This is a genomic window from Polynucleobacter arcticus (genome assembly GCF_013307205.1).
In the GTDB taxonomy this organism is placed as follows: Bacteria; Pseudomonadota; Gammaproteobacteria; order Burkholderiales; family Burkholderiaceae; genus Polynucleobacter; species Polynucleobacter arcticus.
On the sequence record NZ_CP028940.1, the window covers coordinates 1 to 230,686 of the forward strand.

General features: G+C 46.2%; 231 protein-coding genes, 8 tRNA genes, 3 rRNA genes and 4 pseudogenes (1 of these 246 cut by a window edge). 178 read left to right on the forward strand and 68 right to left on the reverse strand.

The annotated features are described in order from the left end of the window. Positions 1–35 precede the first annotated feature (35 nt). The 20 genes from dnaA (at position 36) to priA (ending at position 21,187) form a co-directional block, all read left to right on the forward strand. On the forward strand, positions 36–1,388 hold the full coding sequence (gene dnaA / locus DN92_RS00005) for a chromosomal replication initiator protein DnaA (RefSeq protein ID WP_173959351.1): 1,353 nt from the start codon (positions 36–38) through the stop codon (positions 1,386–1,388). Between the two features lie 265 nt (positions 1,389–1,653). Next, positions 1,654–2,769: a DNA polymerase III subunit beta gene (dnaN, locus tag DN92_RS00010; protein WP_173959352.1), complete on the forward strand. Its 1,116-nt coding sequence runs from the start codon at positions 1,654–1,656 to the stop codon at positions 2,767–2,769. Positions 2,770–2,780: 11 nt separating this feature from the next. After that, complete coding sequence (gene gyrB, locus DN92_RS00015) at positions 2,781–5,279, forward strand: DNA topoisomerase (ATP-hydrolyzing) subunit B (protein ID WP_173959353.1); 2,499 nt, start codon at positions 2,781–2,783, stop codon at positions 5,277–5,279. Between the two features lie 4 nt (positions 5,280–5,283). After that, positions 5,284–5,778: an SET domain-containing protein gene (locus tag DN92_RS00020; protein ID WP_173959354.1), complete on the forward strand. Its 495-nt coding sequence runs from the start codon at positions 5,284–5,286 to the stop codon at positions 5,776–5,778. Between the two features lie 9 nt (positions 5,779–5,787). Continuing rightward, on the forward strand, positions 5,788–6,006 hold the full coding sequence (locus tag DN92_RS00025; protein ID WP_173959355.1) for a DUF3717 domain-containing protein: 219 nt from the start codon (positions 5,788–5,790) through the stop codon (positions 6,004–6,006). A 147-nt stretch (positions 6,007–6,153) separates the two neighbouring features. Continuing rightward, positions 6,154–8,082 (forward strand): tRNA uridine-5-carboxymethylaminomethyl(34) synthesis enzyme MnmG, encoded by a 1,929-nt coding sequence (gene mnmG / locus DN92_RS00030; protein WP_173959356.1) that lies wholly within the window; start codon positions 6,154–6,156, stop codon positions 8,080–8,082. Beyond that, complete coding sequence (gene rsmG, locus DN92_RS00035; protein WP_173959357.1) at positions 8,072–8,734, forward strand: 16S rRNA (guanine(527)-N(7))-methyltransferase RsmG; 663 nt, start codon at positions 8,072–8,074, stop codon at positions 8,732–8,734. The genes mnmG and rsmG overlap by 11 nt, the downstream gene beginning before the upstream one ends. A 23-nt stretch (positions 8,735–8,757) precedes the next feature. Beyond that, on the forward strand, positions 8,758–9,528 hold the full coding sequence (locus DN92_RS00040) for a ParA family protein (RefSeq protein WP_173959358.1): 771 nt from the start codon (positions 8,758–8,760) through the stop codon (positions 9,526–9,528). Positions 9,529–9,546: 18 nt separating this feature from the next. Continuing rightward, positions 9,547–10,434 carry a ParB/RepB/Spo0J family partition protein gene (locus tag DN92_RS00045; RefSeq protein WP_173959359.1) on the forward strand — a complete coding sequence of 296 codons (888 nt, stop codon included), beginning with the start codon at positions 9,547–9,549 and terminating at the stop codon, positions 10,432–10,434. A gap of 68 nt (positions 10,435–10,502) precedes the next feature. After that, positions 10,503–10,997, forward strand: coding sequence for an ATP synthase subunit I (locus tag DN92_RS00050; protein WP_173959360.1), 495 nt, complete (start codon positions 10,503–10,505; stop codon positions 10,995–10,997). A 39-nt stretch (positions 10,998–11,036) separates the two neighbouring features. Next, positions 11,037–11,912, forward strand: a complete 876-nt coding sequence (gene atpB, locus DN92_RS00055) for a F0F1 ATP synthase subunit A (RefSeq protein ID WP_173959361.1) — start codon at positions 11,037–11,039, stop codon at positions 11,910–11,912. 46 nt (positions 11,913–11,958) lie between these two features. Further along, on the forward strand, positions 11,959–12,225 hold the full coding sequence (gene atpE / locus DN92_RS00060) for a F0F1 ATP synthase subunit C (protein ID WP_012357116.1): 267 nt from the start codon (positions 11,959–11,961) through the stop codon (positions 12,223–12,225). A 63-nt stretch (positions 12,226–12,288) separates the two neighbouring features. Beyond that, complete coding sequence (locus DN92_RS00065) at positions 12,289–12,759, forward strand: F0F1 ATP synthase subunit B (RefSeq protein ID WP_173959362.1); 471 nt, start codon at positions 12,289–12,291, stop codon at positions 12,757–12,759. Between the two features lies 1 nt (position 12,760). Next, positions 12,761–13,297: a F0F1 ATP synthase subunit delta gene (locus DN92_RS00070; protein WP_173959363.1), complete on the forward strand. Its 537-nt coding sequence runs from the start codon at positions 12,761–12,763 to the stop codon at positions 13,295–13,297. 45 nt (positions 13,298–13,342) lie between these two features. Beyond that, positions 13,343–14,884 carry a F0F1 ATP synthase subunit alpha gene (gene atpA / locus DN92_RS00075; protein WP_173959364.1) on the forward strand — a complete coding sequence of 514 codons (1,542 nt, stop codon included), beginning with the start codon at positions 13,343–13,345 and terminating at the stop codon, positions 14,882–14,884. 17 nt (positions 14,885–14,901) lie between these two features. Next, positions 14,902–15,771, forward strand: coding sequence for a F0F1 ATP synthase subunit gamma (gene atpG / locus DN92_RS00080; protein WP_173959365.1), 870 nt, complete (start codon positions 14,902–14,904; stop codon positions 15,769–15,771). Positions 15,772–15,826: 55 nt separating this feature from the next. Beyond that, entirely contained in the window at positions 15,827–17,227 is a 1,401-nt protein-coding gene (gene atpD / locus DN92_RS00085) for a F0F1 ATP synthase subunit beta (protein ID WP_173959366.1), read from the forward strand. A gap of 21 nt (positions 17,228–17,248) precedes the next feature. After that, a complete protein-coding gene (locus DN92_RS00090; protein ID WP_173959367.1) occupies positions 17,249–17,665 on the forward strand; it encodes a F0F1 ATP synthase subunit epsilon in 417 nt (138 codons plus the stop codon). A 9-nt stretch (positions 17,666–17,674) separates the two neighbouring features. Beyond that, complete coding sequence (gene hemE, locus DN92_RS00095; protein ID WP_173961202.1) at positions 17,675–18,787, forward strand: uroporphyrinogen decarboxylase; 1,113 nt, start codon at positions 17,675–17,677, stop codon at positions 18,785–18,787. 267 nt (positions 18,788–19,054) lie between these two features. Further along, complete coding sequence (gene priA / locus DN92_RS00100; protein WP_173959368.1) at positions 19,055–21,187, forward strand: replication restart helicase PriA; 2,133 nt, start codon at positions 19,055–19,057, stop codon at positions 21,185–21,187. On the opposite strand, the gene gcvH is transcribed toward priA, so the two are convergent. The 4 genes from gcvH to DN92_RS00120 all read right to left on the reverse strand — a co-directional run bounded on the left by gcvH (position 21,184) and on the right by DN92_RS00120 (position 23,346). After that, the gene (gene gcvH / locus DN92_RS00105; protein WP_173959369.1) at positions 21,184–21,576 is read right to left on the reverse strand and encodes a glycine cleavage system protein GcvH; all 393 of its coding nucleotides are present in this window, start codon (positions 21,574–21,576) and stop codon (positions 21,184–21,186) included. The two genes, priA and gcvH, sit on opposite strands and share 4 nt — an antisense overlap. Before the next feature lie 247 nt (positions 21,577–21,823). Next, on the reverse strand, positions 21,824–22,009 hold the full coding sequence (locus DN92_RS00110) for a hypothetical protein (protein ID WP_041396810.1): 186 nt from the start codon (positions 22,007–22,009) through the stop codon (positions 21,824–21,826). A gap of 40 nt (positions 22,010–22,049) precedes the next feature. Next, positions 22,050–23,084 carry a fatty acid desaturase gene (locus DN92_RS00115; protein ID WP_173961203.1) on the reverse strand — a complete coding sequence of 345 codons (1,035 nt, stop codon included), beginning with the start codon at positions 23,082–23,084 and terminating at the stop codon, positions 22,050–22,052. 186 nt (positions 23,085–23,270) lie between these two features. Beyond that, positions 23,271–23,346 (reverse strand) — tRNA-Arg (locus tag DN92_RS00120). Positions 23,347–23,450: 104 nt separating this feature from the next. Here DN92_RS00120 and DN92_RS00125 point away from each other — a divergent pair. Beyond that, complete coding sequence (locus tag DN92_RS00125; protein WP_254598301.1) at positions 23,451–23,687, forward strand: hypothetical protein; 237 nt, start codon at positions 23,451–23,453, stop codon at positions 23,685–23,687. Between the two features lie 39 nt (positions 23,688–23,726). On the opposite strand, the gene rsmI is transcribed toward DN92_RS00125, so the two are convergent. Next, positions 23,727–24,632 carry a 16S rRNA (cytidine(1402)-2'-O)-methyltransferase gene (rsmI, locus tag DN92_RS00130; RefSeq protein ID WP_173959370.1) on the reverse strand — a complete coding sequence of 302 codons (906 nt, stop codon included), beginning with the start codon at positions 24,630–24,632 and terminating at the stop codon, positions 23,727–23,729. Positions 24,633–24,739: 107 nt separating this feature from the next. On the opposite strand from rsmI, the gene DN92_RS00135 reads away from it, so the two are divergent. From DN92_RS00135 to DN92_RS00145, 3 genes are read left to right on the forward strand one after another with little or no spacing between them, the layout of a single operon-like run. After that, on the forward strand, positions 24,740–25,342 hold the full coding sequence (locus tag DN92_RS00135) for a phosphoheptose isomerase (protein WP_173959371.1): 603 nt from the start codon (positions 24,740–24,742) through the stop codon (positions 25,340–25,342). A 29-nt stretch (positions 25,343–25,371) separates the two neighbouring features. After that, entirely contained in the window at positions 25,372–26,019 is a 648-nt protein-coding gene (locus tag DN92_RS00140; protein WP_173959372.1) for a BON domain-containing protein, read from the forward strand. Between the two features lie 23 nt (positions 26,020–26,042). Beyond that, positions 26,043–26,396, forward strand: a complete 354-nt coding sequence (locus DN92_RS00145) for a c-type cytochrome (protein ID WP_254598302.1) — start codon at positions 26,043–26,045, stop codon at positions 26,394–26,396. Here DN92_RS00145 and DN92_RS00150 read toward each other — a convergent pair. Continuing rightward, the gene (locus DN92_RS00150; protein ID WP_173959373.1) at positions 26,393–27,052 is read right to left on the reverse strand and encodes a GNAT family N-acetyltransferase; all 660 of its coding nucleotides are present in this window, start codon (positions 27,050–27,052) and stop codon (positions 26,393–26,395) included. The two genes, DN92_RS00145 and DN92_RS00150, sit on opposite strands and share 4 nt — an antisense overlap. Before the next feature lie 499 nt (positions 27,053–27,551). On the opposite strand from DN92_RS00150, the gene DN92_RS00155 reads away from it, so the two are divergent. The 53 genes and pseudogenes from DN92_RS00155 to dsbD all read left to right on the forward strand — a co-directional run bounded on the left by DN92_RS00155 (position 27,552) and on the right by dsbD (position 67,601). Next, positions 27,552–29,084, forward strand: a 16S ribosomal RNA gene (locus DN92_RS00155). 57 nt (positions 29,085–29,141) lie between these two features. Beyond that, a tRNA-Ile gene (locus tag DN92_RS00160) sits at positions 29,142–29,218 on the forward strand. Positions 29,219–29,248: 30 nt separating this feature from the next. Beyond that, positions 29,249–29,324: transfer RNA gene (locus DN92_RS00165), tRNA-Ala, on the forward strand. A gap of 267 nt (positions 29,325–29,591) precedes the next feature. Continuing rightward, positions 29,592–32,465, forward strand: a 23S ribosomal RNA gene (locus tag DN92_RS00170). A 106-nt stretch (positions 32,466–32,571) separates the two neighbouring features. Continuing rightward, positions 32,572–32,685: ribosomal RNA gene (gene rrf / locus DN92_RS00175) — 5S ribosomal RNA — on the forward strand. The 16S, 23S and 5S rRNA genes sit together here with 5 tRNA genes alongside, the layout of an rRNA operon. 113 nt (positions 32,686–32,798) lie before the next feature. After that, positions 32,799–32,883: transfer RNA gene (locus tag DN92_RS00180), tRNA-Tyr, on the forward strand. 7 nt (positions 32,884–32,890) lie between these two features. Further along, positions 32,891–32,964 (forward strand) — tRNA-Gly (locus DN92_RS00185). A 21-nt stretch (positions 32,965–32,985) separates the two neighbouring features. Beyond that, positions 32,986–33,060 (forward strand) — tRNA-Thr (locus DN92_RS00190). 66 nt (positions 33,061–33,126) lie between these two features. Beyond that, positions 33,127–34,317: an elongation factor Tu gene (tuf, locus tag DN92_RS00195; protein ID WP_173959374.1), complete on the forward strand. Its 1,191-nt coding sequence runs from the start codon at positions 33,127–33,129 to the stop codon at positions 34,315–34,317. 13 nt (positions 34,318–34,330) lie between these two features. Then, positions 34,331–34,406 (forward strand) — tRNA-Trp (locus DN92_RS00200). Between the two features lie 20 nt (positions 34,407–34,426). After that, positions 34,427–34,807 (forward strand): preprotein translocase subunit SecE, encoded by a 381-nt coding sequence (gene secE / locus DN92_RS00205; RefSeq protein WP_173959375.1) that lies wholly within the window; start codon positions 34,427–34,429, stop codon positions 34,805–34,807. A 9-nt stretch (positions 34,808–34,816) separates the two neighbouring features. After that, positions 34,817–35,389, forward strand: a complete 573-nt coding sequence (gene nusG, locus DN92_RS00210) for a transcription termination/antitermination protein NusG (protein ID WP_173959376.1) — start codon at positions 34,817–34,819, stop codon at positions 35,387–35,389. Positions 35,390–35,544: 155 nt separating this feature from the next. Further along, positions 35,545–35,976 carry a 50S ribosomal protein L11 gene (gene rplK / locus DN92_RS00215; RefSeq protein ID WP_011901890.1) on the forward strand — a complete coding sequence of 144 codons (432 nt, stop codon included), beginning with the start codon at positions 35,545–35,547 and terminating at the stop codon, positions 35,974–35,976. Between the two features lie 2 nt (positions 35,977–35,978). After that, positions 35,979–36,680: a 50S ribosomal protein L1 gene (rplA, locus tag DN92_RS00220; RefSeq protein ID WP_173959377.1), complete on the forward strand. Its 702-nt coding sequence runs from the start codon at positions 35,979–35,981 to the stop codon at positions 36,678–36,680. Positions 36,681–36,914: 234 nt separating this feature from the next. Next, positions 36,915–37,427 (forward strand): annotated as a pseudogene (rplJ, locus tag DN92_RS00225) (50S ribosomal protein L10); the annotation flags it as partial. Positions 37,428–37,589: 162 nt separating this feature from the next. Then, positions 37,590–37,961: a 50S ribosomal protein L7/L12 gene (gene rplL / locus DN92_RS00230; RefSeq protein ID WP_173959379.1), complete on the forward strand. Its 372-nt coding sequence runs from the start codon at positions 37,590–37,592 to the stop codon at positions 37,959–37,961. A 229-nt stretch (positions 37,962–38,190) separates the two neighbouring features. After that, a complete protein-coding gene (gene rpoB / locus DN92_RS00235; RefSeq protein ID WP_173959380.1) occupies positions 38,191–42,291 on the forward strand; it encodes a DNA-directed RNA polymerase subunit beta in 4,101 nt (1,366 codons plus the stop codon). A 1-nt stretch (position 42,292) separates the two neighbouring features. After that, entirely contained in the window at positions 42,293–46,555 is a 4,263-nt protein-coding gene (rpoC, locus tag DN92_RS00240) for a DNA-directed RNA polymerase subunit beta' (protein WP_173959381.1), read from the forward strand. A 177-nt stretch (positions 46,556–46,732) separates the two neighbouring features. Beyond that, positions 46,733–47,113 (forward strand): 30S ribosomal protein S12, encoded by a 381-nt coding sequence (gene rpsL, locus DN92_RS00245; protein ID WP_062307031.1) that lies wholly within the window; start codon positions 46,733–46,735, stop codon positions 47,111–47,113. A 149-nt stretch (positions 47,114–47,262) separates the two neighbouring features. Continuing rightward, a complete protein-coding gene (rpsG, locus tag DN92_RS00250; protein WP_011901897.1) occupies positions 47,263–47,733 on the forward strand; it encodes a 30S ribosomal protein S7 in 471 nt (156 codons plus the stop codon). 27 nt (positions 47,734–47,760) lie between these two features. Further along, the gene (gene fusA, locus DN92_RS00255; RefSeq protein WP_173959382.1) at positions 47,761–49,863 is read left to right on the forward strand and encodes an elongation factor G; all 2,103 of its coding nucleotides are present in this window, start codon (positions 47,761–47,763) and stop codon (positions 49,861–49,863) included. 50 nt (positions 49,864–49,913) lie between these two features. Beyond that, positions 49,914–51,104: an elongation factor Tu gene (tuf, locus tag DN92_RS00260; RefSeq protein WP_173959374.1), complete on the forward strand. Its 1,191-nt coding sequence runs from the start codon at positions 49,914–49,916 to the stop codon at positions 51,102–51,104. Between the two features lie 110 nt (positions 51,105–51,214). Continuing rightward, a complete protein-coding gene (gene rpsJ, locus DN92_RS00265; RefSeq protein WP_011901899.1) occupies positions 51,215–51,526 on the forward strand; it encodes a 30S ribosomal protein S10 in 312 nt (103 codons plus the stop codon). 197 nt (positions 51,527–51,723) lie between these two features. After that, on the forward strand, positions 51,724–52,380 hold the full coding sequence (gene rplC / locus DN92_RS00270) for a 50S ribosomal protein L3 (RefSeq protein WP_173961205.1): 657 nt from the start codon (positions 51,724–51,726) through the stop codon (positions 52,378–52,380). 11 nt (positions 52,381–52,391) lie between these two features. Then, the gene (rplD, locus tag DN92_RS00275) at positions 52,392–53,012 is read left to right on the forward strand and encodes a 50S ribosomal protein L4 (protein WP_046329377.1); all 621 of its coding nucleotides are present in this window, start codon (positions 52,392–52,394) and stop codon (positions 53,010–53,012) included. Then, positions 53,009–53,323 (forward strand): 50S ribosomal protein L23, encoded by a 315-nt coding sequence (gene rplW / locus DN92_RS00280; RefSeq protein WP_076024545.1) that lies wholly within the window; start codon positions 53,009–53,011, stop codon positions 53,321–53,323. The genes rplD and rplW overlap by 4 nt, the downstream gene beginning before the upstream one ends. 2 nt (positions 53,324–53,325) lie before the next feature. Further along, positions 53,326–54,156 carry a 50S ribosomal protein L2 gene (gene rplB, locus DN92_RS00285; RefSeq protein WP_173959383.1) on the forward strand — a complete coding sequence of 277 codons (831 nt, stop codon included), beginning with the start codon at positions 53,326–53,328 and terminating at the stop codon, positions 54,154–54,156. Between the two features lie 19 nt (positions 54,157–54,175). Beyond that, on the forward strand, positions 54,176–54,454 hold the full coding sequence (gene rpsS / locus DN92_RS00290) for a 30S ribosomal protein S19 (RefSeq protein ID WP_011901904.1): 279 nt from the start codon (positions 54,176–54,178) through the stop codon (positions 54,452–54,454). A 7-nt stretch (positions 54,455–54,461) separates the two neighbouring features. After that, on the forward strand, positions 54,462–54,794 hold the full coding sequence (gene rplV / locus DN92_RS00295; RefSeq protein WP_215300499.1) for a 50S ribosomal protein L22: 333 nt from the start codon (positions 54,462–54,464) through the stop codon (positions 54,792–54,794). A gap of 8 nt (positions 54,795–54,802) precedes the next feature. Further along, complete coding sequence (gene rpsC / locus DN92_RS00300) at positions 54,803–55,624, forward strand: 30S ribosomal protein S3 (RefSeq protein ID WP_173959384.1); 822 nt, start codon at positions 54,803–54,805, stop codon at positions 55,622–55,624. A 2-nt stretch (positions 55,625–55,626) separates the two neighbouring features. Continuing rightward, entirely contained in the window at positions 55,627–56,040 is a 414-nt protein-coding gene (gene rplP, locus DN92_RS00305; protein WP_088526677.1) for a 50S ribosomal protein L16, read from the forward strand. Positions 56,041–56,054: 14 nt separating this feature from the next. Beyond that, positions 56,055–56,249: a 50S ribosomal protein L29 gene (gene rpmC / locus DN92_RS00310; protein ID WP_015420239.1), complete on the forward strand. Its 195-nt coding sequence runs from the start codon at positions 56,055–56,057 to the stop codon at positions 56,247–56,249. Positions 56,250–56,261: 12 nt separating this feature from the next. Continuing rightward, on the forward strand, positions 56,262–56,531 hold the full coding sequence (rpsQ, locus tag DN92_RS00315) for a 30S ribosomal protein S17 (protein WP_046329381.1): 270 nt from the start codon (positions 56,262–56,264) through the stop codon (positions 56,529–56,531). Positions 56,532–56,717: 186 nt separating this feature from the next. Further along, positions 56,718–57,086: a 50S ribosomal protein L14 gene (gene rplN, locus DN92_RS00320; RefSeq protein WP_015420241.1), complete on the forward strand. Its 369-nt coding sequence runs from the start codon at positions 56,718–56,720 to the stop codon at positions 57,084–57,086. Positions 57,087–57,095: 9 nt separating this feature from the next. After that, positions 57,096–57,404, forward strand: coding sequence for a 50S ribosomal protein L24 (gene rplX / locus DN92_RS00325; RefSeq protein WP_173959385.1), 309 nt, complete (start codon positions 57,096–57,098; stop codon positions 57,402–57,404). A 16-nt stretch (positions 57,405–57,420) separates the two neighbouring features. Further along, the gene (gene rplE, locus DN92_RS00330) at positions 57,421–57,963 is read left to right on the forward strand and encodes a 50S ribosomal protein L5 (protein ID WP_046329383.1); all 543 of its coding nucleotides are present in this window, start codon (positions 57,421–57,423) and stop codon (positions 57,961–57,963) included. A gap of 9 nt (positions 57,964–57,972) precedes the next feature. Next, a complete protein-coding gene (rpsN, locus tag DN92_RS00335; RefSeq protein WP_015420244.1) occupies positions 57,973–58,278 on the forward strand; it encodes a 30S ribosomal protein S14 in 306 nt (101 codons plus the stop codon). Positions 58,279–58,302: 24 nt separating this feature from the next. After that, on the forward strand, positions 58,303–58,698 hold the full coding sequence (gene rpsH / locus DN92_RS00340; protein ID WP_173959386.1) for a 30S ribosomal protein S8: 396 nt from the start codon (positions 58,303–58,305) through the stop codon (positions 58,696–58,698). A 10-nt stretch (positions 58,699–58,708) separates the two neighbouring features. After that, positions 58,709–59,242 carry a 50S ribosomal protein L6 gene (gene rplF / locus DN92_RS00345; RefSeq protein WP_173959387.1) on the forward strand — a complete coding sequence of 178 codons (534 nt, stop codon included), beginning with the start codon at positions 58,709–58,711 and terminating at the stop codon, positions 59,240–59,242. Positions 59,243–59,255: 13 nt separating this feature from the next. Continuing rightward, the gene (gene rplR / locus DN92_RS00350; protein WP_046329386.1) at positions 59,256–59,609 is read left to right on the forward strand and encodes a 50S ribosomal protein L18; all 354 of its coding nucleotides are present in this window, start codon (positions 59,256–59,258) and stop codon (positions 59,607–59,609) included. Between the two features lie 18 nt (positions 59,610–59,627). Then, positions 59,628–60,146 carry a 30S ribosomal protein S5 gene (gene rpsE / locus DN92_RS00355; RefSeq protein ID WP_173959388.1) on the forward strand — a complete coding sequence of 173 codons (519 nt, stop codon included), beginning with the start codon at positions 59,628–59,630 and terminating at the stop codon, positions 60,144–60,146. Positions 60,147–60,170: 24 nt separating this feature from the next. Then, positions 60,171–60,359 (forward strand): 50S ribosomal protein L30, encoded by a 189-nt coding sequence (rpmD, locus tag DN92_RS00360; protein WP_173959389.1) that lies wholly within the window; start codon positions 60,171–60,173, stop codon positions 60,357–60,359. 27 nt (positions 60,360–60,386) lie between these two features. After that, entirely contained in the window at positions 60,387–60,827 is a 441-nt protein-coding gene (gene rplO / locus DN92_RS00365; RefSeq protein ID WP_173959390.1) for a 50S ribosomal protein L15, read from the forward strand. Positions 60,828–60,844: 17 nt separating this feature from the next. Beyond that, positions 60,845–62,179 (forward strand): preprotein translocase subunit SecY, encoded by a 1,335-nt coding sequence (gene secY / locus DN92_RS00370; protein ID WP_173959391.1) that lies wholly within the window; start codon positions 60,845–60,847, stop codon positions 62,177–62,179. A 4-nt stretch (positions 62,180–62,183) separates the two neighbouring features. Continuing rightward, on the forward strand, positions 62,184–62,402 hold the full coding sequence (gene infA, locus DN92_RS00375) for a translation initiation factor IF-1 (RefSeq protein WP_088526684.1): 219 nt from the start codon (positions 62,184–62,186) through the stop codon (positions 62,400–62,402). A gap of 34 nt (positions 62,403–62,436) precedes the next feature. Further along, complete coding sequence (gene rpmJ / locus DN92_RS00380) at positions 62,437–62,553, forward strand: 50S ribosomal protein L36 (RefSeq protein WP_012357167.1); 117 nt, start codon at positions 62,437–62,439, stop codon at positions 62,551–62,553. A 24-nt stretch (positions 62,554–62,577) separates the two neighbouring features. After that, the gene (gene rpsM, locus DN92_RS00385; protein WP_088526685.1) at positions 62,578–62,943 is read left to right on the forward strand and encodes a 30S ribosomal protein S13; all 366 of its coding nucleotides are present in this window, start codon (positions 62,578–62,580) and stop codon (positions 62,941–62,943) included. An 18-nt stretch (positions 62,944–62,961) separates the two neighbouring features. Further along, on the forward strand, positions 62,962–63,369 hold the full coding sequence (gene rpsK, locus DN92_RS00390; RefSeq protein ID WP_011901923.1) for a 30S ribosomal protein S11: 408 nt from the start codon (positions 62,962–62,964) through the stop codon (positions 63,367–63,369). A 115-nt stretch (positions 63,370–63,484) separates the two neighbouring features. Next, complete coding sequence (gene rpsD, locus DN92_RS00395; RefSeq protein WP_173959392.1) at positions 63,485–64,108, forward strand: 30S ribosomal protein S4; 624 nt, start codon at positions 63,485–63,487, stop codon at positions 64,106–64,108. Between the two features lie 23 nt (positions 64,109–64,131). Further along, on the forward strand, positions 64,132–65,112 hold the full coding sequence (locus tag DN92_RS00400; protein ID WP_173959393.1) for a DNA-directed RNA polymerase subunit alpha: 981 nt from the start codon (positions 64,132–64,134) through the stop codon (positions 65,110–65,112). 16 nt (positions 65,113–65,128) lie between these two features. Continuing rightward, the gene (gene rplQ / locus DN92_RS00405; RefSeq protein ID WP_173959394.1) at positions 65,129–65,521 is read left to right on the forward strand and encodes a 50S ribosomal protein L17; all 393 of its coding nucleotides are present in this window, start codon (positions 65,129–65,131) and stop codon (positions 65,519–65,521) included. Between the two features lie 68 nt (positions 65,522–65,589). After that, on the forward strand, positions 65,590–65,922 hold the full coding sequence (gene cutA, locus DN92_RS00410; RefSeq protein WP_173959395.1) for a divalent-cation tolerance protein CutA: 333 nt from the start codon (positions 65,590–65,592) through the stop codon (positions 65,920–65,922). Between the two features lie 5 nt (positions 65,923–65,927). Continuing rightward, on the forward strand, positions 65,928–67,601 hold the full coding sequence (gene dsbD, locus DN92_RS00415) for a protein-disulfide reductase DsbD (protein WP_173959396.1): 1,674 nt from the start codon (positions 65,928–65,930) through the stop codon (positions 67,599–67,601). A gap of 51 nt (positions 67,602–67,652) precedes the next feature. Here the strand turns inward: dsbD and hemB are convergent, their stop codons facing one another. Together hemB and yihA are read right to left on the reverse strand one after the other, a co-directional pair. After that, on the reverse strand, positions 67,653–68,672 hold the full coding sequence (gene hemB, locus DN92_RS00420) for a porphobilinogen synthase (protein WP_173959397.1): 1,020 nt from the start codon (positions 68,670–68,672) through the stop codon (positions 67,653–67,655). Further along, positions 68,656–69,321 carry a ribosome biogenesis GTP-binding protein YihA/YsxC gene (yihA, locus tag DN92_RS00425; protein WP_173959398.1) on the reverse strand — a complete coding sequence of 222 codons (666 nt, stop codon included), beginning with the start codon at positions 69,319–69,321 and terminating at the stop codon, positions 68,656–68,658. Before yihA ends, hemB begins: the two co-directional genes overlap by 17 nt. A gap of 114 nt (positions 69,322–69,435) precedes the next feature. On the opposite strand from yihA, the gene DN92_RS00430 reads away from it, so the two are divergent. Continuing rightward, a complete protein-coding gene (locus DN92_RS00430) occupies positions 69,436–70,158 on the forward strand; it encodes a c-type cytochrome (RefSeq protein ID WP_173959399.1) in 723 nt (240 codons plus the stop codon). 95 nt (positions 70,159–70,253) lie between these two features. Here the strand turns inward: DN92_RS00430 and lysA are convergent, their stop codons facing one another. Together lysA and lptM are read right to left on the reverse strand one after the other, a co-directional pair. Further along, the gene (gene lysA, locus DN92_RS00435) at positions 70,254–71,552 is read right to left on the reverse strand and encodes a diaminopimelate decarboxylase (protein WP_173959400.1); all 1,299 of its coding nucleotides are present in this window, start codon (positions 71,550–71,552) and stop codon (positions 70,254–70,256) included. Continuing rightward, on the reverse strand, positions 71,549–71,740 hold the full coding sequence (lptM, locus tag DN92_RS10710; protein WP_173959401.1) for an LPS translocon maturation chaperone LptM: 192 nt from the start codon (positions 71,738–71,740) through the stop codon (positions 71,549–71,551). The genes lysA and lptM overlap by 4 nt, the downstream gene beginning before the upstream one ends. A gap of 47 nt (positions 71,741–71,787) precedes the next feature. Between lptM and cyaY the strand changes: the two genes are divergently transcribed. Next, a complete protein-coding gene (gene cyaY / locus DN92_RS00445; RefSeq protein WP_217426030.1) occupies positions 71,788–72,171 on the forward strand; it encodes an iron donor protein CyaY in 384 nt (127 codons plus the stop codon). A 13-nt stretch (positions 72,172–72,184) separates the two neighbouring features. On the opposite strand, the gene aroB is transcribed toward cyaY, so the two are convergent. The 4 genes from aroB to DN92_RS00465 are packed head-to-tail and all read right to left on the reverse strand — an operon-like array spanning position 72,185 to position 75,611. Then, the gene (gene aroB / locus DN92_RS00450) at positions 72,185–73,267 is read right to left on the reverse strand and encodes a 3-dehydroquinate synthase (RefSeq protein ID WP_173959402.1); all 1,083 of its coding nucleotides are present in this window, start codon (positions 73,265–73,267) and stop codon (positions 72,185–72,187) included. A gap of 8 nt (positions 73,268–73,275) precedes the next feature. Then, a complete protein-coding gene (locus DN92_RS00455) occupies positions 73,276–73,761 on the reverse strand; it encodes a shikimate kinase (protein WP_254598351.1) in 486 nt (161 codons plus the stop codon). 51 nt (positions 73,762–73,812) lie between these two features. Then, positions 73,813–74,925 carry a secretin GspD/PilQ domain-containing protein gene (locus DN92_RS00460; RefSeq protein ID WP_173959404.1) on the reverse strand — a complete coding sequence of 371 codons (1,113 nt, stop codon included), beginning with the start codon at positions 74,923–74,925 and terminating at the stop codon, positions 73,813–73,815. 5 nt (positions 74,926–74,930) lie between these two features. Continuing rightward, complete coding sequence (locus tag DN92_RS00465) at positions 74,931–75,611, reverse strand: hypothetical protein (RefSeq protein ID WP_173959405.1); 681 nt, start codon at positions 75,609–75,611, stop codon at positions 74,931–74,933. Between the two features lie 140 nt (positions 75,612–75,751). Here DN92_RS00465 and DN92_RS00470 point away from each other — a divergent pair, with 140 nt between their 5' ends. The 16 genes from DN92_RS00470 (at position 75,752) to hisD (ending at position 94,328) form a co-directional block, all read left to right on the forward strand. Then, entirely contained in the window at positions 75,752–78,088 is a 2,337-nt protein-coding gene (locus DN92_RS00470) for a penicillin-binding protein 1A (protein WP_173959406.1), read from the forward strand. A gap of 12 nt (positions 78,089–78,100) precedes the next feature. Continuing rightward, positions 78,101–78,805, forward strand: coding sequence for a transposase (locus DN92_RS00475; RefSeq protein WP_173959407.1), 705 nt, complete (start codon positions 78,101–78,103; stop codon positions 78,803–78,805). A 193-nt stretch (positions 78,806–78,998) separates the two neighbouring features. After that, on the forward strand, positions 78,999–83,744 hold the full coding sequence (locus tag DN92_RS00480) for a glutamate synthase-related protein (RefSeq protein WP_173959408.1): 4,746 nt from the start codon (positions 78,999–79,001) through the stop codon (positions 83,742–83,744). A gap of 38 nt (positions 83,745–83,782) precedes the next feature. Then, positions 83,783–85,246, forward strand: coding sequence for a glutamate synthase subunit beta (locus DN92_RS00485; RefSeq protein ID WP_173959409.1), 1,464 nt, complete (start codon positions 83,783–83,785; stop codon positions 85,244–85,246). 10 nt (positions 85,247–85,256) lie between these two features. Next, positions 85,257–86,123, forward strand: coding sequence for an ABC transporter ATP-binding protein (locus DN92_RS00490; RefSeq protein WP_254598303.1), 867 nt, complete (start codon positions 85,257–85,259; stop codon positions 86,121–86,123). A gap of 47 nt (positions 86,124–86,170) precedes the next feature. Beyond that, positions 86,171–86,917, forward strand: coding sequence for a lipid asymmetry maintenance ABC transporter permease subunit MlaE (gene mlaE / locus DN92_RS00495; RefSeq protein WP_173961208.1), 747 nt, complete (start codon positions 86,171–86,173; stop codon positions 86,915–86,917). A gap of 21 nt (positions 86,918–86,938) precedes the next feature. Then, on the forward strand, positions 86,939–87,421 hold the full coding sequence (gene mlaD / locus DN92_RS00500) for an outer membrane lipid asymmetry maintenance protein MlaD (RefSeq protein ID WP_173959410.1): 483 nt from the start codon (positions 86,939–86,941) through the stop codon (positions 87,419–87,421). Continuing rightward, entirely contained in the window at positions 87,421–88,167 is a 747-nt protein-coding gene (locus DN92_RS00505) for an MlaA family lipoprotein (protein ID WP_173959411.1), read from the forward strand. The genes mlaD and DN92_RS00505 overlap by 1 nt, the downstream gene beginning before the upstream one ends. Before the next feature lie 73 nt (positions 88,168–88,240). Continuing rightward, positions 88,241–88,888: an MlaC/ttg2D family ABC transporter substrate-binding protein gene (locus DN92_RS00510; protein WP_173959412.1), complete on the forward strand. Its 648-nt coding sequence runs from the start codon at positions 88,241–88,243 to the stop codon at positions 88,886–88,888. Positions 88,889–88,912: 24 nt separating this feature from the next. Then, positions 88,913–89,173 carry an STAS domain-containing protein gene (locus tag DN92_RS00515; RefSeq protein WP_173959413.1) on the forward strand — a complete coding sequence of 87 codons (261 nt, stop codon included), beginning with the start codon at positions 88,913–88,915 and terminating at the stop codon, positions 89,171–89,173. A 1-nt stretch (position 89,174) separates the two neighbouring features. Next, positions 89,175–89,927, forward strand: coding sequence for an ABC transporter ATP-binding protein (locus DN92_RS00520; RefSeq protein WP_173959414.1), 753 nt, complete (start codon positions 89,175–89,177; stop codon positions 89,925–89,927). After that, the gene (locus DN92_RS00525) at positions 89,924–90,712 is read left to right on the forward strand and encodes an ABC transporter permease (RefSeq protein WP_173959415.1); all 789 of its coding nucleotides are present in this window, start codon (positions 89,924–89,926) and stop codon (positions 90,710–90,712) included. The genes DN92_RS00520 and DN92_RS00525 overlap by 4 nt, the downstream gene beginning before the upstream one ends. Positions 90,713–90,790: 78 nt before the next feature. Beyond that, entirely contained in the window at positions 90,791–91,039 is a 249-nt protein-coding gene (locus tag DN92_RS00530) for a BolA family protein (RefSeq protein ID WP_173961209.1), read from the forward strand. A 32-nt stretch (positions 91,040–91,071) separates the two neighbouring features. Next, on the forward strand, positions 91,072–92,346 hold the full coding sequence (gene murA / locus DN92_RS00535; protein WP_173959416.1) for a UDP-N-acetylglucosamine 1-carboxyvinyltransferase: 1,275 nt from the start codon (positions 91,072–91,074) through the stop codon (positions 92,344–92,346). 20 nt (positions 92,347–92,366) lie between these two features. Next, positions 92,367–92,993 (forward strand): ATP phosphoribosyltransferase, encoded by a 627-nt coding sequence (hisG, locus tag DN92_RS00540; protein ID WP_173959417.1) that lies wholly within the window; start codon positions 92,367–92,369, stop codon positions 92,991–92,993. Positions 92,994–93,005: 12 nt separating this feature from the next. Continuing rightward, a complete protein-coding gene (gene hisD, locus DN92_RS00545; protein ID WP_173959418.1) occupies positions 93,006–94,328 on the forward strand; it encodes a histidinol dehydrogenase in 1,323 nt (440 codons plus the stop codon). A gap of 7 nt (positions 94,329–94,335) precedes the next feature. On the opposite strand, the gene hisC is transcribed toward hisD, so the two are convergent. Continuing rightward, positions 94,336–95,409, reverse strand: coding sequence for a histidinol-phosphate transaminase (gene hisC, locus DN92_RS00550; protein ID WP_173959419.1), 1,074 nt, complete (start codon positions 95,407–95,409; stop codon positions 94,336–94,338). 127 nt (positions 95,410–95,536) lie between these two features. Here hisC and hisB point away from each other — a divergent pair, with 127 nt between their 5' ends. From hisB to hisF, 4 genes are all read left to right on the forward strand, one after another. Continuing rightward, positions 95,537–96,124 carry an imidazoleglycerol-phosphate dehydratase HisB gene (gene hisB, locus DN92_RS00555; RefSeq protein WP_173959420.1) on the forward strand — a complete coding sequence of 196 codons (588 nt, stop codon included), beginning with the start codon at positions 95,537–95,539 and terminating at the stop codon, positions 96,122–96,124. Between the two features lie 62 nt (positions 96,125–96,186). After that, on the forward strand, positions 96,187–96,849 hold the full coding sequence (hisH, locus tag DN92_RS00560; protein WP_173959421.1) for an imidazole glycerol phosphate synthase subunit HisH: 663 nt from the start codon (positions 96,187–96,189) through the stop codon (positions 96,847–96,849). An 18-nt stretch (positions 96,850–96,867) separates the two neighbouring features. After that, entirely contained in the window at positions 96,868–97,629 is a 762-nt protein-coding gene (hisA, locus tag DN92_RS00565; RefSeq protein ID WP_173959422.1) for a 1-(5-phosphoribosyl)-5-[(5-phosphoribosylamino)methylideneamino]imidazole-4-carboxamide isomerase, read from the forward strand. A gap of 11 nt (positions 97,630–97,640) precedes the next feature. Beyond that, on the forward strand, positions 97,641–98,399 hold the full coding sequence (gene hisF, locus DN92_RS00570; RefSeq protein WP_173959423.1) for an imidazole glycerol phosphate synthase subunit HisF: 759 nt from the start codon (positions 97,641–97,643) through the stop codon (positions 98,397–98,399). Positions 98,400–98,408: 9 nt separating this feature from the next. Here the strand turns inward: hisF and DN92_RS00575 are convergent, their stop codons facing one another. Together DN92_RS00575 and DN92_RS00580 are read right to left on the reverse strand one after the other, a co-directional pair. After that, entirely contained in the window at positions 98,409–98,801 is a 393-nt protein-coding gene (locus tag DN92_RS00575) for a type II toxin-antitoxin system HicB family antitoxin (RefSeq protein WP_173959424.1), read from the reverse strand. Between the two features lie 9 nt (positions 98,802–98,810). Then, entirely contained in the window at positions 98,811–98,993 is a 183-nt protein-coding gene (locus tag DN92_RS00580; protein ID WP_173959425.1) for a type II toxin-antitoxin system HicA family toxin, read from the reverse strand. Positions 98,994–99,126: 133 nt separating this feature from the next. On the opposite strand from DN92_RS00580, the gene hisI reads away from it, so the two are divergent. The 6 genes from hisI to tatC are packed head-to-tail and all read left to right on the forward strand — an operon-like array spanning position 99,127 to position 101,936. Next, positions 99,127–99,522, forward strand: coding sequence for a phosphoribosyl-AMP cyclohydrolase (gene hisI, locus DN92_RS00585; RefSeq protein ID WP_173959426.1), 396 nt, complete (start codon positions 99,127–99,129; stop codon positions 99,520–99,522). A gap of 40 nt (positions 99,523–99,562) precedes the next feature. Then, positions 99,563–99,967, forward strand: coding sequence for a phosphoribosyl-ATP diphosphatase (locus DN92_RS00590; RefSeq protein ID WP_415836351.1), 405 nt, complete (start codon positions 99,563–99,565; stop codon positions 99,965–99,967). 3 nt (positions 99,968–99,970) lie between these two features. Then, positions 99,971–100,327, forward strand: coding sequence for a histidine triad nucleotide-binding protein (locus DN92_RS00595; protein WP_173959427.1), 357 nt, complete (start codon positions 99,971–99,973; stop codon positions 100,325–100,327). Positions 100,328–100,343: 16 nt separating this feature from the next. Continuing rightward, on the forward strand, positions 100,344–100,574 hold the full coding sequence (tatA, locus tag DN92_RS00600) for a Sec-independent protein translocase subunit TatA (protein ID WP_173959428.1): 231 nt from the start codon (positions 100,344–100,346) through the stop codon (positions 100,572–100,574). 28 nt (positions 100,575–100,602) lie between these two features. Further along, positions 100,603–101,079 carry a Sec-independent protein translocase protein TatB gene (gene tatB / locus DN92_RS00605; RefSeq protein WP_173959429.1) on the forward strand — a complete coding sequence of 159 codons (477 nt, stop codon included), beginning with the start codon at positions 100,603–100,605 and terminating at the stop codon, positions 101,077–101,079. Positions 101,080–101,117: 38 nt separating this feature from the next. Next, positions 101,118–101,936 carry a twin-arginine translocase subunit TatC gene (gene tatC, locus DN92_RS00610; protein WP_173959430.1) on the forward strand — a complete coding sequence of 273 codons (819 nt, stop codon included), beginning with the start codon at positions 101,118–101,120 and terminating at the stop codon, positions 101,934–101,936. On the opposite strand, the gene DN92_RS00615 is transcribed toward tatC, so the two are convergent. Then, positions 101,921–103,432 carry a tetratricopeptide repeat protein gene (locus DN92_RS00615; protein WP_173959431.1) on the reverse strand — a complete coding sequence of 504 codons (1,512 nt, stop codon included), beginning with the start codon at positions 103,430–103,432 and terminating at the stop codon, positions 101,921–101,923. The two genes, tatC and DN92_RS00615, sit on opposite strands and share 16 nt — an antisense overlap. Positions 103,433–103,640: 208 nt before the next feature. Here DN92_RS00615 and DN92_RS00620 point away from each other — a divergent pair, with 208 nt between their 5' ends. Beyond that, positions 103,641–104,855, forward strand: coding sequence for a porin (locus tag DN92_RS00620; protein ID WP_173959432.1), 1,215 nt, complete (start codon positions 103,641–103,643; stop codon positions 104,853–104,855). A gap of 91 nt (positions 104,856–104,946) precedes the next feature. Beyond that, positions 104,947–106,620: a tetratricopeptide repeat protein gene (locus tag DN92_RS00625; RefSeq protein WP_173959433.1), complete on the forward strand. Its 1,674-nt coding sequence runs from the start codon at positions 104,947–104,949 to the stop codon at positions 106,618–106,620. Between the two features lie 246 nt (positions 106,621–106,866). Here the strand turns inward: DN92_RS00625 and DN92_RS00630 are convergent, their stop codons facing one another. Beyond that, positions 106,867–109,167, reverse strand: a complete 2,301-nt coding sequence (locus DN92_RS00630) for a tetratricopeptide repeat protein (RefSeq protein ID WP_173959434.1) — start codon at positions 109,165–109,167, stop codon at positions 106,867–106,869. A 145-nt stretch (positions 109,168–109,312) separates the two neighbouring features. Next, entirely contained in the window at positions 109,313–109,735 is a 423-nt protein-coding gene (gene mscL, locus DN92_RS00635; protein WP_173959435.1) for a large conductance mechanosensitive channel protein MscL, read from the reverse strand. Between the two features lie 137 nt (positions 109,736–109,872). Between mscL and petA the strand changes: the two genes are divergently transcribed. From petA to DN92_RS00670, 7 genes are all read left to right on the forward strand, one after another. Beyond that, entirely contained in the window at positions 109,873–110,475 is a 603-nt protein-coding gene (gene petA, locus DN92_RS00640; protein WP_173959436.1) for a ubiquinol-cytochrome c reductase iron-sulfur subunit, read from the forward strand. A 10-nt stretch (positions 110,476–110,485) separates the two neighbouring features. Further along, positions 110,486–111,886: a cytochrome b gene (locus DN92_RS00645; RefSeq protein WP_173959437.1), complete on the forward strand. Its 1,401-nt coding sequence runs from the start codon at positions 110,486–110,488 to the stop codon at positions 111,884–111,886. Positions 111,887–111,927: 41 nt separating this feature from the next. Next, positions 111,928–112,701, forward strand: a complete 774-nt coding sequence (locus DN92_RS00650) for a cytochrome c1 (RefSeq protein WP_173959438.1) — start codon at positions 111,928–111,930, stop codon at positions 112,699–112,701. A 78-nt stretch (positions 112,702–112,779) separates the two neighbouring features. Beyond that, on the forward strand, positions 112,780–113,391 hold the full coding sequence (locus DN92_RS00655; protein WP_173959439.1) for a glutathione S-transferase N-terminal domain-containing protein: 612 nt from the start codon (positions 112,780–112,782) through the stop codon (positions 113,389–113,391). A 31-nt stretch (positions 113,392–113,422) separates the two neighbouring features. Further along, on the forward strand, positions 113,423–113,824 hold the full coding sequence (locus tag DN92_RS00660; RefSeq protein WP_173959440.1) for a ClpXP protease specificity-enhancing factor: 402 nt from the start codon (positions 113,423–113,425) through the stop codon (positions 113,822–113,824). Positions 113,825–113,842: 18 nt separating this feature from the next. Beyond that, positions 113,843–113,918, forward strand: a tRNA-Thr gene (locus DN92_RS00665). Between the two features lie 8 nt (positions 113,919–113,926). Continuing rightward, positions 113,927–114,598, forward strand: a complete 672-nt coding sequence (locus DN92_RS00670; protein WP_173959441.1) for a DUF5672 family protein — start codon at positions 113,927–113,929, stop codon at positions 114,596–114,598. A 12-nt stretch (positions 114,599–114,610) separates the two neighbouring features. On the opposite strand, the gene DN92_RS00675 is transcribed toward DN92_RS00670, so the two are convergent. From DN92_RS00675 to hemA, 6 genes are all read right to left on the reverse strand, one after another. After that, positions 114,611–115,930, reverse strand: coding sequence for an MFS transporter (locus DN92_RS00675; RefSeq protein WP_173959442.1), 1,320 nt, complete (start codon positions 115,928–115,930; stop codon positions 114,611–114,613). 3 nt (positions 115,931–115,933) lie between these two features. After that, positions 115,934–117,208 (reverse strand): DNA recombination protein RmuC, encoded by a 1,275-nt coding sequence (locus DN92_RS00680; protein WP_173959443.1) that lies wholly within the window; start codon positions 117,206–117,208, stop codon positions 115,934–115,936. A gap of 25 nt (positions 117,209–117,233) precedes the next feature. Then, complete coding sequence (gene grxD, locus DN92_RS00685; protein WP_173959444.1) at positions 117,234–117,542, reverse strand: Grx4 family monothiol glutaredoxin; 309 nt, start codon at positions 117,540–117,542, stop codon at positions 117,234–117,236. Between the two features lie 84 nt (positions 117,543–117,626). Further along, complete coding sequence (prmC, locus tag DN92_RS00690; RefSeq protein ID WP_173959445.1) at positions 117,627–118,490, reverse strand: peptide chain release factor N(5)-glutamine methyltransferase; 864 nt, start codon at positions 118,488–118,490, stop codon at positions 117,627–117,629. A 12-nt stretch (positions 118,491–118,502) separates the two neighbouring features. Then, complete coding sequence (prfA, locus tag DN92_RS00695; RefSeq protein WP_173959446.1) at positions 118,503–119,582, reverse strand: peptide chain release factor 1; 1,080 nt, start codon at positions 119,580–119,582, stop codon at positions 118,503–118,505. Further along, the gene (gene hemA / locus DN92_RS00700) at positions 119,583–120,899 is read right to left on the reverse strand and encodes a glutamyl-tRNA reductase (RefSeq protein ID WP_173959447.1); all 1,317 of its coding nucleotides are present in this window, start codon (positions 120,897–120,899) and stop codon (positions 119,583–119,585) included. It lies immediately after the preceding gene. Between the two features lie 42 nt (positions 120,900–120,941). On the opposite strand from hemA, the gene DN92_RS00705 reads away from it, so the two are divergent. Further along, positions 120,942–121,199 (forward strand): GlsB/YeaQ/YmgE family stress response membrane protein, encoded by a 258-nt coding sequence (locus DN92_RS00705; RefSeq protein ID WP_173959448.1) that lies wholly within the window; start codon positions 120,942–120,944, stop codon positions 121,197–121,199. Between the two features lie 8 nt (positions 121,200–121,207). Here the strand turns inward: DN92_RS00705 and DN92_RS10715 are convergent, their stop codons facing one another. From DN92_RS10715 to DN92_RS00730, 5 genes are read right to left on the reverse strand one after another with little or no spacing between them, the layout of a single operon-like run. Beyond that, positions 121,208–121,387 carry an antitoxin MazE-like protein gene (locus tag DN92_RS10715; RefSeq protein ID WP_173959449.1) on the reverse strand — a complete coding sequence of 60 codons (180 nt, stop codon included), beginning with the start codon at positions 121,385–121,387 and terminating at the stop codon, positions 121,208–121,210. Positions 121,388–121,414: 27 nt separating this feature from the next. Next, entirely contained in the window at positions 121,415–122,188 is a 774-nt protein-coding gene (locus DN92_RS00715) for a uracil-DNA glycosylase (RefSeq protein WP_173959450.1), read from the reverse strand. Further along, positions 122,188–123,969 (reverse strand): M61 family metallopeptidase, encoded by a 1,782-nt coding sequence (locus DN92_RS00720; RefSeq protein WP_173959451.1) that lies wholly within the window; start codon positions 123,967–123,969, stop codon positions 122,188–122,190. Before DN92_RS00720 ends, DN92_RS00715 begins: the two co-directional genes overlap by 1 nt. 9 nt (positions 123,970–123,978) lie before the next feature. Continuing rightward, positions 123,979–124,698: a DsbC family protein gene (locus DN92_RS00725; protein WP_173959452.1), complete on the reverse strand. Its 720-nt coding sequence runs from the start codon at positions 124,696–124,698 to the stop codon at positions 123,979–123,981. After that, the gene (locus tag DN92_RS00730; RefSeq protein WP_173959453.1) at positions 124,691–125,965 is read right to left on the reverse strand and encodes an FAD-dependent monooxygenase; all 1,275 of its coding nucleotides are present in this window, start codon (positions 125,963–125,965) and stop codon (positions 124,691–124,693) included. Before DN92_RS00730 ends, DN92_RS00725 begins: the two co-directional genes overlap by 8 nt. Positions 125,966–126,004: 39 nt before the next feature. Here DN92_RS00730 and ychF point away from each other — a divergent pair, with 39 nt between their 5' ends. After that, positions 126,005–127,099, forward strand: a complete 1,095-nt coding sequence (gene ychF, locus DN92_RS00735; protein ID WP_173959454.1) for a redox-regulated ATPase YchF — start codon at positions 126,005–126,007, stop codon at positions 127,097–127,099. Positions 127,100–127,185: 86 nt separating this feature from the next. On the opposite strand, the gene DN92_RS00740 is transcribed toward ychF, so the two are convergent. Then, the gene (locus DN92_RS00740) at positions 127,186–127,536 is read right to left on the reverse strand and encodes a winged helix DNA-binding protein (protein ID WP_173959455.1); all 351 of its coding nucleotides are present in this window, start codon (positions 127,534–127,536) and stop codon (positions 127,186–127,188) included. A gap of 110 nt (positions 127,537–127,646) precedes the next feature. Here DN92_RS00740 and DN92_RS00745 point away from each other — a divergent pair, with 110 nt between their 5' ends. After that, the gene (locus tag DN92_RS00745; RefSeq protein ID WP_173959456.1) at positions 127,647–128,201 is read left to right on the forward strand and encodes a hypothetical protein; all 555 of its coding nucleotides are present in this window, start codon (positions 127,647–127,649) and stop codon (positions 128,199–128,201) included. Here DN92_RS00745 and trpC read toward each other — a convergent pair. From trpC to rpe, 5 genes are read right to left on the reverse strand one after another with little or no spacing between them, the layout of a single operon-like run. Next, positions 128,198–129,001, reverse strand: a complete 804-nt coding sequence (gene trpC, locus DN92_RS00750; protein WP_173959457.1) for an indole-3-glycerol phosphate synthase TrpC — start codon at positions 128,999–129,001, stop codon at positions 128,198–128,200. The genes DN92_RS00745 and trpC overlap by 4 nt on opposite strands. 11 nt (positions 129,002–129,012) lie before the next feature. After that, positions 129,013–130,035, reverse strand: coding sequence for an anthranilate phosphoribosyltransferase (gene trpD / locus DN92_RS00755; RefSeq protein WP_173959458.1), 1,023 nt, complete (start codon positions 130,033–130,035; stop codon positions 129,013–129,015). 5 nt (positions 130,036–130,040) lie between these two features. Next, complete coding sequence (locus DN92_RS00760) at positions 130,041–130,607, reverse strand: anthranilate synthase component II (RefSeq protein ID WP_173959459.1); 567 nt, start codon at positions 130,605–130,607, stop codon at positions 130,041–130,043. Beyond that, the gene (gene trpE, locus DN92_RS00765; protein ID WP_173959460.1) at positions 130,591–132,096 is read right to left on the reverse strand and encodes an anthranilate synthase component I; all 1,506 of its coding nucleotides are present in this window, start codon (positions 132,094–132,096) and stop codon (positions 130,591–130,593) included. Before trpE ends, DN92_RS00760 begins: the two co-directional genes overlap by 17 nt. Continuing rightward, entirely contained in the window at positions 132,096–132,821 is a 726-nt protein-coding gene (gene rpe / locus DN92_RS00770; protein WP_173959461.1) for a ribulose-phosphate 3-epimerase, read from the reverse strand. Before rpe ends, trpE begins: the two co-directional genes overlap by 1 nt. 49 nt (positions 132,822–132,870) lie before the next feature. Here rpe and apaG point away from each other — a divergent pair, with 49 nt between their 5' ends. From apaG to DN92_RS00785, 3 genes are all read left to right on the forward strand, one after another. Next, complete coding sequence (apaG, locus tag DN92_RS00775) at positions 132,871–133,245, forward strand: Co2+/Mg2+ efflux facilitator ApaG/CorD (RefSeq protein ID WP_173959462.1); 375 nt, start codon at positions 132,871–132,873, stop codon at positions 133,243–133,245. A 169-nt stretch (positions 133,246–133,414) separates the two neighbouring features. After that, positions 133,415–134,524 carry a murein transglycosylase A gene (gene mltA / locus DN92_RS00780; RefSeq protein WP_254598304.1) on the forward strand — a complete coding sequence of 370 codons (1,110 nt, stop codon included), beginning with the start codon at positions 133,415–133,417 and terminating at the stop codon, positions 134,522–134,524. A 25-nt stretch (positions 134,525–134,549) separates the two neighbouring features. Further along, entirely contained in the window at positions 134,550–135,326 is a 777-nt protein-coding gene (locus tag DN92_RS00785; protein WP_173959464.1) for an enoyl-CoA hydratase, read from the forward strand. Between the two features lie 25 nt (positions 135,327–135,351). On the opposite strand, the gene DN92_RS00790 is transcribed toward DN92_RS00785, so the two are convergent. The 4 genes from DN92_RS00790 to bioA are packed head-to-tail and all read right to left on the reverse strand — an operon-like array spanning position 135,352 to position 139,856. Then, a complete protein-coding gene (locus DN92_RS00790) occupies positions 135,352–136,545 on the reverse strand; it encodes a M20 aminoacylase family protein (RefSeq protein ID WP_173959465.1) in 1,194 nt (397 codons plus the stop codon). 19 nt (positions 136,546–136,564) lie between these two features. Next, positions 136,565–137,287 carry a dethiobiotin synthase gene (bioD, locus tag DN92_RS00795; protein ID WP_173959466.1) on the reverse strand — a complete coding sequence of 241 codons (723 nt, stop codon included), beginning with the start codon at positions 137,285–137,287 and terminating at the stop codon, positions 136,565–136,567. Then, positions 137,284–138,513 (reverse strand): aminotransferase class I/II-fold pyridoxal phosphate-dependent enzyme, encoded by a 1,230-nt coding sequence (locus DN92_RS00800; RefSeq protein WP_173959467.1) that lies wholly within the window; start codon positions 138,511–138,513, stop codon positions 137,284–137,286. Before DN92_RS00800 ends, bioD begins: the two co-directional genes overlap by 4 nt. Continuing rightward, complete coding sequence (gene bioA, locus DN92_RS00805; RefSeq protein WP_173959468.1) at positions 138,510–139,856, reverse strand: adenosylmethionine--8-amino-7-oxononanoate transaminase; 1,347 nt, start codon at positions 139,854–139,856, stop codon at positions 138,510–138,512. Before bioA ends, DN92_RS00800 begins: the two co-directional genes overlap by 4 nt. An 89-nt stretch (positions 139,857–139,945) precedes the next feature. Between bioA and bioB the strand changes: the two genes are divergently transcribed. The 19 genes from bioB (at position 139,946) to lpxC (ending at position 160,934) form a co-directional block, all read left to right on the forward strand. Continuing rightward, positions 139,946–140,983: a biotin synthase BioB gene (gene bioB, locus DN92_RS00810; RefSeq protein ID WP_173959469.1), complete on the forward strand. Its 1,038-nt coding sequence runs from the start codon at positions 139,946–139,948 to the stop codon at positions 140,981–140,983. Positions 140,984–140,998: 15 nt separating this feature from the next. Then, entirely contained in the window at positions 140,999–141,628 is a 630-nt protein-coding gene (gene coq7 / locus DN92_RS00815) for a 2-polyprenyl-3-methyl-6-methoxy-1,4-benzoquinone monooxygenase (protein ID WP_173959470.1), read from the forward strand. Between the two features lie 273 nt (positions 141,629–141,901). After that, entirely contained in the window at positions 141,902–142,330 is a 429-nt protein-coding gene (gene mraZ / locus DN92_RS00820) for a division/cell wall cluster transcriptional repressor MraZ (RefSeq protein ID WP_041484992.1), read from the forward strand. A 12-nt stretch (positions 142,331–142,342) separates the two neighbouring features. After that, positions 142,343–143,293 (forward strand): 16S rRNA (cytosine(1402)-N(4))-methyltransferase RsmH, encoded by a 951-nt coding sequence (rsmH, locus tag DN92_RS00825; protein WP_173959471.1) that lies wholly within the window; start codon positions 142,343–142,345, stop codon positions 143,291–143,293. Beyond that, the gene (gene ftsL / locus DN92_RS00830) at positions 143,290–143,556 is read left to right on the forward strand and encodes a cell division protein FtsL (RefSeq protein ID WP_173959472.1); all 267 of its coding nucleotides are present in this window, start codon (positions 143,290–143,292) and stop codon (positions 143,554–143,556) included. Before rsmH ends, ftsL begins: the two co-directional genes overlap by 4 nt. Further along, positions 143,553–145,325, forward strand: a complete 1,773-nt coding sequence (locus tag DN92_RS00835) for a peptidoglycan D,D-transpeptidase FtsI family protein (protein WP_254598305.1) — start codon at positions 143,553–143,555, stop codon at positions 145,323–145,325. Before ftsL ends, DN92_RS00835 begins: the two co-directional genes overlap by 4 nt. Continuing rightward, on the forward strand, positions 145,322–146,875 hold the full coding sequence (locus DN92_RS00840) for a UDP-N-acetylmuramoyl-L-alanyl-D-glutamate--2,6-diaminopimelate ligase (protein ID WP_173959473.1): 1,554 nt from the start codon (positions 145,322–145,324) through the stop codon (positions 146,873–146,875). The genes DN92_RS00835 and DN92_RS00840 overlap by 4 nt, the downstream gene beginning before the upstream one ends. Further along, complete coding sequence (locus tag DN92_RS00845; protein WP_254598306.1) at positions 146,872–148,320, forward strand: UDP-N-acetylmuramoyl-tripeptide--D-alanyl-D-alanine ligase; 1,449 nt, start codon at positions 146,872–146,874, stop codon at positions 148,318–148,320. The genes DN92_RS00840 and DN92_RS00845 overlap by 4 nt, the downstream gene beginning before the upstream one ends. After that, positions 148,311–149,480 (forward strand): phospho-N-acetylmuramoyl-pentapeptide-transferase, encoded by a 1,170-nt coding sequence (mraY, locus tag DN92_RS00850; RefSeq protein WP_173959474.1) that lies wholly within the window; start codon positions 148,311–148,313, stop codon positions 149,478–149,480. The genes DN92_RS00845 and mraY overlap by 10 nt, the downstream gene beginning before the upstream one ends. 10 nt (positions 149,481–149,490) lie before the next feature. After that, entirely contained in the window at positions 149,491–151,110 is a 1,620-nt protein-coding gene (gene murD / locus DN92_RS00855; RefSeq protein WP_173959475.1) for a UDP-N-acetylmuramoyl-L-alanine--D-glutamate ligase, read from the forward strand. Further along, positions 151,107–152,378, forward strand: a complete 1,272-nt coding sequence (gene ftsW, locus DN92_RS00860; RefSeq protein ID WP_173959476.1) for a putative lipid II flippase FtsW — start codon at positions 151,107–151,109, stop codon at positions 152,376–152,378. The genes murD and ftsW overlap by 4 nt, the downstream gene beginning before the upstream one ends. Next, positions 152,375–153,448, forward strand: coding sequence for an undecaprenyldiphospho-muramoylpentapeptide beta-N-acetylglucosaminyltransferase (murG, locus tag DN92_RS00865; RefSeq protein WP_173959477.1), 1,074 nt, complete (start codon positions 152,375–152,377; stop codon positions 153,446–153,448). The genes ftsW and murG overlap by 4 nt, the downstream gene beginning before the upstream one ends. After that, positions 153,445–154,881 carry a UDP-N-acetylmuramate--L-alanine ligase gene (murC, locus tag DN92_RS00870; protein ID WP_173959478.1) on the forward strand — a complete coding sequence of 479 codons (1,437 nt, stop codon included), beginning with the start codon at positions 153,445–153,447 and terminating at the stop codon, positions 154,879–154,881. Before murG ends, murC begins: the two co-directional genes overlap by 4 nt. A 16-nt stretch (positions 154,882–154,897) precedes the next feature. Next, on the forward strand, positions 154,898–155,887 hold the full coding sequence (locus DN92_RS00875; RefSeq protein ID WP_415836359.1) for a D-alanine--D-alanine ligase: 990 nt from the start codon (positions 154,898–154,900) through the stop codon (positions 155,885–155,887). Further along, complete coding sequence (locus DN92_RS00880; protein ID WP_173959479.1) at positions 155,884–156,750, forward strand: cell division protein FtsQ/DivIB; 867 nt, start codon at positions 155,884–155,886, stop codon at positions 156,748–156,750. The genes DN92_RS00875 and DN92_RS00880 overlap by 4 nt, the downstream gene beginning before the upstream one ends. Positions 156,751–156,759: 9 nt before the next feature. Next, positions 156,760–157,989 carry a cell division protein FtsA gene (gene ftsA, locus DN92_RS00885; protein WP_173959480.1) on the forward strand — a complete coding sequence of 410 codons (1,230 nt, stop codon included), beginning with the start codon at positions 156,760–156,762 and terminating at the stop codon, positions 157,987–157,989. Between the two features lie 45 nt (positions 157,990–158,034). After that, positions 158,035–159,375, forward strand: coding sequence for a cell division protein FtsZ (gene ftsZ, locus DN92_RS00890; protein ID WP_173959481.1), 1,341 nt, complete (start codon positions 158,035–158,037; stop codon positions 159,373–159,375). Between the two features lie 115 nt (positions 159,376–159,490). Next, the gene (locus DN92_RS00895; RefSeq protein ID WP_173959482.1) at positions 159,491–159,991 is read left to right on the forward strand and encodes a peroxiredoxin; all 501 of its coding nucleotides are present in this window, start codon (positions 159,491–159,493) and stop codon (positions 159,989–159,991) included. 28 nt (positions 159,992–160,019) lie between these two features. After that, on the forward strand, positions 160,020–160,934 hold the full coding sequence (lpxC, locus tag DN92_RS00900; RefSeq protein WP_173959483.1) for a UDP-3-O-acyl-N-acetylglucosamine deacetylase: 915 nt from the start codon (positions 160,020–160,022) through the stop codon (positions 160,932–160,934). A 29-nt stretch (positions 160,935–160,963) separates the two neighbouring features. Here the strand turns inward: lpxC and DN92_RS00905 are convergent, their stop codons facing one another. Beyond that, the gene (locus tag DN92_RS00905) at positions 160,964–161,497 is read right to left on the reverse strand and encodes a hypothetical protein (protein ID WP_254598307.1); all 534 of its coding nucleotides are present in this window, start codon (positions 161,495–161,497) and stop codon (positions 160,964–160,966) included. 24 nt (positions 161,498–161,521) lie between these two features. Between DN92_RS00905 and secA the strand changes: the two genes are divergently transcribed. The 4 genes from secA (at position 161,522) to DN92_RS00925 (ending at position 166,902) form a co-directional block, all read left to right on the forward strand. After that, on the forward strand, positions 161,522–164,293 hold the full coding sequence (secA, locus tag DN92_RS00910; protein ID WP_173959484.1) for a preprotein translocase subunit SecA: 2,772 nt from the start codon (positions 161,522–161,524) through the stop codon (positions 164,291–164,293). Positions 164,294–164,364: 71 nt separating this feature from the next. Then, the gene (gene argJ, locus DN92_RS00915; RefSeq protein ID WP_173959485.1) at positions 164,365–165,600 is read left to right on the forward strand and encodes a bifunctional glutamate N-acetyltransferase/amino-acid acetyltransferase ArgJ; all 1,236 of its coding nucleotides are present in this window, start codon (positions 164,365–164,367) and stop codon (positions 165,598–165,600) included. Positions 165,601–165,611: 11 nt separating this feature from the next. After that, a complete protein-coding gene (locus tag DN92_RS00920) occupies positions 165,612–166,472 on the forward strand; it encodes an ATP-binding protein (RefSeq protein WP_173959486.1) in 861 nt (286 codons plus the stop codon). A gap of 13 nt (positions 166,473–166,485) precedes the next feature. After that, complete coding sequence (locus tag DN92_RS00925) at positions 166,486–166,902, forward strand: NUDIX domain-containing protein (protein ID WP_173959487.1); 417 nt, start codon at positions 166,486–166,488, stop codon at positions 166,900–166,902. On the opposite strand, the gene zapD is transcribed toward DN92_RS00925, so the two are convergent. From zapD to DN92_RS00955, 6 genes are all read right to left on the reverse strand, one after another. Then, positions 166,899–167,609 carry a cell division protein ZapD gene (gene zapD, locus DN92_RS00930; protein WP_254598308.1) on the reverse strand — a complete coding sequence of 237 codons (711 nt, stop codon included), beginning with the start codon at positions 167,607–167,609 and terminating at the stop codon, positions 166,899–166,901. The two genes, DN92_RS00925 and zapD, sit on opposite strands and share 4 nt — an antisense overlap. A gap of 53 nt (positions 167,610–167,662) precedes the next feature. Next, the gene (gene coaE, locus DN92_RS00935; protein ID WP_437342752.1) at positions 167,663–168,229 is read right to left on the reverse strand and encodes a dephospho-CoA kinase; all 567 of its coding nucleotides are present in this window, start codon (positions 168,227–168,229) and stop codon (positions 167,663–167,665) included. A 74-nt stretch (positions 168,230–168,303) separates the two neighbouring features. Then, the gene (locus DN92_RS00940) at positions 168,304–168,804 is read right to left on the reverse strand and encodes a prepilin peptidase (protein ID WP_173959489.1); all 501 of its coding nucleotides are present in this window, start codon (positions 168,802–168,804) and stop codon (positions 168,304–168,306) included. Next, positions 168,804–169,862 (reverse strand): type II secretion system F family protein, encoded by a 1,059-nt coding sequence (locus DN92_RS00945; protein WP_173959490.1) that lies wholly within the window; start codon positions 169,860–169,862, stop codon positions 168,804–168,806. Before DN92_RS00945 ends, DN92_RS00940 begins: the two co-directional genes overlap by 1 nt. A gap of 5 nt (positions 169,863–169,867) precedes the next feature. Beyond that, entirely contained in the window at positions 169,868–170,938 is a 1,071-nt protein-coding gene (locus tag DN92_RS00950; RefSeq protein WP_173959491.1) for a GspE/PulE family protein, read from the reverse strand. After that, positions 170,935–172,224 carry an HlyC/CorC family transporter gene (locus tag DN92_RS00955; protein WP_173959492.1) on the reverse strand — a complete coding sequence of 430 codons (1,290 nt, stop codon included), beginning with the start codon at positions 172,222–172,224 and terminating at the stop codon, positions 170,935–170,937. The genes DN92_RS00950 and DN92_RS00955 overlap by 4 nt, the downstream gene beginning before the upstream one ends. Positions 172,225–172,341: 117 nt before the next feature. Here DN92_RS00955 and DN92_RS00960 point away from each other — a divergent pair, with 117 nt between their 5' ends. Next, positions 172,342–172,836: a methylated-DNA--[protein]-cysteine S-methyltransferase gene (locus tag DN92_RS00960; RefSeq protein WP_437342747.1), complete on the forward strand. Its 495-nt coding sequence runs from the start codon at positions 172,342–172,344 to the stop codon at positions 172,834–172,836. Here DN92_RS00960 and DN92_RS00965 read toward each other — a convergent pair. Then, positions 172,833–173,813 (reverse strand): squalene/phytoene synthase family protein, encoded by a 981-nt coding sequence (locus DN92_RS00965; RefSeq protein WP_173959493.1) that lies wholly within the window; start codon positions 173,811–173,813, stop codon positions 172,833–172,835. The two genes, DN92_RS00960 and DN92_RS00965, sit on opposite strands and share 4 nt — an antisense overlap. 108 nt (positions 173,814–173,921) lie before the next feature. Between DN92_RS00965 and DN92_RS00970 the strand changes: the two genes are divergently transcribed. Together DN92_RS00970 and DN92_RS00975 are read left to right on the forward strand one after the other, a co-directional pair. Continuing rightward, positions 173,922–175,337: a high affinity choline transporter 1 gene (locus tag DN92_RS00970; RefSeq protein WP_173959494.1), complete on the forward strand. Its 1,416-nt coding sequence runs from the start codon at positions 173,922–173,924 to the stop codon at positions 175,335–175,337. 115 nt (positions 175,338–175,452) lie between these two features. Further along, positions 175,453–176,472: a 2-dehydropantoate 2-reductase gene (locus DN92_RS00975; protein ID WP_173959495.1), complete on the forward strand. Its 1,020-nt coding sequence runs from the start codon at positions 175,453–175,455 to the stop codon at positions 176,470–176,472. A gap of 97 nt (positions 176,473–176,569) precedes the next feature. Here DN92_RS00975 and DN92_RS00980 read toward each other — a convergent pair whose 3' ends face one another. Continuing rightward, the gene (locus DN92_RS00980; protein ID WP_173959496.1) at positions 176,570–177,337 is read right to left on the reverse strand and encodes a fumarylacetoacetate hydrolase family protein; all 768 of its coding nucleotides are present in this window, start codon (positions 177,335–177,337) and stop codon (positions 176,570–176,572) included. Positions 177,338–177,414: 77 nt separating this feature from the next. Between DN92_RS00980 and DN92_RS00985 the strand changes: the two genes are divergently transcribed. Continuing rightward, complete coding sequence (locus DN92_RS00985; protein WP_173959497.1) at positions 177,415–178,350, forward strand: glycine/sarcosine/betaine reductase selenoprotein B family protein; 936 nt, start codon at positions 177,415–177,417, stop codon at positions 178,348–178,350. Here DN92_RS00985 and DN92_RS00990 read toward each other — a convergent pair. Beyond that, the gene (locus DN92_RS00990) at positions 178,347–179,351 is read right to left on the reverse strand and encodes a polyprenyl synthetase family protein (RefSeq protein ID WP_173959498.1); all 1,005 of its coding nucleotides are present in this window, start codon (positions 179,349–179,351) and stop codon (positions 178,347–178,349) included. The two genes, DN92_RS00985 and DN92_RS00990, sit on opposite strands and share 4 nt — an antisense overlap. Before the next feature lie 75 nt (positions 179,352–179,426). Between DN92_RS00990 and rplU the strand changes: the two genes are divergently transcribed. From rplU to proB, 4 genes and pseudogenes are all read left to right on the forward strand, one after another. After that, on the forward strand, positions 179,427–179,738 hold the full coding sequence (rplU, locus tag DN92_RS00995; RefSeq protein ID WP_041484800.1) for a 50S ribosomal protein L21: 312 nt from the start codon (positions 179,427–179,429) through the stop codon (positions 179,736–179,738). 33 nt (positions 179,739–179,771) lie between these two features. Then, entirely contained in the window at positions 179,772–180,032 is a 261-nt protein-coding gene (gene rpmA / locus DN92_RS01000; RefSeq protein WP_062308046.1) for a 50S ribosomal protein L27, read from the forward strand. A gap of 87 nt (positions 180,033–180,119) precedes the next feature. Continuing rightward, entirely contained in the window at positions 180,120–181,214 is a 1,095-nt protein-coding gene (gene obgE / locus DN92_RS01005; protein ID WP_173959499.1) for a GTPase ObgE, read from the forward strand. A 28-nt stretch (positions 181,215–181,242) separates the two neighbouring features. Further along, positions 181,243–182,019, forward strand: a pseudogene (proB, locus tag DN92_RS01010) (glutamate 5-kinase); the annotation flags it as partial. 63 nt (positions 182,020–182,082) lie between these two features. Here the strand turns inward: proB and DN92_RS01015 are convergent. Both DN92_RS01015 and DN92_RS01020 read right to left on the reverse strand, forming a co-directional pair. Next, a complete protein-coding gene (locus DN92_RS01015) occupies positions 182,083–182,652 on the reverse strand; it encodes a CNP1-like family protein (protein WP_173959501.1) in 570 nt (189 codons plus the stop codon). Continuing rightward, positions 182,649–183,245, reverse strand: coding sequence for an RNA pyrophosphohydrolase (locus tag DN92_RS01020; RefSeq protein WP_173959502.1), 597 nt, complete (start codon positions 183,243–183,245; stop codon positions 182,649–182,651). Before DN92_RS01020 ends, DN92_RS01015 begins: the two co-directional genes overlap by 4 nt. 50 nt (positions 183,246–183,295) lie before the next feature. Between DN92_RS01020 and DN92_RS01025 the strand changes: the two genes are divergently transcribed. Next, positions 183,296–185,038, forward strand: a complete 1,743-nt coding sequence (locus DN92_RS01025; protein ID WP_173959503.1) for a proline--tRNA ligase — start codon at positions 183,296–183,298, stop codon at positions 185,036–185,038. 20 nt (positions 185,039–185,058) lie between these two features. On the opposite strand, the gene ffh is transcribed toward DN92_RS01025, so the two are convergent. Then, positions 185,059–186,441: a signal recognition particle protein gene (ffh, locus tag DN92_RS01030; protein WP_173959504.1), complete on the reverse strand. Its 1,383-nt coding sequence runs from the start codon at positions 186,439–186,441 to the stop codon at positions 185,059–185,061. Between the two features lie 20 nt (positions 186,442–186,461). Between ffh and DN92_RS01035 the strand changes: the two genes are divergently transcribed. The 5 genes and pseudogenes from DN92_RS01035 to DN92_RS01055 form a co-directional block, all read left to right on the forward strand. Continuing rightward, complete coding sequence (locus DN92_RS01035; protein WP_173959505.1) at positions 186,462–187,310, forward strand: cytochrome C assembly family protein; 849 nt, start codon at positions 186,462–186,464, stop codon at positions 187,308–187,310. Positions 187,311–187,314: 4 nt separating this feature from the next. After that, positions 187,315–188,130: a 1,6-anhydro-N-acetylmuramyl-L-alanine amidase AmpD gene (gene ampD / locus DN92_RS01040; protein WP_173959506.1), complete on the forward strand. Its 816-nt coding sequence runs from the start codon at positions 187,315–187,317 to the stop codon at positions 188,128–188,130. A 271-nt stretch (positions 188,131–188,401) separates the two neighbouring features. Beyond that, on the forward strand, positions 188,402–191,368 hold the full coding sequence (locus tag DN92_RS01045) for a ribonucleoside-diphosphate reductase subunit alpha (RefSeq protein WP_173959507.1): 2,967 nt from the start codon (positions 188,402–188,404) through the stop codon (positions 191,366–191,368). A gap of 44 nt (positions 191,369–191,412) precedes the next feature. After that, positions 191,413–192,579, forward strand: coding sequence for a ribonucleotide-diphosphate reductase subunit beta (locus DN92_RS01050; protein WP_173959508.1), 1,167 nt, complete (start codon positions 191,413–191,415; stop codon positions 192,577–192,579). A 341-nt stretch (positions 192,580–192,920) separates the two neighbouring features. Next, a pseudogene (locus DN92_RS01055) lies at positions 192,921–193,342 on the forward strand (histone H1-like repetitive region-containing protein); the annotation flags it as partial. 81 nt (positions 193,343–193,423) lie between these two features. Here the strand turns inward: DN92_RS01055 and DN92_RS01060 are convergent. The 6 genes and pseudogenes from DN92_RS01060 to DN92_RS01085 all read right to left on the reverse strand — a co-directional run bounded on the left by DN92_RS01060 (position 193,424) and on the right by DN92_RS01085 (position 199,173). Beyond that, a complete protein-coding gene (locus DN92_RS01060) occupies positions 193,424–194,383 on the reverse strand; it encodes a carbohydrate kinase family protein (RefSeq protein WP_173959509.1) in 960 nt (319 codons plus the stop codon). Positions 194,384–195,062: 679 nt separating this feature from the next. Beyond that, positions 195,063–195,983 (reverse strand): annotated as a pseudogene (gene prmA / locus DN92_RS10620) (50S ribosomal protein L11 methyltransferase); the annotation flags it as partial. Positions 195,984–196,017: 34 nt separating this feature from the next. Continuing rightward, positions 196,018–197,382 carry an acetyl-CoA carboxylase biotin carboxylase subunit gene (gene accC / locus DN92_RS01070; RefSeq protein WP_173959511.1) on the reverse strand — a complete coding sequence of 455 codons (1,365 nt, stop codon included), beginning with the start codon at positions 197,380–197,382 and terminating at the stop codon, positions 196,018–196,020. A gap of 63 nt (positions 197,383–197,445) precedes the next feature. After that, entirely contained in the window at positions 197,446–197,910 is a 465-nt protein-coding gene (accB, locus tag DN92_RS01075; protein WP_173959512.1) for an acetyl-CoA carboxylase biotin carboxyl carrier protein, read from the reverse strand. Between the two features lie 29 nt (positions 197,911–197,939). Next, on the reverse strand, positions 197,940–198,395 hold the full coding sequence (aroQ, locus tag DN92_RS01080) for a type II 3-dehydroquinate dehydratase (RefSeq protein ID WP_173959513.1): 456 nt from the start codon (positions 198,393–198,395) through the stop codon (positions 197,940–197,942). Positions 198,396–198,645: 250 nt separating this feature from the next. Then, positions 198,646–199,173, reverse strand: coding sequence for a TlpA family protein disulfide reductase (locus DN92_RS01085; protein WP_173959514.1), 528 nt, complete (start codon positions 199,171–199,173; stop codon positions 198,646–198,648). Between the two features lie 26 nt (positions 199,174–199,199). On the opposite strand from DN92_RS01085, the gene mpl reads away from it, so the two are divergent. From mpl to mtgA, 6 genes are read left to right on the forward strand one after another with little or no spacing between them, the layout of a single operon-like run. Further along, positions 199,200–200,609 (forward strand): UDP-N-acetylmuramate:L-alanyl-gamma-D-glutamyl-meso-diaminopimelate ligase, encoded by a 1,410-nt coding sequence (gene mpl / locus DN92_RS01090; RefSeq protein WP_173959515.1) that lies wholly within the window; start codon positions 199,200–199,202, stop codon positions 200,607–200,609. 2 nt (positions 200,610–200,611) lie between these two features. Beyond that, a complete protein-coding gene (fabG, locus tag DN92_RS01095; RefSeq protein ID WP_173961216.1) occupies positions 200,612–201,340 on the forward strand; it encodes a 3-oxoacyl-ACP reductase FabG in 729 nt (242 codons plus the stop codon). A gap of 2 nt (positions 201,341–201,342) precedes the next feature. Then, a complete protein-coding gene (locus tag DN92_RS01100; protein ID WP_173959516.1) occupies positions 201,343–203,331 on the forward strand; it encodes a ribonuclease catalytic domain-containing protein in 1,989 nt (662 codons plus the stop codon). Further along, positions 203,315–204,175 (forward strand): energy transducer TonB family protein, encoded by an 861-nt coding sequence (locus DN92_RS01105; RefSeq protein WP_173959517.1) that lies wholly within the window; start codon positions 203,315–203,317, stop codon positions 204,173–204,175. Before DN92_RS01100 ends, DN92_RS01105 begins: the two co-directional genes overlap by 17 nt. Before the next feature lie 41 nt (positions 204,176–204,216). Continuing rightward, on the forward strand, positions 204,217–205,125 hold the full coding sequence (aroE, locus tag DN92_RS01110; protein WP_254598309.1) for a shikimate dehydrogenase: 909 nt from the start codon (positions 204,217–204,219) through the stop codon (positions 205,123–205,125). Positions 205,126–205,141: 16 nt separating this feature from the next. Beyond that, entirely contained in the window at positions 205,142–205,885 is a 744-nt protein-coding gene (gene mtgA, locus DN92_RS01115; RefSeq protein WP_173959518.1) for a monofunctional biosynthetic peptidoglycan transglycosylase, read from the forward strand. 18 nt (positions 205,886–205,903) lie between these two features. On the opposite strand, the gene pyrF is transcribed toward mtgA, so the two are convergent. Then, entirely contained in the window at positions 205,904–206,749 is an 846-nt protein-coding gene (pyrF, locus tag DN92_RS01120; RefSeq protein WP_173959519.1) for an orotidine-5'-phosphate decarboxylase, read from the reverse strand. A gap of 73 nt (positions 206,750–206,822) precedes the next feature. On the opposite strand from pyrF, the gene corA reads away from it, so the two are divergent. Further along, entirely contained in the window at positions 206,823–207,794 is a 972-nt protein-coding gene (gene corA / locus DN92_RS01125; protein WP_173959520.1) for a magnesium/cobalt transporter CorA, read from the forward strand. 13 nt (positions 207,795–207,807) lie between these two features. On the opposite strand, the gene DN92_RS01130 is transcribed toward corA, so the two are convergent. The 3 genes from DN92_RS01130 to thiL are packed head-to-tail and all read right to left on the reverse strand — an operon-like array spanning position 207,808 to position 209,911. Next, complete coding sequence (locus DN92_RS01130) at positions 207,808–208,320, reverse strand: CinA family protein (protein ID WP_173959521.1); 513 nt, start codon at positions 208,318–208,320, stop codon at positions 207,808–207,810. Then, entirely contained in the window at positions 208,317–208,892 is a 576-nt protein-coding gene (locus DN92_RS01135; protein WP_173959522.1) for a phosphatidylglycerophosphatase A family protein, read from the reverse strand. Before DN92_RS01135 ends, DN92_RS01130 begins: the two co-directional genes overlap by 4 nt. After that, complete coding sequence (thiL, locus tag DN92_RS01140; protein ID WP_173959523.1) at positions 208,889–209,911, reverse strand: thiamine-phosphate kinase; 1,023 nt, start codon at positions 209,909–209,911, stop codon at positions 208,889–208,891. The genes DN92_RS01135 and thiL overlap by 4 nt, the downstream gene beginning before the upstream one ends. Positions 209,912–209,995: 84 nt before the next feature. Here thiL and DN92_RS01145 point away from each other — a divergent pair, with 84 nt between their 5' ends. Together DN92_RS01145 and DN92_RS01150 are read left to right on the forward strand one after the other, a co-directional pair. Then, positions 209,996–212,323 carry an NADP-dependent malic enzyme gene (locus DN92_RS01145; RefSeq protein WP_173959524.1) on the forward strand — a complete coding sequence of 776 codons (2,328 nt, stop codon included), beginning with the start codon at positions 209,996–209,998 and terminating at the stop codon, positions 212,321–212,323. A gap of 138 nt (positions 212,324–212,461) precedes the next feature. Continuing rightward, positions 212,462–213,082 (forward strand): barstar family protein, encoded by a 621-nt coding sequence (locus DN92_RS01150; protein WP_088527993.1) that lies wholly within the window; start codon positions 212,462–212,464, stop codon positions 213,080–213,082. Between the two features lie 28 nt (positions 213,083–213,110). On the opposite strand, the gene DN92_RS01155 is transcribed toward DN92_RS01150, so the two are convergent. Further along, entirely contained in the window at positions 213,111–213,872 is a 762-nt protein-coding gene (locus DN92_RS01155) for a 16S rRNA (uracil(1498)-N(3))-methyltransferase (protein ID WP_173959525.1), read from the reverse strand. Between the two features lie 43 nt (positions 213,873–213,915). Here DN92_RS01155 and tkt point away from each other — a divergent pair, with 43 nt between their 5' ends. Then, entirely contained in the window at positions 213,916–215,913 is a 1,998-nt protein-coding gene (gene tkt, locus DN92_RS01160; RefSeq protein ID WP_173959526.1) for a transketolase, read from the forward strand. A 40-nt stretch (positions 215,914–215,953) separates the two neighbouring features. After that, positions 215,954–216,982: a type I glyceraldehyde-3-phosphate dehydrogenase gene (gap, locus tag DN92_RS01165; protein ID WP_173959527.1), complete on the forward strand. Its 1,029-nt coding sequence runs from the start codon at positions 215,954–215,956 to the stop codon at positions 216,980–216,982. An 89-nt stretch (positions 216,983–217,071) separates the two neighbouring features. Here gap and DN92_RS01170 read toward each other — a convergent pair. After that, a protein-coding gene (locus tag DN92_RS01170; protein ID WP_173959528.1) for an IS3 family transposase occupies positions 217,072–218,432 on the reverse strand; the annotation gives its coding sequence in 2 pieces (ribosomal slippage) (positions 217,072–217,973 and positions 217,973–218,432; 1,362 coding nt in all). 143 nt (positions 218,433–218,575) lie between these two features. After that, positions 218,576–219,034 carry a ferric iron uptake transcriptional regulator gene (gene fur / locus DN92_RS01175; RefSeq protein ID WP_173961218.1) on the reverse strand — a complete coding sequence of 153 codons (459 nt, stop codon included), beginning with the start codon at positions 219,032–219,034 and terminating at the stop codon, positions 218,576–218,578. Between the two features lie 67 nt (positions 219,035–219,101). Here fur and DN92_RS01180 point away from each other — a divergent pair, with 67 nt between their 5' ends. From DN92_RS01180 to hemL, 10 genes are all read left to right on the forward strand, one after another. Further along, positions 219,102–219,797, forward strand: coding sequence for an outer membrane protein assembly factor BamE (locus DN92_RS01180; RefSeq protein ID WP_254598310.1), 696 nt, complete (start codon positions 219,102–219,104; stop codon positions 219,795–219,797). A 70-nt stretch (positions 219,798–219,867) separates the two neighbouring features. Further along, positions 219,868–220,668, forward strand: a complete 801-nt coding sequence (gene dapB / locus DN92_RS01185; RefSeq protein ID WP_173961219.1) for a 4-hydroxy-tetrahydrodipicolinate reductase — start codon at positions 219,868–219,870, stop codon at positions 220,666–220,668. 36 nt (positions 220,669–220,704) lie between these two features. Then, the gene (gene leuS / locus DN92_RS01190; protein ID WP_173959530.1) at positions 220,705–223,374 is read left to right on the forward strand and encodes a leucine--tRNA ligase; all 2,670 of its coding nucleotides are present in this window, start codon (positions 220,705–220,707) and stop codon (positions 223,372–223,374) included. A 24-nt stretch (positions 223,375–223,398) separates the two neighbouring features. After that, a complete protein-coding gene (locus DN92_RS01195) occupies positions 223,399–223,926 on the forward strand; it encodes an LPS-assembly lipoprotein LptE (protein ID WP_173959531.1) in 528 nt (175 codons plus the stop codon). 19 nt (positions 223,927–223,945) lie between these two features. Further along, positions 223,946–225,007, forward strand: a complete 1,062-nt coding sequence (gene holA / locus DN92_RS01200; RefSeq protein ID WP_173959532.1) for a DNA polymerase III subunit delta — start codon at positions 223,946–223,948, stop codon at positions 225,005–225,007. Positions 225,008–225,067: 60 nt separating this feature from the next. Further along, positions 225,068–226,354: a glutamate-5-semialdehyde dehydrogenase gene (locus DN92_RS01205; protein ID WP_173959533.1), complete on the forward strand. Its 1,287-nt coding sequence runs from the start codon at positions 225,068–225,070 to the stop codon at positions 226,352–226,354. Positions 226,355–226,398: 44 nt separating this feature from the next. Beyond that, entirely contained in the window at positions 226,399–226,824 is a 426-nt protein-coding gene (locus tag DN92_RS01210) for a CopD family protein (protein ID WP_173959534.1), read from the forward strand. Positions 226,825–226,879: 55 nt separating this feature from the next. Continuing rightward, positions 226,880–228,346, forward strand: a complete 1,467-nt coding sequence (locus DN92_RS01215; protein WP_173959535.1) for a THUMP domain-containing class I SAM-dependent RNA methyltransferase — start codon at positions 226,880–226,882, stop codon at positions 228,344–228,346. Between the two features lie 22 nt (positions 228,347–228,368). Further along, positions 228,369–228,539 (forward strand): rubredoxin, encoded by a 171-nt coding sequence (locus DN92_RS01220; RefSeq protein ID WP_076024011.1) that lies wholly within the window; start codon positions 228,369–228,371, stop codon positions 228,537–228,539. A 63-nt stretch (positions 228,540–228,602) separates the two neighbouring features. Next, positions 228,603–229,895: a glutamate-1-semialdehyde 2,1-aminomutase gene (hemL, locus tag DN92_RS01225; protein WP_173959536.1), complete on the forward strand. Its 1,293-nt coding sequence runs from the start codon at positions 228,603–228,605 to the stop codon at positions 229,893–229,895. Positions 229,896–229,918: 23 nt separating this feature from the next. On the opposite strand, the gene DN92_RS01230 is transcribed toward hemL, so the two are convergent. Then, on the reverse strand, positions 229,919–230,686 hold the 3' portion of the coding sequence (locus DN92_RS01230; protein WP_173959537.1) for a symmetrical bis(5'-nucleosyl)-tetraphosphatase. The gene runs 72 nt beyond the window's last position; the window shows 768 of its 840 coding nt (coding positions 73–840); its start codon lies beyond the right edge, outside the window — the gene reads right to left on this strand; its stop codon occupies positions 229,919–229,921.

The following is a 230,686-nucleotide window of genomic DNA, read 5'->3' on the forward strand; positions in this document are numbered from 1 at the left end:
TTAGCCCACTGAGGTTTTGGGATGACGCACTAGGTATGCTGGCGCGCGAACTCTCCCCACAGCAATTTAAGACCTGGATACAACCACTAAATCTGGTTTCTTATGAAGAAAGTGAGCAATCACTCATCATAGGAGCCCCTAACAGATTTAAGCTTGATTGGATTAAGAAGACTTTCGCAGATCGCTTTCAAGAGATGGCGGACCAATATTTTGGTAGCCCAGTCACATTAAACTTCGTACTTAGTGTTGAGGGTGCGACCACCCCAACAGCACAAACCGTTGCCCCCCAAGAAAAGGTTGAATCCCAAGAGGCGTTGGTTAGTCTGGACACCACCTCCACAGAGGAGCAGGCTTTTGAGATTGAGGATCACTCTAAACTCAACCCGAACCTAACTTTTGAAACATTTGTAACTGGTAAAGCCAATCAGTTAGCCAGAGCTGCATCCATTCAGGTTGCCCATAATCCAGGCACCTCATACAACCCCATGTTTCTGTATGGGGGTGTTGGTCTTGGTAAGACACACCTAATACATGCAATCGGAAACCACCTTTTAAAAGAAAAACCTAACGCTCGGATCCGCTATATCCATGCTGAGCAGTATGTTTCGGACGTGGTTAGGGCATATCAACAAAAAGCATTTGATCGCTTTAAGCGTTACTACCACTCGCTTGACCTGCTTCTCATTGACGATATTCAGTTTTTTAGCGGGAAATCGAGAACCCAGGAAGAGTTTTTCTATGCCTTCGAGGCGCTTTTAAGTAACAAGGCTCAAGTCATTATTACTAGCGACACGTACCCCAAAGAGATGGCTGGTATTGATGATCGTTTGATTTCTCGGTTTGACTCTGGCCTTACTGTAGCCATTGAACCCCCAGAGCTCGAGATGAGGGTAGCCATCCTAATGAAAAAAGCGCTTAGCGAGGGAATCCCCATGAGTGAGGATGTTGCTTTCTTTGTGGCGAAACACCTCCGGTCCAATGTGAGAGAGTTGGAGGGGGCGCTCAGGAAGATTTTGGCGTTTGTGCGCTTCCACGGCAAAGAGGTCACGATTGATGTGGCTCGAGTAGCCCTAAAAGACCTACTTTCAATTCAAAACCGACAGATTTCAGTTGATAACATCCAGAAAGCGGTGGCCGATTTTTACAGTATTAAGGTTGCGGACATGTACTCCAAAAAGCGTCCAGCAAATATTGCTCGTCCACGTCAAATTGCGATGTTTATGGCCAAAGAGTTGACCCAAAAGAGTCTTCCAGAGATTGGTGAGCTATTTGGTGGACGTGATCACACCACTGTTTTACATGCAGTTCGGAAGATTAGTGAAGAGCGCTCCCGTGATGGTCAACTTAACCATGAAATTCATGTTATTGAGCAAACACTGAAATCTTAAGTCTTTTGCCTGTGGATAAGGCTGTTGATAGCTTAATGAACAACTTTGGGGATAGTGTGTGGATAAGTTGTGGAAATCTTGTGCTTCATGCAAAAATAGGGTGTTGATAAAAAGTTATCCAATATTTATGCAGCGCTTATACAAAAGTTTTCCACAGAGTTTTTCAGTTTTAGTGGGTTGTTTTATATAGAGTTTTTGACTTATCCACCGAAATAACGAGCCTTATTACTACTACTAATAAGATATATACAAGGATTTAAAAGCAATGCAACTCGTAAATACTTCACGTGACAGTTTGTTAAAACCACTTCAAGTTGTTAGTGGCATTGTTGAACGTCGTCATACCTTGCCCATCCTGGCAAACTTATTACTTAAGAAGCAGGGCGACAAGGTATCTTTTATCTCCACTGATATTGAAATTCAAATAACAACTAATGCCAGTTTTGGGGTTGGTGAGGAGGATGTCACCACTACCGTGGCTGCAAGAAAGCTGTTAGACATTTTGCGCGCCCTCCCCGAAGGGCCGGTTTCACTCAATCTGAAAGACAGTAAATTGGTTGTTCAGAGCGGTAAAAGTCGCTTTTCTTTGCAAACCCTATCAGCTACAGAGTTCCCTGTAATGCAAAGTGTTGGTGAGGTTACGGCGAATTGGAAGATGACTCAAAAAAGTTTTCGTCAATTAGTTAGCCAAACTCATTTTGCAATGGCGCAGCAAGATATTCGTTATTACCTCAATGGTATGTTGTTGGTTATTGAGGGCAAACAAGTCATTGCTGTTGCAACAGATGGTCATCGTTTGGCATACTCCCAGGTTGAGTTAATGGAAGCTCCCATAGGTTCCGGACAAAGGCAGGAAATCATTATTCCTCGCAAGACCATTCTTGAATGTCAACACTTGCTAGAAGATTCTGATGAGATGTTGGAAATAAGTCTTACAGCTAATCAGGTTAAATTTACATTTGGTGATATTGAGTTGATCTCAAAATTAGTAGAGGGTAAGTTTCCTGATTTCCAAAGAGTAATACCTAAAGGGCATAAAAATTCACTGGTGGTTGGGCGTGATGTGTTGCAATCAGCACTTCAGCGCGCCGCCATTTTGACAACCGATAAATTTAAGGGTGTACGTTTTTCTTTGTCACCTAACCGAATTACTGTTCAATCGACCAACGCCGAACAAGAAGAAGCCCAAGAAGAAATTGAAACTGAATACAGTGGCGATACTGTTGAAATTGGTTTCAATGTGAGTTATTTGTTAGATGTCTTAGCAAACTTAAAGAATGAAAAAATTCAAATTAGTTTAGGTGATGCCAATAGTAGCGCGGTTGTTACTCTTCCTGGTTCCGAAGACTTCAAGTATGTTGTGATGCCAATGCGTATTTAATTTAGAAAAAAATGACTGAAGAAAAAAAAGTAGTTGAGCAGTATGGTGCATCATCGATCCAAATCTTAGAAGGTCTTGAGGCAGTTCGTAAACGCCCAGGCATGTACATTGGAGACACCTCTGATGGAACTGGTTTACATCATCTGGTTTTCGAAGTTTTAGACAATTCGATTGATGAAGCTCTGGCGGGTTACTGCTCTGAAATTACTGTCGTCATTCAAACCGACAACTCCATATCTATTGTTGATAACGGTCGGGGTGTTCCAACCGGCATTAAATACGACGATAAGCATGAGCCAAAAAGAAGTGCGGCTGAGATTGTGATGACTGAATTACATGCTGGCGGTAAGTTTGATCAAAATAGCTATAAGGTGTCTGGCGGATTGCACGGTGTTGGTGTTAGTTGTGTAAACGCACTTTCTAAATGGTTGAAGCTTACTATTCGCCGTGATGGTAAAGCCCATTACATGGAATTTGCCCGTGGCGTTATTCAAAACCGTAACATCACAACAGAGGATGGTGTTGCTGTTTCCCCAATCACCATTACTGGCGATACGGCATTGTCCGGCACTGAAGTTCACTTTTTAGCTGACGAGACAATTTTTGGAAATGTCGAGTTTCATTACGAGATTCTCGTAAAACGTATTCGTGAATTATCTTTCCTGAATAACGGTGTGCACATCAAACTAATTGATCAGCGCTCCGGCCAGGAAGAGGATTTTGCATTTTCAGGTGGGGTTCGGGGTTTTGTTGAATACATCAATCAAACAAAAAATGTTCTACATCCCAATATTTTTTATGCAGAAGGTGTTCGCCCATCAGACTTGGGTGGCAACATCACAGCTGAAGTATCGATGCAGTGGAATGACAGCTTCAGCGAACAAGTTCTTTGTTTTACCAACAACATTCCTCAGCGGGATGGCGGTAGCCACCTAACAGGGTTACGCGCAGCAATGACACGTGTGATCAATAAATATATTGATGAGCATGAAGTTGCTAAAAAAGCCAAAGTAGAAATCTCTGGTGATGATATGCGCGAAGGCCTTGCCTGCGTGTTGTCCGTCAAAGTACCGGAGCCGAAATTTTCTAGCCAAACGAAAGATAAATTAGTGTCCAGCGAAGTTCGTGGACCGGTAGAGGAAATTGTTGCAGAGGCACTTAGCGCTTACTTACAAGAGCGACCAGCTGACGCTAAAATCTTGTGCGGGAAAATCGTAGATGCCGCGCGCGCGCGTGAAGCTGCGCGTAAAGCGCGTGACATGACTCGCCGTAAAGGAGTTTTAGATGGCTTGGGTCTTCCTGGAAAATTAGCTGATTGCCAAGAAAAGGATCCAACCAAATCCGAATTGTTTATTGTTGAGGGAGACTCCGCGGGGGGCTCTGCAAAGCAAGGCCGTGATCGTCGCTTCCAAGCAATTCTTCCGCTTAAAGGAAAAATCTTAAACGTTGAGAAGGCACGCTTCGATAAAATGTTGGCAAGCCAAGAGGTGGTTACATTGATTACCGTGCTTGGTACTGGAATTGGTGCTGAAGAGTACAAGGCCGATAAATTGCGCTACCACCGCATTATTATCATGACCGACGCGGACGTTGATGGTAGCCACATCCGCACCCTACTACTTACTTTCTTCTATAGGCAAATGCCGGAGCTGATTGAGCGCGGACATATTTATATTGCTCAACCACCTTTATATAAGGTGAAGTTTGGTAAAAATGAGCAGTACATTAAAGATGATGCTGAACTTAACCAACTTTTACTAAAAATTGCCTTAGAGTCAGCCTCACTTCAAACCCCCTCAGGAGAGATTATTGAGGGCGCCGCACTCGGTGAGTTGGCTACACACTATCAGGTGATTCAATCCATTGTTGATCGTTTATCACGCAACATTGATGAAGACGCCTTGCGTGCTATTGCGTCTGGTACGCAATTAAATCTCGATACCGAGGCATCTGCACAGGAATCTGCAGTACGTTTGCGGATTGCGTTAGATGATGCGCTAAACCCTTTGGCGCTTCCTCCAGAAATTATTGTGCAAAAAGAAGAGCGTACAGATCGCTTTAAGTTGTTGTTGTCACGTCGCATTCATGGCAACTTAAAACTGTCTGCAATCAACTCAGACTTTGTTCATGGTGATGATTATCAAAGTCTTTCGAATGCAGCCGCCGTATTGTCCGGAAAAGTATTACCGGGATCAAAGGTCCGTCGAGGTGATCCAGATAAAAATCAAAAAGAACAATCTGTTCAGAATTTTAGGGCGGCCTTTGCTTGGTTATTGTCTGAAGCTGAGCGTGTTCTGAGTCGTCAACGCTACAAAGGCCTTGGTGAAATGAATCCTTCTCAACTATGGGAAACCACCATGGATGCTGGATCACGTACCTTGCTACAAGTAAAAATTGAAGATGCAATTACTGCAGACCAAGTCTTTACTACTCTAATGGGTGATGAGGTTGAGCCACGTCGCGCCTTTATTGAGAAAAACGCCCTAATTGCTCGTAACTTGGATGTTTAATTAAATGAGTAAAAAGAAATTAGTGGCGCCAAAAATTGATCGGTCTCGTATCGCGGTGAAATCATCCCCTATTCATGGCAAGGGTGTTTTTGTCGCGAAGCCGATTAAAAAAGGCGATGCCATTATTGAATACAAGGGCGAGCGCATTAGTTGGAAGTTGGCGGAAAAGCGTCACCCACATGACCCAAAAGATCCGAACCACACCTTCTACTTCTCTCTCGAAGATGGTCGCTGTATTGATGCTAAGTACGGTGGGAATGCTGCACGCTGGATTAATCACTCTTGTAAACCAAGTTGTGAAACACGAGAAGATGAATTTGATGGTAAGCCCCGTGTATTTATTTATGCGAAACGCGATTTAAAGTTGGGTGAGGAGCTTTTCTACGACTATTCCCTTGGGGTCGAGGGCCGCATTACAAAGCAAATGAAGAAAGATTATGAGTGTCGTTGTGGTGCAAAAAAGTGTCGCGGCACAATGCTTTCCCTTGACGGTAAATAATTTTTTAAAATGGTGTTTGTTAGTATTCAGGACCTAGAGGCCGCCATTAACTACTGGCGCGGCCAATCCCCGGCAGTTGGTGAGGAGCTGCATCTATGTCCGGAGGCTGCAGCGCTCGCAAAGCCTTATGCCTTGATGATTGTTCAGGGTGCCCAAAGAGTTCCTATGGATGTATTGGATGAGGCAGCCAAATTAGCCATTCAAGGTTATCTCAAAATAAGTAAATGAGTTAGACCACACCCCTTAGTTTTTTATAAATAATCATTTAAATCAACGACTTACAATATAAACTATTAATATACTTGATCTCTTGGCATATTTGTTTCACGTGAAACCTACAAAATGCTATGATCATCGCCCTATCTGAGGCAAATCATGCGCTATTCAAAGAACTTCGATGTCATTGTTGTCGGCGGCGGTCACGCTGGAACTGAGGCCGCCCTTGCGGCTGCGCGCATGGGATGCGACACCCTACTAATTACCCACAGCATTGAGAGCTTGGGTGCTATGAGCTGCAACCCCTCAATTGGCGGTATTGGTAAGGGCCACCTGGTTAAAGAAATCGACGCTATGGGCGGCGCTATGGCAGCTGCTACCGATGAAGCGGGTATTCAGTTTAGGATCCTTAACTCAAGCAAGGGTCCAGCTGTTCGTGCGACTCGTGCCCAGGGCGATCGGGTTTTGTATAAGGCGGCTATCCGTCGACGCTTAGAAAACCAAGAGAACCTCACCCTGTTTCAGGCTGCGGTGGATGATTTGTTGGTTCAGGGTGACGAGGTTCAGGGTGTGGTTACCCAAATGGGTCTAAAGTTTATGGCCAAGAAGGTGGTGCTTACAGCTGGCACCTTCTTAGATGGAAAGATTCATGTAGGTTTAAATAATCATGCTGGTGGTCGTGCTGGAGACCCTGCTGCAATTTCCCTATCCGCCAGGTTAAAAGAGCTAAAGCTCCCTCAGGGAAGATTAAAGACCGGAACCCCGCCACGCATTGATGGCCGAACGATTGATTTCTCGGTCATGCTTGAGCAACCCGGTGATTTGGATCCCGTACCTGTTTTCTCTTATTTGGGCCGTCCAGAGCAACATCCAAAACAAGTGCCCTGTTGGATTTCACACACCAATGAACAAACGCATGACATTATTCGGGGCGGCTTGGATCGCTCTCCAATGTACACGGGCGTTATCGAGGGTGTTGGTCCGCGCTACTGCCCCTCTATCGAAGACAAAATTCATCGCTTTGCTTCCAGAAACAGCCACCAAATTTTCCTAGAGCCTGAGGGCTTAACAACAAATGAGTTTTACCCAAACGGTATTTCTACCAGCCTTCCATTTGACGTCCAGTGGAGCTTAGTGCGCAGTATTCGAGGCCTTGAGTCTGCGGTGATTGTTCGCCCAGGCTACGCCATTGAATATGATTTCTTTGATCCACGCCATTTACGCCATAGTTTAGAGACCAAAGCAATTGCAGGGCTTTATTTTGCGGGCCAGATTAATGGCACAACTGGCTACGAGGAGGCTGCGGCTCAGGGTATGCTGGCTGGTATTAACGCAGGCTTATCGGCTCAGGGCAAGGCGCCTTGGTTGCCTAAGCGTAGCGAGTCTTATATTGGTGTTTTGGTGGACGACCTCATTACTTTGGGTGTCCAGGAGCCTTATCGGATGTTTACCAGCCGGGCGGAATATCGCTTAAGTCTGCGTGAAGATAATGCTGATCTGCGCCTAACCACTATTGGTCGTGAGCTTGGTTTAGTGGGTGATTACCGTTGGAACACTTTCTGCAGGAAGCAGGAGGCTGTTTCACGTGAAACATCTCGCTTACAGGAGATTTGGATTGGTCCAAAACATGAGTCAGCCAATGCTGTTTCAGAGCTTTTGGGCCAGGATTTATCACACGAATGTAGCTTAGCCGACCTTCTGAGGCGCCCAGGCGTAACTTATGGCGCTGTTACCGGCCTGGCGGATGGTCTATGGTCACCAGGAACGCTGGACGATGATCTGGGTTTAGCGCAGCAAATTAGTGATCAGGTAGAAATTTCTATTAAATATCAGGGTTATATAGATAGGCAGGCACTTGAGATTGCTCGGCAAGAGCATAACGAGAATTTCCCCCTGTCAGAGGCCTTGGATTACAACCAGGTTCTAGGTTTATCCAAAGAGGTGCAGCAAAAACTCAATTTGCATAAGCCTGGCACTTTAGGCCAAGCAGGCAGAATTTCCGGCGTTACCCCTGCGGCCCTCTCTTTGCTGCTAGTCCATCTTAAAAAGGGCTTAGGGCGCACTCAAGAAGAAGTCCATGAGCAGTGACTTGGTGTCCTTGGGGATTGAGGGCTTAGGCCTCAATCTCAGTCCAGCCAATATTCTTGATTTAGAGCTCTTTTTACAGGAAATGAGTCGCTGGAACCGGGTCCACAACTTGACTGCAATCGAGGGTGAGGCAAACTCGGTCCGTCTGCATCTAATTGATTCTATTACAGTTTTACCAGTAATGCGCCAATTTTTGGGTTTGCAAAATCCCAAAATCGCAGACCTTGGGTCGGGCGGCGGATTACCCGCAATCCCGATTGCCATCCTGCAACCAGAGTGGCGCTTGACTTTGATTGAGGCTATACGTAAAAAAACGGCATTTTTGCAGCATGTGCGCGGTAAGTTGGGTTTAAAGAATATCGAAGTTTTAAGTGAGCGCGTTGAAGCAGTGGCTAAATCACAACCTGGACAGTTTGATGCGGTGATCTCAAGGGCGTTTACCAACCTTGCCCATTTTCTAGAGCTCTCCCTCCCCCTTCTTAAGCCTGATGGTCTGATATTTGCAATGAAAGCAAGACGGGCCAACGAAGAGCTTCAGGATGTTTGTATGGACGACTGGCGACTGGTAGCAGATGAGCCTTTGCAGATTCCAAATTTGGTGGTTGAAAGACGGCTTTTAGTCTTATCCCCCGTGAGAAAATTACCCCTTTAAAGCAGGGCTTATTAAGAAAAATTATGGCCAAAATATTTTGCATTGCAAACCAAAAAGGCGGGGTTGGAAAAACCACTACCGCTGTTAATTTGGCCGCCGGTTTGGCTGGGCATCAACAACGTGTGCTGTTGGTGGATTTAGATCCACAAGGTAACGCTACTATGGGCTCTGGAATTGAAAAAGCGGACCTCAATAGCACGGTGTATCAAGTCTTAATTGGCCTTTCATCAGTGAAGGAATCTGCGCTTCGATGCGAGAGTTCTGGCTATGACGTGTTGCCCGCAAATCGCGATTTAGCTGGTGCAGAAATTGAGTTGGTGGATTTAGATTCTCGTGAACAAAGATTGAAAGACGCGCTTGCTCTTGTTGCGAATGACTATGATTTTATTTTGATTGACTGCCCTCCTGCACTATCTTTATTAACCTTGAATGGATTGTGTGCGGCGAACGGTGTGATTGTGCCAATGCAGTGTGAATATTTCGCATTAGAAGGTTTGTCAGATTTGGTGAACACCATCAAACAGGTCCATGCAAATTTAAATCCGGATTTAGTGATCATTGGTTTGTTGCGTGTGATGTTTGATGCGCGCATGACACTGCAACAGCAAGTTTCCGATCAGCTGCTCGAGCATTTTGGTGACAAGGTGTTTAAGAGCATCATTCCTCGCAATGTCCGATTGGCTGAAGCCCCGTCCTATGGGCTTCCTGGGGTGGCTTTTGATAGGTCATCGCGAGGCGCTAAAGCATACCTAGAGTTTGGTGCGGAGATGATTGAGCGCATTCAAAAAATGTAAAACCGAGGAACAAAAATTATGGTTGTAATAAAGAAAAAAGGTTTGGGTCGCGGGTTGGAGGCATTGCTCGGTGACAAGGCGCAAAAAGAGACCGCAGCTGAAATTCATCGGTTGCCACTCACGGCATTGCAAGCTGGCAAATATCAGCCCCGTCAAAAAATGGAAGCGGGTGCATTACAAGAGCTGGCTGAAAGTATCCGTGAGCAAGGAGTAATGCAACCACTATTGGTGCGCTTGGTGTCTCCTGGAAAATACGAAATTATTGCGGGCGAGCGTCGCTTTCGTGCGGCTACATTAGCCGGCCTAAAAGAGGTGCCTGTTTTAGTTTCTGAAGCAAACGATCAAGTTGCCGCTGCAATGGCCTTAGTCGAGAACATGCAGCGCGAAGATTTGAATCCGCTAGAGGAGTCACAAGGCTTAGCAAGATTAATAGAAGAATTTGGCTTTACGCACGAGCAGGCAGCAAAAGCAGTGGGTAAATCGCGTAGTGCTGTAACGAATTTATTGCGTTTAAACCAACTTGCAAAAACAGTGCAAGCGATGCTTTTAGCGGGCGATATTGACATGGGACATGCGCGCGCTTTGTTGCCATTGCCTGGAGCAAGTCAGGTTGCCCTGGCGCAAAGAATTGCAGCCCAAGGCCTATCAGTTCGCGAAGCCGAGAGGATGTCTGCTGCTTTAGCACTTGCTGGCGGCCAGATTGGGGACAAAAAAACTAAAACTCGGGTGGAGGGTGGTTCGCCAAGCCATGATGCAGATATGCAACGCTTAACTCGGGAAATCGCTGATTTAATAGGCCTAAATGCGGAATTTAAACTTAAAGGTAGGGGCGGCGAGCTTAGAATCCGCTTTAGCCAATTTGATGAGTTAGATTCTTTGTTAAAAAAGCTGGGCGTCGAGGCTTAAAAGCCATCGGAAACGACCCTAAAACATTTGACCTACTGCAGTGCACACATTAAACTCTCGGAGCTAAATTGATTCCTCAAAAAGATCGATTTTCCGAGAGTAATGACTGGGATGAGCCTGAAGAAGAGGTATATCGGGTATTCAGTAAGGAGGAGATGGCGGCGCTGCAAGCTAGTAATGCCACTAAACACCCTATCCTGTCGCCTTGGAGAATTTTGGTCGCACAAGTGGGTGTTACCGCACTCAGTATGGTGATTTGGTCGATTTTTGGGGAGCCGGTAGGAGTAAGCGTTTATACTCAGTCGGCCTTTTTAGGTGGTTTAATAAGCGTCCTGCCTTCAGCCCTGTTTTTAACTAGGTTGGAGTTAGCAAAAAAAACGCAGATATTGAATCCAGGAAATTATTTAGCAGCATTGGTTTCGGGCGAATTCATCAAAATCGTCGTTACTTTGATGCTGTTTTTAGGGGTTGCATATTTGATCCCGGGCGTACTTTGGGTCCCTTTGTTGGTGACTTACGTGCTTGCCCTTAAGTGTGTTTGGCTAGCGTGGTTGTGGCGCTAAGGGTATTAAATGAGATTGAACCAAAGGACTAGTTAAGAGATGTCTAGCGAAGCAAACCAAGCCAACGCGGCAGCAGAGCCAATGACGCCTACGGCGTATATTTCTGAGCACTTACAAAACCTGAACAATACAGGCGGCGCACAAACGTCCATCGTTGATTTCAGCATCATTAATTTAGACACTATTTTTTGGGCATCCCTCATGGGCTTACTCACTGTGTTTATTTTATTGATTGCAGCTCGCCGGGCAACTCCAGGTGTACCAGGCCGATTCCAATGTTTTGTGGAAATAATTGTGGAGATGGCTGAGACGCAGTCCAAGAACATTGTTCATGGCGATCGCTCTTACATCGCCCCGCTTGCCCTGTTTGTGTTTTTTTGGATCATTCTCCTCAACACACTCGACTTAATTCCGGTGGACTGGGTTTTAGGTGTAAACCACTTCATCGAAAGTTTTGGGATACACGTTCCGCACCATAAAGTCGTCCCAACAACCGACCTCAATGCAACGATGGGCATGTCTATGTCTGTCTTGCTATTAGTTTTCTTTTATAGCTTCAAAGTTAAAGGTTTTGGCGGCTTCCTGCACGAACTCATTTCTGCCCCGTTTGGCGCGAAATGGTACTTAGCTCCCTTTAACCTCGCTTTAAATATCATCGAGTATCTTGCAAAAGGTGTTTCATTGGGAATGCGACTGTTCGGCAATATGTATGCCGGTGAGTTGGTGTTCTTGTTGATCGCGTTGCTGGGTAGCGTGTGGACATTTAATTTAGATTTAACCCTGTTCGGATTGGTGGGCCATGTTATTGCTGGATCAGCTTGGGCCATCTTCCACATTTTGGTTATTTTGTTGCAAGCCTTTATTTTCATGATGTTGACTTTGGTCTACATCGGGCAAGCGCATAGTCATCACTAAGATTTTTCATTTTTAACTTATCTCTTTAACTTCAGGAGTCAGCAACATGCAACAATTTCTCGCAAACATTCAAGGTTTCACAGCAATCGCCATCGGCATCATCATCGGCCTCGGCGCGATTGGTGCTTGTTTGGGTATTGCATTGATGGGTGGTAAATACATCGAAGCTTGTGCACGTCAACCAGAATTGATGGAGCCACTCCAAACTAAGATGTTCTTGTTGGCTGGTTTGATCGATGCCGCGTTCTTAATCGGCGTTGGTGTTGCAATGTTGTTTGCTTTTGCAAACCCACTGCTCGCAGTTATTAAGTAATTGTTTTGGCGTGGATGACCACCGGGTCATCCAACCGTTCTCAACAATACTGAAAGGAATATCGTGAATCTGAACGCGACCCTATTCGCGCAAATGATCGTTTTCTTCGTCTTATGGTGGGTTGTTGCACGCTTTGTGTGGCCGCCGCTAGTTAAGGCGTTAGATGAGCGTTCAAGCAAAATTGCCGATGGCTTAGCTGCTGCCGAGCGTGGCAAAGAAGCGCTCGCTTTGGCAAGCAATGAAGCTGAGCAAGAATTAAATAAAGCACGCCAAGAGGGTGTACAGCGTGTTGCGGAAGCTGAAAAACGTGCACAAATGTCAGCTGAAGAAATTCGAGCTAACGCACAAGCTGAAGCCACTCGAATCATTTCTCAAGCACAACAAGATGCGGCTCAACAAGTTACTCGCGCACGTGAAGTATTACGCGCTGAGGTTGCCGTGCTTGCTGTTAAAGGCGCCGAGCAAATTTTGCGTCGTGAAGTTGATGCAAAAGCGCACGGCCAGTTACTTGACCAACTAAAGGCAGAACTTTGATATGGCTGAATTAGCCACAATTGCTCGCCCTTACGCCGAAGCGCTTTTCCAAAGCACTAAGCCTGCTGAGCTGGCCACTTGTTTAGAGCAGTTAAATGAGCTGGCACAGCTTGCTGCGTTGCCAGAGGTTGCTGTTTTATCAAACAATCCAAAAGTATCTGCAGATGATTTAAGCAAATTGCTCTCTGGCATGGTGAAGACGAAGTTGGATGGCAAGATTGCAAGCTTTTTGAGTTTGGTAAATCAAAACCACCGCTTATCAGCCATTCCTGAAATTGCTAGTCAATTTGAGGCGATGAAGAATCAGAGCGAAGGTGCAGCAGAAGTAATGATTACTAGCGCATTCCCATTAGAGGGGTCCGCGCTAAATGATTTGTTGTCAAGTTTGAAGAAGCGCTTTGGGGGTAAAGAATTGCGCCCAACTATCCAAGTAGATCCTGCATTGATTGGCGGAGTTCGCATTCAAGTGGGTGATGAGGTATTGGATAGCTCCGTGAAGGCACGGTTAGCTCAAATGCAAGCAAGTCTTGGCGCATAAGTTATCCCTATTAAGAACATACGAAATAAGACCCAGGAGTAAGTAATGCAACTCAACCCTTCCGAGATCAGTGAACTGATCAAAAGCCGAATTAGCGAAATGGGCGTTGACTCCCAGCTTCGCAACGAAGGCACTGTAATTTCAGTGACCGACGGTATTTGCCGCGTACACGGCCTGTCTGGTGTTATGCAGGGCGAAATGTTGGAATTCCCTAACAACACCATTGGCCTCGCGTTAAACCTTGAGCGTGATTCAGTTGGTGCTGTGGTGTTGGGTGAGTACACCCATATTAAAGAAGGCGACCCGGTTAAATGTACTGGCCGCATTCTGGAAGTTCCAGTTGGTCCAGAGTTGCTCGGTCGCGTTGTAAACGCACTCGGTCAGCCGATTGATGGCAAAGGCCCAATCAATACGAAGTTGACTGACTTCATTGAAAAGGTCGCTCCAGGCGTTATTGCACGTCAATCCGTTAGTCAGCCAGTGCAAACTGGTTTGAAGGCGATTGATGCAATGGTTCCAATCGGCCGTGGTCAGCGCGAGTTGATCATTGGTGACCGTCAAACAGGTAAGACAGCAGTTGCGGTTGACGCGATCATTAACCAAAAAGGTAAAGGCGTTTATTGCGTTTACGTTGCGATCGGTCAAAAAGCTTCTACTATTGCTAACGTTGTTCGCAAGCTCACAGAGCTAGGCGCAATGGAATATACGGTTGTTGTCGCGGCAAGTGCTTCTGAGTCTGCAGCGATGCAGTATTTATCTGCATATGCTGGCTGCACAATGGGCGAATACTTCCGCGATCGTGGTGAAGACGCGTTGATCGTGTATGACGATTTAACAAAACAAGCCGTTGCATACCGTCAGATTTCTCTGCTTTTGCGTCGCCCACCAGGCCGCGAAGCTTACCCTGGCGATGTGTTCTATCTCCACTCACGTTTGCTCGAGCGCGCCGCTCGTGTAAATGCCGAATACGTAGAGAAATTTACAAATGGCTCGGTAAAAGGTAAGACGGGTTCTTTGACTGCATTGCCAATTATTGAAACCCAAGCTGGTGACGTTTCTGCGTTCGTTCCAACCAATGTGATTTCGATTACTGACGGTCAGATCTTCTTAGAAACTGACTTGTTTAATGCCGGCGTACGTCCTGCGATTAACGCCGGTATTTCAGTGTCACGTGTTGGTGGCGCAGCTCAAACTAAAGTCATTAAGAAGCTGTCTGGCGGTATTCGTACCGACTTGGCGCAGTATCGTGAACTCGCAGCGTTTGCGCAGTTTGCGTCAGACCTTGATGATGCAACTCGTAAGCAGCTCGAGCGCGGTAAGCGTGTTACTGAGTTGTGCAAACAGGCACAGTACAAGCCATTGCAAGTTTGGGAAATGGCTGCCTCACTTTATGCCATGAACAACGGCTACTTTGATGATCTTGAAGTAAAGCATGTTTTAGCATTTGAAAAAGGCTTGCAAGATCATTTGAAATCAAAATACGCTGATTTAGTTGGTCGTATTGAAGAGACCAAAGACTTGAGCAAAGATGACGAAGCTGCTTTGCGTGCCGCAATTGAGGATTACAAGCGTTCAGCCTCTTTCTAAGAGGACTCGCATAAATCATGGCAAGCACAAAAGAGATACGATCTAAGATCAAGAGCGTGCAAAACACGCGCAAGATCACGAAGGCAATGGAAATGGTCGCTGCATCGAAGATGCGTCGCGCCCAAGAGCGCATGCGTAATGCGCGCCCATATGCTGAAAAAATTCGTGAAATTGTGGCCAATCTTTCCAAAGCAAATCCTGAGTTCCGCCCTGCTTACATGGCAACTCGTGATGTAAAGAAAATTGGCACGATCTTGGTTACAACAGACAAAGGTTTGTGCGGAGGTTTAAACACCAATGTATTGCGTCTGATTGCAAACCAAGTGCGCGATATGCAAGGCAGTAATATTGATATTGAATACACTGCTATCGGTTCAAAAGGTCTCCAGTTTTTGAATCGTTCAAAAGCAAAGCTGATTTCTCAAACGACTCAAATTGGCGATACGCCACACATGGATGTGTTGATTGGCGCAATTACTGCCCAGTTGGAAGCGTTTGAGCGGGGCGAAATTGATGCTGTGTACTTGGCATATAACCGCTTTGTAAATGCAATGAAACAAGAGCCGGTTTTAGAAAAACTTTTGCCCCTAGAGTCGGATGCATTGACCTCAGAAGAAAAAACGGGAAATTCTTGGGATTACATTTACGAGCCTGATGCGGAGTCGATTTTGAATGGCCTGCTCAAGCGTTATGTAGAAGCAATGATTTATCAAGCTGTTGCTGAAAACATGGCTTCAGAACAATCTGCACGAATGGTCTCAATGAAGGCCGCTTCAGATAATGCGAAGAATGTGATTGGTGAATTGCAATTGGTGTACAACAAAACACGACAGGCTGCTATTACTAAAGAGTTGTCAGAGATTGTTGGCGGAGCGGCTGCGGTTTAAGCGGTCAGCGTTTAGGTATACGAAAGAATTCAGGAATTAAAAGCGGAGAAATGCGATGAGTAACGGAAATATCGTGCAGTGTATCGGTCCAGTGGTGGACATTCAGTTCCCACGTGACAACATGCCAAACATTTATGATGCCTTGACATTAGTTGAGAGTGGCGAAAAATCGTTTGCTGAAAAAGGTTTGACCTTTGAAGTTCAGCAACAAATTGGCGATGGCGTAGTTCGCGCAATTGCTATGGGTGCCAGCGATGGTTTACGTCGCGGCATGGAAGTGAAATCTACAGGCGCTCCTATTTCTGTTCCTGTTGGCCCAGCAACCCTTGGTCGCATTATGGATGTTTTAGGACGCCCAATTGATGATGCGGGTCCGATTGCTACTGAAGAGCGTCGCGCAATTCATCAACCTGCACCAAAGTTTGATGAACTCTCACCATCCGTTGACTTGTTAGAAACCGGTATTAAGGTGATTGATTTAGTTTGTCCCTTTGCTAAAGGCGGTAAGGTCGGCTTGTTCGGCGGTGCGGGCGTTGGTAAGACCGTGAACATGATGGAATTGATTAACAACATCGCTAAGCAACACTCAGGTTTGTCTGTGTTCGCCGGCGTTGGTGAGCGTACTCGTGAAGGAAATGACTTCTATCACGAAATGAAGGAATCCAACGTTGTTGATAAAGTAGCTATGGTGTTTGGTCAAATGAATGAGCCTCCTGGAAATCGTTTGCGCGTTGCGTTGACTGGTTTGACAATGGCAGAAGCATTCCGTGACGAAGGCCGTGATATTTTGTTCTTCGTTGACAATATTTATCGTTACACACTCGCTGGTACTGAAGTATCTGCGCTGCTTGGCCGTATGCCTTCCGCTGTGGGTTATCAGCCAACATTAGCTGAAGAAATGGGTAAGTTGCAAGAGCGTATTACTTCAACTAAGACGGGCTCTGTTACATCTATTCAAGCCGTTTATGTTCCTGCGGATGACTTGACTGATCCATCACCAGCTACAACCTTCTTACACTTAGACTCCACAGTAGTGTTGTCACGTGATATTGCTGCTTTGGGTATTTACCCAGCGGTTGATCCATTGGATTCAACCAGCCGTCAGCTCGATCCACAAGTAGTTGGTCAAGAGCACTATGACGTAGCTCGTGAAGTTCAGATGACTTTGCAGCGCTACAAAGAGTTGCGCGACATTATTGCAATTTTGGGAATGGATGAGTTGTCACCAGAAGACAAGTTAGCCGTGTCACGTGCACGTAAGATTCAACGCTTCTTGTCCCAGCCATTCCACGTTGCTGAAGTATTTACTGGTTCACCAGGCAAATACGTTCCATTGAAAGAAACTATTCGTGGTTTCAAAATGATTTGTAGCGGCGAATTGGATCACTTGCCTGAGCAAGCGTTCTACATGGTGGGTTCAATTGATGAAGCCATCGAGAAAGCTAAGAAGCTTTAATCGAAGTCATCTAGGGAAATTATGTCCACCATACGCGTCGATGTAGTAAGTGCTGAGCAATCTATTTTCAGCGGTGAAGCCAAGTTTGTTGCGCTTCCTGGTGAAAACGGCGAGCTCGGTATCTTGCGTGGCCACACCCCTTTGATTACACGTATTCGTCCAGGTTCAGTTCGCATTGAAAAGGCGGATGGTGACGAAGAGTTTGTATTCGTAGCGGGCGGCTATTTAGAGGTTCAGCCTGATCGTGTCACGGTATTGGCAGATACTGCTATTCGTGGCCACGATCTAGATGAAGCTAAGGCAAATGAAGCTAAGAAGCGCGCTGAAGAAGCCATGCAGAATCGTGGCACTGAATTTGATTTAGCTTTAGCTCAATCAGAGTTTGCCATGGCTGCAGCTCAACTTGCAGCAATTGCTCGTTTCCGTCGTAAAAAGTAAGAGCCGGCCATCTCCTTGTTGTTAAACGACCGGTTTTTAAAGGCCTGCTTGGGCGAAGCGGTGGATCAAACACCGCTTTGGCTTATGCGCCAAGCGGGTCGCTATCTCCCTGAATACAATGCTACTCGAGCCAGAGCTGGAAGTTTTCTCGGGCTCGCCAAAAATCCTGCATACGCAACCGAGGTAACACTCCAACCACTGGATCGCTATCCTTTGGACGCAGCAATTTTGTTCTCTGATATTTTGACCATTCCCGATGCAATGGGGTTGGGTCTGAAATTTACTGCAGGTGAAGGCCCCAGTTTTGACCGCCCCCTTCGCACTGAAGAGGCAGTAAAGAAATTACGTGTTGCGGATATGGATGAGCTCAAATATGTTTTTGATGCAGTTTCAGAAATTCGTAAAGCATTAATTCAAGATGGTAAGCAGCGAGTTCCTCTGATAGGCTTTTCCGGAAGTCCGTGGACATTGGCCTGTTACATGATTGATGGATCTGGTTCTGACGACTTTCGTCATGCCAAAACGATGATGTTTAGTCGTCCTGATTTGCTTGAGCATATCCTTGAGATTAATGTGCAATCTGTTGCTGCATATCTGACAGAGCAAGTTAAGTCTGGCGCTCAAGCACTAATGATTTTTGATACCTGGGGGGGTTTGCTTCCAGATGGCTGGTATCAGCGTATGTCATTAGCAGCTATGCAAAAAGTGATCGCATTACTACCCCGTGAGCATGAAGGTCGCAAGATTCCTATCATTATGTTTACCAAAGGTGGCGGTATTTGGTTAAATGATATGGCTCAAATTGGCGCGGATGTTATTGCGATCGACTGGACCATGCGCCTAAGTCGTGCCCGCAAACAACTTCTAGAAATTAACAAGCCTTTGTCCCTGCAGGGTAATTTAGATCCCCTCATTCTATTTTCAGAGCCAAAGCAAATTGCAGCGGCCGCCTGTGATTTGCTAGAAGATTTAGCCAGCGCTCCCGCATTGAGGGCTGGGCTTCATTCTTTAGATGGTCACATCTTCAATCTTGGCCACGGAATTAATCAATTCACGCCGCCAGAAAGCGTAACAGCGCTCTCTGAGACGGTGATCTCTAAGTCAAAAGCCCTCCGGGCATAGCAGTAACGATAAGCAGTTGCTAACATTAGCCAAGATTTCGGCAAAAGTTATGCACAGAATTGTGCAGCATCATAAATACAGTGAGATTCATGTGAATTATCAACTTTCACTTTTAGAAATCACTATAAATATCTGATTTATATAGCAAATTAATAAAATGCTAATTTTCTGTGCAAGATAGCATTCCTATAAAATGACAATAGAAATTTAAATTAGCGAATGATATCCACAGACTTATCCACAGGCTAAGACAGAAAATTTTAGTGAATGAAGCATAAACCCATCGTAGTGCAGGTAGTAATAGATAAGCCCTTGGCACAAGGCTTTGATTATTTATGGGATGCTGAAAAACTAGGCAATTTACCAGAGATTGGACATATTGTAGAAGTGCCATTTGCCAGATCAAAAGTAATTGGACTTGTAATAAAAGTGAGCGATCACTCCGAATATGAGATTGAAAAGCTCAAAACTATAGATCGTTTGGCTCCACTTCCGCCCCTAGACCCAGCATCACTCAGATTAATGAATTTTGCTAGCCAGTACTATGTGCACGCGCTGGGCGAAACTATTTTGCCAACCATTCCAAAGATGTGGAAAAAGGCCGAGGATTGGGAAAAGGCCCATAAGAAATTAGAGTCTGCAGGCAAGCAAGCTAAAAAAGATGGCAATGTCATTGCAGAGGGTTTAATAAACCAAGATCAACTAAATTCAAGTCAAAAGAATGCCTTACAAGCGCTACTGTCAGAAGGCCAAAAAAGAAATCTATTCCGGGCAATTCTTCTGCAGGGACAAACTGGAAGTGGCAAAACTGCGGTCTTTCTAAATTGGCTGGCAAGTATTCTGCAGGATGAAAGCGCCCAAGTACTTTTGCTAGTGCCGGAGATTAATTTGACGCCACAGTTAGAGAGACGGGTCAGGGCTTACTTTCCCAATAAAAAAATGGCCGTATTGCATAGTGGTGTCAGCGAAAAGAAACGTGGCGTAGCTTGGTATGAGGCAATGACCGGCAAAGCGCAAATCATTTTGGGAACAAGGTTGGCAGCCTTAACGCCAATGCCGAACCTACGTGCAATAGTAGTTGATGAGGAGCATGACCCATCGTACAAACAACAAGATGGGACTCGATACTCTGCAAGAGATTTGGCAATATGGCGTGCACATGATCAAAAGACGCCAATTTTATTATCTTCGGCGACACCATCTCTAGAGACTTGGATGGCAGCGCAGTCAGGGCGTTATGAATACATCCGCCTTGATCAGCGGGCTCAGGGGGCTAGTCTGCCCGGCGTGCATTTAATTAATACGCGTGATCCACAAAATCAATTTAGTCCTGGAGATGCAGACGCGCCCAAACAGAAGAGTCTGATAACTAAAACATTAGCTCGTGCTATTACAAAAACGCTGAAGGCAAAAAAACAGAGCTTAATATTAATTAACCGTCGTGGGTATGCTCCAGTATTAAGTTGTTCTGCATGCAGCTGGCTGTCGAAATGCACTCAATGCTCTACTTACACAGTGATGCATAAGGCGGGCGCATTAGGTAGAAGATCGGTACTCAGTTGCCACCACTGTGGACTGATAAAGTCGATTCCGAGCTTCTGCCCTGACTGTGGAAATGCAGACTTAAAAACGCTGGGTCATGGTACACAGAAACTAGAAGATGCGATTGAAGAAATGTGGCCACATGCAAGAGTGCTTAGGGTCGATACAGATTCGAGCAGAAAGAGCAAAGGAGCAGAGGCGCTCTTTCAGGAAATACACGATGGTAATGTAGATATTGTGGTCGGCACTCAAATGATTGCAAAGGGACATGACTACCAAAACATTGGATTGGTTGCAGTTCTCGATGCAGATAGCAGACTCTATTCGGCAGACTTTAGGGCAGCCGAAAGATTGTTTGCGCAATTAGTGCAAGTTGCTGGACGAGCCGGTAGGTCGGGAACCGCCGGAGATAATGGCGGCGACATTTTTATTGAGACTCAGTATCCAGAGTCGCCTGTATTTCAGTACTTGCTGAGGCATGATGTTGATGGTTTTATGGCGTTTACTGCGAGTGAGAGAGAGGAGGCAGGTTTACCGCCCTGCTCTTATCAAGCCTTAGTTCATGCAGAGTCTAAAAGCCTAGATAAAGCGATTCGGTTTTTAACTGAGCTAAAGGTGCACATGAAAACTAAAGGCTTGATTACTAAAGAATTGAAGGTTTACGATCCAGTGCCCAAACCGGTTATGAGAGTAGCTGGCTCAGAGCGTGCTCAATTATTAATTGAATCAGTTAATCGCAAAGTGCTGCAGGAGGCGCTTGAAGCTGTAGATCTGGAGCTGCGCCAAGATTCTCAGGGGCGCATTAGCAAGGTATCACGCATTCGTTGGTTGATAGAGCGTGATCCGATTGCGATTTAAGCGCCTGCACTCAAGTTGTATTTCTCAAGCGGCATTAAAGTTGCTAGTTCTGCTTGAAGTGTTTCCTCTGAAGTCGGTTTGATTTTAAAAAGCCAAACTGCATAAGGCTTTTCATTCACAATCTCAGGTGACGCATCTACCTCTTCATTGAGCGCTACGATTTCACCGCTAATGGGCGCATGAATATCACTTGCAGCCTTAACAGATTCAATTACAGCAATCGGCAATCCTTGCTTAACTTGCTGTCCAACTTTTGGCGCCTGAAAAAACATGACATCACCTAGTGCCTCTTGAGCATGATTGCTAATGCCGACCCACACTAATCCATCATCTTCGATGCTGGCCCATTCGTGCGTTTCTGCAAATTTAAATGTATCTTGAGTTTTCATTACATATCCTGTGAGTTGTATTCTAGCTTTTTCGCTAAGAAACAGGCGACGCTGATGTAGTAGATCTTGGCGTTGATTTTGATAAATAAGGACGCCTGAATTTGGTGAGCAATATGCTCGATGCAAGCCTTACGAGAAAAATACATTTTCCTCATTGTTATTTAGCCAACTGCATTCAAGCCCTGCTTTTGGCAAAGAGCGTAAAACTAAATCTTAAGTTGAGAATGATAAAAACCTAATTGTGAAATTAGGTTTTTGCAGAGCCAGTGCGATGTGTGCGGTTATACAAGCAGCTAGCGCAAATCCATCGCTGCTTACGATTACTCGTCGGAATCCATGTGCCACCTTCCAGACGCTTTTCGCGACTGCAGGAAGAGCAAAATTTCAGGCTCTGAGAGGTTTCTTGGGTAGCAGCTGGAGTCGAGGTAGTCATGGGCAATCCGGGTAAGCCAAATCTTTACAAAAGACCTATTTTACCCGTTTTGTCCCACTGGGGCTGGGCTCAAAACAACTCTAACGGAATCAGCCGTTTTATTGCCATCAAAATCGAGCCAAGCCTTATTCTCAAAGTCATATAGCTTGCACTTGCGGGCAGTATCGAAATACCAGGCCCAGGAGAATTTTTGAATGAAAATACGCTCAGGAAGGATGGTTTCTAAGGTATTTTGGGCTTCTGGGAGGCGGTATAGAGGTACGCTCATATCCACGTGATGTGCGGTGTGTTCCATGATATGGTGCATTAAAGAGCCCCAAATCCAGTTAAAAGTTAAATGGACTGTAGTGGATACGAAAGGCTGAGCACGTAACCACTCCGACTTCTTGTCATACCAAGATACGGATGGATGGGTGTGGTGGACGTAGACCACAAATCCGATCATTCCATTCCAAAACAAGAACGGGATGGCAAAGCCGGTAATCAATCCCAGCCAAATAGACTGTCCCGTAGCAAGGGCACCGGCAATGAGGCAGCCAATCCAAATAATGGCAAAGCCAGTTACCAATAGATTGTCTTTCAGGAAAATTGGACGATCACCCGGCTTGTTTTTTGCGTTAGGAAAGTACTCGCGTCTCCACCAGATTTCAATTAGGTAGTAGAAGACCGGACCCCAGCCACTACGGTAGAGGCGCTCTACAGTTTTGCGCCATGCAGGCAAGGCATCAAATTCCGCTTTGGATAATGGCGCCCAGACAAAGTCAAAGCCCTTCAGGTTAGTTTGGCCGTGGTGAACCACGTTATGCCCTACATCCCATAAGCTATATGGGGTTAGGGACGGCAAAAATGCAATTCGTCCCAGTACTTTATTGAGTTCGCGGTGTGGCGTGAAGCTTTGATGGCAAGCATCGTGGCCCAAAATAAAGATACGACCAGTCACAAAGCCAGCAACGATGCCAAGAATGATTTTGAGTAGCAAGCTTTCCACAAAGATGGTGCCAGCAATACAGCCAAGCCATAAAACCGCATCCATTACTAGCAGCATGATGGCTTTTGCTGTTTCACCTTGGGCCATTGGTATCAGCCAGCCACGAATCACTTTGCGGTGAGGCAATGGAAGATTTGGCGCCAAGGGGTTGGCTAGAGATGGCTCAGAGAAAGCAGAATTTAGATTATTTGACATGATAAGAATCAATAAGTTAGGTGCAAATGATAGCCTTTTTCAAGAATTCACGCATGGCGGTCAAAAACCCCCTGATTTTGGCGCGCCCGGCAGGAATCGAACCTGCGACCCTTGGCTTCGGAGGCCAATACTCTATCCACTGAGCTACGGGCGCCAGCAGGAAAATCGCTAATTACGCCATTGTAAGGGCCTATATCCTCCCAGTCTCGTTATAATCACTCAAAATTACTCTAAAACCAGTCAAACTATAAAAGTCCTATGAGCGAAGCGCACGGCAGCATCATTAAATCCCCCAAACAGCTGATCATCATGGTGTTCGCTACTTTTTTTGTACCACTAACTATTATCTTGTTGCTATTGGTATATGTGAACAACGGCAAGCGCACCGATTCAGAGGCTTCTGCCGAGCAGCTTATTAAGCCTGTAGCGCAATTAAATGTTCAGGACACTAAGCCACCGGCAGATTCCAAAGAAGCCGCCCCCGCTGCTAAATAATTTTTTGGCGCACCAGAAAACTGGCTATAAGCCAGTTTTTTATTGCCCTTCGTCTTGTCCTTTAGCATCGAGCGCTATTTGATAGGCCTCTTTTTTGCTAAGTCCAAGAGCCTGAGCGAGTACAGCAGCAATTTCTTTGCTACCTAAATAGGGGCTTAAAGCAGTTGCCCACATTAATAGTGTCGAATGTTCTGGAGCCTCATCCATATTGGATTGGCGGCCGGCGATCAAAATAACAAATTCACCCTTTAGGCTTTCTGCTTCCTCGAGCCATAGTGGAATGTCGACTGCATTGAGGGTAACAAGCTGTTCAAATTTTTTAGTCAGCTCTCTGCCAACCAAAATCTGTCGCTCCGGCTCTAGCTCTTTGCTTAGCAAAGTCAATGTTTCTCGAATTTGATGGGGTGATTCAAAAAAGATGCTGGTTTTTGCATTGCTTCGTATATCTTGAATCAACACGCCACGCTCTTTGGCCTTGTTCGGCCAAAAGCCTAAAAATTGAAAGCGCCCTTCCGATGGCAGCATGACTGAGCCACTGGCAGAAATGGCGGACGAAACCGCGCTAGCGCCTGGAATGGGAATAATTCGAAAGCCCGCTTTTTGGACGGCATTGACAAGGCGTGCGCCAGGATCAGAAACGCCTGGGGTACCCGCATCTGAAATATAGGCCCAGCGTTCGTTTTGGGCGAGATGCTGAATGATGGTCTGTGCGCCAGCAATTTCATTGTGCTCATGCAAGGCGACACACTTTTTATGAATGCCAAAATGTTGAAGCAGGGGCGCGCTATGTCTAGTGTCTTCACAGGCGATGCCATCTACCGAATTGAGGACATGCAGAGCACGCAAAGTGATGTCTCCCAAATTGCCAATTGGGGTGGCAACCATGTATAAGGCTCCAGCTGGTAGATCCTGTTGTTTTAAAAAGTCAAAGGAGCTTAATTCCATGGGAGCAATCTTTTGCGAGAGTAATGTGAATAAGTAAGAGAATACGTCCCTTTTGAATTCGTGGGCAGCCTAGGCATCTTCACTGCACTTTGGCGCATAATAATGTGATGGATAAAGATACCCTCGAACGTTTGCGCGCTCGCGCATCCCAACATTTTCTAGACAGCATTGCTGTAAAGCAAGAAGCTGAAAAAATACTGCCCGAGCAAGTGGCGCGCGCTATAGTCGCTATGACGGGTTGTTTACGTGCCGGCGGCAAAGTGATGGCCTGCGGCAATGGCGGCTCTGCTGCTGATGCACAGCATTTTGCTGCTGAGCTTATTGGACGCTTTGAGCGAGAGCGCCAAGAGTTGGCTGCGATTGCGCTGACAACGGACACCTCAATCTTGACTGCGGTAGGTAACGATTACGGCTATGACGAGATCTTCAGTAAGCAAGTTCGAGGCCTTGGTAAAAAAGGCGACATCTTAATTGGAATCTCCACGTCTGGAAATTCTAAAAATGTAGTGATAGCGATTGAGGCCGCAAAAAAGATGGGAATCAAAATTATTGCCCTGACTGGTAATGGCGGCGGAAAAATTGCAAGCCTATTGGATGAGGATGACATTCATCTATGTGCACCATCTACCCGCACTGCTCGAATTCAAGAAACACATTTAGTACTGTTGCATGCCTTGTGTGATGGTGTAGACCATTTACTGCTCGATTAAGTGACTATCAATTTTTAGAAAGTTCGTATATGCAAAATACACTCCCTATCAAATTATTTGCTGCGATTTTGATTTCATCATTTCTATCGGGCTGTGGAGTGCTAGCCGTTGGTGGTGTTGTAGCGGGAGCTAGCGTAATGGCCGACCGTCGAACACCCGCTGTGCAAGCAATCGATAAGGGCATTGAGCTAGAGGCTGGCAATGCTTTGGGCAAACGTTTTGGTGATGGAGCGCATATTAATGTGACGTCATTTAACCAAAAAGTATTGCTTACTGGCGAGGCTAAAGATGCTGATGTTAAGAGTCAGGCTAGTGCATATGTAAAGGCGATGAAGAATGCGCGCTCTGTATTTAATGAGTTGATTGTTGGGCCCAATAGTACCTTCACTGCGCGAGCTAATGATTCCTATCTTGAATCAAAAATTAAAACGCAAATGATTTTTACAGAGAAGTTGCCATCCAATTCAATGGTGATTATTGCTGAAGGTAGCAGCGTTTATTTGATGGGTATTCTGACGCAGAACGAAGCAGAGATTGCCAAGAAAGTGGCAAGTAACACAAGCGGTGTAAAAGATGTTTATGTCTACTTTGATATTATTTCTGAGGCAGAAAAAACGCGCTTAGAAAAACAAGGCAAGGCGGATGAGTCGCAGCCCAATTCAGCGCCTCAACAATAAAGTCATCGGACGAGAAGTAGACAATGAATTTTTCAATGCAACGCATGAAATTTTTTTTATTGCTCACCCTCTTTGTACTTTGTCCTCTGAGCGTTCAGGCATCTACTGATGATATAAAAGCAGTCGTACTGGCAAAACAAAATGCTTGCTTAGGTTGCCATGCGCTAGATAAAAAAATTGTTGGTCCAAGCCTGCAGGCTGTTGCAAAGAAATATGCAAACGATCCCAACGCAAAAGCATTTTTAAAAAACAAAATTCTGAAGGGTGGCTCTGGATCTTGGGGCGTTGTACCAATGCCAGCAAATGCTAAATTAAGTGATGCTGATGTTGCTCTATTGGTAAGCTGGATTCTGCGAGGAGCTCCAAGCGCAAATTAAGTAGGACTAGCGACCAGCTTGTTAAGAAGCCAAGACCACGCCGCATTTGAGCGCTTGAAATTTTCTTTAAGCGCATAGTCAAAGCCAGCCCATTGCTCATTGACTGCCTCCTCTGCGATCGTGCTTGGACTCGCTGGCGCTAGTGTCAAATAGGCGTCTGCATCTCCGTGAGCATACTCAATGCGCATATCTGCCTTATGAGCCAAGTGCATCATGGCCCTATTATTAGCGAGGCAATGTACAAACAAAGTTTCAATACGAGTATTTCGTGAGCGAACTGAGGCTCGTGCCAGTAGCGCAGTGCCTATGCCCTGCCCGCGGCTATTTGGCAGCACAGAGACCCCAAACTCAGCAGCCTGTGACTGACCCTTCAATTTTGGTAAATACGCCAAATGAGCCATGCCAATGAGGTTTAGCTGGGAATCAAAGCTGCCGAATAGGGCATCCCTATTGAAATTAAGACGCTCAGCATAGTGATGAATGACCTCATCAGGAGTTTGAGTGCCGAATCGTAGTCGACGATCTTCATCATCTAATAGTAGAAGGTGAGCGAGAATCTCTGCCCGATAGCCCTCATGCAGTTCACGAACAGGAACAGCTGGGCCAGCCGTATAGGGCTGCCTAGATAAGTAACCGCTCGCTAATTTGTTGTGCATAGCAACATAGTAGCAGGGGTAAGCAAAAAACACAGGGTTATCCCTAGTATTTTTGCTGCGGGTAAAAAAGAGGCACAAATTTACTGAAATAAAGACCTGTCAGATGATCTATTTGACATCAGATCAATCAAAACCTGTCAATTTTTCAAAAAAGTTGAAAATATTTTTCAGTCATATGGCGCTGTTTTTAAAGGGATTATTTTCAAAGTAAGAAAAAACATCACTTTTTTATAGAAAAAGACTACGAAAGGTGTTGACGGACCCTAAAAAGGGGTATAAAGTCTCATCTCTCTGCTGCAACGTTTTACGAATTACGAAAAAACGAAGCGGCCCTCTTTAAAAATTAGTCAACCGATAATTGTGGGTACTAAGTGAAAGCATCAAGTCCTTTGGGACAGATGTAAATAAATAGTACTCATAGACAGTAAAAAGATTTGGTTTTATTACCAAGTCAATTTCTTTTGAATGAGTGCGACGATCCGCAAGGATCACAGGAATTAAACTGAAGAGTTTGATCCTGGCTCAGATTGAACGCTGGCGGCATGCCTTACACATGCAAGTCGAACGGCAGCACGGGTACTTGTACCTGGTGGCGAGTGGCGAACGGGTGAGTAATACATCGGAACGTACCTTATCGTGGGGGATAACGCAGCGAAAGCTGTGCTAATACCGCATACGCCCTGAGGGGGAAAGCGGGGGATCGAAAGACCTCGCGCGATTAGAGCGGCCGATGCCTGATTAGCTTGTTGGTGGGGTAAAAGCCCACCAAGGCGACGATCAGTAGCTGGTCTGAGAGGACGATCAGCCACACTGGGACTGAGACACGGCCCAGACTCCTACGGGAGGCAGCAGTGGGGAATTTTGGACAATGGGGGAAACCCTGATCCAGCAATGCCGCGTGAGTGAAGAAGGCCTTCGGGTTGTAAAGCTCTTTTGTCAGGGAAGAAACACCGGCTCTAACACAGTCCGGGAATGACGGTACCTGAAGAATAAGCACCGGCTAACTACGTGCCAGCAGCCGCGGTAATACGTAGGGTGCAAGCGTTAATCGGAATTACTGGGCGTAAAGCGTGCGCAGGCGGTTATACAAGACAGGCGTGAAATCCCCGGGCTTAACCTGGGAATGGCGCCTGTGACTGTATAGCTAGAGTGTGTCAGAGGGGGGTAGAATTCCACGTGTAGCAGTGAAATGCGTAGATATGTGGAGGAATACCAATGGCGAAGGCAGCCCCCTGGGATAACACTGACGCTCATGCACGAAAGCGTGGGGAGCAAACAGGATTAGATACCCTGGTAGTCCACGCCCTAAACGATGCTGACTAGTTGTTCGGGATTTACATCCTGAGTAACGTAGCTAACGCGTGAAGTCAGCCGCCTGGGGAGTACGGTCGCAAGATTAAAACTCAAAGGAATTGACGGGGACCCGCACAAGCGGTGGATGATGTGGATTAATTCGATGCAACGCGAAAAACCTTACCTACCCTTGACATGTCACTAACGAAGTAGAGATACATTAGGTGCCCGTAAGGGAAAGTGAACACAGGTGCTGCATGGCTGTCGTCAGCTCGTGTCGTGAGATGTTGGGTTAAGTCCCGCAACGAGCGCAACCCTTGTCTTTAGTTGCTACGCAAGAGCACTCTAAAGAGACTGCCGGTGACAAACCGGAGGAAGGTGGGGATGACGTCAAGTCCTCATGGCCCTTATGGGTAGGGCTTCACACGTCATACAATGGTGCATACAGAGGGTTGCCAACCCGCGAGGGGGAGCTAATCTCAGAAAATGCATCGTAGTCCGGATCGTAGTCTGCAACTCGACTACGTGAAGCTGGAATCGCTAGTAATCGCGGATCAGAATGTCGCGGTGAATACGTTCCCGGGTCTTGTACACACCGCCCGTCATACCATGGGAGTGGGTTTTGCCAGAAGCCGTTAGCCTAACCGCAAGGAGGGCGACTGCCACGGCAGGGTTCATGACTGGGGTAAAGTCGTAACAAGGTAGCCGTATCGGAAGGTGCGGCTGGATCACCTCCTTTCTAGAGAAAGATGCTGGATCCTAGTGCCCACACTTATCGGTTGACAATAAAAGCCACGGGTCTGTAGCTCAGCTGGTTAGAGCACTGTGTTGATAACGCAGGGGTCGTAGGTTCAAGTCCTACCAGACCCACCACCAGCCAGAAACAAGACTTAGTGGGACGTTGGGGGATTAGCTCAGCTGGGAGAGCACCTGCTTTGCAAGCAGGGGGTCGTCGGTTCGATCCCGTCATCCTCCACCATCATCTAAATGTCAAAACTAAGCGAAAAGTTAATCGTTTAGTTTTGCCATTTATGGCTGTTCTTTAAAAATTTGAGTAAGCAAAGTGTCAAATGTTTCTTTGAGAGGACATTTGACAATGTAATAAGGGTAAAGATTGAATCATCAATCAGTAATACAAACGAGTTTTACCAAGTTCTTTAACAAGTACTTACAGTTTGGATTACGGCAAACATGTCAGAAGTAGAAGTAAACCTGTAACAGGTGCTAGCAATGGTGCTCGTTATAGGATCAAGTGAATAAGTGCACATGATGGATGCCTTGGCGATTACAGGCGACGAAAGACGTTATAACCTGCGATAAGCCCCGGGGAGCTGGTAAATAAGCTTTGATCCGGGGATTTCTGAATGGGGAAACCCACCACTTTTGTGGTATCCATACCTAAATACATAGGGTATGAGAAGCGAACCTTGTGAACTGAAACATCTAAGTAGCAAGAGGAAAAGACATCAACCGAGATTCCCAGAGTAGTGGCGAGCGAAATGGGAACAGCCTTCTAGTGATATCTCAGTAATTAACAGAACGGAATGGAAAGTCCGACAATAAAGGGTGATAGTCCCGTATGTGAAAATTATTGGGTGGTACTAGGCTAGAGACAAGTAGGGCGGGACACGTGAAATCCTGTCTGAATATGGGGGGACCATCCTCCAAGGCTAAATACTCGTAATCGACCGATAGTGAACAAGTACCGTGAGGGAAAGGCGAAAAGAACCCCGGGAGGGGAGTGAAATAGATCCTGAAATCGTGTGCATACAAACAGTAGGAGCCTCGTAAGGGGTGACTGCGTACCTTTTGTATAATGGGTCAGCGACTTACATTCAGTAGCAAGCTTAACCGAATAGGGAAGGCGTAGCGAAAGCGAGTCCGAATAGGGCGCTAGTTGCTGGGTGTAGACCCGAAACCAGTTGATCTATCCATGGCCAGGTTGAAGGTGCGGTAACACGTACTGGAGGACCGAACCCACTAACGTTGAAAAGTTAGGGGATGAGCTGTGGATAGGGGTGAAAGGCTAAACAAAACTGGAAATAGCTGGTTCTCTCCGAAAACTATTTAGGTAGTGCCTCGTGTATCACTGTAGGGGGTAGAGCACTGTCATGGTAGTGGGGTCCATTGCGGATTACTGCGCCATAGCAAACTCCGAATACCTACAAGTGCAATCACGGGAGACAGACATCGGGTGCTAACGTCCGGTGTCAAGAGGGAAACAACCCAGACCGCCAGCTAAGGTCCCTAATATATGCTAAGTGGGAAACGAAGTGGGAAGGCTAAAACAGTCAGGAGGTTGGCTTAGAAGCAGCCATCCTTTAAAGAAAGCGTAATAGCTCACTGATCGAGTCGTCCTGCGCGGAAGATGTAACGGGGCTAAGCATATAACCGAAGCTGCGGATCACAGCAATGTGATGGTAGGAGAGCGTTCTGTAAGCCTGTGAAGGTGTCTTGTAAAGGATGCTGGAGGTATCAGAAGTGCGAATGCTGACATGAGTAGCGATAAAGGGGGTGAAAAGCCCCCTCGCCGTAAGCCCAAGGTTTCCTGTTCAACGTTCATCGGAACAGGGTGAGTCGGCCCCTAAGGCGAGGCAGAGATGCGTAGCTGATGGGAACAAGGTTAATATTCCTTGACCATTGTTAGATGCGATGGGGGGACGGATCGCGGAAAGTTGTCCGGGTGTTGGAAGTCCCGGTTCTTGCGTTGGAGATGGCTATTAGGTAAATCCGGTAGCGTAATTCAAGGGCGTGAGACGAGCGAATTTATTCGCGAAGCAATTGGAAGTGGTTCCAAGAAAAGCCTCTAAGCTTCAGTCTAACAAGACCGTACCGCAAACCGACACAGGTGGGCGAGATGAGTATTCTAAGGCGCTTGAGAGAACTCAGGAGAAGGAACTCGGCAAATTTGTACCGTAACTTCGGGATAAGGTACGCCCTGGTAGTTTGACCCTGTACAAGGGGAGGACGAAAGGGTTGCAATAAAAAGGTGGCTGCGACTGTTTAATAAAAACACAGCACTCTGCAAACACGAAAGTGGACGTATAGGGTGTGACGCCTGCCCGGTGCTGGAAGATTAAATGATGGGGTGCAAGCTCTTGATTGAAGTCCCAGTAAACGGCGGCCGTAACTATAACGGTCCTAAGGTAGCGAAATTCCTTGTCGGGTAAGTTCCGACCTGCACGAATGGCGTAACGATGGCCACACTGTCTCCTCCTGAGACTCAGCGAAGTTGAAATGTTTGTGATGATGCAATCTACCCGTGGCTAGACGGAAAGACCCCATGAACCTTTACTGTAGCTTTGCATTGGACTTTGAACCGGTCTGTGTAGGATAGGTGGGAGGCGTTGAAAGCGGGATGCTAGTTCCGCTGGAGCCAACCTTGAAATACCACCCTGGTTTGTTTGAGGTTCTAACCTTGGCCCATTATCTGGGTCGGGAACAGTGCATGGTAGGCAGTTTGACTGGGGCGGTCTCCTCCCAAAGTGTAACGGAGGAGTACGAAGGTACGCTTGGTACGGTCGGACATCGTACCTAAAGTGCAATGGCAAAAGCGTGCTTAACTGCGAGACCGACAAGTCGAGCAGGTGCGAAAGCAGGTCATAGTGATCCGGTGGTTCTGTATGGAAGGGCCATCGCTCAACGGATAAAAGGTACTCTGGGGATAACAGGCTGATACCGCCCAAGAGTTCATATCGACGGCGGTGTTTGGCACCTCGATGTCGGCTCATCTCATCCTGGGGCTGTAGCCGGTCCCAAGGGTATGGCTGTTCGCCATTTAAAGAGGTACGTGAGCTGGGTTTAAAACGTCGTGAGACAGTTTGGTCCCTATCTGCCATGGGCGTTGGAGATTTGACGGGGGCTGCTCCTAGTACGAGAGGACCGGAGTGGACGTACCGCTGGTGTACCTGTTGTTTCGCCAGAAGCATCGCAGGGTAGCTATGTACGGAAGAGATAACCGCTGAAAGCATCTAAGCGGGAAACTTGCCTGAAGATGAGATCTCCCGTAGGTTTAACCTACATAAAGGGTCGTTGAAGACCACAACGTTGATAGGTCAGGTGTGGAAGCGCAGTAATGCGTTAAGCTAACTGATACTAATTGCCCGTTAGGCTTGATCCTATAACCAGCACTATTGTGTTGGATGTTTGCCAGATTCAATCTGCATCCTCAATTACATGCTTACTCAAATAGAACTGTTGATTTATCAACAGTTCGACCCTCTACGCCCGGTGACCATAGCAAGTTGGAACCACTCCTTCCCATCCCGAACAGGACAGTGAAACGACTTTACGCCGATGATAGTGCGGATTACCCGTGTGAAAGTAGGTAATTGCCGGGCACCAATGCGACGCCCAGACCCTCTTAGGTCTGGGCGTTTTTACTTGTGCAAAGCGTTTAGAGATTTTTAGATATTGACAGAAACTCCATTAGGAGTCAGAATATTGGGTTCGCGGAGGGGTGTCCGAGCGGCTAAAGGAGGCAGACTGTAAATCTGTTGGCTATGCCTACGTAGGTTCGAATCCTACCCCCTCCACCAGAGATGTGCGGGATTAGTTTAATGGTAAAACAGCAGATTTCCAATCTTCGGTCAAGAGTTCGATTCTCTTATCCCGCTCCAGTAACAAGAGCATTTGTATTTGCCCATGTGGCTCAGTGGTAGAGCACTCCCTTGGTAAGGGAGAGGTCGGCAGTTCGATCCTGCCCATGGGCACCAGGCTTAATTGGTATTAATTTAAATTTCGTGTGTTGGTTTAAGAGTTAACTAAAGGCAGACAAAAAAATGGCAAAAGAAAAGTTTGAGCGGACAAAACCGCACGTAAACGTTGGCACCATTGGTCACGTTGACCACGGTAAAACCACATTGACAGCAGCAATTGCAACCGTGCTCTCAAAAGCATTTGGTGGCGAAGCAAAAGCATACGATCAAATCGATGCTGCTCCAGAAGAAAAAGCACGCGGTATTACGATTAATACAGCACACGTTGAATATGAGACAGCCAATCGTCACTATGCACACGTAGATTGCCCAGGACATGCTGACTATGTTAAGAACATGATTACTGGTGCTGCTCAGATGGACGGCGCAATTTTAGTTTGCTCTGCAGCTGACGGCCCAATGCCACAAACTCGTGAGCACATCCTCTTGGCACGCCAAGTTGGTGTTCCATACATCATCGTATTTTTAAATAAGTGCGATATGGTTGATGACGCTGAGTTGTTAGAACTCGTAGAAATGGAAGTTCGTGAGCTTTTATCTAAGTATGACTTCCCAGGTGATGACACACCAATCGTTCAAGGTTCTGCTAAGTTAGCTCTTGAGGGTGACGAAGGCCCATTGGGTAAAGAAGCCATCATGAAATTGGCCGATGCTTTAGATACTTATATCCCAACTCCAGAGCGTGCTGTTGATGGCGCGTTCTTGATGCCAGTAGAAGATGTGTTCTCTATCTCCGGTCGCGGTACTGTAGTAACAGGCCGTATCGAGCGCGGTATTGTTAAAGTCGGCGAAGAGATCGAAATTATCGGTATCAAGCCAACGATCAAGACAACTTGTACTGGTGTTGAAATGTTCCGTAAATTGCTCGACCAAGGTCAAGCAGGCGATAACGTTGGTATCTTGTTACGCGGTACAAAACGTGAAGAAGTTGAGCGCGGCCAAGTATTGGCTAAGCCAGGTTCAATCACCCCACATACTCACTTTACAGCCGAGGTTTATATCTTGGGTAAAGATGAAGGTGGTCGTCATACTCCATTCTTTAACAACTATCGTCCACAGTTTTACTTCCGCACAACGGACGTAACTGGTTCAATCGAGTTGCCAAAAGACAAAGAAATGGTGATGCCTGGTGATAACGTCACGATTACCGTAAAACTCATCGCGCCAATCGCGATGGAAGAAGGTTTACGTTTTGCGATCCGTGAAGGTGGCCGTACTGTTGGCGCCGGTGTGGTTGCAAAGATTTTGGCTTAATAGTTTTTAATAAAGGGGTGTAGCTCAATTGGCAGAGCGTTGGTCTCCAAAACCAAAGGTTGGGGGTTCGATGCCCTCCGCCCCTGCCACGATTTGAACTGAAAGTAATATGTCTCAACAAACAGCAAGTCAAACTGAAGAAAAAAGTAGCGGCTGGATCTCAGGTCTAGCCGCTCTCATTGTCGTAGCTGCGTTAGTTCTTTACTATACGCTTGGCGATCAGTCTTTATTGGTAAGACTTGCAGTGTTGTTGGGCGGTATTGCTGTTGCAGTTTTGATTGTGGCCATATCACCTGATGGGCGTCGTTTTATTGCCTACGCAAAAGATTCTTGGTATGAAGTAAAAAAGGTTGTTTGGCCAACTCGTAAAGAGACCACCCAAATGACTCTAGTCGTATTTGGCTTTGTTCTGATCATGTCCTTGTTTTTATGGCTTGCAGACAAATTAATTGAATGGCTAGTTTTTTCAGTCTTCCTTGGCTGGAAGTGAGTAAGAAAAATGATTGATTCTGAATTGGTCTCAAACCCACAAGCTACCGGCAATATGCGTTGGTACGTTATTCATGCTTATTCGGGCATGGAAAAAAGTGTTAAGAGAGGTCTCGAGGAGCGTATTGCACGCTCTGGAATGCCTGAAAAATTTGGTCGCATTTTGGTTCCCTCAGAAGAAGTTGTGGAAATCAAGTCTGGGACTAAATCAGTATCTGAGCGTCGTTTCTTCCCAGGTTATGTATTAATCGAGATGGAAATGACGGACGAAAGCTGGCATTTGGTGAAAAACACGCCAAAAGTAACTGGTTTTGTTGGTGGTGTTAGAAATCGCCCAAGCCCTATTTCAACGGCTGAAGTCACCAAGATCATGGATCAAATGCAGGCTGGAGTTGATAAACCCAAGCCGAAGACCTTGTTTGAGGTTGGTGAGATGGTTCGCGTTAAAGAGGGTCCATTTGTTGACTTCAACGGAAACATTGAAGAAGTGAATTATGAGAAGTCAAGATTGCGCGTTTCTGTTACAATTTTTGGCCGCGGTACCCCAGTTGAGCTGGAGTTCGGGCAGGTAGAAAAGATGTAAAAAATACCTATGATAGGGTGTTTTTGTAGCAAAAAAGTGGTTAAAAGAGGTTAGCAATAACCGAGGAGCGGAACTAGAAAGCCAAAAAACTAGTGAAGCGTTTACTCAACAGCGGTCTTTCCTAATGAGGTTAGGCGCGCTTTCAGGAGCAATTAATGGCAAAGAAGATTATTGGCTTTATCAAGCTGCAGATCCCTGCAGGTAAAGCAAATCCATCACCACCAGTAGGCCCAGCGTTGGGTCAACGTGGCCTCAATATTATGGAATTCTGTAAGGCGTTTAATGCTCAAACCCAGAGCATGGAACCTGGCCTTCCAATTCCGGTCGTGATTACAGCGTTTGCTGATAAGAGCTTCACTTTCATCATGAAGACGCCCCCAGCGACCATCATGATTAAGAAGGCTGCAAAGATCGAAAAAGGTTCACCACGTCCCCATACCGATAAGGTTGGAAAAATTACACGTGCTCAAGCAGAAGAAATTGCTAAAGCAAAAATGCCAGATTTGACAGCCGCCGATATGGATGCAGCTGTAAGAACAATCGCTGGTAGCGCCCGCTCTATGGGCATCACAGTGGAAGGTCTCTAATCATGACTAAATTATCAAAGCGTTTAAAAGCAATCGAATCTAAAGTAGATCGCAACAAGTTTTATGCATTGGAAGATGCATTGAACCTCGTTAAAGAGTGTGCAACTGCCAAGTTCGATGAGTCTATCGATGTTGCAGTTCAGTTGGGTATTGATGCGAAGAAATCTGACCAAGTTGTGCGTGGCGCAGTTGTGCTCCCAGCTGGTACAGGTAAGCATGTTCGTGTAGCGGTATTTGCACAAGGCGAAAAGGCTGAACAAGCTAAAGCTGCTGGTGCTGAGATCGTTGGCATGGAAGAGCTGGCTGACCAAATTAAGGGCGGCAAAATCGACTTCGATATTTTGATCGCTTCCCCAGACACAATGAAGATTGTTGGTACTTTAGGTCAAGTATTGGGCCCACGTGGTTTGATGCCGAATCCAAAAGTAGGAACTGTTACTCCTGACGTTGCTACTGCAGTTAAGAATGCAAAAGCAGGTCAAGTGCAATTCCGTGTGGACAAAGCCGGTATCGTGCACGCAAGTATTGGCCGTCGTTCATTCGAGCCAGCTGCATTGAAATCTAACTTGCTCGCATTGCTTGAGGCTTTGAACAAAGCTAAGCCACCTGCATCTAAGGGCATTTATTTAAAGAAGGTTGCCGTAAGCAGCACCATGGGTGCAGGCGTACGTGTAGACCAGGCATCGATACAGGCGGCGCAGTAATCCGTTTGTAGCAAAAGAACTTTGGGTCGACTCCTGCTCTTTGAGCGAGAGTCGAACATCAAAGACCGTTGGTGAATTACTTGCTTGCTCAGAATTAGTTCTTAATTATTACGAAAGTAATGGCCAGCGCAGATGGCGACCCTGAAAAGATTTCACAAGATACTCTTGTGACAAATGATCAGACGCTGGTGTGTAACCCCAACTGGAAACAGTTGGTTTTTTAGGAGTTAAACCGTGCCTTTGAATGTACAAGACAAAAAAGCGATTGTTGCTGATGTCGGCGCTCAATTGGCTGGAGCTCAAACAGTCGTGCTCGCTGAATACCGCGGTATTCCAGTAGAGCAGTTGACAAAGCTACGTGCTAGCGCACGTGACCAAGGTGTATATCTTCGCGTTTTGAAGAACACATTGGCACGACGTGCTGCACAAGGCACACAGTTTGAGCCTCTTGCTGATTCGATGGTTGGCCCCTTGATTTATGGCATCTCTGCTGATCCGATTGCTTCGGCAAAAGTATTGCAGAACTTTGCTAAGACTCAAGACAAGCTAGTCATTACTGCTGGCTTATATAACGGCAAGTTGTTAGACGTAGCGGGCGTTAAATCCCTCGCGTCTATTCCAAGCCGCGACGAGTTGTTATCTCAGTTGTTGGGTGTCATGTTGGCCCCAGTATCTGCAATGGCTCGCGTATTGGGCGCAGTAGCAGCACAAAAGGCAGAAGGAGCACCCGCTCCTGTTGCAGCACCGGTAGTTGAAGCAGCAGCCCCAGCAGAAGCAGTTGCTGAAGCCGCCGCTCCAGAAGCAAGTGCTGAGCCTGCAGCCGCAGCCCCAGAAGCTGGAACAGAAACACCGCAAACCCCTGCCGCTGAATAAGCGACAGATTAACTATTTAAGTATTAGGAGCTAAAAATGGCGATTACTAAAGAAGAAATCATTGATGCAGTAGGTAGCATGTCCGTAATGGATTTAAACGACTTAGTTAAAGCGTTTGAAGAGAAGTTTGGCGTTTCAGCCGCAGCGATGGCTGTTGCCGGTCCTGCTGGTGCTGGTGCAGCTGCAGTAGAAGAGCAAACAGAATTCACTGTGAACTTGCTCGAAGCTGGCGCAAACAAGGTTTCAGTGATTAAGGCTGTCCGTGAAATCACAGGTCTTGGCTTGAAAGAGGCTAAAGACTTAGTTGATGGTGCACCAAAGCCAATCAAAGAAGCTGTTGATAAGAAGACTGCTGAAGAAGCCAAGAAAAAACTTGACGACGCCGGCGCTAAGTCAGAAATCAAGTAATAAAAAAAACTTTTCTAACGCCTCCCAAAAGGAGTCGTTAGTTACGTTGGGTTTGATCTTTAGAGGTCAAACCCGATTTCATTTCTGATTGAAATCGGGTTTGCCTTCTGATACGACTGCAGAATGCAAGTTTGGTCGGACACTGAATCTTTCGATTTAGTGTTGTCCGCCAGTGATTGGTAGTGGCCAATCGCCAAATCTTTGTACAGTCGCTGAATTCGGAGATGAAATGAACTACAGCTTCACCGAACGCAAGCGAGTCCGTAAAAGCTTTGCTAAGCGAGTAAATAATCATCAGGTTCCATACCTGATCGCAACGCAGCTGGAATCCTACGCTAAATTTTTACAGGCTGAAAAGCCAGCCATGTCCCGTCTTACTGAGGGACTTCAAGCTGCCTTTACATCAGCATTCCCAATTGTGTCCAACAATGGTTACGCACGTATGGAATACGTGTCATACCAGTTGTCACAGCCACCGTTTGACGTTAAAGAATGTCAACAACGTGGTTACACATACCACTCAGCCTTACGTGCAAAAGTTCGCTTGATTATTTATGATCGCGAAGCACCTACTAAGGTGAAAGAGGTAAAAGAGAGCGAAGTCTACATGGGTGAAATTCCGCTCATGACAGATAACGGCTCTTTTGTTATCAACGGTACTGAGCGCGTCATCGTTTCTCAGTTGCACCGTTCCCCAGGCGTGTTCTTCGAGCACGATAAGGGCAAGACACATAGCTCAGGTAAGTTGCTGTTCTCAGCGCGTATCATCCCTTACCGTGGTTCATGGCTCGATTTCGAGTTTGATCCAAAAGATATTCTGTATTTCCGCGTTGACCGTCGTCGTAAGATGCCCGTCACCATTCTGCTCAAAGCAATTGGTTTAAACAACGAACAGATTCTTGCAAACTTCTTTAACTTTGACCATTTCGCATTAACTGCTAATGGCGCAGCAATGGAATTTGTTCCAGAGCGCTTGCGTGGTCAGTTGGCTAACTTTGACGTGCTCGACAAGAATGGCGTTGTTGTCATTCAAAAAGACAAGCGTATCAATGCAAAACATATTCGTGAACTCGAAGCTGCAAAGACTAAAAACATCGTTGTTCCAGATGACTACTTAGTTGGTCGTGTAGTTGCACGCAACATTATTGATCCCGATTCTGGTGAAATCTTGGCATACGCTAATGATGAAATCACTGAAGAGTTGTTGGCTACATTGCGTGATGCAGGCATCAAGCAATTAGAAACTATCTACACCAATGATTTAGATTCTGGCGCATACATTTCACAGACATTACGCACTGATGAAACTGCGGATCAAATGGCTGCTCGTATTGCCATTTATCGCATGATGCGTCCTGGCGAGCCTCCAACAGAAGATGCTGTTGAGGCTTTGTTCCAGCGCTTGTTCTACAACGAAGATAGCTACGATCTATCACGCGTTGGTCGTATGAAAGTAAACAGCCGTCTCGGTCGTTCAGAGATGGAAGGCAAAATGGTTTTGTCGGATGAAGATATCCTCGACACCATTAAGTCACTCGTTGACTTGCGTAACGGCAAAGGCGAAGTTGATGACATCGACCACTTAGGTAATCGTCGTGTACGTTGCGTTGGTGAGTTGGCGGAAAATCAATTCCGCGCAGGTTTGTCACGTGTTGAGCGTGCGGTTAAAGAACGTCTCGGCCAAGCCGAAACAGAAAACCTCATGCCGCATGACTTGATTAACAGCAAGCCAATCTCTTCGGCGATTCGTGAGTTCTTCGGTTCTTCACAGTTGTCTCAGTTTATGGATCAAACTAATCCCTTGTCAGAGATCACGCACAAGCGTCGTATTTCTGCATTGGGACCTGGTGGTTTGACACGCGAGCGCGCAGGTTTCGAAGTGCGCGACGTACATCCAACCCACTATGGTCGCGTTTGCCCAATTGAAACTCCAGAAGGACCAAACATTGGTTTGATCAACTCACTCGCGTTATTTGCGCGTTTGAATGAGCATGGTTTCTTGGAAACGCCATATCGTAAAGTGGCAAATAGCAAAGTGAGCGATGAAGTAATGTATCTCTCCGCTATTGAAGAGGCGAAGTACATCATTGCTCAGGCTAATGCAACAATCGACAAGAGCGGTAAGTTAGCCGATGAATTGGTTTCAGCGCGTCAAGCTGGCGAGACCATGATGGTGAGTCCAGAGCGAATTGATTTTATTGACGTAGCTCCTAGCCAGATCGTTTCTGCAGCTGCTTCACTCGTCCCATTCTTAGAGCACGATGATGCAAACCGTGCGTTGATGGGTGCGAACATGCAGCGTCAAGCGGTTCCTTGCTTGCGTCCAGATAAGCCATTGGTTGGTACAGGCTTAGAGCGTATTGTTGCAGTTGACTCGGGCACTGTTATTTTGGCGTCCCGTGGCGGTATTGTTGATTATGTCGATGCAAATCGTGTGGTGATTCGTGTAAACGATGATGAAACTGCTGCTGGTGAAGTGGGTGTGGATATTTATAACCTCATCAAGTACACCCGTTCAAATCAAAACACCAACATCAATCAACGTCCGATCGTACAGGCTGGTGATCGTGTAGTGCGTGGCGACGTAGTTGCTGACGGCGCATCTACTGATTTGGGCGAATTGGCTTTGGGTCAAAACATGACCGTGGCATTTATGCCATGGAACGGTTACAACTTCGAAGATTCGATCTTGATCTCTGAAAAGGTTGTTGCTGATGACCGTTACACCTCTATTCATATTGAGGAGTTGTCGGTTGTTGCTCGTGACACCAAGTTGGGTTCAGAAGAAATTACACGCGATATCTCTAACCTGGCTGAGTCACAACTTTCCCGTTTAGACGAAAGCGGTATTGTTTATATCGGTGCTGAAGTTGAAGCTGGTGACGTATTGGTTGGTAAGGTCACGCCAAAGGGCGAGACTACTCTCACTCCAGAAGAGAAGTTACTACGTGCGATCTTCGGTGAAAAAGCATCTGATGTTAAAGATACTTCTTTGCGCGTTCCATCTGGAATGATTGGCACTGTTATTGACGTTCAAGTCTTCACCCGTGAAGGTATTGAGCGCGATGCCCGTGCACAGGCCATTATTCAAGAAGAATTACAACGCTATCGTTTGGACTTAAATGACCAGTTGCGTATTGTTGAGGGCGATGCCTTCATGCGTTTAGAAAAGCTGTTGATTGGCAAAGTTGCCAATGGCGGCCCTAAGAAATTAGCTAAAGGCACCAAGATCGACAAGGAATACCTTGCTGACTTAGACAAATATCATTGGTTTGATGTTCGTCCAGCAGATGATGAAGTTGCCTCACAAGTTGAAGCAATTAAGTCTTCTATTGAAGCGAAGCGTAAGCAGTTTGATGAGGCTTTTGAAGAGAAGCGTACTAAGCTTACCCAGGGCGATGATTTGCAGCCTGGCGTAACCAAGATGGTCAAGGTGTACTTGGCTGTTAAGCGTCGCTTACAACCTGGTGACAAGATGGCCGGTCGACACGGTAACAAGGGTGTGGTTTCTAAAATCGCCCCAGCAGAAGACATGCCATTTATGGCTGACGGACGCCCTGTTGACATCGTCTTGAACCCCTTAGGCGTTCCTTCCCGTATGAACGTTGGTCAGATCTTGGAAACTCACTTAGGTTGGGCAGCTCAAGGTATTGGTAAGCGTATTGATGAGATGGTTCGTCAACAAGTTAAGCAAGCTGAACTCCGCAAGTTCATGAAGCAGCTTTACAACGAAACCGGTCGTATCGAAGACATCGACAACTTTACTGATGAGCAAATCACAGTCTTAGCTGAGAATTTACGCCAAGGCTTGCCATTCGCTACCCCAGTATTTGACGGTGCTACGGAAGCAGAAATCAGCCGCATGCTCGAGTTGGCATATCCAGAAGAGGTAGCTACTTCTTTAAAGATGACGCCATCACGTCAGCAAATGATTCTGTGTGACGGCCGTACCGGCGATCAGTTTGAGCGTCCAGTCACTGTTGGCGTAATGCACGTCTTGAAACTCCACCATTTGGTTGATGACAAGATGCATGCACGTTCAACCGGACCTTACTCTTTAGTAACGCAACAGCCACTAGGCGGTAAGGCTCAGTTTGGTGGTCAGCGCTTTGGTGAAATGGAAGTTTGGGCCCTCGAAGCATACGGTGCTTCATATGTCTTGCAGGAAATGCTGACAGTGAAGTCCGATGACGTCGCAGGCCGTACCAAGGTTTACGAAAACATCGTCAAGGGCGAGCACACAATTGATGCTGGCATGCCCGAATCCTTCAACGTACTGGTAAAAGAAATCCGTTCGTTGGGTATTGACATTGACATGGAGCGCAACTGATATGAAAGCATTGCTCGATTTATTTAAGCAAACGCAGGGTGATGAGCAGTTTGATGTCATCAAGATTGGTCTTGCATCCCCTGAGAAAATTCGCTCATGGTCTTTTGGTGAAGTTCGCAAACCAGAAACCATCAACTATCGGACTTTTAAGCCCGAGCGTGATGGTCTGTTCTGCGCCAAAATTTTTGGGCCAACCAAAGACTACGAGTGCTTGTGTGGCAAGTACAAGCGCTTAAAGTTCCGTGGCGTTATCTGCGAAAAGTGTGGCGTTGAAGTTACGCTTGCTAAGGTACGTCGTGAGCGCATGGGCCATATTGAGTTGGCGGCCCCTGTAGCGCACATTTGGTTCTTGAAGTCATTGCCATCCCGCTTGGGTATGGTTCTAGATATGACTTTGCGGGATATTGAACGCGTTCTTTACTTTGAGGCCTATGTCGTTGTTGACGAAGGCATGACACCTGAAGGCGCAATGAAGCGCGGCCAGATCATGTCTGAGGACGAGTACATTGCCAAGACTGAAGAGTATGGTGACGGTGCATTTACCGCCATCATGGGCGCTGAAGGTATTCGTGATCTCCTGCGTTCGATTGATATCGATCGTGAAGTTGAGACCATTCGTGCTGACTTAAAAGCGACTGGTAGCGATGCCAAGATCAAGAAATATGCTAAGCGCTTAAAAGTGCTCGAGGCGTTCCAGACTTCAGGCATTAAGCCTGATTGGATGATCATGGAAGTATTGCCAGTATTGCCACCTGAATTGCGCCCATTAGTGCCTTTGGATGGCGGTCGTTTTGCTACCTCCGATTTGAATGACCTCTATCGTCGCGTGATTAACCGTAACAACCGTCTCAAGCGCTTGTTAGAGTTGCGCGCACCAGAGATCATTGTTCGCAATGAAAAACGCATGTTGCAAGAAGCGGTTGACTCATTGCTCGATAACGGTCGTCGCGGTAAGGCTATGACTGGCGCTAACAAGCGTCCGTTGAAGTCCTTGGCTGAGATGATTAAAGGTAAGAGCGGCCGTTTCCGTCAAAACTTGCTGGGTAAACGTGTTGACTATTCAGGTCGTTCAGTCATCGTTGTTGGACCAACATTAAAACTACATCAGTGTGGCTTGCCAAAATTAATGGCCTTGGAATTATTCAAGCCGTTTATTTTCAACAAGCTCGAGACTTTAGGAATCGCAACTACGATTAAGGCTGCGAAGAAAGAAGTTGAAAGCCAGACTCCAATCGTTTGGGACATTCTCGAAGAGGTGATTCGCGAACATCCAATCATGTTGAACCGTGCGCCTACATTGCACCGCCTTGGTATTCAGGCTTTTGAGCCAATGCTGATTGAAGGCAAGGCAATCCAATTGCACCCATTAGTCTGCGCAGCATTTAACGCCGACTTTGACGGTGACCAAATGGCGGTTCACGTTCCTTTGTCGCTCGAGGCGCAAATGGAAGCACGTACATTGATGTTGGCTTCGAACAACGTATTGTTCCCAGCTAACGGCGAGCCATCAATCGTTCCTTCCCAGGACGTGGTGTTGGGTCTGTACTACGCTACACGTGACAAGATTAACGGTAAAGGCGAAGGCATGGTCTTCGCTAATATTACTGAAGTCATTCGTGCATACGAGGCTGGCCAGGTTGAATTGGCCTCACGCGTTGCTGTGCGTATTACTGAGTTTGAGATCGTGGACAAGAAGGCAGAGGGCGATGCCCGTTTTGCAGAAAAGACTTCGATTTATCAAACTTCAGTTGGCCGTGCGATTCTGTCAGAGATCTTGCCTAAGGGCATGACTTTCGACGAAATCAATAAGCCACTGAAGAAAAAAGAAATCTCACGCTTGATCAACACTTCATTCCGTAAGTGCGGTCTTCGTGAAACAGTTATTTTTGCTGACCGTCTATTACAGTCTGGTTTCCGCTTGGCGACTAACGCCGGTATCTCGGTTGCGATCGACGATATGCTGATTCCAACTTCTAAAGAGCGCATCATCACTGAAGCTTCTACCAAAGTTAAGGAATATGACAAGCAGTTCATGTCAGGTCTCGTAACCAATCAAGAGCGTTATAACAACGTGGTTGATATCTGGGGAGCTGCTGGTGATCAGGTTGGCAAAGCGATGATGGATGAGTTGTCACATGTGGACGTGCTCGATCGCAACGGTAAGACTGTGCGTCAAGAATCCTTTAACTCCATCTACATGATGGCGGATTCTGGTGCGCGTGGATCTGCGGCGCAGATTCGTCAGTTGGCCGGTATGCGTGGTTTGATGGCGAAGCCTGATGGCTCCATCATTGAAACCCCAATTACTGCGAACTTCCGTGAAGGTTTGAATGTGTTGCAGTACTTCATTTCTACTCACGGTGCTCGTAAGGGTCTGGCCGATACGGCATTGAAGACAGCGAACTCAGGTTACTTGACACGTCGTTTGTGCGACGTAACTCAAGACCTCGTGGTCATCGAAGATGATTGCGGCGCAACTTCTGGCGTAACCATGAAGGCGCTTGTTGAAGGCGGCGAAATTATCGAAGCCTTGCGTGATCGTATTTTGGGTCGCGTATGTATTGGTGACATCGTTCATCCTGACACACAAGAAGTTATTGTTGTTAATGACACATTGCTAGACGAAGATCATGTTGATGAAATCGTTGCTTTGGGTATCGACGAAGTTAAAGTTCGTACAGTGTTGTCATGCTTAACTCGCTTTGGCTTGTGCGCCAAGTGTTATGGACGTGATTTAGGTCGTGGTGGTTTGGTGAACGTCGGTGAGGCAGTTGGTGTGATCGCTGCTCAATCTATCGGTGAGCCAGGTACACAGTTGACTATGCGCACCTTCCACATCGGTGGTGCTGCGTCGCGTGCATTGGTTGCAAGCAACATTGAAGCGAAGTCTAACGGTGCATTGAAGTTCTCTGGCACGATGCGTGTTGTGAAGAACGCGAAGGGTGAGCAGATCGTGATTTCACGTTCAGGCGAAGCTTTGATCGTTGATGACAATGGTCGCGAGCGTGAGCGTCATAAGGTACCTTATGGTGCAACGCTCTTGTTGAAAGAAGATGCAGCAGTGAAGGCTGGCGCAAGCTTAGCTACATGGGATCCGTTAACACGTCCAATCATCTCTGAGTACGCTGGTATTGCTCGCTTCGATAACGTTGAAGAAGGCGTTACTGTAGCTAAGCAGGTTGACGAAGTAACCGGCCTCTCCACTTTGGTGGTGATTGACGGTAAGCGTCGCAGTGCTGCTAGCAAAGGCGTTCGTCCAATGATCAACTTAGTTGATGACAAAGGTGGCGAAGTGATGATTGCCGGTACTGATCATCCAGTCAATATTGGTTTGCAAGTTGGCGCTTTGATTACCGTTAAAGATGGTCAAAAAGTTGAAGTTGGTGAAGTATTGGCGCGTATTCCAATCGAATCACAGAAGACTCGCGACATTACCGGTGGTTTGCCACGTGTTGCAGAATTGTTCGAAGCACGTTCACCAAAAGATGCTGCTGTATTGGCTAAAGTCACTGGAACCGTTTCCTTCGGTAAAGAAACCAAAGGTAAACAACGTTTGGTCATTACCGATATGGACGGCGAAGCCAATGAATTTTTGATTCCTAAAGAGAAGCAGGTTCTCGTTCATGACGGTCAAGTTGTGAACAAGGGCGAGATGATTGTGGAAGGCCCAGCCGATCCACACGATATCTTGACACTCAGAGGTATTGAAGAGTTGGCGATCTACATCGTTGATGAAGTTCAAGACGTTTACCGTTTGCAAGGCGTGAAGATTAATGACAAGCACATTGAAGTGATCGTGCGTCAAATGTTGCGCCGCGTGCAAATTACTGATGGTGGCGATACTGCCTACATCACTGGTGAGCAAGTTGAGCGCTCAAAACTGTATGACGCCAACGATTTAGTGATTGCTGCAGGTAAGCGCCCAGCTCAGTTTGAGAACGTATTACTGGGTATTACTAAAGCATCCTTGTCGACAGACAGCTTCATTTCAGCGGCTTCTTTCCAAGAAACCACCCGTGTATTGACTGAAGCCGCAATTATGGGCAAGACCGATACACTCCGTGGCCTCAAGGAAAACGTCATTATTGGTCGCTTGATTCCTGCGGGTACTGGCTTGGCTTATCGCCGTGCACGCAAGGTCAGGGAGCAATTTGAGCGTGATCGTGCGCAAATGATCGCTGCCGAAGAAGAAGCAATGGCTGATTTGCCTGTAGAAATAGAGGCTGAAGTGATTGCTCCTGCTGCGGAGGCAGATCCAAGCTAATTTGGTATTTCTGGCTAGAAATGGCCAGTTTTTTCCCCATTTGGTTGACGGAAAAGGCTGGCCAAGCTAGAATGCTGAGTTCTACTGATTCAGAAGAGGGTCTTTTTGACCTAGAAATTATCTAAGTCATTGATTTTCTTGAAGAAAGCAACAAAGAAGTACTAACCGAGCTATTTTATGCCAACAATTAATCAATTATTACGTAAGCCAAGAAGTCGGCTGACCGTTAAAAGCAAGAGCCCTGCGCTGCAAAACAGCCCGCAGCGCCGTGGTGTGTGTACGCGTGTGTATACAACTACTCCTAAAAAGCCTAACTCTGCGCTACGTAAAGTAGCCAAAGTTCGCTTAACCAATGGTTTTGAAGTGATTTCATACATTGGCGGTGAAGGCCATAACCTCCAGGAACACTCAGTAGTGTTGATTCGTGGTGGTCGTGTAAAGGATTTGCCAGGTGTTCGTTATCACATCGTTCGTGGCTCACTTGACTTGCAGGGTGTTAAAGACCGTAAGCAGTCACGTTCCAAGTACGGTGCTAAGCGCGCTAAGAAAGCTGCTTAATCGCAACTGAAGTATTTGCAGTAAGTCTTCGTTTGTCAGACTTTAAAGACAAGTAAGTGGCCGTTCCGTCTGGAGGTTTCTTCAGATAGTAGGACGGCCGGAGTGGGTGTTCCATGTGGGCCACCCCTAACTGAACTGAAGGAGTAGTTATGCCACGTCGTCGTGAAGTTCCCAAGCGGGAAATCTTGCCTGATCCAAAATTTGGCAATGTAGAAGTAGCAAAATTCATGAACGTCCTGATGTTGGACGGCAAGAAATCGGTTGCAGAGCGTATCGTTTACGGTGCCTTTGATCACATCGAGAAAAAAGCAAATAAAGAGCCACTCGAAATCTTCTCAACAGCAATGGGCAATGTCAAGCCAATGGTTGAGGTGAAGAGCCGTCGTGTTGGTGGCGCCAACTATCAGGTTCCTGTTGAAGTTCGTCCATCACGCCGCTCTGCTTTGGCAATGCGCTGGGTGCGCGAAGCCGCTAAAAAGCGTGGTGAAAAATCCATGGCTCAACGTTTGGCCAACGAATTATTAGAAGCCGCAGAAGGTCGCGGCGGAGCGATGAAGAAGCGTGAAGAAGTTCACCGTATGGCAGAAGCTAACAAAGCTTTCTCACATTTCCGCTTCTAATCGCATAGCAAAGAAAAGGTACCAACAGTGGCACGTAAAACCCCTATCGACAAATACCGCAATATCGGTATTTCTGCGCACATTGACGCAGGTAAAACAACAACAACAGAACGCGTTTTGTTCTACACCGGTGTTAATCACAAAATTGGTGAAGTGCATGATGGCGCTGCAACCATGGACTGGATGGAGCAAGAGCAAGAGCGTGGTATCACGATTACTTCCGCTGCAACCACTACATTCTGGAAGGGAATGGCTGGTAATTTCCCTGAGCACCGTATTAATATTATTGATACCCCAGGGCACGTAGACTTTACTATTGAAGTTGAGCGTTCAATGCGCGTTCTTGATGGCGCTTGCATGGTTTACTGTGCAGTAGGCGGCGTGCAGCCACAATCTGAAACTGTTTGGCGTCAAGCAAACAAGTATAAAGTTCCACGTTTAGCGTTTGTAAATAAGATGGACCGTACTGGCGCCAACTTCTTCAAGGTCTATGACCAGATGAAGTTACGTTTGAAGGCAAATCCTATCTTGATCCAAATTCCAATCGGCGCAGAAGAAAACTTCAAAGGCGTTGTGGATTTGGTCAAGATGAAGGCCATCTATTGGGATGAGGCTTCACAAGGTACTAAATTTAGCTACGAAGATATTCCTGCAGAGCTACAAGCATCTGCTGATGAGTGGCGCGAGAAGATGGTTGAAGCGGCTGCAGAAAGCTCAGAAGAATTGATGGAGAAGTATCTCAGTGGCGAAGCGCTCACCGAAGAAGAAATTAAAGCAGCATTGCGTCAACGCACGATTGCTAACGAAATCATTCCAATGATGTGCGGAACCGCTTTTAAAAACAAAGGCGTTCAGGCAATGTTGGATGCTGTAGTTGAGTTGCTTCCATCCCCATTAGATGTCCCACCAGTTCCTTGCGAACTGGAAGACGGAACACCCACAACGCGTGAAGCTTCCGATAAGGAAAAATTCTCTGCATTGGCATTTAAGATCATGACTGATCCATTTGTTGGACAGCTTATTTTCTTCCGTGTTTATTCGGGTGTAATGAAGTCTGGAGACACAATCTATAACCCAATCAAGGGCAAGAAAGAGCGCGTTGGACGTTTGTTGCAGATGCATGCAAACCAACGTGAAGAAATTAAAGAAGTCTACGCAGGTGATATCGCTGCTGCAGTTGGTCTGAAAGACGCAACTACAGGTGAAACATTATGTGATCCAGATAGCATTGTTATTTTGGAGCGCATGGTATTTCCAGAGCCAGTGATTTCACAAGCTGTTGAGCCAAAGACCAAACCAGACCAAGAAAAAATGGGTCTTGCTTTGAATCGTTTGGCACAAGAAGATCCGTCATTCCGCGTGAAGACTGATGAAGAATCAGGCCAAACAATTATTTCCGGAATGGGCGAGCTCCACTTGGAAATTTTGGTCGATCGTATGCGTCGCGAGTTTGGTGTTGAAGCAACCGTTGGTAAGCCACAAGTTGCCTATCGCGAAACAATCCGCAAGGTTTGCGAAGAGATCGAAGGCAAGTTCGTAAAGCAATCTGGTGGTCGCGGTCAGTATGGCCACGTAGTATTGAAATTAGAGCCACAAGCTCCAGGCAAAGGTTTTGAATTCATTGACGCTATTAAAGGTGGTGTGGTTCCTCGCGAATACATCCCTGCAGTAGAAAAAGGAATTCGTGAAACGTTGAACTCCGGTATTTTGGCTGGTTATCCAGTTGTGGACGTGAAGGCAACATTGTTCTTTGGTTCATACCATGACGTTGACTCCAACGAAAACGCATTTAAGATGGCGGGTTCAATGGCATTCAAAGACGGTATGCGCAAAGCGGCTCCAGTATTGCTAGAGCCAATGATGGCCGTTGAAGTTGAAACACCAGAAGATTTCATGGGTAACGTAATGGGTGATCTCTCATCCCGTCGCGGTATTTTGCAGGGTATGGATGACATTCCAGGGGGCGGTAAGATCGTTCGTGCTGAAGTGCCATTGGCAGAGATGTTTGGTTACTCGACTGGCTTGCGCTCGTTGACCCAAGGTCGCGCTACCTACACCATGGAATTTAAGCATTATTCCGAAGCACCTAAGAACGTTGCTGAAGCAGTTATGGCTGCTAAAGCGAAGTAATTTATCCACATTATTTTGATTATTGACTAGCTAAGAAGGCAGACAAAAAAATGGCAAAAGAAAAGTTTGAGCGGACAAAACCGCACGTAAACGTTGGCACCATTGGTCACGTTGACCACGGTAAAACCACATTGACAGCAGCAATTGCAACCGTGCTCTCAAAAGCATTTGGTGGCGAAGCAAAAGCATACGATCAAATCGATGCTGCTCCAGAAGAAAAAGCACGCGGTATTACGATTAATACAGCACACGTTGAATATGAGACAGCCAATCGTCACTATGCACACGTAGATTGCCCAGGACATGCTGACTATGTTAAGAACATGATTACTGGTGCTGCTCAGATGGACGGCGCAATTTTAGTTTGCTCTGCAGCTGACGGCCCAATGCCACAAACTCGTGAGCACATCCTCTTGGCACGCCAAGTTGGTGTTCCATACATCATCGTATTTTTAAATAAGTGCGATATGGTTGATGACGCTGAGTTGTTAGAACTCGTAGAAATGGAAGTTCGTGAGCTTTTATCTAAGTATGACTTCCCAGGTGATGACACACCAATCGTTCAAGGTTCTGCTAAGTTAGCTCTTGAGGGTGACGAAGGCCCATTGGGTAAAGAAGCCATCATGAAATTGGCCGATGCTTTAGATACTTATATCCCAACTCCAGAGCGTGCTGTTGATGGCGCGTTCTTGATGCCAGTAGAAGATGTGTTCTCTATCTCCGGTCGCGGTACTGTAGTAACAGGCCGTATCGAGCGCGGTATTGTTAAAGTCGGCGAAGAGATCGAAATTATCGGTATCAAGCCAACGATCAAGACAACTTGTACTGGTGTTGAAATGTTCCGTAAATTGCTCGACCAAGGTCAAGCAGGCGATAACGTTGGTATCTTGTTACGCGGTACAAAACGTGAAGAAGTTGAGCGCGGCCAAGTATTGGCTAAGCCAGGTTCAATCACCCCACATACTCACTTTACAGCCGAGGTTTATATCTTGGGTAAAGATGAAGGTGGTCGTCATACTCCATTCTTTAACAACTATCGTCCACAGTTTTACTTCCGCACAACGGACGTAACTGGTTCAATCGAGTTGCCAAAAGACAAAGAAATGGTGATGCCTGGTGATAACGTCACGATTACCGTAAAACTCATCGCGCCAATCGCGATGGAAGAAGGTTTACGTTTTGCGATCCGTGAAGGTGGCCGTACTGTTGGCGCCGGTGTGGTTGCAAAGATTTTGGCTTAATAGCAGTAAATTATTTAGCGTTTTGCTAACCGGTGACGTCTGTGCTGCAGATGTCACCGTGCTCTTTAGAAACATAATGCGGCAGCACCGCAACGCTCTTTGGAATTAATATGCAAAACCAAAAAATCCGTATTCGTCTTAAAGCATTTGATTACCGTTTGATCGACCAGTCTGCGGCTGAAATCGTTGATACAGCCAAGCGAACTGGTGCAGTTGTTAAGGGTCCAGTACCTTTGCCAACACGTATTGAGCGTTTTGATATTCTGCGTTCACCACACGTTAACAAGACTTCACGTGACCAGTTAGAGATTCGTACCCATCTGCGTTTGATGGATATCGTTGATCCTACAGAGAAAACTGTTGATGCCTTGATGAAATTAGACCTCCCAGCAGGTGTGGATGTCGAAATTAAGTTGCAGTAATTCAGTATTTTTAGTCTTAGCACTTGCCAAGACTGACCTTTCGGGATAGAATCTAAGGCTTCGCTCAATTATTTGGGCGAATATTCAGGTTTTATCAGCATTAAAAACGTTGTAACTTATTGATTTAGAAGTACTTTTACTTGTAAATCACTTAAATTAATTTTGCCGACCAATCGAAGTCGGCGTGGAGCATGAATATGAGCTTAGGCTTAATCGGTCGCAAGATCGGCATGACCCGTCTATTTACGGACGAAGGGGAAGCAATTCCTGTCACCGTAATTGACGTGAGCGACAACAGAATCGCTCAAATCAAGACCCAGGCAACTGATGGCTATGATGCTATCCAGTTGGCACATGGCACACGTAGAGCTACTCGAGTTACCAAAGCAATGGCTGGTCACTTCGCTAAAGCGGGTGTGATGGCTGGTAATGGTCTCAACGAATTTCATATAGACGCAGCAAAAATCGCTGAAATGGCGCCAGGACAAGTAATTCCTGCTGACACTGCATTTGCTGCTGGCCAAAAAGTGGACGTACAAGGTGTAACGATTGGTAAAGGCTACGCCGGTACCATTAAGCGCCATCACTTCGCTTCAGGTCGCGCGTCACACGGTAACTCACGTTCACATAACGTGCCAGGTTCTATCGGTATGGCGCAAGATCCAGGTCGTGTTTTCCCAGGTAAGCGCATGACAGGCCACCTTGGTGATGAAACTCGCACCGTACAAAATTTAGTCATCGCACGCATTGATGCAGAACGCAATCTCATCATGGTTAAAGGCGCTATTCCAGGTGCCCCAGGCGGTAAAGTGATTGTTACTCCAGCGGTGAAGACACCGTTGAAGAAGAAATAAGGAGAGCGAATATGGAACTTAAGCTTCTCCAAGATAACGGAACTTTAGGCGCAGGCATCCAAGCCTCACCAGAAGTGTTCGAGCGCGAATATAACGAAGCATTGGTACACCAAGTTGTTGTGGCTTACCAAGCAAATGCACGTAGCGGTAACCGTGCACAAAAAGACCGTGAGCAAGTTAAGCACACAACCAAAAAACCTTGGCGTCAAAAAGGTACTGGTCGTGCACGTGCTGGTATGAGCTCTTCCCCGCTGTGGCGTGGAGGTGGCCGTATATTCCCGAATTCACCTGAAGAAAATTTCAGCCAAAAAGTAAACAAGAAAATGTACCGCGCTGGCATGAGATCTATTTTGTCTCAGTTAGCTCGCGAAGGTCGTTTGAATGTTGTTGACCAATTTACTCTTGATGCTCCAAAGACCAAAGTTTTAGCTGACAAAGTTAAGGCAATGGGCTTGGATTCAGTCTTGATCATCGTAGATCAGGTTAGCGAGAATTTGTACTTGGCATCACGCAACTTGCATAAGGTTGCTGTATGTGAGCCACAGCACGCTGATCCATTAGCTTTGGTTCAATACAAGAAAGTATTGGTAAGCAAAGCAGCGATCGCAAAAATTGAGGAGTTGCTGAAATGAGCCAAGTCCGTAAAAACGATCACAGCTTGATGAAGGTTCTACTTGGACCAGTGATTTCTGAAAAAGCCACCATGGTTGCAGAGAAAAACGAACAAGTAGTATTTCAAGTTACACGCGACGCCAATAAGAGCGATGTGAAACAAGCAGTCGAGTTGCTCTTTAAAGTGCAAGTTGACTCTGTTCAAATCGTGAATCAAAAGGGTAAGCCTAAGCGCTATGGCCGTTTTGAAGGTCGTCGTGATCACACTAAGAAGGCCTACGTTAGCTTGAAGCCAGGTCAAGAAATTAACTTTGAAGCGGAGGCGAATTAATCATGCCTTTGATGAAAACAAAACCGACCTCACCAGGTCGTCGCTCAATGGTCAAGGTGGTCAATCCTGACCTGCATAAAGGTAAACCTTTTGCAGCGTTGGTAGAGCCACAGTTCCAAAAAGCAGGTCGTAACAATAATGGTCACATCACTACCCGTCATAAAGGTGGTGGTCATAAGCATCACTATCGCGTTGTGGATTTCAAGCGCAATGATAAAGATGGTATTCCAGCAAAAGTAGAGCGCTTGGAATACGATCCGAACCGCAGTGCAAATATTGCATTGATCGTGTTTGTGGATGGTGAGCGTCGCTATATTCTTGCTGCAAAAGGCATGACAGTGGGTCAGGCGTTGATGAGTGGCTCAGAGGCCCCCATCAAGTCTGGTAACAATTTGCCTATTCGTAACATTCCAGTTGGTAGCACGATTCACTGTGTAGAAATGTTGCCAGGTAAAGGTGCTCAAATCGCACGTTCCGCTGGTGGTTCCGCAGTGCTGTTGGCTCGTGAAGGTGTATACGCTCAGGTGCGTTTGCGCTCCGGTGAAGTACGTCGTATTTTGATCGATTGCCGTGCCACTATTGGTGAAGTTGGTAATGAAGAGCACAGCTTACGCGTTATCGGTAAAGCTGGTGCAAATCGCTGGCGTGGTATTCGCCCAACCGTTCGCGGTGTGGCAATGAACCCAGTAGATCACCCACACGGTGGTGGTGAAGGTAGAACTGGCGAAGGCCGTGTACCTGTATCCCCATGGGGCACACCAACCAAAGGTTATCGTACACGTCGCAATAAGCGTACAACTTCGATGATCGTTCAACGTCGTCAAAAACGTTAAGCGATAAGGATAAATAGATATGACACGTTCAGCTAAAAAAGGCCCATTTTGCGACGCCAGCTTAGTAAAAAAAGTTGAGGTTGCACAAGCCAACAAAGACAAAAAGCCGATCAAAACATGGTCACGCCGTTCAACAATCCTCCCAGACTTCATTGGTCTGACGATTGCTGTACATAACGGTCGTCAGCACGTTCCGGTATATGTATCAGAAAACATGGTGGGTCATAAGTTAGGCGAATTTGCCTTGACCCGTACTTTCAAAGGTCACGCTGCTGACAAGAAAGTAACGAAGAAGTAAGGGGATGATGATGGAAGTTAAAGCTATTCACAAGGGCGCCCGCATTTCTGCGCAAAAGACACGTTTGGTCGCAGACCAGATCCGTGGTTTGCCGATTGCTCGCGCAATGAACATTTTGAATTTCAGCCCCAAGAAAGCTGCCTTCATTGTGAAAAAAGTTGTTGAGTCCGCAATGGCCAACGCTGAACACAATAAGGGCGCTGACATTGATGAGCTCAAGGTATCAACAATTATTGTTGATAAAGGTACTTCCTTGAAGCGCTTCACAGCACGCGCTAAGGGTCGTGGCAATCAAATCGAAAAACAAACATGTCACATTACCGTGACCTTGAGTAACTAAGGGAAGATATGGGACAAAAGATAAACCCAACCGGATTCCGACTCTCGGTAACGAAGAACTGGACATCAAAGTGGTATGCAAACAATACTGACTTTGCGAAGATGTTGAAAGAGGACGTAGATGTCCGCATCTACCTCAAGAAGAAGTTGAAGAATGCATCCGTAAGTAAAGTGATTATTGAGCGTCCTGCAAAGAACGCACGCATCACTATTTACAGCTCACGTCCAGGTGTCGTGATCGGTAAAAAAGGTGAAGATATTGAAGTTCTCCGTCGCGAACTCCAGAAGCGTATGGGCGTTCCAGTCCATGTGAACATCGAAGAAATTCGTAAGCCTGAAGTTGATGCTCAATTGATTGCTGACTCTATTACTCAGCAGCTCGAGAAGCGCATCATGTTCCGTCGTGCAATGAAGCGTGCAATGCAAAATGCAATGCGCCTTGGTGCGCAAGGAATCAAGATCATGTCTTCTGGTCGTTTGAACGGTGCTGAAATTGCACGTCGCGAATGGTACCGTGAAGGTCGTGTTCCACTTCATACATTGAAGGCTGATATTGATTACGCAACTTCAGAAGCGGAAACAACATACGGCATCATCGGCGTAAAAGTATGGGTTTACAAAGGCGATACATTAGGCCGCGGTGCAGATGCTCCAGCAGTAACAGCAGAGCCAGCAGCTGAAGAGAAAAAGCCACGTCGCGCACCAGCTAAAACAACCGCACGCAAACCAGCAGCTGACAGCAAGCCATTAGTTGCTGCTAAGCCAGCAGTCAAGCGTGCACCGAAAGCCGTTGAAGCCGTTAGTGCCGAAGCGCAGAAGTCAGGAGAGTAAGCATGCTACAACCAAAGCGTCGTAAGTATCGCAAGGAACAAAAGGGACGTAACACTGGCGTGGCAACACGCGGTAGTTCAGTAGCCTTTGGTGACTTTGGATTGAAAGCTATTGGTCGCGGTCGTTTGACTGCACGTCAGATTGAATCTGCTCGTCGCGCGATGACCCGTCACATTAAGCGTGGTGGTCGTATCTGGATCCGTATTTTCCCAGACAAGCCAATTTCACAAAAGCCAGCTGAAGTACGTATGGGTAACGGTAAAGGTAATCCAGAGTATTACGTAGCAGAAATTCAACCAGGCAAGATTTTGTACGAGATGGATGGAGTGGATGAAACATTGGCGCGCGAAGCTTTCAAGCTTGCTGCTGCTAAGTTGCCATTGCAAACCACTTTCGTGATTCGCCACTTAGGTTGATCGGGATAAAGATTATGAAAAAGACAGAATTAGCATCCAAAGATCTGGTTGCCTTGAACGCAGAATTAACAGAGCTCTTGAAGACTAGCTTTAAGCTCCGTATGCAAAAAGGCACCCAGCAACTCACTAATACCAGCCAATTGGGTAAGACTAAGCGTGAAATTGCTCGCGTAAAGACTTTTATTACTCAAAAAACTGCACAGAAATAAGGAAAAAGGGATATGACAGAATTATCTAAACCCTTGCGCCGCACCCTCGTGGGTCGTGTCGTTAGCGATAAAATGCAAAAAACTGTGACTGTGCTAGTTGAGCGCCAAGTTAAACATGCGCTTTATGGCAAATATGTAGGACAGTCCAAAAAATACCATGCTCATGACGAAGCTGGTCAATACAAGATGGGTGATACCGTTGAAATTGCTGAATCTAGACCAATTTCACGTACTAAATCTTGGGTTGTAACCCGTTTAGTGCAAGAGTCCAAAGGTATTTAAAGAAATATTAAGAGATTTGGTGATATTTCTTGCCAAATCTCTAATTTACGTAGTATGATAGTCGGCTTCTCTAGTTTTATTGAGAGAAGCAGTGTTTTTTCATTAATTCCGGGCTTTAGCTTTCGTTAGGGCCCCTAGACGGAACCAAGACTGTTTGCCTTTGGCTAACAAGTTGGGGATTAGAAAATGATTCAGACCGAAAGTAGATTACAGGTCGCCGATAATACTGGCGCCAGTGAAGTTTTGTGCATCAAGGTATTGGGCGGCTCTAAGCGTCGTTATGCCAGTATCGGAGATGTCATTAAGGTGACTGTAAAGTCAGCCGCTCCACGTGGCCGTGTAAAAAAAGGTGATATTTATAACGCCGTAGTAGTGAGAACTGCTAAGGGTGTACGCCGTCCAGATGGTTCATTGATTAAGTTCGATGGCAACGCTGCGGTATTGCTCAACGCGAAGTTAGAGCCAATTGGCACACGTATCTTTGGACCAGTGACGCGCGAGTTGCGTACTGAGAAGTTCATGAAGATCGTTTCTCTCGCCCCCGAAGTTATTTAAGAGGCCGATATGAAAAAGATTCGTAAAGGTGATTCAGTAATTCTGTTGACTGGCCGCGATAAGGGCAAGCAAGGAACAGTGACTGCCGTTCTCGAGAACAAATTAGTGATCGAAGGCGTCAATATTTATAAAAAGAGCGTTAAGCCAAATCCAGCAGCCGGTGTTACTGGCGGCATGATTGACAAGACGATGCCTGTTCACATTTCTAATGTGGCTGTGGTTGACGGTAACGGCAAACCCTCACGTGTTGGTATCAAACTCGTGGATGGTAAGAAGCAACGTTTCCTCAAAACCACTGGCGCAACATTAAGCGCATAAGGGGCACGGAGAAATTATGAGCACACGTTTTCAAGAACACTATCAAGCTAAAGTTGTTGCTGATTTGATCGCCAAGTTTGGTTACAAGTCAGTAATGGAAGTTCCACGCATCACTAAGGTAACCCTGAACATGGGCTTGGGCGATGCAGTGAACGATAAGAAAATTATCGAAAATGCAGTTGGTGATTTGACTAAAGTAGCAGGTCAAAAGCCAGTTGTAACAAAAGCAAAAAAAGCGATTGCTGGTTTCAAAATTCGTCAAGGTTATCCAATCGGTGCCATGGTGACATTGCGTGGTGCACGCATGTACGAATTTTTAGATCGTTTCGTGACTGTTGCTTTGCCACGTGTACGTGACTTCCGCGGAATTTCCGGTAAGGCATTTGATGGCCGTGGTAACTACAACATCGGCGTTAAAGAGCAAATCATTTTCCCTGAAATTGAATACGACAAGATTGATGCCCTCCGTGGTCTCAATATCAGTATTACGACGACCGCTAAGACTGACGAAGAAGCAAAAGCTTTGTTGGCAGCGTTCAAATTCCCTTTCCGCAATTAAGAGGCTAACGTGGCAAAACTATCCCTAATTGAGCGCGAGAATAAGCGCGCAAAAACTGTAGAGAAGTACGCTGTAAAGCGTGCTGAACTCAAGGCAATCATTGCCGATCAATCGCGCAGCGATGAAGAGCGCTATGAGGCTCGCTTAAAACTACAGGCACTTCCACGTAACGCAAGCCCGATTCGTCAAAGAAATCGTTGTTCATTAACCGGTCGTCCGCGCGGTGTATTCAGCAAGTTTGGTTTAGCGCGTAGCAAAATTCGTGAAATCGCCTTTCGTGGCGAAATCCCCGGTTTAACCAAGGCCAGCTGGTAAGCGGCGAAAGAATTAGGAGAACTCATGAGTATCAGCGATCCAATCGCCGACATGTTGACAAGGATCCGCAATGCGCAAGCAGTGCAGAAACCCATAGTCTTGATGCCGTCGTCAAAAGTTAAAGTAGCTATTGCAAAAGTCTTGCAGGATGAAGGTTATATCGATAGTTTTGAAATCAAAGGTGAAGCAGCTAAGCCAGTGCTACACATTGAACTCAAATACTATGCGGGCCGTCCTGTTATTGAGCGTATTGACCGTGTTTCCACACCAAGTCTACGTATCTACAAAGGCCGTCATGACATCCCCGAGGTGATGAATGGCTTAGGCATCGCAATTATTTCAACCCCACAAGGCGTAATGACAGATCGCAAAGCCCGTGCAAACGGCGTTGGCGGCGAAGTTATTTGCTACGTCGCGTAAGGAGAGAAATATGTCCCGCGTTGGTAAATCACCTATTCCAGTCCCTAAGGGCGCTGAAATCAGCATCAATGGTGCAAATATTATTGTTAAAGGCCCGTTAGGCACTTTGACACATAACTTGCATCCTTCTGTTGGTTTGAAACAAGAAGATGGCGTATTGACAGTTGTTTTGAACAACAACTCACCTGAAGCTGGTGCACAGTCAGGTACGGCACGTGCTTTAGTAAACAATATGGTTATTGGCGTAACTACTGGCTTCGAGCGCAAGCTCAGCTTGGTAGGAGTTGGTTACCGTGCCGCTGCTCAAGGCGAATCACTGAAGTTACAGTTAGGTTTCTCACACGACATTATTTATAACCTGCCACAGGGTGTAAAGGCTGAGACTCCTACTCAAACTGAAATCATTATTAAAGGCTCCAACAAGCAGCAAGTTGGCCAGGTCGCAGCTGAAGTTCGCGCATACCGTTCACCAGAGCCATATAAAGGCAAGGGCGTTCGTTACGTTGACGAAGTTGTGCATCTGAAAGAAACCAAGAAGAAGTAAGCGAGATTAAAAAATGAATAAAGACGAATCCAGACAAAGACGTGCTAGGCAGACTCGTATTCGCATTGCCGAAGCATTGGCAAATCGCTTAACAGTTATCCGTAGCAATACTCATATTTCTGCACAGGTTTATAGCCCATGTGGAACCAAAGTTGTAGCAGCTGCTTCAACAATGGAAAAAGATTTGCGCCAGGCAATCAAAAATGGCGGCAACGCTGAAGCTGCAAAACAAATCGGCAAATTAGTTGCTGAGCGTGCTGTTAAAGCAGGCATTGTTGATGTTGCATTTGATCGCTCCGGTCATCGTTACCACGGCCGTATTAAGGCCTTAGCTGAAGCTGCGCGTGAAGCCGGCCTGAAGTTCTAATAGGGTTTAGGAAAAAACATGGCAAAAATGCAAAACAAGATGCAAAACGAAGAGCGTGATGACGGTCTTCGCGAGAAGATGATTGCGGTTAATCGTGTAACTAAAGTGGTTAAGGGTGGTCGTATTCTCGGCTTCGCTGCACTTACTGTAGTTGGCGATGGCGATGGCCGTATCGGTATGGGCAAAGGTAAATCCAAAGAAGTCCCGGTTGCCGTTCAAAAGGCAATGGACGAAGCTCGTCGCAAGATGATTAAGGTTCCACTTCGCAAGGGTACATTGCAACACACAGTTACTGGCCAACATGGTGCCTCACGTGTATTGATCTCTCCCGCAAAAGACGGTACTGGAATTATTGCTGGCGGCCCAATGCGCGCTATTTTCGATGTCATGGGCGTAACTAATGTAGTTGCTAAATCACTTGGCTCAACTAATCCATACAACTTAGTTCGTGCAACGATTAATGGTTTGAGCAAGATGAGTACTCCTGCTGAGATTGCTGCTAAGCGCGGTAAGTCAGTTGAAGAGATTCTCGGCTAAGACCAAAAGATTAGGAATCTATAAATGACAACAACTCAAACTAAAGTCAAACTGCAATTAGTACGCAGTTTGATCGGCACACGCGAAAGCCACCGTGCAACTGTTCGCGGCTTAGGCTTGCGTCGCATCAATTCTGTTTCAGAATTGGAAGATACGCCAGCTGTTCGTGGAATGATTAATAAAGTTTCTTATCTAGTTAAAGTCGTTGGCTAATAACTAGCAAGTAAATAGGCAAAGAATATGCAACTCAATACACTCAAACCCGCAGCAGGCTCCAATAAAAACCGTCGTCGTGTAGGTCGCGGCATTGGTTCTGGCCTTGGAAAAACAGCTGGTCGTGGTCACAAAGGTCAAAAGTCACGTTCAGGCGGATTCCACAAGGTTGGATTCGAGGGCGGACAAATGCCGATGTATCGTCGCTTACCAAAGCGTGGTTTCGTGTCATTGACACGTCGCCATGTTGGTCAAATCACTTTGAATGACTTAGCAAAGATTAACTTGCCTGAAGTGGACTTATTGGTTTTGAGAGCTCACGGTTTTGCTGGTGAGCAGATCAATGCGGTCAAGGTGATTAAGACTGGTGAATTATCGATTGCTGTTACCCTCAAGGGCATTACAGCAACTGCGGGTGCAAAAGCAGCTATTGAAGCAGCCGGTGGCAAATTAGTTGATTTGGTTTAATCGGTTTTAAGTAAACAATGGCACTCGCACCTACCAACAACGCAAATATTGCTCCAGGAAACAAGTTTGGCGAATTACGTCAACGCTTAGTATTTCTGGTGTTGGCTTTGCTTGTGTTCCGTTTAGGTGCCCATATTCCTGTGCCAGGTATTGATCCAGACCAGTTAGCCCAATTATTTGCAGGTCAAAAAGACGGTATCTTGGGAATGTTTAACTTGTTTTCCGGTGGCGCTTTATCCCGCTTTACTGTATTTGCTTTGGGAATCATGCCGTACATTTCTGCATCGATCATCATGCAATTAATGACAATCGTTGTGCCTTCATTAGAGTCTTTGAAAAAAGAAGGCCAAGCAGGACAGCGCAAGATTACCCAGTACACCCGTTATGGAACTGTGTTCTTGGCAACATTCCAAGCTTTAGGAATTTCCGTTGCTCTACAGGCTCAACCAGGCTTAGTAATTAATCCAGGTTTGATGTTTGAATTAAACTCAGTTGTCACTTTGGTTACCGGCACAATGTTCTTGATGTGGCTTGGTGAGCAAATTACTGAGCGTGGCCTTGGTAACGGCATCTCCATTATTATTTTCGGTGGAATTGTTTCTGGTCTACCAACTGCAATCGGTAGCTTGCTAGAGCTGGTTCGAACTGGTTCCATGAATATCCTATCTGCACTGCTGATCGTAGTGATTTGCATTGCAGTGACCTATTTTGTAGTGTTTGTAGAGCGTGGTCAGCGTCGTATTTTGGTGAACTACGCTAAGCGCCAAGTTGGTAACAAGGTTTATGGTGGGCAATCCTCTTATTTCCCACTGAAATTAAATATGGCTGGTGTTATTCCACCTATTTTTGCGTCATCCATTATTTTGTTTCCTGCAACGATTGCCGGCTGGTTTACATCAGGCGAGCCAACGAATATGTTCAGCAAAGTCATCAAAGATTTGGCTGCAACCCTGGCCCCAGGTCAACCTGTTTACACGATTTTGTATGCTGCTGCCATTATTTTCTTCTGTTTTTTCTATACTGCTTTGGTTTTCAACAGCCGCGACACTGCAGATAACTTAAAGAAGAGTGGAGCCTTTGTACCTGGTATTCGACCCGGTGACCAGACTGGTCGCTACATTGACAAAATCTTAGTGCGTTTGACTTTAGCTGGTGCAATTTACATGGTTTTAGTCTGTTTATTGCCAGAATTCTTAGTCTTAAAGTACAACGTGCCATTCTATTTTGGCGGTACTTCATTATTGATTATTGTTGTTGTTGCAATGGATTTCATGGCTCAAGTGCAGTCATATGTCATGCAACAGCAGTATGGTTCTTTGATGAAAAAAGCTAACTTTAAGATGGGCGTTTAACTGAATGTCTAAAGACGATGTAATTCAGATGGCGGGTGAAATTATTGAGAATTTGCCGAACGCGATGTTTCGCGTGAAGCTAGAAAATGGACATGTGGTTCTAGGGCACATTTCTGGAAAGATGAGGATGCATTACATTCGCATATTGCCAGGAGATAAGGTAACAGTGGAGTTAACTCCATACGACCTGACCCGCGCCAGAATCATATTCCGTGCGAAGTAAAGATTAAGTTGTACCTATTTTTAAGAGGTGAGTTATGAAAGTTTTAGCATCCGTTAAGTGTATTTGCAGAAATTGCAAGATCATTAAGCGCAAACGCGTTGTGCGCGTGATCTGTTCTTCAGACGCACGTCATAAACAGCGTCAAGGCTGATCTGGTTAATTAAGAGGAAATCTCATGGCACGTATCGCTGGGGTAAATATCCCAAATCATCAACACACTGTCATCGGTTTGACAGCAATTTTTGGCATTGGCACAACTCGTGCACGCAAAATTTGCCAGACCACAGGTGTTGCTATCGACAAAAAAGTTAAAGATCTTACTGACGGTGACTTGGAAAAGTTACGTGATGAAGTAGGTAAATTCATCACTGAAGGTGACCTTCGTCGTGAAGTAACGATGAGCATCAAGCGTTTGATGGACTTAGGCTGCTATCGCGGCGTACGTCATCGCAAAGGCCTGCCTGTACGTGGTCAACGTACAAAGACAAACGCGCGTACCCGTAAGGGCCCACGTAAGTCTGGCGTGCAACTGAAGAAATAATCAAGAAAGTTTATTGACATGGCAAAACAACAATCCGCTTCTGCAGCTTCACAGCGTGCACGTAAGAAGGTTAAGAAGAACGTTGCTGACGGTATTGCACACGTTCACGCTTCTTTTAACAACACCATTATTACGATTACTGATCGTCAAGGGAATGCGCTTTCATGGGCAACTTCTGGCGGCCAAGGTTTTAAAGGTTCACGTAAGTCAACACCCTTTGCTGCTCAGGTAGCGGCTGAGGTAGCTGGTAAGGCTGCTGTTGAGTGCGGAATTAAGAACCTGGAAGTTCAGATCAAGGGCCCAGGCCCAGGTCGTGAATCTGCAGTTCGTGCATTGAACTCTTTGGGTATCAAGATCACTGAGATTCAAGATGTAACACCAGTTCCACACAATGGTTGCCGTCCTCCTAAGCGTCGTCGTATTTAAGCTTGGATGTTGGTATTACAGTTTTAGTAGTTTTTTATTAAAGCCCACTGTTCACCTGATTTAAAAGGTGAACTCACCGTTAGTCGTAAGACTTCGGCAAAGAAAGGAAAGCATCGTGGCACGTTATTTAGGGCCTAAGGCCAAATTAGCCCGTCGGGAAGGTACCGACTTATTTTTAAAGAGCGCACGTCGCGCTCTGTCAGACAAGTGCAAGTTAGATACTAAGCCTGGTCAACATGGCCGTACATCTGGCTCAAGAACATCTGATTACGGTAATCAATTGCGTGAAAAGCAAAAGGTTAAGCGTATGTACGGAATTTTAGAGCGTCAGTTCCGCCGTTACTTCGCAGAAGCTGAGCGTCGTAAAGGCAATACTGGATCAACATTGCTCCAGTTGTTGGAATCACGTCTTGATAACGTTGTTTATCGCATGGGTTTTGGTTCTACACGTGCTGAAGCGCGTCAATTGGTCTCCCACTGTGCAATTTTGCTCAATGGTAGCCCAGTGAATATTCCATCCATTCAGGTGAAGCCTGGTGATGTAGTTGCGATTCGCGAAAAGGCGAAGAAGCAAACCCGTATTACAGAATCACTCAATTTGGTTCAGCAGATGGCAGCAGTAGGCTGGGTATCAGTCGATGCGGCGAAGCTGGAGGGAACATTTAAGCAAGTGCCTGACCGTGAAGACATTAGCGGCGAAATTAATGAAAGTTTGATCGTTGAATTGTATTCACGCTAATTAGGCACTCTCAAGGAAAAAATATGCAAACAAATTTGCTCAAGCCAAAAATTATTTCTGTTGAAGCGCTTACCGCCAACCAAGCTAAGGTTGTAATGGAGCCATTCGAGCGTGGCTACGGCCACACACTCGGCAATGCACTGCGCCGTGTTTTGTTGTCCTCGATGGTTGGTTATGCACCAACTGAAGTAGCAATTGCTGGTGTTGTTCATGAGTACTCCACATTAGATGGCGTTCAAGAGGATGTCGTTAACCTTTTGTTGAACCTCAAAGGCATCGTATTTAAGTTGCAGTCACGTGATGAAGTTACTATCAATTTGCGTAAAGAGGGCCCAGGGGTCGTTACTGCAAAAGATATCGACTTGCCACATGATGTAGAAATCATTAATCCTGATCACGTTATCGCTCACTTGTCTGCTGGTGGCAAGCTGGATATGCAAATCAAGGTTGAAAAAGGCCGCGGCTATGTACCAGGCAATATGCGTCAATATCACGACGAAGCTACCAAGATCATTGGTCGCATCGTATTGGATGCCTCATTTAGTCCAGTAAGTCGCGTTAGCTATGCTGTTGAGTCCGCTCGTGTTGAACAACGTACTGACCTCGATCGTCTCGTAATGACTATCGAAACAAATGGTGTGTTGTCTCCCGAGGAAGCGATTCGTCAAGCAGCTACTATTTTAGTTGACCAGTTGGTAGTATTCGCAGCCCTCGAAAGCAGCGAAATTTCTGGTGATCTTGCACCTAGCCGCTCTTCAATGGTTGATCCAATGTTGATGCGTCCAGTGGATGATCTCGAGCTCACAGTTCGCTCTGCTAACTGCTTGAAGGCGGAGAACATTTATTACATCGGTGACTTGATTCAACGTACAGAAAATGAATTGTTGAAGACGCCTAATTTAGGTCGTAAGTCTTTGAATGAAATCAAAGATGTATTGGCGGCTCGTGGCTTAAGTCTTGGCATGAAAATCGAAAGCTGGCCTCCAGCTAACCTCGAGAAATAATTAGAAAGGAAGCACCATGCGTCACGGAAACGGCTTACGCAAACTTAACAGAACATCATCACATCGCTTGGCGATGCTGCGAAATATGTCCAATTCTCTTTTGGAGCATGAAGTGATTAAAACCACTTTGCCAAAAGCAAAAGAATTGCGCATGGTTGTTGAGCCCTTGATTACCTTAGGTAAAAAAGATTGCTTAGCAAATCGTCGCTTAGCATTTAATCGCACTCGTGATCGCGATATCGTGACTAAACTCTTTACAGAGCTTGGACCACGTTACGCAACTCGTCCAGGCGGCTACCTTCGTATTTTGAAGTTTGGTTTCCGTCACGGTGATAATGCACCAATGGCCTTGGTTGAATTGCTTGATCGTCCAGAAGTTGAAGAGACAGCATTAGTGCAAGAGGCTTAAGGTCTTTTGTCAGATTAAAAGCCAGGCTTCGGTCTGGCTTTTTTCATTTATACGGTTATAAATACATCATGAACCCTGATAAATCTACTGAGTTAATGATTGTTGTCACTACTTTTGCATCAATAGAGGATGCAAAGAAAATGGCGTATCAATTGATTGAAAGCCGTCTGGCTGCCTGCGTGCAAATTCAAGAGGGCGTCCATTCCATATATCGATGGGAAGGCAAGATTTGCGAAGGAAATGAAGTTCTGTTGTCAGCAAAGACGGTTGCAGATAAGTGGATGGATATTTCTAATTTCATAAAAAGTCATCATCCTTATGATTTACCAGAACTGATTGCCTATGCACCTGCAAAATATGAAGCGTTTTATGGCAAGTGGGTACAGGCCGAGGTAAAGTGAGTCATATGAAATTGATTAATAAATTCATCCCGGTATTAGTGGCACTTCTATTCTTTGTTGGTAATGCCTTTGCAGCCTCAGAATTTCTTCCTCCTGAGAAAGCATTTCAGGCCGAATCAACTTGGGCGGTAAATACAAATAACATCGAGGTGGAAATATTTCCAGCCAAGGGTTACTACATCTATCAAGAGTCTTTGCATTTCAAGATGGGCTTCCAGCCCAATAAACTAGAGGCAGTAAAGGCATCATTACCAGCTGGAATTGAAAAGTTTGATGAAACCTTTCAAAAGAAAATGCAAGTCTATAAGCAGGCATTTCTACTCACCCTTGATAGAAAAGCAGAAATAGGAAAGCCGTTGTACTTTGAGTTGGAATTGCAAGGCTGTGCTGAAGCTGGGATTTGCTATCCACCCATGACCTTAAAGTTTTTACTTGCGGGGCCTGGTGTAAAGGCTGGCCCAATACCGGAGCTATTGGATGGGACTGGAGCAAGTAGTACCGCCAAAAAAGAATTTAGCTTGATGGATGTGTGGCGTGAGCGTGATGACGTCAATGCCATTAGCCGTTTCTTAGAAAGCACGCCAACAGGATATTTATTTTTAGCCTTTTTTATTCTCGGCTTAGCTTTAGCCTTTACGCCTTGTGTTCTTCCGATGCTGCCTATTCTGTCGAGCATCGTATTTGGAACGCAGGGTAAACAATCTATTAGCAAAACCCGTGCAAGTCTCTTGGCGGTAGCCTATGTGTTCGGAATGGCCTGTGTATACGCATTGGCGGGGGTCTTGATGGCAGCCTTAGGTGGTAGCGTTCAAAGAGCCCTACAGAGCCCTGTAGCGCTGATTGGGTTTGCATTGCTGCTATTGACCTTATCAGGCAGTCTATTTGGTTTATACGAGCTCAGAATGCCTCAATCTTGGCAGCAAAGGGTGGATCAATTGGCAGGGCGCCACAAGGGTGGCAGTTTTGCTGGTGCCTTTGCCTTGGGGGGAATTTCTACATTAGTTGCAAGCCCCTGCATTACCGCCCCTTTGGCAGGCGTACTCGCTTTTATTGCTCAAACAGGCTCAATGAGTCTGGGGGCAGGACTCCTTTTTGTAATGGCCTTAGGCATGGGATTGCCACTCCTGTTTATTGCTGTTGAGGCACGTATCTTGATTCCATCTACAGGCATTTGGATGGTTTGGTTACAAAGAACATTGGGTGTTTTATTAGTAGCAACTGCAGCCTGGATTGCATCTCCGTTGTTGCAAAGTGGCGATGGAGGCACCGGGAAGGTGGTGGCCAATGGCCAGCGTCAACATCAGATTGGAAAAGCTAGTTTTGTAGTGATTGACTCTAGCGCTCAGTTAGATCAATTTTTAGCCCAAGCAAAAGAACAAAAGAAATTAGTGCTCTTAGATTTTTATGCAGATTGGTGTATCTCCTGTAAAGAGATGGAGGTCAATACATTTGCCAATCCTGAAGTGAATCAAGAGCTACAGAAATTCATTTTGATACAGGCTGACGTGACAAAAAATAGTCCTGAGAATCAGGATCTATTAAAACGATTTGGTCTGTTCGGCCCACCTGGAATTTTGATATTTGATCTCAACTCTGAAGAATTAAAAGATCAACGTGTAATTGGCTATATGCCGCCACAACGTTTTGTAGAGCGCTTGAAAAAAGCGTTGGTAAATTAAATTACTCTGAAGATGAATGGGTGTTAAACCCATTCAGCCCCGCCTAGATAATTACTTAATTGCTTTTAAGAGGCGTGCAGCTTCAAGTGCGAAGTAAGTCAAGATGCCGTCGGCACCGGCGCGTTTAAATGCGAGCAAAGACTCCATCATCACTGCATCGTGATCAAGCCAACCATTTTGCGCAGCAGCTTTTAACATAGCGTATTCGCCGCTCACCTGATAGGCATAAGTAGGGTAATTAAATTCATCACGTACTCTGCGAACGATGTCTAGGTAAGGCATCCCGGGTTTGACCATCACCATATCGGCACCCTCGCTAATATCTAGGGCAACCTCCCGCAAAGCCTCGTCAGTATTGGCGCAATCCATTTGATAGGTTTTTTTATCCGCTTTACCTAAATTGTTTGCAGAACCTACCGCATCACGAAAAGGACCATAAAAAGCAGAGGCATATTTGGCAGAGTAAGCCATGATGCGTGTATGAATGAGCTTCTCTTGCTCCAGCGCTTCACGGATTTTTCCGATACGGCCATCCATCATGTCCGATGGTGCAACGATATCAACGCCGGCCTGTGCTTGAACAATAGCTTGCCGAACTAATATTGCAGTGGTCTCGTCATTCAGAATGCGGCCTTGTTCATCCAAGATGCCGTCTTGGCCGTGACTAGTGTATGGATCAAGCGCTACGTCTGTCATCAGGCCTAAGGTTGGGAAGCGTTTTTTTAATTCACGTACTGCAGTTGGAATTAACCCATTGGAATTAAAGGCCTCTTTACCGTCGGGTGTTTTGAGCGCCGCATCTATCACCGGAAAGAGCGCCATGACTGGAATACCTAATGTGATGCATTCTTCAGCGCTGCTAAATAGTAAATCCAGTGATACGCGATTGACGCCAGGCATAGAAGTCACAGCTTGAGATTGCTTGCTACCATCAAGTAGGAAGACTGGGTAAATCAGATCGTTTGTATTGAGATGATTCTCTTGCATCAGTCGACGCGACCAATCGTCTCGACGCATACGGCGAGGGCGATGGGCTGGAAAGTTCAATAAAGAGTTAGCTTGTGATTTCATCTTTTTGAGTCTCTGCTTCAAATAACCATTTAATAACAACATTGTCGGCCTCTTCAAGACCAATCCGCTTAGTACTAGAAAATAATTGTGCTGTAAGTTGTTTGGAATCGCCTGTACCCTCTGGTAGCGCGGGGTCATATTGTTGTAGCTGTTTCCGAACCGCCTCTATTGCGTGTTTACATTCACTTTTATTGAGCTTATCGCACTTACTCAGCAAAACATGAATCGGCTTGCCAGTGGGTACAAACCATTGAATCATTTGTTCATCTAGATCGGTAATACCGCGCCTAGAGTCCACAATCAGGACCATGCCTACCAATTGCTCACGCTCTTGGAGGTAGTCGCTTAGGAGGGCATTCCAGTGATATTTGGTCTCGCGATTGACTGCCGCGTAGCCATATCCCGGTAAATCGACTAAATAGGCGAGAAGATCGTCTTTTGCAAAGAGGCCAAAATAATTGATGTGTTGGGTGCGTCCAGGCGTTTTGCTGGCAAAAGCCAGTCTTTTTTGATTGCAAAGTACGTTAATTGCACTAGATTTCCCGGCATTCGAGCGCCCAGCAAAAGCCACCTCCCGGAGTGGAGTGGCAGGTAGGCAATGGGTGTCATTGACCGTGGTTGCGAAACGCGCTTGAAAGAGTTTAGACATGTCCAGAAGCTATTGTAAAATCACTCAAAATCATGAAATATCTCATGGTGTTGGGTAAAAAGTTGTAAAAGTAGGGCCCAAACACTTTTAGGAATTTTTGCCAAGGTAAACATAATGCGTCAAACCTCCCAAATCTCCAAATTAGCTAGCCTGCGCGCTGGTTTTGCGGTCCTCTCTATTTTCGCTCTTAGTGGCATTGTGTCTCCAGTTTCTGCTGCAGATCCTGTGCCAATGGCTCCTGCTGCAGAGGCCAAGCCAGCAGTGCCAGGCAAGCCTAAGGCTGATTCTGCAGCTGGTGAAGCTCTCTATAACGCTGGAGATGCTACCCGCGGCGTAGTAGCCTGTATCACGTGCCATGGCCCTAAGGGTCAGAGTGCCGTAAGTACATGGCCTAAATTATCTGCCCAACATGCGGCTTACACAGTAAAGCAGTTGAAAAGCTATAAGGATGGTTCCCGCGTCAATGCCATCATGATGGGCATGTCAATGCCTTTAAACGAACAAGATATGCTTAATATTGCTACCTACTTGTCTCAGCAGGCTCCATCTCAAGGAGTTGCGGAAAATAAAGACACTATTTTGTTAGGTCAGAATATTTATCGTGGTGGCATTGCGTCGAAGGGCGTTCAGGCTTGTGCAGGCTGTCATAGTCCAAATGGAGCAGGTATTCCTTCTCAGTATCCACGCCAAGGCGGACAGTGGGCCGAATATTCCTACAATCAATTAATGAATTTCAATCAGGGCACCCGTAAAAATCTTCAAATGAATAGTATTGCCGGCAAGCTTTCTGATATTGAAATGAAAGCAGTTTCTGATTACATGGCAGGCTTGCGTTAAAAGTCACCTAAGTTATAAAACAAAAAACCCCGCTGATGTAGCGGGGTTTTTTATTACCCGGGATTTTTATATCACGTTGAATGGGTAGTATTAATTTAGTTCGGCAATACCTTTTCACTGGCAAAAAGATCGGCAATATTTTCACGGGAACGAATAACATAAGCATTTTTTCCATCAACCATAATTTCTGCAGGTTTAGGTCTGGTATTGTAGTTCGATGCCATGACAAAACCATAGGCACCCGCAGAGAGAATAGCCAAGAGGTCGCCCTCTTCAATGGATAGAGTGCGATCTCTTCCTAGCCAGTCTCCAGATTCGCAGACTGGTCCAACAATGTCATAGCTAGCGCTCTTCACAGTTTTAGTTTGTACAGGAACAATACCGTGATACGCCTCATACAGGGCTGGCCGCATCAACTCAGTCATCGCAGCATCTACGATACAAAAGTTTTTCTCGGCACCAGGCTTAAGATATTCCACTTGGGTCAGTAGTACGCCAGCATTGCCGACTAAGGATCTACCTGGCTCTAGAACCACATCGAGGTGTCCAAAGCCGCGCTCAGCAACGCGATTAAGCAAGGTATTAGTAAATTCGGTAATGTCAGGTGGATTGTCATCGCCATAAGAAATACCTAAGCCACCACCCAAATCAAGATGGTGAATCTCAATACCTTCTTTTTTCAATTGAGCGACTAATTCGAGTACTTTATCGAGCGCATCTAAGTACGGCGCGGTAGTAGTGATTTGTGAGCCGATATGGCAATCAATGCCAACAACATCAATTTGGGAAAGCAGTGCAGCTTCACGATAAGTATTTAGAACCTCATGATAGGCGATGCCAAACTTATTGCCTTTTAATCCAGTAGAGATATACGGGTGGGTTTGAGCATCAACATCGGGATTGACGCGCAATGAAATCGGTGCACGGCAATGGAGTTTTGTAGCAACCCGATTAATTTGATGTAGTTCAGCAACTGATTCCACATTGATGCATTTGACACCAGCTTGCAATGCTTGAGCAATTTCAGGAGCAGATTTGCCAACACCCGCAAATACCAAGCTTTTCGGATCCGCACCGACCGCGAGGGCGCGCGCTAATTCACCGCCACTGACCAAGTCAAAGCCAGAGCCTAATTGCTTGAAGCAATCGATCACTGCTAGATTGCTATTGGCTTTCACGGCATAGTGAACACGGGCACGTCGTTTGCCAGTCGAATCTACGCAAGCTTTGTCATAGGCTTGATAGGCCTCGGTTAATGCTTTTTTGCTATAGACGTATAAGGGGGTGCCAAATTCTTTTGCTAAATCTGCTAAGGGAATTTCTTCCGCATACCAATTGCCATTACGTTGTGTAAATCCAGCTAAGTCCGGAAGTGGGATTGCTTTACTTGTCATTGCTTGGCCGATGTTGGGTTAGTCGCAGCTGGGCTTTGGGGTGGATAGAGCTTGCCTTTGGGCTCTGACTCTGCAGGAGGTATAGGTGCTGGCGGCACATTTGGTAAATATAGCGGTCCTCTAACCCCACATCCAACAAGGGATATTAGAAAGCTAATGCCGAGAGTTCTTTTAAGAATCGCTATCATGAATGTCTCTAAAACGAATGATTGAATATAGCATGCAGGACTCTAATATGAAGCCAAACAATTTAACTGTGGAAACTATTGACGATAAGCAATTCCACCAGTTGGGCAGCAATTTATTGCAGTCAATTGAGGCTGCCTTGGAGGCTGCAGACGATGCGCTGGACCTGGATTTGGATGTAGAGCGCCAAGGTGGGAACGTAATCAATATTCGGTTTAAGGATCGCAGTGTGATTGTGGTCAATACGCAACCCCCTTTACATGAAATCTGGGTAGCCGCTAAATCGGGTGGCTATCACTATCGTTGGGCTGGAACTTTGGCCACTCCACTCTGGTTAGATACTAAAACCGGGCGCGAACTGTTGAGCGACTTATCCGAATTTGCTAGCGCCCAAGCTGGGCAGAAAATCACTATTAGCCTACTTCAGAAATAAGCGCCCTAAGAAATTAAGTTGCTCCAGTTGCTGTTAGGGTCTCGATCACTTGAAGATCGGGAACACTCTGAATTTGCGCTTTGCCGATTTTTTCCAAAACTACGTAACGGATTTGTCCGCCTTCAGTCTTTTTATCTACCTGCATTAATTCCATATAACGCTGTGCGCCAAACTTCGGTGGTGCTATCGGTAAATTCATCGATTGAATAATGTGGGTTAGACGATTCACTTCATCTTGAGTGATGAAGTTCAGTTGCCGCGAGAGCTCTGCACCCATGACCATACCGCAACCAACGGCTTCACCGTGTAACCACTCTCCATAACCCATGCCAGCTTCGATCGCATGACCAAAGGTATGTCCGAAATTGAGTGTGGCACGTATGCCTCCCTCTCTTTCATCGGCTGACACAACGGCGGATTTAATTTCGCAAGAACGTAACACTGCATGTTCCATTGCTGTTGTCTCGCAGGCTAACAAAGCACTTGTATTCGTTTCAATCCAATTCAAAAACTCGGCATCAGCAATTGCGCCATGCTTTATTACTTCAGCTAGGCCAGCAGAGAGTTCGCGTGCAGGTAATGTCTTCAATGTGTTGAGGTCGGCAATCACCGCTACAGGTTGATGAAATGCCCCGATCATGTTTTTCCCAAGCGGGTGATTAATGCCCGTTTTGCCACCAACCGAAGAGTCTACCTGGGCCAACAAGGTTGTTGGCACTTGAATAAAGCGGATACCACGCATAAAGCTGGCTGCAGCAAAGCCAGTCATATCCCCAATAACGCCTCCACCCAACGCTACCAACATGGTTTGACGATCTGCGCCAAACTTGAGGAGATCATCAAAAATCAGTTGAAGATTTTTCCAGTCTTTATAGGACTCTCCATCCGGCAAGACAATTGTTCTGACGGGCTTGCCGAGCTTCTCTAGGGTATTGGTGAGACGCTCCGCATATAAAGGTGCAACAGTCGTATTGGTAACGATATAAATTGAAGTCGCTTTTTTGCAGGCGCTAAATAAATCTGGTTGATCGATTAAATCTGTACCAATATGAATGGGGTAGCTACGATTGCCTAGATCAACTTCTAATGTTTTCATGGATAAATTTACGCAGAGAGTTCGAGTTGCATGATGAGAGTGTTGACGAGTTGATTGACGCTGGGTTTTCCAGTCTCAATGACATGGTCAGCAATTTCGCGATAAAGGGGGTCGCGGATATCGTATAGATTTTCTAGAATCTTTTTTGCGTCACCATTTTTAAGGAGTGGTCTACCTTCGCCGCCTTTAGTGCGATGCCAAAGTTCCATCGGATTGGCGTGTAGATAAATCACAGTACCTCTTTCGCTAAGGAACTGACGATTTTCTGGAAGCAGCACGGCACCACCACCAGTCGCCAGAATGACATCATCTTCGGCGGTAATGTCTTTGATGGCCTGAGCCTCACGTTTGCGAAACCCATCTTCACCTTCCATTTCGAAGATGACCGGGATCTTGACCCCACAACGATCCTCAATTACATGGTCAGCATCTAGAAAGCGACGACCCAATTTCTTCGCCAGCAATTTACCGACGGTCGACTTCCCGGCGCCCATAAGGCCAATTAGGAAGATATTGTTCGATGAAGAGTTCACTCCTTGATTTTATTAGTGTTTGTCCAGGACGGTGGGCGTTAAGAAAACCAATAGTTCAGTTTTATCGGCTAATTTAGATTTATGGCGAAAGAAATGTCCAATGAGTGGAATATCACCTAGCAGGGGCACCTTGACCTCATCATCCCGTTCAGTTGTTTGGAATATGCCACCAATAATGGCCGTGCCCCCGTTTTCGACGGTGACTTCAGAGCTGAGGTTTTTGGTATCAATCGCATAACCCTGCTCAGTTTTCATGCCAATAGTGTCCTTGTTGATCCCTACCAGCATAGAAATCTTTCCATCAGGGTGAATCTTAGGCAAGACCTCTAGACGTAAATTAGCCTTGCGAAACTGCAATTTACTCCCGCTTTGAGAGCTCACCTGATATGGAAGCTCAGTTCCCTGCTCAATCGTTGCCTTAACCTGATCTCCGGTCATGATGCGCGGATTCGATAGGATCTTGCCTTGACCATCCGATTCCAGTGCGGAAAGCTCCATTTGAAGGAGGCGAGCAGCATTTTTTGACACGAGTGTGGCTGCCAAGGTGGCAGGGTTAAATCCTGCGAGCCCAGTCCCAGCTAAATCGAGGCTGGCACTCGCATTTTGGTCTGGGTGATTTCCAAGTCCATTGGCTTGATACCCCAATTTGATACCCAGTTCGCGGGCAAAGCGTTGATCTGCCTCCACAATGCGAGCCTCAATCAGGATCTGACGGGGGCTATTGATATGATCCCCACCAAAGGGAAGGGCTGCATCCTCCCGGCGAAACTTCTGAAAGCTTTGAATTTCTGCATGAGGACCAATCCAGTAGATATCTCCATTTCGGACGAGACGCAATCCTCTGCTAGCAAGGATGGAATAGAGGGCTGTTTGCCAGGGGGTATCTTTCAGGTCGACCGAAATCTTTCCTTGAATGGATTCACTCAGGAGAAAGTTGGTATTCCCCATTTTTGCCAAGATTGGCAAAAGTTCAGTCATTTCAATTTGGCTGAATTGCAGGCTAATACGACTATCTTTGGAGGTGGTTACAGCGCTCAACTCTGGAGAGTTCCCTAGGGCTGGATTGAGTAAAAAAACCAGGAGCGGTAGAAGTAATGCGGCGGGGGATTTTAGAAAGATTTTCAAGAAAGTTACTCTAATTGCGTAGATTTAAAAGTAATAGATTTGCCTTTAGGGTGGGTCAAGATAGCCACTTCTTTTGCTGCCTGAGTCAGCTGCCATTCCCCCAAAGCCAAGCCCCCTTTGTGCACCATCAGCGTAGCTTTACCAGTATGAAAAAAAGCATGCTCTACCGCCCCCATTCGGGTGATGCCTAAATACCTCCAGCGATGCAGTTCTGCTTCATATTGGATGGCGCTGGACTTGTTTTGAGGCATCTTTGTTGGCGTCTTAACTTCTAATGAGTGAATACTCACTTCTATTTCATCCAATATCTCATATAAATCCTCTCGCTCTGTAGCCCATTCATTTTGTGAGAACTCAAACTCCTCTTTTAGTCCTGATAGTTGACTCTGTAATGCGCTTATTTCAAGCTCAGCACCTGATTTAGTGGGGTCAAAATAAAGAAAAAAAGCGCCCGTACAAAACAATGCGATGGCGCCAAAAATCCAAACTGGGCTGAAATTAAGCCCCTTAAGCTCAAAGGATTTAGTGGTGAAGGAGGAGGTTGGTGGCTTGGCTTGGGGTGGTGGATCCACCCTGGGAGGAAATGTCGTTTTGCGAATGCCATGGGGATCTGGAATTGCGGGATCATCTCCCAGCTCACTCAAAATGTCATCAAAAGACTGGGGAGAGATATGGCGTGGAGGCATGCCATATTATTCGATCCGAGGATATTAAAAGCGATCAGCCAAAGCAGAACTTCATGTCAGAAAAAACTGCCACTAACGATTTTAAATACGGGTATTAGGGCTTTAAGGAAAATTGCGTAAGCACCCTATAATTTGAAGATATGGCTTTAACTCCAAAAGACAAGCCGCCATTAAACCGGCGGTTTAACCGACAGCCTGATAGACGTTTTGGTCAGCCTAGAGCGGAGCATTCCTCACGTCAGAAATCAGGGAGCAATCCTCTCGTCAAAGCCTTGCTAATTATTAGTATGGTTTTTGCTGTGGTGTTCACCTTGCTTCTGGGCTACGCCTTCTTAATAGCAAAACCCAATTTGCCAAAGATTTCGGCTTTAGTGGACTACAACCCAAAAACACCTTTAAGAATCTATACGGCCGATAAGGTACTTATTGGCGAGTTTGGCGAAGAGCGCCGCAAGGTCATTCCTCTGAATGAGATCCCGATGACTATGCGCAATGCAGTCCTGGCAATCGAGGATGATCGTTTTTATTCCCATGGCGGTGTGGACTACATTGGCATTTTAAGGGCTGCTCTCACCAACCTACGCGGCAATCTTTCTCAAGGCGCCTCTACGATCACGATGCAGGTGGCCCGTAATTTCTTCCTCAGTAATGAGAAAACCTTCACTCGTAAGATTTATGAGGTTTTACTTTCTTGGGAAATTGAATCTCAGTTGAGTAAAGACAAGATTCTTGAGATTTATATGAATCAGATTTTCTTGGGTCAAAGGGCGTATGGTTTTTCTAGTGCCGCTCAAATTTACTTTGGCAAAGAATTAAAAGATATCACCATTGCGGAATCTGCCATGTTGGCGGGTTTGCCGAAAGCCCCCTCAGCATACAACCCAGTAAGTAATTTCCGTCGCGCTAAAATTCGCCAAGAATATATCTTGCAGCGCATGCGTGATTTGTCTTACATCACCCCGGAGCAATACCAAACTGCGATGGCTGAAGAGTTGCAAATCCGCGGCCTTGGGAACGAATTTAGTACTCGTGCCGATTTCGCCTCTGAGATGGTGCGTCAATTGCTATTTACGCAATACGGTGAAGCAATTTATTCTCAGGGTATCGATGTCTACACCACGATCTTGAAAGCCGATCAAGATGCGGCATATAAGGCAGTACGTCGCGGAATTTTTGAATATGACTTACGCCATGCTTATCGTGGTCCCGATGGATTTATTGACCTCCCAGAAGACAATGTAAAACGCCAGCGTGCAATTGATGAAGCTCTATTAGCTTATCCACAGCTAGATGATTTACAGTCCGGCGTAGTCTTAGATGTCAAGCCAAAAGAAATGCAAGTCATGATTTCTACTGGGGATATGATCACTCTAAAAGGTGAGGGTATGAAGCTTGCTGCTGCCTCTTTAACTGATAGCACTCAACCGAAAAAACGCTTACGACCTGGAGCTATCGTCAGATTGTTATCCGATGGAGGTATTTGGAAGTTAGCGCAATTGCCGCAAGTTGAGGCTGCTTTTGTTTCGATGAACGCAGATACGGGCGCGATTCTGTCCTTAGTAGGTGGCTTTGATTTTCGTCGCAATCAATTTAATCACGTGACTCAGGCACAACGTCAGCCGGGCTCTTCCTTTAAGCCGTTCGTTTACGCTGCAGCAATCGAAAAAGGTTTTTCTCCGAGCACAATGGTGAACGATGCACCTCTTTCCATCGGCAGTATGGAAACAGGTAGTCAAGCATGGCAGCCTAAGAACTATGATGGAAAATATGAAGGCATGATGCGTTTACGAACTGCCTTAGCTAAATCTAAAAACTTAGTTTCAGTGCGCATTATTCGTGCTATTGGCCCTTCCTATGCGCAAGACTATATTCAGCGTTTTGGATTCGAGGCGGAAAAGCATCCCCCGTATTTAACAATGGCCTTGGGCGCGGGTTCTGTAACCCCTTTACAAATGGCGTCTGCTTATAGCGTCTTTGCTAACGGCGGCTATCGTGTAGATCCGTTTTTAATTAACAAAATGACGGATTCAAAAGGCGCTGTTTTATTTGAGGCAAAACCCACGCAAGCGCGCGAAGATGCAACACGTGTTTTGGATGCCCGAACCGCCTTTGTGATGGACAGCATGTTGCAAGAAGTAACCAAAACTGGGACTGCAGGTAGTGCGAGAGCAAAATTGGGTCGTAATGATATTGCTGGCAAAACTGGTACGACCAATGACTCACATGACGCTTGGTTTGCAGGATATAACCCTAAGGTAGTGGCGATTGCTTGGATAGGCTTTGATAAGCCCGCCAGTTTGGGTGATCGTGAAACTGGCGGCGGTCTCGCTTTACCCATGTGGATTTCCTATATGAGTACTGCTCTGAGGGATCAGCCTCAATTAGGGCGCGAAGTGCCCGCAGGCGTTACTCAGCTTGATGGTGATTGGTTTATTCCGGAGTTTTCCAATAATGGCGGTGTGCGCGAACTGCAGTAGTTCGTTTTAGCAATGGCAAGGCAAGCACGCATCATTATTCCTGGCCAAGCAATGCATGTCATGGTTCGTGGCAATAATCGGGAAACACTTTTCTTTAATAATGCTGATCGTCGCATCTATTTAGATTGGCTTCGAGAAGCTGCTAAACAATTCGGTAGCGCCGTACATGCATTTTCCTTGATGCCCAATCATGTCCACCTTTTAATCACACCTCAGACAGCAGATGCGCTTGCAAAGACAATGCAATCTCTGGGCAGGCGCTATGCCCAATACTTCAATCAGCAACACCATCGTTCAGGAACGATTTGGGAAGGTCGTTACCGCTCTTCACTCATCGATCCGGATTATTTTTTACGGTGCCAACGCTATATTGAGTTAAATCCTGTGAGGGTTGGTTTTGAGTCAAACCCCCAAGATTCCAATTGGACTAGCTTTGCTTCCCATATCGGGGGCAACGCAGAACCTTGGCTAATAGACCATCAGCACTTTTGGAAGTTAGGCAACACTCCTTTTGAGCGACAAATGAGCTGGGCTGCCTTTGTGAAGGAGGGCGCACCCCACTGGGAAGACCGGCAAATTACTGAAGCATTGATTCGTTCTAAACCCTGGGTAAGCGATGTTTACGCTCAAAAACTCTTTAAAGAAAATTCTGAGCAGGCAATGATTCGATATCGTGGCCGGCCAAAGAAATTAATTTCAATAAAATCAGTAACTTAGATATATTATGCTAGGTATGAAGGCTTGCATTGGCAAGCTGCACTACTGAGTCTGTCCCCTTATTTAAAAGTATTTGCACTTCTGACCCTAATTAAATGGGACAGAGACATTTTATTTCTGTTGCATCAGTGTGGGTATTCCCCTATATTTGATCCTCCAAAAGTAATTAAGCCCAAGGGCAAGCGGAAATACCATGACTACACAAATGAATACAGACCTTCGTCCAATTGCACAGGGTCTCTACGATCCACGAAATGAGCACGATGCTTGCGGCGTAGGATTTGTCGCACATATCAAGGGTAAAAAGTCTCATGAGATCGTTGCTCAAGGATTGAAAATTCTTGAGAACTTAGATCACCGAGGAGCAGTTGGTGCTGATCCGCTAATGGGCGATGGTGCAGGCATCTTGATTCAAGTTCCCGATACTTTGTACCGCGAAGAAATGGCAAAGCAAGATATCCAGCTGCCACCGTTCGGAGAGTACGGCGTTGGTATGATTTTTCTGCCTAAAGAACATGCTTCTCGCATAGCTTGCGAGCAAGAGTTGGAGCGCACTGTTCGTTTGGAGGGTCAGGTTGTTTTGGGTTGGAGAGATGTTCCAATTGATGTGAAGCTACCAATGTCTCCGACAGTACAAATGACTGAGCCGTTTATTCGTCAGATCTTTATTGGGCGTGGCCGTGACATCATGACAACCGATGCGCTAGAGCGTAAGTTGTATGTGATTCGTAAAACAGCAAGCCATGCTATACAAGACTTACATTTAAAGCATGGCAAAGAATATTTTGTGGCGTCGATGTCGGCCCGCACCATTGTTTACAAAGGTTTGTTGCTAGCAAATCAAGTAGGTGCGTATTACAAAGATTTATTGGATGAGCGTACAGTATCCGCGCTAGCCTTAGTGCATCAACGTTTCTCCACTAACACTTTCCCAGCCTGGGAATTGGCTCACCCGTATCGCATGATTGCGCACAACGGCGAGATCAATACCGTTAAGGGTAACGTCAACTGGGTGAATGCACGCGAGGGTGCGATTAGCTCTCCAGTATTGGGTGATGACCTTAAAAAATTATGGCCACTCATCTATCCAGGTCAGTCGGACACTGCCTGTTTTGATAACTGCTTAGAGTTATTGGTGATGTCTGGCTATCCGCTAGCGCAAGCCATGATGATGATGATCCCGGAGGCTTGGGAACAGCACACATTGATGGATGAAAATCGTCGCGCTTTCTATGAATACCATGCGGCGATGATGGAGCCATGGGATGGTCCAGCAGCAATGGCATTTACCGACGGCCGTCAAATTGGTGCAACTTTAGATCGTAACGGCTTACGTCCAGCGCGTTATTACGTGACTGATGACGACTTGGTCATCATGGGTTCTGAGGCTGGTGTATTGCCAATCCCCGAAAGTAAGATTGTTAAAAAATGGCGCTTGCAACCAGGCAAGATGTTCATGATTGATATGGAGCAAGGCCGCATCATTGATGATGTCGAGCTAAAAGATGCGGTTTCAAAAGCAAAGCCATACAAGAGCTGGATTGATGCAGTACGCGTGAAGCTCGATGAGGTTGATGCTAGCAAAGCGGACTTGATCGATGAAAAAATTATTGTTCGTCCAGCAGCTAAATTGCTAGACCGCCAACAGGCTTTTGGTTATACCCAAGAGGATATTAAATACCTCATGGCGCCAATGGCTATGAACGGCGAAGAAGCGATTGGATCGATGGGTAACGATAGCCCGTTAGCTGTGCTCTCGAACAAAAACAAGCCGCTTTATAACTATTTCAAGCAATTGTTTGCTCAGGTAACCAATCCTCCGATTGACTCCATTCGTGAAAACATGGTGATGTCTTTAGTTTCTTTCATTGGACCAAAGCCGAATTTGTTGGATACCAACAATATTAATCCGCCAATGCGCTTAGAAGTCAGTCAGCCGATTTTGGATTTTGACGATATGACTAAGATTCGTCATATTGGTCATTACACCAACGGTAAGTTCCGCTCCTACGAGTTAGATATTTGTTACCCAGCAGTTTGGGGCAAAGCCGGTATTGAGGCTCGCTTAGCATCCTTATGTGCTGAAGCTGCAGATGCAGTTCGCTCTGGTTACAACATCTTGATCGTGAGCGATCGTCAGGTCGATGAAGCGCACGTAGCGATCCCTGCGCTCTTGGCTACTTCAGCAATTCATCAGCATTTGGTTGAAAAAGGTTTGCGGACTAGCGTTGGCCTCGTTGTTGAGACGGGTAGTGCGCGCGAGACCCATCACTTTGCCCTCTTGGCTGGTTACGGTGCTGAAGCGGTTCACCCATACTTAGCAATGGAAACCTTGGCTGAAATGGCTAAAGGATTATCCGGCGATCTGTCAGCAGAAAAAGCAGTCAAGAATTTTGTGAAGGCGGTAGGTAAGGGCTTGCAAAAAGTGATGTCCAAAATGGGCATCTCTACTTACATGTCTTACACCGGCTCACAGATTTTTGAAGCAATTGGTCTGAACAAAGAGGTCATTGACCATTACTTCAAAGGTACTCCTTCTAACGTTGGTGGTATTGGTGTATTTGAAGTGGCTGAAGAAGCTTTGCGCATGCACCAATCTGCCTTTGGTGATGACCCAGTCTTGAGCGATATGCTTGATGCAGGTGGTGAGTATGCATTCCGTATTCGTGGTGAAGATCACATGTGGACTCCAGATACGATTGCGAAGTTGCAACACTCCACTCGTACTGGTCTAGAGAAGGGTTATCAAACTTATAAAGAGTACGCCAATCTCATCAATGACCAAACCAAACGTCAGATGACATTGCGCGGCTTGTTTGAATTTAAGATTGATCCAGCCAAAGCGATTCCATTGGACGAAGTCGAGTCTGCAAAAGAAATCGTCAAACGTTTTGCAACGGGCGCGATGTCTTTAGGTTCCATCTCTACAGAAGCGCATGCTACTTTAGCAATTGCCATGAACCGGATTGGTGGTAAGTCCAATACTGGTGAGGGCGGTGAAGATCCAAATCGTTATGTGAACGAGCTCAAAGGTATCCCAATCAAGAAGGGTGAAACCTTAGCCAGTATTTTGGGTGATGATGTTGTCGAAGCAAATATCCCGCTACTTGATGGTGATTCATTGCGCTCCAAAATTAAGCAGGTTGCTTCTGGACGTTTCGGTGTTACTACTGAATACCTACGCTCGGCTGATCAGATTCAGATCAAGATGGCTCAAGGTGCTAAGCCTGGTGAAGGTGGTCAATTGCCCGGTGGTAAGGTTTCCGATTACATCGGCAAATTGCGCTTCTCCGTGCCGGGTGTTGGATTGATTTCTCCTCCTCCGCATCACGATATTTATTCGATTGAAGACATTGCCCAGTTGATTCACGATCTGAAGAATGTGAATCCTACTGCCGACGTCTCTGTGAAATTGGTTTCTGAAGTCGGTGTTGGCACGATTGCGGCAGGTGTTGCGAAAGCTAAGGCAGATCACGTGGTGATCGCTGGCCATGATGGTGGTACAGGTGCATCACCACTGTCATCGATTAAGCATGCTGGTTCCCCATGGGAATTAGGCTTGGCTGAAACCCAACAGACATTGGTTCTCAATGGCTTGCGTAGTCGTATTCGTGTGCAGGCTGATGGCCAGATGAAAACCGGTCGTGACGTCGTGATTGGGGCTTTGTTAGGTGCGGATGAGTTTGGTTTTGCAACAGCACCATTGGTTGTTGAAGGTTGCATCATGATGCGTAAGTGTCATTTAAATACCTGCCCAGTGGGTGTTGCTACACAAGATCCCGCATTGCGTAAAAAATTCTCTGGTAAGCCAGAGCATGTAGTGAATTTCTTCTTCTTCATTGCTGAAGAAGTGCGCGAAATCATGGCCCAACTCGGCATTCGGAAGTTTGATGATTTGATTGGTCGTGTTGATCTCTTAGATACTCGTAAAGGTATTGAGAACTGGAAAGTACATGGTTTGGATTTCAGTAAGATTTTTGCTGAGCCAGCTGTCGCTAAAGACGTGCCACGTTATCAAGTCTTGACTCAAGAGCATGGCTTAGGTAGTGCACTAGACAACATTCTGATCGAGAAGAGTGCGCCTGCACTGCAACGTGGTGAGAAAGTCTCATTCATCGTTCCAGTGAAGAACGTCAATCGCACAGTCGGCGCAATGCTCTCTGGAGAAATCGCTCAGCGTTATGGCCACGCTGGCCTACCTGATGACACTATTCATATTCAGTTAAATGGTACTGCTGGTCAAAGCTTCGCAGCTTTCTTGGCACACGGTATCACCTTGGATTTGGTCGGTGATGGCAACGACTACGTTGGTAAGGGCTTATCTGGTGGACGTGTGATTGTGCGTGCGCCACACGAGTTCCGTGGCGACACAGCCAAGAACATTATTGTTGGTAATACGGTGCTCTACGGCGCAATCGGCGGCGAGGCATTCTTCAATGGTGTTGCTGGAGAACGTTTTGCAGTTCGTAACTCTGGCGCCACAACGGTTGTTGAGGGCACTGGTGACCACGGATGTGAATACATGACTGGTGGAACTGTAGTAGTTTTGGGTGCGACTGGCCGTAACTTTGCTGCAGGTATGAGCGGCGGTATTGCTTACGTCTACGACGAAGATGGCCTCTTTGAAAAGCGTTGCAATACCAGCATGGCAACTTTGGAAAAAGTATTACCCTCTGCTGAGCAGATGGACAAGATGCCTCAGTCTGCATGGCATGCCCCAGTTGATGTGAAGGATGGTGGTGAGCGCATGACCGATGAGCAAATTGTGAAGGGCTTGATTGAGCGTCATTTCCGCCACACTGGTTCTGAGCGCGCCAAAGCACTTTTAGCTGATTGGGAAAATGCCCGTGGTCGTTTTGTGAAGGTGCTTCCTACTGAGTACAAACGTGCTTTAGGCGAGTTGTGGGAAAAAGCGCAAACTAAAACTGTTGCAGCTTAATCAATAAATACATTAAGAAAAAATACTAAGGATTCGATATGGGTAAAGTCACTGGATTTATGGAGTTTGAGCGCGTAGATGAAACTTACGAAGCTCCCGTTAAGCGTCTCCATCATTACAAAGAGTTCATCACTGCATTGACGGATGAAGAGGCAAAAGTACAGGGTGCGCGTTGTATGGATTGCGGTATTCCGTTTTGTAATAGCGGTTGTCCAGTCAACAACATCATTCCCGATTTCAATGACTTAGTGTTTCATAGTGACTGGAAGAATGCATTAGATGTTTTGCAGTCGACTAATAACTTCCCTGAATTCACTGGCCGTATTTGCCCTGCACCTTGTGAGGCTGCATGCACTTTAGGAATCAATAGTGAGGCGGTTGGTATCAAGTCTATCGAGCATGCCATTATTGATAAGGGTTGGGAAAACGATTGGGTCAAGCCACAGCCGTCCAAAACTAAAACAGGTAAGAAGGTTGCCGTTGTTGGTGGTGGACCCGCTGGTATGGCAACTGCTCAGCAGTTAGCCCGTGTTGGCCATGACGTGACTGTATTTGAAAAGAATGATCGCGTTGGTGGATTGCTGCGCTACGGTATCCCTGATTTCAAAATGGAAAAATGGCTCATCGATCGTCGTGTTGAGCAGATGCAAGCTGAAGGCGTGAAGTTTGAGACCGGTGTATTTGTGGGTAAAGAAGCTATCGGTGCCGAAGTGAAAAACTACTCTACAAAAACCATTTCACCTGATCAGTTAATGAAGGATTTTGACGCTGTAGTGATTAGCGGTGGATCTGAACAGCCACGAGATTTGCCAGTACCCGGCCGTGAGTTGAAGGGTGTTCACTATGCATTGGAATTTTTGATTCCACAGAATAAAGAAAATGCGGGAGATTTCAAGAATGAAATTTCTGCAGCTGGGAAGAATGTTGTAGTCATTGGTGGTGGTGACACTGGATCGGATTGCGTTGGAACCTCTAATCGTCACGGCGCTACCAAGATTACTCAGTTTGAATTAATGTCGCAGCCACCAGAAGTAGAGAACAAGCCCTTGGTCTGGCCTTACTGGCCAACCAAGTTACGCACTTCTTCTTCCCATGAAGAGGGTTGCGACCGTGACTGGTCTGTAGCTACTAAGCGTTTTGAGGGTAAAGACGGCAAACTCGAGAAATTAATCTGCGTACGTTTGGAGTGGAAAGACGGCAAGATGACAGAAATGCCAAACTCTGAATTTGAAATTAAGGCAGATTTAGTATTTTTGGCCATGGGTTTTGTGTCTCCTGCAGCTCAGGTTCTGAATGCCTTTGGCGTTGAAAAAGATGCTCGCGGCAATGCAAAAGCCACTGTGGATGGCCAAAATGCCTATCAAACCAACGTTCCTAAGGTATTTGCCGCTGGCGACATGCGTCGCGGCCAATCTTTGGTAGTTTGGGCGATTCGTGAAGGTCGTCAGGCAGCCCATGCAGTAGACGAGTATTTAATGGGGTCATCCGTTCTTCCCCGATAATATCGAGGATATGAATAGTGGCCACGCCAGCTCGGTGGAAGTAAAGCAAAAAACCTCTAGCGGTGGCCATGGCGAAGTTGTCGTTGAAATTAAAGACGTCAACTTCTCTTATGCCCCTGGCGAGCGTCAGATTTTATCGGGGCTCAATATGGAGTTCCGTCGTGGCCAAGTCGTTGCTGTCATGGGCGGTTCTGGTTGCGGCAAGACTACGATCTTAAGACTCATTGGTGGTCAGTTCACTGCACAGTCTGGCCAAGTTGTATTTGAGGGTCAGGATATTGGCAAAATGAACGGCACCGCATTAATGGCGGCCCGTCGTCGCATGGGCATGCTTTTTCAGTTTGGTGCACTCTTCACTGACCTCAGTGTCTTTGAAAACGTTGCCTTTCCATTGCGTGAGCACACGGATTTAAGTGAAGAGCTATTGCGATCTCTGGTGCTGATGAAGCTCAACGCGGTAGGATTGCGTGGGGCACGTGATTTGATGCCTTCACAAATCTCTGGCGGCATGGCACGTCGTGTTGCCTTAGCAAGAGCGATTGCCTTAGATCCTCCACTCATCATGTATGACGAGCCCTTCGCTGGCTTGGATCCCATTTCTTTAGGTATCACCGCACGCTTAATTCGGGATTTGAATCAGGCCTTAGGCGCGACCAGTTTATTAGTAACGCATGATGTAGAAGAGACCTTTGAAATTGCAGATTACGTCTATTTCATTGCAAATGGCCGTATTGGTGCCCAAGGTACCCCAGCAGAGTTGAGTCGATCCACCGATCCTTTTGTACGCCAGTTCTTAGATGCTTCGCCTGATGGCCCAGTGCCATTTCACTATCCTGGACAAAGCCTTGCAGAAGATTTTGGGGTGAACCTTAAATGAGCATGTTTCATAAAACTGTAGATCTATTAGGGGATCTTGGATTTTTCATGCGTCGCAACCTCACCAGCCTGGGTCTTGCTGCGCGGATGTTTGCTGCAGTGATTTGTCGTTCGGGCTTTTTATTAAAGCGGCCGCGTCTAGTTTCTGATCAGATCCTGTTTGTGGGTAATCACTCGTTTGTGATTATTGCGGTGTCTGGTTTATTTGTTGGTTTTGTTTTGGGTTTGCAGGGTTACTACACCTTGAATCGATATGGATCAGAGCAGGCCCTGGGTTTATTGGTTGCTCTATCGCTTACGCGTGAGCTGGGCCCGGTCATTACGGCCTTATTATTTGCGGGGCGTGCCGGCACATCCCTGACAGCGGAGATTGGTCTAATGAAAGCCGGGGAGCAATTGAGTGCCATGGAAATGATGGCTGTTGATCCCTTAAGCCGTGTGATTGCACCGCGTCTTTGGGCGGGCATTATTGCGATGCCGATTCTGGCAACGATCTTTACTGCCGTTGGTGTCATGGGGGGTTATTTTGTTGGTGTCCCCTTAATTGGGGTAGATTCCGGCGCCTTTTGGTCACAGATGCAGGGTGGTGTAGACCTCTTTTCAGATATTGGCAATGGCCTGATTAAAAGCTTGGTATTTGGTGTAGCAGTGACTTTTATAGCGCTGTACCAAGGCTATGAGGCAAAGCCGACTCCTGAAGGTGTGTCACAGGCGACTACCCGTACGGTGGTGATCTCTTCTTTATCAGTGTTAGCGTTGGATTTCTTGCTCACCGCAATGATGTTCTCGAATTAGAAAGAATAAACTGGGACTCTTATGAGAAAAAGTGCAATTGATGTTTGGGTAGGAGTCTTCGTAGCCATTGGTTTATTGGCTGCCCTTTTCCTCGCATTGAAGGTCGGCAATATGAATGCCGTTTCTTTTGCGCCAACGTATAAAATTTCAGCCCGATTTGATAATATTGGCGGATTAAAGCCACGTGCGCCGGTAAAAAGTGCGGGTGTAGTAGTCGGACGTATTGCCAATATTTCCTTCGATGATAAGACCTATCAAGCCACTGTCACCATGACTATTGAAGACAGTTACAAGTTCCCTAAAGATTCGTCGGCGAAGATTTTGACTTCGGGTTTATTGGGTGAGCAATATATTGGCCTTGAAGCTGGTGGTTCAGATGATATGTTGGCTGCCGGGGATAAGATTACCCAGACTCAGTCTGCAGTGGTTCTGGAGAATCTGATCAGTCAGTTTTTGTATAACAAAGCTGCGGATAGTGGTCAAGACAAGGGCGCAGCAAAATAATGCTCTTGTTGGCAAAGCTCAAGCGCATAGTGCTGCTGGTAATGGTTGGGACCATGGTGGGTTGTGCATCAATTCCTGCCGGAGTTCAGCCTTCCCCGCACGATCCGTGGGAGCCTTTCAACCGTTCCGTTTTTGAATTCAATGAAGGCTTAGATGCCTATTTGCTCAAGCCCGTAGTGGCTGGATATCGCTTTGTCCTGCCAGAATTTGTGCGTGACGGTATCTATAACTTTTTCAGTAACTACAGTGACATCTATACCGCTTTGCAGAACCTATTGCAGGGTAAGCCTGACTACGCCTTTAGTGATTTGATGCGGGTTGTAGTCAATACCACTTTTGGCTTGGGTGGTTTGATTGACATGGCTACTCCGGGTGGACTTCCTAAGCACAAGGAAGATTGGGGTCAAACCTTTGGTGTCTGGGGTGTTCCATCTGGCCCTTATGTTGTTTTGCCATTCTTTGGTCCAAGTAGCGTGCGCGATACTTTTGGTACCGTAGCCGACTTGGAGTCCGACTATCTCTTTAGCTACATCAAAGATATTGGCTTGCGCAATAGCATCACTGGTTTGCGTGTAGTAAATGCCCGTAATACCTATTACGAAGCAGGCGATCTATTGGATGGCGCTGCAATCGATAAATACAGCTTTATGAGAGATGCCTACATTCAGCGGCGCGAATATCAGATTAATGAGGGGCGCGAAGATAGGGAGCCTCTGATGCCGGTTTACGAAAACCCCTACGAATAAAGGCGATCAAGCCTCAGCCCATTACCTTTAAGGGCTAAAATGAGCTCCACTGACTAGCATTAATCGAGGACACATGAAAAGCCCCACTACCATTCAACAATATTGCGCAGTATTGCTATCAAGCCTGTTTTTGGCTGTTGGTGCTGCGAGCGCTCAAGCGGTTGATCAGTCTACGCCAGATGGCCTCATTAAAAATGTAGTCTCTGATGTGATGGCATCCGTCAAGTCTGATCCCGAAATTCAGAAGGGCAATATTCCACGTATCGTGGATTTGGTGGAAAAGAAAATTGTCCCCTATACAGATATGCGCCGCACGACTGAAATGGCGATGGGTCCTAATTGGAAAAAAGCGACTCCCGAACAACAAGCGCAATTGGTGAGCGAGTTTAAGAATTTACTCATTCGCACTTACTCTGGCGCACTCAGTCAGCTCCGCGATCAAACCATTCAATTTAAGCCTTTGCGTGCAGCTGCTGACGATAAAGAGGTTGTCGTCAAGACGGTAGTGATCGGCCGTGGTGATCCTGTGCCGCTCGACTATCGACTAGAAAAAACAGCCAATGGTTGGAGAGTCTACGACATGAATATCATGGGTGTTTGGCTGGTTGAAGCCTATCGCAATCAGTTTGCTAACCAAATTAGTCAGAACGGTGTTGAGGGTCTTGTTAAGTTTCTACAGGATCGGAACAAGCAGCTTGCCGCTGCTAAGCCCACTACTTAAAGACGAAGCAAAGATCAGTAGAAGATGCCATTTTTATTACCAGCCTCAGTAACACAAGACAATGTTGTGCAATTAGAAAAAGAAGGACTTCTAAATCTAGCCGCTTTAAGAACGGTTGATTGTGCAAGTCTGAAGGATTTTGACTCCACGGTATTAACTGTATTGCTGGCCTGGCAGAAAAAATTACAGGCTGATGGCCAGCAAATCACTATACAAAATGCACCTGAAAAATTAACGGTGTTAGCTGGCGTCTATGGTGTCTCTGAATTGTTGGGTATGACATAACATGCGCGCTGCAATATCGATTAAAAATATATCAAAAAATTATGGAGCATTACAGGCGCTAGATGATGTCTCCTTGTCAATTGAGCAGGGTGAGTTTTTTGGCTTGCTTGGCCCCAATGGCGCCGGTAAGACAACGCTCATCTCTATTCTGGCCGGCCTAGTTACGACAGATAGCGGTCATGCAGCAATCATGGGTGCTGATGTTCAGAGTCAGTTCCGTGATGCACGCCGGATGCTAGGCGTGGTGCCACAGGAGTTGGTATTTGACCCCTTCTTTACCGTACGAGAGACTTTGCAATTTCAGTCGGGGTACTTTGGTATTCGTCATAACGATGCTTGGATTGATGAGATCATGGCTAATCTGGATCTCACCGGTAAAGCCGACAGTAATATGCGTTCTTTGTCTGGCGGTATGAAGCGGCGAGTATTGGTAGCTCAGGCCTTGGTCCATAGACCACCAGTGATTATTTTGGATGAGCCTACGGCTGGTGTTGATGTAGAGCTGCGTCAATCTCTATGGCAATTTATTAGTCGCCTGAATCAAGATGGCCACACGATTGTGTTGACAACACATTATCTGGAGGAGGCTGAGGCGCTGTGTCAGCGCATTGCGATGCTCAAGCAAGGAAAGATTGTTGCTTTAGATACCACTGCGAATTTATTGAGTCAGTATGGCTCGGTCAAAAAAGATGGTGAAGGCAAGACGGATCTCGAGGATGTTTTTGTCAACATCATGTCGGGGGGTGCTCGATGAAGCCTATTTTGAAGAAGCTCCCAATCTCTTATGGCAGTGGCTTTCCGACATTACTCCGCAAAGAAATTAAGCGTTTTTATAAGGTGGGCTTTCAGACAGTGGCTGCGCCAGTGCTGACTGCAGTTTTATATCTTATGATCTTTGGACATGTCCTGGAAGACAAAGAAGTCTATGGTCGCCTGAACTACACTGCCTTCTTAACCCCGGGTTTGGTCATGATGAGTATTTTGCAAAATGCTTTTGCAAACACTTCATCCTCACTCATTCAGTCGAAAGTGACTGGTAATTTAGTCTTTGTATTGTTGGCACCTTTTAGTCACTTAGAGTTCTATGCTGCGTATGTATTGGCGGCGGTATTTCGTGGCATCGTCGTGGGCGCTGGCGTACTGCTCATTACCGCCTGGTTCTCCATGCCATCATTTGAATATCCTCTATGGATCATGGTGTTTGCTCTTCTAGGCGCTGGAATCTTGGGAAGTATGGGTTTAATCGCGGGTATTTGGGCTGATAAATACGATCAATTGGCCGCCTTCCAAAACTTCATTATTATGCCGGCGACGATGTTATCAGGCGTGTTCTACTCCATTCATTCTCTGCCGGCAGCATGGCAAGTTGTATCTCATTTCAATCCATTTTTCTACATGATTGATGGATTTCGTTATGGCTTTTTTGGAGTGTCAGATATTTCCCCTTGGAATAGCCTAGCGATTGTGGCTTGCTTCTTTGTATTGGTATCCGCGATCGCCTTACGTCTGCTGCAAAAAGGTTACAAGTTAAGAAACTAGTCGCCCAATGAGTCACGGAGAAATATTAAACGCAGAAATGATGCGCAGTTGTTGTTTATTCAGAATGAGGAGATTGTGATGTTGCCAACGCCAGAACAGATTGAGGGCTATATCCAGCAGGGTATTGCTTGTACCCATATTCAAGTTGAGGGTGATGGTCAGCATTTCTTTGCCACGATAGTGAGCCCTGAGTTCGAAGGTAAACGGCTAATTCAGCGTCATCAATTGGTATATGGGGCGATGGGAGATCGAATGAAGGCAGAAGTTCATGCCTTATCAATCAAAGCATTTACTCCCGAAGAGTTTGCACAAAATTCTGCAAGCTAATTACTTCATCAGCTCTTTACTGGAATAGATTCATGGATAAGTTACGAATGGTTGGCGGCACTCCGCTCAAGGGCGAGGTAGCTATTGCAGGTGCGAAGAATGCAGCCTTGCCTATTCTTTGTGCTTGCTTACTGTGTGATGAGCCGATCACCTTGCGTAATGTTCCTGACTTGCAAGATGTCCGGACCATGCTCAAGCTTTTGCAAGAAATTGGTGTGACTGTCACCTTCCCAGATGCGAATGATCGCAATCATGTGGTGCTCAATGCGGCCAATATTAAGAGCTCTGAAGCAACCTACGAGATGGTGAAAACCATGCGTGCTTCTATCTTGGTGCTGGGTCCCTTGCTCGCCAGAATGCATAGCGCCAAGGTCTCCTTACCCGGAGGTTGTGCAATCGGCGCACGCCCAGTAGACCAGCACATCAAAGGCTTAAAAGCGATGGGTGCCAACATCAAGATTAAGAGTGGCTACATTCAAGCGGAAACGAAATCAGCTTCTGGTCGCTTGCAGGGCGCCTCCATCTTGACCGATATGATTACCGTGACCGGCACAGAAAATTTGCTCATGGCCGCAACGCTGGCAAGTGGCATAACCATTTTAGAGAATGCTGCTCGCGAGCCTGAGGTTGGTGATCTGGCAGAGTTGCTCGTTAAAATGGGCGCTAAGATTACGGGGATTGGCAGCGATCGTTTGGTCATCGAGGGCGTTGAAAAACTTCACAGCGCAGAGCATGCTGTGATTGCGGATCGGATTGAGGCTGGTACCTTCTTGTGCGCTGTTGCGGCTGCCGGTGGTGATGTGCTGGTAAAGCACTGCCGTCCAGATACATTGGACGCGGTCATCGTCAAACTGAAAGAAGCAGGCCTAAAAATGGAGATAGGCCCTGACTGGATTAAGGCTTCTATGAAGGGCCGTCCTAAGGCTGTCAGCTTCCGTACCTCTGAATACCCTGCCTTTCCGACTGATATGCAGGCCCAACTCATGGCGGTCAATGCGATCGCCGAGGGCAATGCCACCATTACTGAAACCATCTTTGAGAACCGCTTTATGCACGTCCAGGAGATGAATCGCCTCGGTGCGGATATTGCTATTGAGGGTAATACTGCCATTGCTCAGGGGGTGGAGAAGCTTTCGGGAGCGATTGTGATGGCGACAGACTTGCGTGCGTCTGCTAGTTTGGTCATTGCTGGCTTAGCTGCCCAAGGCGAAACCCAGGTTGATCGAATTTATCACCTAGATCGCGGATATGACCGCATGGAGCAAAAGTTGACCCTGTTGGGGGCCAACATTGAGCGAGTGAAGTAAGGCTGATGGATAATTAGTTCATGAAGTTAACTTTAGCCCTCTCGAAGGGGCGTATCTTCGAAGAAACCGCCGAGATCTTATCTAAGATCGGCGTTCGTCCGCTGGAAGATCCTGAGAAGTCACGCAAACTCATCATTGAGACCTCCAATCCCGATGTGCGCCTTATTATTGTGCGCGCCTCGGATGTACCCACTTATGTGCAGTTTGGCGGTGCCGATTTTGGAGTAGCCGGTTTAGATGTCTTGATGGAAAATGGTACTGATGGTTTGTATGTTCCATTTGATCTGAATATTGCCAAATGCCGCATGTCGGTTGCCGTTAAAGAAGGCTTCGATTACGCGGCAGCCGTAAAGCAGGGATCTCGTTTAAAAGTGGCAACAAAGTATGTCAATTGCGCACGCGAGCACTTTGCCAACAAGGGCGTACATATCGATACCATTCACTTGTATGGCTCAATGGAGTTAGCTCCATTGGTAGGTCTGGCTGATGCAATCGTAGATTTAGTGTCCACTGGCAATACTTTGCGTGCAAATGGGTTGCTTGAAGTTGAACCTATTGCTGATATCAGTGCGCGTTTGGTAGTTAATCAAGCTTCGTATAAGCGTAAGCGTACTCAGTTGCAGCCATTCTTTGAGTTGCTAAAGTAAAGAACAATCCCTATGTCATTAGAAGTGAAAGTCAAGCGCCTAAATAGCCAAGATGCAGGGTTTAAAGAAACTCTGCTCTCTAGCCTTTCTTTGCCGATGGCCGATGATGAGGCGATTGATGCTGTTGTGATGAAAATATTGGCGCAAGTAAAAGATCGCGGTGATGCTGCGGTTCTCGATTTTACAAAGCAGTTTGATCGTTTAGATGTTGCTAGTGTTACTGAGCTAGAAATTTCTCAAGCAGAATTAAAAAAATCCTACGAAGCATTATCGGCTGAGCAAAAAAATGCTTTAGATATTGCTGCGCAAAGAGTACGTGCTTATCACGAAAAACAAAAGATTGAAGCGGGTTGCCACTCTTGGGAATACGAAGAGGCGGATGGTACGCGCTTAGGTCAAAAAGTCACTGCCCTAGATCGCGTTGGAATTTATGTCCCTGGCGGCAAAGCGGCCTACCCATCATCTGTTTTGATGAATGCCATTCCAGCCAAAGTTGCTGGTGTACAAGAGGTCATCATGGTGGTGCCAACTCCTGATGGCGCTCGCAATCCCTTAGTGTTGGCTGCTGCCTATTTGGCAGGGGTTGATCGTGTCTTCACGATTGGCGGAGCACAGGCTGTTGGCGCTTTAGCTTATGGCACTAAAACGATTCCACCGGTCGACAAAATTGTAGGCCCGGGCAATGCTTATGTAGCCGCTGCCAAGCGCCGAGTATTTGGTACTGTTGGTATCGACATGATTGCCGGCCCATCAGAAATCTTGGTGCTCTGCGATGGCTCTAGTAATCCTGATTGGATTGCGATGGATTTGTTTTCTCAAGCAGAGCATGATGAGTTGGCGCAGTCCATCTTGCTTTGTCCTGATGAGCAATTTATTGAGAAAGTACAAGCAAGTATCAATCAGTTATTACCAGAGATGCCGAGAAAAAAAGTGATTGAAACATCGCTTGCCAATCGCGCTCTATTGATTCAGGTAAAAGACATGGCTCAAGCTTGTGAGATTGCTAACGACATCGCTGCAGAGCATTTAGAAATTTGCGCTGCTGAGCCACGTCAATGGGCAGAATTGATTCGCCATGCGGGAGCAATCTTCATGGGTAATTACACTAGCGAATCTCTTGGTGATTATTGTGCTGGACCAAATCACGTCTTGCCAACAGCACGCACTGCACGCTTCTCTTCGCCTTTGGGTGTGTATGACTTTATCAAGCGTTCCAGCATGATTGAAGTCAGTGCAGCGGGGGCACAAACTTTGGGTACGGTGGCTAGTACGCTCGCCCACGGTGAAGGCTTAACAGCCCATGCACGCGCTGCTGAGATGCGCCTGAACAAATAAAGCGGGTTTAAGCGCTAACTAGAATTTCTTTTAAGGCAGCGATCAACTCATTTGTTTGCTCATCGGTACCGATGGTGATGCGCAAAAATTCTTCTACGCGTGCCGATTTAAAGTGACGCACGATAATTCCACGATCACGTAAAGCTTGATGCAACTTCACGCCAGCATGTTTGGGGTGACGTGTAAAAATAAAATTGGCTGTTGACGGCAAAGTATCAAATCCCAGGGAAGCGAGCTCTTTTACAAGATGCTCTCGGGTTTGAATCACTTTTCCAGCGGTGAATTCCAAGTGGGCTTGATCTTCTATTGCGGCGATTGCGCCAACTTGGGCCAAGCGGCCCAGAGGGTAAGAATTAAAGCTGTTCTTTACACGCTCTAGACCTTCAATCAGCGCCGGGTGGCCCACCGCAAATCCCACTCGCAAACCTGCAAGGGCGCGTGATTTGGAGAGGGTGTGAACGACCAAGAGGTTTTCTGGGCAAGCACTTCCGCGAAGCAGTGGAATGCAGGACTCAGTTCCATAGTCCACATAGGCCTCATCAATGACTACTACTGAATCAGTGTTTCTACTCAACAAGGCTTCAATATCAGCCCGAGGAATGGCTCGTCCAGTTGGTGCGTTGGGATTAGGGAAAATAATCCCACCATTGGGGGTTTTGAAATCACTGGCTTGTATCTCAAAATCGGATCCCAGGGGGATGGTCTGATAGTCAATGCCAAATAACTTGCAATAGACGGGGTAAAAGCTATAAGTGATGTCCGGGAATTGGATTGGCTTAGATTGCTTTAGGAGGCCTAAAAAGACGTGGGCAAGGACTTCATCGGAACCATTACCTAAAAACACCTGTTTTGGGTCTAGACCATGTAAATCGGCAATAGCCTTCTTGAGGGAAGCGCCCTCAGGATCTGGGTAAAGCCTCAAATCATCGTTGTTATGCCCATGAATGGCTGCTAGCGCTTTGGGGGATGGACCATATGGGCTTTCGTTGGTATTGAGCTTTACCAGTCGCTCCATTTGCGGTTGCTCCCCAGGAATATAAGGGGTGAGGGTCTGAACAACGGGGCTCCAAAAGCGGCTCATGGGGGACTCTAGTCAAAAAATCAGCAAAAGTTAATCAATGTCATCAAACAACATCAGCATTTATATCTGTATTAGGAATGATATTATGAGGCTTCAATCAACACTTCGCCTCGCGGCGCTCTGAAGCATGCGGCAAGCCGACGTTACCCGAAACACTTCGGAAACCAAAATTCAAATTGCGATCAATTTAGATGGCACAGGTAAGGCTGAGCTCGCCTCGGGCGTACCCTTTCTAGACCATATGTTGGATCAAATCGCCCGTCACGGCATGATTGATCTCAAAGTAGTCGCTAATGGCGATACCCACATTGATGACCACCACACCGTTGAGGATGTGGGGATTACTCTAGGACAAGCATTTGCCAAGGCAGTTGGCGACAAGGCGGGTATTACCCGCTATGGCCATTCCTACGTCCCTTTGGATGAAACTCTGTCGCGTGTGGTGATCGACTTTTCAGGCCGTCCAGGCTTGGAGTTCAACGTCCCATTCACGCGGGCGCGGGTAGGTGACTTTGATGTGGACCTCAGTATTGAGTTCTTCCGCGGGTTTGTGAACCATGCTGGAGTCACTTTACACATCGATAATTTACGTGGCATTAATGCCCATCACCAGATTGAAACCGTGTTTAAAGCATTTGGACGCGCCTTGCGCATGGCTTTAGAGTTGGATCCACGCGCTTCTGGTGTTGTTCCCTCGACTAAGGGCAGCCTCTAATCTAGAAAATTTCTAGCATTGAGTAGCAGACTGTCTAAAAACTACAGAACATAGGCTAACCATTGGCGCAAACCATTGCGATCGTTGATTACGGAATGGGTAATCTACGCTCCGTTTATCAAGCCTTTCATCATGTGGCACCTGATGCCAATGTGGTCATTGCCCGCACCCCGGAAGCAATCATCTCGGCTGAGCGAGTAGTGCTCCCAGGGCAGGGCGCTATGCCAGATTGCATGAAGCATCTCGAGGAGTCTGGTCTATTGGAGGCGCTACTAGATGCAGCTAAAAATAAACCCCTTTTGGGCGTGTGTGTTGGCGAGCAAATGCTATTTGATCAAAGCGCAGAGGTGCGAGCGCTATCCGACAAGCCTTGGACGCCCTGCTTGGGTTTGATTCCTGGAGAAGTGCGACGTTTTGAGTTAGCTGGCAAATTACAGCCAGATGGCTCGGCGTATAAGGTGCCGCATATGGGCTGGAACCAGGTGCGTCAGGATCGTCAGCACGCGCTTTGGGACGGCATCCCAGATTTGACGAGTTTTTACTTTGTGCATAGTTACTATGTTGTACCGCAGCGCAAAAAAGACATAGCGAGCTCAACCGAATATGGTGATTGGTTTACTTCTGCTGTCGCAAGGGATAATATTTTTGCAACGCAATTTCATCCAGAAAAAAGTGCAGAATACGGATTAAAGCTCTACAACAATTTTGTTTCTTGGCAACCTTAATACATCTAACGTACCACTATGCTGCTGATTCCTGCGATTGACCTAAAAGACGGCCACTGTGTTCGACTCGAACAAGGTGATATGGATAAGGCTACGGTTTTTTCTGAAGATCCAGGGGCGATGGCAGCCCATTGGATTAGTAAGGGAGCGCGTCGCTTGCACTTGGTGGATTTAAATGGCGCCTTTGCGGGTAAGCTCAAAAACGAGTCTGCCATTAAATCCATTCTGAAAGCGGTTGGTAATGAGATTCCCGTTCAATTGGGCGGTGGGATTCGTGATCTTGAAACCATTGAGCGTTTATTGGATGATGGTATCAGTACCGTCATTATTGGTACTGCAGCAGTGAAGAGTCCAGGCTTTGTCCAAGATGCCTGCACTGCTTTCCCAGGTCACATCATGGTGGGTTTGGATGCGCGTGACGGGAAAGTGGCCACAGATGGCTGGAGCAAAATTACTGGTCACGAAGTCATTGACCTTGCTAAGAAATTTGAAGACTATGGTGTCGAGGCAATTATTTATACCGATATTGGTCGCGACGGCATGATGAAGGGCATCAATATGGATGCCACGATTAAGTTAGCGCAAGCGATTCGGATTCCGGTGATTGCTAGTGGTGGCCTCTCAAATAATCAAGATATTGAAGCCCTGTGCGAAGCTGAATTTGAAGGTGTGATGGGTGTCATTGCTGGCCGCTCGATTTATGCTGGCGACTTAGATTTAACTGCAGCACAAAAGTATGCTGACGAGTTAACGCTGAAGTTCGCTAAGAAAATTATCTAGAGTGCTGATCAGTGTTAACTAAGCGAATTATTCCCTGTCTTGATGTTACGGCAGGGCGCGTTGTGAAGGGTGTGAATTTCGTTGGCCTGCGTGATGCAGGTGATCCAGTCGAGATTGCAAAACGTTACGACACCCAAGGCGCTGATGAGCTCACGTTCTTGGATATCACCGCTACTTCTGATGGGCGCGATTTGATATTGCACATCATTGAAGATGTCGCATCTCAAGTATTTATTCCTTTGACAGTTGGTGGTGGCGTGCGCGCTGTAGCGGATGTGCGACGCTTACTCAATGCCGGTGCTGACAAAGTGAGTATGAATTCTTCTGCAGTAGCAAATCCAGATTTAGTTTCTGATGCGGCTGCGTATTACGGTTCGCAATGCATCGTGGTGGCGATTGACGCCAAGAAGACTGAAGCAGGTAACTGGGAAGTATTTACCCATGGCGGTCGAACTGCCACTGGTATGGATGTCGTTGTATGGGCAACTGAAGTTGCCAAGCGCGGTGCTGGTGAAATACTCCTCACCAGTATGAATCGCGATGGCAGCAAAGATGGTTTTGATCTTGAGCTCACTGCCGCAGTCAGTGATGCTGTGAGTATTCCGGTGATCGCATCTGGCGGCGTCGGTAATTTGCAGCATTTAGTCGACGGCATTACTCAAGGCCATGCTGATGCGGTACTCGCAGCCAGTATTTTTCACTATGGTGAATACACCGTTGGTCAGGCAAAAGAATATATGGCGAGCCAAGGAATTCCGGTTCGAATTTAATCGGAAAATTTAAGCGCTGATTGCCATATGGGCGATAAATGCAGAGCGATTTTCACCTGCTGACTTGGCTTTAGCGTCTAGCCTTGCTAATACTCTTCTGGGCAAAGTGATGTTTACTCTTTCAATTTCATCTGAAAGCAGAGCTGGATCAATCTCAGCAATTGCCCAGATGCATCCTTTAAACCCTTTTTTCTTTTGTAGATTAGTAATGGAGCTGGGTTTGGGTATGTCTTCGCCAGCATCTAAGGCTGCCTCAATCCAAAGCTCGATTGCTTCTTTCGCATTTTCAATGGCTTCATCAATGCCACCGTCGGCTGCGGAGAAGCAGCCCGGTAAATCCGGAACGACTACACCCCATGCCGCCTTATCTCCTCCTGGCTCAATAGCAATTGGATATTTCATCATGCCCCTTTATTTAATGCCTGCTTGTTTCAGAACCTTTTGAACCAATCCAATGCCCAGATCCTTTTTGGGGTGAGGGACTGTAATATGCCCAGCCTTAAAGGGATGATTAAAAACATGATGAGAGCCTTTTGAGCCACGCAGTACCCACCCATCCATTTCTAAAGCTTTGATAAGTTCTTTGCTGTTCATTCTCGAATTATAAATTCTATACACATCATACACACAAAATAAGTTAGTGTCCATGTGGGGCAACGGGTCGTTTCAGTAAGCCCTAGGCCGCTATTTATTCGTTGGTGCGAATAATTCTGTCAAAATTGAGCAAATGTCAGATACAAATAAAAAATCACAAGAACAAGCATTGTTAGAGAGCGTAACTTGGAATAACCAGGGCCTAGTTCCTGTTATTGCCCAAGAAGCCGATAGCGGCGATGTGCTGATGATGGCTTGGATGAATCGTGAGGCCCTTTTAGAGACAATGCGCAGAGGAGAGGCAGTCTATTGGACTCGTTCTAGACAAAAACTCTGGCATAAAGGCGAAGAATCCGGTCACACCCAAAAAGTAAAAGAAATCCGCCTCGACTGCGATGGCGATACAGTTTTGCTCATAGTTGAGCAAAAAGATGGCATTGCTTGCCATACTGGCGAGCACAGCTGTTTCTTTCTGCGCTGGGATTCTGTTAAATCTGCCTGGGTGGATGAGTCCAAGGGCCCTAAATAGGCTCTTCTCGTCTTTCTGGCAATAAAAGACATAAAATCGCATGATGAACAGCTCAGCGCAAAATCCTTCCAATTTAGACTCTGCTTTAGCCCATTTGGCCGATGTGGTGGACCAGCGACGGGATGCATTTAAAGCGGGCCAGGCTGATCCCAAGACCTCCTATACAGCTTTACTCTTTTCCAAGGGCGACGATGGGATTTTGAAGAAAATTGGCGAAGAAGCCACCGAAGCGGTGATGGCTGCCAAGGATGCTCGTAACGCCAATTTGGCTCCTGAGCAGCAAAAGCTCTTAGTGGGCGAGATGGCTGACCTGTGGTTTCATTGCCTGATTGCGCTTTCCCAGTTTGGTTTACGTCCAGAAGACGTGGTTTCTGAGCTAGAGCGCCGTTTGGGCACCTCCGGTATTGAAGAAAAGGCCGCCAGAAAAGCCGCCAGCAAGGAGTAATTGATGCCTCACGATCCAAATTGCCTGTTTTGTAAGATTTCTCAAGGAACTATCCCATCCCAAAAGGTATATGAGGATGAAGAAATCTATGCATTTAACGATATCAACCCAGCTGCTCCCATCCATTTTTTGATGATTCCTAAGAAACATATCCCGATGTTGGAGTCTGCCGAGGCGGCAGATGCGCCATTGCTAGGTAGAATGATGGAATTAGCGTCGCGTCTTGCCAAGGAGCAGGGTTGCCGTCCTGGAAAAGAGGGTGGCTTTAGAGTAGTAGTGAACAATGGTGCAGATGGTGGGCAAGAAGTTTATCACTTGCATTTGCATGTGATGGGCGGTCCGCGCCCCTGGAAAAAATAGTTCGAGGAGATTAAAAATGGGTTCATTTAGTATTTGGCATTGGTTGATTGTTTTGGTGATCGTGATGTTGGTATTCGGTACCAAAAAATTGCGCAATATGGGTGCCGACTTAGGTGGCGCTGTTAAGGGCTTTAAAGATGGTATGAAAACCCCTGAGGCTGCTGAAGAGCCAAAAGAGCAGATTCAGAGCGCTGCCGCATCACCAGAAAAAACGGTGGACGTTCACGCTAAAGACGTTAACAAGTAATTGTTGATTGAAATAATGCGCACCTGCAATGATTGATCTTGGAGTTTCAAAGCTTGCACTTATTGCAGTAGTTGCATTGGTGGTGGTTGGTCCCGAGCGCCTTCCGAAGATTGCCCGCATGGCAGGTAATTTATTTGGACGAGCGCAACGTTATATGGCAGATGTAAAGTCTGAAGTCAGTCGCCAGATGGACGTTGAAGAATTTAAAAAGCTGCGCGAAGAGAGTACTTCCGCATTAAAAGATGTAGAGAACTCTATTCAATCAACAGTCCAAGAGGCTAAAGCCAATCTGAGTGATCAAGCGGACATCTTTGAGCATAGTTACACGAGAGCTCCATTAGATGAAAAAGAAGTGCTTGGTAAGTCCATTCGCCAAGGCCGTAAGAGTTGGGGTGTGAGACGTGCAGCTAGGCCGGTTTGGTTTAAGCGCTCTACTGGTATGCGCACACAGGTGCAATCTGGTGCTGCTCGCATGAAGCGCTTTCATCACAGTGCCAACAAGTAATAAAAGAATCAAAACTACAAGAATATAAACAACCGCGCATGACTGAAAACAATTCATCAGAAGATTCGGGCTTACAAGAATCTTTCCTATCTCATTTGTATGAGCTGCGGGATCGTATTATTAAATCGGTCATAGCCATCATTGCGGTGTTTGTTTGCCTGGTGTACTGGGCCCCAGATATTTTTCATTTATTTTCACAGCCACTACTAGACTCATTGCCCTCAGGTGGAAAAATGATTGTGACGGATGTCACTGGATCATTCTTTGTGCCCATGAAGGTCACGATGTTGGTTGCTTTCATCATTGCTCTGCCGGTAGTGATGTATCAGCTTTGGGCATTTATTGCTCCTGGCTTATATCAACATGAGCGCAAGCTAATCGTGCCCTTAGTGGTGAGTAGCTACAGCCTCTTTTTATTTGGAATGGCGTTCGCTTACTTTTTGGTATTTCCTACTGTTTTTGAATTCATGGCCAGTTATAACGCACCACTGGGTGCGGAAATGTCCACTGACATCGATAAGTATCTAAGCTTTGCGATGAACACCTTCCTGGCATTTGGACTTACTTTTGAAGTTCCAGTTGTCGTCGTTGTCTTGGTTCGGATGGGTATGGTTTCTCTAGAAAAGCTCAGAGAGATTCGCCCTTATGTAATTGTGGGTGCCTTTGTGATCTCTGCTGTCGTGACGCCACCCGATGTGCTTTCTCAATTACTGCTGGCGATCCCAATGACTCTTCTCTATGAGTTAGGCTTACTAATAGCCCGCTTCTATGTGCCGAAGCCCTCTGACGACGACACAAAAGAGGCTGAGCCTAAAGATGCTGAATCTAAGGGTGCCGACCCTCAAGCAAGCGCTTGATCGTGTGAGAAGGTGGCTTTGAGCCACTCTGTTACCCGATCAAATCGATAGCGTCTTTGCCGTAAATTACCCTCTAGATCAGATTCACTGCCTGCAAATGCTTTTCCAGCGGCGAGTAAAGAGCGACGCTGCAAAGTGGTGTCAATCTGAATCAATCGAGGCAGGATCTTTGGCAACTCGTGACGAATATCTACAACGACGCAATGTTCATGCTGCAGTTGTCCCACCTCGCACAGTAACAGCTCGGCTTTGCTCAAGTTAAATTGATTGGCGATGACGAGTCTGTGACAGAGCAAGATCCACTCTTCTTCCAATTGATGTTCTGCATGATGATTTAATGCTTTCTCTGCATAAGTGGCCAGCTCATACCAATCGTTATTCTTTGGGCTAGACGCATTCTCTAAAACCTTCCCAAGCAGTTCCTTCGCTTCAGGCACGTCTTGTTGTTGGGCTTGCCAGATCCAATAGGAAGCTTGCAGTCCTCGAACCGGTTCTTCAATTTTTTCGCGCTTACGCCAGAGGTTCGCACCTCTTCTAAATTGAGCAACAGGATGACCTAGATCTGCTGCCCGATCGAAACATCGATCACTTTCAGCGGCGTTGTATCCAGAAAACTGCGGGCGACGATAAATCTCCCCTAAAGCAAACCAAGCATCCCTGTCACCATCTTTTGCTGCGAGCTCTAGCCAATAGGCAGCTTTCTTGAGGGAGGCGTTGGATTTACCGCCAAGACCATTCGAAGGGGTTTTTTTATTATTAGCTTGATCACTTAGTTGATCACTTAGTCGAACATTTAGCCGATCATTTAGTTGCGCAAGTCGTAAACCCAGCGTGAGCTTGGCGATGGTCAGACCAAGTTCCGCAGCTTGCATTAGTGCCGTTTCATTTTGTTCCGAAATCCAGGCATTCCATAAAGAGGAGAGGGCTTCATCCTTGGGCTGCAACTTAATCAGTAGCTCTTTGGCTGGATTGGTAAAGCTCGATTCTGTCTCAGCCAGATTGATAAGAAATTCTTTGGCAGTATTTCGCAGCAATGAGAAATCCACACCACCCTCATGCCTTGCAAGCCATGTAGCCAGCTCAGACTGCAGATCATGTTTATCGGGATCCAGCAGCAGATCTGCAAGTTGCCATTGCGCAACGTCACTAGCTGATGAATTGGCTTTTGCTAGCTCCCAAAATGATTTCCAGCCAAACATAAAAGCAGGGGAATTGAACGTTGCAGCCAATGGAACCGCTGATATTTGCTCAAGTATCTCCAGAATGAGTGGGGAGGGCGCGCCTGAAGAAGTGATTTCGGTATCACTTGAGCTTGTATTTATAAGTAATTGATTTTGAATGGATAAATAGGCTTTTTCTAGCCAAATCAGTGCATTAGAGGGTTGAATCGGGGTTTTAAAAGCCCCACTCAGATACGCTGAAGCCAAATTTTGTTGCGCAGAAACATCACCAAGACGGGCGGTTTGGAGGATTTTTAAGAATTCGCGGCTTGCCATATGACAATTTTGGCATCTCAGGCCCTAAAAAGACAGAAATCAAAGCCCTTGTTGCCCTGATACAACGAAGAAAGCCAAAAAACTGCCTTTCCACAAGCAAAAACAGCCTCTAAATACCCTGACCCCCAGTCTAGCAAGGCAAAACAAGCAAAATTCGTAAGTCCCAATTTTATTTGGGCATTACTTTCAATTTATGGAGATTTAAAGAATGAAAAAATCGCTATTAGCAGTTGCAGCAATCGGCGCATTTGCGTCAGCAGCTCAAGCTCAGTCATCAGTAACCGTATACGGTATTTTGGACGTTGGTTACATCGGCGGTAATGTACGTGGTACTACTGGTTCAGGTCCTTCAAAAGGTACTTACAGCAACATCGGCTCTTCTGCTGAGTCCACAAGCCGTTTAGGTTTCCGTGGAACTGAAGATTTGGGCGGCGGTATGTCTGCATTCTTCACATTAGAAACAGGTATTCAACCAACTAACGCAACTGCGTCAACATTTAACAACCGTCAAACTTTTGTTGGTTTAAAAGACAACAAAATCGGTGCCATTTCTTTCGGTACACAGTACACACCAATCCACTCTGCTGTAGCAGTTACTTCTGCTAACCAACAGAACAACATGGTTGGCGATGCAATCTACCCAATCGCTCCTGCAAACAACGGCAACCAAGGCGTTGGCCAATTTGCATCAACAAGCAATACTGATTCATACACCATTCGTACAGCAAACATGGTTAAGTTGCAGTCAAATAACGTTGCTGGTTTTGTAGGTACTGCTTTCTACACAGCTAACAACCAAGATACAACTGTGCGTAGTTCAACTTCAGGTGGTAACAACAACCAAAACGGTTGGGGTGTTGGCGTTAACTACACATGGCAGAAACTCTTGGTAACTGCTAACTACCAATCATTGAATTCACGTCAGACAGCAACTGGTACAGTTACAACATTTGCTCCTGCTACTGCTTCTACAAACACTGGCACTACTTCTACATTAAATGCTGCTGGTATCTGGTCAAACGCAACTGGTGGTTCAAACGTTCGTGATAACCAAATGTACTTTGCTGCTACTTACGACTTTGGTATCTTGAAGGCCTACGGTCAGTACATCAACCGTAAAGCAACTTCACAGTTGACTTCAAACGACTATTTGTCACGTACTGCACAGCAGATCGGTGTTCGTAGCTTCATTACACCAAAGATCGAAGGTTGGGCATCAGCAGGTACAGGTCGTTATGACTCATTCGGTCCAGCAAATCCAACAGTTAACTTCACAGCGTATCAGTTGGGTGCTAACTACTGGTTGAGCAAGCGTACAAACTTGTACACAATCTTTGGTTCAACACAGCAATCAAGTGCAAGCGGAAATCAGCCAAGCATTGGTGCGAATAACTACGCCGCTGGCGTACGTCACACTTTCTAATTTGATGCTAGCGTAAGCTAGTAAAAATTAGTTTGGCATTAAATGAACCTACTGTAGAAATACAGTAGGTTTTTTTATTATTTTTGGGTGTATGGATAGTCAAAACACAATTAATACATTGATTGAATTGGCCGAAAAAAATATTCGTGATGGTTCAGTGCAATTTGCTCATACGCTTCTATTGCAATGCTTAGATATTGATCCTGAGAGTATTAGGGCAAATGAGTTACTTGCTGATCTTGCTCTAAATGAGGGCAATATAGGCTTAGCCATCAAAAGATTGGAGAATGCATGTGTACATGAAATGGCCTCAGCAGAATCCTTGCATAAACTCGCATCTTGTTATTTCAGTATTGGCGACATTCAGCATTCGATCGAGGCACTTGAAAGATCTCTGATAAAAAAAGAGTCTTTTGAAGTGCTACATGATCTCGGGGTCACTTTATCGTTGGCCGGAAGACATGAAGATGGAATAGAGAGGTTGGAACAGGCTGTTGCTATAAAGCAGGTGCCTGAAGCCTATTACAACATCGGCAGGATATGTGATGAGCTAAGACTCTATGACAAGGGAGCTGCTGCCTATCAAATGGCACTCAAGCTCAACCCAGATTTTGTAGAGGCTTGGGTTAACTTTGGTGTGGTGATGTATGAGCAAGGGCGCCTTGATGATGCATTATTTGCATATAGCCAAGCCCTGAAGATAAATCCTAATTTTTTAGATGCCTTGTTAAACCGTGGAAATGCGTTGTATAGGCAGCAGAGATTTTCCGAATCTATAGATGCTTATGATGCAGCCATTGCAATTGATGGTAATTTTGCTGATGCGCACTTCAATAAATCAATGCCATTATTGTTACTTGGTGATTTTCAATCTGGGTTTGACGAATATGAGTGGAGGCTTCAATGTCCCTCATTACAAGAGACGGCTAGGGGCATCCATCGGCCAACTTGGCATGGCGAGGTCCTGAGAGGTAAGACAATCCTACTTTACAGTGAACAGGGATATGGGGATTCGATTCAATTTTGCCGTTATGTAAAGTTGGTTTCTGAATTAGGGGCGAAGGTCATTCTGGAGGTTCAAGAACCCTTGGTAAGTTTGCTCTCAAACCTAGAGGGAGTGTCTCAGGTCTTTGTAAAGGGGGAGATACCGCCCAATCATGACTATCAATGTGCGCTCTTAAGTCTTCCAAGAATATTCAAAACGACTATCGATACTATATCCAGCCCTGGAAAATATATTGAGTGCGATTCTAGGCTAGCGACTCAATGGCAGAAGAGGTTAGGCACTAGAGTAAGGCCAAGAATCGGTATAGCCTGGAGGGGCAATAGAAAGCACTTAAATGATGGCAATCGCAATATTCTTGTAGGTGACTTATTGAGGTCATTGCCTAAGAATTTTGATTACGTTTCTTTGCAAAAAGAAATGATTGATGAGGATGAAATTGCGCTCAGAGATTACCCTCATCTCCTTCGATTTGAGGCGGATCTACAAAGTTTTAGTGATACCGCTGCATTGATTAACTGTTTAGATCTGGTGATTACGGTAGATACCAGCATTGCACATTTAAGTTGCGCGCTAGGAAAGACTACCTATATATTGCTTTCAAGTCCCCCTGATTGGCGCTGGCTACTAGAGCGTAGTGATAGTCCTTGGTATAGCAGTGCAAAGCTTTATAGGCAGAAAGTCCTGAATGACTGGAATGGTGTTCTCAGTGAGATTCAGGAGGATATTCAAATAGCTTTTGAATCCAAACATCTGAAGTAACCTTAAAATTAAATTAAGCATCAATTAATGCTGGCATCGTTAGCGTGAGTAAGTTGGAGTAATGGCCTGTAAAAAGTTACTTTCTGGAGCTTCCACTCAATAAGACAACATTTTCTGATGCAGGTGGTACTTGTAGACCATCAATTGTGCGGACCCGATTAACCACCTCAACGATTTGATGCTAGCTTCGGCTAGTTTCGCACTGAGAATTGAAATGCCACCCTTCGAGGTAGTATTTTTTATGTCCTAAGGTGATGTAAATATGTGGCTTACAGGCTCGTTATTTTCATACCGTCGCTGCATTTCTATCAAGAGTGATTCAAGGTTGAATGCAAATAACTTAGTATTAAAAAGCGGTGAAATTGGAAGATGGGATGCTAGCTTCTCTTTTAGAAAAATTACTTTACTTGGATTGTTTCCGAGATGAATTGCAAGCTCTTCATATTCTTGAAAATTATTGGTGATGAGCTCAGGCAGGCTTAAAGTTGTGAGTAAGCTACTCGCTACTCTTGCTGGAAAACTATCCCCCAATATCGTGATTAGAGGTAATCCAGACTTTAAAGAATCAATTGCTGTAGTGTGGGCATTGAACGGATGCGTATCTAAAAATAGGTCAGCAAGCTGATGCCTCCCTAGATGATCCGATATGAACTCCATTCGCTTGGCAAAAATAATGCGGCTTGACTCGACACCATATTGAGCAAACTCTGCTATTAAATTCTGCTGAAATGTTAAATTATTTTCCGAGAGCCACAAAACGCTACCTGCTACGGCATTGAGGATATTTGACCAAGTCTGAATGACATGGGTGTTCAATTTATAGCTGTTGTTAAAGCAGCAGAACACAAAGGCGTTCTCGGGCAGGCCAAACTCTTCTCTTGACGCGGGTGATGCTGACGGTAGCCTTTTTGAATCATCCACCATATAGCAGTGAGGCAGGTAAGCAATCTTTTCTGTAAAAAAAATCCTTGCTTGCTCGGGAATAACAATCTTGTCTGCAATGATGTAATCAAAGGAGTTGGTTCCAAGACTTCCTGGGTAGCCAAGATAATTTACTTGTATTGGCGCAGCGCGAAATTTAAAGATATCAATCCTCGCTCCTTCAGTGTAGCCACCCAGATCAATCGCAATATCAATACCTAGATTTCTACAAAATTCTGCAATTTCAAGGTCTGATTTATCTTCAACATCAATAAAATGATCAAACGCATTTTCAAGACGTTTCCGTATAGCATCATGTCCATTCACTTTTGCTAAAGAAATGGCATAAGTCTCGAATTTATCTCTGTTGTGAAGTTCAAAAAGTTCTGCAGTCAAATGGGACACGGGGTGGTTTTTAAAATCAGCAGAGATGTAAGCTAGCTTAATTTTTCCATTACCAATGAGTCTATTTTTTCTTGTAATTACTAATTCCTGAATATGTGCATTTGTCTTTGCCCAAATACTTGCAGCTTGCAGGTGCGCAGATGGTGAGTCGATAAGAGACATGATTCCAAAGGGCGCTGTAACACGCTTGCTCTCAGCAAGCGCTTGAATAAGACTCGTAGTTTCTTTCTCTATATTATTTCGGTCACCAATCAGCATCTTTATATTGAGTTTTGAGCCCAACAGGAAGTCAATATTAGGATTGATTTGATGCGCTTTGTTATAGCTTTTAAGAGACTCAGAAAGCCGCTTTAGTTTTAAATAGGCCAGCCCCTTATTTGAGTAAGCCTCTGCCTGCATAGGGTCCAAAGCAAGGGCTTTATCAAAATAACTAATCGCATCTTCCAGTCGATTCAGTTCATTCAATGCGCTACCAATGTTTGATAGTGCTTCGCATGATTTCAAATCTATTTTTAAAATTTCTTCAGCAATTAGAATCGCATCTTCATATCTTTTAGACTCAAAGAGCGCTTGTCCCTTGGCTAGGAGCAGGGTGATATCGAGTGAGTTTAGTAAATACGCCTTGTCTAGATAGCTTAGGCTTTCTGGATATTGTTTTTTTACTAAAAAACTTAAGCCTATATTTAAAATTGCAAGGTAGTTATTAGGCTCGTATTTCAGTACGCTAGAAAACTCAAGTAATGCTTCATCGATCAAATTCATCCTACGTGAGGCGATACCTTTATTCAGAGAGGCCTCTACGTGCTGAGGATTGAGCTCCATAGCCTCGTTAAAAGCACCTAGTGCACCCTCATTTTTCCCTAAGATAGAGAGAGTTTTTCCATAATTAATCCAAGCATCTACATTTAAGGGGGCAAGCTTTACTGCTCTTTCATGATGGGGTAATGACTCAAGGTGCTCATTGCAATCGGCCAATGCTTTTGCAAGGTTGTAACGAGTTGAGAAATTGTTGGGGTTAATCTGGACTGCTTTCTTGAGATATTTTGCAGCTTCTAGATGATCCCCAGAAGTGGCTTTAATTAGCCCCAAAATTTCAAAAGCTGGAAGATTGTTCTTTTGCGCCTTAAGTACTTTTAGTAGCGTCTCTTCCGCTTCGGCAATAAAACCGTTTTGATACAGGCTAATGGCCTCACCGATGAGTTCTTGGATTTTGGTGCTCATAACATTTCACATTGATATTAAAAATAATGGAGCCGTCTGGTTTACAGCCCTGTGCGTTTCTAGATCCCCTAGTGCCCGTTGGACTTTTAGTTATTTAGGGGCGGGCAGATTGGTAAAATTAGATAAAAGTGATGATTTTTAAGACTTACTTTTTCAGACTATCCCGAATTTCTCTCAATAAGACAACATCTTCGGGAACTGGAGGTGCCGGTGGGACGTCAATAGTGCGCACTCTATTGACCACTTTGACCATCTGGAAGATGACAAACGCCAATAGAATGAAGTTAATGGAGATGGTGATGAAATTCCCATAGGCAAAAATGGGTATGCCTGCCTTTTTAAGGGCATCAAAAGTTCTGGGGACCCCTTCAGGAATGCTGCCAAGTACTAAGAAAAGGTTGGTAAAGTCAATATGACCCCCCAGCAGAGTTGAAATCACCGGCATAACAATGTCATTCACCAGCGAATCCACAATCTTCCCAAATGCCCCGCCAATAATGACGCCTACTGCCAAATCAATGGCATTGCCCTTAACTGCGAAGTCCCGAAATTCCTTTAAAACACTCACAAATGTTCCCCTTGTTCTTTAAATGCGTGCTAAACCTGGATTATCTCCATATCCTTCCACTTAACTCTACTTTTTACTTTAAAATCCCAGCTTCAAGCAAATCTGACCTATAAATGTTCTTTCAAGGAATTTTGTAAATGAGTAACAAGTCTAGTACGGATAAAGAGCGACGTAAATGGTTGATTGCCACTTCAGCAGTCGGCGGTGCTGGTGCAGCAGCAGCTTTATATCCTTTTGTTGATAGTTTTCAACCTTCTGAGCGTGCCAAGGCCGCCGGAGCTGCTGTTGAGATTGATATTTCTGGTATGCAGCCTGATGAGATGCGTATGGTGGAGTGGCGCGGTAAGCCTGTATGGGTTGTACGCCGTACGCCTGAGCAGGTAGCTGAACTCTCGAAGATTGACGCAGAATTAGCAGACCCTGATTCTTTAAGGGATCCAGCCCTATACACCCCTCCCTATGCCCAGAATCAATGGCGCTCCATTAAACCTGAATACATGGTTGTAGTTGGTATTTGTACACACCTAGGTTGCTCCCCTACGCCTAAGTTTGAAGCAGGCGCTCAACCTTCCTTACCAAATACATGGCCAGGTGGTTTCTTATGCCCATGTCATGGTTCAACATTTGATTTGGCGGGTCGTGTATACAAAAATAAACCAGCGCCAGACAATATGGAAGTCCCACCACATATGTATCTGACCGAAACTACGATTTTGGTTGGCGAAGATAAGAAGGCCTAAGGAGATATAAATGGCATTTCACGAAAAAGTACTTCCAGCTGATGCATCAGCTCCTCAGAGGGTGATGGCGTGGGTTGATTCGCGTCTACCGGTTACCGCCGCATTCAAGAAGCATATGAGTGAATACTATGCGCCTAAAAACCTGAATTTCTTTTACATCTTTGGTGCCCTAGCCATCGTTGTTTTAGCGATTCAAATTATTACTGGTATTTTCTTGACAATGAACTACAAGCCAGACGCTGCTAAGGCATTTGAGTCTGTCGAGTACATCATGCGTGAAGTACCATTTGGGTGGGTGATTCGGTATATGCACTCGACCGGCGCCTCGATGTTCTTCGTAGTGGTTTACATGCATATGTTCCGTGGCTTAATTTACGGCTCCTATCGTAAGCCACGTGAACTCATTTGGATCTTCGGATGTGCGATTTTCCTAGCCTTAATGGGTGAAGCGTTCTTTGGATACCTGCTTCCATGGGGTCAAATGTCTTATTGGGGTGCCCAAGTTATTGTGAACTTGTTCTCTGCAATCCCCTTGATCGGTCCAGACCTGTCCTTATGGTTGCGTGGCGACTATGTAGTTGGTGATGCGACCTTAAACCGTTTCTTTGCATTCCATGTCATCGCTATTCCATTGGTGTTGATTGGTTTGGTTGCGGCACATATTTTGGCGCTCCATGAAGTGGGTTCTAACAATCCAGACGGTGTTGAGATTAAGAATACAGTTGACGAAAAAGGTATTCCATTGGATGGGATACCTTTCCACCCGTTTTACAGCGTCCATGACGTCATGTACCTCGGCGGTTTCTTGATCATTTTTGCATCGATTGTTTTCTTTGCGCCAGAGATGGGTGGGTATTTCTTGGAGGCGAATAACTTTATTCCGGCTAACCCATTCGTTACTCCAACGCACATTGCACCCGTTTGGTATTTCACACCGTTCTACTCGATGTTGCGTGCAACTACCTCAAGCTTCCTCTTGCCGTTGTGGATTTTCTTGGCAGTAGTTTTGGGAATGTTTGCTCTCAAGTCCAGCGATATCAAAGTCAAGGGCGCATGTGCGGCTATTGCTTTGGTTCTGGCTGCTGGCTTCTTCCTATTTGATGCCAAGTTCTGGGGTGTTGTGATCATGGGTGGTTCTGTTGTGATTCTGTTCTTCTTGCCTTGGTTGGATCATTCCCCAGTGAAATCGATTCGCTATCGCCCACAGTTCCATAAATATATTTATGGTGTGTTCATTGTGAGCTTTGTAGTTTTGGGTTACTTGGGTATTCAGCCACCAACACCATTATTTGAAAAGATTTCTCAGATTTGTACTATTTATTATCTGGGCTTCTTCTTGGCAATGCCGTTCTGGAGCAAGCTTGGTACGTTCAAGCCAGTTCCAACACGCGTTACTTTTGCAGCTCATTAACTAACGCTCAGTACATTGGTAAAGAGAAACTAGGAACTAGTATGAAACGAATTCTGTACACTTTGATGAGCGTCTGCCAAGCGACAGCTCTGCTTACTGCACTTACTTTTGGTTTAACTGCAAATGCGAGTGAGGGCGGCTTCCCACTGGATACCGCACCCAATCGCGTGAGCAATGATGCTTCTTTACAAAACGGCGCCAAGATTTTTGTGAACTATTGCTTGAACTGCCATGCAGCCTCAAGCATGCGCTACAACCGCCTACGTGACATTGGTCTGACTGATCAGCAAATCAAAGATAACTTGATTTTTACTGATGCTAAGGTTGGCGATCTGATGACCATTTCGATGTCAGCGAAAGACGGAAAAGCTTACTTTGGTAAAACTCCTCCAGATCTCTCGGTAGAAGCACGTGCACGTGGAACGGACTGGCTATATACCTACTTCCGTACTTTTTACAAAGACGACACTACCCAGACTGGTTGGAATAACTTGGTTTACCCGAACGTTGGTATGCCGCATGTTTTATGGCAACTACAAGGCGAGCGTGCCGCCAAGTTTGAAGAGCGACAAGATCCACACGATGCAAGTCGTGTAGAGAAAAAATTCGTTGGTTTTGAGCAGTTAACACCTGGGACTATGAAATCTCAGGAGTATGACGACAACATCGCTGATTTAGTTGCATTCATGTCCTGGATGGCTGAACCAGTTCAGCTTCAGCGTAAGCGTCTTGGTGTTGTAGTGTTGCTCTTCTTGGCAATCTTCACCCTGTTAGCATGGCGCTTGAACAAGGCTTATTGGAAAGACGTCCACTAAGTCATGCCTGCAATTGATTTAAAGCCGCTTTAGTTTTGCGTTTGTAGTATTGAAGTAGATATTTAAGGAAATCAATTTATGATGGTGTTGTACTCGGGCACAAATTGCCCATTCTCGCAACGCTGCCGTCTGGTGCTTTTTGAAAAAGGCATGGACTTTGAAATCCGTGATGTGGACTTGTTTAACAAGCCAGAAGACATCTCGGTAATGAACCCTTATGGCCAAGTGCCTATCTTGGTCGAGCGCGACTTAATTTTGTATGAATCAAACATCATCAATGAATACATTGATGAGCGTTTTCCTCATCCACAGTTGATGCCGCCTGATCCTGTTGCACGTGCACGTGCTCGTCTCTTCCTCTTCAATTTTGAGAAAGAGTTATTTGTACACGTGTCTGCTTTGGAAAATGAAAAAGGTAAGCCAGCTGAAAAGACTCATGAAAAAGCGCGTTTGGCTATTCGTGATCGCCTAACTCAGCTAGCCCCAATTTTTGTGAAGAATAAGTACATGTTGGGTGAAGAGTTCTCCATGCTGGATGTCGCAATCGCTCCTTTATTGTGGCGTTTGGAGCATTACGGCATCGACCTTTCGCGCAATGCAGCCCCTCTCTTGAAGTACGCTGAGCGTATTTTCAGTAGACCTGCTTATATCGAGGCTTTGACTCCATCAGAAAAGGTAATGCGTCGCTAAGCGGCTCATTACTCAGGCTGGCAAGATAAGCATGTCTGACATCCCAAGTAATAAACCTTACCTAATCCGTGCCCTACACCAGTGGTGCACGGATTTTGGCTTTACGCCCTTCATGGCGGTCTTTGTAGATTCCAGCGTTGAGGTTCCTATGGAGTTTGTGAAGAATGATGAAATCGTTCTCAATCTCTCTATAGAGGCCTGCCATCAACTCAATTTAGATAATGACTGGATTAGCTTTCAGGCAAGATTTGGCGGGGTCCCTAGGAAAATTATGGTTCCCGTGACTCACGTGCTTGCAATCTATGCCAGGGAAAATGGTCAGGGAATGTCCTTTCCTTTTGATGCAGGCAAGGCCAATAAACCCAAAGAAATGAATCCCAGTGATGATGAAAAGCCAAAAGCCACCAGACCATCCTTGACGATTGTGAAATAGGTTAAAATGTTTTCCGTTGCCCCTTTAGCTCATCTGGTAGAGCAACTGATTTGTAATCAGTAGGTGGTCTGTTCGAGTCGGACAAGGGGCACCATCAATTTCATGCTACACCTCCCCAACATCACCTTATTAGCTGTTAGTTCTGTTGATCTAGCTGGCACTGATCTTGCTTTGCAGATATCTTCCCACGATATTGAATTTGGTGCTATTAAGTTTTTATCATCCGAAGACTGGTCTCCATCCAATCCAAAGATTGAAATGGTAAAAATTCCAAAGCTTGATATTGTTGGCTACAGCAAGTTTATTCTTTGCGATCTTTACAGGCATGTTGAAACTCAATACTGTCTTGTTGTTCAGTCTGATGGCTTTGTTCTCAATGCGAGTAAGTGGAATCCCACTTTTCTTGGATACGATTACATCGGAGCTCCATGGCCAATGGATTTGAAGTTACAGCCTGGTGATATTGCCTTAGATTTGAGTGCAAATACTGTGGGTAATGGCGGTTTTTCTTTGAGAAGTAAAAGGCTATTGGAGGCAACATCAAACATTGCCTTTGATGATTTATCTTTTCCCACGAAATCCGAGGATTTAATTTTGTGCCATTATCTACTCCAAGATATGCTGAAAGCCGGAGTTAAATTTCCCAATCCAGAGCTGGCCGCTCAGTTTTCTATTGAATCTCCATCCGCTACTTACGGGCAGAATCCATCAACTTGTTTTGGATTTCATGGAAAAGAGCTGAGGGATTTGATCTTTGCCAACGTGCAAGGTTAAGTTGAACGAGGGTTATCGATCAAGTCTTACCGCTTTTGTCTCTGGTAAGTAAAGTAATGCTAAAACTGCCCCACTCGCTAAGAAAATAGTCGGATACCAAAGTCCTGCAATAGTACTTGCCCATTGTTGGTTGAGCCAGGTAACGATTAAGGGAAGTAGGCCTCCAATCCATCCAGCCGCCAAGTTATGCGGAAGAGTGGCCGCGCTATTTCTAGTCTTTGCCGGAAAAAGTTCTGCAAGGAGTGCCGTTTGCGGACCTACTACTAGTGCCAGTATTGCTGATAAGCCAATTAAGACGAGGGCTATTAATAATGTGGACTCGCCATTGCTTTGTAAGAAATGAAACGCCGGCAAGATCAGCGTCGCCCCTAAAATCAAACCGCTAACCACCACAGGCTTTCTGCCAATTTTGTCCGAGAGCCATCCAGCAAAGATGGTCAATGGTAGTAGTGCAACCGTTGCATACACACTCAATTGATCTACTAATTGGGGTGCTAATTTAACTGAGGTCTTAAGAAAGATTGAGGTGTAGACCTGCACACAGAAAAACATTACTGCACCACCAGCAGAGATACAGAAGAAAAGTAGAAACATTCTTTTTCTGGTTTCTGGATCCTTCAGATTATCTCGAAGTGGATGCTTGGATTGTGTTGCTGATTTACTGAGCTGCAGATAAACCGGTGTTTCTTCTAGAGCCATTCTGGCTTTGAATGCGATTACTAGCAGAATCAGTGAAATCCAAAACGGCACACGCCAACCCCAAGATAAAAATTCCTCAGGGCTGAGGTAGCTTTGTAGTACAGCAATCTGTAGTGTTGAAACTAGTATGCCTAAAGGCCCCATTAATTGCAGGAAGCTGGTCTTAAAGCCGCGATTAGATTCGCCCGCATGCTCTGTCAGGTAGACAGCGCTACCGCCAATTTCGCCGCCTGCTGATAGACCCTGTAAGAGCCTCAGACTCACCAGCAGAATAGGTGCCCAGATGCCGACTTGCGCATAGGTTGGTAAAAAACCTACGCAGACTGTAGCAAAACCCATTAAAGCGATTGTGATCATAAAGACGGGGCGACGACCGATCCGATCACCAATGCTCCCAAAAATAGCAGCTCCAATGGGTCTCACCACCATACCAACCCCAAAGGTGGCGAGGCTAGCTAATAGAGCGGTACTGGGATCGCTAGAAGGAAAGAAAAGGGGGCCAAAAACTACTGCCAGAGTGGCAAAGGTCAAAAAGTCATACCACTCTAAAAAAGTTCCAAAACAGGCTGCAACAGCCACTTTTCTGTAGGAATGCGATGAAGCCTGTGTTTCTGATACGTGAGTGGCAGTCAATTGTTATTCCGAGTCTGTGGATGACTCAATCAAAGGCGATGATAAATTTTTGCTGGGTTTGACCCCAAGCTCGCGAACCTTCTCCGCCGTACGAATCAGATTGCCTTTGCCTGACTTGAGCTTATTGAAGGCATCGTGATAGCTAGTTTGGGCTTGATCCAATCGTTGTCCTAACTTTTCAAGATCATCCACAAAGCCAACAAACTTGTCATAGAGCGTACCGCATTGCTTTGCAATTTCTAGTGCATTGCGATTTTGGTGGTCTTGCCTCCAAAGATGGGCGACAGTGCGAAGAGTAGCCATCAAAGTGCTTGGGCATACCAGCACAATATTTTTCGCTAGAGCTTCTTGGTAGAGGTTGGGAGCAGTCTTTAGGGCCAATAAAAAGGCGGGCTCAATGGGTACAAACATCAACACAAAGTCCACCGAGCCAGTGCCATACAGCGAGCTATAGTTCTTGCCTGAGAGTCCTTGTATGTGCTGACGTAGCGATTGGATATGTGCAGCTAGCTCTTGTTCCGCAACTACAGGGTCTGAGGCTTCAGCGTGACGGGAGTAAGCGGTAATAGAGACCTTGCTATCGACCACCAAGCTTCTGCCTTCGGGTAACTTGACCACAACGTCTGGCTGAAGGCGTGAGCCATCGGTCTGAGTATGGCTGTCCTGTACGAGGTATTCTTCGCCCTTACGAAGGCCTGAGGATTCTAGAATCGATTCCAAAACAAGTTCGCCCCAATTGCCTTGAACCTTTGAGTCACCCTTCAGCGCCTGGGTAAGTGAGCGGGTTTCATCTGACATACGCAGATTAAGACTAGCTAGACGCTCGATTTCACTCTTGAGGGCAAATCGCTCACGCGCTTCATTGCCATAGGAAGTGTTGACCTGTTCTTTGAATTCAGTCAACTTAGTTTGTAGCGGCTTCAGAAGTGCATCTAAGTTGGCTACGTTCTGCTCGGTAAAGCGCTTTGATTTATCTTCTAGAATTTCATTGGCTAAATTCTTAAACTGGCTAGTGAGCGCCTCTTTGGCTTCATTGAGGGATTCAATTCTGCCAAGACCTTGTTTGCGCTCAGAGTCTAACTCAGCCTCAAGGCGGATCGCATGTTGTAATGCTTGGTCCCGTTCATCGCGAAGGCTGATGACTAAAGCAGCTTCAGTCAAGTTTTGTTGTTCTACGCGTTGTAGTGCAGAGCGTAAATTGAGTGCATAAACAAAAAGGCCTGCACATACACCTAATGGCAGGCCAAACAGAAGCAGGGAGCTTAAGTCAAAAGTCACAGATGCGAGCTAAGAATTTCTACAATCAAGCTTGAACAATTTTTTTCAATTCACCACTTTGAAACATCTCTGTCATGATGTCTGAGCCACCAATGAACTCACCATTGATATAAAGCTGAGGAATAGTTGGCCAATTGGCGAATTGTTTAATGCCTTGACGAATTTCTTCATCCTCTAGAACGTTAACGGTATGTAGGTTCTCAACACCGCTTGCACGCAAAATGTTGATTGCATTGCCGGAGAAGCCGCACTGTGGAAACTGGGCGTTGCCCTTCATAAACAATACAACGGGGTGACTAGAAACGATTGCTTGAATTTTTGCTTGGGTATCCATAATTTTTCCTAAATTGATTCTGTAAGGCAATGTTGATTTGATGCTGCTGATGTGGCTAATTTTAAAGCTATCTGGAGAAAAGGGTTAACTCCCTTGGCAGGTTTTGGGATCTTTTCGTCCCGTGACTACACGGCAGTGACCGGCTAAATCGAGATGCGCCTGAATATCGATTAAATGGGCATGCTGCATGAGTTCCACAACGGCTTCAGACTGATCAAAGCCGTGCTCTACAGCGATTAAACCACCAGACCTCAAGTGTTGATCTGCCCCAGAAATAATCATCGCTAGGCAGCTCAAACCACTGGCGTAATCAGTGAGGGCTGAAGCAGGTTCAAATCGGAGGTCCCCTTGAGTGAGATGGGGGTCTAGATTGGCGATATAGGGCGGGTTGCTGACAATGACATCAAAATGCTGCTGACCTATTGCCTCATACCAGCTACCTTGTGCAAATTCGACTTGCTGGCTTAAATTAAGCAATTGGGCATTGTGTTTGGCAATGGCTAGAGCCTCACCTGATTGATCCGTTGCAATGACTGTGGCGAGCGATGCTTCACTTGCAATAGCGAGTGCAATAGCGCCAGAGCCAGTACCTAGATCCAATACGCTTGTGGGTTGTTTGGATTTAGCAATTTCAGCAAGGACAATATCGACCAGTAGCTCAGTTTCGGGGCGGGGGATGAGCACGCCGGGAGCCACCAATAACTCAATATTGTGAAACCCCTTTTTTCCTAAAATATAGGCTACGGGCTCACCATTAGCTCTTCTCGATATGAAAGATTCCCATTCGATAGCTGCTGCTTCATTTAACACCATGTCATCGCGAGACAGCAATGCTGAGCGAGGTAGTTGGTAGTGCTTTTCTAGAATATGTGCCAGCAAGATGCGAGCTTCATTTGTTGGTAATGGGCAAGCACTCAGTAAGAGGCGTAAAGATTTGCTAGTACTCATCTTTAGGCGAAATTAATTGTCGCCCAAAGCAGCCAAAAGCTCAGCTTGATGCTCTGACGCTAGGGCATTGCAAAGATCATCAATATCACCATCCATCATGGCATCAATTTTATAGAGCGTCAGGTTGATTCGGTGGTCGGTAATACGACCTTGTGGAAAGTTATACGTACGAATGCGATCACTGCGATCCCCGGTACCCACCAAAGACTTTCTGGTTTGAGCTTCTAACTGATGCTTCTCGCGTTCACGTGCATCCATGATGCGAGATACCAGCACCTTCATCGCCTGTTCGCGATTGCGATGCTGGCTTCGATCATCTTGACATTCAACTACTGTGCCGGTCGGTAAGTGGGTAATGCGGACCGCAGAATCAGTTTTATTAATATGCTGGCCACCAGCACCCGAAGCCCTAAATGTATCAATACGCAGCTCAGCGGGATTAATTTTGACCGCCTCCAATTCATCAGCTTCGGGCATTACTGCTACTGTACAAGCCGAAGTATGAATACGTCCCTGAGTTTCTGTTTGGGGTACGCGTTGCACGCGATGCCCACCCGATTCGAATTTAAGTCGCGAGTAAACCGATTGACCCACTAAGCGAAGTACCACTTCTTTGTAGCCACCAAGATCAGACTCAGCAGCATTGACGACTTCTACCTTCCAGCCTTGACGCTCAGCAAAGCGGGTATACATTCTGAGGAGGTCGCTGGCAAAGAGGGCGCTTTCATCGCCGCCGGTACCCGCACGAATCTCTAAGAAGACATTACGCTCATCGTTAACATCTTTTGGCAGTAATAGTTTCTGTAGGGTAGCTTCAAGCTCTTCCATAGTGGCTTGGGCCTGCTTTTGCTCCTCGTCCGCAAAGTCTTTCATCTCCGGGTCTTTGCGCATCTCTTCGGCTGCTTGTACATCCGCCTCTGCTTGCTTATACAGACCAAACTTTTCTACGACCGTCGCAATATCAGAATGCTCACGGGTGAGTTTCCGATAATTATCCATGTCCTTGGTGGACTCTTCGGTAGTTAATAAGGAATTGAGTTCGGCTAAGCGTGTATCTAGATGGTCTAGCTTAGCCCGCATGCTGGGCTTCATCTAATGGTCTTCTGGCTTGGAGTGTGAGGCGAATAATTTGGGAAGCAACTTAATCAGGGCGTCACGCTCAGCGCCATTGGAATGTTGTAAAGCATGTAATGAGCCATGTAAGAACTTATTGGTTAAGCCTTGCGCCATAGCATTCAGAACTTCTTGAGGATCATCGCCACGCATTAGTCGTTTCATGGCGCGATCGAGTTCGAGCTGTCGGAGATGCTCACCTTGTTGCTGAATATCCTGAATAAGTGGCACAGTCTTGCGGCCTTGCATCCAGTGCATAAAATTGCCCACACGATCTTCAATAATGGCCTCTGCTTGACTGACGGCAGCTTGACGTAAAGAGGCTCCTGTTTGAATCATCACACCCAAATCATCTACCGTATAGAGATAAACGTCATCTAGCCGAGAGATTTGTTGCTCGAAGTCACGTGGAACTGCTAAGTCAATCATCACCATCGGTTTATGGCGACGTTGCTTTAATGCACTTTCCACCATACCAAGACCAATGATAGGCAGCGAAGAGGCGGTACTTGAAATAATGATGTCAAATTCATGTAATCGGGAAGGGAGCTCAGAAAGCTTAAATGATTCTGCCTCAACATTCTGAATCGAAATCGAGTCTGCCAATTCTTGTCCACGTTCAATTGTGCGATTGGCAATCGCAACGCTTTTAGGTTTTTGCGCTACAAAATGCGTTGCACACAAGGCGATCATTTCACCTGCGCCAATAAACAATATGCGTTGATCAGCAATCTTTTCAAAGATACGTTCGCTTAGACGAACTGAGGCAGCTGCCATGGAGATAGAGTGCGCCCCAATTTCAGTTGATCCACGAACCTCCTTGGCAACAGCAAACGTTTTTTGAAAGAGCTGATTGAGATAGGTGCCTAAGACACCCGCATCATTGGCAGTGCGTACAGCATCTTTCATCTGACCCAAGATTTGGGTTTCACCAATCACCATGGAATCTAAGCCACAGGCTACTCTAAAAGCATGACGCACTGCATCCGACTGCGGCAGTGAATAAATATGGGGCTCTAAACTGCTAGGGGCTAATTGTTGTGTTTTGGCTAACCAGTCAAAAGTAGCCTCATGCAAGAGGCTGGCTGCCTCTGCATCATTAGCGGCGCAATAGAGCTCGGTACGATTGCAGGTAGATAGAATGGTGGCCTCAGGCAGCCCGGCCTGATTCGCGCCAACGAGATGTTGGCGAAGATCGTGCAACGCTTCTTGAAGAAATTCAGGGTCAAAGGCGACTTTTTCCCGAATGGCGACCGGCGCTGTGTGATGATTGATGCCGAGTGTCAACAACTTCATAGTGGTGATTATAGATTTGATGGCAACAACAAGGGGGCAGCAATGGGGTTTTTAGCTTTTCTGGTGATCGGCGGCTTATGTGGCGTATTTGCCTGGGTTTTTTACCCAGGACAGCGCAAATCCAAGCCCAATTTAGTAAAACCCCTGTTAGCCATCCTGTTGGGCTTTATAGCTGCTCTAGCCAGCTCATACCTGGGGCAAGTCCTTGGGTTCTTCCAACCAGGTCAGATGCTGGAATGGCTGAGCGCCATTTTGGCGTCTTGTCTAGCGGGGAGTCTTTACGCTGGCTTAAATAAATAAGTCATTTGTTACTGGCGTTCTTCAAGATCTAGAAGGGCTTGGTCCAGAAAATTCGTTAAATCACTATTAGAGCGGTCAGCAAGGGTAGCCAATGCAGATTGGTATCGGCATTCTTCTGTAAATTCGATTGAATTTACTCCGGGGTTTAAAGCGATCTTTGGCAGATTTGAGGACATGTTTGGTCGCATATTAACTCTAGATTTTAGTATCTTGGGTTAGCCAGTTAGGGTGAACAGGTCTTTATCCGTAGAGCGGGTAGGCTTATCAACCCATTCAACCGGAGAGTGTAGGTGTGTAATTAACCACTTATTGGCCTTCGTAAAATGCCCGCAACTGGCTTTGCCGCCGGGCTGTAAAAAGGGTTGATCTGTCTTATAGACCCCAAGCCCCGATGGGTGGGAGGATTGCAGAATCAATTGATCGGCTCCAGCCTCAATGAGTGGAAGCTTAGATTGGGCATGACCGCCCCACAATAGCCAAACTAAATGTGGTCGATGTTTAGCTAGGGAACCAATCAATCTATCTATGAGCGATTTCCAGCCCAGGCTGGTATGGCTGCCAGCTTCACCTAATTTGACGCTGAGCGCAGTATTGAGTAGCAGAACGCCTTGATCAGCCCAGCAATGAAGATTACCGTTGGGAAGGGCGCCAAAACCTTCTAAAGCGAGTGCTTTACTAATGTTGCGCAATGAACTGGGAAATGCTCGGGCATTGGTCGGAATATTTTCAGGAATCGAAAAGGCCAGTCCCTGAGCAAGTCCTGGGGAGTGATACGGATCTTGTCCCAAAATGACGACCTTGACTTTGGCTACCGGCGTCAGCGCTAACGCTTTGAAAAAGTTCTGGGGCTCAGGGCAAATCTTCGCCACATTTTGATCCAGCTCAGCCCTCAGATTGGTCTGCAACTCTTGCCATTGTGGAGACTCAAAATAGTCACCCAGCAGGGCGCGCCAATCCTCGGGAATATCTGCAGCGGAAAACGAATACATTACTCAGTTGGGGTGAGTGTGTACTGGGTTGGAATTTGCCCATTTTCTAATACGGTCATGCACTCATGCTCTAGGTCATCTCGGTAAAAGCAAATCTGAATTACTGTTCCTGAGCCCAAGCTGGACAACACGGTATCCCAGCGGGTAGCCGTAACACGTTCACCGTTGATGCTAGCCAAAAGATCGCCGGCGGCTAGACCCGCTAATTGCGCAGCGCCACCATCCAGAACATGCGTGATCTTTAACCAGCCGTTGTGATCGCTATGACGTAGACCGAATTGCGATTTAATTTTTTCAAGCTTCGTCTGAGATTTTGGTTTGACGGTAATAGAGCTCGGCAACCATTTCTGAATGGGAATATCTTCTATACCAAAAACGTAGCGAGACTTAAATTCATTCCAGGTTTTTGTAAAGCCGCCGCCAAGCACTTCAAAAATAATGGCATCCAAGCCATCCTCGGCGATACCCTCATGCGTAACGCCATGTTTTTGCCAGATGGCTCGCATCAGATCATCAAGGGATTGATTGTTGTTAGTAGACGCACGAATTTTTAGATCTAAGCCCAGTGCAAGCAATGCACCCTTGCCGTAGTAACTCACCACCGCATTCGGCGTATTTTCATCGGCTTGGTAGTATTTGGTCCAAGCATCAAACGAGCTATCCGCAAGGCTTTGTTTTAGTCTCCCTGGGCCGCGCAAAACACCATTCCAATTATTGGCGACGAGCTTGAGATAGGTTTTGAGGTCAACACACTTACTGCGCAAGAGTTGTAGATCATCGTAGTAGCTGGTGAAGCCTTCAAACAACCACAGTAATTGGGTATGGTTTCTGCGATCAAGTTGATAAGGTTGAAATGCTTTCGGTTGTATACGCTTGATGAGCCATGCATGAAAATATTCATGGCTACAAAGCCCGAGAAATTCACGATAAGCAGTTTCATCTAAAGGGGTATTCATTTGGGGAAGCTGATCACGTCGGCAAAGTAAGGCGGTACTATTGCGATGCTCGAGTCCACCATATCCAGCAAGAACAGCATTGACCAAAAATAAATAATTTTGGAAAGGGGCTGATTTGGTCTGGGGTTCAAATAAATTAATCGTGCAAGTGCAAATTGCTTGAAGATCGGTCGCTAAACGCTCAAGATCAACTTCATGAACGCAGCCTTGAATGGCCATGCTATGGGATACGCCATTCGATTTCCAATGCGCCATCTGAAACTCACCCATGGCGATTGGATGATCCAGTAAATCATCATAGTTTTTGGCTAAATAAAATCCGTAACCTTGACTATCCACTTTTACCGGACGCTGACTAGTCTGAGCGGTCCATTGACTGGCAGAGGCATCTTTTGGAGGAACCAAGATCAGCGCGCAAGGTAAAGACTCTTGGCCTTTGACTGCTAGACATAAGCTGCTGGGGTTAATGAATGCACGTTCAGTATCGAGATAGGCAGCACGCACAGAAGAATCAAATGCATACACCGTTGTCAGAATGTCTACAGGTCCAGCAACTTTGGGTAGGCGCCACTGATCGTTGTCAATGCGCTCTAGTACGAGTGCTTCATGAGGATTTTCTACCGCAAAGGCCTCAATAGTTTCTATTTGCTTACTAAAGTCTCGAATCAAATAGCTGCCCGGAATCCATGCAGGCATTTGCAAAACCTGACCATTGGGTAATGGATTTTCAATGTGTAACTTCACATGAAAACGGTGGCCACGAAGGTCTGCTGCCCAAATGGTGTATTGGATTGTAGGTAGATCGGAGGTGGTTAGTTTTTTCATAGGGGATTTTTATTGCTTCAGGCTGCTCAATTTCTTCTCAATGTCGGTGATTTGTGCTGCACCAGGAAAACGGCTGCCATCCGTAAAGAAAATAGTAGGTGTACCTGTAATGCCATAGGTTTTGGCAAATGCCATATTTTTATCTAGCGGGGTGGTGCAGTCACTTTTTCCGCTGGGTGCAATACCGTTAATCATCCAGTCAATATAGGTTTTTTGTGGATCAGCAGAGCACCAAATTTGTTTAGACTTTTGTGCAGAGTCAGGCGACAAAATAGGAATGAGATAGGTATAGATAGTGACGTTATCTAATTGCTGTAATGATTTATCCAAGCGCTTACAGTAGCCGCAATTGGGGTCGGAGAAAACAGCCAGCTGACGACTACCATTGCCACGTACTGCCTTTAATGCATTGGCTGGGTTGAGCTCAGACCATTTGATTCGATTGAGATCCGCCTGTTTTTGCTCAGTCAGATTTTTCCCAGTAGCAATCTCAATGATGTCACCCTGAATTAAGTATTTACTATTGGTATCGGTATAAAAAACCTCATTGCCAACCAATACTTCGTAGACGCCAGCGATAGGTGAAGGAGAAACACTTTTGATTTTGGCATTTGAGCCTAACTTCTTTTGCAGATCGGATCGGATTTGTTGTTCTGATTGCGCGTGAATCGTTCCAATAGAAAGGGCAAGGAGGCTAACGAAGGCTACAGTAAAAAAAAGTTTATTCAAAATCAATATCTCCTAGGGCGCGTTCAATTAAGCGCCGTTTAATAAAGTGACTGCGATTGACCATGCCTAAACCCCAATTCCGTAATTGCTTTTCAGGACCGCTATTGGTTGAAAATAGTTTCTTGAGCTTGTCTGTCACCCAGAGAAGTGCGCTGGTATCACCTTGACGTTGACGCTCGTAACGACGTAACAAGACTTGATCATTTGGCAGCCTGAAGGATTCTCGTTTACCTAGAATATTGAGTAGCGTTGCCACATCCCTCAAGCCCAAGTTTAGGCCTTGTCCTGCTAAAGGATGGATTACATGGACAGCATCGCCAATGAGGACTACCTTAGGATTTGCTTCTGGACCAATAAAACGACTTGCACGAATTTTTCTGAGCGGAAATGTAGCAGGTGTGGAGTTGAGAGTAAGTGCTCCAAGTTGCTCGCCTATTGCGCCATTCGCAATTGAGGAAAACTGTTGAGCCCATCCCGCCGGATCTAGTTTTACAAGTGCTGCAGCATTTTCTGGTGAGGTTGACCAAACCATCGAGACTTGCTTGTTTGGTAGTGGGAGCATCGCCACAATATCGCCGCCCGGCAGAAACCACTGGTAAGCAGTTTCTAAATGGGCATGAGTGCAAATCCAGTTAGCAACCACGGCGTTTTGCGAGTAGCTTTCCTCTTGAATTGAAATACCTAGCTCGGAGCGAATCGGTGAGTTAGCACCATCAGCAGCGATGACTAATTGAGCCTGTATGACTGAGCCATTCTTGAGGTGCAGGATTGTTCCAGTGGCATTTACTTCAATATGCTCTACTGCATCAGTGATCCGCTCCAGTTTATTTTGAAAGCGTGCAGCTTGATCTAAGGTGTGCTCAATCACATTCGATTCGCCAATCCAGGCTAACTGGGGTACCCCGGCTTCAAAAGCGGAAAGGTGCAATTGGTCATGTTGCTCTGCGCGATCGCCAAAAATTCTCATGTCTCTTACTGCCTGCATGCGATTGTGTTCAATGGCATCCCATACCTGCAAATGGGCGAGTAATTTCTGGGTGCCAGGAGAAAAGGCATAAATCCGCTGACCCCATTCATTGCCTTGGGGAGCGGGGACGGTCTCAGACAAGTCGGGGGCAATTTGGATTGTTTGCAGTCCGAGTTGGGCCAGGCCTAGGGCGCAAGCCTTGCCGACAATGCCGGCACCCACAACTACAACATCAACTGCCCGTACTGGAGAGGTATTTTTCGGCAATTGAGCCGGCATATTTTGGTGAACTTCTGACATATCTCGATGATATCGAAACTAGCCCTTTACAATACGGCTATGTCTTTGAAATGTGGCATCGTCGGCCTGCCTAACGTCGGCAAATCTACCCTCTTTAACGCGCTTACCAAGGCTGGGATCGCGGCGGAAAACTATCCTTTCTGCACGATCGAGCCTAATGTGGGTGTGGTTGAGGTTCCTGACCCCCGTCTTGCCGCTTTGGCTGAGATAGTGAAGCCTGAGCGCATCCTGCCCGCAGCCGTCGAATTTGTCGACATTGCTGGCTTGGTGGCTGGAGCCTCCAAAGGCGAAGGCTTAGGAAATCAATTTTTAGCAAATATTCGGGAAACTGACGCGATTACCCATGTGGTACGTTGTTTCGAGGACGCTAACGTTATTCACGTGGCCGGAAAAATTGACCCAATCTCCGATATTGAGGTGATTGATACCGAGCTTGCCTTATCTGACCTAACTACCGTTGAAAAAACACTTCAGCGCTCTAGTAAAGCGGCTAAATCTGGAAATGACAAAGATGCTGCAGCCTTGGTAGCTGTGCTGTCGAAGGTGCAAGCCCATTTAGATCAGGCTCAACCAGTGCGCAGTATGAAGCTCACAGATGATGAGCATCTGCTCTTAAAGCCACTGTGCTTAATTACAGCAAAGCCAGCGATGTATATCGCCAACGTTAAAGAAGATGGCTTTACAAACAACCCCCATTTAGAGGCAGTTATCCAGCATGCAGCAAAAGAAGGTGCTCCTGTAGTGGCTGTCTGCGCTGCGATCGAGGCAGAAATCGCTGATTTAGACGATGCTGACAAAGTCGAGTTCTTGGCTGATCTGGGTATGGAAGAGTCTGGCTTGGATCGTGTGATTCGTGCAGGCTATAAATTATTGGGCTTGCAAACCTACTTTACGGCCGGCGTTAAAGAAGTGCGTGCCTGGACAATTCACCAGGGCGATACCGCCCCTCAGGCAGCCGGAGTAATTCATACTGACTTTGAGCGCGGCTTTATTCGTGCGCAAACGATTGCTTATGAGGACTTTGTGCAGTTTAAAGGTGAGGCTGGTGCCAAAGAGGCTGGCAAGATGCGCGCTGAAGGTAAAGAGTACGTTGTTAAAGATGGGGATGTCTTGAACTTCTTGTTCAACGTCTAAATTGGATCCTCAAAATGATAAAAGCCCTTATTAATTAAGGGCTTTTTTCTGCCTATCAAGTGCCAAGGTTCAGCGCAGAAGTTGAACTAACTCGCTTTCACAGCCTTTTCTAAACACTTGGATATTTCTTCATAGCGCTTAATGGCAATTTTGGTCGGAATAACTTCTTTCTTGCGACCATCTTCATTGGCGGCCATGGTGATGTAACCCATAGCACTAAGATTCTTCAGGCGCCCGTGGAGAGTGGCTTGGGAGCCAAGCTCAGCCATGGAAATCAGATCCCCGACCAAAATAGATTGTTTTTCATGAAAACTCAAAACGATCTTATTTAGTAAGCCCTCTTCAATAGAATCCAGACTCTTACCTGGATTGATGCGATCCAAAGCATCAAGCAGATTTAAAAATCGAATATAAGAAGGAGGTTTAATCGTGGACATGTAATGAAATTGCAGTTTTAAATGATTAGCCTTAAGGTTAATACAATTGTAGACCTATTCATCTTATCCACAACTTGTATGCAATATAAAAATCAACCATACTCACCTGAATGAATAAGATTGTTAGTGGATTTATAGCGGGAACTTTAGTGAGCGCGGTTGCTTACACAAGTCTCTTTTATCTCAATAACTGGCTGACTAGCCATTTGGCATACGGCCTTGGAGTGAGTTGGATTTATCTTCCTGCTGGCTTGCGATTGTTTCTGACGCTCATCTTCGGTTTACCTGCCGCCCTTGGAATATCAGTGGCCTCTTCTCTCATCTCCTATTTCGGTGAATTTCCAGCTGAGTTCACAACCTGCATTGGCGTTGGACTGATATCAGGCTTTGCACCCTATTTGGCGAAAATTTTTGTATTGAGTAATCTGAAAATCTCATCAGACCTGAGTAACTTGAGCTTGCCGAAGTTGGCAATTTGTACGCTGATTTACTCGGCGCTCAGTGCAGGCTTACATCAGTGGTGGTTCTCAATCCGAGGGCTCGATGAGACTGGAAGCTTGAATCACTTTATGGTGATGTTCATTGGGGATGTGCTGGGTACGATACTGCTCGTTGGACTAATTAAAGTCACACTAGATTTGCTTAGGCCTTCTAAGCCTGCTTAGCTAAACAGTTCGCTTAAAGCTGTCCCTGGATCATTTGCGCGCATGAATGCCTCACCCACCAAAAATGCATTGATTTGATGATCGCGCATCAGCTGTACGTCAGCACGACTCATAATTCCCGATTCAGTAACTAGTGTTTTTCCATTAGGAACCATGGATAGTAGCGATAGCGTGGTTTGCAGGGTGACTTCAAAAGTCTTCAGATTGCGATTATTGATACCCAGTAATGGTGTCTTTAGCTCTAAAGCCTGCTCTAGTTCTGGGGCGTTATGTACTTCAACGAGCACGTCCAAGCCCAGTTCTTGAGCACAAGCTTCTAACTCTTTCATTTGATTGAGTTCCAGGCAGGCTACGATAAGCAAGATGGCATCTGCACCAAGGGCTCTTGCTTCGTAGATTTGATAAGGGTCAATCGTAAAGTCTTTGCGCAGTACCGGAATGCCGCAAGCCCCTCTTGCTGCTTGAAGATAAGCATTTGCGCCCTGGAAATACTCCCTATCGGTCAGGACGGATAGACAAGCAGCCCCATTTTTTTCATAGGACTGGGCAATCTCAGCTGGCTGAAAATTTTCTCGCAAAATTCCTTTGCTGGGACTAGCTTTCTTAATCTCAGTAATCACACCAGCTTTACCCGCTGAAATCTTATGTTGGATAGATTGAATAAATCCCCGTGGCTTTAAAAGCACATCGCGATTATTTTCTTCTGCTTGATCACGTTGATTGGCTAAAGAGATTTTTTTGGAATCCGAGGCGACCTCAATTTTCTTGGTAGCAACAATTTTGTCGAGGATATCGCTCATAAAGTTCTTAATTAATTTTGGGTTGCAGCAATAAATTGATCTAGCTTTTGGCGGGCAGCTCCAGATGCAATGGCTGCTTGCGCCATCTGAATGCCGCTGGCAATGCTCGGTGCTACGTTCGCTACATAAAGTACAGCACCGGCATTGAGACAAACAATATCACTCGCTGGGCCAGGTGTTTTGTTGAGAACATTCAGGACAATGGCTTTTGATTCTTCGGCATCGGCGACTTTAAAGCTACTGGTCGGGGCTGTTTTTAGGCCAAAGTTTTCTGGATGAATTTCATATTCATGTACTACGCCATCCTTGAGTTCGCCTACCAAGGTTGGGCCCTCAAGGGAAATCTCATCCAAACCATCGCGACCATAAACCACTAGCGCATGATCCATCCCCATAGCTTGTAATACTCGCGCCTGGATACCCACTAAGTCCGCATGAAAGACACCCATCAAAATGCGTTTGGCATCGGCTGGGTTGGTCAGTGGGCCTAGGATGTTAAAAATCGTGCGCACACCTAAATCTTTGCGAATAGGTGCGACATTTTTCATGGCAGGGTGATGGTTGGGGGCAAACATAAAGCCTGCGCCTACCTTAGAAATGCATTGCGCTACTTGCTCTGGAGAGAGCGATAGCTTCACGCCTAGGGATTCCAAAATATCAGCGCTACCCGATTTGCTGCTCACACTGCGATTGCCATGCTTGGCAATTTTTGCACCAGCAGCAGCGGCAACAAACATCGCTGCCGTAGAAATATTAAAAGTGTGTGCACCGTCGCCACCTGTTCCCACTACGTCTACTAAATTAGTTCTATCTTCTACGTGAACCGGTGTTGCAAACTCACGCATGACTTGGGCGGCTGCGGCGATTTCGCCAACAGTTTCCTTTTTGGTACGTAGGGCTACTAATAAGCCAGCTACTAGTGTGGGTGGCATTTCGCCGCTCATGATGAGACGCATCATTGCTGTCATCTCATCATGGAAGAGTTCGCGATGTTCAATGCAGCGTTGTAATGCTTGTTGGGGTGTAATTGACATGGTGCTTATTGAGCTTGCAGGAAATTTTTTAGCAGTGCATGGCCATGCTCAGAAAGAATCGACTCTGGATGAAATTGCACGCCTTGAACATTGAGTTCTTTATGGCGTACACCCATGATTTCACCATCAGAGGATGTGGCAGTGACTTCCAGTACTGCTGGCAACGAGCTTTGTTCAATTGCAAGGGAGTGATAGCGTGTCACCTTAAATGGGTTAGGTAGATTTTTAAAGACGCCAACGCCCGTATGGTGAATATCATCCGTTTTGCCATGCATCACTTTTTGGGCGCGAATAATCTTTCCGCCGAAAGCTTCGCCGATGGCTTGGTGACCAAGGCAGACGCCGAGAATCGGAATTTGTCCGGCATAGCGCTGAATGGTGGCTACGGAAATACCTGCTTCTGCAGGACTACAAGGTCCCGGTGAAATACAGATGCGCGCAGGATTTATTTGCGCAATCTCTTCAACTGAAATCTCATCATTCCGAAAGACTTTCACCTCTTCCCCCAGCTCTGCAAAATATTGAACGAGGTTATAGGTAAATGAATCGTAGTTATCAATCATGAGGAGCATCGAGTCCTCCTTGTACTAAGTCTGCTGCCATTAAGACTGCGCGTGCCTTGGCTTCGGTTTCTTTCCATTCAGCGCTAGGGTCAGAATCTGCAACTACGCCAGCGCCAGCTTGAGAATGTAATACGCCATCACGAATGACGCCAGTGCGAATCGCAATCGCCACATCCATATCGCCAGAGAAAGAGAGGTAACCAACTGCACCGCCATAAACACCACGCTTCACAATTTCCATCTCATCAATAATTTCCATTGCCCGAATTTTTGGCGCGCCAGATAAAGTACCCGCAGGAAAGGTTGCGCGTAAGACATCCATATTGCCCATATTGTCTAGTAATTCACCTTCAACAGAGCTCACAATGTGTTGTACGTGAGAGTACTTTTCAATGGACATGGAGTCGGTTAATTTAACGGTGCCGGTTTTAGCAATCCGACCCACATCATTGCGAGCGAGGTCTATCAACATGACATGCTCGGCAATTTCTTTAGGGTCAGCAAGCAATTCTGTAGCAAGACGTTCATCTTCTTCTGGAGTAGCGCCACGAGGACGTGTGCCAGCTAACGGACGAATGGTGACAATTTTTTGTGTTTCACGTTGCTCTTGGCGTACCAAAATCTCAGGTGATGACCCCACTACTTGGAGGTCGCCAAAGTCGTAGAAGTACATGTAAGGTGAGGGATTGAGTGAGCGCAATGCTCTGTAGAGTGCGAGAGGTGACTCTGTAAATGGTTTGCTGATACGCTGACCAATTACTACCTGCATGCAATCTCCGGCCAAAATATATTCTTTGGTTTTAAGAACGGCACTTTCAAAATCTTCGGCTTTGAACTTGCGAATCAATGCTGTTTTGGTGCTTGGTAGCGATGCTGGCATGCTCACAGGTTTGCTTAAGCAGGCAAGCAGTTTATTTAATCGAGCTTGGCCTTTTTCAAAGCTATCTGTAAGGCTGGGGTCTGCATACACGATTAAATAAATACGACCCGCAACGTTATCAATTACTGCTAATTCTTCTGTCAGCATCAATTGAATATCAGGCACACCTAGTTCATCTGGCAGATTGTGCTTGGCTAACCGGGATTCAATATAACGAACCGTGTCATAGCCGAAGAAGCCTGCAAGGCCACCGCAGAAGCGCGGCAGCCCAGGCTGTAAGGCAACTTTGAATCGTTTGAAATACGCGTCTACAAAATCCAATGGGTTGTCATGATTGGTTTCAATGACTTGGTCATTGAGAAGCACTTCCGTAAGTGGCGCATCTGGCGTACCAACAGTTCTTAAAACAGTTTTTGCGGGCAGGCCAATAAAGGAAAAGCGACCAAAGCGCTCGCCTCCTAAAACAGATTCCAGTAGGTAGGTATTTTTTTGACCAAAGGCTTGAGTGAGCTTGACGTAAAGAGAGAGCGGCGTCTCTAAGTCGGCTAAGACTTCTTTTACCAAAGGAATGCGATTAAACCCCTGTTTTGCTAGGGCCAAAAATTCTTCGTGCTGCATTACGCTGTTCCTGATATCGCTAGTTCTGCACGCATTGCCTTAATGACTTCAGCATAATTTTCTTTGCCAAAGATTGCTGAGCCAGCAACAAAAGTATCTGCACCCGCCTTCGCAACTTCTGCAATATTGTCGACTTTAATTCCGCCATCGACCTCGAGGCGAATATGGCGTCCTGTCTCTTGTTGGTAGCGGTCTAAGCGTGCACGCACTTGAGCAATCTTATTGAGTGTGCTCGGTATAAATGACTGTCCACCAAAGCCTGGGTTTACTGACATCAGCAAAACGAGATCCAGCAATTCAAGGGTGTGGTCTAAATGGTGGAGTGGCGTTGCGGGATTAAGTACTAGACCCGCTTGACAGCCTTGGTCACGAATTAAGTTAATAGTGCGATCCACATGAGGACTTGCCTCTGGGTGAAAGCTAATCAGGTTTGCACCTGCTTTTGCAAAATCCGGGATGAGGCGATCTACTGGCTGCACCATCAGATGCACATCAATCATGGCTGGCTTGCCATCTTTTATTGCATGTGGGCGAATCGCCTCGCATACCAGAGGACCAATGGTCAGGTTGGGCACGTAATGGTTGTCCATCACATCAAAGTGAATCCAGTCTGCGCCTGCCAAGAGAACATCTTGAACTTCTTTGCCTAGGCAGGCAAAGTCGGCCGACAAAATGGAGGGGGCAATGACAAACTGGCTATTTGAGGGTGATTTCTGGCTATCCATCCCTAGATTCTAGCTTGCAGTTGGCTCTAGGATGGAGCAGAATTCGAGCATGAATCCTCATGAAATCAGTATTTCGGTCAAAACCCAGTATTTGCCCGACCAGTCCGACCCCGATAATCGCCAATTTGCCTTTGCGTATACGGTCACCATCAGAAATACTGGTACTGCCAGTGTTCAGCTGATTGCGCGCCATTGGTTCATTACCGACGGGGATAATGATGTTCAAGAAGTCCGAGGCTTAGGGGTTGTAGGTCAACAACCACTGCTGAGGACAGGGGAGCAGTTTGAATACACCAGTTGGGCTACTTTACCTACGCCAGCAGGAACCATGCGGGGAGAGTTCTTTTGTGTCACTGAAGAAGCTCAGTTTTTCCAGGCTCTCATCCCAGAATTTGCCCTTGTGATGCCCAGAACCCTGCATTAGCCTCTAAAAACCCTATTTTTTGCCCTTACCGGTCCAAAGGACAATGAACAGGAGGAGCGCTAAAGCGAGGCCTCCCTCTAGTGCAAACAAGATCATGGGGTATTCATCGAGTAAATTGGCAATCATGATTTCTATATCCAAATTAAAAAGTCGCGAGCAAATCGCGCGAATGCTTGTATGCAGTGTATTCGTTATAGCCATTACCAGCCTATTGACGGCTTGTTCAACCCCTTCCACTCGTGGGTCTGGCTACCGCTCTAGTAGCATCGCTCCAAGCTCCTACACCTCACCAATCGCCAGCTTTAGATCGGTGTCATGGCAAGACTTGCCTGGTTGGCAGGAGGATGATTTAAGTCAGGCTTGGCCCTCTTGGCTCAAGAGTTGTGATGCACTACGTAAACGTAATAGTGAGATTAACTGGCGCCAGGTATGTTCTCAGGCTTCAGCGATTTCTGGTCGTGATAAGCAAGCGATTCGCCAGTATTTTGAGGGGAATTTTCAGGCCTATGAGGTACGCAACAGCGCTACAGGCAATGAATCCGGCCTCATTACGGGCTATTACGAACCCGTCATGAACGGTTCCCAGACCCGGAAATCTACTTACACTGTTCCTTTATATGGTATTCCGAGTGTATGGAGAAACTCAAAACCTAATCCGGCACCGACACGCGCAGAGTTAATGAGCTCTGGAGTATTGAGGGGTTCTGAGCTTGCCTGGGTACAAGATCCCGTTGCCGCAGCCTTTATGCAAATCCAGGGTTCTGGAAAGATTCGACTTGAGGATGGCCGCGTTTTGCGTTTAGGTTACGCCGGCACCAATGATCAGCCATTCAAGTCCTTTGCTCAGTGGTTATTAGATCGCAAAGAAATTACTCGCGGCGAGGCAACAATGCAAGGTATATCTGCTTGGGCCAAGCGTAATCCTGGACGGATTGAGGAGATGCTTAACGCCAATCCTCGCTTTGTGTTCTTTAAAGAGTTGCCTAGCAATGTCAGCGCCGATCTTGGCCCTAATGGCGCTTTGGGAGTTCCGTTAACAGCCGAGCGAAGTATTGCGATCGATTTAAAAGCAATGCCCTTGGGTGCCCCAGTATTTTTGAGCACGACCAGGCCTTTGAGTAGCCAAGTCTTACAAAAATTGGTAATGGCTCAGGATACGGGTAAAGCCATTGTTGGTGGTGTGCGAGCAGATTACTATTGGGGATCAGGAGACTCTGCTGGAGAATTGGCGGGACGCATGAAGCAAGATGGCAAGATGTGGTTATTACTACCGCGCTGAGCGAATGAATTTTTGAAAGAGATTGATGACTTACAACACTATATTGACAGAGGTAGATGGCAAAGTGGCCGTCATTACCCTTAATCGCCCTCAAGTACTCAATGCTCTGAACGACGAGTTGATGGATGAATTAGGTACGGCTTTATTAGGTTTTGATGCTAATGACAATATCGGCTGCATCATTATTACGGGCAGTGACAAAGCCTTTGCCGCAGGCGCTGATATCGCAACCATGGCCAAGTATGGATTTGGTGATGTGTATCGAGGCGACTTTATTTCACGCAACTGGGAAGAGATAAAAAAAGTGCGTAAACCCGTGATTGCTGCAGTATCTGGCTACGCCCTTGGCGGCGGCTGTGAATTAGCGATGATGTGCGACACCATCATGGCAGCCGATAGCGCCAAGTTTGCCCAGCCAGAGGTGAAGTTGGGAATTGTTCCTGGTGCTGGCGGTACGCAGCGTTTGCCGCGTGCAGTCTCAAAAGCAAAAGCAATGGACTTGGCCTTAACTGGTCGCATGATGGATGCTGCCGAAGCGGAGCGCTCCGGCTTAGTTGCCCGAATTTTTCCTCAATCAGACTTGTTGAAAGAAGTTAAAGCAATTGCTAAAACCATTGCCGATATGCCCTTGCTAACTGCAATGATGGTGAAGGAAGCAATCAATGCTGCCTACGAAACTACGCTATCGGAAGGTATTCATTTTGAGCGCCGCTTGTTTCATGCTTGCTTTGCTACTAATGATCAAAAAGAGGGTATGGCCGCATTTATCGAAAAGCGCGCGGCTAAATTTACGAACTCGTAAAAAATTTCAGCAACAAAAGTTGAGTTTATTTTTCTAAGTAGCGTTGAGCAAGCTTGACCCAGTAGCTCACGCCAACAGGAATTAATGCATCGTTGAAGTCATAGGATGGGTTATGAAGATGGCATGGACCCATGCCGTGACCTACAGCACGGTGATCACCGTCGCCGTTACCTAAGAAAACATAGCAACCTGGTTTCTCAAGCAGCATAAATGCAAAGTCCTCAGCCCCCATAGTAGGATCAATCGACGTGTTGACGTTTTGAGACCCGACCAACTCTTTCATTACTCCACTCGCGAATTCCACTTCATCCCCATGATTGATCAGCGGTGGGTAGTTGCGAGAAAAACGCACTTCGGCTTGACAGTCAAATGCGCTAGCCAAGTTATGCGAGATTTCTTTTAGGCGCTGCTCGATTAAATCTAAAACTTCTAAGGTAAACGTGCGAACTGTTCCACCAATAAAAGCGCTATCTGGAATGACGTTACTTGTCTCACCCGCATGAAATTGAGTCACCGACAAAACAGCCGCATCTACTGGGCGCTTATTTCGAGTAATGATGCTTTGCAGGGCTTGAACAACTTGGGCGCCCGCTAAAACAGGATCGGCACTGTTGTGTGGCAAGGCAGCATGACCCCCTTTACCGCGAATCGTAATTTCAAAGGTATTGCTTGAGGCCATCATGGGGCCGGAGGTGACCCCGAAGTGACCCTCCGCAAGACCGGGCCAGTTGTGTAAGCCAAAAACCGCATCACAAGGAAACTGTTTAAAAAGTCCATCGTTAATCATTTCTTTCGCGCCAGCACCACCTTCTTCAGCAGGCTGAAAAATGAAAATCACTGAACCAGCAAAGTCTCGATGATTGGATAAGTATTGAGCTGCACCCAAGAGCATCGCAGTGTGGCCATCATGGCCACAGGCATGCATCTTTCCTGCATTCTTTGAAGTGTGCTCAAAGGTATTGTGTTCTTGTAGTGGCAGGGCATCCATGTCGGCACGCAGTCCAACCATCTTCCCTGGACCAAGGTCGCCATCGAGCTTGCCTACGACGCCGGTTTTACCCATTCCGCGATAAACCGTGATTCCCCAGCTTGAAAGCGCTTCTGCAACAAGATCGGAGGTACGTTTCTCTTCAAAGCGCAATTCAGGATGCGCATGAATATTGCGGCGAATCTCTTGTATGGCCGATGCGGAGTCAATGATTTCTGGAAGTAATCGCATAGCTTTATCTTATCTGAATTTACTCAGGTAGCCTTATATGCTCTGCAGCAAAACGCAGTGCCTCAATGGAGTAGGGGGCATTATCCGGCTTATTGAGCTGTGCCGGAAGACTGGGAATAGAGCCTAAAAAAGGGGCAAAAATGCGATCTTTTAGGGTTTGAATATTTTCTTCTAAAAGAGGCATTTCATTGGAAAGTGTATTGGCTACCCAGCCAACAATGGTTAATTGACGTGACTGAATGGCTTCACAAGTGAGTAGGGCGTGATTAATGCAACCTAGGCGCATACCAACCACTAGGATGACGGGTAAATCCATGGCCTGTGCCACGTCCCCCAGATCCTCTTGCTCAGTGAGGGGAACCAAAAATCCACCAGCGCCTTCAACCACCACCGCATCAAACGCTGCGGTTAATGCTTTGAATTCATCCAAGATGATGGTGGCATCTAAATGCACACCATTTTTTTGTGCAACGAGATGTGGGGCCGCCGCTTGCCCTAAAACAAAAGGACAAAGACTTTGTTCGTCAGAATTCAATCCTGAAGCAAGGCGTAATGTTTCGAGGTCTTCATTCCGTTCTTTGCCGCTTGCGTCAATATAGGTTCCAGCGACTACGGGTTTGAAGCCGACTGCTTTGATACCGGTTTCTCTCAGTTTGAGAATGAATGCACCGCTGGCTAAAGTCTTTCCAACTTCAGTATCAGTGCCCGTGATAAAAAAACTAGTAGGTGCGTTTGGGGTCATGATGCCCCTTGAATTGTCTGCTCAATCATCTTTAATGTCTGTATCAGTTCCCGCAAGTCATCAACGCTGTGATTTGCAGAAAAAGTAATACGTAGACGAGCGCTGCCAACTGGGACGGTAGGTGGGCGGATTGCTGGGATCCAATAGCCTGCTTCATCCAATAATTTGGCTGCAGCTAATGCATCAGCGTTGCTACCCATAATGACTGGTTGTATTGGGGTGGATGAAGGCGTTTTTTCCCAGCTTGAGAAAGTCATTTCATCACGCCAAATTTGGATCAGCTGATGTAATTGTTTACGTCGGGCAACACCTTCGTCGCCCTCAATCAGTTCAAGACTTGTTAGTAGCGTGTGTGCAATTGCCGGCGGTGTTGCTGTACTGTAAATATAGGGACGACCTTTTTGAATGAGCCATTCAATAAAATGAGCCTCTGCACAAATAAATGCACCGCTGACACCAGCCGCCTTACCGAGCGTACCGATATAAATTATTCTTTCTGAATGCACACTCGCTTGCTCCAAAATGCCATGGCCGTGTTCACCAAGAACCCCAAATCCATGGGCATCATCCACCATCAAAAGTGCATCGTAGTGTTCTGCGATATGAAGTAATTTCTCTACGGGTGCAATATCACCATCCATGCTGAACACGCCATCGATCACAATCAATTTAAGTGGATGGGTGTCTTGCTGCAATTTATTTTCAAGCGAGATGAGATCATGGTGATCAAATAAACTCACCTTGGCTTTGGTTTGCGCACTTGCTAGACGCACACCGTCAATTAAAGATGCGTGATTGAGTTTGGCCGAATAGATACTGGCTTCACCCTGCTCTGCAAGTCGAACTAGGCCGGTGATCGCACTCATGTTAGCAAGATAGCCCGTACTAAAAAACAAGGCCCGCGCATTTGGAATATGTTTACCCTCAAAAGAGGCTAACTTTTTTTCAAGAAAATCATGTGCAATGCTATGACCACTAATTAAGTGGGATGCACCGCTTCCAACCCCATAGAGTTTTGCGCCCTTCGCAATCTCAGCAATCAATTTTGGGTGGTTTGCAAGACCCAAGTAGTCATTGCTACAAAAGGCCTTAAGCTCTCTCTGGCCAACGCTCGCCTTGGTATCGCAGGGCGACTCCGTGATGCGCAGTTTACGTCTCAGCAGTTGCGCATCCAACTCAGCAACCTGCTGCACAGCCATATTGAGGGCGCTAAAATTTTTGCTCATACAAGTGCTCGATTTAAAGCACGCTGTACAGCGGCACCCATTTGTATTGTTTCCTCAGCAGAAAGAATATATGGCGGCATTACATAAATCGTATGACCAATGGGTCTAATCAGGATGCCTTCTTTGAGACTAGCTGAAAACATCTCTCGTGAAAAAGTAGCGGGACTCTTAAGTGCCTCTAGTTTGATATCAAATGCCAGGATCATGCCTTGTTGTCGCCAATGCTCAATACGCACATCTTCTTTTGCCCAAGAAAATGCTTTTGCAAGATCATGACTACGTTCAACATTGTTTGTAAGTACAGCTTCAGTTACAAAAATTTCTAGGCAGGCAAGGGCTGCAGCACAAGCTAGGGGATTGCCGGTATAGGAATGGGAGTGCAAGAATCCTTGTTGTGCTTGATCGCCATAAAATGCCTGATAAATTTTGTCAGTGGTCATGGAGAGTGATAAAGGGAGATACCCACCACTAATACCCTTAGACAATGTTAAAAAATCTGGCCAAATTCCTGCATGTTCACAAGCAAAAAATTTTCCAGAGCGACCGCATCCAACGGCAATCTCATCCGCAATCAGATGGATGTTGTAGTGATCACAAAGTGATCGCACTAGGCGGAGATATTCTGGTGAGTACATTGCCATCCGGCCAGCACATTGAACAAGTGGTTCAATAATGATGGCAGCAATGTGTTGATGTTCTACTTCCAATAAGGATTCCAATGTCTTGGCAGCTTTCCTAGCGACATCATCAGGGCTTTCACCAGGCTGTGCTTTTCTTGAGTCGGGTGAAGGGGCGGTATAGACATCTTGCAATAGTGATCCATAGGCTTCACGGAAGATCGCAACATCAGTCACAGCGAGCGCGCCTAGGGTTTCACCGTGATAACCATTTTCTAGGCAGACAAATTTTTTCTTTTGAGGCTGATTATTCAATCGCCAGAAGTGGTGACTCATCTTCAGTGCAATTTCTACTGCAGACGCGCCATCAGATGCGTAAAACACATGACCTAAATTCCCATGGGTTAAGGCCGATAGTTTTTCTGAAAGCTCCACGACAGGCGGATGAGTAAACCCAGCGAGCATGACGTGCTCAATTTTTTCAAGCTGATTGCTAATCGCTTGATTAATGCGGGGGTTAGAGTGACCGAATAGATTGGTCCACCAAGAGCTAATGCAATCTAGTAGAGCGTTTCCTTGGTCATCAAAGAGCCAAGCGCCCTTACCTTTAGTAATGGCAATTAATGGCATTGACTCGTGATGCTTCATCTGAGTGCAGGGATGCCAAACGGCATCTAGGCTACGATCAACCAGGGAGGTTTGATTTGGATCAGAAATAAGCTTCATGTTTAGTATTTGACCACTAGTTTTTCCTAATTTAAGTCTGTATCTGTTATGTTTATGTCTTGAATTGATCTATTTTCTGGAATTCGACCATGCAGGCCACCCAAACAGCTGAAAAACCCCTCACCCAAGTGAAATCCCAAAAGGATTTACATAAAGAAGTCGATGCATCAGGCGCTTGGTCAGTGGCCCAAGTTGAGGCTTTGTTTGCTCTCCCATTGAGTGATTTGATGTTCAAAGCGCAAGAGACTCATCGTGCCTATTTTCCCGATGGTGATGTGGAATTGGCAACCTTGTTATCCATCAAAACTGGTGGTTGCCCAGAGGACTGCAGCTACTGTCCGCAGGCTGCCCGCTATGACACCGATGTCAAAGCGAATAAGTTAATGGACTTAGAGGAAGTGCTTGAGGCGGCTAAAGCGGCAAAAGCAGCTGGATCTAACCGTTTCTGTATGGGCGCCGCTTGGCGGGAGCCTAAAGACAGAGATATTGAAAAAGTGACTGCCATGATCAAGGGTGTAAAGGCTTTGGGCCTTGAAACCTGCGCCACTCTGGGCATGCTGGAAGCGAACCAGGCCCAAGCTCTGCAAGAGGCAGGTTTGGACTTCTATAACCACAATTTGGATACTAGCGAGGACTTCTATCGCTCGGTGATCTCGACCCGAGGTTATCAAGACCGGTTGGATACGATTTCTAATGTGCGTGCCGCAGGTATGTCAGTGTGTTGTGGCGGTATTGTCGGGATGGGTGAATCACGCGAGCAACGCGCAGCATTTTTAGCCCGTCTAGCCAACTTAAGTCCTTACCCAGAATCGGTTCCTATTAATCATCTCGTGCCTGTGGCTGGGACCCCGTTGGCTGACCAGAAGCCTCTGGACCCACTGGAATTTGTGAGAACTATTGCGGTAGCCCGCATTACTATGCCGCGTGCACGCGTACGTTTATCGGCTGGTCGACAGGAGCTCGGAAGAGCAGTTCAGGCAATGTGTTTTCAAGCGGGTGCCAACTCCATTTTTTATGGTGAGCAACTACTCACTACCGCCAATCCTGAGGCGGAGCAAGACCGCGAGCTTTTGGCTGAGTTGGGATTAAAAACCAAGCAGAGCCATAAAGCCGAAGTTTTAATCTAGGCTATTGGGGGTCAAATGGCGTTGATAGATCGCTTCATTATGGAGTTTGATACGGCACTACGCTCTGTAGTTGGAGGTGCCCATGCTCATCGTCCCATGCCGGGATTGGAGGCTCAGTTAGCTAGTCTATTGGATGCCAAAGAGCGGGAACACGCTGCTGGATTAATGCGCGTCAATCATGTCGGTGAAGTGTGTGCTCAAGCCCTCTATCAAGCCCAGAAATTAGTCGCACGTAACCCTGAGATTCGGCAGATGTTGGATCACTCTGCTCAAGAAGAAATGGATCATTTAGCTTGGTGCGAAACGCGACTTCAAGAGCTCGGCTCGCACACCAGTTATTTCAACCCAATTTGGTATGCAGGATCCTTTGCGATTGGCTTGGCTGCTGGCTTAGCGGGCGATAAATGGAGTCTCGGATTCGTTGCTGAAACTGAAAAACAGGTGGAAAATCACTTAGAGAGCCACCTCAAAGAATTGCCTGTAGACGATCAGCGCTCGCGGGCCATTGTCGATCGAATGCGTATCGATGAAATTGAGCATGGGCAGGCTGCAATTTCTGCTGGTGGAGCGGTATTACCAGAGCCGATTCAGAAGTTCATGCAGGCAATGTCAAAAGTAATGACAACAACTGCCTACAAAATCTAGTTCTAAATTAATCTTTGGGGTAATTTTATTTAGAATACTGTTCATTAACACAGTATATTTATTGATTATTAGGCTTAATAGCTAAGATCTATTCTTAAGTATATTTTCCAAGCCATTGTTTCAAGTAGCATTTTTATTACCACTATTTTCTCAACACATCACGCTAAGTGTTTGTAATTGCTAGGGAATTTCCCAAAAAATTACCCAAAAACACTTGACCCTCTTACTGCGATCCTCTAAAGTGGGAGGAAGTGTGAAAAAGTGGGGTAAATGGTGTTTCAAGGTGCGTCAGCTCTCAATTTAGATGCAAAAGGCCGCATGTCTGTGCCGGCAAAGCATCGTGACGCCTTGTTAGTTCAAGGTGAGGGTCGAATTACGCTCACAAAACACCCGGATGGATGCCTTCTGTTATTCCCTCGCCCTGAATGGGAAACTTTCCGCTCTCGTGTTGCACAACTTCCCATGGATGCCCATTGGTGGCGTCGAATCTTCCTCGGTAATGCGGCGGAAGTCGATTTGGATAGCGCCGGAAGAATTTTAGTCAGCCCAGAGTTGCGATCAGCTGCGGGCATTGAAAAAGAAGTGATGCTGCTCGGCATGGGTAGTCATCTGGAGTTGTGGGATGCCGCTACTTATGCTGCAAAAGAACAGGCTGCCATTGCACAAGGTATGCCTGAAGCCCTGAAGCAATTTAATTTTTGATGACGGGGTGCCATGAACATAACTCATCGCCCAGTATTGCTGGCCGAGGCGGTGACGGCGCTGATCAGTGGTCCACGTATTGCATCTCCCGCAGCGTCAAAAAATCTACTCTTGATCGACGGAACATTTGGTCGGGGTGGTCACACTCAAGCACTGCTTGCAAGACTTCCCTCCGATGCTCGAATGATTTCCTTCGACAAGGATTTGGATGCGATCGCAGTAGCGGAAAGCATCAGCGATCCACGACTGCATATCGTGCACGACAGTTTTGCGCAGATGGATCAGTACGCCGAGCCAGAATCAGTCGACGGCATTTTGCTGGATCTTGGAATCAGTTCCCCGCAGGTGGACGAAGCACATCGTGGTTTTTCATTTCGCAAGGATGGTCCGCTCGATATGCGGATGAATACGGATCACGGATTGACAGCAGCAGAATGGTTGGAACAAGCGTCCCAAGAGGAGATCACTCGCGTGATTAAGACTTATGGCGAAGAGCGTTTTGCATATCAGATTGCTAAAGCAATTGTGGCCAAGCGAGAAGAGGGGCTGTCGCCAAAAACTACTTTGCAATTAGCAAGCTTGGTAGCTAGTGTGGTTCGTACAAGAGAGGTGGGACAGGATCCTGCTACAAGAACTTTTCAGGCGCTGCGTATTTTCATCAACCGTGAGCTAGATGATCTCGAGCTCGGATTAAAAGCAGCGCTGAGCTTGTTAAAGCCGGGCGCCCGCTTGGCAGTAATTAGCTTCCATTCGCTAGAGGATCGCAACGTGAAGCAGTTTCTGCAGTCACATGCCAAGGTTGCAGTGCCGCGTGGCTTGCCCGTGCGCGATAGAGATCTACCGCAAAGTGCTTTAGAAATTATTGGGCGCATTAAACCTAGTGATGAAGAGGTTCGAGAGAATCCTCGTGCTCGTTCAGCCATCATGCGTGTTGCAGAAAAGCGGATAGGGTCGATAAGTTGAATCGCGCCACTCTGACTCTACTCGTTCTTCTACTGATCTGTGCACTATCTTTGGTGGCATCACAGCAACGTGCTCGTAAATTATTCATTTCATTAGAGCGTGCGCAAATTGAAGAGCGCAAGCTTAATCAAGACTGGTTGCGCTTGGAATATGAACAGCGCAATCTATCCAAGTCCGCACGGATTCGTGATGTTGCTCGCAATCAGTTGCGCATGGTCCCCATCTCCCCAGAACGTACTTTGTACTTAAAGGAAGCTAGATGAGGCCAGTAGGTTTCTCCACTACTCCCAATTTAGTATTGCGTCTGCCAATGTGGCGGTCACGACTCATGCTATTCATGTTGTTTTTCGTCTTCATGTTGCTGCTGATTCGTGCTTTTTGGATTCAGGGCCCAGGAAATGCTTTTTATGAAGCCAAAGGTGTCCGGGGTACACAGCGCGAATTAGAGCTACCAGCCTCGCGTGGAAAAATTTTGGATCGTAATGGTCAAGTGATTGCTACTAGTTTAGAAGCTAAGTCAGTCATTGCCTATAACGATACTGTGCCTGATGATTTGGCTGCAGATAAGGTTCAGAAGTTAGCAAGCCTCTTGCAAATGAGCGAAGCAGAGCTGCGAAAGAAGTTGAAAGAAGAGCGCAAACAGATTTTCTTAAAGCGTCAAGTGGATCCAGAAGTAGCACAACGTATTAAGCAATTAGAAATTCCGGGTATTGGTTTAAATAATGAATACCGTCGCTTTTATCCAGAAGGTGAAGCGATGGCGCACGTCGTTGGTTTTACCAACGTTGAAGATCGTGGCCAAGAGGGTATGGAGCTCTCTAGAGAAAAAGAGCTAGCTGGACATCCAGGTGCTCGTCGAGTGGTGGTGGATCGTCTGGGGCGTGTAGTAGAGGACGTTGCTATTTTGCAATTACCGCAAAACGGTAAAGACCTACAACTTTCTATCGATAGCAAGATTCAGTTTTTAGCGTATAACGCTGTCAAAAATGCAGTCGAACAGCATCGAGCCAGTGCTGGTGGCGCAGTCGTCCTGGATACGCAGACTGGAGAGATCTTAGCTTTAGCAAATTATCCAAGCTACAACCCCAATGATCGTAAGAAGTTGAATGGTGAGCAATTACGTAATCGTGTTTTGACCGATACCTTTGAGCCTGGCTCAACGATGAAGCCCTTAACGGTTGCGATTGCTTTGGAGAAGGGTGCTATTACTCCTAATACCAATATGGCGATTGGAGCGAAATATCTCGTTGGCCCTAAACCAATTACAGATACCCACCCTTACAGCAACTTGACTGTGTCACAAATTATTCAGAAATCGAGCAATATTGGAACGGCCAAAATTGCGATGAATGATTTATCCGCGGAAGAAATGTGGAACTTCTTCACTTCTGTGGGCATGGGTCAAGCACCGAAAATTGGTTTTCCGGGTGCGGTGGCGGGTACAGTGCACCCCTACAAAAAATGGATGCCAACCGATCAAGCGCGTATCGCATTTGGTTATGGTATCTCCACCTCACTCTTTCAGGTGGCTCGTGCTTACACCATCTTTGCGCGTGATGGTGAATTAGTGCCACTGACAATCGAGCGTAGTCCGACATTTAAACCTGGCACACATATTATTTCTGCTAAGACAGCAATAGAGATGCGCAATATGATGGAGTCAGTAACAGAGCCTGGTGGTACTGCAATTAAAGCGCAGGCTGAAGGTTATCGAGTCGGCGGAAAAACTGGCACAGCACACAAATTAGTAGGCAAGGGCTATGGTAATAAATATCGCGCCTACTTTGCGGGCCTCGCTCCAATTAGTGCGCCTCGTATTGTTGTTGCAGTGATGATTGATGAGCCAACTGGTGGAAGCCACTATGGCGGTGATGTTGCTGCTCCTGTTTTCTCTACGATTGTTAGCGAAACCTTGCGCACCTTAAATGTATTGCCAGATAGCAATGGGAAGCAAAAAGCATTGCAGGACAAAAATCTTGTTGAGACTAAGACTGCTTCAGTAAAAAATACCGAAGCGGTTTTAAAAAGATGATGACAATGGTGAATATTGAACCTCATCTCTTGATTTCATATTTACGTGATCTCACATCTGCAGATGCAAAAATTACTGCTGATAGCCGTCATATTCAAGCTGGCGATATCTTTTTTGCCTATTCGGTTGGGCATGGTAATGCACTACGAGACGGCCGAGATTACATTGCTGCTGCTCTAGCGAATGGTGCAGCAGCTGTTGTCTTTGACCCTGCTGATGGTGTAGCTAACGAATACTTAGGTCGTGCAGAATGCTTCCCTGTTGAAAATTTAGCAGCTCTTGCAGGACAACTCTGCGCAGAGTGGTACAACTATCCAAGTAAAAAATTAAAAGTAATCGGTGTCACAGGCACCAATGGAAAAACCAGCGTCACTCAGTGGTTAGCGCAGGCTTTGGGTGATCACAGTCACCCAACAGCAGTACTTGGAACGCTGGGAACTGGATTTCCTGGTGCGCTGGTTCGGACGGGATACACCACGCCAGATGCCCCGCTGTTGCAAACCCAATTAAAAGAATTGCTGGATGCTGGTGCTCAGCAGGTGGTCATAGAGATCTCCTCCCATGCATTAGATCAGGAGCGTACTTCAGGGCTAGATATTGATAGCGCAGTATTCACCAACCTAACTCAAGACCATTTGGACTATCACGGCACGATGGGGGAATACGCGCAAGCAAAAGCAAAATTATTTCAGCAGCCCAAGCTTCAACATGCCATGATAAATTTTGAGGATGCATTTGGGCGTGAGTTAGCTATGAAGCTTCTGATTACCGGCGGTACTCAGGTATGGGGCTATGCAATTAATAAACATGCTTTTGTTGGGTTTGAGAAATTCGGTGAGCGTTTAAAGCGGATTTATACAGAAGATACTGTTCTTACACCTACTGGATACCATTCCCAATTTTGTTTTGATGAGCGTGGTTCAGGTGCGGTTGAGCTCGCAGTACTTGGCGAATTTAATTTAAGTAATTGCTTGGCTGTTTGGACTGTCTTACTAGCCCAAGGGTTTAGCCTTAAAGATGCCGCAAAGCGTATGACTCAGCTGACTTCTGTACCGGGCCGCATGGAGCTCATTCAGCTGAATAAAACGCAAAGAACTGAAGGCCCATTAATTGTGGTGGATTATGCCCACACGCCAGATGCGCTAAGTAAGGCGCTGAGCGCCTTACGTCCTATTGCAAATCAAAGAGGTGGAAAAGTTTGGTGCGTTTTTGGTTGTGGTGGCGATCGAGATTCCGGTAAGCGGCCTCAAATGGGGCGTGTTGCTCAAGAATTTGCTGACCACATTGTGATTACTAGTGATAACCCAAGATCGGAAGATCCAGCGTCAATTATCAATATGATTCAGGCTGGCATGTCGGGTAGCTTGAGTAATGTTCAAGCAGTACCTGATAGAGCTGCCGCTATTATGGCTGCAGTCCGTCATGCACATGTTCAGGACATTGTTTTAGTTGCTGGCAAAGGACATGAGTCTACGCAAGAAATCAATGGCAAGAAGTTTGATTTCTCTGATCAAGAGCACATCCGCTTGGCGTCAGGAGGTGCTGCATGAGTTCACCCATGACCACTCTTGCTCAAGTGCATGCCATGTTGCCAGGAAGTGAATTGATGAACACTAGCGATGCTAATGCTCAGGCAATCAATCTTTCCCGCGTAGGAAGTGATAGTCGTCAAATTCAGGCTGGTGAATTATTTGTGGCTTTGGTGGGCGAACGCTTTAATGCGCATGATTTCTTGGGTGAGTTAACTGAAGCCGGCGCAAGTGCAGCGCTGATTAGCGATAAAGAAACCTGCCCAGAAAATTTAGCCGCAATTTGTGTTCTAGATACAAAGCAGGCTTTGGGTGAGCTAGCAAAAGCTTGGCGTAGGCAGTTTGCCATTCCAGTGGCCTTAGTCACTGGATCGAATGGTAAAACCACAGTAAAAGAGATGATTGCCTCTATTTTTAAGGCGGCTACTGGTGAGTCAAGCACCTTAGTAACCCAGGGTAATTTGAATAACGATATTGGTTTACCTTTGACTTTACTGCGCATGCGTTCAAGTGATCGCTTGGCGGTGATTGAGTTGGGTATGAACCATCCTGGTGAAACTGCTGAATTAGCGGCTATTACCCAAGCGAATATTGTGTTGATCAATAACGCTCAGCGTGAGCATCAAGAATTTATGGCAACGGTTGAGGCTGTTGCAAAAGAGCATGCGACTGCTTTGAGCACACTCCCCGTAGATGGGGTTGCCGTATTTCCAGCCGACTCTGAGTTTGCTGATATCTGGCGTCAGGCTGCCGCAGGGCGCAAGATAATTGATTTTGTTTTATCTACTGACGTAGCTTCGGTCAAAGCTGCTGTAACCGGTAGTTTGCTCGCTAATGGAAGAGTTGCGATTGCTTCGGAAGTGGGCAAGATTGAGGTTCAACTCAATACTTTAGGAAACCATAACGTCCGTAACGCATTAGCAGCAAGTGCCGTTGCTTTGGGTGCTGGCTTAAGCCTAGAAACAATTAAATCAGGCTTAGAGTCATTTGCCCCGGTAAACGGACGCATGCAATCGAAGCCTTTAAATTCAAGTCGCACTTTGATTGACGATAGTTATAACGCAAATCCTGATTCTGTTAGGGCGGCAATTGATGCACTGAAGCAGTCCGGAAATACTGCTTGGTTGGTATTAGGTGACATGGGCGAAGTAGGTAATCAGGGCCCAACATTTCATGAAGAAGTTGGCGCATATGCAGCAGAGCAGGGTGTTGCCAAATTATTTGCGCTTGGAGAGCAGTGCAAATTTGCCGTACAGGGCTTTGATAAGTCTCGGTTACAACAGGCTACTGGAAGCGCCAAACATTTCACAACCTTAGATCAATTGCTAGATGAGCTTAATGTGGCGCTGCTAAATCAAGAATTAAATCAACAAATGCATTTAGATATTTTGGTTAAGGGATCCCGTTTTATGCGTATGGAGCGTGTAGTTCAAGCCTTATTAGAGGAGGCTAAAACATGCTCTTGATGCTGGCCCAGTGGCTTCAGGATGACTTTGGATTCTTCCGAGTTTTTAACTACATCACTTTTAGAGCGGTGATGGCGACGGTGACTGCGCTGCTAATTGGCCTGGCTGCTGGCCCCTGGGTCATTCGTAAATTGACTGCATTGAAGATGGGTCAAGCAGTGCGCACTGATGGACCACAAACCCATTTAGTGAAATCAGGCACACCTACGATGGGTGGCGTGTTAATTCTTTTAGGTATTTTTATCTCCTGCATGTTGTGGGCTGATCTGAGTAATCGCTTTATTTGGATCGTGATGATTGTGACTTTCGGATTTGGCCTGGTAGGTTGGGTTGATGATTATCGAAAAGTCGCTCATAAAGATCCGAAGGGAATGGCCTCCAGAGAAAAATTCTTTTGGCAAACCTTGATTGGTTTATTTGCCGCTATCTATTTAGCATTTTCTGTATCTGAAGTGAATAACCTGAAGGTGCTACAGCTATTTTTTGATTGGCTTAAGAGTGGTTTTGCCTTAGACCTGCCAGCGAAATCAAATCTGCTCATTCCCTTTATGAAAGAAGTCAGCTATCCGTTGGGTGTGATGGGCTTCATCATTCTGAGTTATTTGGTTATTGTTGGCAGTAGTAATGCCGTGAACTTAACAGATGGACTTGATGGTTTAGTAATCATGCCGGTGATACTGGTGGGTGCTGCACTTGGTGCATTTGCTTACGTCATGGGTAACGCGATTTACGCTAAGTATTTATTGTTCCCTTATATTCCTGGCGCCGGTGAGTTGATGATTTTCTGTGGAGCCATGGGTGGTGCAGGACTTGCATTCCTTTGGTACAACACCCATCCTGCCCAAGTGTTTATGGGTGATGTTGGTGCACTTGCACTGGGCGGCGCACTTGGCACTATTGCAGTTATCGTTCGTCAAGAAATCGTGCTCTTTGTAATGGGCGGAATTTTTGTAGCAGAAACAGTTTCAGTAATGCTGCAAGTCTTCTGGTTTAAATTTACCAAGAAACGTTATGGTGAAGGGCGTCGTATTTTTAGAATGGCGCCACTGCATCACCATTTTGAATTGGGTGGTTGGCGCGAGACCCAAGTCGTAGTCCGCTTCTGGATCATCACCATTTTATTAGTCCTCATTGGCCTCTCCAGCCTGAAATTACGGTAAGCCAAAGAATATGCATAACTTAAGCCAAGCCTTTGCCAATCCAGCACTGATCGCAGATGAGGGTTATCAAGCACCTCAACATTTCCTGATCTTGGGATTGGGAGAATCTGGCTATGCGATGGCTAAATGGTGTTTACGTAATGGCGCTAAGGTAAGCCTGGCGGATACTCGCAACCGTGAAAATCTCAATGAGCGACAAAAAGCATGGCTGGCAGAGCTCGAGTTTGCAGGACTCAAAGAATGTTATTTGGGCCCTCTCGAGAGCGTTCGTTTAGAAAGTATGGATGTCATCGGCATCAGTCCCGGTTTATCACCGCTACAAGAGCCTACCGCTTCTTTTCTAACTAGGGTACAAGAGCTCCGCATCGACATCTGGGGAGAGATAGAGTTTTTCGCCAGGGGAATTGCGGCATTAGATCGTATGGCTCAAATGGAGCAGTCGCAATATAAACCTGCGGTACTAGCTATTACTGGCACTAATGGAAAAACAACTACGACTGCATTAACTGGTCAATTATGTGAGCGTGCCGGTAAGCGTGTGGCTGTTGCTGGAAATATCAGTCCAGCCGCATTAGATAAGTTGATGTCCTGCTTAGATCAGTCAGATCAAATTTCCGATATGCCAGAAATCTGGGTTCTCGAGTTATCGAGTTTCCAGCTCATTTATACGAGCTCTTTTAGCGCAACAGCGGCAACGGTATTGAACATTACGCAAGACCACTTAGATTGGCATGGTGACATGCAAGCCTATAAAGATGCCAAAGCAAAAATCTTTGGACAGGATGCCATTTGTATTTTGAATCGGGATGATTCTCTGGTGATGGACTTACTCTCTTCAGAACAAAGGATGAATAGGTCAGTGATTACCTTTGGCGCCAGTCGTCCCGACGAGCAAGGTTCTTTTGGAATCGAGCATGATTTACGTGCTGGTGGAATTGACTGGTTAGTTTGGGCTGAGGTAGATGAGGATCTAGAGCCGCAACCTAAGCGTCGTCGTAAGGCTGAGGTGGTAGAGGATGAGCCCTTGAGACTCAAGCGCTTAATACCGGCTGATGCTTTGCGTATTCGTGGTCGCCACAATGCTTTGAATGCATTGGCGGCATTGGCTTTAGCAAGATCAGCTGGCTTACCAATGAATCTCTTGTTACACGGCTTACGTGATTACCATGGCGAGCCTCACCGTGTTCAAAGCGTATCGATTGTGTCTAATGTCGAGTATGTAGATGACAGCAAAGGTACTAATGTAGGCGCTACTGTGGCTGCACTCAATGGCCTCAGTGCCAATGAATCAGGTAAGCGGATTTGGTTAATTGCAGGCGGTGAAGGCAAAGGTCAGGATTTCAGTCCTTTGCGCGAACCAGCACTTCGATTTGTAAAGGGTGTTTTCTTGATAGGTAAGGATGCGCTCATCATCGCTGAGGCTTTGGCAGATACCGTTCCTTGTATTGTCAGTGAGACCTTACAAAATGCAGTGAGTGAAGCTGCCAAACAAGCCGAGTCTGGAGATATTGTCCTGTTGTCACCAGCTTGCGCGAGTTTTGATCAGTTCAGTGATTACATTGCTCGCGCTGAAGCTTTTGTTACAGAAGTTCAGGAATTGGGAATGCAGTTCGAAGGAGTCTCCATATGAGCTTGAGGGAAAAATTCTTTCCTGAGAATCGCTTGGGCCTTGGCCGCTTCTGGAATTTCTCAAGAGGCGGGATCGATAACTTCCGCAGTGGCTTGAGAGATGCAGTGTCTGGCGTAGAGCAGACTCGTTCACGCATGATGGATTATGACCAGTTATTGGTTTGGGCCGTATTGTCTTTAGCCCTCATTGGCTTAGTGATGGTCTACTCCGCATCCATTACTTTGGCTGATGGCCCTAAGTATGCAAACTACAGCAGCAATTTCTTTTTAATTCGTCATTGCATTTCATTGGCAATTGCCATTGGAGTGGGTATCTGGGTATTTAAGATTCCAACTACCATTTGGGATCGTTACTCACCAGTTATCTTTGGCTTCACAGTGCTGCTCTTGATCGCGGTGTTGATCCCAGGTGTGGGTAAGGGAGTCAACGGTGCTAAACGTTGGATTCCATTGGGTCTGATGAATTTCCAGCCGTCTGAATTAATGAAGTTTGCAGCCATTATTTTTGCTGCAAGCTACACAGTACAGCGTCAAGAATATCTCCATTCATTTGTTAAGGGCATGCTACCGATGGGTGTCGCCGTTGCATTGGTTGGTGGCTTACTCATGGCCGAACCAGATATGGGTGCCCTTGTAGTGGTCTCACTGATTGCATTTGGAATTTTATTTTTAGGCGGTATCAACGCTAAATTGTTTGGCGGACTTTTAGTTGTTGGAATCATTAGTGCAGCAACGATCATCGCTCTTTCGCCTTTCCGACAAAAACGCATCATGGCCTTCATCGATCCATGGCAGGTAGACAATGCAGCCAATAAAGGCTATCAGTTAACCCATTCACTGATGGCTTTTGGTCGCGGGGAATGGTTTGGTTTGGGACTAGGTGGTAGTGTTGAAAAACTCCATTATTTGCCAGAGGCGCATACAGACTTCATTATGGCCGTCATTGGTGAAGAGCTTGGATTTGTCGGTGTCGTAGTGATCATCTTCTTGTTCTATTGGATTGTGCGCCGCGCATTCTTAATCGGCCGTACCGCATTGCAACTAGATCGCAGTTTTGCCGGTCTTGCAGCTAAGGGCGTAGCAATTTGGATTGGCTGGCAGGCATTTATCAATATGGGCGTGAACTTGGGTTTGCTTCCTACCAAGGGACTCACTCTTCCATTGGTCAGTTATGGCGGCTCAGCAATCTTGATGAACGCAGTTGCTGTGGCAATGTTGCTTCGTATCGATTATGAAAATCGGATCTTGATGCGTGGGGGTAAGTTATGACTAAACCCTCGATCTTGGTAATGGCTGGTGGTACAGGCGGACATATTTTTCCAGGCCTTGCTGTTGCTGAATACTTGCGTATCTGTGGTTGGACAGTATCTTGGCTCGGCAATCAAAGCGGTATGGAATATCGCCTGGTTAAATCTTGTAATTTCCCATTTGAGGCTGTTGATTTTGGTGGTTTACGGGGCAAGGGTATCAAAGCTAAGCTGATGTTGCCATTTAACCTGGTCAGAGCGAGTTATCAGAGTTGGAAGATCATGCGTCGTTTAAAGCCAAGCGTGGTGTTGGGTATGGGTGGTTACATTACCTTTCCTGGTGGCCTGATGACTAAGTTATTGAAAAAACCACTCGTGTTACATGAGGCAAATTCAGTAGCGGGAAGTGCAAACCGCGCCTTGGCAAAGATTGCCATGCGTACCTTGACTGGCTTTCCGGACACCATGGCTCAAGCTGAATGGGTTGGAAATCCAATCCGTGAAGAATTCGAAGGTGTAAGTGCTCCAGCAAAACGTTATGAAGAGCGTACTGGTCCATTATCTATTTTGGTTGTAGGAGGTAGTTTGGGTGCTGCTGCCTTAAATGAGGCTATTCCAGCTGCCTTAGCCTTAATGGATAAAGAAGCGCGTCCTCATGTCATTCATCAGGCGGGTGATAAGCATTTGGCGGACCTACAAAAGCGATATGCCGAGTTAGGTTTAAAGGCTGATATTCGGCCTTTTATTGACGATATGCCATCTGCATATGCGCAAGCAGATCTAGTCATTTGTCGCTCGGGCGCGATGACCGTTTCAGAAATCGCTGCGTGCGGCGTTGCCTCTTGCTTGATTCCATTTCCCTATGCGATTGATGATCATCAGACTGCAAATGCGCGGTTTTTATCTGATATGGATGCAGCTATTCTCTTGCCGCAAGCAGATCTTAATCCGCAGGACCTAGCTTCGATGATTCAAAATTTTAGTCGTCAAGATTTACAGGCTATGGCTGAGCGTGCGCATGCGTTAGCTAAGCCGCATGCAACCCAACGGGTAGCTGAAGTATGTGCAGACTGTGCGGGAGTAGGTATATGAAACATATCGTTCAGCAAATTCATTTTGTTGGTATCGGTGGTGCGGGTATGAGTGGCATTGCTGAAGTGCTACTGAATCTGGGATATCAGGTATCCGGATCCGATTTAGCTGAAGGTGCTTCCACCAAGCGCTTAAGAGAATTAGGCGCAGTAATTCATATTGGGCACGACCCAAAAAATATTGGTACTGCTGAAGCGGTAGTGATTTCTACTGCAGTTACTGGCAACAATCCTGAAGTACTCGCTGCGCGCGCAGCGAAAGTGCCCGTGATTCAGCGTGCTGTCATGCTTGGTGAACTCATGCGACTAAAGCAAGGTATTGCCATTGCAGGTACTCATGGAAAAACGACTACCACCAGCTTAGTTGCTTCAGTTCTGGCTGAGGGTGGTTTGGATCCTACCTTCGTTATTGGTGGAAAGTTAAATTCTGCAGGTGCTAATGCGCGCTTAGGTCAAGGCGATTTTATTGTGGTTGAGGCGGATGAGTCTGATGCATCCTTCTTGCAACTCTTCCCGGCTATGGAAGTGGTGACCAATATTGATGCTGATCATATGGATACCTATCAACATGACATGGCGAGATTGAAGCAGGCTTTTGTGCAATTTATCCAGCGCATGCCTTTTTATGGTGTTGCAGTATTGTGCATCGATGATGCTAATGTAAAAGATATTATTCCTTTTGTGTCACAGCCATTATTGCGTTACGGTTTATCGGAAGATGCAGATATTCGTGCAAGTAATGTGCGCGCCGAAGGCACTCGAATGCACTTTACGGTTAATCGTAAAACGGTGCGCCGACATGGCAATAAGCCAGGTCCATTAGAGATTCAATTGAATTTGCCAGGCCTTCATAACGTACGCAATGCATTAGCAGCGATTGGTATTGCAACAGAGTTGGGTGTAGGCGATGAGGCGATTGTGAAAGCTTTATCAGAATTTAGTGGGGTAGGCCGTCGCTTCCAAAGGTATGGAGAAATTCCATTGGCGGCAGGTGGTAGCTTTACTTTAATTGACGATTATGGTCACCACCCTGTAGAAATGGCAGCTACCTTGGCAGCAGCCCGCGGCGCTTATCCAAATCGTCGTTTGGTACTGGCATTCCAGCCTCACCGATTTACACGTACTCGTGATTGTTTTGGTGAATTTGTGCAGGTACTGAAAAACTTTGATGCACTAGTGTTGACTGATGTTTATCCAGCAGGCGAAGCGAAGATTCCTGGTGCCGATGGGAAAAGTCTACTGAAGGCAGCAGTTGTAGTAGATCAGACTTTAAAGACTTCATTGGATAGTATGGCCGTAGCTTATGCGCCCACTGTAGCGGAGATGCCAGAAATATTAGTCGGCATATTACGTGATGGCGATGTTTTAATCACGATGGGTGCGGGTTCGATTTCAGGGTTGCCGCAGGCATTAGTGGGGGCAAAACATGTCTAATCAAAATCCAGTGCAGATAGCTTGGGGCGACCGAGTCAAGCATGATCTCGCCGGTCTGGATGTGAGATCACTAGGTCGGGTAGGGGTATTGCTCGGTGGCCGCTCTGGTGAGCGGGAGATTTCCTTGATGTCGGGTAATGGTGTGTTGGAGGCACTACTCTCGAAGGGAGTTGATGCACATCCATTTGATACAGGATTACGTTGCCCAACTGAATTAGCAAAAGAAAAATTTGACCGCATCTTTATTACACTGCATGGACGTTATGGTGAAGATGGCACCATTCAAGGATTGCTTGAACTTTTAGGCTTGCCCTACACGGGTAGTGGTGTATTGGCTTCCGCTTTAGCAATCGACAAAATAGCAACCAAACTTGTTTGGCTTAGTAGCAGTCTTTCTACTCCAGAATTCGAGGAGCTGAAAGCCGATAGTGACTGGAATGCAGTTGTGAAGCGTTTAGGCTTGCCTTTAATTGTGAAGCCTGCACATGAAGGCTCATCACTCGGCTTAACGAAGGTGAAATCTGTTGAAGAGCTGCCAGCAGCCTATCAGCTTGCTGCAGCAATGGATAAAAAAGTGATTGCCGAGACCTGTATTGTGGGTGACGAGTTGACTTGCCCATTAGTTGGATTTGGGTCTGATGCTGAGGCTTTGCCGGTCATTAAAATTATTCCACCAGAGGCTAATTATGACTTTCACAATAAATATTTCTCTGATGAAACTAAATACTTATGCCCAACAGACTTGGCGCCAGAGGTCAATAAAGCCGTTCAAGAATTAGCTTTAGCTGCTTATCGTGCGCTCGGTTGTAGAACATGGGGTCGTGCTGATGTGATGCTAGATCAAAAAACTGGTAAGCCTTATCTCTTAGAGATGAATACCTCCCCAGGCATGACTTCTCACTCATTGGTTCCAATGGCTGCCAAAGCGGCTGGTGTTGATTATGCAGAATTAGTCCTCTGGGTGATAAGTCAGACTCTGAATAGTAAAGGGGTTAGATCAGCATGAGTCGGATGAGTTCATTCTTAAATAGTTTTGGCGAAGTCTGTACCTCGCTTGCATCTCCAATTTGGAATTATCCAGAGCGGATGCAAAAGTTGAGCCGATTCTTGTTCCGCTGCTTTGCAATCATGGTTTGTATTGGCATCTTAGTTTGGTTAAGTCAGCGTCCAGTATTTTCTTTGCGCCAAGTGGTCATTGAGCCAGTAGCTGGTCAGACGCTAAAACATATTAATAAGCCAGTTGTGAAGCAGCAAGTTTTAGATACGGTTCAAGGAAACTTTTTTAGTGTGAAGCTAGAAGATGTCAAGCGTGGATTTGAATCCATGCCTTGGGTGCGCCATGCGAATGTACGAAGAGTGTGGCCTAACGGATTAATTGTCAGCATTGAAGAGCAAAAGCCGTTTGGTTCTTGGGGTGGAGTGGATAGCCAAACCCTGATGAACACCCATGGCGAACTTTTTGCAGGTCGTGTTTCTGAAGTGGGTGATGGAATAACGCTCATTGATTTTCATGGACCAGATGATGCCAGTAAAGAAGTGATGCGCTTGTATGAAAAAGCGAATACCTGGTTTAAGCCATGGGATGCTGAGGTAAAGAATTTAACTCTATCGGAGCGCTATGCCTGGCACGTCAAGCTCTCTAATGGTATGAAGGTTGAATTTGGTAGGGATGAAGAAAATTCGGACAAAACATTAACCGAGGAGCGTGTCGCGCGCCTCTTTAAATATTGGCCACAGATTCAAGAGAAATGGGCTAATCGCGTAGATGCAATTGATCTTCGCTATGCCAATGGTTTTGCAGTACATCTTGCTTCGGCAAGCTTGAAAAAGAATGAAGTAGATGGCAAAAAAAGTGAGCAGAAGCAATGAGGAATAAGCATGAGTAAAGACAATCGCGATTTATTGGTCGGATTAGATATTGGAACCTCTAAGGTGGTTGCTTTGGTTGCCGAATTGGCACCCGATGGTCAATTTAATGTTGTTGGCGTTGGCCAAACTGCATCCAAGGGATTAAAGAAGGGTGTTGTTGTCAATATTGAGGCAACTGTTCAATCCATTCAGAAGGCGCTTGAAGAGGCTGAAGTTATGGCTGATCGCCAGATCGTTCAGGTCTTTACCGGTATTGCTGGAAACCATATTGTGAGTTTTAACTCCAGCGGTATGGTGGCAATTCGTGATAAAGAAGTGAGTGCTGGTGATGTTGAGCGCGTCTTGGAGACTGCTAAGGCAATCAATATTCCAACGGATCAGCAGATTTTGCATATTCTCGTTCAAGAATTCATTATTGATGGGCAGGAAGATGTGCGCGAGCCAATTGGCATGAGTGGTCTTCGCCTTGAGGTCAAAGTACATATTGTTACTGGCGCTGTCAGTGCTGCACAAAATATTGTGAAATGTGTACGTCGTTGTGGCCTAGAGGTAAACGATCTTATCTTGCAACCTCTGGCATCAAGTCTTGCAGTGCTTACCGAAGACGAAAAAGAACTTGGAGTGGTATTGGTAGATATTGGTGGTGGCACAACCGATATTGCTATTTATTGTCAGGGTTCTATTCGTCATACGGCAGTTATTCCGATTGCAGGTGATCAAATTACCAATGACATCGCAATGGCCTTGCGTACCCCAACAATTGATGCAGAAGATCTGAAGATTCAATATGGTATTGCTCGCCAAGATATGGCCGATCCAACGACCATGATTGATGTGCCAGGTGTTGGTGATCGTGAGCCTCGCCCTATGTCAAAGCAAGCCTTAGCTGCCGTGATCGAGCCACGTGTCGAGGAGTTGTTTACTTTAGTGCGAGGCGTAGTTCGTGATTCTGGTTACGAAGATATGGTGTCCTCAGGAATTGTGCTGACCGGTGGAACTTCATTAATGCCGGGAATGGTTGAGCTTGCTGAGCAAGTGTTCTTGCGTCCTGCCCGTATCGGGACTCCAGAGTATCGCGGTCACTTACATGAAGTTTTGCGTAGCCCACGTTTTGCTACCAGCATTGGTTTATTAATGGAAGGTCAAGCGCAGTTGTTGCGTGGCCGTCGAGTATCTCAGTCTGGCGCGTTGCAAAGTGTGATTTCGCGCATGAAGGAATGGTTCGCAGGAAATTTTTAAGTTTTTCGTCGTCGTCAATGTAGTACTTATTACCTAGGAGGGTATATGGAATTTGAAATGTTAGATCAAGAGACAGCTGGCAAAACCATCATTAAAGTGGTTGGAGTTGGCGGTGCAGGTGGTAATGCAGTTCAGCACATGATTCGTCGCGGTGTTAACGGCGTAGAGTTTATTTGCATGAACACCGATGCTGGCGCGTTACAGCGTTCCGAGGCATCTGTGAATTTGCAACTAGGTTCTAGCGGACTCGGTGCTGGCGCAAAGCCTGAAATTGGTGCAGCTTCCGCTGAAGAAGCGCGTGCACGCATTGCAGATACATTGCAAGGTGCACACATGGTCTTTATCACTGCTGGTATGGGTGGTGGTACGGGTACCGGGGCAGCTCCAATTGTTGCTCAAGTTGCTAAAGAAATGGGTATCTTAACTGTAGGTGTCATTAGTAAGCCATTTGATTTTGAGGGTGTAAAGCGCCTCAAGGTTGCAGAAAACGGTGCCGCTGAACTTGAGTCTTATGTTGACTCACTGATTGTAGTTCTCAATGAAAAGCTTTTTGAAGTCATGGGCGAAGATGCTGAGTTTGATAAAGCTTTTGCTTGTGCTGATGACGTACTGCACAACGCTGTTTCAGGTATTGCAGAAATCATCAACGTACAAGGTTTGATCAACGTTGACTTTGAGGACGTGAAGACTGTAATGGGCGAGCAAGGTAAGGCGATGATGGGAACTGCCACAGTTTCTGGCATGGATCGTGCACGCTTAGCTGCTGAGGCTGCAGTTGCATCACCATTGCTTGAAGGGGTTGATTTGTCTGGTGCGCGTGGCGTACTCGTTAATATCACCGCTAACCGTTCATTGAAATTGTCTGAGACTCGTGAAGTGATGGCAGCGATTCGTGGCTACGCCGCAGATGATGCGACCGTAATCTTTGGTACTGTGTATGACGAGAGCTTAGGTGATGCCTTGCGCGTTACTGTTGTTGCTACTGGTTTGAATAATCCACAAGCACGTCAAAGTCATCAGCCGGAAGTGGTTTGGAGACAAGCTACTGGTACGCATGATGCGATGCCAACAATGGCTGATCTGAACAGCTTTGCTCCAGCAAGCGCTTCAGCAGCAATTAGTAAAAGTGGATTAGATTCAGTCTTAAGCACTAGCGCTGGTTTGGCAATGACGGGTGCAGGTAGTGCACCTTCAATGGCCGCTCAACCAGTATCAAGTGGCGTTGATTACAGCCAATATGATTTGCCACGTGTATTCCGTAGTTCGCGTGAAGCTACACCAGCTCCTACATTAGGGGCTGATAGCTCACCACAGGCTAAATCCATGCTTGATAAAGGTGCTGATTACTACGAAATTCCAGCCTTTTTACGTAAACAAGCAGACTAAACCACTGCTCAATACAATAAGTAGTTGCAAAATGCCAGCGCGGCGCCCCTCCGGACGACGAATCCCGCGCTAGCGTTGGCATACTTATGACAACTATTTATTCATTGGAGATCTTATGATTGCAGTCGGACAAAAATTACCAAACGCTACCCTCTACGAGTTTTTGGATGAGGCAACTGAAGGCTGCTCTATTGGACCTAATGCATTTGAAGTGGAGAAGCTTACTGCTGGCAAGAAGATAGTGATCTTTGCGCTACCAGGTGCGTTCACACCAACCTGCTCTGCAAAGCATGTCCCTAGTTACGTTGAGCACTTTGATGCCATTAAAGCAAAAGGTGTTGACGAGATCTGGTGTATTTCTGTAAATGATCCATTTGTGATGGGTGCTTGGGGTCGCGATCAAAAGGTAGGAAATAAGATTCGCATGTTGGGCGACGGTAGTGCTGAATTTACCAAGAAGCTTGGTCTGGAATTAGATTTAACTGCTCGTGGTTTAGGTGTTCGCTCTGATCGTTACGCCATGATTGTTGAAGATGGTCTAGTGACAAGTTTAGATCGTGAAGCACCTGGCAAGTTTGAAGTAAGCGATGCCGCTTCAGTTTTGAAGAAGCTTTAAAAAACTATTCCTGAATTTAGACAAGATCATGATCAAGCAACGCACTATCGCTACACCGATTAAAACCGTGGGGATTGGCTTGCACTCTGGGCGCAAGGTGACTTTATCTATCAAGCCTGCGCCGATAAATTCAGGAATCTTATTTGTACGTATGGATACGCCGGAGCAATCCGTTGTTCCGGCTACCGCCTTAGCTGTATGCGATACCCGTCTTGCTTCAGTAATTCAAAAAGACGGGGTACGCGTTTCCACTGTCGAGCACTTACTCTCTGCTTGTGCAGGCTTGGGGCTTGATAACTTATTTATTGAGTTGGATGGTGAAGAGGTTCCCATCATGGATGGTAGCGCTGCTTCATTTCTATTTTTAATTGAATCTGCCGGTATTGCTGAACAAGAAGCGCCACGACAATTTGTAGTGATTAAAAAGCTGATTGAAGTGCGAGAGGGTGACAAGCTTGCACGACTAGAGCCTTTTTTTGGGTATAAGTTAGATTTCACAATCGACTTTAAACATCCAGCCGTAGATAAGACTGGACAGCGTTTTTTAGTAGATTTTGCGGAGCACGCTTATCGAAGTGAAATTGGTCGCGCACGCACCTTTGGTTTTGCTCACGAGGTTGAGGCATTACGTGAAATGGGTTTAGCCCGCGGCGGTAGTTTGGATAATGCGATTGTGCTAGATGAACACCGCATCTTGAATAACGAGGAATTGCGTTATGAGGATGAGTTTGTTCGTCACAAGATCTTGGATGCGATTGGGGATCTCTATTTAGTTGGACATCCTATTATTGGTTCGTATGTCGCCGAAAAATCAGGGCATGCTCTCAATAACGCACTTTTACGCAAACTTTTGGCGGACTCTAGTTCTTATGAGATTAGTAGCTTCCCAGAAAACAAGGCTCCTGCAGCTTATTCCAAAGAGAGTCAGCCGCTCTTTTTCTAAAAACCCTCTTCTGAAGGGTGTAATTATCTTTATTTAGGCTTACTTTGAAGAAGGCGCTCGACCGCCTTGCGTAAGTCAGAGTCTGGGGCTAATTTTTCTATCAAAGACTCCCAAGATGCTCTTGCTACCGCATTAAATCCCTTGGATTTTGGCGTTGACAGATGACCTTCCCGGGGCTTGATTTCCCAGGCGGGAGTCGCCGGCCTTAGACGCACTTTAATGGCAGTACAAACCACTCCATTTTTAGCTAACTCATTGATTAAGCTAGGTAAAACTTGCTGAAGCCTAGTGGCAACGCTTGCCCCAGCGACCATTAAAAATAGCTCATTTTGACTACCAGAGCGCCACCCAGCCTCAATTTTAGAGGCCAAGCTCTCTAAATCAAGCTCAGATAGGGCTGCTTTCAGAGCAATTTTGAGTTTAGCTAGATCTTCCGTTTTGGCCAAAATTCCACCCAAACCTTCGGAATTACGAAGATAGTCCAGCCAATCGTGGGCTGCTTTCGTAGGTTTAGATTTAGGGGCAAAGTTCATATAAAAATAGGGTGCGGGTGATAAACTCAAGGTCTTAATTTACTTCAATATCCCATGGTAATCGGTCTTCTTAAAACCCTAGTTGGCAGTCGTAATGACCGTCTCCTAAAACAGTATCGCAAAGTGGTTGCCAAAGTTAGCGCTTTTGAGCCTAGCATGCAAGCTTTGGATAATGCCGCACTGCAAGCAAAAACTGCCGAGTTTAAGGCACGTTTGGCTGCGGGTGAATCATTAGATGATTTGGCGCCGGAAGCTTTTGCAGTGGTTCGAGAAGCCAGCTCCCGCGTCATGAAGATGCGCCATTTTGATGCACAGATGATGGGTGGTCTTGCACTGCATCAGGGCAAGATTGCTGAAATGGGGACCGGTGAAGGTAAAACCTTAACCGCAACACTTCCCGTGTATCTGAATGCATTAACCGGTAAGGGTGTTCATGTCATTACCGTGAATGATTACTTAGCTCAACGTGATGCTGAGTGGATGGCAACGCTTTATAACTTCTTAGGTATGAAGGTCGGCGTGAATCTCTCTCAGATGGATCACATGACTAAGCAAGAAGCTTATGCCGCTGATATCACCTACGGCACCAATAATGAATTTGGTTTTGATTATTTGCGCGATAACATGGTGCAGGATTTAGGTCAGCGTGTACAGCGCGGCTTAGCCTATGCGATTGTTGACGAGGTGGATTCCATCTTGATTGACGAGGCGCGCACTCCATTAATCATCTCGGGTCAGGCTGAAGATCATACTGATCTCTATATCAAGATCAATGCCTTGCCTGCCTACTTAGAGCGTCAAATCGGAGAAGAAAAAGCCGACGGTACTGGTGTTGAAAAGCCGGGCGACTACTGGATTGATGAAAAATCGCAGCAGGTGTATCTAACAGAGCGAGGTCATGACAAAGCTGAGACAGTTTTAGTTGAACTCGGCGCTCTCAATGATGGCGATTCTCTGTATGCCCCTCAAAATATCACCTTGATGCACCATGTCTACGCAGCATTGCGTGCACATACTTTGTATAACCGCGACCAACAATATGTTGTGCAAAATAATGAAGTCATTATTGTTGACGAGTTCACTGGCCGTTTAATGCAAGGCCGTCGTTGGTCAGATGGCTTGCACCAAGCTGTTGAAGCCAAAGAAGGTGTGCAGATTCAGAATGAGAATCAGACCTTAGCAACTATTACCTTCCAAAATTACTTCCGTATGTACGGTAAGTTAGCTGGTATGACGGGTACTGCTGATACTGAGGCGTATGAGTTCAAGGAAATTTATAGTCTTGAGACTGTAGTTATTCCGCCCAATCGCATCAGCCAAAGAAAAGATCGTCAAGATCAAATTTATAAGACTTCACGCGAGCGCTACGATGCAGTGATTAAGGATATTGAGGATTGCTATCAACGCGGTCAACCCGTATTGGTTGGCACTACTTCAATTGAAAACTCCGAACTGATTGCAGGTTTACTGGATAAACGTCAGTTGCCACATCAAGTCTTGAACGCTAAACAGCATGCCCGTGAAGCGGAGATTATTGCGCAGGCCGGTAGACCGAAGATGATCACCATTGCTACCAATATGGCTGGTCGTGGAACGGATATCGTCTTGGGCGGTAACGTTGGTAAGCAATCTTCTTTGATTGATGCAGATAGCAGCATCTCAGATACGGACAAGGCTAGCAAGATTAAGACTTTGCAAGAAGAGTGGCAAAGTCTTCATGATCAGGTTTTGGCTGCCGGTGGCTTACACATTATTGGTACAGAGCGTCACGAAAGTCGTCGTATTGATAATCAATTGCGGGGGCGCGCAGGTCGCCAAGGCGACTCTGGTTCCTCACGCTTTTATCTTTCTTTAGATGATTCGCTTTTGCGCATTTTTGCTGGAGATCGTCTACGTGCAGTGATGGATCGTCTCAAAATGCCGGATGGTGAGCCTATTGAAGCCGGCATGGTGACCCGCTCCATTGAATCTGCTCAGCGCAAAGTTGAGGGTCGCAACTTTGATATTCGTAAGCAGTTATTGGAGTATGACGACGTCGCTAATGATCAGCGTAAAGAAACTTATCGCCTGAGAAATGAAGTATTAGAAAGCGTTGATGTTGGCGAGTTGACTGCTAATTTGCGTGATGATGTACTGCGTACGATTTGTGCTTTGTATGTTCCCCTGGAATCGATGGAAGAGCAGTGGGACCTGGTAGGACTGGAAAATGTCTTAGCTAGCGATTGGGGTTTAACTATCGATCTGAAAACTTGGGTTGAAAATGCAGCATCCATGGATGATGAGCAGATTGTTGATCGTGTATTAGAGCGCGCAAAAGAATTTTACGATGCCAAAGTTGAGCTTTCCGGTCGCGCTTCATTTGCAGGATTCGAGCGCTCCGTTTTGCTCTACAGCTTAGACACCCATTGGCGCGAGCATTTAGCTGCGCTGGACCATTTACGTCAAGGCATCCATTTACGTGGTTACGCCCAAAAAGATCCAAAACAAGAATATCGTCGCGAAGCATTTGAGTTATATGGTGAATTTCTGAATGTCGTTAAAAATGATGTTGTGAAAAGCATCATGACCGTACAGATTCGTAGTGCAAGCGAGTTAGATCAAGCTTCTGAATCGATCAATGAGGATTTGGCCAAGCTCTCCGACGTAAAGTATCAGCATGCAGATGCAGGTGCGGATCGCGAGGTAGCTGGTTCAACTGGCGATCGTGGTGCGGCAATTGATATTGCTCCTGCACCATTACGTGCTGGGCCCAAGATTGGCCGTAATGATCCTTGCACCTGCCGTAGCGGCAAGAAATATAAGAACTGCTGCGGCGCACTAAGCTAATTTCAATAGGCTCCTAGAAAGAGCTGTCGAATTCGACAGCTCAGTAAGCCCTCATCTACAATTGTCAGACAATGACAGTGAACTTACCCCTCCCCCAAAAAGACCATTTGAAGCCTGTTAAAGGTTTTCAGATGGGCATCGCAGAAGCCGGTATTAAAAAGGCAAATCGTAAGGATCTTCTGGTGATGACTTTAGCCCCCGGATCCCAGGTTGCGGGTGTCTTTACCTTAAATCGTTTCTGTGCCGCACCGGTTCAAATTTGCAGAGAACATTTAGCCCAAGATGGGGCTCAAGGTGAGATTCGTGCTTTGGTAGTGAATACTGGAAATGCGAATGCAGGGACTGGTGAGCAGGGCATGAAAGATGCTTTAGCAACTTGCGCGGCACTAGCAAAAGAGTTGAATTTAAATCCAAAGCAGATCCTACCTTTCTCTACAGGTGTCATTTTGGAGCCCCTACCGATTGCTAAGTTGATTGATGCTTTACCTAAAGCAGTTGCAAATTTAGGTGAAGATCATTGGTTCGATGCCGCAGAGGCCATCATGACAACGGATACGCAGGCGAAAGCCACATCTGTCACTGTGCAGACGCCTGCTGGCGTGGTCACTATCACCGGTATCTGTAAGGGTGCTGGGATGATCCATCCGAATATGGCGACTATGTTGGGCTTTATTGCGACAGATGCTGGTTTTGCGCCGGGACTGTTAACTAACTTGACTCGCGAGATTGCCGATCTCTCATTTAATGCAATTACGATTGATGGCGATACCTCAACTAATGACTCATTCATCATTATGGCTACGGGTCAATCACCGGTACAGATTCAATCTGCCGATGATCCTAGTTATGGTCCAGTTCGTGTAGCTTTGATTGACCTTGCACGTAAGCTGGCTCAAATGATTGTGAGAGATGGTGAAGGCGCAACTAAATTTATTACGATTGACGTGCAGGGCGGTAAGACTGAAGAGGAATGTCGCCTGGTGGCAGAAGCAGTGGCCCATTCTCCTTTGGTAAAAACAGCCTTCTTTGCTAGTGATCCTAATTTAGGCCGCATTCTCGCAGCCATTGGTTATGCTGGTATCACCGACCTTGATGTCGATCAAGTGCAAATGTGGCTTGGTGATGTGTGGGTAGCTAAGAATGGTGGTCGTAACCCCGATTATCAAGAAGCTGATGGTCAAAGGGTAATGCAGGCAGAAGAAATTACTGTCAAGATTGATCTGGGTCGTGGATTAGCGCAACAGACTATGTGGACTTGTGATTTATCGCATGATTATGTTTCTATTAATGCTGATTACCGCTCATAGGGAATTATCAGATGAATGAAAAACTAGAACAACTTCTGAGTCATCTTGAGACATTTTTACCAAAGCAGTTAACTGATGAGCAGTGGCGATCTACAACTGCTTTTAGATGGCGCCGTCGGGACAGCATCTTTGGTAGCATTGGATTTTTGCAGCCGGTAAAACATGTAGCGGATATTTCCTTCGAAGATCTAAAAAACATTGATCGTCAACGTGATGCTATTCGCGATAATACAAGAAACTTTATTGATAAAAAGCCAGCAAATAACATCTTGTTGACTGGTGCACGTGGCACAGGAAAATCTTCTCTCATTAAGGCCAGCTTGCATGAGTTTGCTTCTCAGGGCCTGCGCTTAGTCGAAGTCGAAAAAGAGCATTTAGCTGATTTAGCTGACATCACTGATTTACTGGCTGATCGACCAGAGCGCTTTATTATTTTCTGTGATGACCTTTCATTTGAAGATGGCGAATCGGGCTATAAGGCCATGAAGTCGGCGTTAGATGGCTCTGTGTCCGCTCAAGTCGACAATATTCTGATTTATGCAACCTCGAATCGTCGTCACCTGCTGCCTGAGCATATGAAGGATAACCTGAGCTACTCTCATAGCGATGATGGTGAGATACATCCAGGTGAAGTGGTTGAAGAAAAGATTTCTCTATCAGAGCGCTTTGGATTATGGCTTTCTTTTTACCCGCCCAAACAAGATGAGTATCTTGAAATCGTTGCGCATTGGCTTCGTCATTTTGGTTTAAGTGACATGCAGATAGAAAGCGCGAGAGCTGAGGCATTGGTTTGGGCCCTAGAGCGTGGCTCGCGTTCTGGTCGAGTAGCTTGGCAGTTTGCTAAGCATTGGGCTGGAACGCATACCGCTTAAGAAGCTACCTGTGATGAATGAATTAAATCGTCCTGTTACTGAAGTTGCCGCTGGAATCTTGTTAGATGTAGAAGGGCGCTATCTCCTCGGTCAGCGACCTGAGGGTAAGCCTTATGCGGGTTATTGGGAAGTTCCAGGCGGAAAAATTGAAAGTGGAGAATCTGTATTTGCAGCTCTTAAACGTGAATTACAGGAAGAGTTGGGAATTGATATTGAGTCTAGTGAAGAGCTCGTTGTCCTAGAACATGATTATCCCCACGCTTATGTGCGTTTACACGTCAGCATCATTCGAGAGTGGAGTGGGGTGCCTAAAGGATGCGAGGGGCAGTTGCTATCTTGGCAGTTACTTGGAGATGCAATGCCAACGGTTGAGCCTCTATTACCAGCGGCATGGCCAATGTTAGAAAAACTTAGGCTACTAAAAGTCTAGAGTTGGCAGAGGGTAAGCCTAAAGGCTACATCCTGATTGATAATTTGGGGTTTTTTATCTAGATCTGCTTTTAGAAAACGGACAGATAGTAAATACTTATTGGCGCTAATCTCAGAGAAGAGGGAATCATCTTCTATTGCAATGCGCATCAATTGGTATATCTTGCCGGACGGCGCTTGTTGATACGAGCCCTGATGTGCAACTACATCTTTTGCTTCGCCAGATTGACGTAACAAGCGTAAGAAAATTTGACAAGCTTCATGCCATGGCAACAACGGTGCAACGTATTTTTCTAGTAATTCTCTACGTTGAGTCGACGGCGTATTTTTCCAAGCATGGTAGCTTGGTAAATCGATTGGACTAGTTCCGCCCGGGATATTTAATCGTGTACGAATAGCATTGAGCCATTCGCTTTCACTAATAGCCGCATTCGGTTTACCCATAGACTGATTAATATTTAGTGCAGCTTTATCAATTTCAGCTAGCGTTTGTGAAAGCGCTTCTTGGTCTACTTTTTGAGAAGACTTTAAGCCATTTAAGGCATACTTCTGACGCTCGAATTCTTTGAGCAATAAAGATTTGACGTCGCCTCGAGATCCAATGTCACCCAAATCAAACAACATAGCAATCGCATTGTGGTGAAGCTCGGGATCGTCAGAACGAAGGAAGTGGTTGAAGCGGGCGAACAAATACTCTAGCCGAAGCATGCTTCGGACTAATTCATTGAAGGGGTATTCGTAGACAATCACAAGCCTATATTCTATGACGAACTCAGGCGTCCCGGCTGAATTGCGAGTATTTCTTGGTGCAGATTGAACACCTTGGGTTTGAGTTCATCCAGGCTACCCTGATTTTCAATCACTACAGTAGCAGCAGCTAGGCGATGATCTCTGCTGGTTTGTGCTTTAAGAACGCTTTCTACCTCTGAGCGAGTCATATTGTTGCGGTGCATCACTCTTTGGATTTGAGTCTCTTGTGGGCAATCCACCACCACAAGATAGTCAATCAGATTTATCCATAAATTGGATTCCATTAAGAGGGGGACAACAAAAACAAGGTACGGCACTCCAGAATTCGCAAGCGCTAAGGCCTGCTTAGAGGCTTCTTGCTGAATCAAGGGGTGAGTAATTTGCTCCAGGGACCGCCTTGCTTTGGGATCTGCAAAGACCAAAGCACGCATTTTTGGGCGATTCAGGGCGCCTTGGGAATCAATCAATTCCACTCCAAATACCTCAGTAATAAATGGGATGGCTTCCCCACCAGGCGCAGTAACTTGATGAGAAATCCGATCTGTGTCGATGATCCCTGCCCCAAGTGCCCCCAGCATGTCGCTAACTGTAGTCTTACCAGACCCAATGCCACCAGTTAAGCCAACTAAAGGCAATAACCCTTTTAAAGCTTTTAAATCAGCCTTGGCAGAATGGTGGTTGGAATGAGTTGAGGCCATAACAACTCAATGATGCCAGCAAACGCCAAAAATGGGCCAAAAGGAAAGGCTTGATGTAGCCGATGACGATGCAATAAAAGCCAAGCGATACCACCGAGCAGTCCTGCAATGGAGGCTATTAAAAGTATGCTCGGGAGAGCTCCCCAGCCAAGCCAGGCACCCAATGCTGCTAAGAGCTTTGCATCACCCATGCCAATTCCGTTGCGGTGTTTCAGTAGGCGATAGCCAGCATTCAATAACCAGAGCGATCCATACCCTAAGGCTGCCCCAAGGATTGCAGAAGACGCTGATACAAAGCGGAGATCAGGGACCAAGTTAATGGTGATGCCCAGAAAAATCAGGGGGAGTGTAATGGCATTCGGTAGGCGAAAACTACGCCAATCGACATAGGCTAAGTAAAGTAAAGCCAGTATCAATATGGATTGAATGATCCAGAGGCTTGTTGTGTGATCCACTAAACGATTTGCCCTAAATTAAAGATGGGTAAATATAGAATTATGACTAATGTACCAATGATGACTCCTACTATTAAGATAAGTACAGGCTCCAGGCTTTGGCTCAGAGTGTTTAGTTGACTGCTGAGCTGCGAACCTAGAGTGCCGGCACGTTTATTCAACATTTCAGCCAATTCGCCACTTTCAGCTCCAATATGCAGTAGTAGTAATGTTTCCATATCCAGTAGGCGTAACTTGGGGTCTGCCCGCTTGAGAGAGTCCCCCAAAGGCCAGCCACGAGTAAGGTGTTTAAATATCTCGGCACTAAAGTCATGGCTTACCCAGTGGTTACTAGATTGTGCAGTTACTCTTAGTGCATCTGGAAGTGGTAAGCCAGACTCCAATAAATGACCTAAAGTTCGACACCAATGACTCAGTGTTGCTAGCCTAAATAGATTGCCAAAAAATGGCATTCTCAATATTACGGCATCACAGTATTTTTGGAGCAAGCTAGATTTAAGCCATGCAAAGAAAAAGCTTGCGGCAATGATTAAGGTCGTTGTGAGTAAAGCTATGTAGTAATCTTGAATTCCTGTGGAGATGGTAATGAGCACTCTAGTGGGTGCCGGCAGCTCTGCTTGAAAGTTACCGAAGACCTCTTTGAAGACAGGCACAACCCAGATCATCATCACCAGCACCAATAAAAAAGAGGTTGCGAGGGTAATTACAGGATAAGTCAGGGACTGCTGTACTTTTCTCCGCAATTCAATTTGAGCTTCTAGTTGTTGCGAAATCGTTCGCAGTGCCAAACTAAGATCACCAGATCTTTCGCTTACCCTAATGAGATTTGAAAACTCTTGACTAAATCTCCCATCTTGAGCGCCTAAGCAAAAAGAAAAGCTATTACCTTTTTGAAGAAGGGAGCGAATACTTTCTAACCAAATCTGCCAAGATTTTGGTGCAGACTGAATCAAGAGTTGGATGGCATTGAGCAAGGGTAGTCCAGCTTGAAGCAAGACGAGCATTTGCTCAGCAAAATGCAGTTGTTCGGACTGACTTAACTTTTTATTGAAAAACATATTGATTAATGCCAAGTGCCAAGCTCGGAATCTAGGGAAGCTTGATCGATTAAACCAGCTTGGACTGATTGCATACCAGCAGAGTAGATATCTAGAGGATGAGCTGATTCCAGTAACTGCTTGCTGCTCAAAACTTCGTGCACACCAAGGCGCCCAAAATAACCCGAATCATTGCAAACACGGCAAACGGTTTTTCTAGGAATTTGGCGGCATTGCTCACAGCATTTACGAACGAGCCTTTGTGAGGTGATGCAGCGAAGACAGGACTCAATTGACTCTTGATCAATACCTAGACTTTTGAGCCTACTTAAAGCACCGATTGCATTGCGTGTATGCAAGGTACTAAGAACCAAATGGCCTGTTTGCGCAGCTTGAATGGCTAGTTGTGCGCTTGCGGTATCGCGGATTTCACCAATCATGATGACATCGGGATCTTGCCGTAATAGGGCGCGAATAATCGTTGGAAAGTCCAAGCCTGCTTTGGGGTGGTAGGCTACTTGATTGACGCCGGGAAGCCGAATTTCAATTGGATCCTCCACAGAGCAAATATTACGTTGTACACAGTTCAAAGTACTCAAGCAGCTATATAGCGTTCTTGTCTTGCCACTTCCTGTTGGCCCAGTGACCAAAATTAATCCATTAGTTTGACGAATTGCATTCTGAAATATTTCTAGCTGCTCTGGTAGCAGACCAATTTGATCGAGTCTAAGCTCATCAAGGCGGCTTGGCAGAATACGGATTACGGCTTTCTCACCATGCAGCGTGGGAAGAATGGATACTCGGCAATCGATATTGGGATAACTAAAGTCATGGCCAATAGCAAGACGTCCATCTTGTGGCAGTCGTTTTTCTGCAATGTCTAGACGCGCCAATACCTTAATGCGTGTAATTAAACGTTCGTGTAGATCAATGGGGTATTGGTTTTGTAATGCCAGGCGACCATCTACCCTCACACGCACTACAGTTTCTTGAGATCTAGCCTCAATATGAATATCCGTGGCCCGAGCATCCAACGCATCCACAGCGATAGCATGCCAGGTACGAATAATATGAGAATCATGTAGTAATTCGCTCAATCTTGATTTGGTTGAGTAAGGGGTCGGTATAGCTTCACTGTTTTTACACCATGCTCATCGAACTGAACGATTTCCATCACCACCCCAGCAATCCGAATACTGACATCGTAATCAGGGATGGCTTCAAGCTTTTCTAGGATGAGACCATTTAAGGTGCGAGGCCCATCGAGCGGAAGATCAAGCTTGAGAAGGCGATTTAAATCTCGCAAGGAAGCAGTTCCGCTAGAGAGATAGGTGCCATCAGTAAGCCAGTGAGGGTCATTAGAGAGATTGGAGAACGAGGTGGTGAACTCGCCGATTAATTCTTCAACAATATCTTCAAAGGTAACCAAGCCAAGCACTTCACCATATTCATTTACTACCAAACTTAAACGTTGTTGGTTATCTTGAAAAAATTGCATTTGCTGTAAAACAGGCGTTCCACTTGGTATGAAGTAGGGCTCATTCAGCAGGGACCGAAAGTCCTCATGCTGAAGCTCTGCATTCCCTAATAGCGAAAGTGCTTTTTTTACAGAGAGAATACCAATAACGCGCTCAGAATCACCATCGCAGACAGGGAGCTTGTTGTGATAACAAGTTTCTAGTTGCTGCATCACTTCATCAATCGGCCTGGAGAGATCAAGTACTTCAATTTTTGAACGAGGTGTCATGACATCGTCAACTAAAATATTTTCAAGGTTGAACAAATTTAGCAAAATGTTGCGATGATGAGTGGAGACAAATCGATTGGACTCAAGAACTAAGCTTCGCAACTCTTCTTTACTCATCACTCTATTGTCGGTGGAGGTTTGCAAACCAGACACTCTCATTAATCCGGAGACAAAACTGTTGATGAACCACAGCAGTGGTTTCAGTAGAAAAGTGAGCGGAAGAATAATCCAGCCAACATTGCTAGCAATCTTTTCTGGAAATGCTGCTCCAATCACTTTTGGCGTGATCTCACTAAAAATAATGATCAGTAACGCAACTACTAAGGTGGCAATTGATAGCACAAGGCCGCTATCACCAAAAATATGAAGAGCAATACCTGTGACCAATATTGGCAGGATGGTATTAATGAGATTGTTGGAAATGAGCAGTACTGATAACAGTGAGTCAATCCGCTTCAATAATCTTTCGGCGAGCGCGGCTCCAGCATTGCCACCATTAGCCATAGCGCGAAGGCGATGGCGATTGGAAGACAACATACTGGTTTCGGCCATGGAAAAAAAGCCGGATAGTGCGAGTAAAAATAGGACTAAAGCGACTTGGCCAATAAAAGGCCAATCATCAAAAAAGGTGTCCATGAGGCTTGCCTGCAAAGAATAAGGAGCAACCAATATAGCAAAGTGCGATTTCACTAGCTATAGGCGCACGGGAAATGCGTATAAATACCTTCTTTAATCTATGTCAGAATCCTCTGTATGCCGACCTCTCAATTTATCGAATATTGCGTAATACCAGCCCCCTTTGGTTGCTTGGGCGTGCAAACCGAGATGGTGGAGGGGAGTTTGATGATCTCGAAAATTGATTATTTGCCTCCCAACAGCACATTAAGTGACCCCAGTAACCATTTGGCGAAGGTGTTTTCAAGGCAGTGCGAGCAATATTTCAAAAATGCCTCTTCTGGTTTTGACCTCCCGCTCAAGCCTGCTGGTACAGTGCATCAGCAAAAGGTATGGGCTGCCGCTCAAGGTATTAGCGCAGGTAACACCATCACCTATGGCGAGATTGCAAAATGGATTCAGAGTGGGCCACGCGCAGTTGGAACTGCCTGTGGTGCCAATCCATACCCGCTTGTTATTCCATGCCACAGAGTAGTCTCTGCCCAAGGTCTTGGGGGTTTTATGAAGGAAGATGGACCAGGTTTTTATCGCCAGATAAAGCTTTGGCTTCTAAATCACGAAGGTGCGCTTTAACGGCTTGCCACCCAGAGTGCTCTCAGACGACTGGAGGCAGCATAAAAAAATGATTTGATGAGGAAATCTTGACTAGCAGCGAGTTTGGTACAGCCATAAAAAATCCAAACCGTATTTCGAGAGAGCTTCAGCTCAGACTTATTACTAAATTCTTTTCTTGTAGCAATTTTTTCTAGTGTCATGACAGCAAGGCCAAATGCTAAGAAGCAAAAACGCCTCATACCAATTTCTTTTTTTGGAATCAGCAGGATATAGCTCAAAGAGTCCTGCAGTTTTTCGTAGGCAATCTGGAGAAGCTCAGCCTGGCTCATCTGCGCAGGTTGCCAAGAAACGCCACGTGCGCGGTCTTCTGGCGAGTCTTTCAAGATATTCGTCATTTGCAATGCTTGACCAAAGGCTAAGGCAAGCTTCTCATGACCGCGAATGTGCTTTGCAAATTCGGGTGAATAGTGCCCGAAGATAGTCGTAAGTAATTCTCCAACTACGCCTGCTACGACATAGCAATACTCTTCAAATTCAACCAAGTCTTTTAGACCATATTGATTTTGACGATGATGAAAATGCGACATACCACTAGACATAATCAAAATGCAGCGACCAATAGCCTTCTGATCTCTGGTTTGAAAGGTATGCAGAATACGAAGCACTGTTGGGGTGTGCGCAATTAAATCGAGCTCATCAACATTGGAGTAGCCCCTTAAGGCATCTAGGCAAGGGGTCACGAATGCGGTCACAGGGATGTCACCAAGAACCGCATCTAAGAATAGCTTGGATAGATGCTGCTTCTCAGTTGGACTGAGTTCAGCTGCATCTTCGATGGTGTCGACGATGCGACAGAGCAAATAGGTGTTCCCAACCACCACTTCAATAGCTGGAGGCAGTAGGGGAATGGTGAGTGCAAAAGTGCGCGATACAGAACCCAAAATCGCCTTTTGATAGGCAAGATCGATATTTGGGTTCTCTTGGCTGGAATTCACCCATGAATTATGTCAGACAGACTCGCCCAAACTGGGCTCTTATCGATTAAATGACATAAGTAACAAAGCCATATAATTCATGCAAATTCCTGAAGGAGACGTTGGGCGATGCTGATTTGGTTTGTCGTCATTTATTGGGTGATATCTGTCGGTATCGGTCTTTGGGCCGCGCTCAGGGTTAAAAACACCGCAGATTTTGCAGCCGCTGGCCACAGCCTCCCATTGCCGATTGTTACTGCTACTGTATTTGCCACTTGGTTCGGTTCTGAAGCGGTACTAGGTATTCCAGCTACTTTTCTGAAAGAAGGGCTTGGTGGAATAGTCTCCGATCCCTTCGGTTCTTCAATGTGCCTGATCTTGGTTGGCCTCTTTTTTGCTCGCCATCTATACAACCGTCGCATGCTGACGATTGGTGATTTCTTTAGGGAAAAGTATGGTCGTACGGTAGAGGTTTTAGTCACACTCTGTATTGTGGTTTCTTATTTGGGTTGGGTTGCTGCGCAGATTAAAGCCTTGGGCTTAGTCTTCAATGTCGTATCTGATGGCGGTATCTCTCAAACTGGCGGCATGTTGATTGGTGCAGGTAGCGTGTTGATCTACACCCTCTTCGGTGGCATGTGGTCAGTAGCGATCACCGACTTCATTCAGATGATCATCATTGTGGTGGGCATGCTTTATATTGGCGGTGAGATAACAGCCCAAACTGGGGGTGTTGGTGTGGTGCTCGAGCATGCATCTGCTGCCGGACAGTTCTCCAACTTCTGGCCAGACATGAACCTCGCCTCCATACTGGGATTTACGGCTGCCTTATGCACCATGATGTTGGGTTCGATTCCGCAGCAGGATGTTTTTCAACGGATTACTTCATCCAAGAATGTCAATATCGCGGTGCAAGCAGCTTTATTGGGTGGCGTGCTGTATTTCATTTTTGCCTTTGTCCCGCTATTTCTCGCCTACTCAGCCACCATCATTGACCCGGATTTAGTAAAGCAGTATCTCCATACGGATCCACAAATGATTTTGCCTAAGCTAATCTTGAATCACGCGCCATTGATTGCCCAGGTCATGTTTTTTGGCGCCTTACTATCAGCTATTAAAAGTTGTGCCAGCGCTACTTTGCTAGCCCCTTCTGTGACGTTTGCAGAAAATATTGTGAAGGGCTTTTATAAGCAGCTATCAGATCAAGCCTTATTGAAAGTCATGCGCATTACGGTCCTCTGTTTTACAGTCGCCGTAACCTTTTTTGCCATTAACTCTGAGTTATCGATATTTAAGATGGTGGAGAGCGCTTATAAAGTCACTCTAGTTGCTGCTTTTGTGCCCTTGGCGTTTGGGGTGTACTGGTCGAAAGCCAATTCTCTTGGTGGATTGTTGTCTGTTCTGGGCGGTCTCACTGTCTGGATTGCTTGCGAAATACTAGCCCCCCATGCCATCCTGCCCCCTCAATTGGCTGGACTTTTCGCAAGCATCGTCGGCATGCTCTTGGGGGGATTGCTACCTAGGGCGCAATTGAGCCCCAATTGATTGGCTAGTTACACATAAAGTGCTCAAAAATTAGGCATAAATATTTTGTTGCACTGCAAAATATTCTCCACTAATATGACATTAATTCAATATTTCTTATCTTTATGGAGTCTTTATGAAAATCTGTGTAATCGGTGGAGGAGGCGCTATTGGCGGCTACCTTGCAGTCATGTTGGCACGTGCTGGCAATGATGTCACTGTAGTTGCGCGTGGCGCTACTTTGGCAGCCATTAAAGAGCGTGGCCTGGCATTAATCATGAATGACCAGCCTGAGCCGTTGGTGGCACAGGTAAAGGCAGTTGAGAAAATCACAGATGCTCAAACTCCAGATGTGGTCATCCTCGCTGTTAAAGCCCACCAGGTTGAGCCCATTATTGATGATCTTGCTTCAATCATGGGTCCAGATACGATTTTGATTCCGATGCAAAACGGTATTCCTTGGTGGTACTTCCAGAAACTGGGCGGTGACTATCAGGATCACTCGGTTGAAACGGTCGATGCTGGCGGTGTGGCTAAGAAGGCAATCAACCCGAACAATATTATTGGTTGCGTAGTGTATCCAGCTACCTTTACTCAGGCCCCTGGTGTCATTCGTCACGTAGAGGGCAACCGCTTTCCATTGGGTGAGCTCGATGGCCAAGTAACAGAGCGTATTCAGAAGGTATCTGAAATGATGGCCGCCGCTGGATTTAAATCTCCAGTGTTGGAGGACATTCGTTCTGAAATTTGGTTGAAGTTATGGGGCAATATGACCTTCAACCCAATTAGCTCTCTGACTCATGGAACGTTGGAAGGTATTTGCCAATATCCGCTGACTAAAGAATTGGCTCGCAACATGATGGCTGAAGCGCAAACTATTGCAGAGAAGTTAGGCGTCACTTTCCGTGTAGATATTGAACGTCGTATCGCGGGCGCTGAAAAAGTCGGCAAGCACAAAACATCGATGCTGCAAGATTTAGAGGCGGGTCGCAGTTTAGAGATTGATGCCTTATTGGGCTCTGTGATTGAGCTAGGCACGATTACTGAAACACCAACACCGTGTTTAAGTACTGTTTTTGCATTAACTAAGTATCTTGATGAAAATGTTCAGGTCTCTAAAGGTAGTTTGGCCTTGCCATCTGTTTCAGGTTACTAAGCATTTACAGTAGCTGAGCATTAAAAAACCCTCACCACTAAACATGGCGAGGGTTTATCTTTTGAGGCCCTGGTTTTAAATCAGCCGTCTTAATGGCTTATTCGAAGCGATTATCTAAACGCCCAACACCATCAATGATGATGCTGACATTGCTACCGGGTTTCATAGAGCCAACGCCTACAGAAGTTCCGCAGGCGATGATGTCACCAGCTTGTAATGGGACATCCTGAGAGATCAGGCTAACCAGTTTGGCTGGTGGAAAAATCATGTCAGCGATGGGGTAGTTCTGACGCTCTTGATCATTTAAGATTGTTTTAATGGTGAGTTTGCTGGGATCTACATCCGTGGTGATGTAGGGGCCAAAGACGCCAAAAGTATTAAAACTCTTCGAGCGCGTCCACTGTGCATATCCTGGATCGCGATTCAAAATCTCAATCGCAGTTACATCGTTGATGCAGGTATAGCCAAAAATAACATGAGCTGCTTGTGCTTCATCCATCTCATGGCAGGGCTTGCCAATCACAATGCCCAGCTCACCTTCATAAACTACTTTTCCAGAGTATGACTTTGGGGCGCGAATGACTTGGTTGGCAGCTAAGAAAGAATTATTTCCTTTGAGGAAGTACAGAGGCTCGGCAGGTACTGCATGCTCGAGCTTAGTAACGAGTGCATGAAAGTTATCTACCATGGCAATCATTTTTGTGGGTATGCATGGGATATCAATAGTGACATCGGATAGCTTGACAGTTTCACCTGTTGCCTGGGGGTGATTAAATAGGTCCCCGGTATAAATAGCAATCTGATCACCGTGTACTTGTCCTAAGCCGGATTTACCTTGATGATGAAATCTGAGCCATTGAGCCATAATGAGTTTTCCTAATAGTAAATACTGAATAGTGAATAAAAAATATTAAGTAAGCAATATCTTACAGGGATGTATTGATGACTCAGAGTTCTGAATTGGCATTTGCGACTGAATTAGATCAGCCGGTTCGGTATATCGAACGGACCCGAAATTACTATCTCGGTTTGGGATATGAAACACCCTATGTCTGGGCTCACTACAGTGATGTACCTTTTACTCAGCTCAGCAAACCGCTCAATGAATCTATTTTAGGTTTGGTGACTACGGCCGTACCTTTTGATGTTAGTAAAGGACCACAGGGTCCTGGCGCGCCATACAATGCAGCGGCGAAGTTTTATGAGCCATACAGTCGATCAATGAATGAGGATTGGGATTTGCGTATTGCACACGTGGGTATTGATCGACGCAATGCCAATATGGAAGATGTGAATTGCTGGTTTCCGATGAATGCGGCCAAGCGGGCAGTAGCAGCTAGCCGCATCGGATCATTGGCGCAACATTTTTACGGCTTACCCACTAATCGTAGTCAGCGCCACACGATAGAAGTAGATGCTCCAACTATCTTAAATAAGATGCGTGAAGATCAAGTGGACATTGCTATATTGATTCCGAATTGCCCCATTTGTCACCAAAGCCAAAGTCTCTTGGCGCGATGCCTGGAGGAGGCAGGAATTCCGACTGTGATCATGGGAGCAGCGAAAGATATTGTGGAGTACTGCGGTGTGCCACGTTTCTTATTTAGTGATCTTCCACTGGGGAATGCTGCTGCTTTACCAGATAGCCCTCCGTCGCAAGATTCCAACTTCGAATTGGCTCTACATTTACTTGAAGGTGCGCCGGGACCACGAACAACGGTACAGTCCCCGTTAGTGTGGGCTTCAGACCCCGCTTGGAAATTAGACTACTCCAATCTAGAGCGACTTTCCCCTAATGAAGTTTTGCTTTTACGTGAAGATGCAGAAAAAGCACGTATTACTGCGCGTGATCTTAGGGTGAAGAGTGTTGGCACTTAAGTTTGTCTAGATAGTGAGTATTGGCACAAGGCATGTAACGCTGCTGTCGCTTCATTTTGTGGGAAGTCCTTGAGGCATTCGAGTGCAAGCAGTATTTCTCGCTGAGCTGCAGCTTGGGTGTAATCCAAGGCCCCTGAGCTTTGAACTGCGCTCAGAATTTGTAAAAAGACGTCATCTGGTAAATCCTGATTTTGTTCGATAGCTGCTCTGACCAATAAGCGCTCTTCAGTGCTGCCATTCTCAAGCAGATAAATCAGTGGGAGCGTGGGCTTACCCTCTCTTAAGTCATCACCAGCATTTTTCCCCATTTGAGATGCGTCTGCGGTGTAATCCAGAAGGTCATCCATTAATTGGAAGGCGGTGCCAATGTGGCGACCAAAAGCAGCAGATTGCTCTCTTAGTGCGCTATTGGCGCCGGCTAGAATGGCCCCCAGCTCAGTTGACGCCTCAAATAGCTTGGCCGTTTTATAGCGAATCACCCTCAGATAGCTCTCTTCATCTACTTCGGGGTCATTCATGTTGAGCAGCTGTAAAACCTCTCCTTCAGCAATTGTGTTGGTTGCATCAGAGAGAATTTCCATGACCCGAAGGTCATTGGGCCCTACCATCATCTGAAAAGCCCTGGAGTACAGAAAGTCCCCAACCAATACGCTTGCAGCATTGCCAAAAGCAGCATTGGCAGTTTCTCGACCCCTTCTGAGGGTGGATTCATCAACAACGTCATCATGCAAGAGGGTGGCTGTATGGATAAATTCCACTACTGCAGCCAGTTCTCGGGCATGGGGGGTTTCTTGGCCATTCGCCAATGCTTTGCTGATCAACAGTAATAGGGCTGGCCTAACCCGCTTACCACCTGCTTGGATGATATAAGTAGATATTTGGTCGATTAAGGCGACTTTTGAGGCTAGTCGTAAACGGATAACCTCGTCTAAAGCCTTGAAATCTAAGGCAATTGGGGCCAAAATTTGGCTTAACTCATTGGTTTTGACACTGATGGACATGCAAGATATAATAATCGGCTTAGCTCATCCAGGGTGGATTAGCTTAAACGTAGAATTAATTTGAGGTTTCACACCATGTACGCGGTCATAAAAACCGGTGGCAAACAGTATAAAGTTGCTGCAGGCGAAAAATTGAAAATAGAACAGATACCAGCGGAAATCGGCAGCGAAATCACTCTTGACCAAGTCCTCGCCGTCGGCGAAGGCGCTTCACTCAAATTGGGTGATCCATTGGTTAATGGTGCAGCTGTGATGGCCACTGTCGTCTCCCAGGGACGTCACGATAAAGTGACAATCTTTAAGATGCGCCGTCGCAAGCATTATCAAAAGCACCAAGGCCATCGTCAGAATTACACAGAAATTCTGATTAACACGATTAAAGCCTAATTTAGGCTAACGGCTCAATAGCAGGAGAAAGATATGGCACAGAAAAAAGGCGGCGGCTCGACACGAAATGGCCGCGACTCAGAATCGAAACGCTTAGGCGTTAAGGTATTTGGCGGCGAGCAAATCAATGCTGGCAGCATCATTATTCGCCAACGTGGCACACGTGTTCATCCGGGTGCAAACGTTGGTATTGGTAAAGATCACACTCTGTTCGCCTTAGTTGATGGACAAGTGGAATTTGGCGTTAAGGGTGCTTTGAAGAAGGCCCAGGTTTCAGTTCTCCCGCGTTCATAAGACGCCTGACTGAGATACGTTTGATTCAGATTTATTCCGAATTTAACTCTTAGGAACAGGCCTCGCTAAGCGAGGCCTTTTTTATTCATGAAATTTATAGACGAAGCTCGTATTGAAGTCATTGCTGGCCAAGGTGGCGCTGGGAGTGCCTCCATGCGCCGCGAAAAGTTTATCGAATTCGGTGGACCTGACGGTGGTGATGGTGGAAAAGGCGGAAGCGTATGGGCTACCGCTGACCGTAACATCAATACGCTGATTGACTATCGCTACGCTAAAACGCACACTGCAAAAAATGGTGAGCCAGGCCGCGGCGCAGACTGTTATGGTCGCGCGGGTGATGATATTGAATTACGTATGCCGGTTGGCACCATCATTTCTGATTATGAAACGGGTGAGCCAATTGCGGACTTAACCACCCATGGCGAGCGTCTTTGCTTGGCGCAGGGCGGTGTTGGTGGCTGGGGAAACATTCACTTTAAGAGCAGCACGAACCGAGCCCCACGTCAGAAAACCAATGGCAAGGATGGAGAGCGTCGTAAGCTCAAGCTCGAATTAAAGGTATTGGCTGATGTTGGTTTATTGGGCATGCCAAACGCCGGAAAATCTACCTTGATTACCGCCGTATCCAATGCGCGACCAAAGATTGCTGATTATCCATTTACAACACTGCATCCGAATTTAGGGGTGGTACGTGTAGGTGCCGAGCGTAGCTTCGTGATTGCGGATATCCCAGGTTTGATTGAAGGTGCTGCAGAAGGTGCTGGTCTTGGCCATCGCTTCTTAAGGCACTTGCAGCGTACAGGCGTACTGTTGCATTTAGTAGATATTGCTCCATTTGATGAGAACATTGATCCGGTAGCAGATGCTGTAGCGATCGTAAATGAATTACGTAAGTACGATGAAGCACTCGTTGAAAAGCCACGTTGGTTAGTGTTGAATAAAGTCGACATGATCCCTGAAGAGGATCGTAAACAAGTCGTCGCTGACTTCATTAAGCGCTTTAAGTGGAAAGGTCCTGTATTTGAGATCTCTGCTTTGACAGGCTTGGGCTGCGATAAGCTTTGTTACTCTTTGCAGGACTACTTAGATTCTGTTCGCAAAGATCGTGATGATGCGGACGAGCGTGCAGCCGACCCTCGTTATCAAGATCAAGCTCCACCAGAAGATAAAGCAGTAGATTAAATAATTGTCATTTGAATATGCATTCGATATGAATACTCAGAAAGCAAAACGTATTGTTGTCAAAGTAGGTTCAAGCCTGGTCACCAACAATGGGGAAGGCTTGGATCATGCAGCTATTGCGATGTGGGCTGAGCAGATGGCCGCATTGTTGGGTGATGGCCATGAGGTTCTGATGGTGAGCTCCGGTGCGATTGCTGAAGGAATGCAACGTCTTGGATGGACAAAGCGTCCCCAAGAAATTCATCAGCTGCAAGCGGCTGCTGCAGTGGGTCAGATGGGTTTAGTGCAAGTCTATGAGACTTGTTTTGCACGTTTTAATTTACGCAGTGCTCAGGTCCTGCTGACGAACGCAGATTTAGCGAATGCAGAGCGTAATGCCAACGCTAAGGCAACTTTAGATACCTTATTGAAGTTGGGTGTTGTGCCCATCATCAATGAAAACGATACTGTGGTTACCGATGAAATTAAGTTTGGTGATAACGATAGTTTGGCTGCTTTGGTAACCAATTTAATTCATGCGGATCTGTTGGTGATCTTAACTGATCAGGGCGGTTTATTTACTGCTGACCCACGGAAAGATACTTCAGCCACTTTGCTAGGCGATGCTGTTGCGGGTGATCCCGCTTTAGAAAAAATCGCTGGTGGCGCTGCAAGTGAGCTGAGCAAGGGCGGCATGCTAACCAAAGTATTGGCAGCGAAAGTCGCCGCTCAAACTGGTGCGACTACTGTGATTGCTTCTGGGCGAGAATCAAATGTCCTTATTCGCCTGATGGATGGCGAAAAAATAGGCACTCGTTTAGTTGCTGCTTAATGACTGCTAAGTTGCCTTCAGTCAGATGCGCACAAAAAAATCTACTCAATACAAAATTTAGTTCACTACACCATATGAATTAGTGGGTTTAATCTGCCCGGTAAATCCATTGGGATTGAGTGACTGAATAATATTTTTAATATTCTTTTCTTGAGAAGTGAAGTTGCAGAACGCTCCCTGTGCTAATGCCGCTTGATAGCGATTTGGTGTGTTGTCTTGTATGGCTCGCCAGCTCGAGAGTGGATTTTCTTTCCAGGTGCTGCCCTCAAAGGTGCCATATAGGCGCCATTGGAATGAATCACAGCGAATACCTTCGTACTGAACTTGGCTATTACCGTTTGGGCTTGTCAGAATGACGATGTAGCGGGTAATACCGTCGTTACCAATCAAGATGGAGTTGGTGTCCACAGCAAACTTAAAAATGGTCTGTTGAGATACGTAAAAAGGTTGGATGCTAGCTTTATTTGGGGGGTTTAGAGGCATAGCCGTTGCACCCTCTTTAAAAACCATCGGTGCAAATGGGTCAACTCCACTCTCCAGAGGGTCTCCCGCACACCCTACTAAAGCCAAGCCCAATGGGAGCAATAGGGTGGAAATTCGAATGTTGATAGTGCGGAGTTTTATCATGGCTTGTCAGTTGGTTTTGCTTCTTTATGCTCGTCATCTTCGCCGGCATAAAAAGATTGAAATAGATCTAACGGCGATCCCCAGGCAAGTTGTTGCATGCGAATGCCACGAGATAGGTAACGAGCAAGCTCGGAGAGGGCTAATTGATAGACTTCGCGCTTAAAGTCAATAACCGTGTCCAATTGAATCCAAAAAGGAGTCCATCGCCACGCATCAAACTCAGGGTGTTCTGAAGCGCGCAGGTGAATATCGCTATCTGAGCCTACTAAACGCAATAAAAACCAAATTTGTTTTTGTCCGCGATAGCTTGCCCGATGAGTTTTAGAGGTTTGTTGTCGGCGCAAAAATTCCTCCGGGACGTCATAGCGAAGCCAATCCCTGGTGCGCCCAATAATTTGGACATGTTCCGGTAGCAAGCCCACTTCCTCATGCAATTCGCGGTACATAGCCTGTTCAGGACTCTCCCCATGCTGAATCCCACCCTGCGGGAACTGCCACGAATGCTGCCCAACGCGTTTTCCCCAGAAAACCTCGTTATGGCCATTGAGGAGGACTATGCCGACATTGGGTCGATACCCTTCACGGTCAAGCATGAGATCGTGCCTCAAATCCTTTAAAATCAATGATTTGATTATATCCATACATGAAAGCTTCACAATCATTTCTCGCCACGCTAAAAGAAGCCCCCTCTGATGCTGAGGTGGTTTCGCACAAACTCATGGTGCGTGCCGGCTTAATTCGCAAACTGAGTGCTGGTATTTACAATTATTTACCTTTGGGTTTGAAGTCCATTCGCAAGGTAGAGAACATTATTCGCGAAGAAATGAATCGCGCAGGCGCAATTGAATTGCTCATGCCCATGATTCAGCCTGCAGAGCTTTGGCAAGAAACGGGTCGCTGGGAAAAGATGGGGCCCGAGTTACTTCGCATCAAAGATCGTCATGATCGTGATTTTTTAATTCAACCTACTTCTGAAGAGGTGGTGACGGATTTAGCGCGTAACGAAATCAAAAGTTATAAACAGCTCCCAGTCAATTTCTATCAAATTCAGACAAAGTTTCGAGATGAGCGCCGTCCTCGTTTTGGCATCATGCGTGGTCGTGAATTTAGTATGAAAGATGCTTATTCATTTGACCGCGATGCCGAGGGCTTGAAGAGGTCTTACCAAATGATGTTTGATGCCTACACCCGCATATTCAATCGGCTGGGTCTGAAGTTCCGCGCAGTAACGGCAGATAACGGCGCTATTGGCGGATCAGGCAGTCAAGAGTTTCATGTGATTGCAGATACCGGTGAGGATGCGATTGTCTATTGCCCAAGCTCCGATTACGCAGCAAACTTAGAGGCTGCTGAGTCACTTTCATTAATTGCAGTTCGTGCCGCTGCCTCTCAGGCTATGGCCAAGGCACCAACACCAGACCAAACCAATTGCGCAGATGTAGCCCAGTTTTTAAAGCTTCCACTTGAGCAAACAGTGAAATCTTTATTGCTTGCTGCTGATCAAGCAGACGGTTCAGTTAAATTGTTTATGGTGTTGGTTCGTGGTGATCATGAGCTTAACGAGATTAAAGCAAGCAAGATCCCCGGTATGGCGGAGTCACGCTTTGCAAGCGAATCTGAAATCAAGCAAGCATGCAGTGCGCCCGCAGGTTACTTGGGCCCTGTCGGGGTGAGTGCTGAAGTGACAGTCGTTGCCGATCGTACTGTGGCCAATATGGCTGATTTTGTTTGTGGTGCGAATGAAGCGGGCCATCATTTCATTGGCGTGAACTGGGGCCGTGATTTACCGGAGCCACTAGTCATGGATTTGCGCAATGCTGTCGCTGGAGATCCTTCTCCTGATGGCAAAGGTGTTGTAGATATTTGTCGCGGCATTGAAGTGGGGCATGTATTTCAGTTGGGTACGCGTTATTCGGAAGCGATGGGCTGTACTTATCTTGATCAACAGGGTAAAGCGCAACCGATGGTGATGGGTTGCTATGGTATTGGTGTCACGCGTTTGCTTGGTGCTGCAATTGAACAAGGTAATGATGAGCGCGGTATTGTGTGGCCGATCTCAATGGCACCTTTTGAGGTGGTCATTTGCCCAATGGGTTACGACAAATCTGAGGCAGTGAAAGCTGCTGCTGATCAACTGCATGATGAACTCATTGCTGCTGGTGTGGATGTTGTTTTGGATGATCGCGGTGAGAGACCGGGTGCCATGTTTGCAGACTGGGAGTTGATCGGCGTGCCATTCCGTGTAGTGATTGGCGATCGCGGCTTAGTAGATGCCCAGGTGGAATTTAAAGGTCGGACTGACGCTGAATCACAAAACATCCCGCTCTCAGAAATCAAAGCTACAGTGATTGCTGCGGTTGATACAGCGAAGAAGTTAGTTTCTTAAATCCGAACGCTTTGTAATGATTATTTTTTAAAGAGGCCGCCAATACCCTTGGCGGCTCCTTTTGCAGCCATGGATGCCATGGTACGCGCCATCTTGCCACCCTTAAATTGCTTCATCATGGTTTGCATCTGCTCAAATTGCGCCAGCAGGCGATTCACTTCCTGAACTTCAACTCCTGCACCGGCAGCAATACGACGTTTACGGGTCGCTTTTAGTAATTCAGGTTTAGCACGCTCTTTTGGCGTCATGCTATCGATGATCCCGCGCATGCGCTTCGTTTGTTTGTCAGCAACACTTAAATTCGTTTTGGAGGCTGCTTGCGCCATGTGACTTGGCAACTTATCCATCAGGCTAGCCATGCCTCCCATTTGCTGCATCTGAGCCAGTTGATCCCGGAAATCACCAAGGTCAAATCCGCCTTTAGAAATCTTACTTGCTAATTTCTCAGCTTGGGCAACATCGACATTTTGTTGGGCTTGCTCAACCAAGGCCAGAATATCGCCCATACCCAAAATACGGTTAGCCATTCGGTCGGCATCAAATGCCTCGAGGCCATCCATTTTTTCGGCAACACCAATAAATTTAAGTGGTACACCAGTAATTTGTCGAACCGAAAGCGCTGCGCCACCCCGGGAATCACCATCCAACTTAGTGAGGATGACACCGGTGAGCGGCAAGGCCTCATGGAACGCTTTGGCAGTATTGACAGCGTCCTGCCCCAGCATGGCGTCAACCACAAACAAAGTTTCGATAGGATTGAGATTGGCATGTAAAGCTTTGATTTCTTGCATCAGTGCTTCATCAATACCCAAACGACCTGCCGTATCAACCAAAAGAACATCAAAGTAATGACGTCTTGCCCAATCGAGTGCTGCGGCTGCAATTTCACTAGGTTTTTGATTGATATTGCTAGGAAAAAATTCAGCGCCAACTTGTTTTGTCACTGTTTCAAGCTGCTCAATGGCGGCAGGACGGTAAACGTCACAAGAAACGGTCAATACTTTCTTTTTCTTCTTTTCCTGCAGAAACTTGGCCAACTTACCTACCGAGGTAGTTTTACCGGCACCCTGCAGACCTGCCATCAAAATGACTGCTGGTGGTTGCGTTGCTAAATTGAGTTCGCCACTTTGCGCAGTATCACCACGCATGACTTGAGCCAGTTCTCGTTGAACAAGTCCAACCAATGCTTGGCCTGGACTAAGGCTACCAACCACTTCTTCGCCAAGGGCTTTAAATTTAATTTGTTCGAGTAGAGATTTAACGACGGGAAGCGCAACGTCCGCTTCTAACAAGGCGAGACGGATCTCCCGCAGCATTTCTGCGGTATTCGCTTCGGTGAGGCGAGCTTGCCCTCGCATTGTTTTAACAACACGAGATAGGCGATCGGTGAGATTCTCTAGCATTTATCGATTAGACTTTCCAGATGGATATTTTAGGTTACTCAGGCTCAGGATGGCTCCCATCCGCACTTTATTTGCTTCTTTTGGTCTTTTTAAGTTCCAGACCTAAGGGAAAGATTGAATCTTCTGCATTTAATGGCTTGATTAAAGCGGCAATTTTTCTGATTCTGCTAGTTCATGGAATTCAGTTGCATGATTCTGTTTTTACGCCAAAAGGCTTTGTATTTGGCTTTGCCCAAGATCTTTCCTTGATTGCTTGGGTTGGACTTGCTTTTTATTGGTTTCAATCCTGGTTCTTGCCCATTGCGAGCTTAGGTTGGCTGGTTTTATGCTTTGCCTTCATTTGCTCCGTGTTACCAGTTTTATTTTCTGGCACCTTAATTTCCCCGACCTCTGTTTCAGACCCTTGGTTTAAGGGGCATTTTATTGTGGCCACTATTTCTGTTGGGTTATTGAGCTTGGCTGCGATGCATGCCCTATTAATGAGCGTACAAGATCGTGCTTTACACCGCCAATTGGCCATCATCCCCAATAGTCGTATAGCCCATTGGTTAGAGGACTTACCACCGTTAATGACGATGGAAAGTCTCTTATTTAATTTGCTTTACGTAGGTTTTGCCTTGTTGAGTCTGACAGTCTTTTCCGGCTTACTATTTTCGCAAGCCTTATTTGGTAAACCCCTCGTTTTTGATCACAAGACTATCTTTGCCTTGATTTCATGGTTCTTGTTTGCAGGTCTGCTACTTGCACGTTGGCGCGTGGGTTTGCGCGGACGAGCTGCTATTCGTTGGGTTTTAAGTGCCTATACTGCCTTGCTCCTAGCCTATGTCGGTAGCAGATTTGTTGTAGAAGTCATTCTGCAGAGGACATGACGCTTTGATTAAATGGCTTCTTTTATTTGCTGGTGCGGGTTTTTTATATCTTTGGTTCAAAGGGAAAAAGCAAGCAAAATTTACCGCTGATGAGGCCGCCAAGATCAAAGTAGAGCAAAGCAAAGTGGTTGTGCCGGAAGCGATTATTCAGTGCCACCATTGCTCGGTTCATCTGCCAAAATCTGAGGCAATTGCGCAAGAGGATCGCTTCTATTGCTGTAAAGAGCATCTCAGTAGTTTGGATGATCGGGGTTGGCTTGGCTCTGCCGCTTGGCGAATTTCTCCTAATCAAGATAGTCGCCCTGAAGGCTTGTTACCGGATTTAGTAGTGATTCATCACATCAGCCTGCCGCCTAGCGGTTTTGTGGATCGTAGCTCCACCCAATTTATTGTGGACTTCTTTCAAAATCAGCTGGATGCTTCTATGCACCCTTATTTCGAAGAGATATCCGACCAGAAAGTCTCCAGTCATTTCTTGATTTCCCGTCAGGGCGAGATTATCCAGTTTGTTTCTACCCAAAATAAGGCTTGGCATGCTGGTTTATCTGCCTTTTTGGGTCGGGAAAAGTGTAATGATTTCTCTATTGGCATTGAGTTGGAAGGGGATAGCGCTCATCCATTTGAGGAAGCGCAGTATTTAGCACTTGCCAGCTTAGGTACCCAACTGGCGGCCAGTTACCCAAACTTACAATTTGCAGGTCATAGCGATATTGCCCCAGGAAGAAAAACTGACCCAGGCGTTCAGTTTGATTGGAAAAAATTTCAGACAAAAAACAACATCTCTATCGAGAAATTGCCCTTCGGCCTAGATTCTCGCTAAGACTAAAAATAGTATGTGAGTACACGCTCACTTTTTTGCCCTTTACCTAAAAGGGTCTCCAAATTCGCACCAAAATGGACCCTAATTTATTGAAAATATAGGGAAAAATACTTATAAATATTCGTCAGAAATGCCTTACTTAATTCCGAATGTTTCCCTATACTTAGTGGCAAATACAGTTTTAGACACTAGATGTAGTGTTTAAATACGGCAATACCCTATTTTTGTAATAACTTTTTTGACCAAATAACTATATATAAGCAGGAAACATATGACATATGCCAACCCCCAGACAGCAGGACAGACTGCCGGCACAAATAACCCGGGAATGAGTCCATCGGAGTCGATGAATCAAGCCCCATCTGCTAGCTTTGTTGCTGGCGGTGTAGGCGGTAGCCAGGCAACCCAGTTGTCTGACTACAAAATCATTCGCCGTAATGGTTCGGTGGTGGCATTTGAGCCCTCCAAAATCGCGATTGCCGTAACAAAGGCATTTTTGGCAGTAAATGGTGGGCAAGGTGCAGCTTCGGCACGTGTACGTGAGCAAGTTGAGCAATTGACGCATGCAGTCGTTCGCGCCTTACTCCGTAGCCGTCCAAATGGCGGCACATTTCATATTGAAGATATTCAAGACCAAGTTGAGTTAGCGCTAATGCGTAGTGGTGAGCACAACGTTGCACGCGCTTACGTTCTTTATCGCGAAAAACGAAATCAAGAGCGCGCCACACAACAGGGCACCTCTCAAGAAACTCAGGCAGCTACTCAGGCAGGCGAATCTGGTCTCAAGGTGACTGATAACGGCGTAGAGAAGTGGCTTGATATGGCTGCTTTGCGCACCATTATTGAAGCCGCATGCGAAGGTCTTGGTAACAATATTGACTCCAGCCCAATCATTACTGAAACCATCAAGAATTTGTATGATGGCGTGCCGATGGCTCAAGTGTATGACTCCGCAATTTTGGCTTCACGCACATTGATCGAAAAGGATCCTGCTTACAGTCAAGTCACTGCACGTATCTTGATGCACGTGATCCGTAAGGAAATTTTAGGTCGTGAAGTATTGCAAGGCGATATGCAGGCTGAATACAGCACTTACTTTGCCAAATACATTAACGAAGGTATTTCTGCTGAGCTGTTAGATCCACGCATGCGTGAGTTTGATCTCCCACGTCTAGCTGCTGCATTGAATGCCAGCCGTGACTTGCAATTCAACTACCTTGGTTTGCAAACTTTGTATGATCGCTATTTCTTACACATTGAAGACCGTCGCATTGAAATGCCGCAGGCCTTCTTCATGCGGGTTGCGATGGGCTTGTCTCTGAATGAGTTGGATCGTGAGCGTCGTGCTATCGAGTTCTATGAAATCCTTTCTACATTTGATTTCATGTCCAGCACGCCAACCTTGTTTAACTCAGCAACAACACGTCCTCAGTTATCCAGCTGCTACTTAACCACAGTGGATGATGATCTTGATGGCATCTACGAAGCCCTCAAAGAGAATGCACTCTTGTCTAAGTTTGCTGGTGGCTTGGGTAATGACTGGACCAACGTTCGCGCCTTGGGCAGTCATATTAAAGGCACTAACGGAAAGTCACAGGGTGTTGTGCCATTCCTTAAAGTAGTAAACGACACGGCAGTTGCAGTGAACCAGGGTGGTAAGCGTAAGGGCGCGGTATGTGCCTACTTAGAGACATGGCATTTAGATATTGAAGAGTTCTTAGAACTGCGTAAGAACACAGGTGATGATCGTCGCCGTACGCATGACATGAATACTTCTAACTGGATTCCAGATCTATTCATGAAGCGCGTGATGGAGGGTGGTGAGTGGACCTTGTTCTCACCTTCAAATACACCTGATTTGCATGACAAATACGGCAAGGCGTTTGAAGAGGCTTATGTTGCTTATGAGAAAAAAGCAGATGCTGGTGAATTGAAGCCATTCCGTCGTATTCCTGCGCAACAACTGTGGCGCAAGATGCTGGGCATGTTGTTTGAAACTGGCCACCCATGGATCACATTTAAAGATCCTTGCAATATTCGTAGCCCACAACAGCACATCGGTGTAGTTCACTCCTCAAACTTGTGTACCGAGATTACCCTCAATACAAACGAGAGCGAGATTGCAGTATGTAACTTGGGTTCTGTGAATTTAACAGCGCACATGACTACTGATGCGTCTGGCAAGATGATTTTGGACCACGAGAAACTCCAAAGAACGGTCCGTACTGCAATGCGCATGCTGGATAACGTGATTGATATTAACTACTACGCTGTTGCTAAAGCGCGTAACTCGAACTTGAAGCATCGTCCTGTCGGCATGGGCATCATGGGCTTCCAGGATTGCTTGCATATGCAGCGCATTCCTTATGCCAGCGATGAAGCAGTGAAATTTGCAGACTCTTCCATGGAAGCAGTGTGCTACTACGCTTACCAAGCCTCTAATGAATTGGCTGAAGAGCGCGGTGTTTACAGTACGTATAAAGGTTCACTCTGGGATCGCGGCATTCTTCCGCAAGATTCAGTTGCTTTGTTGGCTGAAGAGCGTGGCGGTTACCTCGAAGTCGATAGTTCATCCACCATGAATTGGGATGGGTTGCGCGCTCGCATTAAGCAGCACGGTATGCGTAACTCTAACTGCGTGGCGATTGCACCGACTGCCACGATTTCCAATATTATTGGAGTATCAGCTTGTATTGAACCTACGTTCCAGAATTTGTTCGTGAAATCGAATCTTTCTGGTGAGTTCACTGTAGTAAATGAGTACTTAGTGCGTGATCTGAAAGATCGCGGGCTCTGGGATGAAGTCATGATTGCGGATTTAAAGTACTTTGATGGCACTTTATCCAAAATTGATCGCGTTCCACAAGATTTACGTGATTTGTACGCTACTGCGTTTGAAGTAGAGCCAACTTGGTTAGTTGAAGCTGCCTCACGTCGTCAGAAGTGGATTGATCAAGCGCAGTCACTCAATATTTATATGGGTGGTGCATCTGGCAAGAAATTGGATGACACCTATAAGTTGGCATGGTTACGCGGTTTGAAAACTACCTACTATCTCCGCACAATGGCGGCAACCCACGTTGAGAAATCTACAGTGGCTAGCGGTCAATTAAATGCGGTATCTAGTGGTGGCGGTGTAAATGGTACAGATGCAGCAGCAGCGCAAGAGTTGGATGGTCCAGCCTGCACAATGCGCCCTGGTGATGCTGGTTTTGAAGAATGTGAAGCATGTCAATAAGCCATTTGCTGATTGATTAAGAAAATATATATTAGGAGAAGATGATGTTGAATTGGGAAGAAGAAGTCGCACCCGCATTAGCACCAGCCATGCTGACACCACAGCCAGCGGTAGCTGAAGTACAACGTCCGCAGCCAGACCAGGTTGCCATGACTACACCCGCACAAGCTGTTGCTCAAGCTAGTGGCGCCGCACTTCGCGTTAATGCTGCTGATAAGCGCGTAATTAATGCCAAGACTGACGTAAACCAGCTGGTTCCATTTAAATATAAGTGGGCTTGGGAGAAATATTTAGCTGGTTGTGCAAACCACTGGATGCCACAAGAGATCAATATGAATCGCGATATCGCGCTTTGGAAGGATCCAAATGGCTTAACTGAAGATGAGCGTCGCATTATTAAGCGCAATCTCGGTTTCTTCACGACTGCTGATTCTTTAGCAGCAAACAATATTGTTTTGGGCACTTATCGCCACATTACTGCTCCAGAATGCCGTCAATATCTATTGCGTCAGGCTTTTGAGGAGGCAATTCATACTCATGCCTATCAATATATTGTCGAATCATTAGGTTTAGACCAGAGCGAAATCTTTAATGCGTATAACGAAGTTGAGTCTATTCGCGCTAAAGATCAGTTCTTAATTCCATTCATTAACGTATTGACTGACCCTAATTTCAAAACTGGGACATTAGAAACAGATCAAATGTTGCTCAAATCATTGATCGTTTTTGCTTGCGTAATGGAAGGATTATTCTTTTATGTTGGTTTTACGCAAATACTTGCAATGGGTCGTCAAAACAAAATGACAGGTGCTGCTGAGCAGTATCAATACATCCTTCGCGATGAGTCTATGCATTGCAATTTTGGTATCGATTTAATTAATCAAATCAAGCTGGAGAACCCGCAGTTATGGACTTCCGCGTTCAAAGATGAGATCAAAGCGATATTCGAAAAAGCAGTGGAATTAGAGTACCGTTATGCAGAAGATACGATGCCTCGCGGAGTGCTCGGATTGAACGCTCCGATGTTCAAAGGTTACCTAAGATACATCTGTAATCGTAGATGTTTGCAAATAGGACTTGACGCGATGTTCCCAAATGAAGAGAATCCATTCCCATGGATGTCAGAAATGATTGATCTGAAAAAAGAGAGAAACTTTTTTGAGACACGCGTTATTGAGTATCAAACTGGCGGTGCGCTAAGTTGGGAGTAGTAGTTAGATAAAAGCGTATGGCCGGCTAAATAGGAGATTAGACGGTTGGATAGTTTTAAAAGTCAGCAAAACCAGACTCAAATCCGAAAACCCTTGTCCAAGGGTGTCTGGACTATTCTCTCTATTTTTTCCAGCAAATTTAAAAAGCCGTTGCCCTTGGGGGCCACGGCTTTTTTTCCAAGATTCATTAGCGTGCAGCACTTAGCATCAAGCCGCGCGCCGATGAATGGCTCGCTCGTCGGATCCAATTGGTCGCAAGACCAGGCGGAAATGAATGGTCGGGTCTTCTTAATCGGTAGTTTGTACTAATCCTCACGTGAAGGAGCATTACTATGGCAATCGCCAAGAAGAAAGTTGCTGCAAAGAAGCCTGCTGCTAAAAAAGTAGCTGCAAAGAAGCCTGCTGCTAAAAAAGCTGCTGCTAAGAAGCCTGCTGCTAAAAAAGTAGCTGCTAAGAAGCGTCCTGCTGCTAAAAAAGCTGCTGCTAAGAAGCCTGCTGCTAAAAAAGTAGCTGCTAAGAAGCGTCCTGCTGCTAAAAAAGCTGCTGCTAAGAAGCCTGCTGCTAAAAAAGTAGCTAAAAAAGCTGTTGCTAAGAAGCCTGCTGCTAAAAAAGTAGCTCGTAAAGTAGCAAAAAAAAAGTAAGTAAGCCTGCTGCGAAGAAAGCGGGCAAAGCTGTAAAAAAGCCCGTGGCTAAAAAAGCTGCTACTTCAACAACGTTGAATCCTGCTGCTGCTTGGCCCTTCCCAACTGGCACACGCCCATAAGCTCTGCTTGTAGGCGGGTGAAGTTCAAAGGGATCTCTCACGAGATCCCTTTTTTATTACTATTTTTTGTTTTTATTGGTTTTAGAGTGCAAATCCAAAGGCGGATTTGAATTGCGCTGCGATTTCATCTGCGCTCATTTGGTGATTTTGTGGTCCCTGATGGGTAATTTTGATGGAACCCATCAAGCTCGCCAGTCGACCAGTTGTTTCCCAGTCCATTCCATGCTCTAGTCCAAATAACAGACCACCACGAAATGCATCCCCACATCCGGTTGGATCCACCACTTTTGCTGCCGGTACCGGTGGAATCGCAATACATTTACCCTCAAGGTAGATATCTGCACCTTCGGCACCCTTGGTAACAATTAAAGCTTTTACTCTTTCCGCAACTTTTGCCAAGCTCAGGCCTGTTCTCTGGGAAAGCATTTCGCCTTCATAGTCATTTACAGCAAGGTAGCTTGCAATATCGACCAACTCTAAAAGTTCTGGACCATTAAACATTGGTAAACCTTGGCCCGGATCAAATACGAATGGAATGCCTGCCTCAGCCAATTGGTGGCAGTGCTCCCACATGCCTTGACGCCCATCTGGAGCAACAATGCCAAACTTTGCTGTGCCTTTACTATTTTTGCTCCGCTCCGTAACTACTGCAGACACTTGATTGAGATGGGATTCACCCATTGCGCCTGGATGAAAAGCGGTAATTTGATTATTGGCTTGATCAGTCGTGATCATGGCTTGAGCGGTAAATGCTTGTTCAATCTGGCGAATGTGGGTTGCATCAATCTGGAGCTGTTCAAGGCGATTAAGATAGGGCGCGGCATCACCACCTACTGTTGCCATGATGATGGGGTCGCCACCAAGAAGTTTGAGGTTATAGGCAATATTGCCAGCGCAACCACCAAATTCTCGGCGCATGGTCGGCACTAAAAAGGCGACATTGAGAATGTGAATCTGCTCTGGCAGGATTTGATCGGCAAATTTGCCTTCAAAGTTCATGATGGTGTCATAAGCGATAGAACCGCAGATCAAGCTGGCCATAAGTAGTTACTTTCTTAAAAAATTGGAATGAGTGTGAATTTGAGTTTGCAGTCTATTTTTCAGGGTAAAAAATTCTGACGCGATAGCCTGCAGTATTTTGCGGGAGTGAAATAGAAAGTTCTGAGCGGAAAATTTCACCGGAAGGTGCGCCTTGACGTAAAAACTCAGAATGTGAATCTCGCCAAGCACTAGGTAACCATTCTTGTGGAGAAAATTGGATTGTTTTGATCTCTAATTCTTCTGCATCGGTGAGCAAAATTTCTACATTAGGGAATAAAGCAGGCAGTGTAAGGCGATTTTGTATCTCAACTTGCAATGTAGATTGGTTTAAACCGTTTTTAAGCCCCTCTCGCGCGTTTTCAGGCGCGAGGGTTACTGAAGTTATTTTCCATGCAGAGAAATCGCTTACGGGGCGATTCACACACCCTATTGCGCGACATAATTGTTCATCGAACTTCTGCAAGAGAGAAAAAGCAGCAGATGCCATTGCAGAGGAGCTGCCATCAACGCGCGTTGCTAACTTTGGCAGTAGTGAATTTCTAGATAGATGCTCACCAAAGATGATGAGCAAAAGGAAAAAAAGACTTAGAAGGATTAATTTAGGACTTTTTTTTTGAGCAGGTACAAGGGCTGCTGAGTTTTTGGCGGCGAATCGCACTGGATCCTCTTTGTGCGGTAGCGTTCCGTGCAAGCAGACCCAACCTTCGCTTTCTTTCCATACGGAAAGCGTTAACCATTGGCTGTAAGTGGCAATCACCTCATCAGCTTGGCGAGCAAGTACCCCTGACAACACAATTTTTCCACCTGGACGCATTTTGTTCACCAAGGCTGGAGCTAACACTTGTAGCGGATTGGCCAAAATATTGGCCATCACGATGTCGTACTTGGTCTCAGCCGCAAGTTCTGGAGCATTTTCATCTGGCAACACAAAGCAAATGACAGTGTTGTTAATTTCTGCGTTACTGCGCGCTGCAACCATTGCTTGTGGATCAATATCCGTACCAACAACAGGATTGCAACCGAGTTTTGCTGCAGCAATGGCCAAAATTCCGGATCCGCAGCCGTAATCAAGCAAACTTTGATTCGCAAGTTGCGTGTTTTGCTCAAGCCAGAGGAGGCAAAGGTGCGTGGTGGGGTGACTACCAGTGCCAAATGCCAAGCCTGGATCTACGGCTAAGCAAATGGCATTGGGATCGGTCGGTGCCTCATGCCAAGAAGGCACTACCCAGATACGCTCACCAATCTGAATCGGCGCAAATTGACTTTGGGTTAAGCGAACCCAATCTTGTTCTTCAACAATCTTTTCTTCGGGCGCTGGGAGCTTAAATCCAGCCTCTTGCAGTGATGCTAACAGTTCGGGAATAAAGTTCACCGCATCAGAGTCATCAATCTCCGGATTGAATAAGGCGGTTACTGAAGAGCGATCCCATGCCTGAACCTCGGGTGAGAGTCCAGGTTCACCATAAAGTGGGTTTTCATCGTAACCACCAGCAGCATCATCTTCAACGGTGACAGAAAGTGCACCCACTTCCAGCAGTGCATCACCCAAAGGCTCCGCGATCTCGGCTGGGACCGTGAAAACAAGTTCACGATAAGACATGCTTACTCCATATGGGCATCAAATCATCCACTGCTTAGGACTTGCCACGACTGGCGGCTTGCTCTTCAAGACGATGCTCGAGATAGTGAATGCTGGTGCCGCCTTCAATGAAGTTGGGGTCCAGCATGAGTTCACGATGCAGGGGTACATTGGTTGTAATGCCATCAATGACGATCTCAGAAAGGGCAATCTGCATGCGACGAATTGCTTGCTCGCGAGTATTTCCATAAGAAATTAACTTGCCGATCATGGAATCATAATTGGACGGTACTACGTAACCGCTATAGGCATGGGAGTCGACACGTATTCCAGGGCCACCTGGCATATGAAACGAACCAATCTTGCCTGGACTTGGCGTGAACTTAAATGGATCTTCAGCATTGAGACGACACTCAATGGCATGACCACGAAAAACGATGTCCTTTTGGCGATAGCTAAGTTTTAGACCGGCAGCAATACGAATTTGCTCCTGAACGATATCCACGCCGGTAATCATTTCAGTGACAGGATGCTCTACTTGAACGCGGGTGTTCATCTCGATGAAGAAGAAATTACCATCCTCGTATAAAAATTCGAAAGTACCAGCACCACGGTAGCCAATTTTTCTACAGGCTTCAGCACAGCGCTCACCAATTTTTGCAATCGCACGACGATCAATGCCTGGAGCAGGCGCTTCCTCAATCACTTTTTGGTGGCGACGTTGCATAGAGCAGTCACGCTCACCTAACCAAATGGCACTACCATGGGTATCGGCCAGAATCTGAATCTCTACGTGGCGAGGTTTCTCTAGAAACTTCTCCATGTAGACCTCTGGATTGCCAAATGCGCGACCAGCTTCTTCTTTGGTCATGTTGACCGCATTCAGAAGTGCTGCCTCTGTATGTACAACACGCATACCGCGACCACCACCACCACCGGCAGCTTTAATAATGACTGGGTAGCCAACCCGTTTTGCAGTAGCGATAATTTCTTTTGGATCACTTGGTAATGCGCCTTCAGATCCGGGTACGCAAGGAACCCCCGCTTTGATCATTGCCCGCTTGGCTGAAACCTTGTCACCCATAAGACGAATTGATGCTGCTGTAGGGCCGATAAATGCAAAACCTGACTTTTCTACACGCTCAGCAAAGTCGGCGTTCTCAGAGAGAAAGCCATAGCCTGGATGAATTGCTTCAGCATCCGTCACTTCTGCAGCTGAAATAATCGCTGGCATATTGAGGTAGCTCAGCGGTGAGGGGGCTGGCCCGATGCATACAGCTTCATCTGCAAGCTTCACATACTTCGCTTCTTTATCTGCAGTGGAGAATACGACCACAGTTTTAATTCCCAACTCGCGACAGGCGCGCTGGATACGGAGAGCAATTTCTCCGCGATTGGCAATCAGAATCTTATCGAACATGTCGGCTCTGAGTTAAGTAACGGTGGATTGAAATGAATCTAGCAGTGATCAATTGATGATCAGTTAAGCAATGATGAACAGTGGCTGATCAAACTCAACGCCTTGACCGTTTTCACACAAAATTTGCTTAATGACGCCAGCTTGCTCAGACTCAATCTCATTGAGGAGCTTCATAGCTTCAATAATGCAGAGTGTTTGGCCAACCTTGACTGTATCGCCTACTTTGACGAAATCCGGAGACTCAGGATTTGGCGCGCGATAGAAAGTCCCAACCATGGGTGAGCGAGCTACAAAACCGGTTTCAGCAGGAACTTCTTCTACTGTCGGTGTTGTGGCAACTGGTGCAGCAGCCGGCGCAGCTTGCATTGCAAGAGCAGGCGCTGGATTGGCGTAGACCACTTGACCAGCGGCAGCTGAAGATCCTGCATTGACGATGCGAACACGATCTTCGCCTTCGTTTACTTCTAATTCAGAGATTCCTGACTCAGAAACGAGGTCGATTAGGGTTTTTAGTTTTCTCAGGTCCATGGAAAGGCTTCCTCTCTTGAAATGCTCAGTTAATCTTTATTTTGTAAACGGGCAATGGCAGCTTGTAGTGCTAATTCATAGCCAATTGCCCCTAATCCGCAGATCACGCCAGTGGCGATATCGGACAGATAAGAGTGTTTACGGAATTCTTCGCGTTGGTGGATATTGGAAAGATGTACTTCGGTGAATGGAATAGCCACCCCAGCTAAGGCATCCCGCAAGGCAACGCTCGTATGGGTAAATGCACCTGGATTAATAATGATGAAATCCACCCCATCTTGCTTGGCCTTCTGAACTCGGTCAATAAGCTCACCTTCATGATTGCTTTGGAAAGTGGATAAATCAACCGCATTGGATTTAGCAATCGTGCCAAGCTTCGTATGAATGTCTTCCATGGTTGTTTTACCGTAAACCTCTGGTTCACGGGTTCCCAGCAAATTGAGATTGGGACCTTGAATTACGAGAATTGATGTATTTTTCGACATAGATCGATATTTTTAGAGGCAGTTAGGTTTAATTAGGTTATTACAGCGCATCTCTAAAACTGCTTACATCGTGAGGATTGTTCTTCGCGAAGTACTTTCAAAGTATAACCCTGGAACCAGTCCGCAGCCTTATTTTAATGGCCGAAAAAATCGCTTTTTACTGCGATTTGAAGGATGAATATTGCTAAATTGAGCGTAAAAATACCAAATATAGATGGACTTAACGAATCAAAAAATTCAGAAAAAGAGCTTATAAAGCAGATTTAATTGCTTTTCTGAGCTCTTCTTCGCTTATCTTTCCTAATTTGCTACTAGTTGCTTTTCCTTGGGCGTTAATAATGATCGTATACGGAAGAGCCCCTTGAGTATTTCCCATTTCCTTAGAGAGCTTACTACCCTCAAGCCCGCCAATCACAATTGGGTAAGAAACTGGGGTTTTTTCTAGGAATTGACGAATATTAGAGGGTGAATCGATGCCAATGCCGACAAATAAGACATTTTTACTCTTGAACTCTGCTTGTAGCTTGTCCAAAGTCGGCATCTCTTCAACACAAGGAGGGCACCAGGATGCCCAAAAGTTCACCACGAGAACTTTTCCACGCCATTCCTGGGTATCGACTGATTTTCCATCGGGTGTTTGCCACGGATTAGCAAAAAAGGCTTTAATTGCAGGATCGTCTGCCAGCTCTGTTTTGAAGATCCATTGCGAAGTCGCGACTCCCGCAGCAAGGGCTACGAGGTTAAATCCAATGATGCTAATCCACTGTCTTCGATTCATTGCTACTCCTTAGCTAAAATTCCCTCATGCATATTCATATCTTGGGCATTTGCGGTACTTTCATGGGCGGCATTGCCGCAATCGCTCGGCAAGCCGGACATCGCGTCACTGGCTGTGATGCCAACGTGTATCCACCAATGAGCACTCAGCTTGAAGCACAGGGCATTGAGCTCATTGAGGGATTCTCGCCTGACCAATTATTACAGTTTGAGACGATGCCGGATTTATTTGTCATCGGCAATGTGGTTTCTCGTGGTAATCCATTAATGGAGGCCATACTCAATCAAGGGCTTCCATACACCTCAGGACCGCAGTGGCTGGGTGAGCAAGTGCTATTTGGTAGACATGTATTAGCCGTTGCTGGAACGCATGGCAAAACCACCACCTCTGCCATGCTGGCCTGGATCTTAGAATTCAATGACTATAAGCCGGGGTATTTAATTGGTGGCGTACCCCTGAACTTCACGGTATCGGCTCGCCTTGGCGAGAGCAAGTATTTTGTGATCGAGGCAGATGAATATGACACTGCTTTCTTTGATAAGCGCAGTAAGTTTGTTCACTACCGTCCGCGTACGGCTTTATTGAATAATCTGGAGTTCGACCATGCTGATATTTTTGCTGACCTTGCTGCAATTGAAACGCAGTTTCATCATTTGGTTCGTACGGTGCCAGGCAATGGTCTAGTGGTGGTGAATGGCGAAGAGCCTGCTTTGGAAAGAGTGATTGCGCGAGGTGCTTGGGCCCCAGTCGAACGGTTTGGGCAAGATAAACAAAACACCTGGTCTTTAATTTCTCAAGCGGCTGATGGCTTTACTGTGGTGCACCAGGGCAAAGAGGTGGCGAAAGTTCAGTGGGCACCAAACTCTGGCGTGATGGGTCGTCACAATCAACTGAATGCATTAGCCGCAATTGCCTCCGCAAACCACATTGGTATTTCGCCGGCTGATGCAGCGTGTGCTTTGGCTGAGTTCAAAAATGTGAAGCGCCGGCTAGAAACGATTGGTGTAGCAAATGAGGTAACGGTCTATGATGACTTTGCGCATCATCCAACTGCGATCACTACAACAGTAGATGGTCTACGTCGTCGCGTAGGACAGTCCAGGATTTTGGCTGTGTTGGAGCCTCGATCCAATACGATGAAGTTAGGCGTCATGAAGGCCCAGCTGCCTAATAGCTTGGAGGCGGCCGACAAGATCTTTGCTTACGGTGCCAGCTCCGGTAAGGAAACTCTTGGCTGGAATTTAAGTGAAGTCCTTTCCCCACTCAACAAGAAAGTTAAAGATCGCGCTGTAGCTTTCGACGAACTCGGTGCTTTGGTAAATGCAGTGGCGAATGAAGCGCAACCTGGTGATCACATTCTAGTCATGAGCAATGGCGGCTTCGGTGGCGTGCATCAAAAAATATTGACTGTAATACAAGAGAAAGTAAAGTCATGAGCATGAGACTAAAAGATAAGGTAGCCATCATTACTGGCGCAGCTAAAGGCATTGGGTTTGCAACAGCCAAACGATTTGCGCAAGAAGGTGCAAAGGTCATGATTGCAGACATCAATCCTGAAGCAGTGAAGGCTGCGGCAGATCTGATTCCCGGATCTGAAGCTTATGTCATGAATGTGACTGATCGCGCTAGCATCGAAGCTGCGGTTGACCAAGTCATGCAACGCCATGGACGGATTGATATTTTGATTAATAATGCCGGCATCACGCAAGATGCGCGCTTAGTCAAAATGACTGAAGCGCAATTTGATACCGTGATTGATGTCAATCTCAAAGGTGTATTTAATTGCACTCAATTAGTTGTTCCACACATGCTGGAAGTTGGTAAAGGCTCTATTGTCAATGCTTCAAGCGTTGTGGGCATTTACGGAAACTTTGGTCAAACAAACTACTCTGCTACGAAGTTTGGCGTCATTGGCTTTACGAAGACTTGGGCGCGTGAACTGGGTGCAAAAGGCATTCGGGTAAATGCAGTGTGCCCAGGCTTTATTGCCACTGAGATGGTGAAGGCCATGCCAGAGAATATCTTGCAAGATATTGAGAGACGTAGTTGGCTCGGCCGCCTAGGCACCCCAGAAGAAATAGCCAATGTGTATTTATTTTTAGCAAGTGATGAAGCAAGCTATATCAATGGCGTGGCGCTTGAAGCTAGCGGCGGGATCTCCCTCTAAGCATGCATCTTTTATATGAAGAAGGTGGCGACATAAAGGTTGCTACAGTCCAGTCTGCCTCGGGCACTGGAGATGCGGAGTCATGGCAAGCTACTAGCCTATCTGGTAAGAAGATCAAATTAAAAGCCAAAGAGGTTTGGTTGCGCTTTGAGAAACCAGAGCCACAAGCATTGATGGATGAGGCCACTGTCTCATCTAAAGAGATTGATTTGCAATTCTTATGGGACTGCGCTCCCGATGATGAGTTTGACTTGGTGGACGTTGCAAAGGAGTACTTTGGTGCACAAGCAACGATTCCACAGCAAACTGCCTTGGCGATCGCCTTGCAAGGTGCGCCCGTATTTTTCCGGCGCAAAGGTCGTGGACGTTTTCTAAGGGCGCCGCTTGAGCAGTTGCAAGCTGGCTTAGCAGCGCTTGAGCGTAAGCAAAAAGAATTGGAGCAACAGGCTGCTTGGCAGCAGGAGCTGGTGTCTGGCACATTCCCGGAAACTCTCAAGTCCCAAGCCAATCAGTTGCTGTTTTCTCCGGATAAAAATACATCGGCCTATAAGGCCTTGATTGCAGCTTGTACCGAGTCTGGTGAGTCACCCGCACAACTCATGATCCGTTGCAAAGCAATAGACTCACCTTTGCAATATCACCAAGCAATGTTCTTAAAGACCCATTTTCCGAATGGAGCAAATCACGATGAGGGTTTGGCGGTAGAGCAAGCCATATTCGATGCAGTGATTGCTGAGTTGCCGCTGGCGGAAGTAAACGCTTTCTCAATCGATGATGCAGGCACTACAGAAATTGATGATGCTTTGTCGGTGACTGCACTTGCAGATGGTGGGCATCGGATTGGTATTCATATTGCCGCCCCAGGTTTGGCCATCACTAAGGATGATGCTCTTGACCGGGTTGCACGTTCGCGCATGTCGACAGTGTATTTTCCTGGTGACAAAATTACGATGTTGCCGGATACGGTGATTCAACAATTCTCACTCGATGAGGGCGCTGCCCGTCCAGCTTTATCAATTTATGTTGATATCGATGGTGCTGGCGTAGTAGATAAAGACTCTTTGCAATTGCGTGCCGAGATGGTTCCAATGGGAGCTAATCTGCGCTTGGAAAATATAGAGCATCTCGTGACAGAAGAAAGTCTAGCGGATGAAGCGGCTGATTATTCGTATCGTCAAGAGTTAAGCATCTTATGGACAGCAGCCAAGCTGTTACATGCTGGACGTCAAGAGCAGCGAGTAGTCAACGGACTGCGCGCTGAGCAATTGGGGGTGATTGACCCCAATGCTTTGGCGCGCGATTTTCATTTTCAAATCAAAGATGTTGACGGCGTACAAAAAGTGGAAATCACGCCACGTCAACGTGGCTCCATCCTAGATACGATCGTTGCTGAGTGGATGATTTATTGCAATAGTGCTTCAGGACGTTTACTTGCTGACCACGGTTTACCCGGGCTGTTCCGTACCCAAAAGGGCTGGGGCCCATTGCGTACCCGTATGCAAACTACCCCCGGCCCCCATGAGGGTTTGGGATTAGATTACTACGCCTGGTGTACATCGCCACTACGTCGTTATTCTGATTTAGTCAATCAATGGCAACTTATCGCTTTGGCTAAGCATGGCATTACTGCAAAGATGGTGGCGCCATTTCCCCCGCGCGATGCAACCTTAATGGGTATTGCAGCAGACTTTGAAGCATGTTACTCAGCTTACGGTGAATATCAGGATCGCTTAGAAAAGTATTGGTGCTTGCGTTGGATCATGCAAGACGAAGTTCCTCAGCAAGTCTTTGTAAGACATCTTAAAGAAGGTATGTCGCGGGTTGAGCCTATTCCACTGCATTTACCTGTACCAGAGTTGGCTGCGCATCCTCGTATGACTCGTGCGGAGGTAAGTATTGCCGATGTCGATCTACTGCAGTTGAGTGCTGGGGTACGCGTTCTTCATATTGAAACCCCAGAAGTTCCTGAGAGTGATGCCAGTCCTGCTTAAGCTGAGGCAGGGCATGGAGTATCTCAGAGATGCTTGGCGCCGTCATCCATTTCGGATGGCGCTGTGTATCTCCATCGTATTTCACCTCATTTTCTTGTCATTTCGCTGGGGGGTTGGAGAGATTCAGAGCCGGCGCTTAAATACACCGCTCAGTGTGGTGTTGGTGAATGCCAGCAATCAAGTAGCGCCAAAACAGGCAAGTAAGTTGGCTCAGGCAGATTTATATGGGGGTGGCAATACCGCCAATCAAGATGCTCAGGCAATGCATCGAGCAAGACTTGGTGCTGAGGCTCGCCTTGAAGTTTTGGAGAAACAACAAAAGCAAATGTTGGCAAAGATGGATTCAGATCGCGCTCTATCAGGCGGTCGCAAAAGTGGCGATGAAAATAAAGCGGCATCGCAGCTGAACTCTTTAGAGGCTGAGTTAGCTAAACGTTTACAAGTCAACGGGCGTGAACCACGACGTAAGGTTTTAACCGGCGCCAGTACAAAAGCGGTGGTATTTGCACAGTATTACGATGCTATGCGTCAAAAGATCGAGGCTTATGGCAGCGCTTTTTTCCCGCGCGCTAATGGTCGTCCTTTGTATGGAATCTTGGTCATTGTTGTGAGCGTAGATGCTCAAGGACAGATTGCCAAAAATGCTCAAGGTAAAGAGGGTTTAAGTATTGGACGCAGTTCTGGTAATCCTGAGTTAGACCGACAAGCTTTAGCGATTGTGCGTGCGTCTGTGCCTTTTGGGGCCTTTCCTGTGGAGATGCGTAAGCAGATTGATATCTTGGATTGGATTTCAACTTTTGAGTTCACGCGGGATAACTCCGATCGTTTGGAGTTGCGTCCTTAATTAGGGATGGATTGCGTAATTTCGCTTATTCTGTAGCCAATATGAACCCAGTCCATTTAAACGACCTACACACTGATCCCACTCAATTTTCTGGGATGGATGTCTATGCGGTCGCTGGTAATCCGATCTCGCACAGTAAGTCGCCTGCTATCCATCAACGATTTTCTGAGCAGTCAAATCAAACCATGTTTTATGGTCGCCTACAGCCATCACTGGGTGAGTTTGCTGCTACAGCTACATCCTTTTTCGCAGCTGGTGGTAAGGGCATGAATGTCACCGTTCCATTCAAGTTGGATGCTCAGTTACTGGCTGATGAGTTAACTCCTCGTGCACAATTAGCTGGTGCGGTAAATACCTTGCGCATCGAGAATGGAAGAATCTTTGGTGACAATACTGACGGTGCTGGCCTTGTCAGAGACTTGCTAGCTCAGGGTATTCAGATTCAGGGTGCTCGAATTTTATTGCTAGGAGCAGGCGGTGCCGCTCGCGGCGTGATCGGCCCCTTGTTAGAGCAATCACCAAAAGAGTTCATCATTGCCAATCGCTCTGCAGATAAGGCGAAAGAATTAGTCCAATTATTTAGTGGTCTAGCAACTGCATATCGAGTGACTCTTCAGTCGCTTACCCTGAGTGATTTAGAAGATTCTGGCAAGACTTCATCTGCATATGACCTCATTATTAATGCAACAGCTGCTGGGCTGTCTGATGACTCTCCGATTAGTAACATGGCGGCAAGCAATATTTTTACCCCTCAATCATTTGCCTATGACATGGTGTACGGCAAAGTGACGGTATTTATGCAACAGGCCTTGTACCGAGGAGCACGTGTGAGTGACGGCTTAGGCATGCTGGTAGAGCAGGCTGCAGATGCTTTCTTAATCTGGCGTGGTAAACACCTCAGTGAAGCAATCGATCCTCGCGCAGTATTGGCGGAACTTCGATCTAAATAAGCTCAGACTAAGTTTTATGCGCTGGTTTGGCTACTTTCTGAAATGCGTACTTGGTGGTTTTATCGCCATGCAAATCTATTTCGTGATTCAGATTGGATTGTGGATCTCTCTTGATCCAGATAGTACGGCTTTTCAGCGGGCCGAGCGTTGGCGACTGTGTGGCCTTCATTGGTCTTGTCCAATTCAATCATCTTGGGCTCCTTATGACAATATCTCTAGCAATCTCAAGCGAGCTGTTTTAGTCAGTGAAGACGACATCTTCTTGCAGCATCTAGGTGTGCGAATTGAGGATATGCAAAAAGCCTGGGCTAAAAATTCCCAGCTTAATCAGCGGGGCAACGGTAAATCAAAAACCGCTTTACGTGGTGGTTCAACGATTACACAGCAGCTAGCAAAGAATCTCTTTCTCTCTTCTGAGCAGAATTATTTTCGCAAGGCCCAAGAACTCATCATTACCGGTCTGCTGGAGGCGATGATGTCCAAACAACGGCTTTACGAGATTTATCTCAATTCAGTAGAGTGGGGTGAGGGTATCTTTGGTATCGGCGCCGCATCTCGACATTACTATGGCATTAGTCCTGCTGGACTGAATCGAGAGCAGGCTGCAGCGCTAGCGTCTGCTTTGCCCGCACCAAAATGTTTTGATAAGACGCAGTATTGCCGCAAGGCTAATATTCACTTTCCTACGCGGCAAGAATTTATTTTGGAAAATATGGATAGGGTGGCTTTAAAACCTCTTCCGAAACCAAAGAAGCCCTAGTACAGCTGTAGATCTGTTTTATTTATTGGATGCAGTTCTCAGTGCATCTCTAGTGCTGATAGCCACTTTTCTAGCCGCCTCAGCAAAGTCATCACCCGAGCTGGCATACAAGATTGCTCTTGAGGAATTGATCATCATGCCGGTACCAGGCTGATTGGGGATGCTGCCGGCTTTGACGGTCGCGTCGATGTCACCACCCTGAGCGCCAATTCCCGGAATGAGTAAAGGCATCTCGCCCACGATCGTACGTACCTTAGCAATTTCTTCGGGGAAAGTCGCGCCTACTACAAGGCTAATTTGGCCAGAAGCATTCCACTGTTGTGCGGCCAGCTTGGCAATATGGAGATACAGTGGCTCTTTGCTGGGCGACACATCCAGGAACTGAAGGTCAGAACCTCCTGGGTTGGAGGTGCGACATAAAACAATCACACCTTTGCCAGCATGCTTCAGGTAGGGCTCTATAGTGTCAAAGCCCATATACGGATTTACAGTGACTGCATCTGCACCATAACGCTCAAAGGCCTCTAGAGCATAGTGGTCAGCTGTGCTGCCAATATCGCCGCGCTTCGAGTCTAGGATGACAGGAATGTGGGGGTATTGATCTTTCAGGTAGCGAGTCAACTTTTCTAGCTGAGCTTCGGCTCTTTGAGAGGCAAAGTAAGCAAACTGGGGTTTGAAAGCGCAGACGGTATCTGCTGTGGCATCAGCGATCTCGCGGCAAAACTCATAAATTCCCTCAGGCTTAGCTTGAAATCTTGTGGGCAAGCGTTTGGGGTCTGGATCAAAGCCCACGCACAACATACTGCCTTGGGAGGCCCATGCCTCTTGGAGTTGTTGGGTAAAGGTATTTGAGCTAGAGTTCATTGGATTTAAGCTTATTTTAGTCAAACTGTTATGTCCATAGGATAAACTAGCGCACATTCCTTAGGAGTTCACCATGATCAACTTGTTCGTCCTGCAAAATGGCCGCCTCTCTCAAGAGCAAGTGGAAGATCGCAATGAATTGTTGCAATACTCCAACCCTATTTGGATCGACGTCGTTGACCCTGAAGAAGAAGAGCTCCTGTGGATTAAAGAGGCTTTTGGCGTATTGCTCCCAGAATTGGATGATTTGGGCGACTTAGAGGCTTCTGCACGCTATTTCGAAGCTGATGATGGTCACCTGCACATTCGCACCGATTTTTTATTGGACGAGGAAGAAACTTCCCGCAACGTGCGCGTTGCTTTCGTGATGACCAAGCAGGTCTTGTTCTCTATTCACGATGAAGATTTACCGGTGTTCCGTTTGGTACGTTTGCGTGCGCGCCTGCGCCCAGGTTCCGTCAGTAATGCAAAAGACGTATTACTAGATTTGTACTCCACAGATGCTGAGTATTCTGCCGACGCCTTGGAAGAAGTTTATGAAAATCTGGAGCAAGCTGGTAAGCGCGTTCTTCAGGATGAGATTACCGATCATGATGCAGAAGAGGTGCTCGAAACGATTGCTAAGGAAGAGGATACCAATGGGCGTATTCGTCGCAATGTGATGGATACCCGTCGTGCATTGTCTTTCTTAATGCGTAGCAAATTATTATCTGATGAGCAGCAAGAAGAGGCGCGTCAGATTTTGCGCGATATCGATTCACTAGAAAACCATACCGCGTTCTTGTTCGATAAGATCAACTTCTTAATGGATGCGACAGTGGGTTTTATTAATTTGAACCAAAGTAAAATTATTAAGATCTTCTCGGTGGTATCGGTTGCTTTGATGCCACCTACTTTGTTAGCCAGTATCTGGGGAATGAACTTCCGTTATATGCCAGAGCTAGAGCAGACTTGGGGTTATCCAGTTGCTATTCTTTCAATGATGATTTCTGCAATGATTCCTTTATGGTACTTCCGTCATAAAGGCTGGCTTAGCTCACGTTAAGCATTAACTGCGCTTAGGTTTCTAGAAGGCCTAGAAGATGCGATAGCGCGTAATCGCGCGCCTGCTCTCGCACTGTTTGACGATCACCTGAAAATTGTTTAGTAACGGTAATAGTTTGCACATCACCACCCATATTTTTCTGGATTGCCCACCCAAAGCAAACAGTGCCGACCGGTTTTTCAGGAGAGCCTCCAGTTGGACCGGCAATGCCGCTGATAGAGACGGCGACATTGACATTGGCCTTGCGTCTTGCGCCATCTGCCATAGCGGCGGCGACTTCTTCGCTGACTGCGCCAAATGATTCAATAGTTTCTGCAGGGACGTCTAGGCACTCTATCTTAGATACATTGCTATAGGTGATGTAACCGCGTTCAAACCAATCGCTGGACCCGGCTAAGTTGGTGAGGGCGGCGCAGACCAAGCCGCCAGTACAGGATTCGGCTAAGGCGATTTTCCAGCCACGCTCAATGAGGGCGTTAGCAAGTGATTCAGCCAGTTTGTCTTGTGGATCTGTAGTACTGTTCATGAGAGATAGCTCAATATGATGTGCAGCAGTGCGATAGTGATGATGGTGAAAAATGCTGCAGCTAAGTCATCCGCAATAATTCCAAAACCGCGCCACAGAATTTTTTTCGAGTCTGATGGGGATGTATCGCCATTGATTTCCAGATGTTTAAAGTGGCGATCAATCATGCCAATAGGACCAGGCTTGATGGCATCAAAAAACCGGAAGAGGGCGAATGCAAGGATTTGCATCCAGAGAGTGGTAGGCATGATGATGACGAGGACCAGCCAGAAGGCGATGATTTCATCCCACACAATTCCGCCAAAATCTTTTTTCCCCAACTCTTCGCTGACCTGACCGCAAATCCAACATCCGAAAACAAGTCCGGCGCCAATGACCCATGCAAACTGTGCAGTGGAAAGAAAAAATCCCCCCAACAAAAATACAGCCCAAGCCCAGAGTGTTCCGGCGGTCCCGGGGGCAATTGGCGCTAAACCACTGCCCAAACCAAATGCTAAAGCGCGACTGGGCTTGCTAAATACCCACTTCAAACTAGGAATTGGTGTGGAGGAGATGTGGGATTGAGTATTCATGCAAAGTGATCAAACGATTGAAGTAGGCTTTTTGCCTCTTCTGGATTGAGTATTCTCCCTGCGCTGTTGATGAGCGTAATTTCGGGGGTGGACTGTTGCATGGGCTTAATGATGCCAATTTGAGTCAAGGGAAGATGTAAGTCTGCACTCATTTTTTCAATAGCCCCTCGCTGACTGGCGTGCGCAGTAAAACAGAGCTCATAATCATCCCCGCCACAAGCAGCGTATTGGTTTTGAAGATCAACGGATTGCTTAAGTAAGGTGATTGATTTAGGCAATCGATCTAGAAAGACTTCAGCATCTTTGTTAGATTGCTTCAAGATGTGCTTTAAGTCGCCTAATAGGCCATCTGAGATATCTAAGGCGGAGTTAGCAATTCCTCTTAGGGCGATTCCCAGTTCGACCCGAGGAGTCGGCTGATGCATGCGCGTCTCAATGAGTGTTAAATCCATTTGTGACAGTGTAATTTCATGACGCAGTGCAGCAAGAGTCAATCTGGCATCGCCAACTGTTCCCGATGTCCAAATATCGTCACCATCTAATGCCCCTGATCTTCGAATGGCTTTCTCTTTAGGAATGCTGCCAAAAGCAGTAATACAAATATTGAGGGGTCCAGCCGTAGTGTCGCCGCCAATTAAAGGGCACGCATATTGATTGGCAATCGCAAATAAACCTTTGCTAAAAGCCTCCAGCCAACTCGGGTCCACCTTGGGTAATGCTAATGCTAGCGTGAAGCCTAAGGGCGTAGCGCCCATAGCAGATAGGTCTGAGAGGTTGACTGCTAGGGCCTTCCAGCCAAGCCACTCTGGATCGGCATCTGCAAAAAAGTGCCGCCCTGAGACCAGCATATCGCTGGTGATAGCAATTTCTTCATGAGGGTCTGCTTTTAACAAGGCGCAATCATCACCAATCCCTAAAGTTACTGATTCGGGATTGGCGGTCAGCATGGCTTCAGACTGCGTTTTAAAGAAACGCTGAATCAGATCAAATTCACCAAGTGGAGGGGATAGAGATTGCATACCCTATTTTATGGCTCTTGGGAGTCTGACATCCGAGAGGAATAGAATTAGAAACTTGAACAAGCCTGATTGATGAGTGAACTGATGAGTAAACCAAGCAATAGCAGCAAAGAACAGCAGATAGCGGATTTAAGAGCGGCTGCTCTTCATTATCACGAGTTCCCTGTTCCAGGGAAAATCGAAATTGCCCCTACCAAGCAACTAACCAATCAGCGCGACCTCGCTTTAGCTTATACCCCAGGTGTTGCGGCAGCTTGTGAAGAGATCGTAAAAGATCCTGCTAATGCATTTCGTTACACAGCACGCGGTAATTTAGTCGGCGTCATTACCAACGGTACCGCAGTATTAGGACTCGGAAATATTGGACCACTGGCCAGTAAGCCAGTGATGGAAGGTAAGGCAGTTCTCTTTAAGAAATTTGCCGGTATCGACGTATTTGATATCGAAGTCAACGAGAATGATCCGGATAAGCTAGTAGAGATCATTGCCGCTCTTGAGCCTACTTTTGGTGGTATCAATTTAGAAGACATCAAAGCACCAGATTGTTTTGTTGTTGAGCGTAAGTTGCAAGCGCGCATGAAGATTCCGGTCTTTCATGATGATCAGCATGGAACAGCAATTGTGGTTGCTGCTGCGATTTTGAATGGCCTAAAAGTCGTTGGTAAAGATGTGGCTAATGTGAAGTTAGTGACCTCTGGTGCTGGCGCCGCTGCTCTGGCCTGTTTAGATTTATTAGTCGACCTCGGTATCCTACGTAAAAATATTTGGGTGACTGATTTGGCCGGTGTTGCTTATAAGGGCCGTAAGGAGTTAATGGATCCCGAGAAGGAGCCATTCTGCCAAGAGACCGAGTTGCGCACCTTGGATCAAGCAATTGAAGGCGCTGATATTTTCTTGGGTCTGTCTGCAGGTGGAGTTCTCAAACAAGATATGGTCAAGAAAATGGCACCTAAGCCATTGGTATATGCCTTGGCAAATCCAACTCCAGAGATTCTTCCTGAAGAAGTAAAAGAAGTTCGTCCTGATGCTGTGATGGCGACTGGTCGTACCGACTACCCAAATCAAGTCAACAACGTATTGTGCTTTCCGTTTATTTTTCGGGGCGCCTTGGACGTTGGTGCGACAACGATTACTCGTGGCATGGAAGTCGCGGCAGTCAAGGCTGTAGCGGAATTAGCCCAAGCAGAACAGAGCGAGATCGTTACCTCTGTGTACGGTATTGAGAATTTATCTTTTGGCCCAGAGTACCTGATTCCAAAACCATTTGATCCACGTTTAATTACGGTGATTGCTCCTGCTGTTGCACAAGCTGCAATGGATGATGGTGTTGCACAGCGCCCCATTAAAGACTTTGATGCTTACCGCAATCAGCTGCAACAATTTGTGTACCACTCTGGTACTTTGATGAAGCCATTGTTTAGTATCGCTAAGCGTGTACCTGAAAATCAAAAGCGGATTGTTTTTGCCGAAGGTGAAGATGAGCGTGTATTGCGTGCAGTACAAATTATTGTTGATGAGCGTTTGGCTACGCCAATTTTGATTGGTAGACCAGCGGTGATTGAGCATCGTATTGGCAAGTTTGGATTGCGTATTAAAGCTGGCGAGGATTTTGAGATTGTGAATCCAGAGAGTGATTCACGTTTCCGTGATTTCTGGCAAACCTATTTGGCTTTGACCGAACGTAAAGGCGTTACTGAGTCTTTTGCTAAGCTAGAAATGCGTCGTCGTAATAGCTTGATCGGATCCATCATGATTACCAAAGGTATGGCTGATGGCATGATCTGTGGAACCGTTGGCAATTTAGCAACCCATTTGAAGTACATCGATGAGGTGGTAGGTCAAGAGCCGGGTGCTAATGTTTATGGTGCCATGTCTGGATTGATTTTGCCGGGCCGCCAAGTGTTCTTGGTAGATACCCATGTCAATATTGACCCAACTGCAGAGCAATTGGCTGAGTTGACATTAATGGCTGCAAGCGAGATGCGTAAATTGGGTATTGCTCCTAAGGTGGCACTCTTATCTCATTCCAACTTCGGCTCAAGCAGTGCTCCATCTGCAGTCAAAATGCGGGAAGTATTGGCTTTGATTCAAAAAGCAGATCCAACACTCGAGGTCGATGGTGAGATGCATGGTGATAGTGCTTTGGATGAAACCATTCGTGCTAGCGCAGTTACTTCATCCCCTTTAAAAGGTGACGCCAACTTGCTAGTGTTGCCAAACATTGATGCTGCGAACATTTCGTACAACTTGTTAAAGACAGCTGCCGGTAACGGTATTGCAATTGGACCATTGCTCCTCGGTGCTGCTAAGCCCATTCATATTCTGACGCCATCAGCTACTGTGCGCCGTATCGTCAATCTCACCACTTTGGCAGTAGTTGAAGCAGCTAGCAATGCTAGAGGGGTTGCATAATAAGGTGGTGACTAGCTTTATTTATGTTAGTTAGCGATAACTAACATAAATAATTATTATATAAATCAATGGTTTATATAAAATGCACTGTAATTGGGCTTGATTTGATGGCGTGTTAAGGGTAACCTAGCACCCATCATGAATAATCGCTCTGAAAACGGCACTACAGCAGGCTTCGAAGAACACAGTCGAGCTGAAAGTTGGGATAGCAACGATAGACTTGAAACTGAGTCGTCCGCTGCCAACATCTACGCCGAAGGTGGTTTATCTCGTTTACAAACCTATGCAGCAAATCAAGTTTCGGGGAAAAAAGTGACAGCTTCTTGGCGTGCCGCTTTGGCCGTTCGCGATGCCGGACCGCCGGCAATGTTGCGCAGTGTGCGCCCAAACATCGTGCAATCGATTCGTGCTTTTCGTACCCCTGACCTTCAGGAGGCAGCTACTGAGCTTGGCCAGCATTTCATTTACGCTAATTGTGCGAATGCAATGACTAAAGGCGAGGTTTTGGAGGCTATTGCGATTGCCTACACATTCACCAAGCAACAGGCAAAGAATTTTGACCCCTTGTTAGATGCTTTGACTACTACTGTTGATAAGTCTGGCCCACAGCCTGGTTTTGTAGTGGTCCTAGAAGGTTTACCTTGCACTCAGAAGTTTGACAAAGAAGCTCGTGAGACCTTATTGGATGTATTCCGTGATGCGGTGGATTTCTGGTCTGAGCGTCGTACACCTTATCGCGTCTTCTACTCATTCGCCTGATTAAGTAATAAAAAAGCAAAAATCGCCTCTATTTGAGGCGATTTTGCATTTCTAGGTCCCAAATACTGTGAACGGCCGTGATCGCTACGATTCCCGCAGTCTCGGTGCGCAATACTCGACTACCCAAAGAGACTATTTGATAGCCTGCAGTTTGAGCTTGCGCTTCCTCCTCCGGCGAGTAGCCACCTTCAGGTCCAATCATCAAGACAACATCCTGCGGTGGGTTTCCCATCAACACTGAATACAGACTTTTATTGCCATCAGGGCTTAAAAGTAGTTTAAGTGCCGCTTTTTGTGGCTTTTGTAGGTAACTATCAAAATTTTGGACGGGTTCTACAGCAGCAAGCACAGTGCGGTCACATTGTTCGCAGGCTGCTTGAACAATCCCCTCCCAATGCAAAAGACGCTTCTGAGCACGCTCAGCGTCACTAGATCGCGTTAATTTGATGACCGAGCGCTCACATTGCAAGGGTGCAATGACCTGAGCACCAGTCTCGATAGCCTTTTCAACGATCCAATCCATTTTGTCCCCGCCAGCAAGACCTTGGGCTAGGGTGATGGCATATGGGCTCTCGCGGTGGGTATCAAGGCGTATCTGGCTAAGTTCAGCTTCACCGGTTTTATTGCCTAAGGAGAGCAATTTTGCTTGGGCAACCTGACCTTTGCCATCAAAGATGGGGAAGTATTCACCCACTTGAATACGACGAACGCGCAAATGATGGGCAAGCTCAGGAGTGAGGAAGTTGGGCTTTTCGGTTTCCCATGGCCCGGGAAGATAAAATTGAGGCATTACCGAAATATAGCTAATTAATTTTCCAGAGACCCAATTTACGATGTCAAACCTTCAAATTCGTATGGCCAATGCCATTCGCGCTTTATCCATGGATGCAGTTCAACAAGCCAATTCTGGTCATCCAGGGATGCCGATGGGTATGGCCGATATTGCGGTTGGTCTTTGGAATGAACATTTGCAACACAATCCGACAGATCCACATTGGATCAATCGCGACCGTTTTGTTTTATCAAATGGCCACGGATCAATGTTGTTGTATTCCTTATTGCATTTGACTGGCTATGACTTGCCGATGAGCGAGTTGAAAAATTTCCGTCAGTTACATAGCAAAACTGCTGGCCATCCCGAGTATGGAATTACTCCGGGCGTAGAAACCACTACTGGTCCTTTGGGTCAGGGAATTTCAAATGCAGTGGGCATGGCGCTTGCGGAAAAATTATTAGCGGAAGAATTTAATCGCCCAGGCCATGACATTGTGAATCACTACACCTATGTATTTTTGGGTGATGGTTGCTTGATGGAGGGCATTAGTCATGAAGTATGTTCATTGGCTGGCACACTCAAGCTGAATAAACTAATTGCGTTGTGGGATGACAATGGTATTTCGATTGATGGCAAAGTGGTTTCTTGGTTTAACGAAGATACGCCAAAGCGTTTTGAGGCATACGGCTGGAATGTATTGCGCGATGTTGATGGCCATGATGCGGAAGCCATCTCAAGCGCTATTTCGAAAGCAAAGAAGAGCGATAAGCCTACCTTGATTTGTTGCAAGACGGCGATTGGCCAGGGTTCGCCCAATATGGCAGGTAGCGATAAGGTACATGGCTCTCCATTGGGTGCTGCTGAAATTGCTGCAACCCGTGTTGCATTGAATTGGCCTTATGCACCTTTTGAAATTCCCAAAGATATTTATGCGGCTTGGGATTTTAAGAAACGCGGTCAAGCTGCTGAGCATGAGTGGAATAAAGAGTTCCAAGCGTACAAAAATAAGTACCCGGAATTGGCTTCTGAATTACAACGTCGCATGCAGGGTGACTTATCCGAAGATTTCTCATCTACTTTGGATGCTTATTTAAAGACTTGTGAAACAAAAGCAGAAACGATCGCCACTCGTAAGGCCAGTCAAAATGCAATCGAAGCATTAGCTCCAGCCCTGCCCGAATTTATGGGCGGCTCTGCTGACTTAACGGGCTCTAACTTAACCAATTGGTCTTCATGCAAGGCTGTGCGTGCTGATCAGTGGGGTAACCATATTAATTATGGCGTTCGTGAATTTGGTATGAGTGCCATCATGAATGGCATTGCTTTGCACGGTGGTTACATTCCGTTTGGAGGCACCTTCTTAACCTTCTCTGATTACAGTCGTAATGCTTTGCGTATGGCTGCATTGATGAAGTTGCGTAGCATTTTTGTTTTCACGCATGACTCTATTGGCCTGGGTGAGGATGGTCCAACACATCAATCCGTTGAGCATGTGGCCAGCTTGCGCTTGATTCCGAATTTGATGGTGTGGCGTCCATGCGATACCACTGAAAGTGCGGTAGCTTGGGGATCTGCGATTGAGCGTAAGCATGGCCCAAGCGCCTTAATCTTTAGTCGTCAAAATTGCCCATTTGTTTCACGTAATCGTCAGCAGGTGAAAGATATTGCACGTGGTGGATATGTATTACGTGATCCTAAGACTGCAAAAATCGATGCCGTCATTATTGCAACTGGCTCTGAAATTGCTTTGGCTTTGCAAACTGCGGAGCGTTTAGAGGGTGAGGGCTTTGGAATCCGTGTGGTGTCGATTCCTTCAACCACAGTATTTGATCAACAAGATTCTGCTTACAAAGCAAAAGTCTTGCCTGCAGATATTCCACGTATTGCGGTTGAAGCAGGCGTGAGTGATTTCTGGTGGAAGTATGGTTGTGCAGCGGTGCATGGTGTCGATACCTTCGGTGAATCTGCGCCTGCGCCAGTGCTGTATGAATACTTCGGCTTAACGGTGGATCAAATCTCTAAAACCGTGAAGCAATGTATTGCTAAGAAAAAATAACGTATCAGTTTAAGAATTTAATATTAGTTAGGGGAATGGAATGACAATTCGTGTCGCAATTAATGGTTATGGTCGTATTGGCCGCATGGTCTTGCGTGCTTTATATGAAGATCAAGTCAATGGCAAGCCAAGACGCGATATTCAGATTGTGGCAATTAATGCCATGGGCGATATCGATATCAACGCCCATTTAACGCAATATGATTCTGCACATGGTCGGTTTCCTGCTCAAGTAACAGTAGACGGCGATTGCATGGTGGTCAATGGCGATCGCATCAAAATGTTCTCCACTCGTAATCCTTTGGAAACTCCATGGGGTGAATTGGGTGTAGATTTAGTTTTGGAGTGCTCTGGTAAATTCACTTCAAAAGAAAAAGCCATGGTGCATATCTCCCAGGGCGCGAAAAAGGTATTAATTTCTGCGCCAGGTGAAAAAGATGTGGATGCCACGATTGTGTATGGCGTTAATCAACAAGTCTTAAAGCCAAGCGATATCGTAGTTTCTAATGCAAGCTGTACAACGAACTGTTTAGCGCCATTGGTCAAACCATTGCTGGAAAAAATTGGTATTGAGTCTGGCCTAATGACAACGATCCATGCGTTTACCAATGATCAGGTTCTCACTGACGTTTATCACAAGGATATGCGTCGCGCGCGTTCCGCAGTGACCAGCATGATTCCGACTAAGACCGGAGCTGCAAAAGCGGTCGGTTTGGTATTGCCAGCTTTGGCAGGTCGCTTTGATGGTTTTGCTATGCGTGTGCCGGTAATTAATGTTTCTGTTGTGGATTTAACTTTTGCTGCTAGCCGTGCCACCAGTGTAGATGAGGTCAATTCGATCCTAAAGGCTGCCAGCGAAGGTGAATTGAAGGGTATTTTGGGATTCAATACATTGCCACTGGTTTCAATTGACTTCAATCACGACCCACGTCCCAGTATTTACGATGCCTCCCAAACGCGTGTTTCAGCCGATGGCAAGCTTGTTAAGGTATTGGCTTGGTATGACAATGAGTGGGGTTATTCGGTGCAGATGTTAAATGCAGCGGAAGCTTTGATGGCGGTAAAGTAAGCTGCTATTACTTAAAAGTCGATAAAAGTTGGCTTTATCTGTAAAAAAGACCTCAATTTGAACTGACCCACAAAAGCTGGACAGTTTAATTAGGTTAGCACGAGGGATTGAGTTCGGTAATTAACTGGACTTAATCCCTTTAGCTTTTGTTTGATCCGATCATGGTTGTAGTAGTCGATGTATTCCCTCAGTTGCGCTTTAAATAATTCGATAGTCTCAAACTTCTGTTGGTAGAAGAACTCGGTCTTCATCACTCCAAACCAGTTTTCCATGACAGCGTTATCCAAGCAATTACCTTTCCTGGACATGCTCTGAGTAATGCCTTGCTGGTGCAGGGCCTGCTGATAAATACCCATCCGGTATTGCCAGCCTTGGTCTGAGTGCAGCATGGGTTTATCTTTTGGTTTTAGTTGCTTAAAAGCTTTTTGGAGCATCTGCATGACTGAGCTAATCTGTGGTCGATCCGCAATCTCATAGGAGATGATCTCTTGGTTATATAGATCTAAGATGGGTGAGAGATACACCTTCTGCCCTCCGATATTGAACTCGGTGACATCAGTAACCCACTTTTGATTGGGTTTGCTAGCTACAAAGTGGCGCTCTAGCAAGTTGGGGGCTACCTTACCCACAGACCCCTTATAAGACTGGTAGCGCTTAGGGCGAACGGTGGATTTGAGTCCAAGTTGTCCCATGAGCTTTTGTACAGTCTTAGGATCAAGGTAGTGTTGCAAGTTACCGAGCTCCAAATGGACTCGCCGATAACCATAGCGCCCTTTGTGGCGATGGTAGATGGCGCTGATCTGGGTCTTGACTGCAAGATAGGGATCAGTCTGCTTACTAAGCCCCACCTGGTAGTAATAAACACTTCTAGCCATCTTGGCGACAGCCAAGATGATCTGTAAGGGGTATTGCTGCCTTAACTCAGTAATTACTTGGGCTTGTTCTTGCTTGCCAAGTGTTTTTGCTGGGCTAAGGCCTCGAGCTTTTTTAGGTAATCAGTCTCCACCCTGCGGTACTCAAGCTCTTGCATGAGCTCTTGTGGAGTCATCTGGGTCACCGGCTTATTAGTCGGAATAAATGGTTTACAGGGTTTTGACATGGGTGGCCGTCCCTTGGGCTTAGGTTCTAGGGCTGTGATACCGCCTTCATTGTAAAGACGTTGCCATTGACCAATCGTGCTGGGTGCGGGGATATTAAAGTGGGCTGCCGCTTGATTAATGGAGAGCTGGTGCTGCCCCATATGCTGCAAGACAGATAGCTTGAAGGTAGGCGTGTACTGGACGTAACTCTGATTGAGGCTGTGTGGGCCATGGGCTTTGTAAGCATGAACCCATTTGCGAACATAGGCGTATTTAACGCCGTATTGATCTCCAATAGTTTTAAAACCACCCCTACCGGAGAGGTAATGCTGAATAACTACTAGCTTAAACTCTTTGCTGTATTTGGACATGAGACTGACCCTGTTGAGTTGGATTGGGTGTCCAACTTTTGTGGGTCAGTTCAAATTAAGGTCTTTTTTCATTATGTGAGTCTAATTACAAATAATTGAAGTGGGATTTTTGGGGAAATACTCAATTAGAAGTTAAAAATACATTAAACCTTCTGCTTATTGCGGCAATTTTTCTTCTGGCAGTGGCCATACATCGCTAAAGAGTGTTCTTGAAGCTTAAAACCGAGGTTTTTAGCGATATCGCGTTGCCTTTTTTCAATGGCTTCATCCATAAATTCCTCAACATGCCCACAATCTAAGCACACTAGATGGTCATGATGCTGGCCTTCATTGAGCTCATAAATGGCTCGACTGTCCCCTTTGCTAGATTCAAAGTGGCTGCGGAGCAGAAGTCCTGCCTGTTCAAACTGGGTTAAAACGCGATAAACCGTCGCTAGGCCGATTTCTTTGTCATCCTTGGCTAGGGCCATAAAGATGTCTTCAGCGCTAAAGTGGGTGCCACCATTTTGATGAAAAAAGTCCAATATTTTCATACGAGGACCGGTAGCTTTGAGACCAATATCGCGTAAATTTGCTGGAGTAGAGTTTTGGTTCATATTCATGGGTTTGGGAGCTAAAATCAATGTCTTAATGATACGGCCTGCCATGCAAAATTGCCTTCGACTTTTTATGAGTTTTTTCTATTCCATTTCAGGGATTTTTCGCCACATCCGTTCAGGCTTTCTAATTGCCTTAATTGGTGGGGCACTAAGCTTAGCCGGCTGTACGAGCGCTGTGGACGATACCCAGCGTGCTTGGATGAATAAAGTCTTTAGACCTTACGTTCCCGATGTGGTGCAAGGCAACTTTATTTCCAGTGAGCAATATGCCAAATTGCAGGTCGGCCAAAGTCGCGAGCAAGTTCGCCAAATATTGGGCACGCCCTTATTGGCCAGCTATTTCCATGCGAATCGATGGGATTATGTTTTTGAATTCAAGCGCGCAAATCAGGTCATGGGCAAAGAGCGTCGTGTGACGGTATTTTTCGAAGGCGATAAGTTGGTGAAGTTTCAGGGTGATGCTTTGCCAACTGATGTCGAGTTGGTTGCTGAGATTGATGGCTATGCAAAAACAAAGCGCTCATTTTGGGATGTAGTGACAGGCTCTAATAAGCCTCCAGTAACTATCCCTTTGCAGCAGCCTGAATTGTTAGTGCCTAGTCCAACCAATAATTTGCCTGCTGGTGCTAGCCCTGCTGTGCCTGCAGCCAGCACGAGTAGCTCATTTTGGGACTTTTTTAGTTTTTCAAAAAAATCACCAGAGACTCAGTCCCCACAGTTAGGTCCTGGCTCCTTGAACATTCCGCAAGCCAGTGAAGCTAAATAGAGATTACTTTCGTGTTGATGCTGAGTATTTCCTATCGGCAAACCTTGAATAAGAAATGAAGATGCCAATGATGAAGATCGCAATTGCCGGTGCAACCGGGCGCATGGGAAGAATGTTAATCGAGGCCGTTCTGAGTAGCCCCGATGCTGAGCTAGTTGGGGCACTTGAACACGATACATGCCAATTGCTGGGTGAAGATGCCGGTGCATTCTTGGGCAAGAAAACAGGTGTAGCAATCACTGCAGATATTACAAAAGCTTTAAGCGGCGCTGAATTTTTAATTGACTTCACTCGTCCAGAAGGCACGATGGCCCATTTAGCGGTGGCGCAAAAGACCGGCAGCAAAATGATTATCGGCACAACAGGCTTGAGTCCTGAGCAGATTGCTGCTTTGAAAAAAGCCGCTGAAAATTTAGCAATCGTTTTTGCACCCAACATGAGTGTGGGTGTAAATGTCACCTTCAAGTTATTGGAGATCGCCGCAAAAATGCTGAACGAAGGTTATGACATCGAAATTATTGAGGCCCATCATCGCCACAAAGTAGATGCACCATCAGGTACTGCGCTCAGAATGGGTGAAGTGATTGCTGATGCGCTAGGTGAGAAGTTAGATGATGTCGCCGTTTACGCCAGAGAAGGCCATACAGGCGAGCGTAAGCCAGGATCAATTGGTTTTGCAACCATTCGTGGCGGAGATATTGTTGGTGATCACACAGTGTTATTCGCTGGAGAGGGTGAGCGTATCGAGATTAGCCATAAATCGTCTAGTCGTCAGTCATACGCCCAGGGATCTTTGCGCGCCGCACGTTTTTTGAAGCACCAAAGTTCTGGTCTACATGATATGCAGGATGTGCTTGGCTTACGTAAGTAACTAACTAATAAAAATAGAAGAAAAGAGTTGTATTGAATGAGTAAGGATTACGACCACCGCAGTATTGAAGCGGCAGCGCGAGCTGATTGGGTGAGTGTGCAAGCGTACAAGGTTACTGAAAACGCAGTAGATGCATCCGGCAAGCCAAGACCACAGTATTACGCCTGTTCAATGTTGCCTTATCCATCTGGTAAGTTACATATGGGTCATGTTCGTAATTACACTATCAATGATGTGATGGCCAGACAGTTGCGTATGCAGGGCTATAACGTACTCATGCCAATGGGTTGGGATGCGTTTGGTATGCCCGCTGAAAATGCAGCCATTCAAAATAAAGTGCCGCCAGCTAAATGGACTTACGACAACATTGCTTATATGAAAAAGCAAATGGCGGCGATGGGTTTAGCTATTGACTGGTCGCGCGAAATCGCTACCTGTAGCCCTGATTACTATCGCTGGAACCAATGGCTCTTTTTGAAAATGCTAGAAAAGGGAATTGCTTATCGCAAGACCCAAGTGGTGAACTGGGATCCGATCGATCAAACAGTTTTAGCAAATGAGCAAGTGATTGACGGGCGTGGCTGGCGCTCTGGTGCCTTAGTCGAAAAGCGTGAGATACCGGGCTACTACTTCAACATCACTGCCTACGCAGAGCAACTACTATCTGGTTTGGATGGCTTAGGTTGGCCTGAGCGCGTCAAGACGATGCAGCAAAATTGGATTGGTAAAAGCCGTGGTGTACGTTTTGCTTTCAAGCACGAGATCCAAGATGCACAGGGCAGCTTTGTACAAGATGGCCAGCTGTATGTGTTCACAACTCGTGCCGACACCATCATGGGTGTTACCTTTTGTGCTGTTGCTGCCGAACACCCATTAGCAACGCTGGCTGCCAATAGCAACCCTGAACTTGCTGCGTTTATTGAGAAATGCAAAACTGGTAGCGTGATAGAAGCAGATCTGGCTACCCAAGAAAAAGAAGGCATGTTCACCGGCCTGTATGTCACGCATCCACTCACTGATGAGCCTGTGCCAGTTTGGGTAGGTAATTACGTGTTGATGTCTTACGGTGACGGTGCAGTGATGGGTGTGCCTGCGCATGATGAGCGTGATTTTGCATTTGCACTCAAATATGATTTACCAATTAAGCAGGTGATTGCATTACGTACTCCATCGGATATGTTTAATACCAGTCAATGGCAAGATTGGTACGCACAAAAAGACGATGTCGTTTGTCTAAATAGTGGCAAGTACGATGGTATGTCCCATGAGGATGCGGTGAATGCCGTTGCAGCTGATTTAGAGAAGATGGGCATTGGTGAAATCAAAACCACTTACCGTTTGCGCGACTGGGGTATCTCACGTCAGCGTTATTGGGGTACGCCGATTCCGATTATTCATTGTGGCGATGATCAGAATCCAGGTTGTGGAGCAGTCCCAGTTCCTGAAGCGGATTTACCGGTAGTGTTGCCAGAGGATTGCGTGCCAGACGGTAGCGGGAACCCATTAAATAAGCGTGCGGACTTTTTAAATGTGCAATGTCCGAAGTGCGGTAAGCCTGCGCGTCGTGAAACGGACACCATGGATACCTTTGTAGATTCTTCCTGGTACTTCATGCGCTATACCGGTCCGGATGCAATGACTATGGTGGATGAGCGTAATGAATATTGGATGCCGATGGACCAATACATTGGCGGTATTGAGCATGCGATTTTGCATTTACTCTATGCACGCTTCTGGACCAAGGTCATGCGTGATCTCAAGCTCATTACTTTTGATGAGCCATTCCAAAATTTGCTGACACAAGGGATGGTCCTCAATGAGACTTATTACACCGAAGAAGCTTCCGGTAAAAAGACTTGGCTAAATCCGTTGGATGTAGAGCTCGATCTCGATGAAAAAGGTCGCCCTCGAGGCGCCAAGCTCAAGGGTGATACTTCCGGGGCGCCAGTCGTCATTGGCGGCATTGAGAAAATGTCTAAGAGTAAAAACAATGGTGTTGATCCTCAGGCCTTGATTGATCAATATGGTGCGGATACTGCGCGCCTCTTTGTGATGTTTGCTGCTCCCCCTGAACAGCAACTGGAGTGGTCTAGTGCGGGTGTAGAGGGTGCATCTCGTTTCTTACGCCGTGTCTGGGTCTATTCCAGCAGTCAGGCCGATGCAATCCGGGCTGCTAGTGAAGAATTGCCAAGCGATTTAAATGATGCGGAAAAAGCATTGCGCCTTGAGGTCTATAGCATTTTGAAGCAGGCCAATTTTGATTACCAGCGTCGTCAATACAACACAGTAGTTTCTGCAGCGATGAAGATGCTCAATGTTTTGGAGCCTATCAAGTTGGATGGCGGGGTTGTACGTCCAGCGGTATTACGTGAGTGTTTGAGTATTCTCATCAGAGTGCTATATCCAGTGGTACCGCATTTAACTCATACATTATGGAATGCTATGGGATGCGATAAAACCTTGGGCACATTATTGGACGCACCGTGGCCAATCGTGGATGAGGCAGCGCTTATACAAACAGAATTAACTATCATGCTGCAAATTAATGGCAAGTTGCGTGGGGATATTCGTGTGCCTGCTGATGCCACCAAAGAACAGATTGAAGCTTTGGCTCTGCAGAGTGAGCCAGCAGTTAAGGTGCTCAATGGCGCCGCACCAAAAAAAGTGATTGTTGTACCGGGCCGCTTAATTAATATTGTTGCTTAAGACATCCACTACAAGACTATAGACATGAGCGTAAATACCCTTCGACGAACTGTGCTTGGTTTATTTGCACTAGCGCCAATCAGTGGCTTGGTGGCTTGCGGCTATCGTTTACGTGGGATGGTGGATTTGCCATTTAAAGTGATCGCTATTACCGGTAGTCCATCACCGCCTTTACGTACGGATTTACAAACAGCAATTTTGACCGGTACGGATGCGAAAGTAGCTATCAATCCTAAGGATGCCGATCTCATTCTAGACATTATCAGTGATCTGAATGGCCGTGAGATCCTGGCCTATAACTCGAATGGTCAAGTTTCCGCCTATCGTCTAAACATCCGAGTTGGATTTAGGGCGTATGACAATGCTGGAGCTGATGTTGTGCCTGAAGCTGAGATCTATATGACTCGCGATATGGATTTCTCGGTATCTACGGTTTTAGCGACTGATGTTCAGATGCAGCAGTTTCTGTCTTTGATGCGTCGTGATCTTGCAGTTCAGATTCTGCGTCGTGTCTCTGCATCTGCTCGAGCACCACGGGCTCGAAGCTTTTAAAGAATGATGACTCAATCGCATGGTTAAGAGCGATGCCCTGCAGGTTCATTTGAAGTCGCTAAATTCTGCGGCCTCATTAAAGCCCTTGTATATATTTAGTGGCGATGAGCCTCTCCTAATGATGGAGGCTATGGATCAGTTGCGCGCTAGTGCTAAAAAATTGGGCTATACAGATCGTGAAGTCTTGTTGCAAGAGCGGGGATTTGATTGGGGCGCTTTACTCAGTGCTGGACAAACCATGTCCTTGTTTGGAGATAAACGCTGGGTAGAGTTGCGTATACCAACAGGTAAGCCAGGGCGGGATGGTGCTGAAGCACTCAAACAGTTTTCCGCTCAAATGGAATCTCAAGTAGTAGGATCAGAGGGCCCTGACACGATTTTCTGCATCATTCTGCCCAAGTTAGATGGCAAGACCAAAACCTCCGCCTGGTTTAGTGCTCTGGATGATGTGGGGATGGCCATTCAATTGGACTCTTTGGATCGCGCTCAGCTACCACAATGGATTTTAGGGCGGCTGAAAAAGCAGGGTCAAGAGGTTCAGGCAGGTCCTGAGGGGCAGAGGGCCTTAGCTTTCATTGCTGAGCAGGTAGAGGGCAACCTGATTGCTGCCCATCAAGAAATTCAGAAGCTGGGTTTATTGCATCCAGATGGTGTTCTGACTGAAGAGCAAATTCGGTCTGCGATTTTGAAAGTAGCGCGCTATAACGTTTTTGAGCTTACTGAGGCAATGCTCGCTGGGGATTTGGCGCGGCTCAATCGGATGCTGGACGGTCTCAAAGGTGAGGGCGAGCCTTTGGTCTTGATTCTGTGGAGCGTAACTGAAGAGCTTCGGATACTATCGAAACTCAAGGCTGCAAGTGATGCTGGAGAGTCAGTGCAAAATTTAATGCGTACCAACCGAATTTGGGGTAATAAGGAGCGTTTGTATCCTATGGCCCTTAAACGAGTTCAGCCCGTGAGGTTACGTAGAGCCATGCAGGTAGCAGCAGGTTTAGATCGTCAAGCCAAAGGATTGTATGCGGCAGAGTTGCCGGCAGATCCTTGGGATGGTTTGCGTTTAGTGGGTAACCTTTTACGCTAAAAGTATTCGGATATTTGAAATAGACATTAGCTAACAATTTTCATTACACATAGTCAAGATATGAGCAATTCAACGAACACCATCCAGCACATGATGCAAGACATTGGCCGACGTGCCCGTCAGGCCTCAGGCGCAATGGCGCGGGCATCAAGTAAACAAAAAAATCAGGCTCTGCTACATATTGCTCGGTTAGTTCGTGAACGCTCCGATGAAATCGTGCGAGTGAATGGTTTAGATGTTGCTCGTGCAAAAACAAATGGTCATGATGCCGCATTTATTGATCGACTCACTATGACTCCAAAGACAATTGAGTCTATGGCTTTGGGTTTAGAGCAGATTGTTTCCTTGGAAGATCCCATTGGAAAAATGACGCCATTGCAAAAGCAGGCTTCTGGTATTGAGCTGGGTCAGATGCGTGTACCACTTGGGGTCATAGGCATCATTTATGAGTCTCGCCCTAATGTGACGATTGATGCAGCGGCGCTTTGTTTAAAGTCTGGTAATGCAGTGATTCTGCGCGGTGGCTCAGAGGCGATTGATTCCAATACTTTATTGGCGCAGTTGATTCAAGAGGGTTTAGATGCCGCAAATTTGCCTATGGATGCGGTTCAAGTGGTAACCACTACAGATCGTAGTGCTGTTGGTGAAATGATCACCATGACGGAGTACATCGACGTGATCGTTCCTCGTGGTGGTAAGAGCTTAATTGCCCGCTTAATGGCAGAAGCGCGCGTACCGATGATTAAGCATCTAGATGGTATTTGTCATACCTATATTGATGCAGAGGCAGATATTGCGATGGCGATTACAGTCTGCGATAACGCGAAGACCCAGCGTTATGCACCTTGTAATGCGATGGAAACACTCTTAGTCAACAAAACTATTGCACCTCAGGTCCTGCCAGCTCTCTGCAAAATTTATCAAGATAAAGGTGTCGAGCTACGTGTGGATGCCCTGACGCGTAGTACCTTGGAGGCAGTGGGATTTCAGGGTCTAGTAGATGCGACTGAAGAGGATTGGAATACAGAATATTTAGCACCAATCTTGTCCATTAAGACGGTTGCGGATATGGATGAGGCGATGAGCCATATCGCGCAATACGGTAGCAAACATACGGATGCCATCATTACTAATAATCAAGCGCTGGCTCAGCGCTTTTTGCGTGAGGTAGATAGTGCCAGCGTCATGGTCAATGCCAGCACCCGTTTTGCTGATGGCTTTGAGTATGGTCTTGGTGCGGAGATCGGTATCTCGAACGATAAATTACATGCCCGTGGCCCGGTTGGCTTAGACGGCCTTACTTCTCTCAAATATATCGTCATGGGTCATGGCGAGATTCGTACTTAACCAATTGTTTTTATTAAAAATCTACAGAACGGAAATTATTGATCATGGGTAATGCTTATTTATGGACCAAAACACTTCACATCGTTTTAATTGCCTCTTGGTTCGCAGGCTTGTTTTATCTCCCTCGTATTTTTGTCAACTTAGCAGATGAAAAAAATCCTGAGGTGTATGCCCGTCTTCTGGGCATGGCTGATCGCCTGTTTCGTTTTATGACTATTTTGGCGATTCCCGCAGTAATACTGGGATTCACGCTTTGGTTGCACTTCAAAATCGGCTCTAAAGAAATCTGGATGCATGCCAAAATGTTTTTTGTGATTTTGCTAATTGGCTATCACCATGCTTGCTGGAGTTTGCTCAAAAAGTTCCGCAAAGGGCTTAATACACGTTCGGGTGTTTGGTATCGTTGGTTTAACGAAGTGCCTGTCGTTCTCCTTTTGGTCATAACTGCCCTAGTGGTGATTAAGCCTTAATGCCGCTCTTTTATTTATTTAGTTTTTATATTCCATTTTTTAGATTGCTAGCCTCATGAGATTTTTTGTTGTTTGTCCAGGTGGACTAGAAGTGCCCCTGGCACAAGAGTTAGCAAGTATTGCGCAGCGCCCCGACTGCAAAGCATTGGGTACTTGGGTGATTGATCCTACGCCTACCAGCCCTACGGGTGGAGTTGGCTTAGCGGCGCCCATTTCTGCCGCGATGGCCCTGAATCTGCACTCTCGGATCGCCAGTCGTGTTTTGCTGCAGATGGCTGATGCCCCGTATCGCCAAGAAGAGGATTTATATAAGCTAGCGAGTGGCTTGGCTTGGGAAGAGTGGTTTTCTTCTAAACAAACTTTACGTGTTGATGTAACAGCCCATCGCTCGCCCTTGAAGAGCTTGAATTTTGCGACCCTGAAGATCAAGGATGCGATCGTCGATCGCTTACGCGATGTCACCGGTGATCGTCCGAGTATTGATACTGCATTTCCTGATGTACGCGTGCAAGCCCATTTGACGGCAACCCATGTCACCATTTATCTGGATACCTCTGGTGAGGCCTTATTTAAACGTGGTTGGCGCGATGAAAAAGGTGATGCTCCTCTCAAGGAAAACCTTGCGGCAGGAATCTTGTCAATCACGGGCTGGAAGCCTTCACAAACCTTGTTTGATCCGATGTGCGGTAGTGGAACCTTTTTAGTTGAAGCTGCACAAATAGCTTTGGCTATTCCACCTGGAGCGATTCGGGCAGGAATGTATGGCGATGATGCTAAACCAAGTCGCTTAGCCTATCGCCCATTAGTGACTTCGGCACATGGCTTTGGCTTTCAAAGACTCAAGCCTTTTCATGAAGCGCCTGAGCAAAAGCGTTGGCTTGCTTTGAAAGAGGCTGCGCAGACTGAGATGATGGAGAAGCGTAAGCAGTTTCCAGATTCACAATCTTTAGGTATTAGTGGCGGTGATATCAACGAACGTCTAGTGGCGATGTTTAAGGGTAACTGGCAGCGTGCTCAGTTACCTGGATTGCCGGTAACTCGCCAGATTGATGCTTTAGCTAGTAAGCCTCCTGAGTGTGCAAAAGATGGTGTGATGTTACTTAATCCCCCTTACGGCGAGCGTTTGGTCATAAAAGGTGGGCGAGGCCAGGATCGATCTACGGATGGCGATGCAGAGCAGGACTCTTACGATGATGTTGAGGAGCCAGAAGATCGCTATGCATATAACCTCGAAACCGGTCGCCAAAGCGCTAAGCGTTCTAGCCGCGAATCCCTCAAGAAGTTGCAAGCCCAGGAGGAGCAGGATCCGAAGTTTGTAGAATTCTTAAGGCAATTTGGTCAGCATCTCAAGGATGCCTTTGGTGGCTGGAATATCTTTGTGCTCACAGCAGATATGGCTTTGCCAGGTCAGTTGCGCATTAAGGAGTCAAAGCGCACACCTTTGTTTAATGGACCGCTAGAATGTCGTCTCTTTAAGTTTGAGATGCATCAAAAACGCGATGTCACAGTAGATTTAAAATAAGAAATATCAAAGGAAGACGGTCATGGAATTTAAAACATATATGTGCTTAATTTGCGGCTGGGTCTATGACGAGGCTGCTGGCTTGCCAGAGGAAGGCATTGCACCAGGAACCTTGTGGAAAGATGTTCCGATCAATTGGACCTGTCCAGAGTGCGGCGCGCGTAAGGAAGATTTTGAAATGATGGCGATCTAATCGACCTTATTGATTGAATCACTGAAATACTTTTAGACTAATTAGCGAAAGCAGGGCGGCATCTTGGGACAAAACGACATTTTATTTGAGCGTGCGCAAAGGACGATTCCTGGTGGCGTGAATTCACCAGTGCGCGCCTTTCGTCAGGTGGGTGGTACACCCCGTTTTGTTGCTAAAGCCAAAGGCCCTTATTTTTGGGATGTCGAAGGCAAACGCTACATTGACTTAATTATGTCTTGGGGTCCGATGATTGCGGGGCATGCCAATCCAGAGGTGGTTGAAGCGGTACAAAAGGCTGCCGAAACTAGCTTTAGTTACGGTGCGCCTACTGAGGGTGAAATTGACTTGGCTGAACGTATTTGCCAATTGGTCCCCAGTATTGAGCAAGTACGCATGGTCTCTAGCGGTACCGAAGCGACGATGAGTGCTCTGCGTCTTGCGCGTGGTTACACCGGCCGAGATTTGATTATTAAATTTGAGGGTTGTTACCACGGGCATGCTGATAGTTTGTTAGTAAAGGCTGGTTCTGGTCTTTTGACCTTTGCAGACTCGACACAAAACGCGCCCTCTTCTGGTGGTGTTCCTCATGACTTAGTGAAACATACGCTTGTTTTACCTTACAACGACATCGCTGCTCTTCAAGAAGTATTTCAGAAGCAAGGTGATCAGGTTGCCGCGGTGATTATTGAGCCATTTGCCGGAAATATGAACCTGATCAAACCGTCAAAAGAATTTTTAACAGCACTGCGTCAGCTTACTAGCCAACATGGCAGTGTATTAATTTACGATGAAGTGATGACTGGCTTTAGGGTGGCATTGGGTGGTGCGCAATCTCTGCAAGGCATTACTCCTGATCTCACTTGCCTTGGCAAGGTCATGGGTGGCGGCATGCCGATGGCAGCCTTTGGTGGCAAAAAAGAAATCATGTCTAAGCTGGCACCGCTTGGTAATGTGTATCAAGCAGGTACCTTATCTGGGAATCCTGTGGCAGTAGCGGCGGGATTAAAGACTTTGGAGATAATTTCTCGAGAGGGTTTCTTCGAATGCCTTACAGGTCAAACAGAAAAGCTCATGACAGGCCTCAAGCTTGCTGCAGATGAGGCAGGCGTTCCTTTTGCAGTGGACAGTGTTGGTGGCATGTTTGGGTTTTACTTCGCCAATGAAGTTCCAACTTCTTTTGAGGCGGTGACTAAAACGAATATTGAATCGTTTAAGAAATTCTTCCACCTGATGTTAGATCAGGGCGTGTATTTAGCGCCATCAGCGTATGAGGCTGGATTTACGTCCATTACGCATGACAACGCTGTTTTAGATGAAATTATGACTGCTGCCCGCCACTCTTTTAAAGCGCTATAAGTAATAGCAGTAGGCGTAGAGATTTACATTCTAAGTGGATGATCATAGCCATCCACCTGAATAATCTCTAGTCCCTTGCTGGGCTTACCTGATTCTGGAATTTCCATCGCAGTCAGTTTCCCGCCCCAGACGCAGCCAGTATCTAGGCCGATGACATTTTGATGTCGAAGTAAACCCAATGTAGACCAATGACCAAAGTAGATCAGGGTATCTTTGGTTTTTCTCTTGTGGGCCTTGAACCAGGGAACATATCCTTTGGGCCCATTCTCGAAACCTTCTTTACTATTGAATTCCATCGTGCCGGCAGGCGTACAAAAACGAATGCGAGTGAGTGCGTTCGTAATCACGCGTAGGCGCTCATATCCTTTAAGTGAATTACTCCACTTATTGGGGGTATTGCCATACATATTCGCTAGAAAATGTTTGTAAGATTTTTTGCGAAGCGCTTTTTCTACTTCCTGCGCGCATTCAATTGTTTGCTGAAGATCCCATTGAGGTAAAACACCAGCATGTACGGTGAGTACTTTTCCATTGCTAAGCGCCATGGGCCTGTGACGCAACCAGTCAATTAATTCTGCTCTGTCCGGTGCATCCAGAATGGGTCGTAAGGTATCCAGGCCTTTAGTCATGCGGATGCCAGCATCTATGGCGAGTAAGTGCAGATCATGATTCCCAAGAATACATTCGACGCGTTGATTTTCTTGGAGTCGCTTGAGATAGCGCAAGGTTCCCAGGGAATCTGGTCCGCGATTGACAAGATCACCCAAAAAAATCATTTTTGACCCAGTAGG

Bases quoted from the DNA above. Each gene is read 5' to 3' on its own strand.
- dnaA (WP_173959351.1), top strand. From the start codon at position 36: ATGCTGGCGCGCGAACTCTCCCCACAGCAATTTAAGACCTGGATACAA.
- dnaN (WP_173959352.1), top strand. From the start codon at position 1,654: ATGCAACTCGTAAATACTTCACGTGACAGTTTGTTAAAACCACTTCAA.
- gyrB (WP_173959353.1), top strand. From the start codon at position 2,781: ATGACTGAAGAAAAAAAAGTAGTTGAGCAGTATGGTGCATCATCGATC.
- DN92_RS00020 (WP_173959354.1), top strand. From the start codon at position 5,284: ATGAGTAAAAAGAAATTAGTGGCGCCAAAAATTGATCGGTCTCGTATC.
- DN92_RS00025 (WP_173959355.1), top strand. From the start codon at position 5,788: ATGGTGTTTGTTAGTATTCAGGACCTAGAGGCCGCCATTAACTACTGG.
- mnmG (WP_173959356.1), top strand. From the start codon at position 6,154: ATGCGCTATTCAAAGAACTTCGATGTCATTGTTGTCGGCGGCGGTCAC.
- rsmG (WP_173959357.1), top strand. From the start codon at position 8,072: ATGAGCAGTGACTTGGTGTCCTTGGGGATTGAGGGCTTAGGCCTCAAT.
- DN92_RS00040 (WP_173959358.1), top strand. From the start codon at position 8,758: ATGGCCAAAATATTTTGCATTGCAAACCAAAAAGGCGGGGTTGGAAAA.
- DN92_RS00045 (WP_173959359.1), top strand. From the start codon at position 9,547: ATGGTTGTAATAAAGAAAAAAGGTTTGGGTCGCGGGTTGGAGGCATTG.
- atpB (WP_173959361.1), top strand. From the start codon at position 11,037: ATGTCTAGCGAAGCAAACCAAGCCAACGCGGCAGCAGAGCCAATGACG.
- atpE (WP_012357116.1), top strand. From the start codon at position 11,959: ATGCAACAATTTCTCGCAAACATTCAAGGTTTCACAGCAATCGCCATC.
- DN92_RS00070 (WP_173959363.1), top strand. From the start codon at position 12,761: ATGGCTGAATTAGCCACAATTGCTCGCCCTTACGCCGAAGCGCTTTTC.
- atpA (WP_173959364.1), top strand. From the start codon at position 13,343: ATGCAACTCAACCCTTCCGAGATCAGTGAACTGATCAAAAGCCGAATT.
- atpG (WP_173959365.1), top strand. From the start codon at position 14,902: ATGGCAAGCACAAAAGAGATACGATCTAAGATCAAGAGCGTGCAAAAC.
- atpD (WP_173959366.1), top strand. From the start codon at position 15,827: ATGAGTAACGGAAATATCGTGCAGTGTATCGGTCCAGTGGTGGACATT.
- DN92_RS00090 (WP_173959367.1), top strand. From the start codon at position 17,249: ATGTCCACCATACGCGTCGATGTAGTAAGTGCTGAGCAATCTATTTTC.
- priA (WP_173959368.1), top strand. From the start codon at position 19,055: ATGAAGCATAAACCCATCGTAGTGCAGGTAGTAATAGATAAGCCCTTG.
- gcvH (WP_173959369.1), bottom strand. From the start codon at position 21,576: ATGAAAACTCAAGATACATTTAAATTTGCAGAAACGCACGAATGGGCC.
- DN92_RS00110 (WP_041396810.1), bottom strand. From the start codon at position 22,009: ATGACTACCTCGACTCCAGCTGCTACCCAAGAAACCTCTCAGAGCCTG.
- DN92_RS00115 (WP_173961203.1), bottom strand. From the start codon at position 23,084: ATGGCCCAAGGTGAAACAGCAAAAGCCATCATGCTGCTAGTAATGGAT.
- DN92_RS00125 (WP_254598301.1), top strand. From the start codon at position 23,451: ATGAGCGAAGCGCACGGCAGCATCATTAAATCCCCCAAACAGCTGATC.
- rsmI (WP_173959370.1), bottom strand. From the start codon at position 24,632: ATGGAATTAAGCTCCTTTGACTTTTTAAAACAACAGGATCTACCAGCT.
- DN92_RS00135 (WP_173959371.1), top strand. From the start codon at position 24,740: ATGGATAAAGATACCCTCGAACGTTTGCGCGCTCGCGCATCCCAACAT.
- DN92_RS00140 (WP_173959372.1), top strand. From the start codon at position 25,372: ATGCAAAATACACTCCCTATCAAATTATTTGCTGCGATTTTGATTTCA.
- DN92_RS00145 (WP_254598302.1), top strand. From the start codon at position 26,043: ATGAATTTTTCAATGCAACGCATGAAATTTTTTTTATTGCTCACCCTC.
- DN92_RS00150 (WP_173959373.1), bottom strand. From the start codon at position 27,052: ATGCACAACAAATTAGCGAGCGGTTACTTATCTAGGCAGCCCTATACG.
- tuf (WP_173959374.1), top strand. From the start codon at position 33,127: ATGGCAAAAGAAAAGTTTGAGCGGACAAAACCGCACGTAAACGTTGGC.
- secE (WP_173959375.1), top strand. From the start codon at position 34,427: ATGTCTCAACAAACAGCAAGTCAAACTGAAGAAAAAAGTAGCGGCTGG.
- nusG (WP_173959376.1), top strand. From the start codon at position 34,817: ATGATTGATTCTGAATTGGTCTCAAACCCACAAGCTACCGGCAATATG.
- rplK (WP_011901890.1), top strand. From the start codon at position 35,545: ATGGCAAAGAAGATTATTGGCTTTATCAAGCTGCAGATCCCTGCAGGT.
- rplA (WP_173959377.1), top strand. From the start codon at position 35,979: ATGACTAAATTATCAAAGCGTTTAAAAGCAATCGAATCTAAAGTAGAT.
- rplL (WP_173959379.1), top strand. From the start codon at position 37,590: ATGGCGATTACTAAAGAAGAAATCATTGATGCAGTAGGTAGCATGTCC.
- rpoB (WP_173959380.1), top strand. From the start codon at position 38,191: ATGAACTACAGCTTCACCGAACGCAAGCGAGTCCGTAAAAGCTTTGCT.
- rpoC (WP_173959381.1), top strand. From the start codon at position 42,293: ATGAAAGCATTGCTCGATTTATTTAAGCAAACGCAGGGTGATGAGCAG.
- rpsL (WP_062307031.1), top strand. From the start codon at position 46,733: ATGCCAACAATTAATCAATTATTACGTAAGCCAAGAAGTCGGCTGACC.
- rpsG (WP_011901897.1), top strand. From the start codon at position 47,263: ATGCCACGTCGTCGTGAAGTTCCCAAGCGGGAAATCTTGCCTGATCCA.
- tuf (WP_173959374.1), top strand. From the start codon at position 49,914: ATGGCAAAAGAAAAGTTTGAGCGGACAAAACCGCACGTAAACGTTGGC.
- rpsJ (WP_011901899.1), top strand. From the start codon at position 51,215: ATGCAAAACCAAAAAATCCGTATTCGTCTTAAAGCATTTGATTACCGT.
- rplC (WP_173961205.1), top strand. From the start codon at position 51,724: ATGAGCTTAGGCTTAATCGGTCGCAAGATCGGCATGACCCGTCTATTT.
- rplD (WP_046329377.1), top strand. From the start codon at position 52,392: ATGGAACTTAAGCTTCTCCAAGATAACGGAACTTTAGGCGCAGGCATC.
- rplW (WP_076024545.1), top strand. From the start codon at position 53,009: ATGAGCCAAGTCCGTAAAAACGATCACAGCTTGATGAAGGTTCTACTT.
- rplB (WP_173959383.1), top strand. From the start codon at position 53,326: ATGCCTTTGATGAAAACAAAACCGACCTCACCAGGTCGTCGCTCAATG.
- rpsS (WP_011901904.1), top strand. From the start codon at position 54,176: ATGACACGTTCAGCTAAAAAAGGCCCATTTTGCGACGCCAGCTTAGTA.
- rplV (WP_215300499.1), top strand. From the start codon at position 54,462: ATGATGGAAGTTAAAGCTATTCACAAGGGCGCCCGCATTTCTGCGCAA.
- rpsC (WP_173959384.1), top strand. From the start codon at position 54,803: ATGGGACAAAAGATAAACCCAACCGGATTCCGACTCTCGGTAACGAAG.
- rplP (WP_088526677.1), top strand. From the start codon at position 55,627: ATGCTACAACCAAAGCGTCGTAAGTATCGCAAGGAACAAAAGGGACGT.
- rpmC (WP_015420239.1), top strand. From the start codon at position 56,055: ATGAAAAAGACAGAATTAGCATCCAAAGATCTGGTTGCCTTGAACGCA.
- rpsQ (WP_046329381.1), top strand. From the start codon at position 56,262: ATGACAGAATTATCTAAACCCTTGCGCCGCACCCTCGTGGGTCGTGTC.
- rplN (WP_015420241.1), top strand. From the start codon at position 56,718: ATGATTCAGACCGAAAGTAGATTACAGGTCGCCGATAATACTGGCGCC.
- rplX (WP_173959385.1), top strand. From the start codon at position 57,096: ATGAAAAAGATTCGTAAAGGTGATTCAGTAATTCTGTTGACTGGCCGC.
- rplE (WP_046329383.1), top strand. From the start codon at position 57,421: ATGAGCACACGTTTTCAAGAACACTATCAAGCTAAAGTTGTTGCTGAT.
- rpsH (WP_173959386.1), top strand. From the start codon at position 58,303: ATGAGTATCAGCGATCCAATCGCCGACATGTTGACAAGGATCCGCAAT.
- rplF (WP_173959387.1), top strand. From the start codon at position 58,709: ATGTCCCGCGTTGGTAAATCACCTATTCCAGTCCCTAAGGGCGCTGAA.
- rplR (WP_046329386.1), top strand. From the start codon at position 59,256: ATGAATAAAGACGAATCCAGACAAAGACGTGCTAGGCAGACTCGTATT.
- rpsE (WP_173959388.1), top strand. From the start codon at position 59,628: ATGGCAAAAATGCAAAACAAGATGCAAAACGAAGAGCGTGATGACGGT.
- rpmD (WP_173959389.1), top strand. From the start codon at position 60,171: ATGACAACAACTCAAACTAAAGTCAAACTGCAATTAGTACGCAGTTTG.
- rplO (WP_173959390.1), top strand. From the start codon at position 60,387: ATGCAACTCAATACACTCAAACCCGCAGCAGGCTCCAATAAAAACCGT.
- secY (WP_173959391.1), top strand. From the start codon at position 60,845: ATGGCACTCGCACCTACCAACAACGCAAATATTGCTCCAGGAAACAAG.
- infA (WP_088526684.1), top strand. From the start codon at position 62,184: ATGTCTAAAGACGATGTAATTCAGATGGCGGGTGAAATTATTGAGAAT.
- rpmJ (WP_012357167.1), top strand. From the start codon at position 62,437: ATGAAAGTTTTAGCATCCGTTAAGTGTATTTGCAGAAATTGCAAGATC.
- rpsM (WP_088526685.1), top strand. From the start codon at position 62,578: ATGGCACGTATCGCTGGGGTAAATATCCCAAATCATCAACACACTGTC.
- rpsK (WP_011901923.1), top strand. From the start codon at position 62,962: ATGGCAAAACAACAATCCGCTTCTGCAGCTTCACAGCGTGCACGTAAG.
- DN92_RS00400 (WP_173959393.1), top strand. From the start codon at position 64,132: ATGCAAACAAATTTGCTCAAGCCAAAAATTATTTCTGTTGAAGCGCTT.
- rplQ (WP_173959394.1), top strand. From the start codon at position 65,129: ATGCGTCACGGAAACGGCTTACGCAAACTTAACAGAACATCATCACAT.
- cutA (WP_173959395.1), top strand. From the start codon at position 65,590: ATGAACCCTGATAAATCTACTGAGTTAATGATTGTTGTCACTACTTTT.
- dsbD (WP_173959396.1), top strand. From the start codon at position 65,928: ATGAAATTGATTAATAAATTCATCCCGGTATTAGTGGCACTTCTATTC.
- hemB (WP_173959397.1), bottom strand. From the start codon at position 68,672: ATGAAATCACAAGCTAACTCTTTATTGAACTTTCCAGCCCATCGCCCT.
- yihA (WP_173959398.1), bottom strand. From the start codon at position 69,321: ATGTCTAAACTCTTTCAAGCGCGTTTCGCAACCACGGTCAATGACACC.
- DN92_RS00430 (WP_173959399.1), top strand. From the start codon at position 69,436: ATGCGTCAAACCTCCCAAATCTCCAAATTAGCTAGCCTGCGCGCTGGT.
- lysA (WP_173959400.1), bottom strand. From the start codon at position 71,552: ATGACAAGTAAAGCAATCCCACTTCCGGACTTAGCTGGATTTACACAA.
- lptM (WP_173959401.1), bottom strand. From the start codon at position 71,740: ATGATAGCGATTCTTAAAAGAACTCTCGGCATTAGCTTTCTAATATCC.
- cyaY (WP_217426030.1), top strand. From the start codon at position 71,788: ATGAAGCCAAACAATTTAACTGTGGAAACTATTGACGATAAGCAATTC.
- aroB (WP_173959402.1), bottom strand. From the start codon at position 73,267: ATGAAAACATTAGAAGTTGATCTAGGCAATCGTAGCTACCCCATTCAT.
- DN92_RS00455 (WP_254598351.1), bottom strand. From the start codon at position 73,761: ATGGGCGCCGGGAAGTCGACCGTCGGTAAATTGCTGGCGAAGAAATTG.
- DN92_RS00465 (WP_173959405.1), bottom strand. From the start codon at position 75,611: ATGCCTCCACGCCATATCTCTCCCCAGTCTTTTGATGACATTTTGAGT.
- DN92_RS00470 (WP_173959406.1), top strand. From the start codon at position 75,752: ATGGCTTTAACTCCAAAAGACAAGCCGCCATTAAACCGGCGGTTTAAC.
- DN92_RS00475 (WP_173959407.1), top strand. From the start codon at position 78,101: ATGGCAAGGCAAGCACGCATCATTATTCCTGGCCAAGCAATGCATGTC.
- DN92_RS00480 (WP_173959408.1), top strand. From the start codon at position 78,999: ATGACTACACAAATGAATACAGACCTTCGTCCAATTGCACAGGGTCTC.
- DN92_RS00485 (WP_173959409.1), top strand. From the start codon at position 83,783: ATGGGTAAAGTCACTGGATTTATGGAGTTTGAGCGCGTAGATGAAACT.
- DN92_RS00490 (WP_254598303.1), top strand. From the start codon at position 85,257: ATGAATAGTGGCCACGCCAGCTCGGTGGAAGTAAAGCAAAAAACCTCT.
- mlaE (WP_173961208.1), top strand. From the start codon at position 86,171: ATGCGTCGCAACCTCACCAGCCTGGGTCTTGCTGCGCGGATGTTTGCT.
- mlaD (WP_173959410.1), top strand. From the start codon at position 86,939: ATGAGAAAAAGTGCAATTGATGTTTGGGTAGGAGTCTTCGTAGCCATT.
- DN92_RS00505 (WP_173959411.1), top strand. From the start codon at position 87,421: ATGCTCTTGTTGGCAAAGCTCAAGCGCATAGTGCTGCTGGTAATGGTT.
- DN92_RS00510 (WP_173959412.1), top strand. From the start codon at position 88,241: ATGAAAAGCCCCACTACCATTCAACAATATTGCGCAGTATTGCTATCA.
- DN92_RS00515 (WP_173959413.1), top strand. From the start codon at position 88,913: ATGCCATTTTTATTACCAGCCTCAGTAACACAAGACAATGTTGTGCAA.
- DN92_RS00520 (WP_173959414.1), top strand. From the start codon at position 89,175: ATGCGCGCTGCAATATCGATTAAAAATATATCAAAAAATTATGGAGCA.
- DN92_RS00525 (WP_173959415.1), top strand. From the start codon at position 89,924: ATGAAGCCTATTTTGAAGAAGCTCCCAATCTCTTATGGCAGTGGCTTT.
- DN92_RS00530 (WP_173961209.1), top strand. From the start codon at position 90,791: ATGTTGCCAACGCCAGAACAGATTGAGGGCTATATCCAGCAGGGTATT.
- murA (WP_173959416.1), top strand. From the start codon at position 91,072: ATGGATAAGTTACGAATGGTTGGCGGCACTCCGCTCAAGGGCGAGGTA.
- hisG (WP_173959417.1), top strand. From the start codon at position 92,367: ATGAAGTTAACTTTAGCCCTCTCGAAGGGGCGTATCTTCGAAGAAACC.
- hisD (WP_173959418.1), top strand. From the start codon at position 93,006: ATGTCATTAGAAGTGAAAGTCAAGCGCCTAAATAGCCAAGATGCAGGG.
- hisC (WP_173959419.1), bottom strand. From the start codon at position 95,409: ATGAGCCGCTTTTGGAGCCCCGTTGTTCAGACCCTCACCCCTTATATT.
- hisB (WP_173959420.1), top strand. From the start codon at position 95,537: ATGCGGCAAGCCGACGTTACCCGAAACACTTCGGAAACCAAAATTCAA.
- hisA (WP_173959422.1), top strand. From the start codon at position 96,868: ATGCTGCTGATTCCTGCGATTGACCTAAAAGACGGCCACTGTGTTCGA.
- DN92_RS00575 (WP_173959424.1), bottom strand. From the start codon at position 98,801: ATGAAATATCCAATTGCTATTGAGCCAGGAGGAGATAAGGCGGCATGG.
- DN92_RS00580 (WP_173959425.1), bottom strand. From the start codon at position 98,993: ATGAACAGCAAAGAACTTATCAAAGCTTTAGAAATGGATGGGTGGGTA.
- hisI (WP_173959426.1), top strand. From the start codon at position 99,127: ATGTCAGATACAAATAAAAAATCACAAGAACAAGCATTGTTAGAGAGC.
- DN92_RS00590 (WP_415836351.1), top strand. From the start codon at position 99,563: ATGATGAACAGCTCAGCGCAAAATCCTTCCAATTTAGACTCTGCTTTA.
- DN92_RS00595 (WP_173959427.1), top strand. From the start codon at position 99,971: ATGCCTCACGATCCAAATTGCCTGTTTTGTAAGATTTCTCAAGGAACT.
- tatA (WP_173959428.1), top strand. From the start codon at position 100,344: ATGGGTTCATTTAGTATTTGGCATTGGTTGATTGTTTTGGTGATCGTG.
- tatB (WP_173959429.1), top strand. From the start codon at position 100,603: ATGATTGATCTTGGAGTTTCAAAGCTTGCACTTATTGCAGTAGTTGCA.
- tatC (WP_173959430.1), top strand. From the start codon at position 101,118: ATGACTGAAAACAATTCATCAGAAGATTCGGGCTTACAAGAATCTTTC.
- DN92_RS00615 (WP_173959431.1), bottom strand. From the start codon at position 103,432: ATGGCAAGCCGCGAATTCTTAAAAATCCTCCAAACCGCCCGTCTTGGT.
- DN92_RS00620 (WP_173959432.1), top strand. From the start codon at position 103,641: ATGAAAAAATCGCTATTAGCAGTTGCAGCAATCGGCGCATTTGCGTCA.
- DN92_RS00625 (WP_173959433.1), top strand. From the start codon at position 104,947: ATGGATAGTCAAAACACAATTAATACATTGATTGAATTGGCCGAAAAA.
- DN92_RS00630 (WP_173959434.1), bottom strand. From the start codon at position 109,167: ATGAGCACCAAAATCCAAGAACTCATCGGTGAGGCCATTAGCCTGTAT.
- petA (WP_173959436.1), top strand. From the start codon at position 109,873: ATGAGTAACAAGTCTAGTACGGATAAAGAGCGACGTAAATGGTTGATT.
- DN92_RS00645 (WP_173959437.1), top strand. From the start codon at position 110,486: ATGGCATTTCACGAAAAAGTACTTCCAGCTGATGCATCAGCTCCTCAG.
- DN92_RS00650 (WP_173959438.1), top strand. From the start codon at position 111,928: ATGAAACGAATTCTGTACACTTTGATGAGCGTCTGCCAAGCGACAGCT.
- DN92_RS00655 (WP_173959439.1), top strand. From the start codon at position 112,780: ATGATGGTGTTGTACTCGGGCACAAATTGCCCATTCTCGCAACGCTGC.
- DN92_RS00660 (WP_173959440.1), top strand. From the start codon at position 113,423: ATGTCTGACATCCCAAGTAATAAACCTTACCTAATCCGTGCCCTACAC.
- DN92_RS00670 (WP_173959441.1), top strand. From the start codon at position 113,927: ATGCTACACCTCCCCAACATCACCTTATTAGCTGTTAGTTCTGTTGAT.
- grxD (WP_173959444.1), bottom strand. From the start codon at position 117,542: ATGGATACCCAAGCAAAAATTCAAGCAATCGTTTCTAGTCACCCCGTT.
- prmC (WP_173959445.1), bottom strand. From the start codon at position 118,490: ATGAGTACTAGCAAATCTTTACGCCTCTTACTGAGTGCTTGCCCATTA.
- prfA (WP_173959446.1), bottom strand. From the start codon at position 119,582: ATGAAGCCCAGCATGCGGGCTAAGCTAGACCATCTAGATACACGCTTA.
- hemA (WP_173959447.1), bottom strand. From the start codon at position 120,899: ATGAAGTTGTTGACACTCGGCATCAATCATCACACAGCGCCGGTCGCC.
- DN92_RS00705 (WP_173959448.1), top strand. From the start codon at position 120,942: ATGGGGTTTTTAGCTTTTCTGGTGATCGGCGGCTTATGTGGCGTATTT.
- DN92_RS10715 (WP_173959449.1), bottom strand. From the start codon at position 121,387: ATGCGACCAAACATGTCCTCAAATCTGCCAAAGATCGCTTTAAACCCC.
- DN92_RS00715 (WP_173959450.1), bottom strand. From the start codon at position 122,188: ATGTATTCGTTTTCCGCTGCAGATATTCCCGAGGATTGGCGCGCCCTG.
- DN92_RS00720 (WP_173959451.1), bottom strand. From the start codon at position 123,969: ATGAAAAAACTAACCACCTCCGATCTACCTACAATCCAATACACCATT.
- DN92_RS00730 (WP_173959453.1), bottom strand. From the start codon at position 125,965: ATGTCAGAAGTTCACCAAAATATGCCGGCTCAATTGCCGAAAAATACC.
- ychF (WP_173959454.1), top strand. From the start codon at position 126,005: ATGTCTTTGAAATGTGGCATCGTCGGCCTGCCTAACGTCGGCAAATCT.
- DN92_RS00740 (WP_173959455.1), bottom strand. From the start codon at position 127,536: ATGTCCACGATTAAACCTCCTTCTTATATTCGATTTTTAAATCTGCTT.
- DN92_RS00745 (WP_173959456.1), top strand. From the start codon at position 127,647: ATGAATAAGATTGTTAGTGGATTTATAGCGGGAACTTTAGTGAGCGCG.
- trpC (WP_173959457.1), bottom strand. From the start codon at position 129,001: ATGAGCGATATCCTCGACAAAATTGTTGCTACCAAGAAAATTGAGGTC.
- trpD (WP_173959458.1), bottom strand. From the start codon at position 130,035: ATGTCAATTACACCCCAACAAGCATTACAACGCTGCATTGAACATCGC.
- DN92_RS00760 (WP_173959459.1), bottom strand. From the start codon at position 130,607: ATGCTCCTCATGATTGATAACTACGATTCATTTACCTATAACCTCGTT.
- trpE (WP_173959460.1), bottom strand. From the start codon at position 132,096: ATGCAGCACGAAGAATTTTTGGCCCTAGCAAAACAGGGGTTTAATCGC.
- rpe (WP_173959461.1), bottom strand. From the start codon at position 132,821: ATGGATAGCCAGAAATCACCCTCAAATAGCCAGTTTGTCATTGCCCCC.
- apaG (WP_173959462.1), top strand. From the start codon at position 132,871: ATGAATCCTCATGAAATCAGTATTTCGGTCAAAACCCAGTATTTGCCC.
- mltA (WP_254598304.1), top strand. From the start codon at position 133,415: ATGCTTGTATGCAGTGTATTCGTTATAGCCATTACCAGCCTATTGACG.
- DN92_RS00785 (WP_173959464.1), top strand. From the start codon at position 134,550: ATGACTTACAACACTATATTGACAGAGGTAGATGGCAAAGTGGCCGTC.
- DN92_RS00790 (WP_173959465.1), bottom strand. From the start codon at position 136,545: ATGCGATTACTTCCAGAAATCATTGACTCCGCATCGGCCATACAAGAG.
- bioD (WP_173959466.1), bottom strand. From the start codon at position 137,287: ATGACCCCAAACGCACCTACTAGTTTTTTTATCACGGGCACTGATACT.
- DN92_RS00800 (WP_173959467.1), bottom strand. From the start codon at position 138,513: ATGAGCAAAAATTTTAGCGCCCTCAATATGGCTGTGCAGCAGGTTGCT.
- bioA (WP_173959468.1), bottom strand. From the start codon at position 139,856: ATGAAGCTTATTTCTGATCCAAATCAAACCTCCCTGGTTGATCGTAGC.
- bioB (WP_173959469.1), top strand. From the start codon at position 139,946: ATGCAGGCCACCCAAACAGCTGAAAAACCCCTCACCCAAGTGAAATCC.
- coq7 (WP_173959470.1), top strand. From the start codon at position 140,999: ATGGCGTTGATAGATCGCTTCATTATGGAGTTTGATACGGCACTACGC.
- rsmH (WP_173959471.1), top strand. From the start codon at position 142,343: ATGAACATAACTCATCGCCCAGTATTGCTGGCCGAGGCGGTGACGGCG.
- DN92_RS00835 (WP_254598305.1), top strand. From the start codon at position 143,553: ATGAGGCCAGTAGGTTTCTCCACTACTCCCAATTTAGTATTGCGTCTG.
- DN92_RS00840 (WP_173959473.1), top strand. From the start codon at position 145,322: ATGATGACAATGGTGAATATTGAACCTCATCTCTTGATTTCATATTTA.
- DN92_RS00845 (WP_254598306.1), top strand. From the start codon at position 146,872: ATGAGTTCACCCATGACCACTCTTGCTCAAGTGCATGCCATGTTGCCA.
- mraY (WP_173959474.1), top strand. From the start codon at position 148,311: ATGCTCTTGATGCTGGCCCAGTGGCTTCAGGATGACTTTGGATTCTTC.
- murD (WP_173959475.1), top strand. From the start codon at position 149,491: ATGCATAACTTAAGCCAAGCCTTTGCCAATCCAGCACTGATCGCAGAT.
- ftsW (WP_173959476.1), top strand. From the start codon at position 151,107: ATGAGCTTGAGGGAAAAATTCTTTCCTGAGAATCGCTTGGGCCTTGGC.
- murG (WP_173959477.1), top strand. From the start codon at position 152,375: ATGACTAAACCCTCGATCTTGGTAATGGCTGGTGGTACAGGCGGACAT.
- murC (WP_173959478.1), top strand. From the start codon at position 153,445: ATGAAACATATCGTTCAGCAAATTCATTTTGTTGGTATCGGTGGTGCG.
- DN92_RS00880 (WP_173959479.1), top strand. From the start codon at position 155,884: ATGAGTCGGATGAGTTCATTCTTAAATAGTTTTGGCGAAGTCTGTACC.
- ftsA (WP_173959480.1), top strand. From the start codon at position 156,760: ATGAGTAAAGACAATCGCGATTTATTGGTCGGATTAGATATTGGAACC.
- ftsZ (WP_173959481.1), top strand. From the start codon at position 158,035: ATGGAATTTGAAATGTTAGATCAAGAGACAGCTGGCAAAACCATCATT.
- DN92_RS00895 (WP_173959482.1), top strand. From the start codon at position 159,491: ATGATTGCAGTCGGACAAAAATTACCAAACGCTACCCTCTACGAGTTT.
- lpxC (WP_173959483.1), top strand. From the start codon at position 160,020: ATGATCAAGCAACGCACTATCGCTACACCGATTAAAACCGTGGGGATT.
- secA (WP_173959484.1), top strand. From the start codon at position 161,522: ATGGTAATCGGTCTTCTTAAAACCCTAGTTGGCAGTCGTAATGACCGT.
- argJ (WP_173959485.1), top strand. From the start codon at position 164,365: ATGACAGTGAACTTACCCCTCCCCCAAAAAGACCATTTGAAGCCTGTT.
- DN92_RS00920 (WP_173959486.1), top strand. From the start codon at position 165,612: ATGAATGAAAAACTAGAACAACTTCTGAGTCATCTTGAGACATTTTTA.
- DN92_RS00925 (WP_173959487.1), top strand. From the start codon at position 166,486: ATGAATGAATTAAATCGTCCTGTTACTGAAGTTGCCGCTGGAATCTTG.
- zapD (WP_254598308.1), bottom strand. From the start codon at position 167,609: ATGCTTCGGCTAGAGTATTTGTTCGCCCGCTTCAACCACTTCCTTCGT.
- coaE (WP_437342752.1), bottom strand. From the start codon at position 168,229: ATGCTGGGGGCACTTGGGGCAGGGATCATCGACACAGATCGGATTTCT.
- DN92_RS00945 (WP_173959490.1), bottom strand. From the start codon at position 169,862: ATGTTTTTCAATAAAAAGTTAAGTCAGTCCGAACAACTGCATTTTGCT.
- DN92_RS00955 (WP_173959492.1), bottom strand. From the start codon at position 172,224: ATGGACACCTTTTTTGATGATTGGCCTTTTATTGGCCAAGTCGCTTTA.
- DN92_RS00960 (WP_437342747.1), top strand. From the start codon at position 172,342: ATGCCGACCTCTCAATTTATCGAATATTGCGTAATACCAGCCCCCTTT.
- DN92_RS00970 (WP_173959494.1), top strand. From the start codon at position 173,922: ATGCTGATTTGGTTTGTCGTCATTTATTGGGTGATATCTGTCGGTATC.
- DN92_RS00975 (WP_173959495.1), top strand. From the start codon at position 175,453: ATGAAAATCTGTGTAATCGGTGGAGGAGGCGCTATTGGCGGCTACCTT.
- DN92_RS00980 (WP_173959496.1), bottom strand. From the start codon at position 177,337: ATGGCTCAATGGCTCAGATTTCATCATCAAGGTAAATCCGGCTTAGGA.
- DN92_RS00985 (WP_173959497.1), top strand. From the start codon at position 177,415: ATGACTCAGAGTTCTGAATTGGCATTTGCGACTGAATTAGATCAGCCG.
- DN92_RS00990 (WP_173959498.1), bottom strand. From the start codon at position 179,351: ATGTCCATCAGTGTCAAAACCAATGAGTTAAGCCAAATTTTGGCCCCA.
- rplU (WP_041484800.1), top strand. From the start codon at position 179,427: ATGTACGCGGTCATAAAAACCGGTGGCAAACAGTATAAAGTTGCTGCA.
- rpmA (WP_062308046.1), top strand. From the start codon at position 179,772: ATGGCACAGAAAAAAGGCGGCGGCTCGACACGAAATGGCCGCGACTCA.
- obgE (WP_173959499.1), top strand. From the start codon at position 180,120: ATGAAATTTATAGACGAAGCTCGTATTGAAGTCATTGCTGGCCAAGGT.
- DN92_RS01015 (WP_173959501.1), bottom strand. From the start codon at position 182,652: ATGATAAAACTCCGCACTATCAACATTCGAATTTCCACCCTATTGCTC.
- DN92_RS01020 (WP_173959502.1), bottom strand. From the start codon at position 183,245: ATGCTTGACCGTGAAGGGTATCGACCCAATGTCGGCATAGTCCTCCTC.
- DN92_RS01025 (WP_173959503.1), top strand. From the start codon at position 183,296: ATGAAAGCTTCACAATCATTTCTCGCCACGCTAAAAGAAGCCCCCTCT.
- ffh (WP_173959504.1), bottom strand. From the start codon at position 186,441: ATGCTAGAGAATCTCACCGATCGCCTATCTCGTGTTGTTAAAACAATG.
- DN92_RS01035 (WP_173959505.1), top strand. From the start codon at position 186,462: ATGGATATTTTAGGTTACTCAGGCTCAGGATGGCTCCCATCCGCACTT.
- DN92_RS01045 (WP_173959507.1), top strand. From the start codon at position 188,402: ATGACATATGCCAACCCCCAGACAGCAGGACAGACTGCCGGCACAAAT.
- DN92_RS01050 (WP_173959508.1), top strand. From the start codon at position 191,413: ATGTTGAATTGGGAAGAAGAAGTCGCACCCGCATTAGCACCAGCCATG.
- DN92_RS01060 (WP_173959509.1), bottom strand. From the start codon at position 194,383: ATGGCCAGCTTGATCTGCGGTTCTATCGCTTATGACACCATCATGAAC.
- accC (WP_173959511.1), bottom strand. From the start codon at position 197,382: ATGTTCGATAAGATTCTGATTGCCAATCGCGGAGAAATTGCTCTCCGT.
- accB (WP_173959512.1), bottom strand. From the start codon at position 197,910: ATGGACCTGAGAAAACTAAAAACCCTAATCGACCTCGTTTCTGAGTCA.
- aroQ (WP_173959513.1), bottom strand. From the start codon at position 198,395: ATGTCGAAAAATACATCAATTCTCGTAATTCAAGGTCCCAATCTCAAT.
- DN92_RS01085 (WP_173959514.1), bottom strand. From the start codon at position 199,173: ATGAATCGAAGACAGTGGATTAGCATCATTGGATTTAACCTCGTAGCC.
- mpl (WP_173959515.1), top strand. From the start codon at position 199,200: ATGCATATTCATATCTTGGGCATTTGCGGTACTTTCATGGGCGGCATT.
- fabG (WP_173961216.1), top strand. From the start codon at position 200,612: ATGAGACTAAAAGATAAGGTAGCCATCATTACTGGCGCAGCTAAAGGC.
- DN92_RS01100 (WP_173959516.1), top strand. From the start codon at position 201,343: ATGCATCTTTTATATGAAGAAGGTGGCGACATAAAGGTTGCTACAGTC.
- DN92_RS01105 (WP_173959517.1), top strand. From the start codon at position 203,315: ATGCCAGTCCTGCTTAAGCTGAGGCAGGGCATGGAGTATCTCAGAGAT.
- aroE (WP_254598309.1), top strand. From the start codon at position 204,217: ATGAACCCAGTCCATTTAAACGACCTACACACTGATCCCACTCAATTT.
- mtgA (WP_173959518.1), top strand. From the start codon at position 205,142: ATGCGCTGGTTTGGCTACTTTCTGAAATGCGTACTTGGTGGTTTTATC.
- pyrF (WP_173959519.1), bottom strand. From the start codon at position 206,749: ATGAACTCTAGCTCAAATACCTTTACCCAACAACTCCAAGAGGCATGG.
- corA (WP_173959520.1), top strand. From the start codon at position 206,823: ATGATCAACTTGTTCGTCCTGCAAAATGGCCGCCTCTCTCAAGAGCAA.
- DN92_RS01130 (WP_173959521.1), bottom strand. From the start codon at position 208,320: ATGAACAGTACTACAGATCCACAAGACAAACTGGCTGAATCACTTGCT.
- DN92_RS01135 (WP_173959522.1), bottom strand. From the start codon at position 208,892: ATGAATACTCAATCCCACATCTCCTCCACACCAATTCCTAGTTTGAAG.
- thiL (WP_173959523.1), bottom strand. From the start codon at position 209,911: ATGCAATCTCTATCCCCTCCACTTGGTGAATTTGATCTGATTCAGCGT.
- DN92_RS01145 (WP_173959524.1), top strand. From the start codon at position 209,996: ATGAGTAAACCAAGCAATAGCAGCAAAGAACAGCAGATAGCGGATTTA.
- DN92_RS01150 (WP_088527993.1), top strand. From the start codon at position 212,462: ATGAATAATCGCTCTGAAAACGGCACTACAGCAGGCTTCGAAGAACAC.
- DN92_RS01155 (WP_173959525.1), bottom strand. From the start codon at position 213,872: ATGCCTCAATTTTATCTTCCCGGGCCATGGGAAACCGAAAAGCCCAAC.
- tkt (WP_173959526.1), top strand. From the start codon at position 213,916: ATGTCAAACCTTCAAATTCGTATGGCCAATGCCATTCGCGCTTTATCC.
- gap (WP_173959527.1), top strand. From the start codon at position 215,954: ATGACAATTCGTGTCGCAATTAATGGTTATGGTCGTATTGGCCGCATG.
- fur (WP_173961218.1), bottom strand. From the start codon at position 219,034: ATGAATATGAACCAAAACTCTACTCCAGCAAATTTACGCGATATTGGT.
- DN92_RS01180 (WP_254598310.1), top strand. From the start codon at position 219,102: ATGAGTTTTTTCTATTCCATTTCAGGGATTTTTCGCCACATCCGTTCA.
- dapB (WP_173961219.1), top strand. From the start codon at position 219,868: ATGAAGATCGCAATTGCCGGTGCAACCGGGCGCATGGGAAGAATGTTA.
- leuS (WP_173959530.1), top strand. From the start codon at position 220,705: ATGAGTAAGGATTACGACCACCGCAGTATTGAAGCGGCAGCGCGAGCT.
- DN92_RS01195 (WP_173959531.1), top strand. From the start codon at position 223,399: ATGAGCGTAAATACCCTTCGACGAACTGTGCTTGGTTTATTTGCACTA.
- holA (WP_173959532.1), top strand. From the start codon at position 223,946: ATGGTTAAGAGCGATGCCCTGCAGGTTCATTTGAAGTCGCTAAATTCT.
- DN92_RS01205 (WP_173959533.1), top strand. From the start codon at position 225,068: ATGAGCAATTCAACGAACACCATCCAGCACATGATGCAAGACATTGGC.
- DN92_RS01210 (WP_173959534.1), top strand. From the start codon at position 226,399: ATGGGTAATGCTTATTTATGGACCAAAACACTTCACATCGTTTTAATT.
- DN92_RS01215 (WP_173959535.1), top strand. From the start codon at position 226,880: ATGAGATTTTTTGTTGTTTGTCCAGGTGGACTAGAAGTGCCCCTGGCA.
- DN92_RS01220 (WP_076024011.1), top strand. From the start codon at position 228,369: ATGGAATTTAAAACATATATGTGCTTAATTTGCGGCTGGGTCTATGAC.